This window comes from Muriicola jejuensis (genome assembly GCF_010671595.1).
Taxonomy (GTDB): Bacteria; Bacteroidota; Bacteroidia; order Flavobacteriales; family Flavobacteriaceae; genus Muriicola; species Muriicola jejuensis.
On record NZ_JAABOP010000002.1, the window covers coordinates 173,015 to 403,700 of the forward strand.

Annotated in this window: 215 protein-coding genes and 3 tRNA genes (2 of these 218 cut by a window edge); 105 read left to right on the plus strand and 113 right to left on the minus strand. The window is 49.7% G+C overall.

Going from position 1 to position 230,686, the window contains the following annotated elements; genetic code table 11:
- The 4 genes from GWK09_RS08810 to GWK09_RS08825 all read right to left on the minus strand — a co-directional run.
- Nucleotides 1–1,095 carry the 5' portion of an ATP-binding cassette domain-containing protein gene (locus GWK09_RS08810; RefSeq protein ID WP_239530884.1) on the minus strand. The gene continues 135 nt to the left of window position 1, outside the view, so only the first 1,095 of its 1,230 coding nucleotides appear in the window; its start codon is at nt 1,093–1,095; the stop codon falls past the left edge of the window.
- Nucleotides 1,096–1,209: 114 nt separating this feature from the next.
- Nucleotides 1,210–3,717, minus strand: coding sequence for a TonB-dependent receptor (locus GWK09_RS08815; protein WP_163692828.1), 2,508 nt, complete (start codon nt 3,715–3,717; stop codon nt 1,210–1,212).
- A complete protein-coding gene (locus GWK09_RS08820) occupies nt 3,707–4,618 on the minus strand; it encodes a FecR family protein (protein ID WP_163692831.1) in 912 nt (303 codons plus the stop codon). The genes GWK09_RS08815 and GWK09_RS08820 overlap by 11 nt, the downstream gene beginning before the upstream one ends.
- 48 nt (nt 4,619–4,666) lie before the next feature.
- Nucleotides 4,667–5,191: an RNA polymerase sigma factor gene (locus GWK09_RS08825; protein WP_239530885.1), complete on the minus strand. Its 525-nt coding sequence runs from the start codon at nt 5,189–5,191 to the stop codon at nt 4,667–4,669.
- Between the two features lie 118 nt (nt 5,192–5,309).
- On the opposite strand from GWK09_RS08825, the gene GWK09_RS08830 reads away from it, so the two are divergent.
- Both GWK09_RS08830 and GWK09_RS08835 read left to right on the plus strand, forming a co-directional pair.
- A complete protein-coding gene (locus GWK09_RS08830; RefSeq protein WP_163692832.1) occupies nt 5,310–6,383 on the plus strand; it encodes a lipocalin/fatty acid-binding family protein in 1,074 nt (357 codons plus the stop codon).
- Nucleotides 6,384–6,488: 105 nt separating this feature from the next.
- Complete coding sequence (locus GWK09_RS08835; RefSeq protein ID WP_239530886.1) at nt 6,489–6,965, plus strand: hypothetical protein; 477 nt, start codon at nt 6,489–6,491, stop codon at nt 6,963–6,965.
- 110 nt (nt 6,966–7,075) lie between these two features.
- Here GWK09_RS08835 and GWK09_RS08840 read toward each other — a convergent pair whose 3' ends face one another.
- From GWK09_RS08840 to folE, 5 genes are all read right to left on the minus strand, one after another.
- Entirely contained in the window at nt 7,076–7,579 is a 504-nt protein-coding gene (locus GWK09_RS08840; RefSeq protein WP_163692834.1) for a DUF192 domain-containing protein, read from the minus strand.
- Complete coding sequence (lgt, locus tag GWK09_RS08845) at nt 7,580–8,536, minus strand: prolipoprotein diacylglyceryl transferase (RefSeq protein WP_163692836.1); 957 nt, start codon at nt 8,534–8,536, stop codon at nt 7,580–7,582. It lies immediately after the preceding gene.
- 99 nt (nt 8,537–8,635) lie between these two features.
- Complete coding sequence (yidD, locus tag GWK09_RS08850) at nt 8,636–8,857, minus strand: membrane protein insertion efficiency factor YidD (protein ID WP_163692839.1); 222 nt, start codon at nt 8,855–8,857, stop codon at nt 8,636–8,638.
- Entirely contained in the window at nt 8,854–10,338 is a 1,485-nt protein-coding gene (gene cysS, locus GWK09_RS08855) for a cysteine--tRNA ligase (protein ID WP_163692840.1), read from the minus strand. Before cysS ends, yidD begins: the two co-directional genes overlap by 4 nt.
- A gap of 15 nt (nt 10,339–10,353) precedes the next feature.
- Entirely contained in the window at nt 10,354–11,034 is a 681-nt protein-coding gene (gene folE, locus GWK09_RS08860) for a GTP cyclohydrolase I FolE (RefSeq protein ID WP_163692842.1), read from the minus strand.
- 140 nt (nt 11,035–11,174) lie between these two features.
- Between folE and GWK09_RS08865 the strand changes: the two genes are divergently transcribed.
- Together GWK09_RS08865 and GWK09_RS08870 are read left to right on the plus strand one after the other, a co-directional pair.
- Nucleotides 11,175–12,980, plus strand: a complete 1,806-nt coding sequence (locus GWK09_RS08865) for a T9SS type B sorting domain-containing protein (protein WP_204260419.1) — start codon at nt 11,175–11,177, stop codon at nt 12,978–12,980.
- 127 nt (nt 12,981–13,107) lie between these two features.
- Nucleotides 13,108–14,520, plus strand: a complete 1,413-nt coding sequence (locus GWK09_RS08870) for a T9SS type B sorting domain-containing protein (protein WP_163692844.1) — start codon at nt 13,108–13,110, stop codon at nt 14,518–14,520.
- Between the two features lie 45 nt (nt 14,521–14,565).
- Here the strand turns inward: GWK09_RS08870 and GWK09_RS08875 are convergent, their stop codons facing one another.
- Together GWK09_RS08875 and GWK09_RS08880 are read right to left on the minus strand one after the other, a co-directional pair.
- Nucleotides 14,566–16,074, minus strand: coding sequence for an OmpP1/FadL family transporter (locus GWK09_RS08875; RefSeq protein ID WP_163692846.1), 1,509 nt, complete (start codon nt 16,072–16,074; stop codon nt 14,566–14,568).
- A gap of 37 nt (nt 16,075–16,111) precedes the next feature.
- Complete coding sequence (locus tag GWK09_RS08880) at nt 16,112–17,446, minus strand: hypothetical protein (protein WP_163692848.1); 1,335 nt, start codon at nt 17,444–17,446, stop codon at nt 16,112–16,114.
- Nucleotides 17,447–17,541: 95 nt separating this feature from the next.
- Between GWK09_RS08880 and proS the strand changes: the two genes are divergently transcribed.
- From proS to rpsT, 4 genes are all read left to right on the plus strand, one after another.
- The gene (proS, locus tag GWK09_RS08885; RefSeq protein ID WP_163692850.1) at nt 17,542–19,017 is read left to right on the plus strand and encodes a proline--tRNA ligase; all 1,476 of its coding nucleotides are present in this window, start codon (nt 17,542–17,544) and stop codon (nt 19,015–19,017) included.
- 81 nt (nt 19,018–19,098) lie between these two features.
- Nucleotides 19,099–19,170 (plus strand) — tRNA-Glu (locus GWK09_RS08890).
- Nucleotides 19,171–19,212: 42 nt separating this feature from the next.
- A tRNA-Glu gene (locus GWK09_RS08895) sits at nt 19,213–19,284 on the plus strand.
- A 47-nt stretch (nt 19,285–19,331) separates the two neighbouring features.
- The gene (rpsT, locus tag GWK09_RS08900; protein WP_163692852.1) at nt 19,332–19,583 is read left to right on the plus strand and encodes a 30S ribosomal protein S20; all 252 of its coding nucleotides are present in this window, start codon (nt 19,332–19,334) and stop codon (nt 19,581–19,583) included.
- 129 nt (nt 19,584–19,712) lie between these two features.
- On the opposite strand, the gene rho is transcribed toward rpsT, so the two are convergent.
- The gene (rho, locus tag GWK09_RS08905) at nt 19,713–21,326 is read right to left on the minus strand and encodes a transcription termination factor Rho (protein ID WP_163692854.1); all 1,614 of its coding nucleotides are present in this window, start codon (nt 21,324–21,326) and stop codon (nt 19,713–19,715) included.
- Between the two features lie 191 nt (nt 21,327–21,517).
- On the opposite strand from rho, the gene GWK09_RS08910 reads away from it, so the two are divergent.
- Nucleotides 21,518–21,928, plus strand: a complete 411-nt coding sequence (locus GWK09_RS08910; RefSeq protein ID WP_163692856.1) for a DUF4293 domain-containing protein — start codon at nt 21,518–21,520, stop codon at nt 21,926–21,928.
- Between the two features lie 60 nt (nt 21,929–21,988).
- Here GWK09_RS08910 and GWK09_RS08915 read toward each other — a convergent pair whose 3' ends face one another.
- Together GWK09_RS08915 and GWK09_RS08920 are read right to left on the minus strand one after the other, a co-directional pair.
- On the minus strand, nt 21,989–22,405 hold the full coding sequence (locus GWK09_RS08915; protein WP_163692858.1) for a VOC family protein: 417 nt from the start codon (nt 22,403–22,405) through the stop codon (nt 21,989–21,991).
- 25 nt (nt 22,406–22,430) lie between these two features.
- Nucleotides 22,431–22,925 (minus strand): metallophosphoesterase family protein, encoded by a 495-nt coding sequence (locus GWK09_RS08920; RefSeq protein WP_163692861.1) that lies wholly within the window; start codon nt 22,923–22,925, stop codon nt 22,431–22,433.
- 41 nt (nt 22,926–22,966) lie between these two features.
- Between GWK09_RS08920 and truA the strand changes: the two genes are divergently transcribed.
- The gene (truA, locus tag GWK09_RS08925; RefSeq protein ID WP_163692863.1) at nt 22,967–23,719 is read left to right on the plus strand and encodes a tRNA pseudouridine(38-40) synthase TruA; all 753 of its coding nucleotides are present in this window, start codon (nt 22,967–22,969) and stop codon (nt 23,717–23,719) included.
- Complete coding sequence (locus GWK09_RS08930; RefSeq protein WP_163692865.1) at nt 23,712–25,484, plus strand: ABC transporter ATP-binding protein; 1,773 nt, start codon at nt 23,712–23,714, stop codon at nt 25,482–25,484. The genes truA and GWK09_RS08930 overlap by 8 nt, the downstream gene beginning before the upstream one ends.
- A 5-nt stretch (nt 25,485–25,489) precedes the next feature.
- On the opposite strand, the gene GWK09_RS08935 is transcribed toward GWK09_RS08930, so the two are convergent.
- The 3 genes from GWK09_RS08935 to folP are packed head-to-tail and all read right to left on the minus strand — an operon-like array spanning nt 25,490 to nt 27,929.
- A complete protein-coding gene (locus GWK09_RS08935) occupies nt 25,490–26,266 on the minus strand; it encodes a DUF3667 domain-containing protein (protein ID WP_163692867.1) in 777 nt (258 codons plus the stop codon).
- A 1-nt stretch (nt 26,267) separates the two neighbouring features.
- Complete coding sequence (cdaA, locus tag GWK09_RS08940) at nt 26,268–27,053, minus strand: diadenylate cyclase CdaA (RefSeq protein ID WP_163692869.1); 786 nt, start codon at nt 27,051–27,053, stop codon at nt 26,268–26,270.
- Nucleotides 27,054–27,095: 42 nt separating this feature from the next.
- Nucleotides 27,096–27,929, minus strand: a complete 834-nt coding sequence (gene folP / locus GWK09_RS08945; protein ID WP_163693429.1) for a dihydropteroate synthase — start codon at nt 27,927–27,929, stop codon at nt 27,096–27,098.
- A 110-nt stretch (nt 27,930–28,039) separates the two neighbouring features.
- Here folP and GWK09_RS08950 point away from each other — a divergent pair, with 110 nt between their 5' ends.
- From GWK09_RS08950 to GWK09_RS09040, 19 genes are all read left to right on the plus strand, one after another.
- Nucleotides 28,040–28,588, plus strand: coding sequence for a DUF1599 domain-containing protein (locus GWK09_RS08950; protein ID WP_163692871.1), 549 nt, complete (start codon nt 28,040–28,042; stop codon nt 28,586–28,588).
- 10 nt (nt 28,589–28,598) lie between these two features.
- Nucleotides 28,599–29,699 carry a BT_3928 family protein gene (locus tag GWK09_RS08955; protein WP_163692873.1) on the plus strand — a complete coding sequence of 367 codons (1,101 nt, stop codon included), beginning with the start codon at nt 28,599–28,601 and terminating at the stop codon, nt 29,697–29,699.
- A gap of 12 nt (nt 29,700–29,711) precedes the next feature.
- On the plus strand, nt 29,712–30,470 hold the full coding sequence (gene tpiA / locus GWK09_RS08960) for a triose-phosphate isomerase (protein WP_163692875.1): 759 nt from the start codon (nt 29,712–29,714) through the stop codon (nt 30,468–30,470).
- Nucleotides 30,467–31,318, plus strand: a complete 852-nt coding sequence (gene prmA, locus GWK09_RS08965; protein ID WP_163692877.1) for a 50S ribosomal protein L11 methyltransferase — start codon at nt 30,467–30,469, stop codon at nt 31,316–31,318. The genes tpiA and prmA overlap by 4 nt, the downstream gene beginning before the upstream one ends.
- A gap of 98 nt (nt 31,319–31,416) precedes the next feature.
- Nucleotides 31,417–31,692, plus strand: coding sequence for an ATP-dependent Clp protease adaptor ClpS (locus GWK09_RS08970; RefSeq protein ID WP_163692880.1), 276 nt, complete (start codon nt 31,417–31,419; stop codon nt 31,690–31,692).
- A gap of 69 nt (nt 31,693–31,761) precedes the next feature.
- Complete coding sequence (locus GWK09_RS08975; protein ID WP_163692882.1) at nt 31,762–34,572, plus strand: helix-turn-helix and ligand-binding sensor domain-containing protein; 2,811 nt, start codon at nt 31,762–31,764, stop codon at nt 34,570–34,572.
- A 366-nt stretch (nt 34,573–34,938) separates the two neighbouring features.
- On the plus strand, nt 34,939–38,115 hold the full coding sequence (locus tag GWK09_RS08980; protein WP_163692884.1) for a glycoside hydrolase family 2 TIM barrel-domain containing protein: 3,177 nt from the start codon (nt 34,939–34,941) through the stop codon (nt 38,113–38,115).
- Nucleotides 38,116–38,126: 11 nt separating this feature from the next.
- Nucleotides 38,127–39,563 (plus strand): Ig-like domain-containing protein, encoded by a 1,437-nt coding sequence (locus GWK09_RS08985; protein WP_163692886.1) that lies wholly within the window; start codon nt 38,127–38,129, stop codon nt 39,561–39,563.
- Nucleotides 39,564–39,609: 46 nt separating this feature from the next.
- Nucleotides 39,610–40,488, plus strand: a complete 879-nt coding sequence (locus GWK09_RS08990) for a glycoside hydrolase family 16 protein (RefSeq protein ID WP_163692887.1) — start codon at nt 39,610–39,612, stop codon at nt 40,486–40,488.
- A gap of 26 nt (nt 40,489–40,514) precedes the next feature.
- Nucleotides 40,515–43,973: a PKD domain-containing protein gene (locus GWK09_RS15085; protein WP_283401241.1), complete on the plus strand. Its 3,459-nt coding sequence runs from the start codon at nt 40,515–40,517 to the stop codon at nt 43,971–43,973.
- A 187-nt stretch (nt 43,974–44,160) separates the two neighbouring features.
- Nucleotides 44,161–45,921 (plus strand): glycoside hydrolase family 3 protein, encoded by a 1,761-nt coding sequence (locus tag GWK09_RS09000; protein WP_163692891.1) that lies wholly within the window; start codon nt 44,161–44,163, stop codon nt 45,919–45,921.
- A 44-nt stretch (nt 45,922–45,965) separates the two neighbouring features.
- Nucleotides 45,966–47,243: a glycosyl hydrolase family 17 protein gene (locus tag GWK09_RS09005; protein WP_163692892.1), complete on the plus strand. Its 1,278-nt coding sequence runs from the start codon at nt 45,966–45,968 to the stop codon at nt 47,241–47,243.
- A 59-nt stretch (nt 47,244–47,302) separates the two neighbouring features.
- The gene (locus GWK09_RS09010; protein WP_163692895.1) at nt 47,303–48,805 is read left to right on the plus strand and encodes a glycoside hydrolase family 30 protein; all 1,503 of its coding nucleotides are present in this window, start codon (nt 47,303–47,305) and stop codon (nt 48,803–48,805) included.
- Between the two features lie 27 nt (nt 48,806–48,832).
- Nucleotides 48,833–50,263 carry an MFS transporter gene (locus GWK09_RS09015; protein WP_163692897.1) on the plus strand — a complete coding sequence of 477 codons (1,431 nt, stop codon included), beginning with the start codon at nt 48,833–48,835 and terminating at the stop codon, nt 50,261–50,263.
- A 45-nt stretch (nt 50,264–50,308) separates the two neighbouring features.
- The gene (locus GWK09_RS09020) at nt 50,309–50,944 is read left to right on the plus strand and encodes a hypothetical protein (protein ID WP_163692898.1); all 636 of its coding nucleotides are present in this window, start codon (nt 50,309–50,311) and stop codon (nt 50,942–50,944) included.
- A gap of 61 nt (nt 50,945–51,005) precedes the next feature.
- Nucleotides 51,006–53,345 carry an MFS transporter gene (locus GWK09_RS09025; RefSeq protein ID WP_163692900.1) on the plus strand — a complete coding sequence of 780 codons (2,340 nt, stop codon included), beginning with the start codon at nt 51,006–51,008 and terminating at the stop codon, nt 53,343–53,345.
- A gap of 17 nt (nt 53,346–53,362) precedes the next feature.
- Nucleotides 53,363–54,250 (plus strand): glycoside hydrolase family 17 protein, encoded by an 888-nt coding sequence (locus GWK09_RS09030; protein WP_163693430.1) that lies wholly within the window; start codon nt 53,363–53,365, stop codon nt 54,248–54,250.
- 137 nt (nt 54,251–54,387) lie between these two features.
- Nucleotides 54,388–55,929 (plus strand): sugar porter family MFS transporter, encoded by a 1,542-nt coding sequence (locus GWK09_RS09035; protein ID WP_163692902.1) that lies wholly within the window; start codon nt 54,388–54,390, stop codon nt 55,927–55,929.
- Nucleotides 55,930–56,038: 109 nt separating this feature from the next.
- Nucleotides 56,039–59,512: a hypothetical protein gene (locus GWK09_RS09040; protein ID WP_163692904.1), complete on the plus strand. Its 3,474-nt coding sequence runs from the start codon at nt 56,039–56,041 to the stop codon at nt 59,510–59,512.
- 48 nt (nt 59,513–59,560) lie between these two features.
- On the opposite strand, the gene GWK09_RS09045 is transcribed toward GWK09_RS09040, so the two are convergent.
- The 3 genes from GWK09_RS09045 to GWK09_RS09055 all read right to left on the minus strand — a co-directional run bounded on the left by GWK09_RS09045 (nt 59,561) and on the right by GWK09_RS09055 (nt 61,120).
- Nucleotides 59,561–59,974 carry a DUF6691 family protein gene (locus GWK09_RS09045; protein WP_163692906.1) on the minus strand — a complete coding sequence of 138 codons (414 nt, stop codon included), beginning with the start codon at nt 59,972–59,974 and terminating at the stop codon, nt 59,561–59,563.
- A complete protein-coding gene (locus GWK09_RS09050; RefSeq protein ID WP_163692907.1) occupies nt 59,971–60,534 on the minus strand; it encodes a YeeE/YedE family protein in 564 nt (187 codons plus the stop codon). The genes GWK09_RS09045 and GWK09_RS09050 overlap by 4 nt, the downstream gene beginning before the upstream one ends.
- A 109-nt stretch (nt 60,535–60,643) precedes the next feature.
- Nucleotides 60,644–61,120 (minus strand): hypothetical protein, encoded by a 477-nt coding sequence (locus tag GWK09_RS09055; RefSeq protein WP_163692909.1) that lies wholly within the window; start codon nt 61,118–61,120, stop codon nt 60,644–60,646.
- Nucleotides 61,121–61,308: 188 nt separating this feature from the next.
- Here GWK09_RS09055 and GWK09_RS09060 point away from each other — a divergent pair, with 188 nt between their 5' ends.
- Both GWK09_RS09060 and GWK09_RS09065 read left to right on the plus strand, forming a co-directional pair.
- On the plus strand, nt 61,309–62,178 hold the full coding sequence (locus GWK09_RS09060) for a sugar phosphate isomerase/epimerase family protein (RefSeq protein ID WP_163692911.1): 870 nt from the start codon (nt 61,309–61,311) through the stop codon (nt 62,176–62,178).
- Between the two features lie 46 nt (nt 62,179–62,224).
- Nucleotides 62,225–64,519 (plus strand): glycoside hydrolase family 3 protein, encoded by a 2,295-nt coding sequence (locus GWK09_RS09065; protein ID WP_163692913.1) that lies wholly within the window; start codon nt 62,225–62,227, stop codon nt 64,517–64,519.
- Between the two features lie 356 nt (nt 64,520–64,875).
- On the opposite strand, the gene GWK09_RS09070 is transcribed toward GWK09_RS09065, so the two are convergent.
- Together GWK09_RS09070 and GWK09_RS09075 are read right to left on the minus strand one after the other, a co-directional pair.
- Nucleotides 64,876–64,949 (minus strand) — tRNA-Arg (locus GWK09_RS09070).
- A complete protein-coding gene (locus GWK09_RS09075) occupies nt 64,931–65,179 on the minus strand; it encodes a GIY-YIG nuclease family protein (RefSeq protein WP_163692915.1) in 249 nt (82 codons plus the stop codon). The genes GWK09_RS09070 and GWK09_RS09075 overlap by 19 nt, the downstream gene beginning before the upstream one ends.
- Before the next feature lie 154 nt (nt 65,180–65,333).
- On the opposite strand from GWK09_RS09075, the gene GWK09_RS09080 reads away from it, so the two are divergent.
- Nucleotides 65,334–65,846: an adenine phosphoribosyltransferase gene (locus tag GWK09_RS09080; protein ID WP_163692917.1), complete on the plus strand. Its 513-nt coding sequence runs from the start codon at nt 65,334–65,336 to the stop codon at nt 65,844–65,846.
- Here the strand turns inward: GWK09_RS09080 and GWK09_RS09085 are convergent.
- The 4 genes from GWK09_RS09085 to GWK09_RS09100 all read right to left on the minus strand — a co-directional run bounded on the left by GWK09_RS09085 (nt 65,840) and on the right by GWK09_RS09100 (nt 70,059).
- On the minus strand, nt 65,840–65,995 hold the full coding sequence (locus GWK09_RS09085) for an SsrA-binding protein (protein ID WP_163692919.1): 156 nt from the start codon (nt 65,993–65,995) through the stop codon (nt 65,840–65,842). The two genes, GWK09_RS09080 and GWK09_RS09085, sit on opposite strands and share 7 nt — an antisense overlap.
- A gap of 503 nt (nt 65,996–66,498) precedes the next feature.
- Nucleotides 66,499–68,250: a M56 family metallopeptidase gene (locus GWK09_RS09090; RefSeq protein WP_163692922.1), complete on the minus strand. Its 1,752-nt coding sequence runs from the start codon at nt 68,248–68,250 to the stop codon at nt 66,499–66,501.
- A 1-nt stretch (nt 68,251) separates the two neighbouring features.
- A complete protein-coding gene (locus tag GWK09_RS09095; RefSeq protein ID WP_163693431.1) occupies nt 68,252–68,611 on the minus strand; it encodes a BlaI/MecI/CopY family transcriptional regulator in 360 nt (119 codons plus the stop codon).
- A gap of 2 nt (nt 68,612–68,613) precedes the next feature.
- Nucleotides 68,614–70,059 (minus strand): serine hydrolase domain-containing protein, encoded by a 1,446-nt coding sequence (locus GWK09_RS09100; protein WP_163692924.1) that lies wholly within the window; start codon nt 70,057–70,059, stop codon nt 68,614–68,616.
- Nucleotides 70,060–70,232: 173 nt separating this feature from the next.
- Between GWK09_RS09100 and GWK09_RS09105 the strand changes: the two genes are divergently transcribed.
- A complete protein-coding gene (locus GWK09_RS09105; protein WP_163692926.1) occupies nt 70,233–71,171 on the plus strand; it encodes a calcium/sodium antiporter in 939 nt (312 codons plus the stop codon).
- Nucleotides 71,172–71,246: 75 nt separating this feature from the next.
- On the opposite strand, the gene GWK09_RS09110 is transcribed toward GWK09_RS09105, so the two are convergent.
- On the minus strand, nt 71,247–72,269 hold the full coding sequence (locus GWK09_RS09110) for a glutamine synthetase beta-grasp domain-containing protein (RefSeq protein ID WP_163692928.1): 1,023 nt from the start codon (nt 72,267–72,269) through the stop codon (nt 71,247–71,249).
- A 212-nt stretch (nt 72,270–72,481) separates the two neighbouring features.
- Between GWK09_RS09110 and GWK09_RS09115 the strand changes: the two genes are divergently transcribed.
- From GWK09_RS09115 to pyrF, 5 genes are all read left to right on the plus strand, one after another.
- Nucleotides 72,482–74,668: a glutamine synthetase III family protein gene (locus GWK09_RS09115; RefSeq protein WP_163692929.1), complete on the plus strand. Its 2,187-nt coding sequence runs from the start codon at nt 72,482–72,484 to the stop codon at nt 74,666–74,668.
- A 74-nt stretch (nt 74,669–74,742) separates the two neighbouring features.
- On the plus strand, nt 74,743–75,915 hold the full coding sequence (locus tag GWK09_RS09120) for an AIR synthase related protein (protein ID WP_283401240.1): 1,173 nt from the start codon (nt 74,743–74,745) through the stop codon (nt 75,913–75,915).
- A gap of 52 nt (nt 75,916–75,967) precedes the next feature.
- The gene (locus GWK09_RS09125; RefSeq protein WP_163692931.1) at nt 75,968–76,393 is read left to right on the plus strand and encodes a QcrA and Rieske domain-containing protein; all 426 of its coding nucleotides are present in this window, start codon (nt 75,968–75,970) and stop codon (nt 76,391–76,393) included.
- A 122-nt stretch (nt 76,394–76,515) separates the two neighbouring features.
- On the plus strand, nt 76,516–77,592 hold the full coding sequence (gene prfA, locus GWK09_RS09130) for a peptide chain release factor 1 (protein ID WP_163692933.1): 1,077 nt from the start codon (nt 76,516–76,518) through the stop codon (nt 77,590–77,592).
- 6 nt (nt 77,593–77,598) lie between these two features.
- Nucleotides 77,599–78,435, plus strand: coding sequence for an orotidine-5'-phosphate decarboxylase (gene pyrF / locus GWK09_RS09135; RefSeq protein ID WP_163692935.1), 837 nt, complete (start codon nt 77,599–77,601; stop codon nt 78,433–78,435).
- On the opposite strand, the gene GWK09_RS09140 is transcribed toward pyrF, so the two are convergent.
- On the minus strand, nt 78,423–78,617 hold the full coding sequence (locus GWK09_RS09140; RefSeq protein ID WP_163692937.1) for a hypothetical protein: 195 nt from the start codon (nt 78,615–78,617) through the stop codon (nt 78,423–78,425). The genes pyrF and GWK09_RS09140 overlap by 13 nt on opposite strands.
- A gap of 196 nt (nt 78,618–78,813) precedes the next feature.
- Between GWK09_RS09140 and GWK09_RS09145 the strand changes: the two genes are divergently transcribed.
- A complete protein-coding gene (locus GWK09_RS09145) occupies nt 78,814–79,320 on the plus strand; it encodes a hypothetical protein (RefSeq protein ID WP_239530887.1) in 507 nt (168 codons plus the stop codon).
- 273 nt (nt 79,321–79,593) lie between these two features.
- Here the strand turns inward: GWK09_RS09145 and GWK09_RS09150 are convergent, their stop codons facing one another.
- Nucleotides 79,594–80,565 (minus strand): carbohydrate kinase family protein, encoded by a 972-nt coding sequence (locus GWK09_RS09150; RefSeq protein ID WP_163692938.1) that lies wholly within the window; start codon nt 80,563–80,565, stop codon nt 79,594–79,596.
- A 154-nt stretch (nt 80,566–80,719) separates the two neighbouring features.
- A complete protein-coding gene (gene purU, locus GWK09_RS09155; RefSeq protein ID WP_163692940.1) occupies nt 80,720–81,571 on the minus strand; it encodes a formyltetrahydrofolate deformylase in 852 nt (283 codons plus the stop codon).
- Nucleotides 81,572–81,714: 143 nt separating this feature from the next.
- On the opposite strand from purU, the gene GWK09_RS09160 reads away from it, so the two are divergent.
- Nucleotides 81,715–85,179: a methylmalonyl-CoA mutase family protein gene (locus tag GWK09_RS09160; protein WP_163692943.1), complete on the plus strand. Its 3,465-nt coding sequence runs from the start codon at nt 81,715–81,717 to the stop codon at nt 85,177–85,179.
- A gap of 54 nt (nt 85,180–85,233) precedes the next feature.
- Here GWK09_RS09160 and GWK09_RS09165 read toward each other — a convergent pair whose 3' ends face one another.
- The gene (locus tag GWK09_RS09165) at nt 85,234–85,626 is read right to left on the minus strand and encodes a hypothetical protein (RefSeq protein WP_239530888.1); all 393 of its coding nucleotides are present in this window, start codon (nt 85,624–85,626) and stop codon (nt 85,234–85,236) included.
- Between the two features lie 164 nt (nt 85,627–85,790).
- On the opposite strand from GWK09_RS09165, the gene GWK09_RS09170 reads away from it, so the two are divergent.
- Nucleotides 85,791–86,243, plus strand: coding sequence for an Lrp/AsnC family transcriptional regulator (locus tag GWK09_RS09170; RefSeq protein ID WP_163692947.1), 453 nt, complete (start codon nt 85,791–85,793; stop codon nt 86,241–86,243).
- A 129-nt stretch (nt 86,244–86,372) separates the two neighbouring features.
- Nucleotides 86,373–87,818, plus strand: a complete 1,446-nt coding sequence (locus GWK09_RS09175) for an alpha/beta hydrolase (RefSeq protein ID WP_163692948.1) — start codon at nt 86,373–86,375, stop codon at nt 87,816–87,818.
- A 64-nt stretch (nt 87,819–87,882) separates the two neighbouring features.
- Here the strand turns inward: GWK09_RS09175 and GWK09_RS09180 are convergent, their stop codons facing one another.
- A complete protein-coding gene (locus GWK09_RS09180; protein ID WP_163692950.1) occupies nt 87,883–89,091 on the minus strand; it encodes an MFS transporter in 1,209 nt (402 codons plus the stop codon).
- A 117-nt stretch (nt 89,092–89,208) separates the two neighbouring features.
- On the opposite strand from GWK09_RS09180, the gene GWK09_RS09185 reads away from it, so the two are divergent.
- Entirely contained in the window at nt 89,209–89,850 is a 642-nt protein-coding gene (locus GWK09_RS09185; protein WP_163692952.1) for a DUF1684 domain-containing protein, read from the plus strand.
- Nucleotides 89,851–89,924: 74 nt separating this feature from the next.
- Here GWK09_RS09185 and GWK09_RS09190 read toward each other — a convergent pair whose 3' ends face one another.
- From GWK09_RS09190 to GWK09_RS09210, 5 genes are all read right to left on the minus strand, one after another.
- Nucleotides 89,925–90,965, minus strand: coding sequence for an outer membrane beta-barrel protein (locus GWK09_RS09190; protein ID WP_163692954.1), 1,041 nt, complete (start codon nt 90,963–90,965; stop codon nt 89,925–89,927).
- Nucleotides 90,966–91,072: 107 nt separating this feature from the next.
- Nucleotides 91,073–92,326, minus strand: coding sequence for an ammonium transporter (locus GWK09_RS09195; RefSeq protein ID WP_163692955.1), 1,254 nt, complete (start codon nt 92,324–92,326; stop codon nt 91,073–91,075).
- A gap of 30 nt (nt 92,327–92,356) precedes the next feature.
- The gene (locus GWK09_RS09200; protein WP_163692957.1) at nt 92,357–92,695 is read right to left on the minus strand and encodes a P-II family nitrogen regulator; all 339 of its coding nucleotides are present in this window, start codon (nt 92,693–92,695) and stop codon (nt 92,357–92,359) included.
- A gap of 231 nt (nt 92,696–92,926) precedes the next feature.
- Nucleotides 92,927–93,301, minus strand: coding sequence for a fluoride efflux transporter CrcB (gene crcB / locus GWK09_RS09205; RefSeq protein WP_163692959.1), 375 nt, complete (start codon nt 93,299–93,301; stop codon nt 92,927–92,929).
- Between the two features lie 17 nt (nt 93,302–93,318).
- Nucleotides 93,319–93,498, minus strand: coding sequence for a hypothetical protein (locus tag GWK09_RS09210; protein ID WP_163692961.1), 180 nt, complete (start codon nt 93,496–93,498; stop codon nt 93,319–93,321).
- A 345-nt stretch (nt 93,499–93,843) separates the two neighbouring features.
- Between GWK09_RS09210 and GWK09_RS09215 the strand changes: the two genes are divergently transcribed.
- A complete protein-coding gene (locus GWK09_RS09215; RefSeq protein WP_163692963.1) occupies nt 93,844–94,230 on the plus strand; it encodes a pyrophosphohydrolase domain-containing protein in 387 nt (128 codons plus the stop codon).
- A 40-nt stretch (nt 94,231–94,270) separates the two neighbouring features.
- Here GWK09_RS09215 and GWK09_RS09220 read toward each other — a convergent pair whose 3' ends face one another.
- Nucleotides 94,271–95,338 (minus strand): branched-chain amino acid aminotransferase, encoded by a 1,068-nt coding sequence (locus GWK09_RS09220; protein ID WP_163692965.1) that lies wholly within the window; start codon nt 95,336–95,338, stop codon nt 94,271–94,273.
- Between the two features lie 105 nt (nt 95,339–95,443).
- Here GWK09_RS09220 and GWK09_RS09225 point away from each other — a divergent pair, with 105 nt between their 5' ends.
- The 9 genes from GWK09_RS09225 (at nt 95,444) to GWK09_RS09265 (ending at nt 104,260) form a co-directional block, all read left to right on the plus strand.
- Nucleotides 95,444–95,947 (plus strand): DUF4920 domain-containing protein, encoded by a 504-nt coding sequence (locus GWK09_RS09225; RefSeq protein WP_163692967.1) that lies wholly within the window; start codon nt 95,444–95,446, stop codon nt 95,945–95,947.
- A gap of 1 nt (nt 95,948) precedes the next feature.
- Complete coding sequence (gene mnmD, locus GWK09_RS09230) at nt 95,949–96,614, plus strand: tRNA (5-methylaminomethyl-2-thiouridine)(34)-methyltransferase MnmD (RefSeq protein WP_163692969.1); 666 nt, start codon at nt 95,949–95,951, stop codon at nt 96,612–96,614.
- 107 nt (nt 96,615–96,721) lie between these two features.
- A complete protein-coding gene (locus GWK09_RS09235) occupies nt 96,722–97,672 on the plus strand; it encodes a TIGR01777 family oxidoreductase (protein WP_163692971.1) in 951 nt (316 codons plus the stop codon).
- Between the two features lie 132 nt (nt 97,673–97,804).
- Nucleotides 97,805–98,380: a nucleotide exchange factor GrpE gene (locus GWK09_RS09240; protein WP_163692973.1), complete on the plus strand. Its 576-nt coding sequence runs from the start codon at nt 97,805–97,807 to the stop codon at nt 98,378–98,380.
- 9 nt (nt 98,381–98,389) lie between these two features.
- Nucleotides 98,390–99,502: a molecular chaperone DnaJ gene (dnaJ, locus tag GWK09_RS09245; protein WP_163692975.1), complete on the plus strand. Its 1,113-nt coding sequence runs from the start codon at nt 98,390–98,392 to the stop codon at nt 99,500–99,502.
- Nucleotides 99,503–99,816: 314 nt separating this feature from the next.
- Nucleotides 99,817–100,752, plus strand: a complete 936-nt coding sequence (locus tag GWK09_RS09250; protein WP_163692977.1) for an ABC transporter ATP-binding protein — start codon at nt 99,817–99,819, stop codon at nt 100,750–100,752.
- A complete protein-coding gene (locus GWK09_RS09255) occupies nt 100,745–102,082 on the plus strand; it encodes an ABC transporter permease (RefSeq protein ID WP_163692978.1) in 1,338 nt (445 codons plus the stop codon). The genes GWK09_RS09250 and GWK09_RS09255 overlap by 8 nt, the downstream gene beginning before the upstream one ends.
- Nucleotide 102,083: 1 nt before the next feature.
- Nucleotides 102,084–102,953 (plus strand): mechanosensitive ion channel family protein, encoded by an 870-nt coding sequence (locus GWK09_RS09260; protein ID WP_163692980.1) that lies wholly within the window; start codon nt 102,084–102,086, stop codon nt 102,951–102,953.
- Nucleotides 102,954–103,096: 143 nt separating this feature from the next.
- Complete coding sequence (locus GWK09_RS09265) at nt 103,097–104,260, plus strand: sigma-54-dependent transcriptional regulator (protein ID WP_163692983.1); 1,164 nt, start codon at nt 103,097–103,099, stop codon at nt 104,258–104,260.
- Between the two features lie 9 nt (nt 104,261–104,269).
- On the opposite strand, the gene GWK09_RS09270 is transcribed toward GWK09_RS09265, so the two are convergent.
- The gene (locus GWK09_RS09270; protein WP_163692985.1) at nt 104,270–104,977 is read right to left on the minus strand and encodes a hypothetical protein; all 708 of its coding nucleotides are present in this window, start codon (nt 104,975–104,977) and stop codon (nt 104,270–104,272) included.
- A gap of 179 nt (nt 104,978–105,156) precedes the next feature.
- On the opposite strand from GWK09_RS09270, the gene GWK09_RS09275 reads away from it, so the two are divergent.
- The 3 genes from GWK09_RS09275 (at nt 105,157) to GWK09_RS09285 (ending at nt 108,443) form a co-directional block, all read left to right on the plus strand.
- Nucleotides 105,157–106,035, plus strand: a complete 879-nt coding sequence (locus tag GWK09_RS09275; protein WP_163692986.1) for a PPK2 family polyphosphate kinase — start codon at nt 105,157–105,159, stop codon at nt 106,033–106,035.
- Nucleotides 106,032–107,423, plus strand: coding sequence for a M20/M25/M40 family metallo-hydrolase (locus tag GWK09_RS09280; RefSeq protein ID WP_163692988.1), 1,392 nt, complete (start codon nt 106,032–106,034; stop codon nt 107,421–107,423). The genes GWK09_RS09275 and GWK09_RS09280 overlap by 4 nt, the downstream gene beginning before the upstream one ends.
- 87 nt (nt 107,424–107,510) lie before the next feature.
- Nucleotides 107,511–108,443, plus strand: a complete 933-nt coding sequence (locus tag GWK09_RS09285) for a peptidylprolyl isomerase (RefSeq protein WP_163692990.1) — start codon at nt 107,511–107,513, stop codon at nt 108,441–108,443.
- 419 nt (nt 108,444–108,862) lie between these two features.
- Here the strand turns inward: GWK09_RS09285 and GWK09_RS09290 are convergent, their stop codons facing one another.
- Together GWK09_RS09290 and GWK09_RS09295 are read right to left on the minus strand one after the other, a co-directional pair.
- Nucleotides 108,863–109,057, minus strand: coding sequence for a cold-shock protein (locus GWK09_RS09290; protein ID WP_163692992.1), 195 nt, complete (start codon nt 109,055–109,057; stop codon nt 108,863–108,865).
- A gap of 111 nt (nt 109,058–109,168) precedes the next feature.
- Nucleotides 109,169–109,807, minus strand: coding sequence for a peroxiredoxin (locus tag GWK09_RS09295; protein WP_163692994.1), 639 nt, complete (start codon nt 109,805–109,807; stop codon nt 109,169–109,171).
- Nucleotides 109,808–109,969: 162 nt separating this feature from the next.
- Between GWK09_RS09295 and GWK09_RS09300 the strand changes: the two genes are divergently transcribed.
- Entirely contained in the window at nt 109,970–110,512 is a 543-nt protein-coding gene (locus GWK09_RS09300) for a YfiT family bacillithiol transferase (protein ID WP_163692996.1), read from the plus strand.
- A gap of 12 nt (nt 110,513–110,524) precedes the next feature.
- On the opposite strand, the gene GWK09_RS09305 is transcribed toward GWK09_RS09300, so the two are convergent.
- Both GWK09_RS09305 and GWK09_RS09310 read right to left on the minus strand, forming a co-directional pair.
- Complete coding sequence (locus GWK09_RS09305; RefSeq protein ID WP_163692998.1) at nt 110,525–111,079, minus strand: GNAT family N-acetyltransferase; 555 nt, start codon at nt 111,077–111,079, stop codon at nt 110,525–110,527.
- Nucleotides 111,064–111,624 carry a thioredoxin family protein gene (locus GWK09_RS09310; protein ID WP_163693000.1) on the minus strand — a complete coding sequence of 187 codons (561 nt, stop codon included), beginning with the start codon at nt 111,622–111,624 and terminating at the stop codon, nt 111,064–111,066. The genes GWK09_RS09305 and GWK09_RS09310 overlap by 16 nt, the downstream gene beginning before the upstream one ends.
- 168 nt (nt 111,625–111,792) lie before the next feature.
- Here GWK09_RS09310 and GWK09_RS09315 point away from each other — a divergent pair, with 168 nt between their 5' ends.
- Together GWK09_RS09315 and GWK09_RS09320 are read left to right on the plus strand one after the other, a co-directional pair.
- Nucleotides 111,793–112,713, plus strand: a complete 921-nt coding sequence (locus GWK09_RS09315; RefSeq protein ID WP_163693002.1) for a bile acid:sodium symporter family protein — start codon at nt 111,793–111,795, stop codon at nt 112,711–112,713.
- Nucleotides 112,638–113,759, plus strand: coding sequence for a 1-acyl-sn-glycerol-3-phosphate acyltransferase (locus GWK09_RS09320; RefSeq protein ID WP_163693004.1), 1,122 nt, complete (start codon nt 112,638–112,640; stop codon nt 113,757–113,759). The genes GWK09_RS09315 and GWK09_RS09320 overlap by 76 nt, the downstream gene beginning before the upstream one ends.
- A gap of 20 nt (nt 113,760–113,779) precedes the next feature.
- Here the strand turns inward: GWK09_RS09320 and GWK09_RS09325 are convergent, their stop codons facing one another.
- The 3 genes from GWK09_RS09325 to GWK09_RS09335 all read right to left on the minus strand — a co-directional run bounded on the left by GWK09_RS09325 (nt 113,780) and on the right by GWK09_RS09335 (nt 118,650).
- A complete protein-coding gene (locus tag GWK09_RS09325) occupies nt 113,780–116,305 on the minus strand; it encodes a M14 family metallopeptidase (protein ID WP_163693006.1) in 2,526 nt (841 codons plus the stop codon).
- A 142-nt stretch (nt 116,306–116,447) separates the two neighbouring features.
- The gene (locus tag GWK09_RS09330; protein ID WP_163693007.1) at nt 116,448–116,819 is read right to left on the minus strand and encodes a PUR family DNA/RNA-binding protein; all 372 of its coding nucleotides are present in this window, start codon (nt 116,817–116,819) and stop codon (nt 116,448–116,450) included.
- A gap of 76 nt (nt 116,820–116,895) precedes the next feature.
- Complete coding sequence (locus GWK09_RS09335; protein ID WP_163693434.1) at nt 116,896–118,650, minus strand: ABC transporter ATP-binding protein; 1,755 nt, start codon at nt 118,648–118,650, stop codon at nt 116,896–116,898.
- A gap of 161 nt (nt 118,651–118,811) precedes the next feature.
- On the opposite strand from GWK09_RS09335, the gene nusB reads away from it, so the two are divergent.
- Genes nusB through yajC form a run of 3 tightly spaced genes read left to right on the plus strand, consistent with a single transcriptional unit; the run spans nt 118,812 to nt 120,588 of the window.
- Nucleotides 118,812–119,759, plus strand: a complete 948-nt coding sequence (nusB, locus tag GWK09_RS09340; RefSeq protein WP_163693010.1) for a transcription antitermination factor NusB — start codon at nt 118,812–118,814, stop codon at nt 119,757–119,759.
- A gap of 45 nt (nt 119,760–119,804) precedes the next feature.
- Nucleotides 119,805–120,281 (plus strand): DUF1573 domain-containing protein, encoded by a 477-nt coding sequence (locus GWK09_RS09345; RefSeq protein ID WP_163693011.1) that lies wholly within the window; start codon nt 119,805–119,807, stop codon nt 120,279–120,281.
- 22 nt (nt 120,282–120,303) lie between these two features.
- Nucleotides 120,304–120,588: a preprotein translocase subunit YajC gene (gene yajC / locus GWK09_RS09350; RefSeq protein WP_163693013.1), complete on the plus strand. Its 285-nt coding sequence runs from the start codon at nt 120,304–120,306 to the stop codon at nt 120,586–120,588.
- Between the two features lie 67 nt (nt 120,589–120,655).
- Here yajC and GWK09_RS09355 read toward each other — a convergent pair whose 3' ends face one another.
- Together GWK09_RS09355 and pepT are read right to left on the minus strand one after the other, a co-directional pair.
- Nucleotides 120,656–121,249, minus strand: a complete 594-nt coding sequence (locus GWK09_RS09355) for a YdeI/OmpD-associated family protein (RefSeq protein ID WP_163693015.1) — start codon at nt 121,247–121,249, stop codon at nt 120,656–120,658.
- A gap of 9 nt (nt 121,250–121,258) precedes the next feature.
- Entirely contained in the window at nt 121,259–122,485 is a 1,227-nt protein-coding gene (gene pepT / locus GWK09_RS09360) for a peptidase T (RefSeq protein ID WP_163693017.1), read from the minus strand.
- A 212-nt stretch (nt 122,486–122,697) separates the two neighbouring features.
- Here pepT and GWK09_RS09365 point away from each other — a divergent pair, with 212 nt between their 5' ends.
- Together GWK09_RS09365 and GWK09_RS09370 are read left to right on the plus strand one after the other, a co-directional pair.
- Entirely contained in the window at nt 122,698–123,135 is a 438-nt protein-coding gene (locus GWK09_RS09365; RefSeq protein ID WP_163693019.1) for a hypothetical protein, read from the plus strand.
- A 76-nt stretch (nt 123,136–123,211) separates the two neighbouring features.
- A complete protein-coding gene (locus tag GWK09_RS09370; protein WP_163693021.1) occupies nt 123,212–124,252 on the plus strand; it encodes a quinone-dependent dihydroorotate dehydrogenase in 1,041 nt (346 codons plus the stop codon).
- Here GWK09_RS09370 and GWK09_RS09375 read toward each other — a convergent pair.
- The gene (locus tag GWK09_RS09375; RefSeq protein ID WP_317174516.1) at nt 124,249–124,665 is read right to left on the minus strand and encodes a Dabb family protein; all 417 of its coding nucleotides are present in this window, start codon (nt 124,663–124,665) and stop codon (nt 124,249–124,251) included. The two genes, GWK09_RS09370 and GWK09_RS09375, sit on opposite strands and share 4 nt — an antisense overlap.
- 67 nt (nt 124,666–124,732) lie before the next feature.
- Here GWK09_RS09375 and GWK09_RS09380 point away from each other — a divergent pair, with 67 nt between their 5' ends.
- The 7 genes from GWK09_RS09380 (at nt 124,733) to guaB (ending at nt 134,258) form a co-directional block, all read left to right on the plus strand.
- Nucleotides 124,733–125,359 (plus strand): LysE family translocator, encoded by a 627-nt coding sequence (locus GWK09_RS09380; RefSeq protein ID WP_163693023.1) that lies wholly within the window; start codon nt 124,733–124,735, stop codon nt 125,357–125,359.
- Nucleotides 125,360–125,385: 26 nt separating this feature from the next.
- Nucleotides 125,386–126,261: a hydroxymethylglutaryl-CoA lyase gene (locus GWK09_RS09385; RefSeq protein WP_163693025.1), complete on the plus strand. Its 876-nt coding sequence runs from the start codon at nt 125,386–125,388 to the stop codon at nt 126,259–126,261.
- A gap of 100 nt (nt 126,262–126,361) precedes the next feature.
- Nucleotides 126,362–127,579 carry a DUF4856 domain-containing protein gene (locus GWK09_RS09390; protein WP_163693027.1) on the plus strand — a complete coding sequence of 406 codons (1,218 nt, stop codon included), beginning with the start codon at nt 126,362–126,364 and terminating at the stop codon, nt 127,577–127,579.
- Nucleotides 127,580–127,688: 109 nt separating this feature from the next.
- Entirely contained in the window at nt 127,689–128,810 is a 1,122-nt protein-coding gene (locus tag GWK09_RS09395) for an imelysin family protein (protein ID WP_163693028.1), read from the plus strand.
- 3 nt (nt 128,811–128,813) lie between these two features.
- Nucleotides 128,814–130,181 (plus strand): HTTM domain-containing protein, encoded by a 1,368-nt coding sequence (locus GWK09_RS09400; protein ID WP_163693031.1) that lies wholly within the window; start codon nt 128,814–128,816, stop codon nt 130,179–130,181.
- The gene (locus GWK09_RS09405) at nt 130,159–132,630 is read left to right on the plus strand and encodes a TonB-dependent receptor domain-containing protein (RefSeq protein ID WP_163693033.1); all 2,472 of its coding nucleotides are present in this window, start codon (nt 130,159–130,161) and stop codon (nt 132,628–132,630) included. The genes GWK09_RS09400 and GWK09_RS09405 overlap by 23 nt, the downstream gene beginning before the upstream one ends.
- Before the next feature lie 155 nt (nt 132,631–132,785).
- A complete protein-coding gene (guaB, locus tag GWK09_RS09410; protein ID WP_163693035.1) occupies nt 132,786–134,258 on the plus strand; it encodes an IMP dehydrogenase in 1,473 nt (490 codons plus the stop codon).
- Between the two features lie 7 nt (nt 134,259–134,265).
- Here guaB and GWK09_RS09415 read toward each other — a convergent pair whose 3' ends face one another.
- Together GWK09_RS09415 and lysA are read right to left on the minus strand one after the other, a co-directional pair.
- On the minus strand, nt 134,266–134,796 hold the full coding sequence (locus tag GWK09_RS09415; RefSeq protein ID WP_163693037.1) for a thioredoxin family protein: 531 nt from the start codon (nt 134,794–134,796) through the stop codon (nt 134,266–134,268).
- A gap of 98 nt (nt 134,797–134,894) precedes the next feature.
- A complete protein-coding gene (gene lysA / locus GWK09_RS09420; RefSeq protein ID WP_163693039.1) occupies nt 134,895–136,136 on the minus strand; it encodes a diaminopimelate decarboxylase in 1,242 nt (413 codons plus the stop codon).
- Between the two features lie 161 nt (nt 136,137–136,297).
- Here lysA and GWK09_RS09425 point away from each other — a divergent pair, with 161 nt between their 5' ends.
- The 3 genes from GWK09_RS09425 to GWK09_RS09435 all read left to right on the plus strand — a co-directional run bounded on the left by GWK09_RS09425 (nt 136,298) and on the right by GWK09_RS09435 (nt 138,799).
- On the plus strand, nt 136,298–136,936 hold the full coding sequence (locus GWK09_RS09425) for an LON peptidase substrate-binding domain-containing protein (protein WP_163693041.1): 639 nt from the start codon (nt 136,298–136,300) through the stop codon (nt 136,934–136,936).
- Nucleotides 136,937–137,009: 73 nt separating this feature from the next.
- Nucleotides 137,010–138,203 (plus strand): ADP-forming succinate--CoA ligase subunit beta, encoded by a 1,194-nt coding sequence (gene sucC / locus GWK09_RS09430; protein ID WP_163693043.1) that lies wholly within the window; start codon nt 137,010–137,012, stop codon nt 138,201–138,203.
- A gap of 260 nt (nt 138,204–138,463) precedes the next feature.
- Nucleotides 138,464–138,799, plus strand: a complete 336-nt coding sequence (locus tag GWK09_RS09435) for a hypothetical protein (protein ID WP_163693045.1) — start codon at nt 138,464–138,466, stop codon at nt 138,797–138,799.
- 25 nt (nt 138,800–138,824) lie between these two features.
- On the opposite strand, the gene GWK09_RS09440 is transcribed toward GWK09_RS09435, so the two are convergent.
- Entirely contained in the window at nt 138,825–139,172 is a 348-nt protein-coding gene (locus tag GWK09_RS09440; RefSeq protein ID WP_163693046.1) for a DUF1456 family protein, read from the minus strand.
- 229 nt (nt 139,173–139,401) lie between these two features.
- Between GWK09_RS09440 and GWK09_RS09445 the strand changes: the two genes are divergently transcribed.
- A complete protein-coding gene (locus GWK09_RS09445; protein WP_163693048.1) occupies nt 139,402–139,830 on the plus strand; it encodes an Hsp20/alpha crystallin family protein in 429 nt (142 codons plus the stop codon).
- A gap of 96 nt (nt 139,831–139,926) precedes the next feature.
- On the opposite strand, the gene GWK09_RS09450 is transcribed toward GWK09_RS09445, so the two are convergent.
- The 5 genes from GWK09_RS09450 to GWK09_RS09470 form a co-directional block, all read right to left on the minus strand.
- On the minus strand, nt 139,927–141,447 hold the full coding sequence (locus tag GWK09_RS09450) for a M20/M25/M40 family metallo-hydrolase (protein WP_163693050.1): 1,521 nt from the start codon (nt 141,445–141,447) through the stop codon (nt 139,927–139,929).
- A 10-nt stretch (nt 141,448–141,457) separates the two neighbouring features.
- Nucleotides 141,458–143,446: an excinuclease ABC subunit UvrB gene (gene uvrB, locus GWK09_RS09455; protein ID WP_163693051.1), complete on the minus strand. Its 1,989-nt coding sequence runs from the start codon at nt 143,444–143,446 to the stop codon at nt 141,458–141,460.
- Between the two features lie 60 nt (nt 143,447–143,506).
- The gene (locus GWK09_RS09460) at nt 143,507–145,288 is read right to left on the minus strand and encodes a T9SS type B sorting domain-containing protein (protein WP_163693053.1); all 1,782 of its coding nucleotides are present in this window, start codon (nt 145,286–145,288) and stop codon (nt 143,507–143,509) included.
- A gap of 147 nt (nt 145,289–145,435) precedes the next feature.
- A complete protein-coding gene (locus GWK09_RS09465) occupies nt 145,436–146,269 on the minus strand; it encodes an ABC transporter permease (protein ID WP_163693055.1) in 834 nt (277 codons plus the stop codon).
- 15 nt (nt 146,270–146,284) lie between these two features.
- Nucleotides 146,285–147,187 carry an ABC transporter ATP-binding protein gene (locus tag GWK09_RS09470; RefSeq protein WP_163693056.1) on the minus strand — a complete coding sequence of 301 codons (903 nt, stop codon included), beginning with the start codon at nt 147,185–147,187 and terminating at the stop codon, nt 146,285–146,287.
- Between the two features lie 85 nt (nt 147,188–147,272).
- Here GWK09_RS09470 and GWK09_RS09475 point away from each other — a divergent pair, with 85 nt between their 5' ends.
- Complete coding sequence (locus GWK09_RS09475; RefSeq protein WP_163693058.1) at nt 147,273–148,358, plus strand: hypothetical protein; 1,086 nt, start codon at nt 147,273–147,275, stop codon at nt 148,356–148,358.
- 34 nt (nt 148,359–148,392) lie between these two features.
- On the opposite strand, the gene GWK09_RS09480 is transcribed toward GWK09_RS09475, so the two are convergent.
- The 6 genes from GWK09_RS09480 to GWK09_RS09505 form a co-directional block, all read right to left on the minus strand.
- The gene (locus tag GWK09_RS09480; RefSeq protein WP_163693060.1) at nt 148,393–149,451 is read right to left on the minus strand and encodes a nucleoid-associated protein; all 1,059 of its coding nucleotides are present in this window, start codon (nt 149,449–149,451) and stop codon (nt 148,393–148,395) included.
- Between the two features lie 61 nt (nt 149,452–149,512).
- On the minus strand, nt 149,513–150,007 hold the full coding sequence (locus GWK09_RS09485) for an IS1096 element passenger TnpR family protein (protein WP_163693062.1): 495 nt from the start codon (nt 150,005–150,007) through the stop codon (nt 149,513–149,515).
- Nucleotides 150,008–150,028: 21 nt separating this feature from the next.
- Complete coding sequence (locus tag GWK09_RS09490) at nt 150,029–151,069, minus strand: COX15/CtaA family protein (protein WP_163693064.1); 1,041 nt, start codon at nt 151,067–151,069, stop codon at nt 150,029–150,031.
- Between the two features lie 107 nt (nt 151,070–151,176).
- Nucleotides 151,177–152,589, minus strand: a complete 1,413-nt coding sequence (locus GWK09_RS09495) for a CCA tRNA nucleotidyltransferase (protein WP_394367575.1) — start codon at nt 152,587–152,589, stop codon at nt 151,177–151,179.
- An 11-nt stretch (nt 152,590–152,600) separates the two neighbouring features.
- Complete coding sequence (locus GWK09_RS09500) at nt 152,601–153,176, minus strand: L-threonylcarbamoyladenylate synthase (protein WP_163693068.1); 576 nt, start codon at nt 153,174–153,176, stop codon at nt 152,601–152,603.
- A complete protein-coding gene (locus GWK09_RS09505; protein WP_163693070.1) occupies nt 153,176–154,000 on the minus strand; it encodes a hypothetical protein in 825 nt (274 codons plus the stop codon). The genes GWK09_RS09500 and GWK09_RS09505 overlap by 1 nt, the downstream gene beginning before the upstream one ends.
- A gap of 184 nt (nt 154,001–154,184) precedes the next feature.
- On the opposite strand from GWK09_RS09505, the gene GWK09_RS09510 reads away from it, so the two are divergent.
- Nucleotides 154,185–155,009: a glycosyltransferase family 2 protein gene (locus tag GWK09_RS09510; RefSeq protein WP_163693072.1), complete on the plus strand. Its 825-nt coding sequence runs from the start codon at nt 154,185–154,187 to the stop codon at nt 155,007–155,009.
- On the opposite strand, the gene GWK09_RS09515 is transcribed toward GWK09_RS09510, so the two are convergent.
- Both GWK09_RS09515 and GWK09_RS09520 read right to left on the minus strand, forming a co-directional pair.
- The gene (locus GWK09_RS09515; protein ID WP_163693075.1) at nt 154,991–155,785 is read right to left on the minus strand and encodes a glycosyltransferase family 2 protein; all 795 of its coding nucleotides are present in this window, start codon (nt 155,783–155,785) and stop codon (nt 154,991–154,993) included. The two genes, GWK09_RS09510 and GWK09_RS09515, sit on opposite strands and share 19 nt — an antisense overlap.
- A gap of 91 nt (nt 155,786–155,876) precedes the next feature.
- Nucleotides 155,877–156,692: a 2,3,4,5-tetrahydropyridine-2,6-dicarboxylate N-succinyltransferase gene (locus GWK09_RS09520; protein WP_163693077.1), complete on the minus strand. Its 816-nt coding sequence runs from the start codon at nt 156,690–156,692 to the stop codon at nt 155,877–155,879.
- A 101-nt stretch (nt 156,693–156,793) separates the two neighbouring features.
- Between GWK09_RS09520 and ruvX the strand changes: the two genes are divergently transcribed.
- From ruvX to GWK09_RS09535, 3 genes are read left to right on the plus strand one after another with little or no spacing between them, the layout of a single operon-like run.
- Nucleotides 156,794–157,210, plus strand: coding sequence for a Holliday junction resolvase RuvX (gene ruvX, locus GWK09_RS09525; RefSeq protein WP_163693078.1), 417 nt, complete (start codon nt 156,794–156,796; stop codon nt 157,208–157,210).
- A gap of 26 nt (nt 157,211–157,236) precedes the next feature.
- Nucleotides 157,237–157,827 (plus strand): peptide deformylase, encoded by a 591-nt coding sequence (gene def, locus GWK09_RS09530; RefSeq protein ID WP_163693080.1) that lies wholly within the window; start codon nt 157,237–157,239, stop codon nt 157,825–157,827.
- 53 nt (nt 157,828–157,880) lie between these two features.
- Nucleotides 157,881–158,294, plus strand: a complete 414-nt coding sequence (locus tag GWK09_RS09535) for a DUF5606 family protein (protein WP_163693082.1) — start codon at nt 157,881–157,883, stop codon at nt 158,292–158,294.
- A gap of 15 nt (nt 158,295–158,309) precedes the next feature.
- Here GWK09_RS09535 and GWK09_RS09540 read toward each other — a convergent pair whose 3' ends face one another.
- From GWK09_RS09540 to GWK09_RS09555, 4 genes are read right to left on the minus strand one after another with little or no spacing between them, the layout of a single operon-like run.
- Nucleotides 158,310–159,815: a S10 family peptidase gene (locus GWK09_RS09540; protein WP_204260421.1), complete on the minus strand. Its 1,506-nt coding sequence runs from the start codon at nt 159,813–159,815 to the stop codon at nt 158,310–158,312.
- A 35-nt stretch (nt 159,816–159,850) separates the two neighbouring features.
- Entirely contained in the window at nt 159,851–161,470 is a 1,620-nt protein-coding gene (locus GWK09_RS09545) for a family 20 glycosylhydrolase (RefSeq protein WP_239530890.1), read from the minus strand.
- On the minus strand, nt 161,467–162,135 hold the full coding sequence (locus tag GWK09_RS09550) for a GDSL-type esterase/lipase family protein (RefSeq protein WP_163693085.1): 669 nt from the start codon (nt 162,133–162,135) through the stop codon (nt 161,467–161,469). The genes GWK09_RS09545 and GWK09_RS09550 overlap by 4 nt, the downstream gene beginning before the upstream one ends.
- Before the next feature lie 15 nt (nt 162,136–162,150).
- Nucleotides 162,151–163,035 carry an alpha/beta hydrolase gene (locus GWK09_RS09555; protein WP_239530891.1) on the minus strand — a complete coding sequence of 295 codons (885 nt, stop codon included), beginning with the start codon at nt 163,033–163,035 and terminating at the stop codon, nt 162,151–162,153.
- A 203-nt stretch (nt 163,036–163,238) separates the two neighbouring features.
- Here GWK09_RS09555 and GWK09_RS09560 point away from each other — a divergent pair, with 203 nt between their 5' ends.
- Nucleotides 163,239–165,368, plus strand: coding sequence for a DUF5916 domain-containing protein (locus GWK09_RS09560; protein ID WP_239530892.1), 2,130 nt, complete (start codon nt 163,239–163,241; stop codon nt 165,366–165,368).
- An 11-nt stretch (nt 165,369–165,379) separates the two neighbouring features.
- Here GWK09_RS09560 and GWK09_RS09565 read toward each other — a convergent pair whose 3' ends face one another.
- On the minus strand, nt 165,380–166,144 hold the full coding sequence (locus GWK09_RS09565) for an SOS response-associated peptidase (RefSeq protein WP_163693086.1): 765 nt from the start codon (nt 166,142–166,144) through the stop codon (nt 165,380–165,382).
- 45 nt (nt 166,145–166,189) lie between these two features.
- Entirely contained in the window at nt 166,190–167,839 is a 1,650-nt protein-coding gene (locus GWK09_RS09570) for an N-acyl-D-amino-acid deacylase family protein (protein WP_163693087.1), read from the minus strand.
- A gap of 118 nt (nt 167,840–167,957) precedes the next feature.
- Here GWK09_RS09570 and mazG point away from each other — a divergent pair, with 118 nt between their 5' ends.
- From mazG to GWK09_RS09595, 5 genes are read left to right on the plus strand one after another with little or no spacing between them, the layout of a single operon-like run.
- Nucleotides 167,958–168,731 carry a nucleoside triphosphate pyrophosphohydrolase gene (mazG, locus tag GWK09_RS09575; protein ID WP_163693088.1) on the plus strand — a complete coding sequence of 258 codons (774 nt, stop codon included), beginning with the start codon at nt 167,958–167,960 and terminating at the stop codon, nt 168,729–168,731.
- 15 nt (nt 168,732–168,746) lie between these two features.
- The gene (locus GWK09_RS09580) at nt 168,747–170,129 is read left to right on the plus strand and encodes an MATE family efflux transporter (protein ID WP_163693089.1); all 1,383 of its coding nucleotides are present in this window, start codon (nt 168,747–168,749) and stop codon (nt 170,127–170,129) included.
- A gap of 18 nt (nt 170,130–170,147) precedes the next feature.
- Entirely contained in the window at nt 170,148–170,375 is a 228-nt protein-coding gene (locus tag GWK09_RS09585; RefSeq protein ID WP_163693090.1) for a hypothetical protein, read from the plus strand.
- Between the two features lies 1 nt (nt 170,376).
- Nucleotides 170,377–170,946 carry a phosphatase PAP2 family protein gene (locus GWK09_RS09590; protein WP_163693093.1) on the plus strand — a complete coding sequence of 190 codons (570 nt, stop codon included), beginning with the start codon at nt 170,377–170,379 and terminating at the stop codon, nt 170,944–170,946.
- Entirely contained in the window at nt 170,943–172,601 is a 1,659-nt protein-coding gene (locus GWK09_RS09595; protein ID WP_163693095.1) for an ArnT family glycosyltransferase, read from the plus strand. Before GWK09_RS09590 ends, GWK09_RS09595 begins: the two co-directional genes overlap by 4 nt.
- On the opposite strand, the gene GWK09_RS09600 is transcribed toward GWK09_RS09595, so the two are convergent.
- Genes GWK09_RS09600 through GWK09_RS09620 form a run of 5 tightly spaced genes read right to left on the minus strand, consistent with a single transcriptional unit; the run spans nt 172,602 to nt 176,992 of the window.
- A complete protein-coding gene (locus GWK09_RS09600; protein WP_239530893.1) occupies nt 172,602–173,474 on the minus strand; it encodes a lysylphosphatidylglycerol synthase transmembrane domain-containing protein in 873 nt (290 codons plus the stop codon). It lies immediately after the preceding gene.
- Nucleotides 173,455–174,414: a glycosyltransferase family 2 protein gene (locus GWK09_RS09605; RefSeq protein WP_163693097.1), complete on the minus strand. Its 960-nt coding sequence runs from the start codon at nt 174,412–174,414 to the stop codon at nt 173,455–173,457. Before GWK09_RS09605 ends, GWK09_RS09600 begins: the two co-directional genes overlap by 20 nt.
- A gap of 31 nt (nt 174,415–174,445) precedes the next feature.
- Entirely contained in the window at nt 174,446–175,492 is a 1,047-nt protein-coding gene (meaB, locus tag GWK09_RS09610; RefSeq protein ID WP_163693099.1) for a methylmalonyl Co-A mutase-associated GTPase MeaB, read from the minus strand.
- The gene (locus tag GWK09_RS09615; RefSeq protein WP_163693101.1) at nt 175,489–176,055 is read right to left on the minus strand and encodes a DUF2911 domain-containing protein; all 567 of its coding nucleotides are present in this window, start codon (nt 176,053–176,055) and stop codon (nt 175,489–175,491) included. The genes meaB and GWK09_RS09615 overlap by 4 nt, the downstream gene beginning before the upstream one ends.
- Before the next feature lie 28 nt (nt 176,056–176,083).
- A complete protein-coding gene (locus tag GWK09_RS09620; protein WP_163693103.1) occupies nt 176,084–176,992 on the minus strand; it encodes an aldose epimerase family protein in 909 nt (302 codons plus the stop codon).
- A gap of 87 nt (nt 176,993–177,079) precedes the next feature.
- Here GWK09_RS09620 and GWK09_RS09625 point away from each other — a divergent pair, with 87 nt between their 5' ends.
- Genes GWK09_RS09625 through GWK09_RS09635 form a run of 3 tightly spaced genes read left to right on the plus strand, consistent with a single transcriptional unit; the run spans nt 177,080 to nt 179,628 of the window.
- Entirely contained in the window at nt 177,080–177,637 is a 558-nt protein-coding gene (locus GWK09_RS09625; RefSeq protein WP_239530894.1) for an RNA polymerase sigma factor, read from the plus strand.
- A complete protein-coding gene (locus tag GWK09_RS09630; RefSeq protein WP_163693105.1) occupies nt 177,621–178,205 on the plus strand; it encodes a hypothetical protein in 585 nt (194 codons plus the stop codon). Before GWK09_RS09625 ends, GWK09_RS09630 begins: the two co-directional genes overlap by 17 nt.
- Entirely contained in the window at nt 178,177–179,628 is a 1,452-nt protein-coding gene (locus tag GWK09_RS09635; protein ID WP_163693107.1) for a hypothetical protein, read from the plus strand. Before GWK09_RS09630 ends, GWK09_RS09635 begins: the two co-directional genes overlap by 29 nt.
- Nucleotides 179,629–179,631: 3 nt before the next feature.
- Here the strand turns inward: GWK09_RS09635 and GWK09_RS09640 are convergent, their stop codons facing one another.
- Both GWK09_RS09640 and msrA read right to left on the minus strand, forming a co-directional pair.
- Nucleotides 179,632–180,366, minus strand: coding sequence for a sugar-binding protein (locus tag GWK09_RS09640; protein WP_163693109.1), 735 nt, complete (start codon nt 180,364–180,366; stop codon nt 179,632–179,634).
- A 215-nt stretch (nt 180,367–180,581) separates the two neighbouring features.
- A complete protein-coding gene (gene msrA / locus GWK09_RS09645) occupies nt 180,582–181,262 on the minus strand; it encodes a peptide-methionine (S)-S-oxide reductase MsrA (RefSeq protein ID WP_163693111.1) in 681 nt (226 codons plus the stop codon).
- A gap of 119 nt (nt 181,263–181,381) precedes the next feature.
- Between msrA and GWK09_RS09650 the strand changes: the two genes are divergently transcribed.
- The gene (locus GWK09_RS09650; RefSeq protein WP_163693112.1) at nt 181,382–182,056 is read left to right on the plus strand and encodes a peptidoglycan DD-metalloendopeptidase family protein; all 675 of its coding nucleotides are present in this window, start codon (nt 181,382–181,384) and stop codon (nt 182,054–182,056) included.
- A gap of 52 nt (nt 182,057–182,108) precedes the next feature.
- Here GWK09_RS09650 and GWK09_RS09655 read toward each other — a convergent pair whose 3' ends face one another.
- The 6 genes from GWK09_RS09655 to GWK09_RS09680 all read right to left on the minus strand — a co-directional run bounded on the left by GWK09_RS09655 (nt 182,109) and on the right by GWK09_RS09680 (nt 187,158).
- Complete coding sequence (locus GWK09_RS09655; protein ID WP_163693114.1) at nt 182,109–182,864, minus strand: DUF6090 family protein; 756 nt, start codon at nt 182,862–182,864, stop codon at nt 182,109–182,111.
- 203 nt (nt 182,865–183,067) lie between these two features.
- A complete protein-coding gene (locus GWK09_RS09660) occupies nt 183,068–183,634 on the minus strand; it encodes a hypothetical protein (RefSeq protein ID WP_163693116.1) in 567 nt (188 codons plus the stop codon).
- A gap of 55 nt (nt 183,635–183,689) precedes the next feature.
- The gene (locus GWK09_RS09665; RefSeq protein ID WP_163693118.1) at nt 183,690–184,253 is read right to left on the minus strand and encodes a hypothetical protein; all 564 of its coding nucleotides are present in this window, start codon (nt 184,251–184,253) and stop codon (nt 183,690–183,692) included.
- A gap of 136 nt (nt 184,254–184,389) precedes the next feature.
- A complete protein-coding gene (locus GWK09_RS09670; RefSeq protein ID WP_163693120.1) occupies nt 184,390–184,830 on the minus strand; it encodes a hypothetical protein in 441 nt (146 codons plus the stop codon).
- A gap of 9 nt (nt 184,831–184,839) precedes the next feature.
- The gene (locus tag GWK09_RS09675) at nt 184,840–185,622 is read right to left on the minus strand and encodes a DUF6090 family protein (RefSeq protein ID WP_163693122.1); all 783 of its coding nucleotides are present in this window, start codon (nt 185,620–185,622) and stop codon (nt 184,840–184,842) included.
- Nucleotides 185,623–185,652: 30 nt separating this feature from the next.
- A complete protein-coding gene (locus tag GWK09_RS09680) occupies nt 185,653–187,158 on the minus strand; it encodes a S10 family peptidase (RefSeq protein WP_163693124.1) in 1,506 nt (501 codons plus the stop codon).
- A 308-nt stretch (nt 187,159–187,466) separates the two neighbouring features.
- On the opposite strand from GWK09_RS09680, the gene GWK09_RS09685 reads away from it, so the two are divergent.
- Entirely contained in the window at nt 187,467–187,685 is a 219-nt protein-coding gene (locus GWK09_RS09685; RefSeq protein WP_163693126.1) for a hypothetical protein, read from the plus strand.
- 27 nt (nt 187,686–187,712) lie between these two features.
- Here GWK09_RS09685 and GWK09_RS09690 read toward each other — a convergent pair whose 3' ends face one another.
- From GWK09_RS09690 to GWK09_RS09715, 6 genes are all read right to left on the minus strand, one after another.
- Entirely contained in the window at nt 187,713–188,261 is a 549-nt protein-coding gene (locus tag GWK09_RS09690) for a hypothetical protein (RefSeq protein WP_163693128.1), read from the minus strand.
- On the minus strand, nt 188,251–188,742 hold the full coding sequence (locus tag GWK09_RS09695; RefSeq protein ID WP_163693130.1) for an RNA polymerase sigma factor: 492 nt from the start codon (nt 188,740–188,742) through the stop codon (nt 188,251–188,253). Before GWK09_RS09695 ends, GWK09_RS09690 begins: the two co-directional genes overlap by 11 nt.
- On the minus strand, nt 188,743–189,591 hold the full coding sequence (locus tag GWK09_RS09700) for an alpha/beta fold hydrolase (protein WP_163693132.1): 849 nt from the start codon (nt 189,589–189,591) through the stop codon (nt 188,743–188,745).
- Between the two features lie 83 nt (nt 189,592–189,674).
- A complete protein-coding gene (locus GWK09_RS09705; RefSeq protein WP_163693135.1) occupies nt 189,675–190,448 on the minus strand; it encodes a sulfite exporter TauE/SafE family protein in 774 nt (257 codons plus the stop codon).
- 84 nt (nt 190,449–190,532) lie between these two features.
- Nucleotides 190,533–191,042 (minus strand): hypothetical protein, encoded by a 510-nt coding sequence (locus tag GWK09_RS09710; RefSeq protein WP_163693137.1) that lies wholly within the window; start codon nt 191,040–191,042, stop codon nt 190,533–190,535.
- An 83-nt stretch (nt 191,043–191,125) separates the two neighbouring features.
- On the minus strand, nt 191,126–192,553 hold the full coding sequence (locus GWK09_RS09715) for a serine hydrolase (RefSeq protein ID WP_163693139.1): 1,428 nt from the start codon (nt 192,551–192,553) through the stop codon (nt 191,126–191,128).
- A gap of 301 nt (nt 192,554–192,854) precedes the next feature.
- Between GWK09_RS09715 and GWK09_RS09720 the strand changes: the two genes are divergently transcribed.
- Nucleotides 192,855–193,073 carry a hypothetical protein gene (locus tag GWK09_RS09720; protein ID WP_163693142.1) on the plus strand — a complete coding sequence of 73 codons (219 nt, stop codon included), beginning with the start codon at nt 192,855–192,857 and terminating at the stop codon, nt 193,071–193,073.
- A 12-nt stretch (nt 193,074–193,085) separates the two neighbouring features.
- Here GWK09_RS09720 and GWK09_RS09725 read toward each other — a convergent pair whose 3' ends face one another.
- Together GWK09_RS09725 and GWK09_RS09730 are read right to left on the minus strand one after the other, a co-directional pair.
- Entirely contained in the window at nt 193,086–193,478 is a 393-nt protein-coding gene (locus tag GWK09_RS09725) for a nuclear transport factor 2 family protein (RefSeq protein WP_163693144.1), read from the minus strand.
- 4 nt (nt 193,479–193,482) lie between these two features.
- Nucleotides 193,483–195,426 carry an adenylate/guanylate cyclase domain-containing protein gene (locus GWK09_RS09730; protein ID WP_163693146.1) on the minus strand — a complete coding sequence of 648 codons (1,944 nt, stop codon included), beginning with the start codon at nt 195,424–195,426 and terminating at the stop codon, nt 193,483–193,485.
- A 455-nt stretch (nt 195,427–195,881) separates the two neighbouring features.
- On the opposite strand from GWK09_RS09730, the gene GWK09_RS09735 reads away from it, so the two are divergent.
- Entirely contained in the window at nt 195,882–196,100 is a 219-nt protein-coding gene (locus GWK09_RS09735) for a hypothetical protein (RefSeq protein WP_163693148.1), read from the plus strand.
- 38 nt (nt 196,101–196,138) lie between these two features.
- On the opposite strand, the gene GWK09_RS09740 is transcribed toward GWK09_RS09735, so the two are convergent.
- The 12 genes from GWK09_RS09740 to GWK09_RS09795 all read right to left on the minus strand — a co-directional run bounded on the left by GWK09_RS09740 (nt 196,139) and on the right by GWK09_RS09795 (nt 212,086).
- Complete coding sequence (locus tag GWK09_RS09740) at nt 196,139–198,343, minus strand: DUF349 domain-containing protein (RefSeq protein ID WP_163693151.1); 2,205 nt, start codon at nt 198,341–198,343, stop codon at nt 196,139–196,141.
- A gap of 125 nt (nt 198,344–198,468) precedes the next feature.
- Nucleotides 198,469–199,233, minus strand: coding sequence for a shikimate dehydrogenase family protein (locus GWK09_RS09745; protein ID WP_163693153.1), 765 nt, complete (start codon nt 199,231–199,233; stop codon nt 198,469–198,471).
- Nucleotides 199,208–200,224 (minus strand): DUF368 domain-containing protein, encoded by a 1,017-nt coding sequence (locus tag GWK09_RS09750; RefSeq protein ID WP_163693154.1) that lies wholly within the window; start codon nt 200,222–200,224, stop codon nt 199,208–199,210. Before GWK09_RS09750 ends, GWK09_RS09745 begins: the two co-directional genes overlap by 26 nt.
- A 12-nt stretch (nt 200,225–200,236) precedes the next feature.
- Complete coding sequence (locus tag GWK09_RS09755) at nt 200,237–201,154, minus strand: DUF368 domain-containing protein (protein WP_163693156.1); 918 nt, start codon at nt 201,152–201,154, stop codon at nt 200,237–200,239.
- A gap of 28 nt (nt 201,155–201,182) precedes the next feature.
- Nucleotides 201,183–202,583, minus strand: coding sequence for a tetratricopeptide repeat protein (locus GWK09_RS09760; RefSeq protein ID WP_163693158.1), 1,401 nt, complete (start codon nt 202,581–202,583; stop codon nt 201,183–201,185).
- A gap of 97 nt (nt 202,584–202,680) precedes the next feature.
- On the minus strand, nt 202,681–203,862 hold the full coding sequence (locus GWK09_RS09765) for an aspartate aminotransferase family protein (RefSeq protein WP_163693161.1): 1,182 nt from the start codon (nt 203,860–203,862) through the stop codon (nt 202,681–202,683).
- Nucleotides 203,863–203,868: 6 nt separating this feature from the next.
- Entirely contained in the window at nt 203,869–205,863 is a 1,995-nt protein-coding gene (locus GWK09_RS09770) for an OstA-like protein (protein ID WP_394367576.1), read from the minus strand.
- 67 nt (nt 205,864–205,930) lie between these two features.
- Complete coding sequence (locus tag GWK09_RS09775; protein ID WP_163693163.1) at nt 205,931–207,217, minus strand: adenylosuccinate synthase; 1,287 nt, start codon at nt 207,215–207,217, stop codon at nt 205,931–205,933.
- 11 nt (nt 207,218–207,228) lie between these two features.
- Nucleotides 207,229–207,681 carry a Fur family transcriptional regulator gene (locus GWK09_RS09780; RefSeq protein WP_163693165.1) on the minus strand — a complete coding sequence of 151 codons (453 nt, stop codon included), beginning with the start codon at nt 207,679–207,681 and terminating at the stop codon, nt 207,229–207,231.
- 89 nt (nt 207,682–207,770) lie between these two features.
- On the minus strand, nt 207,771–209,978 hold the full coding sequence (locus GWK09_RS09785) for a RelA/SpoT family protein (RefSeq protein WP_163693166.1): 2,208 nt from the start codon (nt 209,976–209,978) through the stop codon (nt 207,771–207,773).
- A 40-nt stretch (nt 209,979–210,018) separates the two neighbouring features.
- Nucleotides 210,019–211,251, minus strand: coding sequence for a M48 family metallopeptidase (locus tag GWK09_RS09790; protein ID WP_163693168.1), 1,233 nt, complete (start codon nt 211,249–211,251; stop codon nt 210,019–210,021).
- Between the two features lie 19 nt (nt 211,252–211,270).
- Nucleotides 211,271–212,086 (minus strand): TrmH family RNA methyltransferase, encoded by an 816-nt coding sequence (locus GWK09_RS09795; protein ID WP_163693170.1) that lies wholly within the window; start codon nt 212,084–212,086, stop codon nt 211,271–211,273.
- A 69-nt stretch (nt 212,087–212,155) separates the two neighbouring features.
- Between GWK09_RS09795 and GWK09_RS09800 the strand changes: the two genes are divergently transcribed.
- Nucleotides 212,156–212,968 (plus strand): DUF6503 family protein, encoded by an 813-nt coding sequence (locus GWK09_RS09800; protein WP_163693172.1) that lies wholly within the window; start codon nt 212,156–212,158, stop codon nt 212,966–212,968.
- Between the two features lie 36 nt (nt 212,969–213,004).
- Here GWK09_RS09800 and GWK09_RS09805 read toward each other — a convergent pair whose 3' ends face one another.
- The 3 genes from GWK09_RS09805 to GWK09_RS09815 all read right to left on the minus strand — a co-directional run bounded on the left by GWK09_RS09805 (nt 213,005) and on the right by GWK09_RS09815 (nt 218,441).
- Complete coding sequence (locus tag GWK09_RS09805; RefSeq protein WP_163693175.1) at nt 213,005–214,294, minus strand: amidohydrolase family protein; 1,290 nt, start codon at nt 214,292–214,294, stop codon at nt 213,005–213,007.
- A 10-nt stretch (nt 214,295–214,304) separates the two neighbouring features.
- A complete protein-coding gene (locus GWK09_RS09810; RefSeq protein WP_163693177.1) occupies nt 214,305–217,262 on the minus strand; it encodes an amidohydrolase family protein in 2,958 nt (985 codons plus the stop codon).
- Nucleotides 217,263–217,373: 111 nt separating this feature from the next.
- Nucleotides 217,374–218,441, minus strand: coding sequence for a DUF3810 domain-containing protein (locus GWK09_RS09815; RefSeq protein ID WP_163693179.1), 1,068 nt, complete (start codon nt 218,439–218,441; stop codon nt 217,374–217,376).
- Nucleotides 218,442–218,518: 77 nt separating this feature from the next.
- On the opposite strand from GWK09_RS09815, the gene GWK09_RS09820 reads away from it, so the two are divergent.
- Complete coding sequence (locus GWK09_RS09820) at nt 218,519–219,970, plus strand: aminoacyl-histidine dipeptidase (RefSeq protein WP_163693181.1); 1,452 nt, start codon at nt 218,519–218,521, stop codon at nt 219,968–219,970.
- 34 nt (nt 219,971–220,004) lie between these two features.
- Here GWK09_RS09820 and GWK09_RS09825 read toward each other — a convergent pair whose 3' ends face one another.
- The 3 genes from GWK09_RS09825 to GWK09_RS09835 are packed head-to-tail and all read right to left on the minus strand — an operon-like array spanning nt 220,005 to nt 222,691.
- Nucleotides 220,005–221,114: a peptidylprolyl isomerase gene (locus GWK09_RS09825; RefSeq protein WP_163693183.1), complete on the minus strand. Its 1,110-nt coding sequence runs from the start codon at nt 221,112–221,114 to the stop codon at nt 220,005–220,007.
- 12 nt (nt 221,115–221,126) lie between these two features.
- Nucleotides 221,127–221,678 (minus strand): gliding motility-associated peptidyl-prolyl isomerase GldI, encoded by a 552-nt coding sequence (gene gldI, locus GWK09_RS09830; RefSeq protein WP_163693185.1) that lies wholly within the window; start codon nt 221,676–221,678, stop codon nt 221,127–221,129.
- Nucleotides 221,675–222,691, minus strand: a complete 1,017-nt coding sequence (locus tag GWK09_RS09835) for a DHH family phosphoesterase (protein WP_163693186.1) — start codon at nt 222,689–222,691, stop codon at nt 221,675–221,677. Before GWK09_RS09835 ends, gldI begins: the two co-directional genes overlap by 4 nt.
- Before the next feature lie 20 nt (nt 222,692–222,711).
- On the opposite strand from GWK09_RS09835, the gene GWK09_RS09840 reads away from it, so the two are divergent.
- Genes GWK09_RS09840 through GWK09_RS09850 form a run of 3 tightly spaced genes read left to right on the plus strand, consistent with a single transcriptional unit; the run spans nt 222,712 to nt 224,350 of the window.
- Nucleotides 222,712–222,855, plus strand: coding sequence for a hypothetical protein (locus GWK09_RS09840; RefSeq protein WP_163693188.1), 144 nt, complete (start codon nt 222,712–222,714; stop codon nt 222,853–222,855).
- Complete coding sequence (locus GWK09_RS09845) at nt 222,852–223,880, plus strand: alkaline phosphatase D family protein (RefSeq protein WP_163693191.1); 1,029 nt, start codon at nt 222,852–222,854, stop codon at nt 223,878–223,880. Before GWK09_RS09840 ends, GWK09_RS09845 begins: the two co-directional genes overlap by 4 nt.
- Before the next feature lie 50 nt (nt 223,881–223,930).
- The gene (locus GWK09_RS09850) at nt 223,931–224,350 is read left to right on the plus strand and encodes a nucleoside-diphosphate kinase (protein ID WP_163693192.1); all 420 of its coding nucleotides are present in this window, start codon (nt 223,931–223,933) and stop codon (nt 224,348–224,350) included.
- Nucleotides 224,351–224,421: 71 nt separating this feature from the next.
- Here GWK09_RS09850 and GWK09_RS09855 read toward each other — a convergent pair whose 3' ends face one another.
- The 3 genes from GWK09_RS09855 to recF are packed head-to-tail and all read right to left on the minus strand — an operon-like array spanning nt 224,422 to nt 226,214.
- Nucleotides 224,422–224,715, minus strand: a complete 294-nt coding sequence (locus GWK09_RS09855; protein WP_163693194.1) for a DUF721 domain-containing protein — start codon at nt 224,713–224,715, stop codon at nt 224,422–224,424.
- Nucleotides 224,705–225,133, minus strand: coding sequence for a hypothetical protein (locus GWK09_RS09860; RefSeq protein ID WP_163693195.1), 429 nt, complete (start codon nt 225,131–225,133; stop codon nt 224,705–224,707). The genes GWK09_RS09855 and GWK09_RS09860 overlap by 11 nt, the downstream gene beginning before the upstream one ends.
- A gap of 1 nt (nt 225,134) precedes the next feature.
- Nucleotides 225,135–226,214: a DNA replication/repair protein RecF gene (recF, locus tag GWK09_RS09865; RefSeq protein WP_163693197.1), complete on the minus strand. Its 1,080-nt coding sequence runs from the start codon at nt 226,212–226,214 to the stop codon at nt 225,135–225,137.
- A 113-nt stretch (nt 226,215–226,327) separates the two neighbouring features.
- On the opposite strand from recF, the gene GWK09_RS09870 reads away from it, so the two are divergent.
- The 6 genes from GWK09_RS09870 to GWK09_RS09895 all read left to right on the plus strand — a co-directional run.
- Entirely contained in the window at nt 226,328–227,092 is a 765-nt protein-coding gene (locus GWK09_RS09870) for a tetratricopeptide repeat protein (RefSeq protein ID WP_163693199.1), read from the plus strand.
- Between the two features lie 2 nt (nt 227,093–227,094).
- A complete protein-coding gene (gene ribH / locus GWK09_RS09875; protein WP_163693201.1) occupies nt 227,095–227,577 on the plus strand; it encodes a 6,7-dimethyl-8-ribityllumazine synthase in 483 nt (160 codons plus the stop codon).
- Nucleotides 227,578–227,670: 93 nt separating this feature from the next.
- Nucleotides 227,671–227,961: a riboflavin synthase subunit beta gene (locus GWK09_RS09880; protein ID WP_163693203.1), complete on the plus strand. Its 291-nt coding sequence runs from the start codon at nt 227,671–227,673 to the stop codon at nt 227,959–227,961.
- A complete protein-coding gene (mutL, locus tag GWK09_RS09885; protein ID WP_163693205.1) occupies nt 227,961–229,808 on the plus strand; it encodes a DNA mismatch repair endonuclease MutL in 1,848 nt (615 codons plus the stop codon). The genes GWK09_RS09880 and mutL overlap by 1 nt, the downstream gene beginning before the upstream one ends.
- The gene (locus GWK09_RS09890) at nt 229,809–230,552 is read left to right on the plus strand and encodes a rhomboid family intramembrane serine protease (RefSeq protein ID WP_163693207.1); all 744 of its coding nucleotides are present in this window, start codon (nt 229,809–229,811) and stop codon (nt 230,550–230,552) included.
- A gap of 4 nt (nt 230,553–230,556) precedes the next feature.
- On the plus strand, nt 230,557–230,686 hold the beginning of the coding sequence (locus GWK09_RS09895; RefSeq protein ID WP_163693208.1) for a rhomboid family intramembrane serine protease. Its footprint extends 743 nt past the window's final position; only the first 130 of its 873 coding nucleotides appear in the window; the start codon lies at nt 230,557–230,559; its stop codon lies off the right edge, out of view.

Sequence of the window (230,686 nt, forward strand, 5' to 3'; positions counted from 1 at the left end):
AAGGTGAACCACCAGTTCAGCGGCGTGGTCGTCCAAATCGGCCGTAGGTTCATCCAGGATGAGGAGTAAGGGGTGTTTGATCATAGCTCTGGCACACATGACCAGTCGTTGTTGCCCTTTACTCAGGTCGTGAAAGTAGGTGTTTTTACTTTCTGTCAGGCCCAGGAGTTCGAGCCAGGAACCGGCCAGGTCCTTTTGTTTTTCCGTAGGAATTGTATATAGTCCAATGGAGTCGACCAGACCGGAGATCAGCATCTGTTCCAGGGTGTGGTATCCCCGAAACCGGTCCGTGAGGGAAGGAGTGATATAGCCTATGTGCTGTTTGATATCCCACACGCTTTCTCCACTGCCTTTGCGATTCCCGAAGAGGTAGATCTCCTGTCCGTATGCCTTGGGACTGTCGCCTGTGATAAGCGATAAAAGTGTGGTCTTCCCGCTCCCATTAGGTCCTCTCAGTTCCCAGAAATCTCCCGGTGCGATCTTCCAGGTGATCCTGTCGAGGACTTTCCTGTCCCCAAAGGATACGGATACATCTCTAAGTTCTATAAGGAAAGGGTCTGTATTTACCCTGGTTTCAGGGGCAGGGGGCAGGGCAGTGGGGAAGGGATCATTTCCGGGGCCTTCTTTTTCAGGATGTTTCAGCCACATGAGCTCTCCACCTTCCCAGCGGGCCCTTTTGTCAATAAATGGCAGGAGGTCCGATCTCCGGCTCAGGATCTGGATCAGGGAAGTGGAGTCTGCAAGTACTGTGATCTTTCCCACAAGGTCATCCCGGGAACCCCTGTCGAGGTTGTCAAAGGCGTTGTCGAGGATAAGATATTCCGGCTGCTGCTCCATGAGATACCTGAACAGCGCCTTTTTCCGCTCTCCGCTCGACATGGACTGAAGGCTCTGTTCCGTTTCCCTCGCGAGCACTTTTCGGTCATGCCTCAGTTCTTCTTCCATCCACCTTAGTATTTCCGAGGTCGAAAAAAGAGCTCCTTTTTTGTGTTCCAGCTCCTCAAAACCCGAGGGCATTGGCCCGTTAAGTAGCCTTTCCAGCAAAGGGGCTGTGGGGGATTCGTTGTCCGTAAATATGGCCCAGTGTGAGATCAATTGGAGTCAGTTGTAGTGTGAACCCCTGCAAGGGGTGCGACTGCAAATATAAGCCTTCGGCATAAAGTTCAGTCTTGGGATACGTACAGCTTCGGGTTCCGTGAACCTTTCTTTTCAGAAGTTAAACCTCAGGACGGCATTTGGGGTCAGGCCCAGGGAATTTTGTGAAAAGGCCCTGGCCTCCCCTGTACCGGCCACACGATAGAAACGACTCACCGTATTTTCCCTGTCAAACAGATTCCAAATGGAGAAGCCTACCTGGGCATTGGTACCGGGTGCTGGTACAAAAGCATAAAGGGCGGATATATCTACCCGCATATAATCGTTAAGCCTGTCGGAGTTACTGGAAAGGAAATTCACCTCACCGTTTTGCACGGGTTGGACCTCATCTGGCTGGGTAGCGGGTTTTCCGGTTCGCCAGTTCCACCCGGCGGCCAGCCTCAGGTGATCAGATTCATAACTGACCCCAAGGGTCAGGGCATGGGTGATATCGTAATTGTTCGGGAAAACGCGTTCCGGCAGCGTTTCAAAGGTATAATCCGAATCGAGAAGGGAATAGCTGAACCAGGCACTGACATCCGCGAATTGTTTTCTCAAAAGGAAGTCCATTCCCATGGCCTCGTACCTCCCTATGGCTTTTGTAAATTCATACTGGTTCTGGAATCCCTGACTTTGGGCCGTGATCCCGTCCACTTCCTTGTAGTAGCCCACTGCATTCAAAAGCCATCCGGATCTGTTGAAACTAAGGCCTGCAGATCCCTGTTTGCTGGTGATCACCGGGATCTCCCCTTCATCTGCCAGTTGCCATCTCCTCTTTTCGATTCCCAAAAAGTCGTTCTGAAAATTGATCACCTGGGAGGTGTTCTGATGCTTGAATTCTCCCAGGATCTCCAGGTTGAATCCTTCCGAGATCCTCTGATTGAAACTCATTCGGGGTTCCAGGATGGTCCTGTTGAACTTGTCCAGGTAATTGACCCTAAGGCCCACATTCGCCCGGGTACCCCGATCCGGGGAGAAATACCCCAGGGAGGTATATCCGCTTTTTACCCTCAGTACATTCCCTTCCAGCCTTCTGAATACAGGATCGTCCACGTCATCCAGATTGGTGACCTTGGTCTCTGTGAAATGGTAGCCGGAATTCCATTGCCATTGCTCATTTAACCTCATTGTCGCCTGGAGCCTGGCAGAGGTTTCCGATACCTTGTTCTCCTGCAAAAAACGCTGGTCATCAGCGATATTGGCATTAATGGCCCTCAGGGTATAGTCCGTATTGTAGATCTGCAGTTCTGTGCTGATCCTGTCATTCCATTGGCGTTCGTACTGGAGTCCGCCCGCGACGGTCCCCTGGGTAAGGCTGCTTTCCCGGGATACGGGGGTATTGCCGATATCGGCATTCTCGTTAAAGACCAGCTCGTTTTCGGCCAAAATGAAATTCAACCGTACCTTATCCCTCTCGGAGACCTTCCAGAGCCATCTCAGGGAGGTGTCGTAAAAATCGAAAGCCTGGTCCGAATTGATCACATTCCCTACATTGTTCTCCACTTCCGTATCCTGTGAGATCCTGGAGAAGTATTCCGTATACGTCGGACTTTCGACAAAATCATTGATGGCCTTCCTGGCTGCGACCTGTATGGAGGAGGAGGCACCCAGGGGGGTATCCACAAATCCGCTGACATCGATAAAATTCACGCCCAGGGAACCCGAAAAATCCCGGTTGACCTGCTCATCGGTCTCCATGGAGATCGTCCCTGAGACCCCGTCTGTAAGCTTGACTGGTGATCCGTTCTTGCGCAGGGACACATGCTGGGTGATCATAGGGTTAAACATGGAAATGAGGCCAAAGAAATGACCCGACTGGTACATCTTGATTCCATCCCACAATATGAGGTTCTGATCGTTGGTCCCACCCCGGATATTGATGTCGGAGACCGTCTCGTTCACACTCTGGATCCCGGGAAAAGCCTGAACCGCCTGTAATACATCGGTCTCAATGAGTCCGGGCAGGATGGTAAACCGGTCGAAGTCGATTTCATAAGACCCGTCATCCAGCTGGTCTATACCCCGTATCAGGTAATCGTACAACACGATCTCGGCGAGCTGAAGTTGTTGCGGGATCATATAAAAGTCCCGACAGGCTGAGGAGGAGGACCTGCCAACCACCTCTTCCCAGTCGCGGTATCCTATGAACCGGATGGTCATAGGACTGCTTTCTCCTTCAAAATCCAGTTCAAAATAGCCGTTTTCGTCGGAAATGGTAGATTCCATATTGCTCTGAATGGTAGCAAAGGGGAGGGGATCGCCGGTGTTCCGGTCTTTGAGGAAACCACAAAACGGGCTGATGCTCCGTTTTACAGAAAAAAAGTTGTTGGGTAACTCCGAGAAGACCAGTCCGCTTTTCTCAGACAGGTAGGCAAGAATCTCCTCTATGCCCCATTCCAGGTCGGGCGGGGTGACCTCAATGCCTTCCACGGTATCAGAAGCGTAGTTGAAGCGGTATCCCTTTGCGCGGGTCACCTCTTCAAGGACCTCTTTTAAGGGCGCTCTGTCTTGAGTCGGTTGTGAAAAGGAGTATATCCCAAAGCAAAGAAAGGAGACAAGGAGGAGGTAATGCTTACTTTTCACTGGATGTCAGGATCACCTTGTTGTTATCAGAAAGGCTGTATGTAAGACCCAGTGGTTCGGCCACAGACCTCAGAGCGTCTTCCAGGTCGCCGTGTACGAATCCTCCCGTAAACCTAGTATCACCGGGCACATCTTCCAGGATCACCTCTATGTCGAATTGCCTTTCGAGTTCGGCGATGACCTCGTAAAGGGGAATATCCTGGAATTCACTGATATCATCAGGCCACTGGGGACCTTTCAATGAGGTCTGGCCCCTGGTAACAGTGCCGTTCAGGAAGCTGAGCCTCTCACCAGCCCGGAGTTCCTCCGTGTGGTTTCCCGAGACTACCTTTACATGTCCTTCGTAACAGATCACCTCAAAGGTTGAAGCGCGTTGTTTTACATTGAATTCGGTACCCAGGACAAAGACCGTTCCCAGAGGGGTAACGACGTCAAAACGGGATCCTTTGGCTACGTCAAAGAAGGCTTCTCCTTTCAGTTCAAGGGATCGATGGTCTTTCCAGTTCTTTTTATTATAGGTGATCTCACTCAGGGCGTTGAGCACTACGCGGGAGTCGTCCGGCAATTCGAGCGTGGTCTTTTGTGCGGCCAGGGTCTCTACCCTGACTTCGGAAGGAAATGCAAAGAAATAAAACAGGGCGAAACCTATCACAAATACACTGGCGATCCTAAGGAGCCATGTCGTGGGATGCAGTTTCCTGACCGGAACATCACGATCCCGGATCCTTTTTTCGAGGGACTCGAAATCGGTTGGATTCGAAAAATGCGCTGCCTTGAAGCAGGAAGCATCTCTGATCAACTGCTCGTAAAACGGATACGTCTCCGTCTTCTGAAAAGCTTCCTTTTCAGCATCTGTCAGGCTGTCGTTCAACCACTTTTCCAAGAGGGCTTTCTCGTCCATGATTCTTTGTTCTTACCTATATAACAATTTAGTCTCCCAAATTCCTGATTATTTTATCCGAAAATTTTCAAGTTCCTCCTTCAGCACGGCAAAAGCCGAATAAATACGGTACTCCACCACCTTTCGCGTGACCCCCAGAATTTCAGCTATTTCCTCGTGTTTCTTCCCTTCCACCTTGTTGAGCAGAAAAGCCACCCGTTGCTCTTCGGTCAGCTTGCCCAGGGTCTGTTGGTACTTCTTGAAGTACTGTTCTTTCTGCATCAGGAATTCAGGGTCCTCGCGGGTGATATCTGCCGGTTTTTCAGACCGATACCGGAGTACAACCTTGTGGTGTTTGATATCGTTCAGGACATTGTTGTTGGCTACCTTATATAAAAATGCCCTGGCCTTTGAGTATACAACATTCTTACAGTTCTCCCAAAGTGCGATAAAGGCCTCCTGGGTCTTGTCTCCCGGATGGCAGGTCTCTCCGTACTTATAATACAGGTAGTTGTGCAGTTCCCGGGCATACATCTCATGCAACCTTTTATAGGTCTCTTCCAGGCATACGTTTTCAGTGGATTCGTTGGTCAAAACAATTTCAATAAGACTGCGTTAAAGATAAAAATTAAAATTTCTCAATTTTTTTTCAGGAGAAATGAAGCTTGAGTTGTTTTAAGGGTAAACAGTTTAATTTAAATCTTATTATGCTATGAATTCATTTGTAAAATTTTTATCCCTGATCCTGGTAGCTTCCATGGTATTCACCTCCTGTAGGAAGGAAGAGTCGGTTCTGATAGAAGGACCACAAGACCAGGCGCTTAAAGCGAATTCAGTCGTTGCCAGCCTTATGCAAAGAACGGCTATGAATGACGGTTCTGATGACAACATCGTCGATCAGGCTAATTGTTTTTCCCTGGATTTTCCATTTACCGTTGTGGTCAATGGCATGGAAATCACAGTAAATTCGGAGGAAGATCTGGATACCGTAGAAGATATCCTGGATGAATTTGACGATGATGACGATACTATCGAGATCGAGTTTCCCATCACCATCATCCTGAACGACTTCAGTGAGGTCACGATCAACTCCCTGGATGAGTTTGAGGCTTACGCCGATGATTGTTCAGGAGAAAATGAATACGATGATGACATCGAGTGTATCGACATCGAGTATCCCATCACCGTCTCCGTTTTCGACACCAACAACGAACTGATCGATACAATTACGATCAACAGCGACCGGGATCTGTACTTCTTCATAGAGGACCTCGATGAAGATAAGATCGTAAATGTGGAATTCCCCATCACCCTTGTTCTCTCGGACGGAACAGAGATCTCCGTTTCCAATCTCGACCAGCTGGAAGACGTCATAGACGATGCAAAAGACGATTGCGATGAGGATGATGATTACGACTACAATGATGACGACTGCGATAATTGCACTACGGAAGGCCTGGTGGAGTTTATCACCGGATGCGATGGCTGGTATGTAAAGGACCTGGAAAGGAACGATACGGACCTCACGGACCAGTACGCAGGATACACCTTTACCTTTGATGCCGAAGGCAACGTGACTGCAGAAACCAGCACCGAAACCTTTACGGGAACCTGGTCAAGCAGCGGATCGGGTAACAATATCACTGTGAGCATCAACATTCCTGACCTAAGTGATTTCAACGCGGACTGGATGTTGCACGAACTCGAACAGGAGTCGGAAAGGCAGGTAGACCTGAGGATGCCCAACGATGACGAGCTGGAATTCAGAAGCAATTGTACCCCTTAACCTAATAATTTGCGGGGAGTTTCCTGGTCCATTTTTAGCCCCTTGGTTCCGGGATGCTCCCTTTCTTTACAACCACATCATTTAACTACGTAAAAAATCAAAGTCATGAAAAAGATCCTATTATTATTCGTCCTCCCTGTTTTTTCATTTTTTCTCACCCAGTGCTCTTCTGACAATACGGATGATCCCATGCTCGACCCGGCCGTCTCCGCCCAGCTGGTCACAGACCTGGCCGTCTCCGGCACGTGGGTGATCCAGAGTTATATCGACTCCGGTACGGATGAGACCAGTGATTACAACGGGTACATTTTCACCTTCAACGCCGATGGCAGCCTGGTGGCCGACAACGGTAGCACCACGGTGACCGGTACCTGGTCCGTGACCACTGACGACAGTTCGGATGATGACGATTACGACAGCATGGACGATATCGATTTCAATATCTTCTTTTCCGCCCCACCTGCTTTCGAAGAACTGACAGACGACTGGGATATCGCTTCCCGATCTTCCAACAGAATTGAACTGATAGACATCAGTGGAGGGGACGGCAGTACAGACATCCTGGTATTCGAGAGGAACTGATCGGCTTAAGGGGGGTTCGGGGTCCCCAACCCGTGCGCCCTTGCTATGGAAATGATTGTTCTCTGAAACGAGCTGCCCTAAACGGGGCAGTTCTTTTTTTTGAAGGTCCCCTATTCTCTTGTAAATCTGATTTGATCCCCAACCTGCAGTCCCCAGGTCTCACTCAAACCGGCATTGACTTCCAGGACATAAATGACCGGCTGGGTTGAGGGCAGGCTTTTTTCCTGCAGGGGCTGCGCATTCTTTACGATACTGGTGATGGTCGAGTCGCGGTCGATATAGATGATGTCCAGCGGGAAGCGGGTATTTTTCATGTAGAAACTGTGGTACGCCTCTTCCGGGAACACGAACAGCATCCCCTGGTAGGTCTCCATCCCATCCCTGTACATGAGTCCGGTTTGCGTCTCGTATTCCCCTTCTGCGATCTCTATGTCGAGTTGGACGATCAGGGAATCCGATCCCCCTTTCAAAAGAGACAGGTCCCCTTCCTTGGTAAAGGTCACGGGGGCAGAGGTAACGATCTTCTTAGGCTCTTCCCGGCATCCGCTCAGGATAAACAACCCGCAAAATGCAAGGAGTAAAAACCTGGGATATTTCTTTGGACCTGTCAACATCTATGCCTTGGTAGATTTGAACATAAAGTAAAATCCGACCAGGATAAAAGGCAGACTGAGCCATTGGCCCGTAGACAGCAGACCCAGGGATTCCTCAAATCCACCCTGGCTCTTTTTTACGTATTCCACGAAGAATCGGATGGTCCACAACAACACCAGGAACAGACCGAAGAGGTATCCGGGCCGGTCTTTCTTGTCCGTTTTCCAGTAGAGGAAATACAGGATAAGGAAGACGAAGATATAAGTGATCCCCTCGTACAACTGCGCAGGATGCCTGTAAGGAATGGCTTCCAGGGCATCCGCGAACTGGAGGTTGTTCACCAGTGCCTCGTATGCTGCATTGGGTGTATTTTCCTGTGTGATCCTCATGGCCGCCGAGGCCGGCATATCGTCGCTGTCTCTGACGAATTTGGTCGCAAAGAGGAAGGATTTATCCACGATCTTTCCGTTGATCTCCGAATTGAAAAAGTTTCCGAGTCGGACGCAAAAGGCCCCTATGGCTACAGGGATGACCACGCGATCCAGGATCCACAGCATCTTAAAGCCTTTGTGCTTACGCGTATAGAGGTACATACCTATGATGATGCCTATGGCCGCCCCGTGGCTCGCCAGGCCGGTAAAACCCGTGAACTCATATCCGTTGATGAGACCGAACAGACTGCTGCCTGCCCTTTCCCGTATGGGAAGGAGGATCTCCAGGAGGTGTTCCGAATAATACGGCCAGTCGTAAAAGATCACATGCCCGAGTCGGGCTCCCAGCATGGTGGCGATCACCGTATAGATAAACAGGGAATCCAGTTCCTGCACCGTTTTCTTTTCCTTGAGGAAGATGCGTTTCATGATGAACCACCCCAAAGCGAAGGCGATGATCCACAACAGGTTGTAATATTTGATCTGCAGGAAACCGATCTTAAAAAGGGTATCGGCCGGATTCCAGATAAAACCTAAAAAATACATGGGGTCTATTTTAGGGGTCTAAGATAATCAAATACCCAGAGAGGAAAAGGATTTGGATGGCTTCTCTGCAAATTCCTGTTCCTCAATCCTGCATGGCCGTCAGGGTACAGGGTCATAGCCGCTGCCTCCCCAGGGATGACAGCTGAAGATGCGTTTTAAGGAGAGCCAGCCACCTTTGAACAGGCCGTGTTTCCGCAGGGCTTCCAGGGTGTATTGGGAACAGGTAGGCGTATATCTGCAGGAAGCCGGGAGATAAGGAGAGATCAGGAGCTGGTAACCCCTGACCAGAAATACAAAAGGGGCAATGAGGACCTTTTTCATGAGATGCTGAAGGTAGTGCCTTCCTTCCCATCCATAAGCTGTATTCCCAGAGCAGAGAGTTCATCCCTGATCTTGTCCGAGGTTGCAAAATCCTTGCTTGCCCTGGCTTCGTTCCGCATCTGAATCAGGAGGGAGACCGCTCCGCTGAGTTTTTCGGATATCGCACTGTCCAGGGTTTGGGATTCCAGTCCGAGCACGTCAAATACGAAATCCTTCATAGTCTTCTTCAGGATGCTGAGGTCTTCCGCCGTAAGGCTAGCTTTGCCTTCCCTGACCTGGTTGATATACCTGACGCCCTCAAAGAGGACCGCAATTAGCACAGGTGAGTTGAAATCGTCGTTCATAGCATCATAGCAACGCTGTCTCCAGGATGAAATATCCATGGCGGAAGTCTTCCCGCTTTCCAGGCTGTCTATGATCCCGAGTGCGTCCATAAGACGCTGATATCCCTTTTCAGAAGCCATTAGGGCCTCATCGCTGAGATCGAGGATACTCGTATAATGGGCCTGCATCATGAAAAAGCGTACCACTGCGGGGGAATAGGCCTTGCTCAACAGGTCATTCTCCCCTGAAAAGATCTCATTGGGAAGGATGTTGTTGCCGGTAGACTTGGCCATTTTCTTCCCATTCATGGTAAGCATGTTGGCATGGAGCCAGTATTTAACCGGGGTCTTTCCCGTAGATGCTTCGGACTGGGCGATCTCACATTCGTGATGAGGGAATTTGAGGTCCATTCCACCCCCGTGGATATCAAAGGTCTCCCCCAGGTATTTGGTGCTCATGGCCGTACATTCCAGATGCCAGCCCGGAAATCCGTCCCCCCAGGGGGATGGCCACCTCATGATATGCTGGGGTTCTGCTTTCTTCCATAGTGCAAAATCCTGTGGATTCCGCTTCTCGTCCTGGGCGGTGAGTTCCCGTGTATTGCTGATCATGTCCTCCAGTCTGCGCCCGCTGAGTTTCCCGTATTCATGGGACTGGTTGAATTTGACCACGTCGAAGTAGACCGACCCGTTGATCTCATAGGCATAGCCCTTTTCCAGGATCTCCTTGATGATCTCGATCTGCTCTATGATATGCCCTGTGGCGGTTGGCTCTATACTCGGGGGTAACAGGTTGAACTTTTGAAGGATGTTGTGAAAATCTACCGTATACCGCTGCACCACCTCCATGGGTTCGATCTGCTCCAGCCGGGCCTTCTTGGCGATCTTGTCTTCCCCCTCTCCGATTTCGTCGTCCTCGAGATGTCCTGCATCTGTGATATTGCGCACATACCTCACCTTGTATTCCAGGTGTTTCAGATAGCGGAAGATCATGTCGAAGGACATGAAGGTCCGGCAGTTGCCCAGGTGCACGTTGCTGTATACCGTAGGGCCACAGACGTACATGCCTACATGGCCTTCGTTCAGGGGTGTGAAAACCTCTTTTTTGCCGGTAAGGGAGTTATAGAGTTTGAGTTGCTGATCTCGATAAAGCGCCATAAGGTTCCTCGAGGGTTAAAAGGTCGTATCCAGGTTTATGTATTCCAAAAATTCCCTTCGGACAGCCTCTTCCTTGAATCGGCCCCCGTATTCTGCCGTCACTGTACTGCTGTCCACGTCCCGTATTCCTCTGGAATTTACACAGAGGTGCTTGGCATCGATCACACAGGCGACATCCTCTGTGCCCAGGACCTTCTGGAGTTCCCGGACGATCTGTATATTCAGGCGTTCCTGCACCTGTGGTCTTTTTGCAAAATAGTCTACGATGCGGTTCATCTTGGACAGGCCTACGACGGTTCCTGCAGAGATGTAAGCGATATGGGCTTTCCCAACAATGGGAAGCATGTGGTGTTCACAGGTGGAGTAGACCGTGATGTTCTTTTCCACCAACATTTCACCGTATTTGTATTTGTTCTTGAAGGTGGATGATTTGGGTTTCCGGTTAGGGTGAAGACCGCTGAAGATCTCTTCAACATACATTTTGGCCACCCTTCGTGGGGTACCCTTCAGGCTGTCGTCATCCAGGTCCAACCCCAGGGTCAGCATGACATCCCGAACGCTCTCCTCTATGCGCTCTATTTTCTCCTGGTCTGAAAGGACGAAGGCATCTGCCCTCATGGGGGTTTCCTCGGCAGCGGAAAAATGGTCCTCTCCGACGCCCTCAAAATGGTCTTCCAGCGAACTTTTGATCTTCATGAAATCTGGTCTTTAACAAAGGGCAAAGATATACATAAAATGGCACTTTACGCGGCTTAAAGGCCTGTACACAACATAAATTAGTGTTAAGGCGACCCGTCAGTTATTTTTAGGTTTTACATGTAAAGTCGGGCCTGTCTATGAGAATTCCATTAGGTTTTCTTATTCTCTTCTTCATTTTTGCCCTGAATGTACTGAACGCTCAGGTGGCAGAGGACTGTCTCAATGCCATTCCCATTTGCAGCAACACCCCGGTAAACGGAGGTACGCAGGGGTATGGTTTGGACGATTTTGACAATGCCCCCAACAGCGGCTGTCTGGAACCCACCATGACGGGCTATATCGAATCTAATTCGGCCTGGTACCGCTTCAGGACGGGAGCGACAGGGCAGCTGGGTTTCAATATCGGTTTTGACACTTCTGAAGACTGGGATTTTGCCCTTTACAAAGCTTCTGACTGCAATTCCCTGGGCGATCCCATCCGCTGTAATTTCTTTGATAATAGCGACGAAGATGCCTATATGGGAGTGGGTGAGGATCCGACCGGCAACACAGATAACGTGCAGTACGAGGACTGGCTGCAGGTAGAACCGGGAGAGGATTACTACCTGCTGATCAACAATTTCAGCAACAACAATTCCGGTTTCTCCATTCAATTCTCCGGTCAGATCTTCGAGACCAATCCCAACGATGCCCTGGATTGCTCCATCATAGACAACCTGCTAGGGGCACCCATTGCGGCTTGTGACAACGAAACCATCATCCTGGATGCTACCACCACCAATGCCCTCGGATATACCTGGTATGCCGATACAGGTGCTGGCTATCAGGTTATTGCCGGGGAGACCGCGCCAACGCTTACGGTAAATACCTCGGCCATGTACCGGGTACAGGTAAGCATGCCCGCACCTCCAAATATTATCAGCGAGGTGCAGGTAGCCTTTTCCATTGCACCCTTTAGCGATCCCCTGACGGATGAGACTCTTTGCATGGAGAATGGAACATTCGACCTGAAACAAAAGGATCCAGAAGCCCTTGGGCCTCAGGATCCGGCCACCCATGTGGTCAGCTATCACTCCAGCCAGGCAGACGCCGATGCCGGCCTCAACTCCTTGCCGAGGAACTATACCCTAACGGCAGGTACAGAAACCATTTACGTGCGGGTGTCGAGCCTGGAAAACCCCAGGTGCTATGACGCTTCCGAGCAGTTTACGCTGGAAGGGGTTGCCACGCCTGACCTGACATTCGAAGACCAGGTCTTTATCTGTCAGGATACGACCGGTGAACTCATCGGAGAACCCTTCCCCAATGCTCAGTACTCCTATCTCTGGGACAGTGGTGAGACCACGCCTATGATCAGCGTGACCCAACCGGGGGAATATACCCTTACGGTGACCAATACTGCGGGCACACTGGCCTGTGCTGCCAACAGGACGGTAACAGTATCGGTCTCCGAACCCCCTGTGATCTCCCAGGTGCTTATCGATGACCTGCAGACCGCCAATACGGTGGAGATCGTCAATGAGGTGCCAGGGAATTTCGAGTACCGGCTCGATGAAGGTCCCTACCAGGCCTCACCTGTTTTACGGGAGGTCAGCCCCGGGATGCACACGGTCACGATCAACGACCTCAATGGGTGTGGTACCGTTACTGAGAATATTATCGTAGTTGGTTTTTCCACCTTTTTCACGCCGAATGGGGACGGGGCCAATGATTACTGGCAGATTGTCGGGATAGAGACCCTGAGGGAGCCCGTCGTACAGATCTTTGACCGGTATGGAAAGTTACTTTTCGTAATGGAAGAAGACTATTTGGGATGGGATGGTACTTACAACGGGATTCCCGTGCCTTCATCCGATTATTGGTTCAAGGTCTCTTTCCTGGATGAGAATGAGCAGCGTGTGGAGGCCAGGTACATCAATAACCACTTCTCCCTCAGACGCTGATCACTAAAGCTTTCACAAAGAATCCGTTCATCGATTAACGGTCAAAAAAGTGGGTTGAAATTATACTAAATCCTTCTCCCTCTAGTTATACATACTGTTTAAACCTGGTTACTTAGCCCCGAAACCTATGCGAAAGTTCATTTGCGGTATAGCCTTTGTCAGCTTTTGGTCTGCAGGTCTGTTCGCCCAGAATTCCCCGGATTGTCGAAGTGCCATCCCGGTTTGCGCGGATGCCCCGATCACATCTTTTGCCGACGGGGGCGGGGATATCGATGATTTCGATCCGGATGTGATCCGACAGAGCGGTTGCCTCGAGAAGGGTAGTGTGAGTTCGGCCAATATTGAAAACAATACCTCCTGGTACGTATTCAGGGCCGGGACAAGGGGTCAGATCGGTTTTGATATAGAGGCATTGCCGGGTACCAGCGGCACGGTGACCGCGGAGTGGGATTTTGCCCTCTATGGACCCGATGTGGATTGTGCGAGTATCAGCAATGGTACCGCCCAGCCCATACGATGCAACTACGAAGTGAATGACACGAATTTCACAGGAATAGGAGTGAACCCGGAGAACGGGCAGGTGGGGGCACCCAACCTGACGGGCAGCCAGAATACCTATGACGAGTGGCTCATCGTGGAAGAGGGGGAGATCTACTACCTGCTGATCAATAATTTCAACACCAACTTCGACGGGGACCCCGAACCATTTTCCCTGACTTTTACCGGGTATTCGGTGGATCAGGACCAGAACACGGCCCTCGACTGTACCCTGAGGGATGAATTCCTGGGTCTGGACATCGTGGCTTGTGAAGGCGACCCGGACATCACGCTCTCTGCCCTGAATTCACCGGCGGGACCCGATATTGCCAACGTGACCTGGAGCGTGGATTACGAGGATGACGGGGTGATAGACCAGGTACTTGCCTCCGGGCCCACAGAGACCCAGCTCACCGTGACCAGCCCCAATTCAGGGAGGTATTTCGTGGAGATCGTCACCAACCTGGCGACTACCATCACGGATGACATCCTGATCACTTTTTACGGTATCCCGGTATTGCAGGAGGTGATCATTCTGGACGACCTTTCTGACAGCAACAATATTGAGATCGTGGTAGACGGAGACGGGAACTACGAATACGCCATCAACGGAGGTGAATTCCAGGACTCCGCCATATTTTACGACGTCCCCCCGGGAGAGAACACCGTGATCATCAACGATAAGAACGGCTGCGGTTTTACGGACCCCATTCCCTTCCTGGTGGTGGGATACCCGAAATTCTTTACGCCTAACGGGGACGGCATCCACGATGCCTGGAACATCCTGGGGATAGAGACTCTTACCGATCCTGTGGTCTTTATCTTTGACCGATACGGAAAATTGCTCAAACAGCTAGACGAGACCACCATCGGGTGGGACGGTACCTTTAACGGGAGGCCCATGCCCTCATCGGATTACTGGTTCAGGCTGGATTACTCCAGGGATGAACAGGGGATCATCGTCGCCAATTCGGTGCGGACCCATTTCTCCCTCGTGCGATAAAAAAAGCCGGCGAGTGCCGGCTTCTTCTTTATATGGTAGCTCTCCTTACAGGTTCAGAGTGTATCCCACCAGGATATTCGTATTGACATTATTTACACTTGCGGGAGTTGGGAACCCTGTCACGAACAGAGAGTTCTGGCTCGTCTGCTCGGAACGGCTAAAGGCCAGGTCGAGCCTGCTGCCCCCAAAGTTAAACCCGAGTCCAAAGGAATAAGCCTGCAGGTCCCCAACGGTGATACCGTTCTCATAAGGGCTGCTTTCAAATCGATATCCGCCGCGCAGGCTAACGTTGTCTATCCTGTATTCCCCTCCGATCCTGTAGGTGTTTACAGTGCCCAACTGGGAGGCGATAAAGGTGTTTTCATTGTTGAAACTGGGATCTGAAACAGGACGTAATTCGGCTTCTGCCATGTCCTGATACCCGTAATCAAAACTTAGCAGTCCCTGTGGGCCAAAGACGATGGCCAGACTTCCCGTGAGCTTTGCCGGAGTTTTGATCCGGTATTGTTCGAAGAGGTTCACCACGTTAAAATCGATAAATCCGATCTCGGAATCTGCGAGGTCAGAATTGATCCGCTGTGAAGTATCGTCCAGCATCCTGTACCAGGTAGGGGATTGGTAGCTTCCACCTATACGCACATTTTCGTTCATCACCGCGATGGCCCCCAGGCTGAAGGAAAACCCTGAGCCTTCCGTGCGCAGGTAGTTGTCAAAACTCACGAAGGAGATTGGGGAGCTGGGATCGTAGCCCGTTTCCGTGAACTCGGTATACTGGTCAAAAAGCACATCGTGGAAATTCAGGGAAGCTCCCAGGAAGAGGTTTTTCTGGTACTGCCCGGCAAAATTCACCGTCAGTTTGCTGTTGTACCCATTGGTCCTTCGGAAATATTCCTGATTCACGGTATTGTAGACCGCATTGGAGACGTAGGCGGTATTGTTGTTGTCAGTCTCATCCACGGGATCTATCACCCCTCCGTAATAGCCCAGGAAGGCTTGTTGCTCCCGGAAACCGAGGTTTGCCCCAATGTCGAGATAGGCTTCTTCAATAAACTCCCCGTCCTGTATCAGCAGGGGGCCGAACGGGACGCCCTGAGCGAAGTTCAGGAAGTAATTATCAATCCCCTGATCGCCGTTCCCGTCGATGAAGACATCATTGTCAAAATTCCTGGCCATGTCGTAATTGATGGCCAGGGAGATCTTTTGCCATGGACTGTTCGGATTTCTGCTTTTAAAGACAAATACGCCTCCAAGCTGACTGATATCCACGGAATTTCGAACTTCCGTGGCCGGCGAGCCGAAATAGGAAGACTCGTTGTTCTGATGATAATTGGCCCCTGTGATCGTAAAGAGACTGTTGGCGAAAACGGCCGAGCCTGCCGGGTTGATATTCAGCGCAGACATATCTCCCCCCAGAGCCCCGAAGGCACCTCCCATGCCCTGGAATCGCGCAGTCCCCTGAAGGTTTTCCGTGCTGTATCGGAGTACATCATCGATGTTCTGGGCGGTTAAGGCCAGGCATGACATACCCATCATGAACGTTAGAATTCTTTTCATTTTACCAGTTTTTAATTAGTGAATGTAAAAGGGGTTATTAAATCCTGCCGCCCCGGCCTGAGGACCTTCCGCCGGAAGACCTGCCGCCGCCACTGGACGATCTTCCACCGCCTGAGCTTCTCATGCTTCCCGAACTACGGCTACTGCTTCCGGAGCTTCTGTAACTTCCTGAAGAGCTTCGACTACTGCTTCCAGAACTCCTGTAAGTTCCAGAGCTGCGGCTACTGCTTCCAGAACTCCTGATCCCGGTTGATGGCCTTGAATATCCGGAAGACCTGGGGGTTCCCGATGAGCGATAACTCCTTGAAGAGGATGGACTCACGGTATTTCCGCTGCTCCTTCTATACGTATTGCTTCGGGAGGATGAATACCCGTTGTAACGATTAGTCGCAGAACTTCGGTTATAATTGGGAGAGACGCGCGTACTCCTGCTGCTGCGGTAGCTTCGGTTCCTGCTAATGGCGTCAGCACTTACCGATCGCCTGGCAGTGGTGCCACCTCTGTAGGTGGAGGAACTCCTCAACCCCGTCCTTGAACTATTTAGATTGGATCTTCCGCTGTTATCTCTCAGCCTTGTGTTAGTGCGAGCTGTGCTAAGATTGGACCTGCCTCTGAAGGAATTGGATGCCAAGGCGTTCCGGTCGTAAAAGCCCCGTCGGGATCTGTTGAAACCAAAGCGGTTGTTATAGGGATTTCCGTAATAACCTCCCCAGCCCCAGTTGTTCCAGCCCCAGCCGCCGTTCCATCCCCAGCCGCCGTTCCAGCCCCAGCCTCCATTCCAGGCCCAGGCACCGCCCCAGCCCCAGGCACCACCCCAGCCCCAGCCCCAGTTGTTCCAGCCCCAGCCCCATGGATTATTCCATCTCCAAGGACTGTATAGGCCGCCCCAGTACCAGCTGCTGTATCCCCAGAAGGGATCTGCCCAAATGGGGTTCCAGCCCCAGTTGTCATTGATATTGATGACCACATTGGTAGGGTTGTCTCCCCAACCTGGATTGCCTGCATAGGTATTCTCATCATCAAAATAGTCTGAGTCCCTCATCATGGCAAGGCTGTCTCCTTCCACACCACTGTAGTAGGAATCCACGTCTGTAAAGATCTCGCTATCCATATACTGGTCTATTTCCTCGGCTTTCCTGCCGAAGTATTCGCCATAGATGCCGTCATCTTCTTTCTGAACGGATCTCTGGGAAGGGCGTTCAACCGTTCTCGGTGCATTGTATACCGTGCGTTGTTCTACGCCTGAACCGTAAATTCCGTCATTCTCGTAATAGGAAGCCTGTTGATAAGAACCACAGGAAACCAGCCCGATGCCCAGAAGGCCCAGGACGATTGTTTTAAGGTTTTTGGGGTGGGGTAAGGAAACTATCATGAGTACAAAATTATATTGTTGAACATATTAAAAATAGTTAGTTTTGCCCAACTATTCGTGACATAAAGTGCAAGATTTATGCCAAAGTACACCAGATGGGAAAAAATTTAACGACGCGTAAGGAGGATTATTCCAAATGGTATAATGAGCTCGTGGTAAAGGCGGATCTCGCCGAAAATTCAGGGGTAAGGGGCTGTATGGTGATCAAACCCTACGGTTATGCCATCTGGGAGAAGATGCAGGCCGCTTTGGACAGGATGTTCAAGGATACGGGTCATGAGAACGCTTATTTTCCCATTTTTATCCCCAAATCCTACCTGAGTAAGGAAGCGAGTCATGTGGAGGGTTTTGCAAAGGAATGTGCCGTGGTTACCCATTACAGGCTTAAAAATGCCGAAGATGGGAGCGGTATTATTGTGGATCCCGAGGCTAAATTGGAAGAGGAGCTCATCGTCAGGCCTACTTCCGAAACCATCATCTGGGATACGTACAGGCGCTGGATTCAGTCGTATCGAGACCTGCCCCTGCTGATCAACCAATGGGCAAATGTGGTGAGGTGGGAGATGCGTACCCGTCTCTTTCTAAGGACCGCAGAATTCCTCTGGCAGGAAGGACATACGGCCCATGCCACGGAACAGGAAGCCATAGAGGAAGCGGAAAAGATACTCGATATATACACGGAATTCGCAGAAGAACACATGGCGGTCCCCGTGATCAAAGGGACCAAGTCGGAAGGAGAACGGTTCGCAGGGGCCGTGGAGACCTATTGTATAGAAGCATTGATGCAAGATGGCAAAGCGCTACAGGCCGGGACCTCGCACTTCCTCGGTCAGAATTTTGCCAAGGCCTTTGACGTTAAATTCGCGAATAAAGAAGGGCAGCAGGATTATGTATGGGCCACTTCCTGGGGGGTATCTACCCGCCTAATGGGAGCCCTGGTCATGACCCACAGTGATGACAACGGTCTTGTACTTCCTCCCAAATTGGCCCCTATACAGGTGGTGATCGTACCCATTTACAAAGGGCTGGATCAGCTCGAGGCCATCTCTGCCAAAGTAAAACCCCTGGTAAAAGACCTGAGAGCGAAGGGGATTTCAGTAAAATACGATGACAGGGATACCCACAAGCCCGGTTTCAAATTCAATGAATACGAACTGAAGGGCGTGCCGGTCAGGCTCGCCATAGGGCAGCGCGACCTGCAGAATGACACCTTTGAGGTAGCCCGCAGGGATACTCTTGAGAAGGAGACCGTGAAAGCTTCGGAGGTGATAGACCACATAGAGGAATTGCTGCAGAAGATCCAGGAGAACATTTTCAACAGGGCGTTGGCCTACAGGGAAGACCATATCACACGGGTAGATTCCTACGAAGAATTCAAATCCCTCTTGGAATCCAAGGGAGGTTTCTTCCTCGCCCATTGGGACGGAACCCCGGAGACCGAGGAAAGGATCAAGGAGGAGACCAAGGCGACTATTCGTTGCATCCCCTTCCCTGCGGAAGAGGAGGACGGGAAGTGCATGGTCACCGGCAAGCCATCGGCTCGCAGGGTCCTGTTCGCCAAGGCGTATTAGAGAGCCTTCAAAAAATAATCAGAGGGTGTTGCGGTAGTAAAAAATAATTGTATTTTTGCATCCGCAATTGCGCAGACCCATGGCCCGTTCGTCTAGGGGTTAGGACGCCAGGTTTTCATCCTGGTAACAGGGGTTCGATTCCCCTACGGGCTACTGAGAAGACCGTATAGAGATGCGGTTGTTTTATTGATTTAAGGCCCGTTCGTCTAGGGGTTAGGACGCCAGGTTTTCATCCTGGTAACAGGGGTTCGATTCCCCTACGGGCTACAAAGTGTCTGCCGGAACAGGCGGCCTAAAACATTAATTTAAGAAAGATGGCAAATCACAAGTCGGCATTAAAGAGAATCAGAAGGAACGAAGAAGTACGCCTTCGCAACAGGTATCAGCACAAGACCACGCGAAACGCAATCAAGAAATTGCGCAGTGAGACTGACAAGAAAAAGGCTAACGCCCTTTTGCCTTCTGTGATCAGCATGATCGACAAGCTGGCCAAACGCAACATCATCCACGATAACAAAGCAGCCAACCTCAAGAGCAAGCTCACCAAAATGGTGAATACCCTCTAGGAAAAGTGCATTAAGATATAACCCGGCCTCTGAGCCGGGTTTTTTTTTGCTTTTTTTACAGGGAGTGATGCATTCCAAAAAAAATCCCGGAACACGAATGCTCCGGGATCTTATCTGAAAAGGGTTTCCTTACTGGCTCATCGTCATCAGGAATTCCTCGTTGTTCTTGGTCTGCTTGATACGCTGCTCCATGAATTCCATGGCCTCGATGGGGTTCATATCTGCCAGGTACTTCCTCATGATCCACATGCGCTGTATCACATTGTCTTCCAGCAGCAGGTCGTCCCTGCGGGTAGAAGATGAAATAAGGTCGATGGCCGGGAAGATCCTCCTGTTACTGATCCTTCTGTCTAACTGGAGTTCCATATTACCGGTTCCTTTGAATTCCTCAAAGATCACCTCGTCCATTTTAGAACCTGTCTCGGTAAGCGCTGTGGCGATGATCGTCAGGGATCCACCGTTCTCTATGTTCCTGGCAGCTCCGAAGAAACGTTTGGGTTTATGCAGGGCATTGGCATCCACACCCCCACTGAGCACCTTGCCCGATGCGGGTTGTACCGTGTTGTAGGCCCGCGCCAGCCTGGTGATAGAATCGAGGAGGATGACCACATCGTGGCCGCATTCAACCAGCCTTTTTGCCTTTTCCAGGACGATGTTCGCTACCCTTACGTGTTCCGTCGCTTCCTTGTCAAAGGTGGAAGCAACTACTTCACCCCTTACATTCCGTTGCATATCGGTCACCTCTTCGGGGCGCTCGTCGATCAAAAGGATGATCTGGTAAACCTCGGGGTGGTTTGCCGCAATAGCATTGGCTATATCCTTTAATAACATAGTTTTACCCGTCTTTGGCTGAGATACGATCATTCCCCTCTGTCCTTTACCAATAGGGGAGAAGAGATCGATGATCCGGGTAGAGATATTGCTCTGCCTTTCCGCCAGTTTGAACTTTTCCCGGGGGAAAAGAGGAGTGAGGTGCTCGAAGGCCACACGGTCCCTGACCACCTGAGGGTCCTGTCCGTTGATCTTGATCACCTTGATCAGGGGGAAATACTTTTCGCCTTCCTTTGGGGGGCGTACATTCCCCAGTACGGTGTCACCCGTCTTCAGACCGAAAAGACGGATCTGTGACTGGGAAACGTAAATGTCGTCTGGGGAGGACAGGTAATTGTAGTCTGAAGATCTCAGAAAACCATATCCGTCAGACATGATATCCAGGACCCCTTCGCTTTCTATGATGCTGTCGAACTCGTATTCGGGTTGTTTGTATTTGTTTTTGAGGTCTTTATCGTAATTCATCGATTTCTTGTCCTGCCCGTTGTTCTGGTGGTGGGATTTATTTTGATTTTGGGCTTTTGGAGCATTGGAAGAATGGTCCTTCTTTTTGTGCTCTTTTTTGGGATGCTCTTTTTTGTGGTGGTCTTTCTTACCACCGTCATCTGATTTGTCCGGGGCGCTGTTCTCCTTAGCCTGGGGGGAAGATTTGGTCTCCTGCGACTCCCCGCCTCCTTCATTCCTGGACTTTCTGGGCCTGGGATTGCGATCCCTTTTGCGCTCCTGAGGGGCGACATTTTCCACGACCTCCGCGGTCTCCTTCACTATTTTCGGATTGGCGGCTTGAAGATCTAGGATCTGGTAGACCAGATCCAGTTTCTTGAGGGTTTTGTATTTGGGTACTTTAAGGGTTTCGGCAATTTTCTGAAGCTCAGGTAGCTTCATTGCCTTTAAATCGGAAATCTCAAACATTGAGTTTTGAATAAGTTGAACGTAGATCTAAAGAGTTTGAAGTATTTGATACTTGGATTTACTTGGGAATGGGTTCCCAGTGGGTAAGTGTTATCCTCGATAACGGGTCAAAATTACAAAATATTTTCAATAATTGATGGTAATTTTTTAAAAAGACCTTTATTTTTGCAGCTCTTAATCACCTTGTGCCTATGATCCAACGCGTGCAGACCCTTTATCTTACAGGAGTGATCCTCCTGGGGGCTGTACTCCCTTTCTGGGTCGAACTCTGGACGGATTCAGAGGCCAACGTGGTGTTTGCAAAGAATGAAATCGCGGTTTCGCTAGCCTTTTATGTGTCGGCGGTTCTGGCTGCCCTCGCCATTTTCAAGTACAAGGACAGAAAGAATCAGTTCGTGCTGAACCGTTTCAATATGATTGTGAATCTTTTTTTACTGGGATTTTTCGTTTACCGGTCGCTAAATCTATCCGGAGAGACCCAGGTCTCGGAGAAGGGTATTGGGATGCTGATTCCTGTATTTTCTATCGTTTTACTGGTCCTTGCCAACAGGGCCATCAAAAGGGATGAAGATCTTGTAAAATCTGTTGACCGCTTACGTTAAACCTAACATCTTAGTAGTATTAGTGCGTGAAACCCCGGTGTCCAAACCGGGGTTTTTTGCTTATGGGAGGTAAAATTCTTCTTCTTTCACCACCAGGGTTGTAAGTTCTGCGGTATGCCCGTCAGGGTCCTTGAGGTACACAGACAGGAAATAGTGATGGTCCTGTTCTTCATAAGGAAGGCCTAACTCTTTGAACCACCTTTTGGCTTTTTCGTATTCCTCCCGGGTGACCTGGAAGGCAAAATGGTCGATACCCGGCTTCCTGGAGGTTTCTTCTCCGGGAGATCTCTCCCCCTGGGCAGGGAACAGGGCTATTCCTGTTTTTCCTGCCAGCATAAAGACTGGGTAATCCCCCCATTCCGGGAGTTTATAGGGAGTCAGGCCCAACACTTCTTCGTACCACCTCATGGATACGGCCAGGTCCCTGACCCGCAAGGCCACATGGTCCAGAAATTCTATATTAAAAGGAGTTGCCATTTGGGATTTATTATAGGTCTTTCACTTATCTCTTGCCCAATTCTATCACCTCGAGGTTCTTGATCTCTTTCCCGTCTATGGAGAAGCGAAGCATGGTGCGAACCTGGTGGAAGCCTTGTTTTCCACAGGCTCCCGGGTTCATATGCAGGAGCTCCAGCTTCTTGTCCCACATCACTTTAAGGATATGGGAGTGGCCGCTGATAAAGAGATTGGGCCGATCCTTTGCCAGCTGCTGCCGCACCCGTGGGCTGTATCGGTCGGGATACCCTCCAATGTGGGTGATCCAGACTTCCACCCCCTCGCAGGTGAATCGCTGATCCAGGGGAAATTCCCTCTGAAGTACCGCGTTGTCTATGTTGCCGTGGACCGCCCGGAGGGGTTTGATAGCGGATAAACCGTCTGCCACCTCCAGGGTTCCGATGTCCCCTGCATGCCATATCTCATCCGCCTGGCGGGCATATTTACAGATCACCTCGTCCAAATAGCCGTGGGTATCTGAAAGCAATAAGATTTTGGTCATTTTAGGGGTATATTTGTAAGGTACAAAATTAGACTTTCAACTTGAGATATTTCATCGAATTTGCCTATGACGGCAAGGCCTACCACGGCTGGCAGCGACAGCCCGATGCCAGGAGTGTGCAGCAGACCATGGAGGAGGCTATGTCCACCCTTTGGCGGGCAGATATTCGGCTGGTGGGTGCCGGCAGGACGGATGCCGGCGTCCACGCCAGACAGTTGTTTGCTCATTTTGATATGGAACAGCCTCTGGAGAAGGACGAGGCAGTGCGAAGGCTGAATGCCTTCCTCCCCGAGGATATCTCTGTGGAGGCGATCTACAAGGTAGTTCCCAATGCACACGCCCGCTTCGACGCCCTGGAGCGCACCTATGAATATGTTGTGGTACAAAAAAAGGACCCTTTCATGCACGACTGGGCCCATCTGATCCATCTCCCCCTCGATTTGGAGGCTATGAACCACGCCTGTGCTGAGCTCCTCAAACACACCGATTTCGAATGTTTCTCCAAGTCGAATACGGATGTAAAGACCTATGTCTGCCACCTGAAAGAGGCTCACTGGAGCAGAGAGGGAGCCCGGCTGGTCTTCCGGATCACGGCCGACAGGTTCCTGAGGAACATGGTCAGGGCCATCGTCGGTACCTTGCTCGACGTAGGCCTCGGGAAGTCGGATGTGGAGAATGTTAATAGTATTATAAAAAGCAGGGACAGGGGTGAAGCCGGGGTTTCGGTGCCTGCAAAAGGGCTATATTTGACGAAGATTTTATACCCGGAATCCCTATTTCAACCGCATGGATAAAGAAACAGGCAAAGCTTTTGATTACCGTCTCTTCAAACGCCTGATCGCCCAGACCAGGCCTTACCGTCTCACCTTTTTCGGGGTGGCGCTTGCCGGCATTCTGCTCACTGTTTTTGCGGTCCTTACGCCCTACATCCTTCGGAATATTATTGATAAAGCGATCAGCGTAAAGGATATGGACCTGCTGTTCTGGCTCTCTATGGCCATGCTGGGGGTACTTTTCGGACAGGTAGTTTTCCAGCTTCTCTTTAACTATTACGCCAACTGGCTTGGGGAATCCGTCATACGCGACATCCGCGTCCTCCTCTTTAAAAGGATGCTCGGATTCAAGATGAAGTATTTTGACAACTCCTCCATAGGGGTGCTTGTCACCCGTGCTGTGGCCGACATGCAGCGCATAGGGGAGATCTTCAGCCAGGGGTTTTTTACCATAGTCTCGGATCTCTTAAAAATGTTGGCTGCCGCCAGCATGATGATCTATATGAACTGGAGGCTTGCCCTTATGGTCTTTGCCATCCTGCCTGTTATCCTGTACGCTACCCGGCTCTTCCAGAAGGCCATGAAGGTGGCCTTTATAGAGGTGAGAGCCCAGGTCTCCAACCTGAATTCCTTTGTGCAGGAACGCATCACAGGGATGAAGATCGTACAGCTGTTCAGCCGGGAGAAGATAGAAAGCGCCAAATTCAGGGAGATCAACAAAAAACACCAGGATGCATGGCTGAAAACAGTTTGGTACAACTCCTTTTTCTTTCCTGTTGCTGAGATCGTGACCTCCATTGCCATCGGCCTTGTGGTCTGGTACGGCGGACTTCGGAATATTGCCAATATTCAGGTAGACCTGGCAGGGACCATCTTCGCCTTTATCCTTTACATCGAAATGCTATTCCGTCCGCTTCGTCAAATTGCAGACAAGTTCAACACCCTGCAAATGGGGATGGTGGCCGCTAACCGGGTTTTCAAGATCCTCGATACGGACAGCCGTATACAGGACGACGGGATCTTCGAGAAGAAACCGGTGTCGGGAGACATCAGTTTCAGGGATGTCCGCTTTGGGTATCTCGAGGATGAAGAAGTACTCCACGGCATCTCTTTTGAGGTGAAAGCCGGGGAGACCGTAGCCATCGTCGGGGCCACCGGGGCCGGGAAATCCACCATCATCAACCTGCTCAACCGCTTCTATGAGATCAGCAGCGGCAGCATCTGCGTAGATGGGGTCGACATCCGGGATTACACCCTGGCCTCCCTCAGGAAGAATATTGCCATTGTACTACAGGATGTCTTCCTTTTTGCGGATACCATCGCCAACAACATCACCCTGAAAGACCGCGCTATCACCACGGAAGCCATAGAGGAAGCAGCCCAGCGGATAGGCGTACATGAGTTTATAACCACCCTCCCTGGAGGCTACGATTACAATGTCAAGGAAAGGGGTACCATGCTCTCCAGCGGGCAGCGACAGCTTATCGCCTTCCTGAGGGCTTATGTCACCAACCCCAGTATCCTGGTCCTGGATGAGGCCACCTCCTCTGTAGACTCCTATACGGAACAGCTCATTCAGAAAGCCACAGACAGGATCACCCAGGGGCGCACCTCCATCATCATAGCCCACCGTCTGGCCACGGTAAAAAAGGCAGACAAGATCATAGTCATGGACGCAGGGAAGATCGTCGAGATCGGCACCCATAAGGAATTGCTGAAGTCAGAAGGGTACTACTCCAAACTATACGAGGCCCAGTTCCTGGCTGAAGAGGAGAACGTAGCTTGATTAATCTACTGCTTAGGCGCAAAATCCTGAATTTCCAGGGTTCCTGTGAGGAACATCACTATATAGAAGAGAATGACGATCATAAAATAACCAATGACCGCAAGGGCAAAGAATAAAGAAGTGCGCAAAACCAACCCGCCTGCTTTGTACCTATGAATCCTTTGCATAGAAAAGATGCAATAGGCTACCATTGCAAATAGCATGATCCAACTCAGGGTCAAATATGATTCAGCTGAAATGATCAGAGTTGTTACTGTAAAGGGAAATGAAAGTATACTCCACTGCGCCATAATATAGATATAGGCGATCAGGTACTCGGATAGCAAATAATTTTTTCGATTAAAGGTCAGGTATCCGGCAAGAGCAAAAACCGGGATATACAGGATAAAAAACAGGGTGGAGAAGTCGTAGATGGCGTCATAAAGTTTTACGGCAGTTTCCTTAGGCAGTTGCCCTCCATAAGCCATGAAGACCTCTGGGTCCAACGTTTTTTGCATGATAAAAATAGAGATCCCAGAGAGGGTAAGAGCGATCCCCAGGTGGCTGATGGGATTCAGGTATTTCCGCCTCACCCCCTGAACATAGGCATCGATGACCTGTTCGGGATGCAAAAGCAACTGCACGAGGGTCTGGATGAAGGTATTGTCCAGGTTAAAATACCGTTCCGTGATATCGTAGGTAAGATTTCTGAACGTAAGGCGATGTACGACCACCTTTGCGCCGCAAGCAGGGCAGTACTTGTAGTCGGTGCGTTGTGGGGTTTGGCAATTCTTGCAATTCATCTTACTGCAAATCTTTTTTGATCAATGTTTCCAGTTCTTTGAGGTCCTTATACATGATAAATTCACCGTTCTTGATATAAGAAATACTCCCTGTTTCTTCACTGATCACCAATGCGAGGGCATCTGTCTTTTCGGTGATGCCAATAGCAGCGCGATGCCTCAGGCCAAACCTCAGAGGGATATTGCGTTCCTGGGACAAGGGCAGGATCACCCGGGTGGCGATGATTCGGTTGCCCCGGATGATGGCTGCGCCGTCGTGCAGGGGACTGTTCTTAAAAAAGATGCTTTCCAGGATGGGCAGGTTTACCTCGGCATTCATTCGGTCGCCGGACGACTTGATAAAATCCAGGGAATTATTGCGCTCTATGACCAGGATGGCCCCGGTCCTGCTTTTTGCCATTTTTTCACAGGCCTCCAGGACCACGTTCACCTTCAGGTCCGGATCGATCCCCTCCTGTTTCAGGAAACTGAAACGCTTCCCAAAAGTGCGTTTGTTGGCCAGGTTCGTAGAACCCACCATCAACAGGAATTTGCGGATCTCCTGCTGGAAGACCACGATGAGGGCGATGAGCCCCACCTGCATAAAGCCTCCCACTACGCTGCTGATCATCTTCATCCCCAGCAACTGAGTGAACTTCCAGAAGGCCCATATAAACACGATGCCCAGGAAAATATTCACGGCAGCAGTACCGCGGACAAGTTTGTAGATATAGTAGAGGAGTATGGCGACCAGAAGGATGTCCAGGAAGTCTGTAATTTTAAAATCCAGAAAATTCAGAAAGTCCAATCCGGTCGTTTTTGTAAAATTAGAAAAATTGTCTGTACCTTCCTATTGATCTGCATCCCTCAGCCGTTGGTAAAGGGTAATACATTCCACAGCCTCCTTCACATCGTGCGCCCGGAGTATATTCGCTCCGGCTTCAAGGGCCACCATGTGCAATGCAGTGGTGCCATTCAGGGCTTCGGCCGGGGAGATCCCGAGCACCTTGTAAATCATAGACTTTCTGCTGAGCCCTGCCAGGACCGGTACACCAAAGGTTCTGAAAAGGGACAGATGCCTCAACAAAATATAATTCTGTTCGATGTTCTTCGCAAAACCAAATCCCGGGTCTATCACCAGGTCATACATCCCCAAAGCGCGGGCAGCAGCCAGTCTTTCGGAGAAATAATACCGGATGTCCTCCATGAGGTCATTGTAGCTGTTCATCTCCTTCATATTCTGAGGGGTCCCCTGCATATGCATCATAATATAGGGTACCCGGGCCTTCGCTACGGTTTCCATCATTGCAGGGTCTAAATGGCCAGCCGAAATATCGTTAATCAGCGCAGCTCCTGCCCCGAGACATTCTTTGGCTACCTTACTTCTGAAGGTGTCGATGCTGATGAGGATATCGGGAAAATGCTTTGTCAGAAGGTCAACCACAGGGACAATGCGCCTCAATTCCTCCTCTACCGGGATATGGTCTGCCCCGGGCCTTGAACTGTATGCCCCAGCATCTATAAAACGGGCGCCTTCCTTCAGCATTCTTTCGGTCTGGACCAGGATACTCCGTTCATCCTTGTATCTGCCACCGTCATAGAAGGAATCCGGGGTCAGGTTCAGAACCCCCATTACTTTCGGAATGCTCAGATCGATCAGGTGTCCTTTGCAGTTCAGTGTCATCATAGGAAAGCAGCAAGGGATCTGCGAGAAATCATTTTGCCGATTTAGATTAAACTCCGACCTTTGAGGCCGATGCTTTTGGGATCGAAATGTACGCAAAATAGAAGGATATGCAGCAAACTTCTGAACAATACGATACGGTCATCGGGCAGTGCAAGGAGTTGTTCGACAAAAAAATGAAGGACTACGGCAGTGCCTGGCGTATCCTGCGGCTTCCTTCCCTAACAGACCAGATCTTTATAAAGGCACAGCGCATCAGGAGTTTACAGGAGAAAGACGTTCGAAAGGTGGACGAAGATGAGAGGTCCGAATTCATCGGGATCATCAACTACTCCATCATGGCCCTGATCCAGTTGGAAAAAGGGGTAGTGGAACAACCCGACCTCAGCCCGGCGGAAGCCTCTGCTCTCTATGACCGGTTCGCTTCTGAAACCAAAGCCCTGATGGAAGACAAGAACCATGACTACGGAGAGGCCTGGAGGGATATGAGGGTGAGTTCCCTCACCGACCTTATCCTGCAGAAATTGCTCAGGGTAAAACAGATAGAGGATAACCAGGGGGTTACCCTGGTCAGCGAGGGCATTGGGGCGAACTATCAGGACATCATCAACTACGCCATCTTTGCCATGATCCACCTCGAAGAACAATCCACCAGATAAAATTACGTACATGAAGATCGCAGTCCACATATGCAGATTGATCGTCGGGGTTCTCTTTATCATCTCAGGCCTGATCAAACTCAATGATCCCGTCGGGTTTTCCTTCAAGCTGGAGGAGTATTTTAGTCCAGCCGTACTCGACCTTCCCTTCTTTGCGCCATACGCTCTGGCCCTCGCCATTTTCCTGGTGATCCTGGAAGTAGTACTGGGCGTACTCCTGCTGCTGGGATATCAGAAGAAGATCACGCTGTGGAGTCTGCTGGGCATGATCGTATTTTTTACCTTCCTCACCTTCTATTCTGCCTACTATAACAAGGTCACGGATTGCGGATGCTTCGGGGATGCTGTTAAACTCACCCCCTGGGAATCCTTTTCCAAGGACGTGATTCTCCTGGTGTTGATCCTCCTGTTGATTTTCGGCGAGAAATACGTGCAACCCCTCTTCAGGGCGAAGACCTCCGTGGCCATCACCCTGGCGTGCATCCTGGCCTGCATACTCTTCGTGAACCAGGTGATCAATCACCTGCCTGCCGTGGATTTCAGACCGTACAAGATCGGCGCCAACATTCCTGAAGGCATGGTCGTGCCGCCCGATGCCCCCAAGGCCATCTTTGAATACGCCTGGACCTTCAAGGTTGACGGGGAGGAAACTACCCTCATAACGAATGGGGAGTACCCCACGGTTGATGGTGAATTCATCGGAGTGGAGACCGAAGAGATTCAGAAAGGATATGAACCTCCCATTCACGACTTTACCATTGAAGAGGATGGAACAGACCAGGCGTCGGAATTCATGGCGGAGCCCAAATTGGTCATGGTGGTTGCCTATGACCTGGCCAAGAGCAATACCAGGGCATTCACGGAAGTAAAAGAGGTTACCGATAAAGCACTCTCAGCAGGATACAAGGTCATCGGGGTCTCTGCATCCAACGCAGCCCTAAGCAACCGATTTATCAGGGAATTCCAGCTCGATTTCCCTTTTTACTTTACCGATGAGACGACCCTGAAGACCATCGTGAGGTCTAATCCGGGAGTCCTGGTCCTGGAAAGGGGTACCATCCTGCAAAAAGTACATTTTAACGATCTGGAGGATCTCACCTTCAAAAACTGAAAACATCGAACCATGAGGAAAAAAATTGTAGCCGGTAACTGGAAAATGAACAAGAACAGTGAAGAGACAGCGCATCTCATCGCCCAACTGAGGACCGAGATCCCACAGTCGGACGCAGAGGTGATCATCGCGCCCACCTTTGTGAATCTCGCGGAGGCCGCAACACAGCTCAAAGGCTCTTTTATTGAAGTGGCCGCCCAGAACATGCACTTCGCTGAAAATGGTGCCTATACGGGCGAAATATCGGCAGACATGCTCAAGTCGGTCGGGGTGAGAACCGTCATCCTGGGACATTCCGAAAGGCGAGCTTACTTCGGGGAGGATGATGCCCTCCTCGCCAAAAAGGTGGACGCTGCCCTGAAAGCGGGGATGCGGATCATCTTCTGTTTCGGGGAAGAACTGGATGAGCGCAAGAAAGGGGAACATTTCAAGGTGGTGGAAAGGCAGTTGAAGAACGCCCTCTTTCATCTAGACGGCCCTTCCTGGGAGCATATCGTCCTGGCCTATGAACCGGTTTGGGCAATTGGTACCGGCGAGACCGCATCCCCTGAACAGGCTCAGGAGATGCACGCTTTCATTCGTAAAACCCTTTCTGATGGCTACAATAAACAGTTAGCAGAGGAGGTTCCCATCCTTTACGGGGGCAGTGTTAAACCGGGGAATGCTGGGGAGATTTTTTCCAAGGCGGATGTAGACGGCGGACTCATTGGAGGGGCTTCTCTGGTAGCCGCTGATTTTGCAGCCATCGTGGCTGCGGCTCAACAGGCATGAGCCATATATATCTCGAATACAGCTTTGAAGTAGACCCGGTAGAACCGGGCAGGGAGATCCTCCTGGCCGAATTGGCCGACCTCCCTTTTGAGAGCTTCGAGGAGACCGATCAGGGTTTGAAAGGCTATGTCCGAAAATCCGAGTGGCATGAGGATTTAATTCAAACGGTCGAACTCTTGCGAAATCCCGAATTCACGGTCCATTACCATTTCGAGGAGATCCCTCCCGAAAATTGGAATGAACGATGGGAGACCCACTTCGAACCCATTGAAATAGATGATGAGTGCCGGGTGAGGGCCCCTTTTCACAGCAGGAAAGAGGTGAAATACGACATTGTCATAGAACCGAAGATGAGCTTTGGTACCGGCCATCACGAGACCACCCACATGATGCTCGAATTTTTGCTCGAAATGGATTTGGAGGAGACAACTGTGCTCGACATGGGTTGCGGGACCGCCGTTCTGGCTATTCTGGCGGGCATGAAAGGAGCTGAGGAGATCGATGCCATCGACATAGACCCCTGGAGTCAACTCAATGCCATGGAAAATGCAGCCCGCAACGGGCAGGAGGGTATCAGGGTCTATCAGGGAGATGCAAAGGCCATCCCCCAAAAGGAATACGACTTTATTTTGGCTAACATCAACAGAAATGTCCTACTTGAAGACCTGCCTGTGTACTCCCGACATTTAAAGACAGGAGGATATCTCCTGTTAAGCGGTTTTTACGATGCCGATTCCGATCTGATCACCCGTCGATGCCAGGAAGAGGGCCTTCGTTTTGAAACCAGGCGGGAACGGAATGCTTGGGTGGCCGTCCGATACAAATATCTCGGGGATGACAAGGACTAAATAAGTCATATCCCTTTAATATTGAGATTGTTATCTATTATCTTTTTCCTGGAATTTGCAAGTCCGAAAAATTGTTATATTAGTAAAAATTCTCGGCTATGAGTCAAAAAGAAAAGTTTTCAGAAGAAGTGCTGCTTGAAGAGGTAACGGTCAAGCAACACGAGATCGTGCTTTTCAATGACGACGTAAATACTTTTGACCACGTCATTGACACCCTGATCAGTGTGTGTGATCACACGCCGGAACAGGCGGAACAGTGCTCCCTGATAGTTCATTACAACGGAAAGTGTACCGTAAAGACGGGGGAGTACAACGATCTGAAACCCAGGTGCAGCAAGCTGTTACAAGCGGGTCTGAGTGCAGAACTGGTCTGAATCCTTCTCATCCGGTTATCTCCTTTGTATAGCGATAAGGGAAAGACTACCGCGTAAATACCTTTCCTCTTGAGGCTCTTCATCCTGCTCATATTGATCTTTACCGGTTTGTACGGCCGGACTCAGGGTATTCCACCCCTGCAGAACTTCTCCCCTTCTGATTACAAGGCCGAGAACCAGAACTGGGATATTGCACAGGACCTCAACAAGACGATCTATATAGCGAACAGCCAGGGTTTGTTGGAATACAACGGGGCACATTGGGGCCTGCACCCCCTGCCCAATGAAAGCATCGTCCGATCCGTCAGGGTAATTGATGACAAGGTCTACACAGGTGGCTTCAGGGAGTTTGGTTACTGGACGAGGAATTCTCTCAATCAGCTGGAATACACCTCTCTTTCAAATGAGATCAGGGACAAACTGCAGCCTGACGAGGAATTCTGGAACATCCTCAAACAAGATAGGTACCTGATCTTCCATTCTCTCGATAGGATCTATATCTACGACCCGGATGACGGTAAGGTGAACTGGGTGGAAACCGGTCTTTCTCTCCCGGGGATCTATTCAATCGGCCAGTCCCTGTTCTATCAAAGGAAGGGGGAAGGCCTTTACGGCATAGAAAACGGAAAGCCCATCCTGAAATATGACGCACCGCTTTTGAAGGAGGATGAGGTAGTCCAAATTTTCAACAGAAATGATGAAGTCCTGCTGCTTACACGCCAGAACGGTTTTTTCGTGCTGGACGGACAGGATCTGACTCCCTGGGTCCCGGAGGTGAATGCTGCACTGTCGGGACAAAGTGTGTATACCGCCATAGCGTTGAGGAATGGCGGTTTTGCGTTAGGAACGATTTCCAATGGCTTGCTCTTGCTCAACAGGGACGGCAGGATTCAAAATCAGGTGGACCCGTCCAAAGGTTTGCAGAACAATACGGTCCTGTCTCTATATGAGGACGTGGATGGCACTCTTTGGATGGGCCTCGACAATGGGGTCAGTTTCCTCAATCTCAGATCGCCCTTCCGCGTATACCAGGATTACAGTGGGGTAATAGGCAGCGTGTACGCTTCCGCGGAGAAGGACGGTTACCTGTATATGGGTACGAATCAGGGACTGTATTACAGGCTGTCAGGGTCTGAACTCGACTTCCGGCTCATCCCGGGTACCGAAGGCCAGGTGTGGTCACTCGATCTGATAGGGGACACCCTCTTCTGCAGTCACCATTTAGGGACTTTTCTTATTGAGAGGGGGACTGCGACAAACTTGTCAAATCTGCCGGGGACCTGGGGGGTCAAGCCCATCCCCTCAAGGCCGGATCTTCTCTTACAGGGAAATTACACAGGCTTGCATATTCTGGAACGCAAAGACGGGAACTGGCGCCTTAGGAACAAGATCCGTCATTTCGACAATTCTTCCCGGTTTTTTGAGGTGTATGGGGATGAGATCTTTGTGAATCACGAATATAAAGGGCTGTTCCGCATGAAGATCAACGAGGATCTTACGGAAGCTTTGGAAGTAGAGGTCGACACGGTACACAAGGGCGCCAATTCGGGATTGGTCAGATATGGAGATGATCTGCTTTTCGCCTATCGGGAAGGGGTCTTTAGGTTCGATGCTAAAACCCGGGCCTTCGAGAATGACCCTATCCTCAGCGAGGTGATTGAAGAGGGCGGCTACATCTCCGGTAAAATGGTTTCAGAGGGAGAGAAAGGATATCTCTGGATCTTTACCGAAAGGAGTATCAACCGGATTTCTCCTGGAAACCTCGATTCGAAGCCCGTTACGCGCTCCATTCCCCTCACCGCGAATGAGAGAAAGAACATCAGTGGCTATGAAAGTGTCTATGGTCCTGATGCGGAGGGCAGGTATATCTTCGGGTCCAACAACGGATTCATCGCCGTGGAAGTCGAAAAAATACCTCCTCTCCGATTTGAAGTGGAAATAGAAAGGATTTCCGTATCGAGGCGAAGGGTGGATGCCTGGGAGAAGAACTTGGCAGACCCAGGGGCGGAAGGCACCTATGGGAATAAGGAGAATAATATGGATATTTCCTTCTACGCTCCCGTCTATTCTGCCCTGGTGCATCCTGTGTATCAATACCGGCTTTTAGGCTTGTACGAGGAGTGGAGTGAATGGTCCGAAGAGGCTTCGGTCTCTTTTTCAAACCTGCCTTACGGTACTTACAAGTTCGAGGTCAGGGGCAAAACGGGGAATGATCTCTCAAGCAATATTGCGGGGTACTCCTTTACGGTCGCCAGGCCCTGGTACCTCACCGGTCTGGCACTGGTGTGTTACTTCCTTCTCGGTATTCTCGGGGCTATCGCAATACATCGCGCATACAGGAGGTACTACAGGAAACGCCAACAGGAGCTCATAGAGAGTAACAAAAGGGAACTGGAGCTGGAGCGGGCCAGGAACGAAAAGGAGATCGTGAATATAAAAATCAATCAACTGGAGGAGGAATTCAGGAATAAGAGCAATGAATTAGCGGCTTCGACCCTGAGTATCATACGTAAAAACGAGCTGTTATCCAGGGTAAAGGAACAACTGCTCTCTTCCGAAAGACAAGGCACTGCTTCGGTGAAACAAATTGTCAAGATCATCGATCAAAGTATCGATCAGAACGACGACTGGGAGATGTTCCTGGAAGCGTTTAACAATGCAGACCACAAATTTCTGAGAAAACTCAAGAAAATTCACCCCAATCTTTCTCCAAACGACATCAAGCTATGCGCGTATTTACGACTGAATCTATCCTCCAAGGAGATCGCTCCCCTTTTGAATATCTCCCCCAGAAGTGTGGAGATAAAACGGTATAGATTGCGCAAAAAAATGCATCTGGATCACGATATCAACCTCACGGATTATATTTTGACACTGTAAAGAGCTATACATTTCCTTCTCATTACCTCAACATTACCTATACAAAGCAGCCTTGCTCAACTTTTTTACCGTTTATTCAGGCCTTTTGACGCCTTTATTTTTGGCACTTAATTATCAAATGCGTAACATAGGGGCCCTTAAATTCAGATGTATACTTTATGTAGGGGTATATTTTATGGTTTTAATAATTTATTAAGATAAGTTTAACGGTTGTCGATAACCGTCTTTGAGGTTATGGGCAAAAAGGGAGAATAAGTTGCGGGTTTCGAAAACGTTTCCGCTTCCCTCCACCTTGAGAATTGAAAATACGAATGACTCCCCCTAAGGGAATCTTAAACGAAAGCTCAACTTAAACAAAATAGAATTATGAAGAACAAAGTACTGCGAGCATTACTGTTCCTATTTTCCCTGGGGATTTTTGCCCAGACAGATCAGGTATCTGTGGTTCAGGACGAAAGTGGGATGAGATTGGTCGTGAACGGGGAAGATTTCATGATCAATGGGATGAACTGGGACTATATTCCCATCGGAACCAATACGGTGAATGCCGGATTCTGGGAACAACCCGACGACATTATCAGGGCAGGACTCGACACCGAAATGTCCCTGCTCAAGAACATGAACGTCAATGTCATCAGGCAGTATACCGGCGTGCCGGCCAGGTGGATCCGGTATATCTATGAGAAATACGGGATATACACCATGCTGAACCATTCCTTTGGAAGGTATGGCCTTACTCTGGACGGGGTATGGACCCCTATTACGGACTACGCTGACCCCAAGACCCAGGAATTCCTGATGTCTGAAGTGGAAGCCCTTGTTCGCGATTATAAGAACACCCCTGGATTGTTGATGTATCTGTTGGGGAATGAAAACAACTACGGATTGTTCTGGCAGGGAGCCGAGACTGAGGATTTTCCAGATGATGAAGGAAGGATCGCATTTATAGGAGAGAGTCGTGGCAGGCCCATGTACAAATTGATGAATGAAGCGTCCAAGTTGATGAAATCCATGGATACTTCTCACCCCGTCGCCATCTGTAACGGGGATGTCCTGTTCATCGATATCGTAGCTGAAGAGTGCAAGGATGTGGATATCTATGGTACCAACATGTACCGCGGAGTTTCTTTTGGTGATGCCTTCCAGGTGGTCAAGGAAAAGCTCAATAAGCCCATCATGTTCACGGAATTCGGGGCCGATGCGTTCAATGCCATAGAGAACCAGGAAGACCAGAAATCCCAGGCCTATTATATGGTGGGGAACTGGAAAGATATCTATGAGAATGCGGCCGGACTCGGAAAGGCTGAGAATTCCATCGGAGGTTTTACCTTTCAGTTCAGTGATGGCTGGTGGAAATTTGGATTCGATGACAGAAAGAATGCCGACGTTCACGATAACAATGCCTCCTGGTCTAATGGCGGTTATGACAGCGACCATAAGGAAGGGGAGAACAACATGAATGAAGAGTGGTTTGGGATCTGTGCGAAGGGTCAGACCAATCCGAGAGGCTTATATGACCTGTACCCCAGAGCGGCCTATTACGCCCTTAAGGAGGTGCATCAGCTCGACCCCTATGGAGAGGGAGTCACCCTTGATTTTGTGCAGAATTACTTCCGCAATGTAGACCTCATGGACGCGGTCCTTAAAGCCAGGGGAGACAAGGCAGCCCTGGTAGGGGAACAAAGCGGCATGCTCAGGGTCAGCAGGCTTGAAGCCCGATTTACGACCTTCAATACCGGAGGAAACCTCATTACGACCCCAAGCAACCCGGATCCGGATAATCCCAACACTTTTCCTGACCAGACTGGTTTCGACCATATGCAATCCTATTTCGTGGGCTTTGAAGGGGAACCCGCTCCCAATATGAGGGCGAACGTGAATTTCAACGTTATCGGAAAGGTGGCCACCAATCCCATCGATGAGATATTTTACGAAAACAGGGCCAGGCCGGTTGAGGTCAACACGGATGAAGGCGATGTGGTCCTTGCGGACGTCAACAGAGTGGCCGTCTACAATGCCTCTTTCGATTGGAATGCGAAGAATTTCGACCTGAGGGGCTTCTACCGGACCGGGCATTACCACTGGGGGTATGAAGGCGACTTTTTTGGGCTGTACCCGGAAGCCAATTACGGCCCAAACCTGGATATATACAATGGGGAGATCAGTGGATTTGAATTTGACGGAAAAAGGGCGATCACAGGGCTTAAGGCAGCTTTCGGCCCTCAACTCTGGTGGGGAGCCAACCCTGCAGTACTTGTGAAATACGAGAGGCAATTTGGAAAATTTGACGTTGCCGGAATCTTCCACGAGGATATAGATACGTTTGGAAATATCGTTTCCTCCCTGGCCGTACCTATGCCGAGGACCCGCAGGGCCACGCTCTACATCGGCAGGGAATTCGGGGATGTCAAGTTAGAAGTTGGCGGGATCTGGGGCGGTCAACCCCTTAATGGAAGGGAGTTCCAGATCGCAGAAGACAACCCTAATTACGATCCGAACAATCCGGATGCCGCATCCAAGTACATCATCTTCACCGACCTAGTGAATGAAAAGGATAACTGGGGAGGTAAGGCCAAGATCACCTATACCGGTGGAAAATTCAACTGGTACGCTCAGGGAGCGATCCAGGGCTTGGTTGCCAATGGTGGTGCAGATCTGACCAGGACCTTTACCGGATGGAAACTCAAGGACACAGGAAGTGGAAATCAGACCAATTTCCTTTCAGGATTTACTTATCAGGTAGGCAATGTTCAAATAGCCCCTAATTTCTTGTGGCAAAAGCCTATTGTAGGTCCGATGCCCAATGATGTTCAGGGACCCGGAAGGCTCAGGAACATTCTGGACGATCCATTTTCTGTTCGCTGGAACAGGGAAACCGTAGCAGGGGAGATCCTGTTTACCTGGGATCCAACACCCGGGACATGGATGTACGAATGGGATAACGACAGGTCTGAGGATGCCAAATTGGCCATAAGTGCAGGTTTTGTCTTTAAGCACCTTCCTACATCGATGGACGCCCATATCGGTTTCCTCGGAAACAGGACCCTTTTTGCTTTCCCAAATTCAGTTCCGGCCCAGGACCTGTGGGAGACCCATGCACGCATCGTATCCAAGATCAACCCCGAGCTGGGGATGATCGCAAACCTCTACTTTGGGAATGCCCAGGCAAACGGGGACAGCGACCGATTAGTGGAACGCGTGGGAGGAGATATCCGACTGCTTTACAAGAACATCAAAGTACAACATATGTTTAAGATCAATGACTGGGGTCCTTTTGACTACCACCGGGATTTTAACCTGACCTTCCCCGTGCAATTGATGCTCGACATCTCTACCACCCTCGGTAAACCGGATTGGTTTATCCTTCCAAATACCCAGGTGGGTATACGCGGTACCTGGAGGTCACTCAATGAGTTCTCTAACAGGTATGCGCCCAATGCAGCTGAAGAGTTTGCCACCGAGCCCATCATTAGTCCGGTAGGTTTCGGCTTTGGAAATGAATGGGAGATCAGAACATATGTTCATATTAATATCGGGAAATAAAAAACACAGCAATGAAAAACAACAACAAAAACTTTATAAAAAACCTTGTATTGCTAGGCCTAGTTTTATCATGGTCTGCGGGATGCGAAAGAGAGGTTTCTGATGAGGTGGAATTCGCAACCTTCCCGAAGAGAGCCGAAATATTTATCGATGGATTTAGTGGAGGATTGGAATACCGTCCCTTCGGAGGGTCAAAATTTGATGCCTTTTCCGTGGATACAGAAGTAAAGTATTCCGGAGAGGCCTCCATGCGTTTTGACATTCCTAATTTCGGGGATCCGTCCACCAGCCTTGGCTTTGCAGGGGCTATCTTCCCCGACTATGGGGGTCGAGACCTGTCTGAATTTGACGCTCTAACCTTCTGGGCCAAAGCGTCCAGGGCCGAGACAATTAGTAGGATAGGCTTCGGAGCCGATTTTGGATTAAGTCCTTTTCGGGATACCCCGGCCAAGTTCCGTGTTGCCATAGACAATTTGAGGATAAGTACGGCGTGGACAAAATATATCATTCCCATCCCTGACCCCTCTAAGTTGATTAATGAAACCGGTATGTTCCTGTACTCGGAGGGACCGGATGCCATCGGAAATGGATACTCCTTTTGGATCGATGAACTGAAGTTTGAAAAGTTAGGGACTGTTGCCCAACCCAGACCTGCCATTCTCAATGGGCAGGAGGTAACCGAAAGAACCTTTCTGGATTTCCAGATCACCTTAACCGGTTTGACCCAGACATTTAACCTGGCCACAGGGGAGAACCAGACGGTTGCTGCAGCACCCTCTTATTTTACATTCAAATCCTCGGACACGGGGGTGGCCATTGTCAATGAATTGGGCGTGGTGACCATGGTGGGAACCGGAACCGCTGAAATAACGGCTACCCTCAATGGTGTAAGGGCCGCAGGCTCCCTGACCGTTGAGGTAGGCGGATCATTTGATTTTGCCCCCGTGCCAACACGGGATCCGGCTAACGTCATCTCCATTTTCAGCGATGCCTATACGAATGTTCCTGTAGACTTTTACAATGGGTTCTTTGCACCCTTCCAGACGACTCTGGGCGGTGCCATCAATATCAACGGAGATAATATTATTGAATATACCGAACTCAACTTTGTGGCTACCGAATTCAAGAATCCAACCGTCAATGCTTCTGCAATGACCCATTTCCATGTCGATATCCGCATCGATGAGTCAATTGATCCCGCGGATTTTATCGCCATAGAACTCGGGGATTTCGGGGCGAATGGTGAATTTGGTGGGGGAGACGACTCCAGTTCGAGAATTACATTCGACAGCAGCAGCCTGGTGAGCGGGCAGTGGATCAGTCTGGATATTCCTCTTTCAGATTTCACAGGTCTGACCAGCAGGAATAACCTCGCACAGATCTTCTTCATCTCCGACGGGACCATTTCGACGCTCCTGGTGGATAATATGTATTTCTACTCCGAATAATCGGGTGTAATTAATAAAAAGTATGAATCGCTTTAAACACGTTAATATGAAAAAGAAATCAGGACTCAAAGAAATATTTTCTTGGGGAAAAGGCACCTTTGCAGTGGTTGGTAACGGTCTCCTTTTCTCAGCCCTGTTCCTGTTCAACACCGGCTGTGCTGTAGATGATACGCAGACCGTGGTGAATTTCACCCAGCTGACCATGCAGGATGAATTCGATTTGGACGGGGCCCCTAACAGCGCCCTCTGGGGTTACGACATCGGGACCGGCACAGATGGCTGGGGTAACCAGGAACTGCAATATTACACAGACCGGCCGGAGAATGTCACCGTTAACAACGGTGTTCTGATCATCACGGCCCGGCGGGAGGACTTTCAGGGATCGGCCTATACCTCGGCGAGATTGATCACCAGAGGTAAGTTTGAACAGACCTATGGTCGCTTTGAAGCTCGGATCAGAGTACCCTATGGACAGGGTATGTGGCCCGCCTTTTGGATGCTTGGCGTACCCGACAGCCCTTCCGAGATCTGGCCCAGCATAGGGGAGATCGATATCATGGAAATGAGGGGGCAGCAACCCACCACCCTGATCGGCAGTGTTCACGGACCTGGATACTCGGCTGGTGAGGCCATTTCCAAGGAATACGTGTTTCAGAATGACCGTATGGATACCGGTTTCCATGTCTATGGTATAGAATGGGGACCCGATTATGTGAATCATTACGTGGACGATGTCCTCTACAATCAGATCACCCCGGAAGACCTTCCTGAAGGTGCCGAATGGGTGTTCGACAATGATTTTTACATCCTTATCAACCTGGCCGTGGGGGGCAACTTCGTAGGTTCTCCCAACTCGGAGACAGTATTTCCCCAGACCATGCTGGTCGACTATGTGAGAGTATATGAATATAACGGACTAAACTAACTAAAAGAAAAACTATGAAACTAGTAATGAAAAAAGCTAAAGCCATTGCCGTATTCTTTATGGCTATAGCCTATTTGGGATGTGAAGATGTCACCAATCTGTTTCCGGATGTGATATCCGCATTTACCTATACTATAGACGCCGATACCGGTACGGTCACTTTTATCAATATATCAGAAGAGGCCGATTCCTATCTCTGGACCTTCGGGGATGGCGATAGCTCCACCGAGATCAATCCTGTTAAGTCCTATGCGGCTTCAGGGACCTATACGGTCACCTTAAAAGCCACGAACGTGGCAGGAGCTTCAGACTCCTCTGAGGATGCGATCACCATCAACCTTCCCTTGGTTTTAGAGCAGGTAACCCTGCCCATTACCTTTGATGACCCGGATGTGGATTACACCCCCGAGACCTTTAGCGGAACCTCCTTTTCCGTTGTGGAAAACCCGGACGTATCCGGCAGCAATGACAAGGCTGGCAAGGTAGGTGCCATCACGAACAGCGGTGCTGCCTTTGAAGGTATTTTCTTTGACCTCGGCACAGACATAGACCTGACCACGGATAAATCCATCACCATGAATTTCTGGGCAGATGCACCCGTGGATATACTGATGAAACTCGAAGAAGGTTCAGCTGCAGCGATCGAAACCGTTGTTAGCCACGGTGGAACAGGATGGGAGACCACTACATTCGATTTTACCTCCTCAGCCCAGTATTCCAGGCTTACCCTCTTTGTGGACGGTCCCGGAACCACAGCGGGGACTTTCTACATAGACGATATTAAGCAGGTGGAGACCTCCACTGGCGGCGGTCCTATCGCCCCCACTGCTGGTCCTGCTGCTCCTACCCAGGATGCCGCTGATGTCATTTCAATATTCAGTGACACCTATACGGACGTACCTAATGAAGGTTTTAACAACTACGGTTCTGCTGCCTTCGAACAGGCAGACCTCGGCGGGAATGCCGCTTTGAGATATACCTTTGCAGCCGGCGGTGGCGGTAACTTCCAGGTGATCGAGCTTGGAGGCGCCAACCAGATCGATGCAGCGGCAGCGGGCATGACCAACTTCCGTTTTGATATCTGGTTCCCCAATGAGGTGGACCCCAGTTCTGCCTTCCTGATGAAGGTAGTAGACATCCCCGGCAGCGGTGCTACGGAGGCTTTGATCAATATCAATGATTCCTCTACACCTGCTATTGAACAGGGTACCTGGCTGTCTTTTGACATTCCGATCACAGAACTTCAGGCCAACGGTCTGGGCGGATATAGCAATATCCAGCAATTGGTGATCGACCTGGTGACTTCAGGAGAGGTGTATATAGACAACATCTATTTCTACAAACCTGCCAGTGGCGGAGGCGGAGGCCCCATTGCACCAACTGCAGGTCCGACAGCTCCTACCCAGGATCCTGCTGATGTCATTTCAATATTCAGTGACACCTATACGGATGTACCCAATTCCGGCTTCAACAACTACGGTTCTGCTGCCTTCGAACAGGCAGACCTCGGCGGGAATGCCGCTTTGAGATATACTTTTGCAGCCGGCGGTGGCGGTAACTTCCAGGTGATCGAGCTCGGAGGCGCCAACCAGATCGATGCAGCGGCAGCGGGCATGACCAACTTCCGTTTCGATATCTGGTTCCCCAATGAGGTGGACACCAGTTCTGCCTTCCTGATGAAGGTGGTAGACATCCCCGGCAGCGGGGCTACAGAGGCATTGATCAATATCAATGATTCTTCCACACCTGCTATTGAACAGGGTACCTGGCTGTCTTTTGACCTTCCGATCACAGAACTTCAGGCCAACGGTCTGGGCGGATATAGCAATATCCAGCAAGTGGTGATCGACCTGGTGACTTCAGGAGAGGTGTATATAGACAACATCTATTTCTACAAACCACCAGGAGGCGGTGGTGGAGGCACAGCCCCAACCACCTCAGCACCGGTGCCCCCGACAAGGGATGCGGCTGATGTGATCTCCATTTATGGGGAGTCCTATACCAATATCAGTGGTATCAACTACGATCCCAACTGGGGTCAGTCTGGTCACACTTTGGTGAATCCGGCGTACGATCCGGGTGATGGCAATCTCGCCCTTGCGTATCCCAACTTTAACTATCAGGGAACCGACTTTGCGGCCAACGCCCAGGATGCCTCAGCCATGGAGTTCCTCCATGTGGATATCTGGGTGCCTACCGGCACGGACCGGCAGGTAAAGGTGAGTCCGATTAACAGCGGCACAGGGGCCGGGGAAGTCCTGGTGCAAGTGCCTCTGACACCCGGATCCTGGAACAGCGTGGACCTGCCTATAGCTTCCTTTACCGGTATGACCTGGGATCAGGTGGTTCAGTTGAAGTTTGACGGACAGTTCAACGGAGATGGCAGTGCGAACGGCACCCCATATGACATCTATCTGGATAACATCTATTTCTATAAGGAACCTACCACAGGAGGGGGCACAGCCCCAACCACTTCAGCGCCGACACCCCCAGCCAGGGATGCGGCTGATGTGATCTCCATTTATGGGGAGTCCTATACCAATATCAGCGGTATCAACTACGATCCCAACTGGGGTCAGTCTGGTCACACTTTGGTGAACCCGGCTTACGATCCGGGAGACGGTGATCTGGCCTTGGCGTATCCTAACTTTAACTATCAGGGGACCGACTTTGCGGCCAACGCCCAGGATGCCTCAACCATGGAATTCCTCCATGTGGATATCTGGGTGCCTACCGGCACGGACCGGCAGGTAAAGGTGAGTCCGATTAACAGCGGCACAGGGGCCGGGGAAGTCCTGGTGCAAGTACCTCTGACACCCGGATCCTGGAACAGCGTGGACCTGCCTATCGCTTCCTTTACCGGTATGACCTGGGATCAGGTGGTTCAGTTGAAGTTTGACGGACAGTTCAACGGAGATGGTAGTGCGAACGGCACCCCATATGACATCTATCTGGATAACATCTATTTCTATAAATCCTCAGGTGGAGGTGGAACTCCTGGTGAATTGACCACCAATGGTGATTTTGAAACCGGAGATACCACAGGATGGTTATTTTTTGACAACGGAGGCGCAACTGCAATCACCAGTGCAGAAAGCAATGGCGGTGCATTTTCCGCGCAAATTACCAGTGGACAATTCAATAACCCTGGAATTAAGCAAGAGAGATTTGGTGTAGGAACAGTGCTTCCAAATCAGGTCATAGACGTGGTACTGGATTCCAAGGTTCAATCACTGGTAGATGGTGCCATCGTAAATGTCCTTGCATTTTCTGAAAGTTCTACCCCCGGTGCGCCGGCGGTATTGCACAATCTTGGGACCATAAATGTGACTCCCGGAGCATGGAACACCAATACATTCAGTTTCACTACTGCATCTGATGTAACCGGTGGAATATCCTTGCTGATCGAGGTTGTATGTGGAGGAGCGACCACTTGTAACGGCGTGGTCTATTTTGATAACGTGTCGGTGAAAATTGCGCCTTAATTAAAAGAGTTGTTCATATCGTAGCAGATCAGACGATAAATGCCTTTAAAGGTTAGCACGAAAGCAATTTTTTGCTAACCTTTTTATGGTGTTATAAAATTTAATCCTTCAAATTAATTTGGCTATTTGAGAGACCTGGATTTCAATTTTAAATACCTATTTCATCATTTTAAGTAAATATTAAAGGATGGAAATTAAAGACAAAGACGATACACATCTTGAAATTCAGATAGAGTCTTTGATATCCCGGATGACACTGGATGAAAAGATTGGGCAAATGACCCAGGTACGTCATTTTGACGACACATCAGAAGAGGATATTGCCACTAAATTCATCGGTTCGATCATCCATACTCAGGGACCTCTTCCCGGTGCAAATGCCAGGGAATGGCAGGAAAAGTTCACCCGATTGCAAAAGATAGCCTTGTCTACCCGTTTGGGCATACCCCTGCTTTTTGGTGTGGATGCCGTACACGGGCAAAATACCTATGAAGGAGCTACCATCTTCCCTCATAATATTGGGTTGGGAGCCACCAGAAGTGCGGAACTTGTAAAGAAGGCAGCAGAGATCACCGCTATAGAAACACGAGCCACGGGGTTCAACTGGGTCTTTTCACCCTGTATTGCCATTCCGTACAATGAGAAATGGGGAAGGGTTTATGAAGCCTTCTCAGAAAGTACGGAGCTTACTGAAAAAATGGCCAGGGCCTCTGTGAAAGGGCACCAGGGTGCCGATTTGAATGCGGACTCCGTCATGGCCACAGCCAAGCATTTTATCGGGGACGGATCCACGGATAGCGGAGTGGAAGGCGGAGACTGTACCCTCACCCCTGAGGAGGTCAGGGAACGCCTTTTGCCGCCTTACCGGGCCGCAGTTGAAGAAGGCGTGGGATCTGTGATGGCTTCTTTTAACAGCATGTCAGGCCATTTTATGCATGCGCACAAATACTGGATCACAGACGTTCTGAAAGGGGAGCTGGGCTTTAAGGGAGTCATGGTGTCCGATTGGAAGGCGTACTCTCGTTTTGGGGAGAATGAGATTATCAATGCCGGTATCGATGTGGTCATGGCAGTGGAAGGTGACTTCCAGATGTATATCGATGGCCTGAAGGCCGGGGTAGAAAATGGGGAAGTTCCTATGGAGCGTATAGACGATGCCGTTCGCCGGATCTTACGTCAAAAATTCAGGCTGGGGGTTTTTGATAATCCCTTCCCGGATGCAGGCCTTATCCCCAAAATTGGGATAAAGGAACACAGGGATGTCGCCAGACAGGCGGTCAGGGAATCGCTTGTTTTACTGAAAAACAAGGAGGATATACTTCCGCTCAGCAAGAAGCTGAAAAAAATTGTGGTGGTCGGAGAGCACGCAGATAATACCGGACTCCAATCCGGAGGATGGTCTATCAACTGGCAGGGTTCCACAGAAAGCTATGCCGGGTCCACGTCCATTCTGCAGGGAATCGAGAAGTTGGCTAAAGGGAAAGTGATCTATGACCGGGATGCCTCAGGAGACCATGCTGATGCGGATGTCGCCATTGTTGTTATTGGCGAGACCCCCTATGCCGAATTGTTCGGCGATATAGGCGGGGTGATAGGCGCCTATGAAATTACGCTTACCGAAGAACACCAACAATACATCAACTCTTATGTAGATAAAGGTGTGAAAGTGGTGACTGTGTTCATATCGGGCAGGCCTTTGGTGACCACAAGACAAATAGAGCAGTCCGATGCTTTTATCGCGGCCTGGCTGCCGGGATCTGAGGGGGGAGGAATAGCAGAAGTCCTTTTTGGAGACTTTGATTTTAAAGGCAAATTGCCCCATTCCTGGCCGGCTTCGGTAGAGGATTACAACGGGAAATACGGCCCCAATTTTTGGGACGACTCTGTTGAACCCCTGTTCCCTTTCGGCTACGGATTGAGTTATAAAAATAAATCTAAAGGTAAGTAAACCGATGTGTTATCAGAACCCTAATTAAAATAATATTCAAGACTATGAGATCCTTTTGGAAAATTTTGCTCCCGGTTTTTTCGCTTATCTTGGGCCTTTCCTGCAAGGATAAAAGTACCAATACGGAAACTGAACAACCCCAAACAAAAAACGAAGTGACGGCTAAGGAAATTTTAGGAAACCCCGATTATCTCGCCATGTCCTATGGCGGATACCGGACAAAGACAAGAGACAATCAACCGACCCTCGATGAATTGAAGGACGATATGAAGATCCTTCACGCCATGGGGGTCAGGATCGTCCGTACCTATAACGTCCATTTAGCACAGGCTTCCAACCTGCTGAAGGCGATCCGGGAATTGAAAGAAGCAGACCCCTCCTTTGAAATGTATGTGATGCTGGGCGCCTGGATCGATTGCAAGAATGCATGGACGGGGAAGGAACCCGATCACAACGTGGAAAGTCCGCGCAATGCGAAGGAGATCGCTACTGCCGTGGAACTTGCCAATACCTATTCCGATATCGTGAAAGTAGTTGCTGTTGGAAATGAAGCCATGGTGAGATGGGCAACCAGCTATTACGTCCAGCCATCGGTCATCCTGAAATGGGTAAACCACCTGCAGGGCCTAAAGAAATCGGGCAAACTGCCTCAAGACCTATGGATCACCAGTTCGGATGACTTCGCCTCATGGGGCGGGGGGGATGAGAGTTACCACACGGAAGACCTTGCTAAACTGATCAGGGCGGTCGACTATATCTCCATGCATACCTACCCCTACCACAATTCCCATTACAATCCGGAATTCTGGAGGGTACCGGAGGAGGAAGCAGGCCTGTCGGATATGGCTAAAATTGATTCGGCCATGGCAAGGGCCCTGGAATTCGCTCAAAATCAATACAGGGCCGTCACTGATCACATGAAAAGCCTGGGGGTGGATAAGCCCGTACATATAGGGGAGACGGGATGGGCCACCATTTCAGACGGCCACTACGGCCCTGAAGGGTCAAAAGCTACCGATGAATACAAGGAAGCCAAATATTACCATCTGATGAGGGAATGGACGAATGAGGAAGGTATTTCCTGTTTTTACTTCGAAGCATTTGACGAACCCTGGAAGGATGCCCACAATGCCAAGGGGTCCGAAAACCATTTTGGCTTGTTCACGGTAGATGGCAAAGCCAAATACGCCTTGTGGGACCTGGTAGACAAAGGGGTCTTTGATGGACTCAGCAGAAATGGTAACCCCATCGTGAAAACCTCAGAAGGAAATGAGGAATCCGTGATGCGGGATGTACTCGTGCCTCCTATGGCAGGAGATTGATTCGTTGCCGGCAGATGGATACATCAGTCTGGCAGCACGGGAAATGAAATACCGATACAATGAGAATGTGGAATGAAATTACGTCTGTTTTGATTATCAGTTTGCTTGTAAGTGGCTGCTCCGTTGAGCAGAAATTAGATCTTGAAGTATATGAGACCTCTGCGGGAGGCAGTAAAATGCAGCCGGTAACGGAATTTACCGTCGGGGACGACCCCTTGATCATTGGTCTCTTGCCCGAGGAGGAGTACCAGAAAATAACTGGGTTCGGGGGATCTTTTACGGAAGCCTCTGCTTCCCTCCTCAATGCGCTGGGAGAAGCCAACCGCAAAAAGGTGATAGAGGCCTATTTCGGGGATGAGGGGGCAAAGTATTCCCTGACCAGGACGCATATGAATTCCTGTGACTTCTCTCTTACCAATTATTCTTATGCCCCTGTGGAAGGGGATAATGACCTTCTGTATTTCAGCATAGAGGAAGACAGGGAAGATATTATACCTTTCATCAAAGAGGCTATGGAAGTCTCATCCGAAGGATTCAAAATAGTGGCCTCGCCCTGGACGGCCCCACCCTGGATGAAGGACAACAAGGATTGGAGAGGGGGCAAATTGCTCCCGGAGTACAGGGACACCTGGGCCTTGTTCTTTTCTAAATACCTCGAGGCCTACAAGGCTGAAGGCATAGATATCTGGGGTTTTACGGTAGAGAACGAGCCCCTCGGAAACGACTATAACTGGGAGAGCATGCATTTTACCCCGGAGGAGATGACCGATTTTGTGAGGGACTATCTGGGTCCCCGCCTGGAAGAGGACGGCCATGAGGTAAAGATCCTGGGCTATGACCAGAATCGGGAGCACCTGGAAGAATGGGTAGACGAGATGTACAGGAATAAGGAGAATGCCAAATACTTCGACGGGACCGCCATCCACTGGTATGCCAGCACCTATGAGGTTTTCCCTGAAGCTCTGCAGTACGCCCACAACAAAGCTCCGGAAAAATACCTCATACAGACCGAAGCTTGCGTAGACGCCGAGGTTCCCAAATGGAAGGACGACGAATGGTACTGGTCTAAAAAGGCAACCGACTGGGGATGGGACTGGGCACCGGAAAAGGATAAATACCTTCATCCCAAATACGCCCCGGTGTATCGTTATGCCAGGGATATCATAGGGTGTCTGAACAACTGGGTGGATGGATGGATCGACTGGAATATGGTGCTCGACACCCAGGGAGGGCCCAACTGGTTCAAGAACTGGTGCGTGGCTCCGGTGATCGTGGACGTTGAAAAGGACGAGGTGTATTTCACCCCCCTTTACTATACGATGAAACACTTTAGCAGGTATATCAGGCCGGGGGCAATACGCATAGGCTTCGAAAATCCCGACAAAACGCTTCAGATCACTGCTGCGAAGAATCCTGACGGTTCCATAGTGGCAGTCATCCTGAACCCGGGAACTGAGAAAAAGGAATTTAAACTGACCCTTGAGGACCGTTCCCATGGGGTCATCATATCGGGCCAGGCCCTGCAAACAATCATCATAGGATCTGCATCGACTAATAACTAAATCAATTGAACCCTGTAATCATAAAACATGTCTCATCATAATACCGCAGCAAAAGACATAGTCCCTATAGGTCAGAAAGCGGCCTATGGAGCAGGTCACTTAGTGCTAAACCTTTATCCGGGAGCCCTTGGGTTCTTTATGTTTTTTCTATTGACAGCTTTTGGGATGGACCCATTTTTAGCAGGATTGCTGGGTGGTTTACCTCGTTTTTTCGATGCGGTTACAGATCCCATTATGGGATTCATTTCAGATAACACTAGTTCGAAAATGGGTAGAAGGAGGCCCTATATTTTGATAGGGGGCATCCTCAGTGCTATAACCTTTGTATTGCTCTGGCAACTTGATGAAAACAATTCGTCCGATTACAATTTTTGGTACTTCCTGATTATGTCAATGGTTTTTCTAATCGGGAATACCATGTTTGCCACCCCCCTGGTTGGCTTAGGATATGAAATGACGACGGATTACAACGAGCGGACACGTTTAATGGCATTTTCCCAAACGGTTGGTTTAATAGCCTGGATCATCGTGCCCTGGTTTTGGGTAATCATTGCTGACCCTGAGATTTTTGATAATCAGGCCGAAGGGGTACGGACGATGGCCATTTATGTTGGGCTAGTCTGTTTATTACTTGGCCTTTTGCCGGCTTTCTTTTGCAGGGGAATGGATGCCGCGCCTATGAAGAACAGAAAGAAATTGACCTTTTCCTCCATCTTCAGCAACTTAAAGGACCTTTTCAGAAGTATTGGAGAAGCGATCAAGAACAAACCTTTCATGAAATTATGCGGTGCCACCTTTTTGGTTTTCAACGGGTTTCAAATCGTGGCGTCTTTCAGCTTCTTTATTTTCGTTTTTTACATCTTCAATGGAAGTTATGAAGCCACCGCGACATGGCCCGCATGGTTTAGTTCTGTAGGGGCATTTGTTTCGGCTTTCCTGGTGATTCCCATTGTATCGAAAATGGCTGAAAAATGGGGTAAAAAGAACGCCTTTATCATCGCAACCCTGCTCTCGATTGTCGGGTACATCATGAAATGGTGGGCGTTTACCCCGGATAATGTGTGGCTTTCATTTATCCCAATCCCGCTGATGTCATTTGGCCTGGGGAGCCTGTTCACGTTGATGATGAGTATGACTGCCGATGTTTGTGACCTAGACGAGCTGAGAAATGGAATGCCCAGGAAAGAGGGAACGTTTGGAGCATTGTACTGGTGGGTGGTAAAACTTGGACAAGGCCTTGCCTTGGTTCTTGGAGGCCTAGTGTTAAAGATGATCGGATTTGATGGTAATGCAGCCACTCAGACTGCTGATACTTTGACAAAACTGAGAATTGCAGATATAGTCATCCCCGTAGTGACGGCAGGATTGGCCGTTTGGGTCATGTGGAAATACAGCCTTTCAGAAGAAAGGGCAATGGAGATTAAAGCGCAGCTAGAGGAAAGAAGGGGCGAATTATAAATGTGCAGCATAAGTAAGTAGAAATTAATCGTCAATACAAGAAAGATGTCATCAAAAATAATTATCCTAGTACTTGGAGCCTTCCTCGTAGCAGTGGCACTCCTTGGCAGTATTAAAAGGAAGTCTGGCAAGAAGCTTCTCAGTAATAAATTCTCGGTCATTTTCGGGATCATCGGTGTACTGATGATGATATTTGGAAGCTATTCATCGGATCTGGTGAATTACAATACGCAGATGGAACAAGTCTCCATAGGTGCCAAGCTGAAGATCAGCGGGCCGGTGAACGCCGTTAAAACGGTGTATCCCATAGATAAAGACTCTGTGGATTGCAGGATTTTGACCATGGGGGTGTATCCAGAATCCCACAACAAAGATATCTGGGTGGTAATCCGGCCCACGGATGACAGGTACTATCCCCAATCCGACCATACCAATACTTCTTACAAAAGAGATGGCGAATGGCAAGTGGTTACCCGTTTCGGCGGCGATAAGGGCGAAGCTTATGACTTGATTATCTATGAGGCCGACTCAACCGCCTCCTCCTTCTTCAGTGCTACCATTGCCAAATGGAAGGAAGTAGATAATTATCCCGGTTTACAGCTGGAGGAAATGCCTCCCGGAGCCAGAGAAGTGGAACGCTTGGTGATCTACACCAGCAAGAACTGTAGGGGTGTTTTTTAATGCGTTTATCTGATGTATATGAATTCGAGGGAACATTCAATAATTGTTATAATTGGCTTATATGTTGACAGTAAGTAAAAAAAAGGTCCCATTCGGTCAAAAGCTGGCTTTCGGTATAGGAATGTTTGCCAATCAGATGTTTCCAGCCATCCTGGGGATTTTTATGGTAGTTCTTGTAGAAGACCTGGGATTTCCCGGTTGGATGTGGTCACTTATCTATTTCTTTCCCAGAATTTTTGATTCTATCACAGACCCCATCATGGGCTTTATCTCGGATAATACCAAATCCAAATGGGGAAGGAGAAAACAATATGTTCTGATAGGTGGCCTTATCATGGGGGTGGCTTTCATTTTTATGTGGCAGCTCTATGCATCTGATACCTTACAATATAATTTCTGGTATTTCTTTCTGTGGTCTATCGTTTTTTATTTAGGGCTCACTTTTTTCAGCGTTCCCTATGTGGCCATGGGTTATGAAATGAGTGACGATTTTCATGAACGCACGGATATTATGGCCGTTGCCCAGTGGATCGGACAATGGGCCTGGGTGATCGCCCCCTGGTTCTGGGTGATCATGTACGATCCGGCCTGGTTTCCGTCAGCTGATGTTGCCGTGAGAGAATTGGCTATCTGGGTTGCCATTCCCTGTGCCATATGTGCAATGGTTCCTGCCATTTTTATCAGGAGCAAATCGACGCTTCAAGAAGATTATGAACCCTTGAATACCGCCAACATTGCCAATAGCCTGAAGAAGATCCTCCAAAGCTTTAAGGAGGCCTTCAGAATAGAACAGTTCAGGAGAATATGTATGGCTACATTCCTGATCTTTAACGCGTTTAACACGGTTGCTGCCCTTACATTTTTTGTCGTTGTTTATAAATTATTTAACGGGGATGCCGAGGCTTCGGGGATCTGGGTGTCCTTATTTGGATGCCTGGGGGCATTGGGTACCACCTTTATCGTCATTCCAATCGTAGCCCGGATGGCAAGGGTTATGGGCAAGAAAAAGGCGTTTATGGTCGCACAGGGTATTTCAGTTGTTGGATATATCATGTTGTACTTTCTTTTCGTACCCGGAAAACCCTGGATGTATATTATCGGTCTCCCCTTCTTTTCGTTCGGGATAGGTAGTTTGTTTACCATTATGATGTCTATGACCGCAGATGTCATAGATATTGATGAGCTGAATTCCGGGAAACGCCGAGAAGGAATTTTCGGAGCTATTTACTGGTGGATGGTCAAAGTTGGCTTTGCCATTGCCGGGGCACTCAGCGGAATTATTATTGCGCTTGTTGGCTTTAATCCGGACCTCCCTACCACCGAGCAACAACCTGCTGTAGACGGGTTGCTGGCATTCTTTTGCTTCTTCCCTATGGCAGGTACGATCGTCGCCATGCTCGTCATGAGGAAGTACGATGTGACCGAGGCGCGGGCTAATGAGATCAGGGCTGAGATTGAAAAGAGGAAAGAGCCCAAGAGTTCCTCTTCCTATGAAGGTGATAAGCTCTCCTCAATTAATATGGAGAAAATAGAAATTGACCGCAGCACGGATGTAGATTTTACCTCCATGGAGGATACGGAGGTGAGGAAGTTATTCCTGAGGACCCTTGAAAAAGGGATCCACGGAATGTGTTTCAGTCCGTACCTGGAAGGGCAGGACATTGGGGACATCCTCTCGGAATCCCAGATCCGTACCCGTATGGAGGTAGTGAAACCCTACTCCCAGTGGGTGCGATCCTTTTCATGTACGGAAGGGAATGAATTCATCGCCAGGGTGGCCAGGGAAAACGGCCTAAAGACCATTGTGGGAGCCTGGATCAGCAATGACAGGGAAAAGAATGAAAAGGAAATACAAAGCCTGATCGAACTTGCCAAAGCGGGTTATGTGGATATTGCAGCCGTTGGTAATGAGGTGTTGCTCAGGAAGGAATTGTCTGAGGAGGAAGTATTGGGGTACATCCAAAAGGTAAAAAAGGCCCTGCCCGATATTCCGGTAGGGTATGTAGATACCTATTTCAGGTTCTATGAGAGTCCCAGACTGGCAGATGCCTGCGATGTGATCCTGGCGAACTGTTATCCATTCTGGGAGGGGTGTTCCGTGGAAGAGGCATCCACCTACCTGAAAAAAATGCACGCTGTTGCGAAACAAGCGGCCAAAGGAAAACCTGTTATCATTACCGAAACTGGTTGGCCAGACAATGGTCAGAATGTGCGGGAAGCTATACCTTCTCCCTTGAATGCCATGAAGTATTTTATCAATATTCACGCCTGGAGGGAGAAATATAATTCAGAATTATTTTACTTTTCGTCCTTCGATGAGGACTGGAAAATGCATCACGAAGGGGATGTGGGTGCCAGTTGGGGAATTTGGGATAAAAACGAACATTTGAAATACAGTTAATCATGTCTACAAGGAATATATCATCAAGAAAAGAGAAATACCTGGCCCTGGCAGCTCTGGATTATGCCGGGAAAACCACGAAAGAGTTAAAGAAATTATGCAGGAGCGTCCTGGATGAGGGAATGCACGGGCTGTGCTTCAGCCCTTACCTCGAAGGACAAAAACCCGGAGACCAGATCTCAGAAGAGCAGATCCGCCGTAGGATGGAGATCATACAACCCTACACCCAGTGGATACGGTCTTTTTCCTGTACCGAAGGCAATGAGGCCATCCCCAGGATCGCCAGGGAATTTGGGATCAAAACCATGGTAGGTGCCTGGTTGGGAGACAATCCCAAGATCAATGCCCAGGAGGTTGAAAACCTGATAGAACTGGCCAAGGAGGGTTATGTCGATATTGCTGCGGTAGGGAATGAGGTTATGCTGAGGGGCGATCTCACCGAGGACGAATTACTCGGGAAATTGGATCAGGTAAAAAGTGCCGTACCTTCAGAAATTCCGGTGGGTTACGTGGATGCCTATTATGAATTCGCCGAAAAACCGCGGATCACTGAGGCATGTGATGTGGTCCTGGCGAATTGCTACCCCTTTTGGGAAGGATGCGACCTGGATTATTCCCTCCTGTATATGAAAGACATGTACAGAAGGGCTATTAATGCAGCCCAGGGGAAAAAGGTCATTATCTCTGAAACAGGCTGGCCTTTTCAGGGCACCAACCTCGAGGGAGCCTATCCATCTTATGAAAATGCCCTTAAATACTTTATGAATACCCAGAAATGGGCGGCAGAAGAAGATATTGAAATCTTTTATTTCTCCTCTTTCGACGAATCCTGGAAGGTAGGAGCGGAAGGAGATGTAGGTGCCTTCTGGGGCCTTTGGGATAAGGATGAGCGACTCAAATTCTGAAGATGAGTAATTTGTCAGAACAATAACCAACACTACCTGTCTGGCCGGTATTCTCTGCCGGCCATTTTTATTATATTTATAGACTTTGTCTGTAGCGCAAAGGAGATTTTTTTAAGACCTAACCAAACATCCACACCATGAACCAGGCAGCCACCGCAGTTAAGATGAACAAGTCCTACACCATCCTTATCAGCCTGATCGTGGCACTGGGGGGATTTCTCCTTGGGTTCGACAGTGCCGTGATCTCGGGAGCGGTAAAAGGCATCACCGTATACTTTGAGATGACGGAGTGGATGCTGGGCTTCTCGGTAGGCTGTGTGGTATTCGGGGCCATGGCGGGAAATCTCATGGCAGGCCCGGTCGCAGACAAATTCGGGAGAAAAAATACCCTCATCGTGGTGGCTGCCCTCTTCACCATTTCAGCTACCTGGTCTGCCCTTGCGACAGGGTATACGGAATTCATCATAGCCAGAATTATTGGCGGCGTGGGTATTGGAGGCGCCATCCTCATTGCCCCCATTTATATTGCTGAGATCGCCCCTCCAAAGTTGAGGGGGAGTCTCGTCTCCTTTAACCAGTTGAATATCGTCATCGGGATCTCGGTAGCTTATTTTTCCAATTATTTCCTAGTCGATCTGGGGGATGAAAGCTGGAGGTGGATGCTCGGGGTGGAGGCCATTCCTGCCGCAATTTATTTTATCGCGCTCTGGACCGTTCCGAAAAGTCCGAGGTGGCTGATCCAGAAACTCAACAAGATCGACCTTGCCCGTAAGATCCTACAAAGGATAGGGGGAGAGGAATACGCCGAGATCACCATACAGGAGATCCAGAGGGGGATCGATAAAAGGGAAGAAAAGGGAAGACTCTCCGACCTTTTCAGCAGCAAATATGCCACCATCATGATCATAGCCATGGGGATCGCTTTCTTTCAGCAGATCACCGGGATCAATGCCATTTTTTACTATGCCCCAACCATCTTTGAACAGGCAGGGGGAAGTACGGATTCTTCATTCTTGCAGGCCATCGTCGTAGGCCTTACCAACCTGGTCTTTACCCTGGTGGCGATCTGGCTGATCGACCGGCTGGGGAGGAAACCCCTCTTGCTGATAGGTACCACCTGTATGACTATTGCCTTGCTGATGGCCACCTTCGCCTTCAACAATGCGACCTACGATTTCAATAAGACCACCCTCGAGAAGGTGGGAGATCAGGAAGTGCGCATGGCTCTTACCGCTTTGGAGGGAAACACCTATGACGGTCAGGCTGTGTTGTTCAAGGCTGTACAGGGAGAACTAAATGAAGAACAGTTCCTCCATTTCAAGAGAAATGAGATCACCAATTTCATCCAGATCAATGCCACCCTTGTACTCATAGCGATCCTTTTGTACGTGGCATCATTCGCGATCTCCCTTGGCCCCGTGATGTGGACCCTGATCTCGGAGATATTCCCGAGCAAGATCAAGGGTATTGCGATCTCCGTAGTGGGCTTTTTTAACTCTTTGGTGAGTTTCAGCGTGACCCAGGTATTTCCATGGGAATTGTCTAATCTGGGACCCACCGTGACCTTTGCACTTTATGCATTGTTGTCCTTCATCGCCATCCTGTTTGTATATAAATTTGTCATTGAGACCAAAGGAAGAACCCTGGAAGAGGTGGAAGAATTACTCATCCGCGAATAATAACGGATAAGAGTATTTATAGTTCGAAAAGGAAAACGAAGTGGCTTCCCGGTATTAGCAAAAAACGGAAGTTTCAAAAAGTAAATCAATAAAGCGAGTAAAAAGCAACATGAAGCAAGACATTCACGTAGGAAAAAGCACGTTGAACTTTAAGGAAAGGGAGGTAGAAGGAAGTTTGGTCGTCATCGACGGTGAGACCTACTACAAGATCAGCAACAGTGACGGGATGCGCCCGTTCTTTATGAGCATCGTCAGTGATTCGAACCACTGGATGTTCATCTCGAGCAATGGCGGACTCACCGCCGGGAGAAAAAATAGCGAATTTGCCCTCTTTCCCTACTACACGGACGACAAGATCACGGAGTCCACAGACTTTACTGGTTGCAAAACCCTTTTGAGAATACGTACCGCGGAAGGGGATACGCTATGGGAGCCTTTCTCAAATAGATATTCCGGGATGTATAGAATCCAAAGGAATCTTTACAAGAATACCTATGGGAATAAGGTGATGTTTGAGGAGATCAACGAGGATCTGGGAATGATCTTCAGGTACCAGTGGAATTCGAGTAACCTTTACGGCTTTGTGAGAAAGGCCAGTTTACAGAATATTTCCGGGTCGGAGGTGGAAGTCGAGCTCCTCGATGGAGTCCAGAACATCCTTCCTTATGGAGTTCCCACCAATACACAGCATACGTACAGCAACCTTGTAGACGCTTACAAAAGAAATGAACTGATACCGGAAGTCGGCATCGGGATCTATGCCCTGAGTGCCATCATCGTAGACCGGGCTGAACCAAGTGAGGCACTCAAGGCCAACGTAGTCTGGTCATTGGGAATCCCCAACCCTTCATACCTCATCTCCTCCCGCCAGGTGGAAGCCTTCAGACAGGGAAAAGAGGTAAGACAGGAAATCGACGTCAAAGCGGAGCGGGGCGCGTATTTTATCCATGGCAGTATCAAGGTGAAGGAAAACCAGTCCCAGGAATGGTTATTGGTAGCGAACGTCAACCAGAATGCCTCTGATATTGCAGGGATCAAAAAGAAACTGGGAAATCCTGATGCCTTAACCCAGGAGCTGTCCGGGGAGATCGCGGCAGGCACCCAAAGGCTTAAATTACTGGCCGGCGCGGCTGATGGTTTCCAGTGCACAGAAGACAAATTGCAGACTTCCAGGCATTACGCCAATGTGCTCTACAACATCATGAGGGGAGGGATCTTTGACAAGGACTACCAGATAGAACGCAGGGATTTTACCAATTACCTCCAAAATGCGAACAGGACTGTGTATAAAACTTTTGCGAATCAACTTTCTGGGCTCCCGGAGGTTTTCGATCTTCAGACCCTGAGACATCTCGCCCAAAGGTCTGATCATCTCGATTTCCAGAGGTTGTGCATCGAATACCTGCCCCTGAAATTCAGCAGGAGGCACGGAGATCCCAGCAGGCCCTGGAACCGGTTCTCCATCAATACAAGAAGCGAGGTTGACGGCTCCAAGATTCTAGACTATCAGGGGAACTGGAGGGATATTTTCCAGAACTGGGAAGCGCTTGCCCATTCTTACCCGGATTTTATAGATGGGATGATCCACAAGTTCCTCAACGCTTCCACCTTTGAAGGTTATAATCCATACCGGGTCACCAAAAGTGGGTTCGACTGGGAGGTGATCGAGCCGGACGACCCCTGGTCCTACATAGGATACTGGGGAGACCACCAGATTATCTACCTATTAAAATTTCTGGAATTCATAGAAGATTATTACCCCTCACGTCTGGCAAAGTACTGGGATGCTCCCCTCTTTGTGTACGCTAATGTACCGTATAAGATCAAGAGTTATTACGACATCATTGCCGACCCTAAGGATACCATTGTCTTCGATCACCAGCTCGACCTCGCGATCAATGCCAGAAAAGATGAGATGGGTGCAGACGGGGCTCTTCTTACCGGCCAGGAAGGGAATATTGTCCACGTAAATCTGGTCGAAAAACTGCTGGTCACCCTTCTGGCCAAATGCTCCAACTTTATCCCTGAGGCCGGGATTTGGCTTAACACTCAGCGGCCTGAATGGAACGACGCCAATAACGCCCTCGTCGGTAACGGAGTGTCCATGGTAACCTTGTATTACCTTCGAAGATTCCTGGTTAAATTCAGGGAGATCATCGGGGAGGTGGAGAAGGATGAGGTGGAGATCTCCACCGAGCTGGCCCGGTTCCTGTCTGCCGTGGTAAGCACGTTGAAACAACACGAGTCGGCCTTAAAAAGGAGCTTTACGGACAAGGAACGCCTCCAGGTCATGGATGGCCTGGGTATGGCGGGCAGTGATTACCGGGAGCAGATCTATAATTCAGGGTATAGCGGAAAGAGAACCAGGCTTTCTAAAAAGGAGCTGTTGGATTTCACAGGGACCGTTTTACCATACCTCGAACATTCCATAGAGGCAAATAAAAGGAAGGACAACCTTTACCATGCCTACAATCTGATCAGTATTACGAAGGAAAAGGGAACCTCCATTGATTACCTCAGTGTGATGCTCGAAGGTCAGGTAGCGGTGCTAAGTGCGGGATATCTGAAGGCCGATGAAGTGCTTACCCTTCTCGACAGTATGAAGAAAAGCGACCTTTACCGCAAGGATCAGTACAGCTACATTCTGTATCCGAACAAGGAACTTCCCGGGTTCATGAAAAAGAATGTCATCCCGGCCTCCCGGGTTAAGAACTCTTCCTTGCTCACAAAGCTCATGGATATTGGGAATACACAGATAGTACAAAAAGACGTCGATGGAAATTACCATTTCAATGGGAATTTCAACAATGCCAATGATCTGAAACGGGCGCTGGATGAACTCGCACAAGGGGGGCATTCAGATCTTGTGAAGAAAGAAAGGCAAAATGTCCTCGATATCTTTGAGGAGGTCTTTGATCACAAGTCCTTTACGGGCCGCTCTGGCACCTTCTTCGGATACGAAGGTCTGGGCTCTATATACTGGCATATGGTCTCCAAACTTTTGCTGGCGGTACTGGAATGCAGCAGAAGAGCTATGGCAGCAGGAGCCCCGGATAAGGTCGTCAAAGGACTGATGAGGCATTACCACGAGATCAATGAAGGGATTGGAGTGCACAAATCCCCTTCATTATATGGGGCATTTCCAACCGATCCTTATTCCCATACCCCTGCCACCAAAGGTGCCCAGCAACCGGGTATGACCGGACAGGTGAAAGAAGACATACTTAGCAGGCTTTCAGAGTTGGGAGTAAGTGTCCGGAGCGGAAGGGTCTCATTCGGGACCGGACTCCTGGAAAAGCAGGAGATCCTTACCCGGGAAGCCAAGTTCAGCTATGTAGACCTGGAAGGAAGGGAAAAATTCATAGATCTGTCGCCGGGCAGTCTGGCATTCACCTATTGCCAGACTCCAGTGGTATATACCTTTGGATCCTCGGAAGGGATACAGATCTACAAGGCAGATGGCGCCCGCGAAAATATACAAGGGCTTAGTCTGGATGTGGAGACCAGTAACAAGATCTTTCATCGCACAGGTGAGGTCACGCGGATCGATGTTGCACTGCGCTCAGACCAGGTGCCAATGTAATAATGGGTAGAGGCCTAAAATTTTCCTAACTGTTAAGGATGCCCCTGCTTAATGGGGGAGGTTGTCTTTGATCAGGCCATAGAAAAAGGTACCCAGCATGGCCCCGACAATGACCAGTAACATACTCAATACCCCGGTCCCAACAAGGATGTACATGGGGCCTGGACACGCACCGGCCAGGGCCCAGCCCAATCCGAAGATCGTACCTCCAAGAAGGTACCTGGGTATGCTCTTGTCCTTGGGGGGGATATCTATAGCCTGCCCATCTACGCTTTTGAGATGAGACCTCTTGATAAGCCAGACTCCCAGGATACCCACGGCAATGGCGGAACCAATGATCCCGTACATATGGAAAGACTGGAACTGGAACATCTCATAGATCCTGTACCATGAAACGGCTTCGGATTTAACCAGGACAATGCCGAAAAAGATCCCGACCAGTAAGAATTTCAGTGATTTCATGCGCCAAAAATTAAGGGGTAAAGGATATGCACCATAAAGAGTCCTCCTATAAAAAAACCAATTACGGCAACGAGGGAGGGCCACTGCAGGTTGCTTAAGCCGGTAATGGCATGTCCGGAAGTACATCCCCCGGCGTAGCGTGTACCGAAACCTACCAGAAATCCTCCGCCTATCAGGATCAAGAGCCCTTTAGGTGTCAGGACAGAACTCCAGTCATACAATTCGGGCGGGAGGAGGGAAGCCCCGGCATTTTCAAACCCCAGGGAATTAAGGTCCTCCACCGTTGTGGGATTCAGGTCAATGACGGATCCATCTGAGAGGTAGTGGACTGCAATAAATCCGCCTATAACAGCTCCCAGAACCACAGTTAGGTTCCAGAGCTCGGCTTTCCAGTCGAATTTGAAAAAAGAGGCAAATCGGTCTGCCCCGCCCAGGGTACAAAGGGTGCGTAAATTACCCGACATCCCAAAGGTCTTGCCAAAGTAGATCAGTGCCAGCATGACCAGGGCGATCAATGGCCCAGAGACATACCAGGGCCAAGGTTGGAGTATGTATTCCATGTGCAAAAGTTTATACAAAGATACGTTAAGCTGAGGTCCGCAATGTAATATGGGTTACAAACCGTTGGCGATTTTGCCTTCAGACGGAAATATGTTCCCGGATGAGGAGCTATTGTTTCAGGTAGACCTGGGTGCGGAAATCAGGAAGGTCCTTTCCGACGGCAAGTGTAAGGACAGAGCCGTCTAGGGAATACTCCCAATCCGGCTCCTCACTGAGCTGGAGCTGTTCGTTGATCAGGTCCCAGGTGCCGTTTTCAGTAATATAGACTCCACAGGAGATAGCGTACTGATCATTCGTGATAAAAGTGATGTCGAGCTGCTCGTAGTACTTGCTGTATGTGAAATCCTCCCTCAGTATGATCGTGGAACTAAGACAGTCGAGTTCCTCCATCAGATCAGCGGAATAGACGTCGTCCCGATTGAGGTCCTGAGGGGGGTTGACGATATATTCCGAAAGGTTGTACAGCCCTGATATGGCTTCTAGCTGGTCCTGGGAAAGCTCGGGCTCCGAATTGTCAGAATCTTTGGAACAGGACCATCCCAGGACTGATAGCACTGTCAGGAGTATGATTGAATTTAATTTCATGAGTTGTCACTTTATGACGAAGATATCAAACTTGAAACTTTCAGACCTTATCTAATGATATTTTGGATTCTCGATCTAAATCATCAGGGTTATCATACAGAATGTTTAACTTTAAACATAGGAGTATGGTCTTTTCTAGTTTTACGGCCATTATCAAAACGACAACGCTAAACAAATATTTCCTTATCATGAAAAACCCAATACCCAAACCCTTCAGTCTCGTTCTCCTCATGCTTTTCCTGTTCTCGGGATGTTCCCAGAATCGCCTTGGTGGATTGGCCCTTTATACCGTAAGGGACGCAATGAATGACGATGCCCGTGAAACGCTGAAAGCCGTGGCAGACGCCGGATACGTGAACATTGAGGCTGCGGGGTACGCAGACGGGAAATTTTACGGGATGTCACCTGTTGAGTTCAAATCCTATGTGGAAGGCCTTGGCCTGCATACGGTCAGCACGCACCAGGGTTCTGTGACCCTGGATAACGCCGATGCCATGATGGCCGATGTCAAGGCAGCAGGATTCGAATACTTCGTGGTTCCTGTGCCCCCTATGGGGATGTTCACTTTTGATCCCGAATCCCGTACCATGGGAATGACCGGCGGAGTAGAGCGCCTTACGGAGATCGTGAACGATCTTGGGCAAAGGGCGAAGAAGGCCGGTTTGAAGTTGTTATATCACAACCACGATTTTGAATTCATGAAGGATGAAAACGGAGTGGTTCCTATAGACTACATGCTGGAGAATACGGATCCGGAGATCGTCAATTTTCAGATGGACCTCTACTGGGTGACGCGGGCAGGGGCAGACCCGGTGGCTTACTTTGAAAAATATCCGGGACGCTTTAAGATCTGGCATGTCAAGGATATGGACGACCAGGGTCGGTTTGCTCCTGTGGGAAAAGGCACGATTGATTTTAAGAGGATCCTGGATAAAAAAGACCTCTCCGGGATGAAATACTACATGGTGGAGCAGGACATGACCTTTGACGGTTTGAAGCCATTGGAGGCTATAAAGATCAGCCACGCAGGTTTGAAGAATATAGGCTTTAAAGATTGAATTTTGGAGTTGATTTATAAAATAGATACGTATCAAATTAATTCTGATGAGAATAACATTGTCAATATGGAGTATAATAATCCTCATTTTCACGGGGTGCGGCCCAAAATATAGCCTGGAGGACAAAGGGAGCTTCACGCTGGTCAAAAATGAAAATGGGGTCGATCTGGGCTACTCTCCCCTGTCGGGAGTAACAATCCTAACACAAAATGGGCTTGCATTTAAGGACCTCAATAAAAATGGTTCTCTCGATGCATATGAGGATTGGAGGCTCTCAGCAGACCAGAGAGCCGGGGACCTCGCGGGCAGGATGAGTGTAGAAGAAATTGCTGGACTGATGCTGTATAGTGCACATCAGGCGATTCCGGCCGTTTCAGGGGGGTATTTTGGAGGAACTTATGAAGGTAAACCCTTTGAGGAGAGCGGGGCTTCCCCCAGTGACCTCAATGATGCCCAGCTGAAATTCCTTACCGAAGACCACCTCAGACATGTCCTGATCACCAGCGTGCGCTCCCCAGGGATTGCTGCGGAGTGGAACAATAAGGCACAGGCCTATGTGGAAAAAATGGGACTGGGTATACCCGTAAATACGAGTTCTGACCCAAGGCATGGAGCGGATTCCTACGCTGAATTCAACGCAGGTGCCGGGGGTGATATATCCAAGTGGCCGGGTACATTGGGTATTGCCGCTTCTTTTGATCCCGGACTGATGAAGAAATTTGGGGAGATCGCCTCCAAAGAATACAGGGCTTTGGGTATAGCTACTGCCCTTAGTCCCCAGATTGATTTGGGGACAGAACCCCGGTGGAGCCGATTCGACGGTACCATGGGCGAGGATCCAGACCTGGCCACGGATCTGGCCAGGGCCTATGTAGATGGATTCCAATCCTCCGATAACGGAGGCTGGGGCTTCCAAAGCGTCAATGCCATGGTAAAGCACTGGCCGGGAGGCGGACCTGAGGAAGGTGGAAGGGATGGCCATTTTGGGTACGGGGCATATGCCGTTTACCCTGGGGGTAATCTCAAGGATCAAATGAAACCTTTCGTGGAAGGGGTATTTAAGTTGGAAGGCGAGACAGGGATGGCTTCAGCCGTAATGCCTTATTACACCATATCCTATGGACAGGATACTAAATACAAGGAGAATGTGGGTAATGGGTTCAGTAAATACCTTATCACCGATGTTCTCAGGGGCGAATACGGATACGATGGTGTTATTTGCACGGACTGGGGCATTACTAGGGATGCCAGCAGTGTCGACTTGTTTGAAGGGAAGCCCTGGGGTGTAGAAGAACTTACCGTGGCAGAACGCCATTACAAGGTAATTTTGGCCGGTGTGGATCAGTTTGGGGGAAACAATGACAAAGGCCCGGTACTGGAAGCCTATGCCATGGGAGTCTCCGAGTATGGTGAAGAATTTATGCGGAAGCGATTCGAAGAATCCGCTGTCCGCCTTTTGAAAAATATCTTCAGAGTGGGGTTATTTGAAAATCCCTATCTCGAAGTAGACGCAACCGAAAAACTGGTAGGCAATCCTGAATTCATGAAAGAAGGTTATCAGGCACAGCTTCGTTCTGTTGTTCTTTTAAAGAACCATAAAAAGGTCCTGCCGATAAAGAAAAAGCAAAGAGTTTATATACCCCGGAGGTATATCGCTCCAAGTACTAACTGGTTTGGGGTACAGCAACCGGAAAGAACTGTGGATCCCTTTAACCTGGAACTCGTCGGAAATTACTTCGAGGTGGTGGATACCCCGGAGAAGGCCGATTTTGCGCTGGTAGGGATAGAAAGCCCCAAGGGCGGGGTTGGATATGATCGTAGCGACCTGGCGAACGGTGGGAACGGGTATGTACCTATCAGTCTGCAATACGGACCATACACTGCCTTAGAGGCAAGAACAGAAAGCCTGGCCGGGGGTAGCCCCCTCGAGGATTTCGCAGACAGGAGCTATAAGGATAAGGAATTTACCTCTTACAATATTTCGGATATGGTGATGGTAAATAAAACTAAAGAGGAAATGGGGGACAAACCCGTCATCGTGGTAATCAACGTTAGCAACCCATTGGTATTCTCGGAGTTTGAAAAAAGTGCTGACGGGATCCTTGTCCATATGGGCGTGCAGGATCAAGCACTCATGGACCTGATCAGTGGAGTGGCAGAACCTTCGGGCTTGCTTCCTTTTCAAATGCCCGCCGATATGGCTACTGTAGAACGCCAGTTCGAGGATGTGCCCAGGGACATGGAACCCTATACCGATCATGACGGAAATCAATACGATTTTGCTTTTGGATTGAACTGGCAGGGTATCATTGCGGATGACAGGGTGGCGAAGTATAAGTGATCACGCCAGGAGTACCTCGCTGCGCTCGGTTTTCCTTTGTGCTCCCGCCTGAAGATGCAAACCCAGCACGGCCGCAGGCCGTGCGGTTTCCTTTTCCATTGCTCCTTACAAGAGCAAGCTCCTGACGGATCCATGAAAAAGAAAACCCCGCAACATTCGTTGCGGGGTTTGCGCTTTAAGTGACCGCGCCAGGATTAGTTCCTGATCCTTGCCTAAGACCCTCCTGCAAATAGAAGACCCAACAAAGCCCTCCGGCTTTGCGGTTCTTTTTTTGTCTCCGCCTTACGAAAGCGAGCTTTCGACGCCGGTTCCAAAAAAATAACCCCACGCTTTCGCGCGGGGTTTTCTGCTTGATGTGACCACGCCAGGATTCAAACCTGGAACCTTCTGAGCCGTAATCAGATGCGCTATTCAGTTGCGCCACGTGGCCGATTTAATATGTTCCCTTCCCTTGCCAGTTTTTAAAAACTTTTCCCTTTCGAGAGCTTCCTCTTTTGTAGGATATGCTTCACAGAAAAGCAACTCCCATGGCAAATAGGGTTTTGTAGATTTGTTTTTTCCGCCGTTGTGTTGTCTCAACCTTCTGACGGGATTTCGGGAAAAACCTACATAGTGTCTATCAAAATTTAAACTCTTAAGAACGTACACATAATATTTCATAAGCCTCAGATGCGCCCCGCCTCAGGCGGGCTAGTATTCAGCGCGTCCGCCTATGGCGGATTGCGCCACGTGGCCGTAAATGTGTTCCCTCGTGAAAGGGCCTGCAAATATATTTCTTTTTACTTTTAGGGCAAAATAACCTAAGGGCAATTCCATGGATTTTAAGAAGTACGTACGGGATATCGAAAATTTTCCTAAACAGGGGGTGGGTTTTAAGGACATCACCCCATTGCTCAAGGACCCTGCGGCATTTAAAGCCGCCTCAGAGGAATTGCTTCGATTTATCGGGGACGAGAAAGTGGATGTGGTCGTCGGCATGGAAAGCCGTGGTTTTTTCTACGGCCCGGTTCTGGCACTGGCTCTAAATGCGGGATTCGTGCCGGTCAGAAAGGTCGGGAAATTACCCCATCACAAGATCAGTCACACCTATGACCTGGAATACGGCACTGATACCCTCGAGATCCACGCTGATGCCATTAATACTGGTGACCGCGTGGTGATCCACGATGATGTGCTGGCCACGGGTGGTACCGCCAAGGCTACCTGTCAATTGATAGAAGCTCTGGGTGGGGTGGTTGTGCAGTGCAATTTCCTGCTGGAATTAACTACGCTCCGCGGAGCTTCAAAGCTGGATGGTTATGTCGTTAATTCGCTGATGCGCTATTGATCCAGCGCCCGGGTGGTCACATAATACCGCCACCCTATGATGGCCAGTTGAAGTTTACTTGCCTTAGACAGATCCAACTGCCTTTTGGAATACGAAGGCAGACACAAGCGATTAAGGGCCGCTAGGCCTGTGTAAAGGAGTTTTTTCATGCTCCAAATGTAACAAAACACAATGGGATATTTCGCCTTTATGTGCCTGCCCTTCCGTACTCCCGTCTAGCTGGTTGGCTATAGAAACAGTCCAATTAACAGGACAAAAAGTTGTAATACCAGTTTAACAAGTGCAATCATATTATGGTGTTTAAGAGGTAGTTTTCCCCGTTCTTAATTTATTTTCCATGAAGATATGGAAGGCCCCAAATGCCAGCAAGGAAAAGGTCGAAAAAGATTAAAAGTGAATACACTTATGTAAGCAAAAAAATAAATAATACTTTAAATAAAAATACAGTGTCTACATAAAAGTTATAAAAAGTAATAATTATTAATCTTTATACTAATAAACAGTAATAATTGTAGGAGTGTTTTTTTCAAAAAATAAATTTTGTAGGCTCGATTTTACCCAAAAAGGACGTTTTTGGCCAATTTCATCTTTTTAACAAAAAAAACCGACCTCCTGGAAGGTCGGTGTAAGGTCCTGACAGGTCTCGTCCTTTTTATTGTTTCTTGGTCGTTATCTTGATTACACCATCTTTAGCGCGATCTCCATACTCCTTTACTGCAGCATCCCCCTTAAGGACCTCTACCTTTTCTATCTCACTGGGAGACATCTTTTCGAATTCGGTCTTACTCATCTCTTTGCCATCTACAATAAAAAGGGGATCCTGACCTTTTTCGCTGTCCATGAAGAAAAAGGAGTTCCCGCCTCTTTCGATGATCTCCATATCTTCATCATCATCCGAATCCTTCAGGATAAAGACGTTGCCCCCTTCTCCTTTTTGGATCTTCCTGATCATTATACGTTCGCCATCTTCGCCCTCTTTCAATTCTTTCAATTCGGCTTCGCTCACTTCCTCTCCGTTCACTTTGATGACCTTTTTCCCGTCCTTCATCTCGACGAGAACTTCCATTTTCTCTCCCGCATCACTTCCGGTCCAATTAAATCCCCCTTCGTGATCTTCGCTGAGGATGCGCATTCTTTTATGCATTTTTTCTTCCCCATCCTGATCTTCATCATCGAGGGTCTCAACAACGATCCTCTTGGTGAAGTTCTTATTCTTCGCATGTGATTTGCGGCTGGGCATGCCGCTGAAGAATCCCATCTGGTAATCATCCCCTTCTCCTTCCACTCGGAAACTGAAGGGTTGGATAGGTGTATCACTGTTCTGGCTGTAATTGCCGCTTATTCCTTTTTGGTCCCGGTAGCTGGCACTGATGGCAGTGATCTCACCGGCGCGGTTGCGTTTGATGTCCTTAAATTTGAGATCGATACCCCTTTCTTTCATGAATTTAGTATCTGCTTTCATTTGTTCCTCGGTGTAGTCCTTGTCGATCACCACCTCTATTCGACTGATCTTCAATTCTACTTTCACATCCTTCTCTTTCTCCTGTGCCACCACTTTAGTGTTGAAGGTGAAAAGGAAGGCGGCCAGCAAGGGCAGTACGAGCGCATACTTAAGGACATTAAGGCGATTTGATTTTCTTTTGTGTAACATGACGATTCGTTTTTTGATTAATGAACTGTAAAAATGATTTGTAATGGGTGCGTAAATGGCGTTCGAAGACACCTTTAAAAGCGCATATTGGTAATTTCTTATGGATCGGGTCTGGCGAATGGCACTTGAATCGGCCAGAAATTCGAGATTTTGTTGCATATGCTTTTTGTAGAGCCAGCTAAAGGGGTTGATCCAAAGGACAATGGTCAGCATATGAGCGAGGAGTATATCCAGAGAATGTGCCTGGGAACAATGGGCTTTTTCGTGCTGCCTGATCGCATCCAGTTCTCCGGGACTGAACTGATCCGGGTTGTATATGACATAATTGAAAAAGGAGAATGGGGCCAGGTCCTGATCGGTCTCCACATAGCAGACGCCGTCGATTTTTCTCGGTCTATGGCTTTTCAGCAAACGGTAGAGTGAATGCAGCTGTAACGCAAATCTCAGTCCGAGGAAAATAACACCTGCCAGATAGACCACTGCCAGCACTGAGATCCAGTCTAAACCCTGGGAAAGAGCAGGCAACGTATTTGCGGGCGTCATCGTTTCCACCGGGATATACATCACTGCTTCTGCAATCACATAGCGCTTGATCTCTACAAAAGGAAGCAGAAATGACAATAGAATTCCTCCCAGCAGGAAATGACGGTTTGCTTCAAAGAAGGTCTCTCTTTTTAAAAATATCAAATAGACGCCCAGGAAAAGGATCAATATCCCGGAGGCTTTGGCGAGGTATAGGATGATGGCTTCCATCTTATTTATTTCTTTCGATCAGGTCAATGATTTCTTTCAACTCTTCCACGGAAATTTTCTCTTCCTTGGCAAAGAAGGAGACCAGGCTTTTGTAGGAATGGTCGTAGAAGTCGGCAATGGACTCGTTTACAAACCGCTTCCTGTAGGCCTCCTTTGATACGAGAGGATAATAACGGTGTGTATTTCCGAAGGCTTCATGGCTTACATATTCCTTGTCTTCGAGGTTCCTCACAATGGTAGACAAGGTGTTGTAATGAGGTGGATCGTCTACGATCTCGGCCAGGATCTCCTTGACGAAGGCCTTTTCGAGTTTCCAGAGGATCTTCATCACCTCTTCTTCTCTGTTGGTAAGTTTTTTCATCATTACGGTGTTGATTTATTTAATTCGAGAAGGGCTTCGCGGGCCGATTGGAGGTCAGGCCTTATCTGCAAGGCTTTTTCATAGGCAGCGATGGCCTCTTTTCTAAGGCCCTTTACCCTCAGGGCTTCTCCATAGCTATCCCAGCAATTAGCCACCTCAGGGAATAGTTCGGTGTTGAGTTTAAAGAGTTTTATGGCCGACTCCGGATCTTCGGCTCCATAAAGATATGCGTACCCCAGGTTGTTGAGTATTAAATCCCTTGGATCTGTAGGGTGAAAGTTCACCGTGAGGGAGTCGAAGTGTTGCCGTATGTACTCCGTGCCTTTTTCCTCAAAATGAATCCTGACATTTTGAATAGCAGGTAGCATAGGTTTTTGAATATCCTTGCCTCGATACAGAGAAAGGATATCGAGGCCTACGCGTTCTGCCACCGGTTCGTCCATGTTGGCAAATACAATGATGCTGAGATCCATGTCGATGACCTGAAGGAGTACCGAGTTGAATCCCTCGAATCCTCCGGCGGCACTTGCAGCGGCCCCTGCGGGCATTTCCCTTATAAATTGAAATTGCGGATCGTCGGCCTTTGTGGCTGCGGAAAGAAGGGTGGTATCGTAATAATAAGAGTGATAAAATGTTCTGACATCTTCCGTGGTGGAGATAAATCCCCCATCGGGATTGGGACTATCCTGAATCGGGATATTCTCTTCCAAAACTCCCAAAGGAGTGAAGTAATATCCCTTTGCGATCCGTTCTTCAAGTCCGGTGAAATTTTTGAGATAGGTATTCTGCAATCCCAATTTCTCAACGATGCGCTCACGTACATTGTCGAAGTACGATTTACCGCTGACTACTTCAATGACCTTACCCAGGATCACATAGCCCAAATTAGAATAGGCATCCGATTCACCTGGCGCAAAAAGGAGTTCATAGCTCTTCGCCCTTTCTACAATGGCATTTAATGTTCTATCCTCCAGGGGGAGATCAAAGTAGTCGGGACCGTGATAATCTCCGAATCCGGCCCGGTGCTCCAGCAGATGTTCAATGGTTACTTCCTTGACCCTGGGGTCTTCGAATCCGGGCACATGATCCATTAGGCGATCAGAAAGTTTTAATTTGCCTTCTTCGGCCAATTGCTTCACGACGACCTGTGTAAAAGTCTTGTTCATGCTACCGATATCGAAAAGGGTGCCGAGTTCATTGGGTTTGCCCGATTCTCTGTCGGCCAGGCCATATGCCTTATGGAATATCGCATTTCCATGATCTGCAATGAGCACCACTCCCGAAAATATCCCGAGGTCGATGTATTCCTGTACCAGTGGATCAATTTTGGAAACAAAATCTGATCTTTCCTCTTGAGTGGCAAATGCCGACTCATCGACTTGTTTATTGTCCTTGCAATTGGTCAACAGGAATAATCCTATAAGACCTAAGGTTATGCCTTTTTTCATAGTTTGAATTATTACACATCAAAGGACTTCAAGAGACCTGATCAAACCTACTACTAAAAAAATAGTTATACAACTAAATTTGTAGTTATTTAACATTTCGACGGATCCATTCCCGGAGAGAAAAGCTGAGTGCTGTACATCAGGAATCCCTTATATTTGCCAAAATTTCAATATTGCAGCATTTCCTTTTTATCGTTCTGGGCCTGATATTGCTTATTCTTGGAGGGAACTGGCTTCTTAAAGCAGCTGTAGCCCTTTCTCTGAGGCTCAGGATACCCAGGATCATCATAGGGATGACCATAGTTTCCTTCGCCACCTCGGCACCGGAATTGATCGTCAGCGTCACGGCAGCCCTGGAGGGTTTTCCGGATCTCGCGCTGGGAAACGTGATAGGCTCCAATATCGCCAATTTAGGGTTGATATTAGGGATCATCCTGATCCTCGGGCCCATTGAAGTCAGAAAGAGTTTTTATATCGTAGACTGGCCGGTGATGATGGCCGCTTCATTGATGGTCTTTTTCCTGATCTATTTTGACGGGGAGATCGGTGCGCTCGAAGGCGGGTCAATGATCGCCTGTCTCTTCCTCTTCCTGGTCTTCTTACTCAGGTTTCAACAACCTGCGGTAGTGGAGGAGCACAACAAGGCCATTCTACCCCTGCCCTTGTATAAATCGGTTTTGTTCCTGGGCTTGGGGGGAGTCGGGCTGTGGGCAGGTTCTGAATTCCTGATCTACGGCGCCGTGGGTCTGGCTTCGTTTTACGAGGTCAGTGAAAGGGTTATTGGGATCACCGTGGTTTCCGTAGGGACAAGCATCCCCGAACTGGCAGCGTCCGTCATTGCCATCCTCAAAAAGGAAAAGGCTATCAGCCTCGGGAATCTCATCGGCTCCAACATCTTTAATTTGCTGGCGGTACTCGGGATTACCTCTATGGTCAGCCCCATTCACGTCATAGACCAGGGCTTGCTTACGAACGATATTTTCTGGATGCTGGGTTTTGCCTTTCTTGTACTTCCCCTCGTCTTCTTTCCCAAAGGCCTCAGGCTGGGGTGGCATGACGGTGTCATACTCCTGCTGTGCTATGCCGCTTTCGTGGTTCTCACTTTAGCTTAGCCGGTATTTCTGGTCCAAATAAAAAAACCGCCACGGGAAATCCCAGTGGCGGTCTTAAAACTAGCTTTAAAATAGTTATACGGTCGCTTTGATCTTGGCAGACTTCACAGTCTTTACGATCCTTCCCGCTATCTTGTAAGGATCGCCGTTGGAAGCAGGACGCCTGTCTTCCAGCCATCCTTTCCATCCACGCTCCACGGTGGCGATGGGGATCCTGATAGAGGCACCCCTGTCTGAAATACCGTAACTGAAATCGTTGATGGATGCAGTTTCGTGCAGTCCGGTCAGGCGCTGGTCGTTGAATTCTCCATACACGGCGATGTGCTCTTTCGCAACAGGCCTGAATGCCTCGCAAACGGCCTCATAGACTTCCTTGCTTCCTGCGTTACGCAGCAGGCTGTTAGAGAAGTTGGCGTGCATTCCGGATCCGTTCCAGTCCCCTTTGATGGGTTTTGGGTGGTATTCTATATAATATCCATAAGACTCTGTAAGCCTGTCGAGGAGATATCTCGCAACCCAGACCTGGTCACCCGCGTTCTTTGCCCCCTTGGCAAAGATCTGGAATTCCCATTGTCCTGAGGCTACTTCCTGGTTGATCCCTTCAAAATTGATACCGGCTTCTAGACAGATGTCGGCATGCTCTTCGACAAAGTCACGGCCATGGGTATTTTTTCCGCCTACGGAACAGTAGTACATTCCCTGTGGCCCGGGATACCCTCCAACGGGAAATCCGAGTGGCAACTGTGTACTTTTATCCATGATAAAGTATTCCTGCTCAAAACCGAACCAGAAGTCGTTGTCATCGTCATCGATCTTCGCCCTGTGGTTGGATTCGTGTGGGGTACCGTCAGGGTTCAAAACTTCGGTCATCACCAGATATCCGTTCACCCTTGTGGGATCCGGGAAAATGGCCACTGGCTTCAGCAGACAATCAGAGGATCCTCCTTCGGCCTGCTTGGTCGAACTTCCGTCAAACGACCAAATGGGACAGTCCTCCAGTTTTCCACTGAAATTCTCCTCGATCTTTGTCTTGCTGCGCATGTTCTGGGTAGGGGTGTAACCATCCAGCCAGATGTATTCTAATTTTGCTTTGCTCATAATCTTGCGAGTTAAATTTTCAAATTTTTAAGATCGTCAAAAATATAGTTTTTGAGGAGATATATGGAAACTTTTGGGGGGTAATTATCAATAAATCAGACAAAATTATCAACACCCCCATTTTTTAGGGGGTTAATTGTAAAAATTTTATTTTATGGAAGGATAAGTGCGAAATGTTTAATTTTGCTGATGCATCTTAAGCCATTGAAATCATGTCTACACAAAGAACGAATGCCGTATTGGAGAGCGGCCGCCGAAAACCCGTTTCAGTTGTTGAAAATACAAGAAGATCTGAGTTTTTCGGGTCTCATGTGTTCAACGAGGAAAAAATGATCCAGTACCTTACGCGTGACGCCTTTGAAAGCGTAAAAAATGCCATTTTCACAGGTTCAAAGATCGACCGCAAAATGGCAGACCAGATCGCGGAATCCATGAAGGCCTGGGCCCTTTCCATGGGTGCAACCCACTACACGCATTGGTTTCAGCCCCTTACCGGCGCCACGGCCGAAAAACACGATGCCTTTTTCGACCTGTTACCAGATGGACGGGCCCTGGAGAAATTCGGGGGCGGGCAGTTGGTTCAACAGGAACCAGACGCCTCGAGCTTCCCCAGCGGGGGTATTCGAAATACTTTCGAAGCCCGGGGGTATACCGCCTGGGATCCTTCTTCCCCCGCCTTTATTTACGGTGCCACCCTCTGTATACCCACGATCTTTGTCTCTTACACAGGGGAGGCCCTCGACAACAAAGCTCCCTTGCTGCGTGCGCTCCATGCCGTGGATCAGGCGGCCACCGGAGTGGCCCGCTATTTCGATAAATCGGTCAACAAGGTCATGGCCACCCTGGGATGGGAACAGGAATACTTTCTGGTAGACAAGGCCCTGGCAGCTTCCAGACCCGACCTGGTGCTGACGGGTCGAACGCTGGTGGGCCAGGCTGCCGCCAAAGGACAGCAGCTGGATGACCATTATTTTGGCGTTATACCCCTGAGGGCCATCAACTTTATGAAGGACCTGGAGGTGGAATGCACGAAACTGGGTATTCCTGTAAAGACCAGGCACAACGAGGTGGCCCCGAACCAGTTCGAGCTTGCCCCTGTATTCGAGGAAGCCAATCTGGCGGTAGACCACAACCTGTTGTTGATGGATATCATGGAAAAGATAGCTGACCGGCACGACCTGAAAGTGCTTTTCCACGAAAAACCCTTTGCCGGTATCAACGGTTCTGGCAAGCACAATAACTGGTCTCTGGCCACTGACACGGGCGTAAACCTGCTCAGCCCGGGATCCACCCCTATGAAGAACCTGCAGTTCCTCACTTTTTTTGTCAATACGATCAAGGCGGTTGACACTTATGAGGAATTGCTGCGAGCCTCCATTGCCTCGGCTACCAACGACCATCGCCTGGGGGCTAACGAAGCACCCCCTGCCATATTCTCCATCTTTATAGGAGAACAGCTCAGCGCCGTCCTGGATGAACTGGAAGGCGTCTCCCAGGGAAAACTCTCTCCCGAGGAGAAAACCGAACTCAAATTAAACGTGGTAGGCAAGATCCCTGAAATCCTGCTCGACAATACGGACAGAAACCGGACCTCTCCCTTTGCTTTTACCGGGAACAAATTTGAGATGAGGGGGGTAGGGGCCAAGATGAACTGTGCCAAACCCATGACGGTCCTGAATACTATTGTGGCTCGGCAACTGATCGAGTTCAAAAAGGAGGTCGATAAACTCATCGATAAAAAGAAACTCAAAAAAGACGAGGCCATCTTCAACGTGCTGAGAGAGTACATCAAAGCCTCGAAAAGGATCCGATTTGACGGGGACGGATATAGCGAAAGCTGGCAAAAGGAGGCGGCAAAGCGAAAATTGAGCAATAATAAGACTACACCGGAAGCCCTGGAAGTGGTCGTATCCAAAAGCTCCCTCAATCTCTTCCAGGAGATGCAGGTAATGAGTGAGGTGGAAGTCAGGGCAAGGCATGAGGTAGATCTTGAGACCTACATCCTCCAGACCCAGATCGAAGGCCGGGTCTTTAACGAGCTGGTCAACACACACATCATCCCTGCGGCCATCGGTTATCAGAACAAGCTGATCGATAACATCAGGGGGGTCAAGGAGATCTATGGTTCAGGATTCAAGCAGCATGCAGAGGCAGCGCTGGCCATACTGGAAGAGATATCCGGACACCTGGCGGCTACCCATAAAAAGTCGGAGGCCATGACGGAAGCCCGGAAAAAAGCCAATTCGGAGGTGGACATTCGCAAAAAAGCCCAGGCGTATTGCCATGAGGTAAGGCCTTATTTTGAGGATATCCGATACCACTGTGACAAGTTGGAACAGCTGGTGGAAGACAAGGACTGGCCTCTGGCCAAGTACCGGGAACTCCTCTTTATCCGATAGCGAATTAAATGCCGGGGATGGCCTGCATATGATTTCATTCTCCTATTTTTGCGGAGAATCATGAATTACTCACCGTGGCGGTAAGCAAACGATACCAGCAAAGAGGCGTTTCGGCCTCCAAGGAAGACGTACACAAGGCGATCAGAAATATTGACAAAGGCCTATTCCCGAAGGCGTTCTGCAAGATCGTCCCGGATACGCTCACAGGGGACGATGAGTATTGCCTGGTCATGCACGCCGATGGGGCAGGGACCAAATCTTCCCTGGCCTATATGTACTGGAAGGAGACCGGAGACCTGTCTGTTTGGAAAGGCATCGCTCAGGATGCCCTGGTCATGAACCTGGACGACCTGCTTTGTGTGGGCGTCACTGAAAATATCCTCCTGTCATCCACTATTGGAAGAAATAAAAACCTCATTCCCGGAGAGGTGATCGAAGCTATCATTACCGGGACCGAGGAGTTCATTGAGGCTATGGGGGCTCATGGGGTGAAGATCCAATCGACCGGAGGGGAGACTGCCGATGTGGGCGACCTCGTGAGGACCATCATCGTAGATTCGACGGTCACGGCTCGGATCCGAAGGGACAAGGTCATCGACAATGCCCGCATCAGGCCGGGCGATGTCATAGTGGGCCTGGCCTCTTTTGGAAAATCGACCTACGAATCGGAATACAATGGCGGGATGGGAAGCAACGGCCTCACCTCGGCCCGTCATGATGTGTTCGGCAAAGAGTTAGCAAAGCGCTATCCCGAGAGTTTTGACCCTTCCGTGCCCGAGGATCTCGTATACTCCGGAAAATTAAAACTGACAGACACGGTTGCTGATGTTCCCCTGGACGCCGGGAAACTGGTCTTGTCACCTACGCGCACCTATGCCCCGGTGATCAAAAAGATTCTGGAAAAATACGGTCCGAATGAACTCCACGGTATGGTGCACTGCAGCGGAGGGGCCCAGACCAAGATCCTTCATTTCCTGGACAGGAACCACGTGATCAAGGATAACCTGTTTCCCGTTCCCCCTTTGTTCCGGTTGATACAGGAACAATCGGGCACCGACTGGAAAGAGATGTACCAGGTATTCAATTGCGGCCATCGCATGGAGCTTTACGTGGAAGAACAGATCGCCTCAGACCTGATCTCCATTTCCGAAAGTTTCGGGATACCCGCCCTGGTCATTGGGAGGGTGGAAGCGCATCCTCAAAAGAAGCTGACCATCGAGGGTCCGAACGGGACGTATTCATATTAGGTATACGATTCTTTCCAAAGCTTCGTTCTCTTATAAAGAAAACTGCATCCATATGGAAAGAAAAGCCTTTTTGAAGACGCTCGGCGCCGGAGCCGCATTCGCCCTGACCTTCCCCTGTGTTCAGGGATGCTCCAAGGATGAAGCCGGTGGACTACCGGTTCCTACCGGAGTCGATTTCACCATAGACCTCACCTCAGCCGAAGGGTTACAACTCCAGAACAACGGGGATTTTATTTTAAAGAATGACGTGGTCGTGGTCAGGAACCTGGAGGGAAATTTTGTCGCCGCCAGTCAGATCTGCAGCCACCAGCAGACGGACCAGGTCCGTTTTGTCACCGATAATGGGGGAATTTTCGAATGCTCCACCCACGGATCCCGGTTCTCACAAACGGGCACCCCCCTGAATCAGATCACGAACAACCCCCTGAAGATCTTCAATACCGAAGTGAACGGAGATATCCTGAGGGTCTTCGAATAGCCTCGTAGATTTCCTGTTCTCCCTTGCATCGAATTACATAAGCTACGCGCCTGTACACAGTAATTTATCTTCCCGGATTGCCCTAGAATGTTGTAAATTCGCATCCTAAGGGAAGTTAGACCATGATCGATAAATTAAACATCATAAAACAGCGGTTTGATGAGGTTTCTGACCTTATCATACAACCCGATATTATTCAGGACCAGAAAAGGTATGTACAGCTGAACAAGGAGTACAAGGACCTCAAGGAGCTTGTGGATAAGCGCAAGGCCTACCTGGAGCTCAAGAACAACATTAAAGAGGCCGAGGAGATCCTCTCTGCCGGCGCCGAAGAGGAAATGATAGAAATGGCCAAGATGCAACTCGATGAGGCCAAGGAGGCACTGCCCGAACTGGAGGAGGAGATCAAGTTGCTGCTCATACCCAAAGACCCTGAGGACGCCAAGGACGTGGTTATGGAGATCCGCGCCGGAACCGGAGGGGACGAGGCCAGTATCTTTGCAGGCGACCTCTACAGGATGTACGCCAAATACTGCGAATCCAAAGGGTGGAAAACGAATATCATCGATCTTAATGAAGGGACCAGCGGGGGCTACAAGGAGATCCATTTTGAGGTGACCGGGGAAGATGTGTACGGCACCCTGAAATTCGAGGCAGGAGTACACCGCGTACAGCGGGTCCCCCAGACCGAGACCCAGGGGAGGGTGCACACGAGTGCGGCCACCGTCATGGTCTTGCCGGAGGCCGAGGATTTTGATGTCCACGTAGACCCCAAGGACGTAAGGATCGATTATTTCTGTTCCTCAGGGCCGGGAGGTCAATCCGTCAATACCACCTATTCTGCAGTTCGGCTTACCCATATTCCCACGGGCATAGTGGCCCAGTGCCAGGATGAAAAATCCCAGCACAAGAACAAGGACAAGGCTTTCAGGGTTCTCAGATCCCGCCTGTACGACATGGAACTCCAAAAAAGGCAGGAAGAAGATGCTGCCAAGAGGAATTCACAGGTGAGCAGCGGTGACCGTTCAGCCAAGATCAGGACCTATAACTACCCTCAGGGAAGGGTTACCGACCACAGGATCGGTCTTACCCTTTACGATCTTCAGAATATCATGAATGGCGACATACAGAAGATCATCGATGAACTCATGCTGGTTGAGAATACAGAAAAATTGAAGGAAGCCTCCGAAATCTTCTGATCGCATATGAACACGTCACAACTCCTCGAACAGATAGAGAGGAAGAAATCCTTCCTGTGCATTGGCCTGGATACGGACCTGGACAAGATCCCTCCCCATTTGCTGGAGGAACCCGATCCCATTTTCGCTTTCAACAAGGCCATCATAGACGCCACCCATCATGCCTGCGTGGCCTACAAACCCAATACGGCTTTTTACGAGGCCTATGGGATGAAAGGTTGGGCGGCCCTTTCGAAAACCATTGAATACCTGAATACCTCCTATCCTGAGATCTTTACGATCGCCGATGCAAAAAGAGGGGATATAGGAAATACGGCAACCCGATACGCCCAGGCCTTTTTTAAGGATCTCAGTTTTGACGCGGTCACGGTGGCGCCTTATATGGGTAGGGACTCTGTGGAACCCTTTCTCAGATTTGAGGACAGGTTCACCATCCTCCTCGCCCTTACTTCCAATCCCGGGGCATTCGATTTTCAAACCCGAATGTCAGATGGGCAGGAATTGTACAAAAGGGTGCTGGAAACAGCACTCACCTACGAACATTCGGATCGTCTGATGTTTGTGATTGGGGCTACGAAAGCCGAGTATCTGAAGGAAGTGCGGAAGATCGTCCCGGATCACTTCCTGTTGGTGCCCGGGGTAGGCGCCCAGGGAGGTAGCCTTGAGGAGGTCTGCAGGTTTGGAATGACCGACCGGGTAGGCTTGCTGGTCAACTCCTCCAGAAAGATACTTTATGCTTCTCAAGGGGCCGATTTTGCCCGGGCGGCTGCCATGGAGGCAGAGACTCTGCAAAAGGCCATGGAAGAGGAATTACGGAAGAGGAGGTCGTCTCAGGCGAGCTGATCTAGACGCTTTTTAAAGGCATGTGCCTTTCTCTCAAAAAAATCCCCCAGCTGAGTGCCGGCATAACGACTATCCGAAGCCATATTCATAAATCTCTGGTAATAGCTGATCATTCTGGTAGACGCCTGAGATCCACTTGTGATCGGGGTGGACGAGCCCACTTTGCAATGCTGATTTTTCATAGGTCAAGTCTTTTGCTTAAAGATACGGCTGCCAATAGGTAAAAGGCTCACAATTTTGATGATCGACCCATAAAATCGGTGATATTTACCCAAAAATCAACATGGTCTTGATGAATTCTTCACTTTCAGTACGATGTGCGAAATTCATCATGGTAGTGGGAGTCTTTTTGTATCTTGGAAGGAATAAGAAATAAAAATGACAAAAACAGCCTTCTTTTTAGTTTGTATGCTCACCGCCCATTTGTCATTGGCCCAAAATGCGAATTGCGCTTGTTGTACGGAGGATCACGGCGCCTTTGATTTTTGGCTTGGTTCCTGGGAAGTATATCTGCCCAATGGGGCCGTTGCAGGAGAAAACCGTATCGAGAAGATCCAGGGTGGGTGCGTACTAAGGGAGGAGTGGAAGGGTTCCAATGGCAATTTCACAGGAACCAGTTACAACTTTTACAATCCCGGTACGGGTCTGTGGGAACAGATCTGGCTCGACAGTTCCGGCACCGTTTTGAAATTGAAGGGAAAACGCGTGGATAACCAGATGATCCTTCAATCTGAAGGCACTTTGAACGAGGACCAGAGCGAGAGTGTTCAGCGAATAACCTGGACCCTTCTTGAAAACGGGAATGTGCGCCAGGTGTGGGAAGTATTGCGCAATGGTGTTGCCGAGAGTTTACTCTTTGATGGGTTGTATAAGAAGAAGCAGTGAACGCTATTTTCTTAACAAAAAAAACCGGCCACTACACCGGTTTTTTAAACTAACTAACTCAAAAATACTAACTCAAATAATACGGGTAAAACTATCTTTTTTCTTTTTTTTCGTGGTTAAGCTAAGATTACCAGAAGGTTACCTTACTACGACCTTATTTTTATAACGCGACTTTTAGAGAATTATTATAGGATACCCACCCGGATTTAAGGCGAGGCGGAAGGGAAGATCAAAATTTGCGAAAATCGCCTGAATAGCAGGAGGTGAAAGAAACTATTGGCCGTAGTATTCGGCGATCAGCGCATCGGTTTCCGACTTGGATTTAAAGACCTCGAAGGTCTTACCCTGGGTCCTCAAGGCCCCTAAGGCATTCGCGTATTCAGCGGCCTTTACGGGATCTCCATACACGGCAAATCCATAGGCCAGACCCCCGGCAAAGGAATCTCCACACCCGGTGGTGTCTACCACGTGTTCCATGTAGATGGACTTAACGAATTGTTTTTCTATTTTCTCTCCTTTTTTGGTGTAAAAGACACAGCCTTTGGCGTCTAGGGTAACATAGAAATACTTTACGCCTTTTTTCAGGACATGGGCTGCCATCTCATCCAGGTGTTCCGTGCGCTCTTCATTGTAACTGGTCATCTCATCAGCAGAATACTCCCTTTTGAGCCAGCAGGCCTGAGATTCTTCCAGGTTCATTTTGAGGATGTCGATATAGCGCAGCCAATCGTCCATGTCTACCCAGAATTTGCGGTATCGGTCTCCGGTCATTCCCATGGAAGTGGTAGGTCCGTGGGCATCGAAGACAATAAGACCTTTGCGGTTCTTCTTGATGTACCTCAGCGTCCTCATGGAGATCTCGAAATCGGTGATCGGGATAAATACGTAAGCGTCCATTTCCTCAAGGGGTTTTATGTCCTTGGGCACTATGGGTTTCATACAGGCTGTCTGGCGTTCCAGTCTGTTGTTCTGGTCGATGAACTTGAGTTCGATGACCGTGCCCCTGTCGTGCTTGCTGGAAATATGGCTGGTATCAATATTGGGATAAGGCGCAAAGAGGTCGATGATGTTCTGGTAATCCACCTCGTGAACATGGGATACGGGATAGACCGTTCCTTCCTTCCCAAATAATTTGGATAAAGCGATAACGGGGTGGGAGACACAGCCATATTTTTTGATGGTCTCCTTGTGGTGGGTTATAATGGTGTCCCTCGGGATGGGTCCTAGAACGGCAATTTTTGTCATATTCTTCTCTGGTCTCCGGCGTTGGGAAGTTTCTCTTTCTGTCGAGAATTACCTCTGTATTATATCTTTTGGATTGGAGGGGTAATTTATGAAAAATAAAGATAGGAAAGAACTAAAGGAGATGAGAGGTTCCATCTCCCTGACCGTTAGCGAATCAGGTGAAGATCACCGTTTTGTTGTTGTATACCATGGTCTTCCGGTTTACGTGGAGCTGAACGGCACGGGAGAGTACGAGCTTCTCGAGGTCCCTTCCCTTATCGATAAAGTCGTTAACCTTGTGTACATGGGAAACCCGGGTAATGTCCTGTTCGATAATGGGGCCGGCGTCGAGTTCTTCGGTCACGTAATGGCTCGTCGCCCCAATGATCTTAACTCCCCGGCTGAATGCGGCGTGATAGGGTTTGGCCCCGGCGAAAGCAGGCAGGAAGGAGTGGTGGATATTGATGATCTTATTGGGGTACTCTTTGATCAGCCTGGGGGTGACGATCTGCATGTATCGGGCCAGTACCACAAAGTCGACCTCCTTCTCCCTGAGAAGCTGGAGCTGTTTGTTTTCGGCTTCCTCCTTGGTCTCCCGGGATACGGGAATGAAATAATACGGAATTTCGAACTGGTCGGCGATAGGCCTCAGGGTATCGTGGTTGCTGATAATCATGGGGATATCGGCTTTGAGTTCTCCCGTTGAATACCGGATCAGCAGATCGTACAGACAATGGTTGTACTTGCTGACGAAAAGGGCCATCTTCGGCCTGGTGGTACTCAGGTGCATACTCCATTGCATGTCGTAAGTAGAGGCGATCTCTTTATCGAATCGCTCTTCGACCATTCCCATCGGCTGGGTCCCTTTTGAAAATTCGACCTCCAGGCGCATAAAAAAGACGCCTGCTTCTTCATCTACGTGTTGATCCAGATAGGTGATATTCCCTCCTGCCTTATGGATAAAATTCGTAACTGAACTAATGATCCCGCCCTGGTCCGGGCAATGAATGAGAAAAATGGCTTTCAATACTTATCGGCTTTGAAGGTTAAAAGTACTACAAACTCGAGGTTGACCAAAAGGACCTCAGACTATTATAAAATTCTAAATGGAAGGTATTAATTTTTGCGTTTATCGTAAATTGCACCCTTGAAAAGGACTATTTATTAGAGATGGAGCAAATCAAGACCTACACCCCGAAAAATAAGATCAGGATCGTCACGGCGGCGTCCCTATTCGATGGCCATGATGCCGCGATCAATATTATGAGGCGCATCATCCAGGCTACGGGCGTGGAAGTGATTCACCTCGGGCATGACCGATCGGTGGCCGAGGTGGTGGATTGCGCTATTCAGGAAGATGCCAATGCCATCGCGATGACCTCCTATCAGGGAGGGCATAATGAATACTTTCGATATATGTATGACCTGCTCCAGGAAAGAGGGGCCGGACATATCAGGATCTTCGGTGGCGGAGGGGGAGTGATCCTACCCGAAGAGATAGACGCTCTGATGAATTACGGGATCACGCGCATCTATTCTCCGGACGACGGCCGAAAGATGGGGTTACAGGGGATGATCAATGACCTTGTGGAAAAATCTGATTTTAAAACCCCTTCCCTTGTTTTGCCTGACGGGAAGGATCTGAAAGCGTCTCTTCGCGACAAGGATGCCACGACTATCGCCAGGATGATCAGCCTTGCGGAGAACAGGCATGACGAATACGAAAACTGGATCGAAAAGCTCGGGAAGCCTGCGAACACCGTACCGGTGCTGGGAATCACCGGTACGGGCGGAGCCGGTAAATCGAGCCTTGTGGATGAGCTGGTGAGGAGATTTCTCTTCGACTTTTCCGATAAGCATATCGGTATTGTGTCTGTGGATCCTTCCAAGAGGAAGACGGGAGGCGCACTTCTGGGAGACAGGATCCGGATGAATGCCATCAACAGTGAAAGGGTATATATGAGGTCCCTGGCCACCCGCCAATCAAACCTCGCCCTTTCTAAATACGTAGGGGAAGCCATCGGTATCTTGCAGCACGCCCAGTTCGACCTGATCATTCTAGAAACTTCCGGCATTGGTCAGTCCGATACCGAGATCATTGAGCACAGTGACCTTTCCCTTTACGTGATGACGCCAGAATTTGGTGCGGCCACCCAATTGGAGAAGATAGACATGCTCGATTATGCCGACCTGGTAGCCATCAACAAATTCGACAAACGAGGGGCCCTCGACGCCCTGAGGGATGTGCGGAAACAATATGTCAGGAATCACAACCTCTGGGATGCTGATCCCGAAACCCTACCCGTCTACGGCACCATGGCTTCCCAATTCAACGATCCCGGGATGAACAGCCTATACAAGGCCGTGATGCGAGGTCTGCGTGATAAAGCGGGAAGCGATTTGGAATCTTCATTTGAGACGGCGGGAGAAGAACCTGAGAAACGATTTATTATCCCCCCCGCCAGAACCCGTTATCTTTCAGAGATCGCGGAGAGCAACAGGGCCTATGACCAACGGGCCTTCACCCAAAGTAATACGGCCCAGACCTTGTTTGGCCTGTACAGGTCTGTTCTGTCCCTTTTGGGGGCAGAAGCAGTGGCAGAGAACGGCTCTGAATGGCCATTTCTGACAGAAGCTGGACTGAATGAGACCGCTTTGGCCAGGGAGGTCCCCGAAGCAAAAAAGGACCTTCTCAACCTGCTGATCGGGGAATTCAACACCGTAAAGCTAAACCTGGACCCTCACCACTGGCAGACCCTGTACCAGTGGAAATCCCTGGTAAAGCGTTACAGGGAACCTGTTTACCGATTTAAGGTCCGCAACAGGGAATTGGAAATAAGCACACACACGGAATCGCTTTCACACCTTCAGATCCCCAAAGTGGCCCTGCCCAGATATGAGGCCTGGGGCGATCTCCTTCGATGGACCCTCCAGGAAAATGTCCCGGGAAGCTTTCCCTACACAGCCGGACTTTACCCATTTAAGCGCACTGAGGAGGACCCCACCCGCATGTTTGCCGGGGAGGGCGGACCCGAGCGTACCAACCGCAGGTTTCATTACGTGAGCCTCGACATGAAGGCAAAACGCCTTTCGACGGCATTCGACTCCGTAACCCTTTACGGGAACGATCCTGGCAAGCGGCCAGACATTTATGGGAAGATCGGGAATGCCGGTGTCTCCATTTGCTGTCTGGATGATGCCAAGAAACTCTATTCCGGCTTCGACCTTACGAATCCCATGACCTCGGTCAGTATGACCATAAATGGGCCAGCACCCATGCTATTGGCTTTTTTCCTCAATGCGGCCATTGATCAGAACTGCGAAAAATACATAAGGGAAAAAGGTCTTGAAGAAGAGACGGAGAAGAAGATCGCTTCCCTTTACAAGGGGAAGGAAAAGGCAAGGCCCCTCTATGCGGGAGAATTGCCGGAAGGCAATAACGGACTGGGTCTAATGCTCCTGGGGGTAACCGGAGACCAGGTACTGCCAAGGGAGGTATATGACTCGATCAAAGCAAAAACACTGCAGGAGGTAAGGGGAACCGTGCAGGCAGATATCCTGAAAGAGGACCAGGCTCAGAATACCTGTATTTTTTCGACAGAGTTCGCTCTTCGACTCATGGGCGACGTACAGGAGTATTTTATAGGAAAGAAGGTGCGGAATTTCTATTCGGTCTCCATTTCCGGATACCATATCGCGGAAGCAGGGGCCAATCCCATAACACAGTTGGCCTTTACCCTTTCCAATGGGTTCACCTACGTAGAATATTACCTGAGTAGGGGTATGGACATCAACAAATTCGGACCCAACCTCTCCTTTTTCTTCTCCAATGGGATAGACCCGGAATACGCCGTTATCGGGAGGGTGGCCAGGAGGATATGGGCAAAGGCCATGAAGGAGAAGTACGGGGCCGATCCCAGGGCACAGATGCTGAAGTACCACATACAGACCTCCGGTAGGAGCCTGCACGCCCAGGAAATCGACTTTAACGATATACGTACCACCTTGCAGGCCCTGTACGCCATTTACGACAATTGCAATTCCCTCCATACCAATGCCTATGACGAGGCTATTACGACCCCCACGGAAGAATCCGTGCGCAGGGCTATGGCGATTCAGCTGATCATCAACAAGGAACTGGGACTGGCCAAGAATGAGAATCCCCTGCAGGGATCCTTTATCATTGAGGAACTGACGGACCTGGTAGAGGAAGCCGTTCTGATCGAATTCGACAGGATCACGGAAAGGGGAGGGGTCCTGGGTGCCATGGAGACCATGTATCAGCGCTCTCAGATTCAGGAGGAAAGCCTTCACTATGAGACCTTAAAGCACAATGGGGACTATCCCATCATCGGTGTAAACACCTTCCTGAGTTCCAAGGGCTCCCCTACCATCCTTCCCAAGGAAGTGATCAGGGCCACGGAAGAGGAGAAGGAACGGCAGTTGTACACGCTCGACAATTTGAAACGGCGTGATCCGAACAAGGCTGAGAAAGGCTTGAAAGAACTTCAGGAGGTGGCGGTCCGCAACGAGAACATCTTCGAGAAACTCATGGAGGTGGCAAAATACTGTTCCTTGGGCCAGATCACACAGGCATTGTTCCAGGTAGGGGGGCAATACAGGCGCAACATGTGATCAGGACATAGGAAGGCAACGAGAAGAAAAGAGCTGATTTTTTTTGTTGGATTCTTATCCCAGGTACTCCCTGAAGTGCCAGGTCTCCCTTGGCTGATTGCCATGTATAAGTGATTTTCGCCACTTTTTAAAGGACCTTCGGAAGATACGGATCTCCCGCCTCAAAAGGTTCAGATATTCCTTCTCACTCATCCCATCCCTTTCCAGGCCATTGCAGTATGAATTGATATTTCGCAACATGATCCCTATAAAGGTAGCACTCTTCATGCGGTCCCTCATGGAGGATGAGGTTTCGGCCCTTGCGATCTGTTGGGGGATCAAAACGGCGTCTGTGATCAGGGAATCTGCAATATGGTCCCGGTGGCTATCGGACTGATACAGGGTGAGGAGATTTCTATTGTAAGAAACAAAGGAAGCCAGCTCCCTGCTTAGGGTGCAAAGGTCCAAGGCTTTTTTATAGATAGGAAGGGATCCTAGATGATTTTGGGACATCGTTCTCTCTCATTGCATTAATTACTTAAAATTACATGCTAATCAGACGAAGTCGCTTTTTAATTTAAAGATAAATTCATAATTTGCTTTATAAAGGTAATTTTACAACGTTAAAAAATTTGAAATCACAGATAGATCACCTGAACTGGGGAATACTGCAATGTCTGCAGGAGAATTCCCGTGAATCCTTTTCCAGTATTGGCCGGAAGGTAGGCCTTACCCCTCCCGCTGTGGCAGAGCGTGTCAAAAAGATGGAAGACCTCGGGATCATCACTGGTTATTTTGCCAGGGTATCCCATGCCATGGCAGGGTATCAGCTCAAAGCCATTATCACCCTGAAGGCCTTTATGGGGAAATTAAAGCCCTTCCTGGATTTGGTGGTCACCCTGGACGAGGTGGTTAACTGCTACAGGATCACCGGAAATGAAAACATCATCATGGAGGTTATCCTGAGAGACCAGTTCCACCTGGAAAAGTTTATTGACAAACTGATCCTCTATGGGGAGACCCGTACCCATATCATTTTATCCGATGTCGTGGCAGATGCCCCGATAAAAAAGAGGAGGGGATAAGAATTATTCCTTAATTTAGATCGGCAGGTGAAGAGTTTTTTTGAATGCCTGCGTCCAGGGAGTTTTTAATCCGACTTTTTTCCGGGTTCGCGAATTAGTTTTGGCCGGATTTTTGAGGAATACAATGCTATGAAATTTACCTATTTTCTCTTTTTATTTGTGATCATTACCGGCCTGACCTCCCTGCGATCCCAGGAAGTGGTCATTCGGAAAGGGCTGGTTCAGGATTCCATCCGCATTAACGATTCCATTCCAGAAACTTTTGCCGTGTACCTTCCCACAACTTACCAGCCTTCAGGTATGTGGCCTGTTTTGTTTGCCGTGGATATGGAAGGACGTGGAAAACAAGTCGTACATATGTTCCAGGAGGTGGCAGAGAGGGAAGGATTTATCGTGGCAGCCTCCAACGATATACACGACTCCCTTTCCATTGTTCAGAATACGCTGGTCATGAGCAGGATGTTCAACCGGGTATACGGTCTGTTCCCTATCCATAAGAAGAGAACCTATACGGCCGGACTCGGAGATGGAGCTCAGTTCGCCACGGTGATCGCATCCCTGATAAAACCGGTGGAAGGAGTTATTTCATTTGGTTCCGGTATCCCGTATAAGGAATTAATAGACCCTAAGAATCCGTTTCAGCTTATCGGGATTGTAGGAAGATCCGACCATCACTTCAATGATCTCCTGGAAGATTCCGGCAGGACCAATACAACTTTAAAAGCCCTGGGAAAATCGAAAATGGTCGATTATCTCCTGGTCTTTGAAGGAGGGTCGCAGTGGCCGCCTCCCACTTATATGCAGCGCGCCTTTGAGATCCTCAATCTCAGAAGTATGAGTGAGGGCAATATCGCCCGGGACTCGGCCTATATAGGAAGTATTTACAATCGGAATTTCGCCGAGCTCAACACCTTGGTTGAGGAAGGAGATTACCTGGGTGCCTCCTTCCTGGCTGATGAGATGATAGCCAAATTCAAGAATCTACTGGATCTTGAAGAATTGAAGAGAAGGAGAAAATTCATCGGTCGCGAAAAGGAATACCAACTGCAGTTGCGCAAACAGAATCGGTATTTGCAAAAGGAGTATTTCATCCGAGAAGAGTATGAATACAATCTCAACGACGACGTCCTGACATTGAATTACAACAATCTGGGATGGTGGAATTACCAGATGGGAGAGATTGATAAATACCGCAAGAGCAGTGATCCTTTCGAAAAGGAGATGGGTGAGCGATTGCTGGGATACCTAAATGCACTGGTGGAGGACAATATTGAACTGGAAAAAGCCCAGAATCCCGTCAACGAAGAGGCCCTGAGTTACCTTTGGATGGTAAAGACCATAACGGCACCTCTGGAATATGAGAATTACCTCAATATCATATCGGACAGTGCTAAATACGAAGACTTCGGTACCGCCCTCTTCTACCTGGAGGAGCTTCTCAAGAACGGCTTTACGGATAAGGCGGCTCTTTATTCGCTTAAGAATACTGCCCTTCTGAGGATCACTCCTGAATTCAACGAGATCATTGAAAAGTACTTCAAGGATGCGAGATACGACCTGATAGAGGATCAGTAATCCTCGCCCATGATTGCACTTTTAAGTCTCAAACACGTTTTTTCCTCAGAAAATCGATAAAACCTTATCTGATCCTGCCTTTGAGCAAACCGGAACGGAGCAGATACAGGAGCAGTATTCCCATGACCCCCACGACCATGGCGATATACCAGGTAGTTCGGTACCCAAAGTTAGCGATGGAGACCATGCCGCCGTTATGGGCAAAGATATGGGAGATGGAAAAGGCAATGTTGTAAAGGGCCATGTACTCCCCCTGCCTGCCTGTACGGGAACGTTCCATCGCAAAAGCACTGGAGAACGGAAAGGTAACCATCTCTCCCAGGGTCATCAGGATCATGCCGATGACCAGGAGGCCGGTCCAGTTGCCGAAAGTCAGGAAAAAGTAGCTGCAGGTCGTTAGTGCCAGGCCCAGCATCATAAGGGAGACCCTCGAAAGGGTCGAGGTTTCCAGAAACTTGATCAGGGGCATTTCAAAGGCAAAGATGATAAATCCGTTCATGGCGAGGAGTAAGCCTATGCTTACCTCGCTCAGGGATCTCGCCTCGCTGTAGAAGAGAGGGACCGTCGAAAAGTACTGTACAAAGATAAGACCCAGCAAGATCATGGCCCCTATGAAGAGGAGGTAGGGATAATCCTTGTAAGCAGAACGAGGGGCTTCGTTCCTGTACACGTCGAGTTCCTTCGCTTTCTTCGGATTGAGAACGAGCAATAGCAGGAGGGCAGCCAGTAAACAGGTGATGCCGTCTACCCAAAACAGACCCAGGTAACCCATGGATGCTATGATAACCCCTCCTATGGCTGGCCCGGCTGAAAAACCCAGGTTGATGGCCAGGCGGATCAGGGTCACGGACCGGGTCTTGTTCTCGTGTTTGCTGTATGCGCTCATGGCCACATAAGTGGCCGGCCTGAAGGAATCCGCGACGACCATCAGGACGAAGATCCCACCGCAAAGGGCATAAAAGGACTCGAGCACCTGTAACCAGATAAAGAGGAGTCCGGTGAGGAAAAGGCTCCAGACCATGACCTTGTAATACCCGATCCGATCGGTGAGTTTGCCGCCCAGCCAGGTCCCTGCCAGGGAGCCCAGGCCAAAACAGCTCATAATGGTCCCTACGTCCTCCAGGGCAAATCCCCTGTCCCGGGTCAGATACAGGGAGAGAAAAGGAATGACCATGGTCCCTGCCCGGTTGATCAGGGTGACCAGGGCTAACCACCAGACCTCTCTGGAAAGTCCCCTGAAGGAATTTAAATAGGAAAGATAGAGCAACTTCATCTGGTTTGGGATACGTGCGACCTTGCCGATGGCCGGCGTAGGATCCCTCCTTTATTTGGGACTAAATCTAGCTAAAAAAAGGCCTATTCCGTACTTTTGGGATCAAAGAGAGTACGTATGAGAATTTTGATCTGCCTTCTGTTCCTGTTCACTGTAGCCAGCAGTTGTGGAGACGGAAAGAAATACCATGACGAGGTGGCCCAGAAGGAGTTACCTGCAGACAGCACAATGGCATCTATCATCGCCTTTCAGAACGACCTGAACAAGGAATTTTCCAACCCGGAGACCTCTCCTTTACCGGATCGTTACCGAAAAGATTTTGATGGACTCGATTTTTTCGAACCGGATACCTCTTTCACGGTAGTGGCCGAACTTTCCCGTACCCCCGAGGCAATACCTTTCCTGATGCCCACGAGTACGGAAAGGATGTCTGAGGAGGTGGTTTACGGACTGGTGACTTTTGAATTAAAGGGGAAGAAATACCAGTTAGAGGTGTACCAGAACGAAGAGCTAAAAAATAAGGACGGTTATGAAGATTACCTCTTTCTGCCATTTACAGATGAGACCAACGGGCGGTCCACCTATGAAGGAGGCAGATATATCGACCTGAACATCCCGGAGGATGACCGGATCCTGATCGATTTCAACAAGGCCTATAATCCCTATTGTGCCTACAACAAAAAGTATTCCTGTCCGCTGGTGCCCAGTCAGAACCACATTTCTACGGAGATCCGGGCCGGTGTGAAAGCCTTTAAATAGGTCTAAAATAAAACCCTGACAAAAATTTGCCAGGGTTTATCAACGAACTAAACAAAACTAATAAAAGACTCCCGTTAGAAAGAGTATATCGCTGCGATCAGGAATGAGGACAGATTGTTTGTGGGTGCCCCATCGCTATCTGAAAAAGGTTCATTGTCGTTGCCAAAGGTATCCAGGCGGATCTCAGGCTTTATGATCAGGTTTTCCTTGGTGAAACTACCGGTCAGTGTCAGTCCGATAACGGGAACATCGTCAAAACCATCCTGTGTAAAGGCGAAGTATTCACCCCTTAACCCAAGAGCAAAGTCATCTGAGGTCTTGAACTGTGGATACAGGGCCGCCCCGTAGAATCCGGAATCTGTTTCAGAATTTTGGTTGTAGGCAGCATTGATGCCAAGGAAGAAATCCTCTGTCAGGTCGACTCCCCCTGTATAGTCGATCTCAAATCCTAAACCGCCGTTGGAACCGCTGTCATAATACAGGTTGAGGTACTGCCCGTAAACGCCGAGTTGGGTTCCCAGGGCGTATTCTCCACTCCCGCTAATGTCGTTGGTATCCCATGGGTTAGTCACCGCTACCATCAGGCTGATATCTTCTGAAAGGGCAAAATCCGCTTTTACACCGATGTGTGAGAAAGGCCCGTTCGAGAAGAGGTAAGAAACACTGTAGTTGAAGTTCGCGACCGGACTTATAACCTCATATCCGACCCAGGTGTTGAAACGACCAATGGTCAGGGTGGTTGATTCCGATACATTCCAATAGGCATAGGCCTGGTTGATGATGCCGTTCAGCACGTCGTTCTCAAAGGTAGCCTCAGTACCCCTGGGGCCAAATACCAGATCCACGACGACCCCTGTAGAGCCCTTTTCATAGGCTCCGATCAGGTTGGCCATCCCCAGGGCAAAACCCGTTTGGTTGGCAAAGGAGGTAGGAGTGGCCGTAGTCGCAAGTCCGGCATCATTGAAGGTAGTCCTGAAATAGGTGTCTATACTCCCTGATAGGGAAAAAGGGCTGGTACTTTCTTCTTCTTCCTGTGCAAATCCCAGGACTCCGATGAGAAGAATGGCTGAATAGAGTAAATTTTTTCCGAAATTTGTATAAATAATCGTTTTCATATTTCTGTGTTGTTATCCTTTAATTAGGATGTTAATACTGTTTTAAGTTGAAATGTTGAAAAGGTTATGAACGGAGCGTTCTGCCAAACGCTCCGTTCGCTTTTGTTTTAATGTTGATTCATCCTGAAATCTGCATAGGCATCCATACCGTGCTCGTGCAGGTCGAGTCCGTCGACTTCCTCCTCCTTGGAGACCCGGATACCCACGGTCTTCTTGAGGCTGTAGAAGATGATAAAGGCGGTCAGGGAACAGAAGGTGGCTGCGGCACCTACCCCCGCCAACTGGAAGAGGAACTGGTCCCCTCCGGCTTTAGAGCCAAAGATCCCGACGGCCAGGGTTCCCCAGATCCCACAGATCAGGTGAACGGTCACCGCACCTACAGGGTCGTCCAGGCGGATCCTGTCAATAAAGGCTACACCGAGTACGATGATCAATCCCGCGATAAGGCCGATAACGACGGCTTCGTTGGGAGACATAAGGTCTGCACCTGCAGTGATACCCACGAGTCCGCCCAGGATCCCGTTCAGGAACATGGTAAGGTCGAGGTTCTTGTACAGGATGGTAGAGAGGATCAAGGCACCTACCCCTCCGGCAGCGGCTGCCAGGCTGGTGGTCACCAGTACCAGGGAAGTAAGCTCGGGATCACCTGAAAGGACTGATCCACCGTTAAACCCAAACCAACCTAACCAGAGGACGAGGACCCCTGCAGTGGCCAGCGGGATGTTGTGGCCGGGAATGGCCTTGGGCTTGCCGTCCTCACCGAATTTCCCTATCCTCGCTCCAAGGAGATAGATCCCGATAAGAGCGCCCCATCCGCCGACGGAATGGACCAGGGTAGATCCTGCAAAATCATAGAATCCGGCATCATCCCCACCCAGGGTTGAGAGGAAACCGCCTCCCCATTGCCAGGAACCGACGATAGGGTATACCAGGCCTACGTAAAGGATGGTAAAGATCATAAAAGGCCCTATCTTGATGCGTTCTGCAACGGCTCCGGAGACGATGGTAGCCGCCGTGGCGGCGAACATACCCTGGAAGAGAAAATCTGTCCACCAGGTATAGCCACCGTCTGCGTATTCGGGGGTCATTCCGTTCTCAGGTGCTGCGATCCCGAATCCGCCGAAGTCGAGTATACCTGCAGAGCCCTCGGCAAAGCCGGGATACATCAGGTTAAAACCGCCTATGTAATACATCAGCAACCCGACGGTAATGATAAAGATGTTCTTAAAGAGAATGTTGATCGTGTTCTTCTGTCTTGTAAGCCCAATTTCTAAAAAGGCAAATCCTGTATGCATGAAAAATACCAGGGCGGTACAGATCATCATCCATATATTGTTAGCTGTAAATAATCCTGCTTCCATATTTCGAAAATTGTTAGTTAGTTATCCGTTTTAGTTTATTCCTTCATAACCGTTCTCACGAGTTCTGATCCTGAAGGCGTCCAGGACCTCCGAAACGAAGATTTTCCCGTCCCCCACATTACCGGTGTAGGCGGCATCCAGGACGGTGTTCACGGTTTTTTCAAGAAAATTATCGGAGACAACGATCACCAGGTACCTCCTTTGTATGTCGGAAGTGCTATAGGAGATACCCCTGTAGACATGTCCCTGTTTTTCGTTACCAACCCCGGTCACATCCCAGTAGCTGAAGAAATTCACCTCAATGTCGTGAAGTGCTTTTTTCACATCATCAAATTTTGATTTGCGAATGATTGCTTCTACTTTTTTCATTGTATTAGTTTATTGTTGATGGGCCAAAATTATGATTAATGAAATAACCCCCTAAAAATTTGGGGGTTTATTGATCATTTTTATCATAAATATAAAATAGACCCCTAAAATATTAGGGTATAGTATTCTAAAAAGTAAAATTTAGGAATATGGTTTTTTTGTAGGCATGTTTTAACACATCCCGTAAGAAAAGGCATGGATAGCAGAGGAAAATAATTGATAATCAGATATTTAAGACAGGGCTTTCACCAGCCATAGTCCGGCTGCCACGGCAAGGATGCCCAGGATCACACTCCCCAGGATATAAAGCAGGAACGAAAGGGTCTGTCCTTCACGGAGCAGGCCGTAGTTTTCGAGAGCAAAGGAGGAAAAGGTGGTGAAGCCACCGCAGAAACCTGCGGTGAGGAATAGTACCGTGGTATTGCTGAGGCTGCTGTACCTGGCCGAGAGTCCAAGGATGAGGCCAATAAGCAGGCATCCAAGCATATTTACCCCAAAAGTACCCAGGTAAAAGGAACTTATATAAGGATTCAAGGCTTTACTGATAAGATAGCGAAGGGCGCTTCCGATCCCTCCTCCAAGGAAGACCAGCAGAAAGTTTTTCATTCCCTAAAGATAGGAATCTAGATGGCTTTCCGGTATTCTGAAGATGACAAATCAAGAGGATAGATCTTCTCGCGGGGTGTATCTGTCCTTTCTCCGGAAACCTCGGATTGCCTGCGCTTGTTCATCACCATACTGAAGGTGAGAAGGCCTGCATTCACTGCCACCAAAATAAAGAAAATGGTAAAAAAGGTTGTCATTTATCGGATTTCTTTGAAAGTATAACGCAAAAGTAAGCCATTTCTTATAGTATACGCATGAAATCCCAAATATGTTGTCAGACACTCAATTTTTGTGGCCTAGGCAAAAAAAGTGTTAATTTTTCAGGAGATACTTAAGTCCAAACAGGATTATTACGAAAAGGACAAAAACGACCCCTATCCATTTAACTCCCCGGTAGTTTTTCAGGTGAAGATTGTTGTCCTTTTTATACGAAATAACAAGGATCCACGAGAAAACGAGTACGAATACGGCAGCAAAAATGAGTTGCCCGGTGCTGAACATAATGTTTATTTTAGTGCAAAATTACGCCAAATACACATAGCATGAAAAGCAAGATCGATGCAGTAGCCCTTTTTCATCGTTCCTTCGGACTCGGGATATCTGAAAGTCCCAAAGCGGATCTGGGGGAGGCGAAGAACCTGCTGAGGTTCAACCTGATGGATGAAGAGAACAAGGAATATTTTGAGGCCGCCAAGAACAATGACCTGGTGGAGGTGGCAGATGCCCTGGGCGACATGCTTTACATCCTGTGCGGGACCATCCTGGAACACGGGATGCACCAGATTATTGAAGAGGTCTTTGACGAGATACAGAGAAGTAATATGAGTAAGCTGGGCGAGGACGGCAGGCCCATATACCGGGAAGACGGGAAAGTACTCAAAGGACCTTCCTATTTCAAACCCGATATCAAGGGAATCCTCGACCGATAGCAGTAATGGTTTCCGGAAAAAGGGTGATTTAGAAAAATAATTAGATCACCTCAAATCGCCAGCCAAAGGGATCATCTGCCTTGTTGTACTGAATGTCGGTGATCTTCTTTTTGAGAAGGGACGCATAGGAGTCTTTCATCTCGGGCAGGTCGTAATCCGAACCCCTGTAGCCAAAACCGGAAATAGGGGAGATCACAGCGGCCGTCCCGGCTCCGAACATCTCCTTCAAGCTCCCGTTCTTGGATGCTGAAACCAGTTCTTCCACCCTGACTTTTCTTATCTCCACGGTTATTCCCTCCGCGCGGGCAATATCGATGACGCTTTTGCGGGTAACACCGTCGAGTATCCGGTCACTTACGGGACTCGTCAGGAGGGTGTCATTGATCCGGACAAAAATATTCATCGCTCCGGCCTCCTCTATGTATTCGTGGGTATTGTCATCCGTCCAGATCACCTGCTGGTAGCCTTTTTGAATGGCGAGCTGAGTGGGGTAGAATTGCCCGGCATAGTTTCCTCCGGCCTTAGCATAGCCAACACCGCCGTTGGCGGCCCTTGAATATTTTTCTTCGATCAGTACCCTGACCTTTCCAGCAAAATAGGGCCCGGAAGGGGCGCATACGATGAAGAACTTGTATTGGTCTGCAGGGGAAGCGTGCAGGCCTGTCCCAGAGGCAAACACAAAAGGTCTTATATACAGAGAGCTGCCTGGGGTGGTGGGGACCCAGTCCTTTTCTATCTGAACCAGGGTTTTGAGGCCATCCATAAAGATCTCCCTGGGGAGTTCGGGTATGGAAATTCTTTTGGACGAGATGTTGAGCCTTTTCTGATTTTCATCTGGCCTGAAAAGCCAGACTTTTCCGTTCTCGTCCTTATAGGCCTTCATTCCCTCGAAGACGGACTGGCCGTAGTGGAAGATCTTGGCAGATGGATCCAGGGTGATGCCCTGGTAGGGTGTGATCCTGGGTGTTTGCCAGGCTCCGTCACGGTAGTCGCAAACCAGCATGTGGTCTGAGTGTACCTTTCCGAAAGGGAGGTTGGAAAAATCAACCTCAGAAATCCTGGATTTCTTTACTTTTTCGATGATTATATTCGTGACGTTGGTTTCCATCCGCTAAAAATTTCACGTCAAAATTAATCAATTATGAACTCTTGTTCCTTCTTTTTTGGCTGAAAAATCCCCAATTTTGTACTGTCAACTCAAATCCTGAACAAAATGAAATCATTTAACATTTTTCTTGTGCTTTTCGTCCTTCTTGCGGGTTGTAAGGAAAATAATCCTCAGAACCAAACAGCCGCTTCAGAATCCACCGCTTCGGAATCCCAATACTTCGGATCCGTATTTGACGCTGAAGGGGCTCTATCCGGAGATAAAGTGGTCATGGCCCTCAGTGAGCTCCAAACCCCTGACAGCCTTACGGTCTCCTTCACCGGGAAGGTCACAGATGTCTGCCAGATGAAGGGATGCTGGATCAAGGTCTCTTTGGATGAGGGAGAGGAAATACGGGTCACTTTTAAGGATTACGGTTTCTTCGTTCCCAAGGATATCACAGGAAAGGAGGTAACCCTTCACGGCACCGGCTTTATAGAGGAACTCAGCGTGGAAGATCAAAGGCATTTCGCGAAGGACGGTGGTGCCTCGGAAGAGGAGATACAGAAGATCACCTCCCCCAAGGTGACCTACAGTTTTGTAGCAGATGGCGTGTTGCTGAACGAATGAGGTGAAAAGGACGATCATCACCACCGCAGATGGTTCCAGGACCCTCGCTATTGAGGATTGGAACGAACATTACCACTCTACCCATGGGGCCGTAAATGAGGCTTTTCACGTCTTTATCGACCACGGCCTGGCGGTATGTGCTCAGAAAGAGGTCAGTATTCTCGAGGTGGGCTTTGGAACCGGACTAAACGCCCTGATCACTATGCACGAAGCCAAAAAAAGGAACCAGAGTATAGCTTACACGGGGGTGGAGGCGTACCCTGTTTCCCTGGATGAGGTGGATCAACTCAATTATGTAGATGAACTGGACGTGCCCCATCTTCGCACCGCTTACCTGAAAATGCACCAATGCCCATGGGGTGTAGAGGTCCCGCTGACTCCCGGGTTTACCCTTGTAAAACAGAAAAAGGATTTCGATCAGATTTCGGATCAGGGGGCTTTCGACCTGATCTATTTTGATGCCTTCGGACCCCGGGTACAACCGGAGCTTTGGACCTTTTCTATCTTCAGCAAAATGTTTAACGCCCTTAGATCTAAGGGTGTACTCGTCACTTATTCGGCCAAAGGCAGTGTGAGGCGGGCCCTTCAGGAAGTGGGCTTCTCAGTGGAAAGGCTGCCCGGGCCTCCGGGTAAGAGAGAGATGCTCAGGGGGCGGAAATCCCAGTAAAAATGACGGGAAGCAGAAGGATTGATTTTCTTAAACAAGACTGTTAAACCTTATATAAACCCGGATCATGTAGTCTGTAAATCAGATATCTTTACAAAAAAATTACAATGCGCATTTTGATCACTGGGGCTACCGGGTTGATTGGCAATGTTATCGTTCAAAAGTGCCGCGAGAATCAAATAGAAGTCAATTACCTCACTACCCGTAAAGACAAGCTTACCTCTGAAAATGGGATCAAAGGGTTTTACTGGGATCCCGCCAAGGGAGAGATAGACGGAAAATGCCTGGATGGCGTTTCGGCCGTGATCAACCTGGCAGGATCCAACATAGCAAAACGCTGGACAGAGGCGAACAAGGCGGAGATCCTCAACAGCCGTATCGACAGCCTGAAAACCCTGAGGACGGCCATTGAGAAATCTGATCGGCACCAGATCCGTTCTTTTGTTTCGGCCTCTGCCATAGGAATATATCCCGATTCCCTGGATTGCTATTACACGGAAGAAGATACACAGGTGGATAACAGCTTCCTGGGAGAGGTGGTTACGCGATGGGAAGATGAAATTTCAGAATTCAATCGTTTCTCCTTTCCCGTTGCCACCATCCGCGTGGGACTGGTCCTGTCTATGGATGGGGGGGCGCTCCCTGCGATGGTCAGGCCTGTAAGGTATTACCTCGGTGCCGCCTTCGGCAAGGGGGAGCAGTGGCAGTCATGGATCCACATTGACGACCTTGCCCGCCAGTTTCTCTTCGCCATAGAACACGGGCTCGAAGGGGTATTCAACGGTGTGGCCCCAAACCCGGTGACCAATGCCAGGTTGATAAAGGAGATAGCCTCCGTTCTCAACAAACCTCTGTTCCTGCCCAATATTCCACAGGGCCTCATGAAGTTGATCCTCGGTGAGATGTCCTATCTGCTCTATGCCAGCCAGCGAGTGAGTAGCAGAAAAATTGAGGAGGAGGGATTTGAGTTCTATTATAAGAATATTTGCAGCGCCCTTAAAGATATTTTGCATTCAGAAGAAACACCCAGCGATATCTATCAAAAGGAATTCGTCTGAACCGCATATTTTGATTTGGAGTAAAATGGAACACCCCTGGGAGGGTGTTTTTTTATGTGACATTTTGACATTTTTCGATAAATGGCAGTACTTTTGCCATTCTGAATCGAACAGGCATAAACTTGGCTGACAATGAGTGAAAAAGACAGAATAGAAGAAATGGAAGAGATGGAGGATGCCCTCGAACAGGAAGATCCTCAGGAGGAGAAGCTCCGGGATCAGTCCGGGGAAGATGAAACTGAAGGAGCAGATCAGCACTCCCGGGAAGAGGAACTCCAGGCAGAACTCGAAAAGGAAAAGGACAAATTCCTGAGACTATTCGCTGAATTCGAGAATTTTAAGAGGAGGACCTCCAAGGAGCGGATGGATCTCTTCAAGACTGCCGGACAAGAGGTAATGGTATCTCTGTTACCCGTGCTGGACGATTTTGAGCGTGCTTTGAAGGAACTCGGCAGATCTTCTGAAAAAGAGTTGTTCAAAGGAGTGGAACTGATCCACCATAAATTCAAGGACACTTTAAAGGCAAAGGGGCTTGAAGAAATAGAGGCAAAAGAAGGCGATGCCTTCGATGCCGAGATTCACGACGCGATCACCCAGATCCCTGCCCCGAATAAAAAACTGAAGGGCAAGATCATCGATGTGGTGGAGAAAGGATATCGCCTGGGCGATAAGATCATCAGGCATCCCAAGGTGGTAGTAGGAAATTAATCGGTAGACATGAAGCAGGACTATTACGAAATTCTTGGGATAGATAAGTCGGCCAGCGCCGCCGAGATCAAAAAGGCATACAGGAAAAAAGCGCTGGAATTCCATCCGGATAAGAATCCCGGGGATCCAAAGGCGGAAGAGATGTTCAAGAAATCCGCAGAGGCCTATGAGGTCCTTAGCAACCCGGATAAACGGGCGAGGTATGATCAATATGGTCATGCAGCCTTCGAAGGGGGCGGCTTTGGTGGAGGCGGCATGAACATGGAGGATATCTTCAGCCAGTTCGGGGATATTTTCGGGAGCGCCTTTGGTGGCGGTTTTGGGGGCTTCGGAGGCTTTGGAGGAGGTCAGAGGCGGGTGAAAGGGAGCAATCTCAGAATCCGTGTCAGGCTCTCCCTGGATGAGGTAGCCCATGGGGTAGAGAAAAAAGTGAAGGTCAAGCGAAAGGTCCAGGCGCAGGGCGTCACCTATAAAAATTGTTCCAACTGCAACGGCAGCGGACAGGTTACCAAAATCACCAACACCATTCTGGGGCGCATGCAGACCGCTACAACATGTAGTAATTGCGGGGGTAGCGGGCAGGTGATCGATCACAGACCCTCCCATGCAGACGCCCAGGGATTGCAGATGGTGGAGGAAACGGTATCCATCAAGATCCCTGCCGGGGTTGAAGATGGCATGCAGCTTAAGGTCAGCGGTAAGGGGAATGAGGCACCCGGCAACAGTGTCCCGGGAGACCTTTTAGTAGCCATCGAGACCAAAGAACACGAAACCCTGAAACGCGAAGGGGATAACCTGCATTACGACCTGTATATCAGTATATCGGATGCAGTTCTGGGCACGTCCAAGGAGATCGACACGGTGGGAGGAAAGGTTCGGATCAAGCTGGAACCGGGAATTCAATCGGGCAAGATCCTGCGCCTAAGGGGCAAGGGCATTAGCAACCTGAACGGTTATGGCAGTGGAGACCTCCTGGTGCATGTCAATGTCTGGACCCCCAAGGAACTGAACAAGGAACAAAGGGAGTTCTTCGAAAAGATGAACAAGCACGAAAACTTTGAACCCAAGCCAGAGAAATCCGACAAATCGTTTTTTGAGAAGGTAAAAGACATGTTTTCTTAAACCATTTCATAGGCGGTTTAAATAAAAAACGTATATTTGAACCGATACTGGGAGACCAGTATTAATTTTCTTTTTCATAGCAATTTTTTTCCCATCCTCGATCTCTCGGGGATGGGTTTTGCTTTTCTGGGGGGTGTTCATGGCCTCCATAGTGGGAAAATATGGCGTCCAAGCAAGGATGAAAAGGGAAGTATCAATTAAAGGATCGCACAAGGATTTGGCGGAGGGAAAATCGCCTTGTATCCTGTTACCATATTCGTATGTAATACCTCCTCTTTTTCGTTCAATTCTCTATCTTTGACAAAATTGCATGCATGAATCCCATCCTGGTTGCCGATAGGGTCACCAAACGCTACGGAACTAATTTTGCGCTCAACAACGTCTCACTAGAAATACCCTCCAACAGCATTTACGGTCTGCTGGGGCCCAATGGAGCGGGTAAAACTACCCTGATCCGGATCATCAACCAGATCACCTACCCGGACAGCGGGAAAATCCTCTTCGGGGGAGAGCCGTTATTGCCCCACCATGTATCCATGATTGGGTATCTCCCTGAGGAAAGGGGGCTGTACAAAAGCATGAAAGTAGGGGAACAGGCCCTGTACCTGGCTCAATTAAAGGGGTTGCCCAAGGCCGAAGCCAAAAAAAGGCTGCTCTACTGGTTCGAGAGACTCCAGATCGGTGACTGGTGGAACAAGAAGATCCAGGAATTGTCCAAGGGTATGGCCCAGAAGATACAGTTCATCGTCACGGTACTCCACGAGCCCAAACTGCTTATTTTCGATGAACCCTTCAGCGGCTTCGACCCCATCAATGCCAATATAATAAAGGAAGAGATCCTGCATTTAAAAGAAAGAGGTACTTCCATCATTTTTTCAACTCACAGGATGGAGTCTGTGGAGGAGATCTGTGAGTACATCGCCCTTCTTCACAACGCCGAAAAGATCCTGGACGGCAAACTCTCGGACATCAAGAAGGAATACAAGAACAATGTCTTTACCGTAGGTATGATCGCTCAGAAAGGGGACGAGATCCTCAAGGAACTTTCGGAACGTTTCCAGATCTCTGCTTCTTCCTATGACCCCCTGGAATCCCAGGTGGAATTCAAGGTTAAGCTACCTTCCCCCGATACGGGTTCCTTCCTGAAGCACCTTTCCAGCAAAGGCACCGTGAACAGTTTTGTGGAAACCATCCCATCGGCCAATGACATTTTTATAAAAACGGTACAAAGCAAATCGACCCATGAGTAAATTAGGCCTGATTATAAAGAGGGAATACCTGGCAAAGGTCCGAAACAGGTCCTTTGTGATCATGACCTTCCTCAGCCCTATTTTGATGGTAGGGATGGTGGTACTGATCGCTTACCTCACCAAGATCAACGACAGTGAGACCAGGGTAGTGGGAGTCCTGAACGAGAGTGTATTCTACTCCACTGATTTCGGGTCAACAGAATCCATGTCCTTCGTGATCTTTGAGGATGTAAGCCTGGAGCAGGCCAAGGATTCTGTGATCAACCAGAATTTTTACGGTCTGTTGTACCTGCCGGAGGGGGGTACAGCCGAGGAGGTGGCCAATAGTGCTTTCCTCTATACCAAAGAAGCACCGATTTCCGGGGTGGTAGACAGGCTGGACGGGATTTTCAGGGACCGACTGAGGCAACAGAGACTTCTCGAACTGGGTGTGACACCGGCTGAATTCGCCTCCATTGATACGGATTTTCAACTCAGGACCGAAACCTTTGAAGGGGAGAGAAACCTGAAGGGACTCAATGAACTCAAGGCATTTATCGGAGGTGGATTCGGATACCTGATCATGATGTTCATCATCATCTACGGAGGTTTTGTCATGCGCAGCGTTATAGAGGAGAAGACCAGCAGGATCATCGAGGTCATCATCTCTTCGGTCAAGCCCTTCCAGCTTATGATGGGAAAGATCATTGGGACCTCCCTGGCCGGGCTGACACAATTCGCGATCTGGATATTTTCGGCCTCCCTCCTCCTGTTTGCGATCATGTCATTTATGGGACTGGAGTCCCAGGCCCTGGAAAGCGCTGCTGTGATGCCCGGTCCCGGGGTGAGCGAACTGAGTGCGATGAATCCTGCAGGAAGCGAAATGCAGCTGTATGCCAATGAACTCATGCGGATCCCCTGGGTCATGCTGATCTTTTTCTTTATGGTCTATTTCGTGCTGGGGTACCTGATCTACAGTTCGATCTACGCGGCCATAGGCGCTGCCGTTGACAATGAGACGGATACTCAGCAATTCATCTTCCCGATCATCCTCCCCTTGATGCTGGCGATTTATGTGGGTTTCTTTTCCGTCTTTGGAAATCCCCATGGACCTATAGCTGTTGGATTTTCCCTCTTTCCGCTCACTTCCCCCATCGTGATGCTCATGCGGTTGCCGGGGGGTCTGGGAGAGGGGGGTGTGCCGATCTGGCAACTGGTCCTCTCTATTTTCCTTTTGTTGGTTACCTTTATAGGGATCGTCTGGCTGGCGGCTAAGATCTACCGGGTGGGAATACTTATGTACGGGAAAAAGGCGAGTTACAAGGAATTGTTCAAATGGTTAAAATACTAGGATGGAAAAGTTAAAGGATCTTTGGGCAGAATTCAACGAGGTGTTGACATATCAGATCTACGACAGCGAGAATATTCACATTACCGTCGGTACCTTTCTCACCATTGTCATCGGTGTGGTCGCGGTCACCTACTTGTTGCGGATCATCCACAACATCGTCATCAAGAAATTACCCGAAGCAGACAAGAATAAATTCGTCAGCATTTTTTCCTTCTTAAAGTACCTTTCGTACATCCTGGTGATCATCATCATCCTTCACTCTTCCGGAGTGAACCTCACCGTATTGCTCACGGCTTCCGCCGCCTTGTTCGTAGGCCTTGGTTTTGCCTTACAAAATCTTTTTCAGGACATCATTTCCGGGGTCCTGATGATCCTGGACCAATCTATTCACGTAGGCGATATTATTGAGGTGGAAGGCAAGGTAGGTAAGGTTTTCGAGATACGATTGAGAAGTACCAGGGCGATCACAAGGGACGATAAGGTGTTGATCATTCCCAACCACATATTTTTGACCAATACCATCTACAACTATACACAGAATCACAATATCACACGGGAAGCCCTTAATATTGGCGTGGCGTATGGAAGCGACGTAAACCTGGTTACCAACATCCTCACCGAAATTGCCGAGGAGCAGAAAGGGGTACTGAAGAATCCAGAGCCCTTTGTACAGTTTGACGACTTTGGGGATTCGGCTCTGATCTTTTCCCTGAATTTCTTTGTCTCCGATGCTTTCAGGGTTCCGAGGATGCGGTCAGAGATGCGATACAAAATAGACGCAAGGTTCAGGGAAAATGGGGTTACTATACCATTCCCACAGCGGGATGTGCATTTTTACCAGCACAGCCCCATCGCCCTCAAAAAGCAATAAGCCTGTGCTTCTTGTTTAAAGGGACGGGTTCACAAGACAGGTATTGTCAATACGGATACGAATATGGGCCTGGCACCGTTTTTGAACAGGAAGGATCATGCCCTGTATTAAGGTTGTAACAGAAAAGTGAAAAAATAGAAGACATGCCAAAAATATTAGTGATAGAAGACGAAGCCGCCATCCGACGCGTATTGGTCAAGATCCTATCTGAAGAGAACGAGCAGTACGAGCTGGAAGAGGCCGAAGACGGGCAGAAAGGCCTGGAGATGATCAAAAAGAATGATTACGACCTGGCCCTTTGTGATATCAAAATGCCCAAAATGGATGGGGTGGAAGTCCTGCAGGCATCACGCAAACTCAAACCCGAGATCCCTTTTATCATGATCTCCGGGCATGGCGACCTGGATACGGCGGTCAATACGATGCGCCTCGGGGCCTTCGACTATATCTCCAAACCCCCGGACCTGAACCGCCTCCTCACGACCGTCAGGAATGCCCTCGACAGAAAGGAACTGGTGGTGGAGAATAAGATCCTTAAGAAAAAGGTGAGCAAGAACTATGAGATGATAGGCGATAGCCGGGAGATCACTAATATCAAGGAGATCATAAACAAGGTGGCCCCAACGGATGCCAGGGTCCTGATCACGGGATCGAATGGAACAGGGAAGGAACTCGTGGCACACTGGATCCACCAGAAAAGCGAGAGGAGCAACGCCCCTTTTATAGAAGTGAACTGCGCGGCCATTCCTTCCGAACTCATAGAAAGCGAACTTTTCGGTCATGTGAAAGGAGCCTTTACTTCAGCCATCAAGGACAGGGCAGGAAAATTCGAGGCAGCCAACAGAGGCACCATCTTCCTCGATGAGATAGGGGACATGAGCCTCTCTGCCCAGGCCAAGGTCCTGCGAGCCCTGCAGGAGAATAAGATCTCCAGAGTGGGTTCGGATAAGGATATTAGTGTGGATGTAAGGGTGGTGGCCGCTACCAACAAGGACCTTAAAAAAGAGATCGAGCAAGGCAGGTTCCGGGAAGATCTTTACCACCGCCTGGCAGTTATCCTTGTGAATGTACCTTCCCTGAATGATCGAAGAGATGATATCCCCCTTCTGATCGATCATTTCTCAGAGAAGATTGCCGGGGAGCAGGGCACTGCACCCAAACGATTCTCCCAAAAGGCAATATCCCTGCTGAAAGCATACGACTGGACAGGGAATATTAGGGAACTGCGCAATGTGGTGGAGAGACTCACCATTCTTGGGAATGATGAGATCACGGAAGAGGACGTAAAACTTTTCGCCAGTAAATAAGAACTACACCTAGTCCTCCTTTGAGGCGCAGCGCTCATTCAGGGTCTCCAGGGCTCTCCCGGCTATATTCTTGGTCTTGAGGTTGTATAAGCGTTTACCCTCTGTAAGGTTTGTCTTGAGTAACTCCAGCTCACAACGTTGATAAACCTCCAGGACGTAATCCTCAGCTTCACTGCAGGGGAGGGTGGAGATCACCTTGTCAAGGGATATCCGAAAATTCTCCAGGGAGGAGTCTACCTTCGCTTCCAGGGCCTTGCCGGAGATCGGCCTGAATTTTGCAACCCCGGGCTGATCTTCCCCCGTATTCATAGTGAGATTATTGCCGTATTCGCTGGTGTGGATCTGTGGATGGTCCTCCAATGCCTCAAGGCTACCAAGGGTGTGTTCAAGCGATTTTTCCAGCAGCATGCGGGCCCCCAGGATAGAACTGGCCTTTATGGCTTTTTTGAGATACTGCTCGCTTTCCTCAATGCCCTGTTGAGCATATTCACAACCGCAGGCGCGAAATTGATCCTTGCTTTTATCTATGGCACTCAGGGCCTTATAAGTAAAATAATGCACCATGTTCATCTTATCTGAATCTATGGCCTTTTGGGTATTGGTCCGTATGTACGTGATGTTAGACCCTGCAAATTCACATGCATTCAAGGAAACAATGCCCGCAGATACGGGCAGAAAGGCAAGCCATAGATAGATCGTCAGTACCTTTAATGACATGGTTGTCCTTATTTCAGATTTGGGTGAGCTAAAAATAGAAATACGGGGAGGTATCGCCTTATTTTATCGTCATATGGGGACAAACCCACGTTTTACGTGCCAATTTGAAGGGTGTATATCAAGAATATTAAATTGACAGGCGCTTTAAAGGACACAAATAAATATCCTATATTCATCCTATGAAGAAGATCAAAAGCAAATCCTACAGGGTAGAAGAGGAGGTACGGCTCAGCGCATTGCCCACAAAAGAAGACTTTGGGGAATCCGACAAGAAACTCAAGAAATACCTCGAGAAGATCAGGGTGAAACTTGGAAAATTCCAGGACGTGATGTACGCTCACGATAAATACAGTGTTCTTATCTGTTTGCAGGGTATGGATACGGCAGGGAAGGACAGCCTGATCCGGGAAGTGTTCAAGGATTTCAATGTACGCGGGGTGCAGGTTCACAGTTTCAAGGTTCCGACGGAACTCGAAAGGAGTCATGACTACCTCTGGAGGCATTACATCGCCCTGCCACCCAAGGGGAAATTCGGGGTGTTTAACCGCACCCACTACGAAAATGTGCTGGTGACCCGGGTACACCCTTCGTATATCCTGGGGGAACATATCCCTGGGATCCACAGCGTAGACGATATAGACGAGGCTTTCTGGGAGAAAAGATTCAGGCAGATCAATGATTTTGAGCAACACCTGGCCGAGAACGGTACCATCATCTTCAAGTTTTTCCTGCACCTTTCCAAGGAGGAACAACGGCAGCGTTTGCTGAGGCGACTCGAATTACAGGAAAAGAACTGGAAATTCTCCGCCGGGGACCTCAAGGAGAGGAACTTATGGGATACATACCAGAAGTGTTACGAGGAGGCCATCAACAAGACCTCAAAGGCTCATGCCCCCTGGTATGTGATCCCAGCCGATACCAAGGAGGCCGCCCGTGTGATCGTCGCGGAGATCCTGCTTGAGGAACTCAGCAGGTACACAGATGTCGTGGAACCCGAACTGGATGAAGAAACAAAGGCCAATATAGAGGAATACAAAAGACAACTTGAAAGCGAATGAGAAGGATTTTTACAGCATTACTGATCACCTTACAGGTATTGAGCCTGAAGGCCCAAACTGAAGATGAAACACAAATCAGGGAGTTTTACGACCTTTCCCTTACCCAGGGAAAGGCCTATGACTGGCTTAATTATCTCTCGAATCAAATTGGGGGCCGACTCTCAGGTTCCGTGCAGGCAGAGCAGGCGGTGAACTATACAAAGGCACAACTCGATTCCCTTGGACTTGACAGGGTGTGGCTTCAACCTGTAATGGTTCCTAAATGGGTGAGGGGTACGCCGGAATTTGCCTACCTGGAAAGCAAACCCGGGTACACGAGCAACCTGCCAATTTGCGCCCTGGGGGGGTCAGTTCCCACCCCGCCCGGAGGGGTGAAGGCCGGGATCGTTGAAGTAAAGTCACTGGATGACCTGGAGACCCTAGGAAGGGAGAAAATAAAAGGTAAGATCGTCTTTTTCAACCGCCCAATGGACCCTTCACTGATCAATACCTTCCAGGCCTACGGAGGTGCTGTAGACCAGAGGTCTTCAGGCGCAGCCCAGGCTGCCAAATACGGGGCTGTGGGTGTGATTGTAAGGTCTATGAACCTCCGTCTTGATGACTATCCCCATACGGGTTCGACCAACTACGGCGACCTGCCGGAAAAGGACAGGATCCCTGCGGCTGCCATCAGTACCAATGGGGCGGAATTCCTGAGTACCACCCTCAAGCTCAACCCGGATGTGCAGTTCTATTTTAAACTGAATTGCAGACAACTGGAGGATGTGCAATCCTATAACGTGATAGGGGAGATCAAAGGGAGTACCCGGCCCGAGGAGATCATGGTCGTAGGAGGGCATCTCGATTCCTGGGATCTGGGAGACGGGGCCCATGACGACGGTGCCGGCTGCGTGCAGAGCATGGAGGTGCTGAGGTTGCTCAAAAAGAGTGGGTACAAGCCGAGGCGCACTATCCGCGTGGTGCTTTTCATGAATGAGGAAAACGGCCTCCGAGGGGGCAGGAAATACGCATCTGAAGCCGACCAGAAAGGGGAAAAACACGTATTCGCCCTGGAAAGCGATGCGGGAGGATTTACCCCCAGGGGTTTCGGCTTTGACAGTTCTGATGCTGATTTTGAAAAGATTTTGGGATGGAAGACCTTGTTTGAACCCTATCTCTCTGACGAATTTATCAGAGGCGGGGGAGGAGCTGACATACGGCCCCTGAAAAAGGAGGGAATGGTCCTCGTGGGCCTGCGACCCGATTCACAGCGGTATTTTGCACACCACCACGCACAGAATGACACCTTTGAGCACGTAAACAGGAGGGAACTCGAGCTGGGTGCGGCAGCCATGACCAGTCTGATCTACCTGGCCGACAAATACGACTTGGGCAAGGTTCCAAACTGAAATACCACCCCGGGCTGAAGGGTGAAATGCCCGAATAGGATTTAAGGCCAGAATCCATATCTTTGCGGCTCTAAAAAATAATTCCCCATGGAAAACGGAATCTACGCAAAATTCAACACCTCAAAAGGTGAGATCCTGGTTAAACTGACTCATGAAAAAACGCCCGGTACGGTGGGCAATTTTGTCTCTCTGGCAGAGGGCACATTAGAAAATAAGGCAAAGCCGAAGGGAACTCCTTACTATGACGGACTAACCTTCCACCGGGTGATTCCCGATTTCATGATCCAGGGGGGTTGCCCGCTTGGAACGGGTACCGGCGATCCGGGATACAAATTCGATGATGAATTTCATCCGGATCTCAAACACGATGCGCCGGGTGTTCTCTCCATGGCAAATGCAGGCCCGGGGACCAATGGCAGCCAGTTCTTCATCACCCATACGGCTACCCCATGGCTGGACAACAAGCATACGGTATTCGGACACGTCGCACAGGGGCAGGAGGTCGTGGATACCATAGAGCAAGGGGATAAAATGGACTCCGTGGAAATCCTGAGGGTTGGGGACGACAGTCAGAAATGGGATGCCCTGAAAGCTTTCAGATCTTTTGAAAAGTCCAGAGAGGATAGGATCGCCAAACAAAGGGAAAAAGCCGAGGCGGAGATCCAAAAGCTCTCAGCCGGATTCGATAAAACTGAAAGCGGTCTTCGCTACAAATTCATCCAGAAGGGAAAAGGAAAAAAACCCAGTAGAGGTCAGCGCGTATCCGTCCACTATGAAGGGTCGCTGATAAACGGACAGGTTTTTGATTCCTCCTACAGGAGAAAGGAACCTATAACGTTCCAGCTGGGAACGGGTCAGGTTATTTCGGGATGGGATGAAGGCATAGGTTTGTTGAGTGTTGGAGACAAAGCGAGGTTTGTGATCCCCTCGCACCTGGCCTACGGAAGTGCCGGAGCAGGAGGGGTTATTCCTCCGGATGCCACACTGATCTTCGATGTGGAGTTGATGGAGGTTTCCTGATAACGATAAATGGGAAAACTTCTAATTCCTGTTGGCCATCTGAATCGAAAACAAGAGCAAGGCCAGATTCAGGAGGATCAGAAATCCCATGATGCCAAAAAATACGGTCATAGCTTTTATCAGATAACAGCTATGCCTGTGACTTACCCTACCTCCGTGTAAAGGAATTATGTTTCGCTTTTTCGATAAGCGCTTAACAACAGCAGGGCGATGTTGATTGCGATCAAGACAAGGAGGATCCAAAAGAAGGAATACATGGGCGTTTGGTATTAATGGTTAAGGGGTGTACTTGTAGGACGCAGAAAAGCGAAGATTGTTGTGCAGGTAACGCCTAAAGTTAATAACAACTTATGAACAATGAGGGGGAAATAAAAACCCCGGCTTTATGGCCGGGGTTATTTAGAAAATTGGAGTATTACCTAGTCAATTATTTTCACATTAACGGCGTTCAATCCTTTTTTTCCTTGTTGTAGTTCAAATTCTACAACATCACCCTCACGTACTTCGTCAATTAAGCCAGAAATGTGTACAAAGTGATCTTCTGATGAACCATCTTCAGTGATGAAACCATAACCTTTGGAGTCGTTGAAGAATTTTACTGTTCCTTTACTCATAATAAAAAAATAAAATGTTAAGTCGCAAAGGTACGCTTAATTTATGGAATTCCCTTTTATTTCCCATTATTTAAATTCAAGGGCCAGAGGGTCTTACCTTTTTTGTGAACCCTATGCCGTAGGATCCGGGGTAAGACGCAGGTAGGGCCGGATCTCCTCCACCCCTCTCGGAAACAGGGTGATGGCCTCAGGGGTTGGGATGGACGGACTCACCACCACCTTTTCCCCTCGCTTCCAATTGGCGGGGGTGGCGACTTTGTGGTAAGCCGTCAGTTGGAGGGAGTCGATCACGCGCAGGAGTTCATGGAAGTTCCTTCCTGTGGATGCAGGATATGTGAGGATCAGTTTAATGGTCTTGTCGGGCGCTATAATAAAGACCGAACGGACGGTCAGGGTGTCATTCGCCTTCGGATGTATCATATCGTACGCATCAGACACCTTTCTGTCCTCATCGGCAATGATGGGGAAGTTCACCTCGGTGGATTGGGTCTGGTTGATATCCTTTATCCACTCGTTGTGTGAGTCTTTCCCGTCCACACTCAGGGCCAGCATCTTGACGTTCCGCGCGTCGAATTCCTTTTTGAATTTGGCCGCAGTCCCCAGTTCCGTTGTGCAAACAGGGGTAAAGTCGGCCGGATGCGAAAAGAGAATTCCCCAGCTGTCGCCCAGATATTCGTACAGGTTGATGGTTCCCAGGTTGCTTTCCGCTGTAAAATCGGGGGCTGTATCGCCCAGTCTCAATGTTGCCATATGTATAAATTTTTATATTCCTATAATGCCTACAAAAATAATAGGAATATATTTGTATAGCGTTTAAAGGGAGTTAAATTTTCATTATGTACGATATCCGTATTTGGGAACCCGCAGAATTCTCCTGATCTAAACAGTCATCTACTTTCTTATTTTTGTGATATGGAAACATCAGAATTAGAAAACCTCAGGTATCCTATTGGTCATTTTATCAAACCTGCGCGGATCACTCCACTGATCCTGAGGGACTGGATCGCCCACATTGAAGCCCTGCCCGTCAATCTCCGGGACCTTGTCTCTGCCTTTAGCGACTCACAACTCGACACCCCTTACCGCCCCGGCGGATGGACGGTAAGGCAGGTAGTGCACCACCTCGCGGACAGTCATCACCACAGTTATATCCGTTTTAAATGGGCCCTCACCGAAGAAAAACCTGTGATCAAACCCTACCTGGAGAAGGAATGGGCCCAACTGGCAGATGCCAGCACAGGGCCTATCGAGCTCTCCCTGAACCATCTGGAGGCAGTACATGCCAAACTGGTCTATATGCTTAACGGCTTCTCCCGGGACGATTGGCAAAAGGAATTCGTCCATCCCGACGGGAACGCTACCGTTGGTCTGGAAGAGAATACGGGGAGATATGCCTGGCATGGTAATCATCACCTGGCTCATATCCAGGGGCTGGTGGATCGCATGAATTGGTAGAAAGGGACAGATTTACTCGAGATTCCTGCCCAGTAGAAACATTCCTTTTTCCTCAGGAATGGCATTTTCAAAGGGCAAGGTTTCTTTTCTCAGGATCTCATATCCCATTTTGAGATAGAATGAAAGGGCCCGCCCCTTTTGCATGGTAGCGAGGTAAATATATCCCATTCCCCTTTTTCTCGACAGGGTGTGCAAGGCCAAGATGACCTGTTCGCCAATTCCCATCCCCGTATGATCCTTCAACAGATAGATCTTTTCAAGGTAAACGGGCGCCGGAAATTCAAGGCCTTTCGGATTCCTGTTCAGGATGAGTTTGGCAATGCCTATCGCATCAACTCCAAATCTCAAGATAAAATGCAGATTATCCTGCTCAGTCATTTCCGATTGGACAACCCGGGGGGTAAAGCTCGTATGTATATATGGTGAAGGGTCCTTTCGGGGCCATAAGTGCAAATAGTGATCCCTGTAGGCTTGCTCGCCCAGTCTGCAGTACAATTCAGCGGTCTCCCCTGAGACAGGTTCAAGGAAGATCTGAGACCGCCCGGGGCCTCCTAGTTTTTCTTCCATTTGATGTTGCATCCGATACTCGGTTTCTGAACCTCGGCCTGAGGCTCTTCAGAAAGCAGGTGGTCTATGGCCTGTCGCAGATCCTTTCCGGTCAGAGGAATGCCGTTCCCCGGTCTTGAATCGTCTAGTTGCCCGCGATAGACCAGTCGCATTTCTGCATCAAAAAGGTAAAAATCCGGGGTGCATGCCGCATCGTAGGCACGGGCTACTTCCTGGCTCTCATCGTACAGGTAGGGAAAAGTATACCCTTCCTTACGGGCATTTTCTTTCATCAAATGGGGCGCATCATCGGGATAGTTGGCCACGTCATTGCTGGAGATAGCGGCAAAACCTATCCCTTTTGGCTGATACTTCTTTCCTAAAAGGGCCAGCTCGGGGTTGACGTGTTTCACAAAGGGGCAATGATTGCAGATAAACATGATTACCGTTCCCTTTTCTCCCTTGATCTCATCCAGTGACCTGGTGGTTCCGGACACGGTATCAGGTAATATGAACTTCGGTGCCCTTGTGCCCAGGGGAATCATGTTACTTGGGGTTCGTGCCATTTTAGATGTTTTACACAAAAATAGGAAGCCATCAGTAAATTCGGGAAGGTTTTAGGGGAATTCAGCAAGACCCACCCTATCCATGTCCAATAAAAACTGTCGGAATGCAATACCAGAACTTGGTTATCTTTGGGAAATAGACCCTTGGGCCTTTAGAAAATCAAACCGGTGGTACTTTCTTCCTTAGACGAGGCGCACATCAATTTCTCCACGGAGACCCTTTGGATCCTAAATGTGATCCTGGCCCTGGTCATGTTTGGGGTTGCCCTCCATATCAGGGTGAGAGATTTTAAGGCCCTCCTGAGGGATCCGCGATCTTTGCTGGTCGGGGTCTTCTGTCAGTTCCTGGCATTACCTCTGGTCACCTTCTTACTGGTCATCGCATTTCGGCCTCAACCCAGCCTGGCCCTGGGGATGATCCTCGTGGCTGCCTGTCCGGGAGGAAATATATCTAATTTCATTACCTCCCTAGGCGGCGGAAACAGGGCTCTGTCGGTGGCCCTAACTGCGAATGCGACCCTTCTCGCCATTCTATTTACTCCTTTAAACCTAGGTTTCTGGGGATCGCTCTATCCCCCTGCCCAAAACCTGTTGCGTGATATTTCACTCAACCCGTTGGAAATGGTGGAGATCGTTGCACTGATCCTTGGCTTACCTCTTCTGGCCGGGGTCTGGCTCCATGAGCGTTTTCCAGAACTTGCCCGGCGTCTCGCGAAGGTTTTGAAACACATTTCCCTCTTGTTTTTTGGTTGCCTCATCCTCTTCGTTCTCTACAATAACAGGGTACAGATCCGGGAGTACCTATTGTTGGTATTCTGGCTGGTTGTGCTGCAAAACGCCATGGCATTTCTCACAGGATATACTGCAGCCCGGTTAGCCGGATTGCCCTCAGAGGATATCAGATGCATCACCATTGAAACCGGGATACAGAACTCAGGACTGGGCCTGGTACTCATCTTTACTTTTTTTGAGGGACTTGGCGGTATGGCTGTCCTGACTGCCTTTTGGGGGGTATGGCACCTGATCTCCGGCATGCTGCTCGGGTCATTTTGGGCATTCAGGCCCCTGAGGAAGGAGGTGGGCGGATGAGACGGTTCATGTATGACCTCACGCGTGGGATCGCCTGTTTCAGCCTCTTCTGCTATTTCAGGGAAATGAGGCTGCACGGTACCCGAAAGGTGCCCAGGGACCGGGCGGTCATGTTCCTGGCAAACCATCAGAATGCACTGATGGATCCATTGGTGATCGCTGCCTTTACCCCTTTTAGAACTTATTTCCTTACCAGAGCCGATGTCTTTATAAACCCGATGGTGAATCAGGTCTTCGGTTTTCTGAGGATGTTGCCGGTATACCGAATGCGGGATGGGCGGGACACCCTGGGCCGGAATGAGGAGATATTTGAAAATTGTACCCGTATCCTCCGGGGCAGAGGGCATATCCTGCTTTTCCCCGAGGCCAATCACAATATCATGAGAAAGGTGAGACCGCTCAGCAAGGGATTCACACGGATCCTGTTTGCGGCCCTTGAAAAACATCCGGACCTGGATGTACTCCTGATTCCGGTGGGGATCAATTACGAAAATGCTGCCGGTTTCCCCGACAGGGTCGCCTTCTATTTTGAGGATCCCATACCTGCACGTGCGTTCTACGATAAGGAGGACATTCCTGGGTCGGTATCAAGGATTAAACAAAAGGTCTCGGAAACGCTGGAAAACAGCACTACTCACATAGAGGAGGAGGATAGCTATGCTGAAAAGCTGGAATACCTCCATGGCCTGGGCGTGGATCTCACCGACCCCACACAGACCAATAATGCCCTAAGACTTTACCCCCATGGCCCGAAAAAGTCCGGTCAGAGACGGGGAGGCATCCTTCAGGGCCTCTTGAAAGGCGTATTCTTCCTGCTCAATGCTCCGTTAATCCTCTTCTGGAGACTCATTATAAAACCCAGGATCCTCGAGGTTGAATTTGTGAGTACCTTCAGGTTTGGGTATGTTTTTGTGGCCCAGCCCTTGTTTTACATCTTACTCTGGTGGATCTGCTACACGCAGATCGACGCCCTGTGGGCGACCCTGCTGGTGGCCATCCACTTTCTACTGAGCCTGCTCTATATCAAAGCAGGGAGGTCTGCCTGAGACCCCTGTCGGATATTGGTCTACATCATATCGCCAAAGAATACCGCATTCATCAGGAGTTTGTTGGTGCCATACCAGAATGCGCGGAAATTGGTGTTATCCGTAAAAAGGATGACCCTTCCTCTTCCCATCCGGCTTACCTTGAATGGAGTACCGTTTGAGATCAGGGCTGCATTCTCCTCCGAAATATACCCGCTCAGCAGGGGAGAGGCAGTATACTGAATGGGGTTGTCATAACTGTCCTTTTCCGGCTCCAGATAGATGTTGCTGTTCCTGAAAAGGGCCAGGCTATTGTTCTTGTAACCGAAGTTGATAGGATGTGAACGGTCTATCTTCGCCTCAAAAATGGCTCCGCCGGTTACCTGGGCGCCCCTGAAATCCTCCCGCTCCCCGAAAGAAATGTTTTTGGCGACCAGACTGTCCTTTTTGAATTTCAGATCCAGGAATTCATTTTGGTTGAACCAGTTGGCCGTGGTGCGGTATCCAATGAGGGTGCCCCCGTCCTTTACCCATTCCTTCAGCTTATCAGCACTGGATTTGTTGAGTCCGCCGCTTCCCCAGGTTCCCGGGATGATGATATCCGTGTACGAACTCAGGTCGGCCCTGTTGAGGTATTCGGTATCTATTTTAGTCAGTTTGATGTTGTACCTCGTGTCAAAAAGATGCCAGATCTCTCCCGCATCATAGGATCTCATCCCTTCCCCAACGATCAGGGCCACCTTTTGCTTTTTTACGGGTTCAAAATCTCCACTTCCAAGGTCGATCCCCTGGGTGAGACCCGTACTGACCGCCGTGATCCTTAAATGGCTCTCTGAGGCGATCTTCTGCAGGAATTCAAAGAGATCCTTTTTATTGAGGACCTGATCCTGTACCGGGATCATGACCGTTCCGTAGTCGTACTTCGTGCCGTTCATGCTAAAGGGGTACTGCGCCACCTTGGCCCTCAGCCCTTTTTCCAGGATTTGATTCAGGGCTTTTGGAGTATAGTATTCATGCCATTCGAAGAGATAGGCATAGTTGCTTTCTCCACTAACCGATCCCGGAAGGACCTTGAGTTCCGCGATCTCCGGACCTGCATTGGTGAGGGAGGGCAGTTCTGCATAATCCACGTTGAAGGCCAGGGGAAAGGTCCAGGCTGAAATGTCGTAGAAGAGGCTATCCGTGAAAGTGGTCCTCTTTTCGAACATGGCTTTGATCAGTCTGTGGTGCTTCTGTTCGAGGGGTACTATGTAACTGCTGCCCTTGGTGTATCGTTTACCCCCCAGAGTTACATCCTGACCCAGATCATGGAACTTTATGTTCTGCCTCTCCAGGATCTCTGCCAGATGCCAGGCTTTTGCTGCATCCTTCTCATCCCCGAAAATAAAGGCCTTGGTCTTGCTCCTGGAAGCTTCGGATCTGAGGTCCCGGTAGAAATCGCGCTGGTATCCGAGCAGCTTGGTCCTCATATTCTGGGCCGCCTCTACGGTAGAAAGGGCCGTGGTAAACTGATTCCGGATCGTGAAAGGGAACGTCAGAAGGCCGTTTTCGCTCTCCTGGATATGGCCTCTGGAACTGGCCTGTTCGAAAAGGATACCGATACTGCCCACCACATCGGGGAAAGTGGATCCTTTCCCGTAATAATAATCGTCGTAATTCTCTTCCGAGAAGTACAGGGACCCGATCTTGTCCAGGGCTTTGGCGTGATAGGCACCGATCTCTGCGGTGAGTTCCTGATTGAGTTTTGGGGTTAGTGGATGCACACGTGTGGGTTCACCCGGCTGGAAGAAAAAGGTGGAATTGGTGCCCATCTCATGGTGGTCCGTCAGGATGTTCGGTAGCCATCGGTGAAAGGACCTGATCCTGGCCCGACTTTCAGGAAGTTGCACAGGCAACCAGTCCCGATTGATATCGAACCAGTAGTGGTTGGTCCTTCCTCCGGGCCATACTTCGTGGTATTCCCGCTCGTTTCCGTCGGGATTCAGATTCATACCGCGGTTGGTATTCGCCCAGTAGGCAAATCTCTGCAGCCCATCCGGATTAAAAGAGGGATCCATCAGGATGACCGTATTCTTCAGCATCTCATCGATCTTTTCTCCCTGTGCAGCCGCCAAATAGTAGGCATAAGCCAGTCCGGCATTGGCCCCGCTGGGCTCGTTACCGTGAACGGAAAATCCCTGGTACACGACAATGGGCATGTCTTCTACGGACATATTGGCTCCCTGGCCTTCGCTCAACGCCAGGTGCTGTTGGCGGATCTCTTCGATCCTGCCGTGGTTTTCTGGGGAGGTGACCGTCAGCAGTAATATGGGCCTGCCTTCGAAGGTGGTGCCCCTGTTCTCAATGGTGATCCTGTCGCTGGCCTCAGCAAGGGCCTGCATGTAGAACATGAGCTTGTCATGGGTCACGTGCCATTCGCCCACTTCGTGCCCAATAACCTCTGCCGGCTTTGGAATAGCAGGATCATAAGTGAATTCCTGTGGGAGGTAATAATCCAGGGAGAGGTTGTCCTGGGCATGAAAGGCCAGGGTGGTAAATACACAGAGGAGGAGTAGTGATTTTTTCATTCGGTATTATTTTTTCAGATCGCTAAAGGTAAACATTACTTCGGGCAGGCACAAGGATGAAAAGGGGATAATCAGGGGGAACGGGCATAAAAAAGACCCCGGATAAAGGAGTCTTTAAGTTGTTAAATTCTGTGGTTTGAATTCAGATATCGTCGAAATCTACGTCAGTAAAGTTGTCGAGGGTCTGATCCACTTCCCCGTTCTCCGTATCTTCTTTTTTAAAGTCTTTCTGGTGCCGTTCTGAGATGACCTCCTGACCTTTCTCGTCAATGATGTAATCCATCATTTCCTCCATATTTTCCCGGAAGGCCTGAAAATCCTCTTTGTATAAATAGATCTTGTGTTTCTTGTAGTGGAAGGATCCGTCGTCGTGAGTAAATTTCTTACTTTCGGTAATGGTCAGATAATAGTCCCCGGCTTTAGTACTTCTTACATCAAAAAAATAAGTTCGTCGGCCGGCCCTCAGAACTTTTGAGAAAATTTCCTCCTGATCCATTAAATCTTTTTCACCCATCTGTACCGCAATTGATTAGTTTTTTTGAATAAGGTTACCAAAAATGTAAAAAAAAACCTAATTCAGCAACAAATTTCTAGTTTTCTTTCTCGCTGAGCTGATGGGTGTAAAGCTCCTTGTAATACCCTTCCTGTTCGACGAGTTCCTCGTGTGTACCCTGTTGTAGAATCCGGCCTTCATCGAGTACGATGATCATATCGGCATTCTTTGCGGAGGAGACCCGGTGGCTTACGATGAGTGTGGTCCTGTTGCGGGAAGCCTGTTTCAGGTTGTTCAGGATGGCTTCTTCGGTTTCAGTGTCTACGGCCGACAGGCAGTCGTCAAACAAGTAGATTTCAGGGTCTTTTAACAGGGCCCTGGCAATGGAGATTCGCTGTTTCTGTCCGCCACTGAGGGTGATCCCCCTTTCTCCCAGGATGGTCTCGTATTTTTTGGAGAAGCCCATAATGTTCTCGTGCACCACGGCCATTTTCGCTACTTCCTCGATCTCCTTTTCTGTAGCCGTTTCCTTCCCGAACCGGATGTTGTTCGAAATGGTATCCGAGAAGAGGAAGGCATCCTGGGGAACGGCCCCGATGGAGCTTCTCAGGCTTTCCAGATTCAGTTTCCTGATCGGGGTACCATCGATCCTGATCTCCCCTGAGCTTACGTCGTACAGGCGTGCAACAAGGTCCAGGATGGTCGATTTGCCAGACCCCGTCTGCCCGAGGATGGCGACGGTCTGCCCATCCTTTACCTTAAAGGAAAGGTCTTTCAGGGCCGTGATATTCGTATCTTCATAGGTAAAACTCACCTTGTCGAATTCGATTTCGCCCTGGATCGGGGTCTCTTCCTCCACCTCATTTCTGAGCTCGGGTTCTATCTTTAAAAATTCGTTGATCCTCTTCTGGGAGGCCTCGGCCCTTTGAACCAGGGAGGTAAGCCAACCCACTATGGCCACAGGCCAGGTGAGCATGTTCACATAGAGAATGAATTCTGCAATGGTCCCAATGGAATCGATCTGTCCATCGATGTACTGTTTTCCCCCCACATAAATCACAAAGATGTTGCTGATCCCGATAAGCAAGATCATCAGGGGGAAGAACCACGCGTCTACCTTGGCCAGGTCCATACTCTTGTTCCGGCCATCCAGGGCCAGGGCGGATCCTTCTGCATTGATCTTGGGTTCCAGGGTATAGGCCTTAATCACGGAGATGCCTGAAAAGGTTTCCTGAGCGAAGGTGGAGAGGGTGGAGAGGAACTCCTGCACCTTCGTGCTACGTTTGTGAATGATCTTTGAGATCTTATAGATCAGTACAGATAGGATAGGAAGGGGCAATAAAGCGTAAAAAGCAATCGTCGGCGCCTTTATGAACATAAGGGGAATGAGACAGACAAAGAGGGTCAGGGTCTGCATGCCGTACATGATGGCCGGACCTGCGTAAAGCCTTACCTGACTCACATCCTCGCTGATCCTGTTCATCAGGTCGCCCGTCCGGTTCTTCTTGTAGAAGTTCAGGTTTAGCAACTGGTAATGGTCGAAGACCTCGTTCTTCAAATCGTATTCTATATAGCGGCTCACATTGATGATCGTCTGCCGCATGAGAAAGGTGAAAAAGCCGGAAAGGAGAGCAGCTCCTATGATGATAAGGATATATTCCAGCAAGAGAGAGGTCGCCTCGGGTTTGGGCACCGTTCCGGCCAAATACTTCTCAACCACCTCTATGGAGTTCTTTACGTAGGAGGGCATCACGAGCTGGAAGACCCTGGCGATGATGGTGATGATGATCCCCAGAAAGAGTTTGAACCAGTATTTCCTAAAATATTTATTGAGGTGTTTTAATTCTTTCATATGGGGGGAAGCCCTCGCATTTGCTCTGAGCAAGGCAAAGATAGGGGATTAGAAAAAAATCAAATGTTATAAAAGGCATAAGATAATTTCATTGGAACGATATCATTTCCTGAGAATGCTTATTTTTGCCACCGGTTAATCCTCTTTAAAGTTCTTTAGAAATGCTTACAAGAAGGCAGTTGCGGGTGAAGGTAATGCAGTGCATTTACGCGATCACCCAAACGAAGGATGAATCCCTTGAAAAACAGGAAAAATTCCTCCGGGTAAGCATTGAGAACACCTACACCCTATACCTGCTGATGTTGTGTTTGCTGAGGGAGATCCATGCCATGGCCCTGCATCGCACCCAAATGGACACTAAAAAATACCTCGCATCAGCTACCGATCATTACCCCCATAAGGAAAAATTTGTCAGGAACGGGCTCCTGCTCCAGTTGGTCGAAAATCCTGCCCTGGACGAGGAATTAAAGAAGCGTAAGATCAAAGGATGGTACCTCAATGAGGATTATGTCAAGATTGTCTTTAAGGAGATCATAGACCACCCCTTGTATCTCACCTACATGAATAAGGAAGACGGGTCTTTTGGGGAAGACAAGAACCTGGTGATCGATCTCTTTCGGGAGGTGATCGCTCCCAATGAGAAGCTCTATGAGTTCTTTGAGGACGACAAGCTTACCTGGGTGGATGACATTCCGCTGGTAAATACCTTTATTCTCAAACAGTTGAGTGGGGCGAAAAAGGAATCTGCTCCCAGATATTTCCTACCCAGACTGCTCAAGGACGAGGACGACATGGAATTCGCCAGGAAACTGCTCTCAAAAACCTTGTTGCAGAACAAGGCGCTCGAGGAAGAGATACAGGGCAAGACCCCGAACTGGGACAAGGACCGCATTGCCGATATCGACGCCATCCTCTTGAAGATGGCCATATGTGAACTCCTCAACTTCCCGTCCATCCCGGAGCGTGTGTCGATCAATGAGTACCTGGAGATCGCAAAAGAATATTCCACCCCGAAAAGCAGTATTTTCATCAATGGAATCCTGGATAAACTGGTAAAGGAATACAAGGCGGATGGAAAACTTAAAAAAAGCGGCAGAGGCCTTCTGTAAGATTTTATTCCTTAATTTTGCAACAAAATATTTAAATCTAGTTCTATGAAAAGAGTATTTGTCGCCCTGGGCGTTATCAGTATGATGGGTTTTGTATCCTGTAAGGAAAAGGCTTCCAGCAAAATTGAGACCGCTAATATAGAGGTGGCCGCAGAAAGAGATGCTGCTGCTAAGAACCTGCCGGTAATGAGTTTTGACAAGTCGGAGCACGACTTCGGGACTATCGAACAGGGAACCCCTCAGGAAACTATCTTTACATTCACCAATACGGGGAATGCCCCTTTGATCATCACCAACGCCACCAGCAGTTGTGGATGTACCGTTCCTGAATATCCAAAGAACACGCCTATCGCCCCAGGGGAAACAGGCCAATTGTTGGTTAAATTCAACGGTTCCGGTCAGAACCAGGTTACCAAGACCATCACCGTTTCGGCCAATACCGAAAAGGGATCCGAGCTCCTTCGCATAAAGGCATTCGTAAACGCTAAGAACGCAGCCAATACTCTCGGACCCGTAAAATAAACCTCAAAATAAGTACTCAGGTATGAATGAAATAGGGAATTTCCTGCCCATGATCCTGATCTTCGTCGTGGCGTATTTTTTTATGATACGTCCTCAGATGAAGAGACAGAAAGATGAAAAGAAATTTGCGGCAGCGTTGAAGAAGGGAGATAAGATCGTCACCAAAAGCGGTTTGCACGGCAAGATCGTGGAACTGAATGACAAGGATTTTTCCTGTATCATAGAGACCATGGCCGGAAGGCTAAAGTTCGACCGTTCTGCCATTTCTATGGAAATGAGCAACAAACTGAACGCCCCAGCCAAATAGCGTCCCTCACTTTACAAAATAAAAACCGGTACGATGAGTACCGGTTTTTTGTTTTCTGTACTTTGGACTATGACTTACGGTATTGGTCATTCATGCTGACACCGGCTCGTATCATGGGGATGATCTTCTCCAGCCGTTTCAGTTTGGTCTCCTCCTGTTTGGCCGTGTCAATATATTCACAGAACTCCCTCTGCTTATATGCCGACATATTCGTAAAGGCATTTTCAAGGGCCGGTTCCGCTTTCAGGGCTTTTCTAAGAAGCCCAGGGATCACAGTGCTTTTTTTCGGTTCGGGCGTCCATACCTTCCCTTCCTTCTGGTTGTCCACGGCCTCTATCATATAAGCAAGTACACTTTTAGCCTCGATTTCCTCAGCAGAGCTAAATTTCCAGTGCCTCATGGCCTTGGTCTTTCCTTCCTGGGCGTTCTCCAGGACATTTTTGGGATCTTTCAGGTAACACCCATTAAAGAACCAGATCCCGAAATGGGTTTTAAAGGCGTTGATCCCGAAAACATTCTTTCCATCCAGGGTATACACCGGGCTATTCCATTTATAGGTTTCCTCCAATCCGGTCTTCAGGGCCAGTTCGCGTAGTACGGACAAGCCGGCCCTGAAAGGGGTTTCCCTTTGGTAGTAGGCGTCGACTTTTGGTTGACTCATATCCGTACCTTATGATTTTCCAGCAGTAAGTTCGCAAATTCTAATGATAACTTCAACGGCCTTTTCCATACTCTGAATGGGCACGTATTCGTATTTACCGTGAAAGTTGTGCCCTCCGGCAAAAATATTAGGGCAGGGCAAGCCTTTAAAGCTCAATTGAGAACCATCCGTACCCCCTCGGATCGGTTTTATGATGGGTGCGATGCCCAGCTGTTCCATGGCTTCCTTGGCGATCTCGACGATATGGTAGACCGGCTCCACCTTTTCCCTCATGTTGTAGTACTGGTCCTTCATTTCTATGTCGAGAGCATTCGGATATTTTTGGTTTAGCTCAGCCACTATAAGTTCCAGGAACCGCTTCCTGTCCTCAAAACGAGCCCTGTCGTGATCGCGGATGATCATTTCCAAGGAGGCTGATTCAATGCTGCCTTCCAGGTGGTGTATGTGAAAAAAGCCTTCCCTTCCGGAGGTTTTTTCCGGCACTTCCTCACCGGGTAAACGGGAGGCGAATTCTGTAATGATCCCGATAGCATTGACCATTTTGTCTTTGGCATAGCCGGGATGGACACTTTTCCCTCTGGCCGTGATCTTAGCCCTGGCCGCATTGAAATTCTCGTATTCCAGTTCCCCGATCTGGCTCCCGTCCATGGTATAGGCCCATTCGGCCCCAAATTGCTCGACATCGAAATGGTGTGCTCCCCTTCCGATCTCCTCATCCGGGGTAAAACCGATACGGACCTTCCCATGCCGGATCTCGGGATGGGCGATCAGATACTCCATGGCCGTAACGATCTCGGCTACCCCTGCCTTGTCATCCGCTCCGAGGAGTGTGGTGCCATCTGTGACGATGAGGTCCTGCCCCTTGTACAGGAGAAGGTCTTCAAAATAATCGGGGGAAAGGACGATGTTCTTCTCACTGTTTAAAACAATGTCCTTTCCGTCGTAATCCTTGATGATCCTGGGGTTTACCCCGGTGGCAGTGAAATCGGGGGAGGTGTCGTAATGGGATACAAAGCCGATCACGGGAACTTCCTTCTCGAGGTTGGCTGGAAGGGTAGCCATAATGTAGCCCTTCTCATCCATGGTGACCTCCACCAGCCCTATGTCCTTTAATTCCTCAAATAATTGTTTGGCAAGTACCCATTGTTTATCGGTGCTCGGGGTCGAGTCCGACTTCGGGTCGCTCTGGGTATCTACGCGAACATAGCTCAGGAAGCGATCTAGGAGAGATTTCATGATAGTTCTTTTTCAGCAAATGTAGGGGTTCATCCCTTACTCTCCATGGAAGAATTTAGAGGTTCATCCCATTCTCCTGATCTTTACGGCACAGGTACAGGTAAAAAAGGACCTAAGTCTTCCAATTACTTTGTATTTTTCCCAGGATGAGATACTAAATAAGGGATATACCAGTTAACCATTTTATAATTCCATTTACACCGGTCAACTCAATGAAGAAACTGATCCTCACCCTCTTCCTGGTCTGCCTGTCTGTTTGGGTCAGGGCCCAAAACACGGAGTGCATGCTCGGTATTGGAGGGAAGGATACGGAGACGATCATACAGGTATTTCAACTGAACGAGGAACAGGTGCAAAAAATGGAGGATTTGCGGGCCGAACTCTCCTTACAGAACAAGGCCTACCAGGAAGAGATCCGCATTCTCTTTGACTCCCATCCCCAGAGTACCACGGAAGAGCTCGAGGCTCTGGCCACCAAATACAAGGCCCTGAAAGATCGCGTACTCGAAAATGCCAGGGAATACGATATCCGCCTGCTTCAACTTTTTAATCCCAGGCAATATGACCGTTACCTGGAACTTTGTGCCAGTGCCCAAAGGGTCCCTTACCAGGTAGTGCCCCGACCGTTTCCAAAGAAAGACCCTGAATAAATCCGCCATTTATTAAAGAAGGATTTCAGGCGGGTTAGAAAGCTGAAGTTTGTATTTTTGCCTTTCAAACGGCGATATGTACAGGCTGCTGATTAGACCTCTTCTTTTTCTCTTCGACCCGGAAACTGTCCACCATTTCTCTTTTTTTTCCATCAAGTGGTTGTGTAAACTGGGCTTTTCAGGCCTTTTACGCAGAATCTATACCTTGGACGACCCTTTGCTGGAAAGGGAGGTCTTCGGGCTGAGGTTCAAGAATCCCGTGGGACTTGCGGCTGGATTCGATAAGAATGCCCAATTGTACAATGAACTCTCCTGCTTCGGATTCGGGTTTATCGAAATAGGTACCCTCACGCCCAAACCCCAGGATGGTAATCCCAAAAAAAGGCTTTTCAGGCTTAAGGCAGACCAGGCTATCATTAACAGGATGGGTTTCAACAACGAAGGGGTGTCGGCTGCCGTGGATCGGCTGAAACGAGACCACCATGTCCTGATCGGAGGGAATATCGGAAAGAACAAGCTTACCCCCAACGAGGAGGCAACCCAGGATTACCTGATCTGTTTTCGCGCTCTTTTCTCTTATGTCGACTACTTCGTGGTGAATGTCAGTTCCCCCAATACCCCCGGACTCAGGGAGTTGCAGGAAAAAGCCCCTCTTACCGCTTTGTTGAATGCACTCCAAAAGGAAAATGCAGCACGGTCCCTGGAGACGGGTACAAAGAGGAAGCCGATCCTGTTGAAGATCGCCCCTGATCTGACAGACGATCAGCTTCTTGACATCATAGATATTGTGAAGACCACCTCCATTGATGGGGTCATAGCCACCAATACCACCATCGGCAGGGAAGGTCTGAGGTCTACCCCCGAACTGATAGGGGAGGCCGGCGGACTAAGCGGGAAACCCCTCAGGGCAAGGAGCACTGAAGTGATCCGGTTCCTGAGCGAAAAGAGTGGGGGAGCCTTTCCCATAGTAGGAGTAGGGGGCATACACACTCCGGAAGATGCTCTGGAGAAGTTGAAAGCCGGAGCCAGCCTTGTGCAGTTGTGGACCGGTTTTGTCTACGAGGGCCCGGGCCTGGTCAAAGGGATCAATAAGGCCCTCTTGGAAGATCGGACTTAGTTCGCCCAGTAATCGACTACCAGTACGTCTTCCAGGATCGGACCCAGGATCTCACCAAAAGCCTTGTGATCCGGATGGGGCAGGTAGGCGTCCCGATCCTCTTCACTCCTGAAAGTAAGAAAGAAGCAGTGGGTAAACCCTTTGTCGAGGGATTCCGGGCTATTGTTGATGCCCCATTCCAGAGAAACGATCTGCGGGATCCTGGATTTGAGGGAGACGAAAGAAGCCACTACCTTTTCTATCTCCTGATCCGGGGTGCCCACTTTGAATTTGAACAGTACCACATGCCTTAGGACGGAGTCTTTTTCAGGAATGGGAACTCTTCTTGAGCTATCGGGATTCATGGCGAAAATGTCTGTGTTTACTGTGAGAAAAATCAGGATAAAGGCTATACTCAGGCTGGGAATTTTCACGATATAAATTTTTGTAAGATATAAAAAAGTACGTTTGTTTGTCTGATGATTCAAATAGCTGTGTAAAGTGAATTACGAGATCCTGTGGGCTTTTTCCCTGGCTACGGCTACCCTGGCTATTTTCCCTGGCCCAGATAATATCTACGTACTCACCCAAAGCATTGTTCATGGAAAAAAATACGGCCTGGCCACTACGGCCGGGCTTATCTCTGGTTGCCTGGTCCACACTACGCTACTGGCCTTCGGGGTCTCTGCCATTATCAGTCTCAACCCCCTGTTGTTCTACTCGATCAAGATCTTCGGGGCGCTCTACCTTTTCTACCTGGCATACCGGGTCCTGCGCGCCCCTGCTGGCTTGGATTTGGAGATGACACAAACCCCCAGGAAATCACTGATGCAACTTTACAAACAGGGATTTATTATGAATGTTCTGAACCCCAAGGTGACCATTTTTTTCCTGGCCTTCTTTCCGGGATTCCTTTTCAGCGATTTTATGAATACGACCCTGCAGTTCTACGTACTCGGTATTCTTTTCATGGTCATATCCTTTGCGATCTTCGGCCTAATAGCCCTCCTGGCCGGATCCATATCCGGGTATCTGCAAAGTCACCGTGGCGCCCCGGTTTTCCTGAAATGGTTGCAGGTCCTGGTGTTCACCGGGATCGGGCTCTACCTCCTTTTATCGTATAAATAATACTACTTTTGAAGAAGTAAACGCACATGGACGCAAACGCAGATAAGGTAGATATCATAGAATGTCCCAGGGATGCCATGCAAGGGATCAAGACCTTTATTCCCACGAAGGAAAAGATCAGATACCTTCAGGCCTTGCTGGGATGTGGGTTTCACACCATCGACTTCGGAAGTTTTGTCTCCCCCCGAGCTGTCCCTCAAATGGCGGATACGGCTGAGGTACTCGAGGGGTTGGATCTCTCTAAAAACCTGTCGAAATTGCTCGCGATCGTGGCCAACGTGAGGGGAGCACAGGACGCGGCCGCATTTGCCCCCATTGATTATCTCGGATATCCCTTTTCCATATCAGAAAATTTCCAGATGCGTAATACCCACAAGACCATAGCGCAGTCAACCGAGGTTTTAAAGGAGATCCTTGATATTGCCTCGAATTCGGGAAAAGAAGTGGTGGTCTATATCTCCATGGGTTTCGGGAATCCTTACGGGGACCCCTGGAATGTGGAAATTGTGGGGGAGTGGACGGAAAAACTCACCGCCATGGGTGTTCGAACCCTTTCCCTTTCAGATACGGTGGGAACCTCGACCCCCGAAGATATCTCCTATTTGTTCTCCGAGTTGATACCCAAGTATCCGTCTGTCGAATTCGGGGCGCATTTGCATACGACCCCGAACAGCTGGCACGAAAAGGTCGACGCCGCTTTTAAATCAGGATGCAGGCGTTTCGACGGAGCCATCAAGGGCTTTGGTGGCTGCCCCATGGCCAAGGATGAACTCACCGGCAACATGCCAACCGAAAAAATGCTGTCCTATTTTACTGCCCGAAAGGCACGTACGGGAGTGAGCTGGACCGTGTTTGAAGCGGCCGTGAATAAAGCCTCGGACCTCTTTTCCAAATACCCCTAAAAAATTATTTAAATTAATTCTAAATAAAATTTGAGGTTGCGAAACCTTGCTTTATATTTGTATTTCGATACTATTTAAAATCAATCTAAATATAAATAAAATGCAAAAAGCCTTTTTTTCAGCCCTTGTATTTAGCGGATTTTTTTTCATTTCCTGCAGTAATGACAGCGGTGAAAATCCCATAGAATTACAGGTAGATCCTCCTGCAACATACACCTTTGCTCGCAACGGGAGCACTACAGTCGATTTTAGCGGTCAGACTACCAGGTTACTCATGGGAGGGGAGCTCGAACAGGCCCTGAAAGACCCCTCTCAAACCGTCGCATCCCTTCAGGCGAAATACGCCCACCAGGCCGGAGTAGCCAATTTTAACGATGCGGATCTGAATGCCTCCGATAAAAATCTCAAAACCAAGACGGCTGCCTCTGCCGAATTCTTCTCCTCCAATTCAGCCGCTCAGGCAGATATCAGGGCCGACTTTGATTCCTGGCTTGAGGCGCAGGCCACCGAAGTATTTCGAAATTGGAACACCGCTGCGGCTCCGGGCATTGCCGGGCAGATCGCAGACGGGTCTTCCACCAGGTATGTTTCCGGCAGCGGACTAGAATATGATCAGCTCGTCATTAAAGGTCTGATGGGCGCGGTCATGACAGACCAGGCCCTCAATAATTACCTGAGCCCTCTGGTATTGGATGAAGGAGATAATGTCTCCAATAACGATTCGGGTGTGACGGAAGACGGCAAGAATTATACCACCATGGAACACAAATGGGATGAGGCCTATGGCTATGTGTTCGGTCTCAACGCAGACCCCGCTAACCCCAATAATGATCTGGGGGCTGATAGCTTTTTGAATAAGTATGTGGGTCGCGTAGAATCCGATCCCGATTTCAGCGGGATAGCCGATCAGATCTACCAGGCATTTAAACTCGGAAGGGCAGCTATTGTAGCCGGAAATTACGAGGTTCGGGATGAACAGGCTGCGTTGATTCGAGGTAAGATATCTGATATCATTGGGATCCGGGCAGTGTATTATCTGATCCAGGCCAAATTGGTGCTGGAGCAACCCCAACCCGCATATGGAACTGTATTTCACGACCTTTCCGAGGCTTATGGATTTATTTACAGCCTGCAATTTACCCGTAAACCGGGAAGTCAGGAACCTTATTTCAGCAGGGCTGAAGTACAGTCGCTGCTGACTGACCTGGTGGATGACGGATCAAATGGATTGTGGGATGTTCAGCCTCAAACGCTTCAGGACCTCGCAGATTCCATTGCGGAAAGGTTCGACTTTACCGTCAGCGCTGCTGGCAGCTAATTCAGATAAATGAATAATTACAAAAAAGGATAGAAATAAGCGGCTGTTATTACCAAAAAGCCTTCCTTTTCTATCTTTGCGAATCGAAAATTTTATGACACCTGTACAGATGAAACGAATTTTATTGAGCTTTGGCGTACTCCTTACCCTTTGGGCGTGTTCCCCTGACTCCGGAGGCGGTGGTCCTGAACCGCCGAACCCGGTGAGTTTTGACCGTGGCGAAATGCTGGTGAATTGGGCAGACAACATCATTCTTCCGTCCTATGCGAATTTCAACGCTAGGCTGGGCACCATGAATTCCGCTTACACCACCTTTAAATCAGACCCTTCTGAGGTAAACCTTCAGACCCTTAGGGATGCGTGGTTCGACGCCTACCTGGGGTGGCAGTCCGTCGCTATGTTCGAGATCGGTCCAGCCGAGACTGCCGGCTACCGGTTGGAGATGAATACCTATCCCACGGATGTGATCACGCTGGAACAATACCTGTCTTCAGGCTCCTATGATCTCTCCCTTCCTGCGAATAGGGATGTAAAGGGATTTTCTGCACTGGATTACCTCATTAACGGCTTGGCCTCTGCTGACGCCCAGATCGTATCCCGATACCAGGGGACCGAACAGCAGGCCCTCTTCGATTACATAGATGCTGTCATCGCCGATATGCAATCCCTGACGACACAGGTGATCCAGGGATGGGAAAATGGATTCCGGGATGCCTTTGTAGCCAATGACGGTGCTTCTGCCACGGCTTCCACAGATCGGATGGTAAACGACTTCATCTACTATTTTGAAAGGCATCTTCGCGCCGGAAAAATGGGTATTCCTCTCGGCGTATTTACAGGTACTAAAGCCCCTCAGACCCTGGAGGCCTATTACAGGACATCTGCAGGAAAAGAGCTCTTCCTGGCCGCCATGGGGGCCTTTAGGGATTTCTTTAACGGGAAACATTTCGGGAGTTCCGCCACGGGGAAGAGTCTTGCTTCTTACCTCAGGGACCTGAATACCCTGAAAAATGGGGCTGCGCTTGATGTGATCATCAATGATCAGATCACTTTGGCCACACAGCAGGTGTCTGCCCTGGACGATTTTCGCACCGAGATTGAGAACAATGACCCCCCTACAACCATGCTTTTGGCTTATGATGAGGTGCAAAGGATTGTTCCCCTTTTGAAGGTGGATATGGTTTCTGCCATGAGTATAAGCATAGATTATGTGGATGCTGATGGGGACTAACCGATGAACACATCTCTCCGAACGAAGCTCGAGTTACCGCGTGAGGCTGCCCCACTGGCAGTCTTTCGCATTTTTTTCGGATTGATGATGGTCTTTTCCATCCTTCGTTTCTGGTATAATGGGTGGATAGAATCCCTTTACCTGGAACCTGTATTTCATTTCTCCTATTACGGCTTCGAATGGGTAAAGCCTTTGGGCCCTTTCACCTATTTGATCTTTGTGGTATGTGCGCTCGCGGCCCTCGGGATTGCCCTGGGGTACAAATACCGCTGGTCCTGCCTGCTCTTCTTCCTGAGCTTTACCTACATCGAACTCATGGACAAGACCACGTATCTGAACCACTACTACTTTATCAGCGTGCTTTCCCTCCTGATGATCTTCCTTCCCCTTCAGGCCTATTATTCCCTGGATGCCCGGAAACATCCGGAGAAGGCCTATCAGAAGGTACCCGGGTGGACCATTATTTCCATCCGCCTCCTCCTGGGGATCGTCTATTTCTATGCCGGGTTAGCCAAATTGAATTCCGATTGGATGCTGGAGGCCATGCCCCTGAAAATTTGGCTGCCCTCTAAATTCGACCTGCCCCTGATCGGCAGTTTACTTGGGAAAGAGTGGGTGCAATACGCCTTTTCCTGGGCCGGGGCCCTATTCGATCTCTCCGTACCTTTCCTTTTGTTGTTCAAGAGGACCCGTGTTCCGGCTTTTGTCGTCCTTGTCATCTTCCACGTGCTTACCCGTGTTCTCTTCCCCATCGGGATGTTTCCGTATATCATGATCGTTTCGGCCATGATCTTTTTCCCACCGTCCGTACACCACAAAATTCTCGAGTTTCTTTCCAGGATCTCAGGGATCGTCAAATCCCGATTCGACAATGGCCGATTTCTCCCATTCGGGAAAGGGTCGGTATACCGCCTGAGAAATGCCTTTCTGCTGGTTTTCTTCGGCATTCAATTGCTCTTTCCCTGGAGATATCTGCTTTATCCCGGGGAACTCTTCTGGACCGAGGAGGGCTATCGATTCTCCTGGAGAGTGATGCTGATGGAGAAATCAGGTTATGCCCAGTTCAAGGTAGTGGACAGGGATAATGGGAAGTGGGTCTATGTTGACAATTCCGAATTCCTCACCCCATTTCAGGAAAAACAGATGTCCTTTCAACCCGATTTTATTCTGGAATTCGCCCACTTCCTGGAATCCCATTACCGACAAATGGGATGGGGGGATGTCGCTGTATACGTAGATAGCAGGGTGGCCCTGAACGGCAGGCTGAGTCGGCCCTTTATAGATCCCGATACAGACCTAACACAATACAAGGATACATTTGAACATAAAACCTGGATATTACCATTTCATGATACGATTAAAGGACTTTAGTTCGATAGGCATAATGCTGCTGGGTTTAATGGCCTTCTCCCAGGGGAGCCTGAAAGGTGTGATCAGCGGACCGGATGGCAGCCCGGTACCCGGTGCAGAGGTGTACCTCAAGAATGTGGAGACCCTGACGGAAGCCGGGGAAGAAGGGAATTACGATTTCGGCCCCCTGGAGGACGGGATCTACAGCATGGTCGTATTTGCCTACGAATACAAGGTGTACGAGGCCGAGGTGAATGTCGATGGACCTACCGAGGTGAATGTGGGTCTGGAACCCCTTGGGGAATCCCTCTCGGAGGTTGTCCTCATACAGGAAAGGCAGAGGATCTTCGCCCTAAAGAGCCTGAAGAAAGTGGAGGGGACGGCTATTTACGCGGGAAAGAAGAGCGAGGTGGTCCTGATGGACCAGCTGGTAGCCAATGTGGCGGCCAATAATCCCAGGCAGGTGTACAGTCAGGTGGTGGGTCTCAATATTTACGAGAATGGTGATGCCGGCCTGCAGCTGAATATTGGTGGGAGGGGACTGAACCCCAACCGCACGGCCAACTTCAATACCCGTCAGAACGGCTATGATATCAGTGCCGATGCCCTTGGATACCCTGAGAGCTATTATACCCCTCCTGCAGAAGCCCTGAGTGAGATCCAGATCGTGAGGGGTGCGGCTTCCCTCCAGTATGGCCCTCAATTTGGCGGTCTGGTCAATTTCAAGTTCAAGAGACCGGAGAGCGAAAATGCCATCGAATGGACGAGCAGGCAGACCGTAGGGTCCTATAACCTCTTCACAAGTTTCAACAGCCTGAGTGGCACAGTCGACAATTTCAGCTACTACACCTATTTCAATTATAAGGAAGGGGATGGTTTCCGCCCCAATTCGGCATTCAACAGCCGAAACTACTTCGGTTCATTCAACCTCAGGCTCAGTGAGGATACCAAAATCACCTTTGAAGCAACGGTCCTGGACTACCTTGCCAAGCAGGCCGGGGGCCTTACCGATGTTCAATTCGAAGAGGACCCCTTTTTCAGTAACCGGGAAAGGAACTGGTTCGCCGTAGACTGGAAGTTATTCGCCTTGCGACTGGAACACCGCTTAAATGAGCGTTCTGATCTGAGCCTACAGCTATTCACCCTGGAGGCGAACCGTTCGGCCCTGGGATTCCGAACCAACCGCGTATCCCAGCCCGATGACCCCAACGAACCCCGCGAACTCCTCGTGGATGATTTCCGCAACTGGGGGGCAGAATTCAGGTATCTGACAAGGTATCAGACAGGAGGAAAGAACGCGGTCTTACTCCTGGGCACCAAATATTATCAGACCGACAACCGTCAACAGCAAGGGCCCGGGAGCGCAGCCGCGGATGCCGATTTCAGCTTCTACACCCAGGATTACCCCAATTACGAGCGGCAGTCGGCTTTTGAACTCCCCAATACCAACCTGGCTTTTTTCGGAGAGAATATCTTCGATCTCAGCCCGCGATTCTCTGTCACTCCCGGGTTCCGCTGGGAATATATCAAAACGGAGAGCGAGGGTTCATACAGGAATATAGTGCTCGATCTGGCAGGGAACCCCCTTCTGAATGAAGAGGTCCCCGACAACCGCACGTTTGAACGCAACTTCCTCCTGCTCGGGGTAGGTGCCACCTACAAAATGGGAGAAAGCAATGAGCTATACGCCAACATCTCCCAGAATTACCGCTCGGTGACCTTCAGCGATATACGGGTGGTGAACCCGTCTTTCCAAATTGCGGAAGATATCAGGGATGAAGACGGATTTACGGCCGATCTGGGTTTCAGAGGGGATTACAAAAAGCTTCTTTCCTTTGACCTCAGTGTTTTCGGCCTTCTCTATGACGACCGCCTGGGAGAGATCCTGAAGAATGAGACCCGTACCAACGCCAATGGAGAGGTGGTGGAGACCGGGAGGGTGGTCCGATTCCGGGGCAATATCGGAACGGCCCTGATGTTCGGGGTGGAAAGCTTCCTGGACTGGAACCTCAAAAGGACCTTTTTCCCGGGCGAGGACAAGCTGCGTTCCAGTGTCTTCCTCAACATGGCCCTGACCGATTCGGAATATCTCAAATCCGAAGAATCCGGGGTGGAGGGGAACCGGGTGGAATTCATCCCAAGGGTCAACATGAAGACCGGACTCCAGTTCGGATACGGGAATTTCCTGGGGAGTTTACAGTATTCCTATTTGTCTGAGCAATTCACCGATGCAACGAATGCGCCTAGGGATATCAATGACAATCAGAGAGGCATAGAAGGGACCATCCCTGCCTATGATATCATGGATCTCTCCCTGTCGTATAGTTACCGAAGATGGAAACTGGAGGCGGGTATGAATAACCTCCTGGACAACCGCTACTTTACCCGAAGGGCAACAGGGTATCCCGGCCCGGGTATCATCCCGGCGGAGCCCCGTACATTTTACACCGGCATACAGTTTCAATGGTAATTAAAGGGGCTGAAAGGCAATCTGTTCGGCTATTGAAATAAGGGACACCAGGATAATGGTCCACTGGCAGATCACCTGTACGGTCACATTTCCAAAAACACTGTGCAGGTTGCTCTAAAAAGTGGTATATTTGCACGCAATTAATCCTTAATTGCATGGAAGCCCACCTCAATAAGATTCTCGGAGAAGGTCTCACCTATGACGACGTACTCCTGGTCCCAGCATTTTCTGAAGTCCTGCCCCGCGATGTGAATATCCAGACCCGATTCACACGGAACATCACTATAAACATCCCGATCGTATCCGCAGCCATGGATACGGTAACGGAATCCAAGATGGCCATCGCCATGGCCAGGGAAGGCGGTATTGGCGTACTCCACAAGAACATGAGCATCGAAGACCAGGCCATGAAGGTGAGGAAGGTGAAACGGGCGGAAAGCGGGATGATCCTCGATCCTGTAACCCTCCCGATAGATGCCCTGGTAAGGGACGCAAAGGCCAACATGAGGGAGCACAGTATAGGCGGGATCCCCATTGTAGACAAGGACCAGAAGCTCCTTGGGATCGTGACCAACAGAGACCTTCGATTCGAAAAGAACAATGACCGTCCTATCTCAGAAGTGATGACCTCCAAGAATCTTGTGACCGTAGCGGAGGGAACCTCTATGGCCGAAGCCGAGGATATTCTGCAGGCCAATAAAATAGAAAAATTGCCGGTGGTCAACAAGGACTACAAGCTGGTCGGGCTGATCACTTTCAGGGACATCACAAAGCTCACCCAGAAGCCTATTGCCAATAAAGACACCTATGGCAGGTTGAGGGTAGCCGCTGCAATAGGAGTCACCGCAGACGCCCTGGAGCGTACCTCTGCCCTGGTAAAGTCGGGAGTGGATGCTGTGGTCATCGATACGGCCCACGGACATTCGAAAGGGGTGGTCACGGTATTGAAAGAAGTTAAAAAGAAATTTCCTTCCCTCGAGGTGATCGTGGGGAATATTGCCACCGCGGAAGCGGCCAGGTATCTGGTCGATGCCGGGGCCGATGCGGTAAAGGTGGGTATAGGACCCGGGTCTATTTGTACGACCAGGGTTATAGCCGGCGTAGGCTTCCCTCAGTTTTCAGCCGTACTGGAAGTGGCAGCGGCTATCAAAGGCAGCGGGGTACCCGTGATCGCAGACGGCGGGATAAGGTATACGGGTGACATCCCCAAAGCCCTTGCTGCGGGTGCAGATACGGTCATGCTGGGATCCCTCCTGGCAGGTACCAAGGAGTCTCCGGGAGAAACCATCATCTACGAGGGCCGTAAGTTCAAATCCTACAGGGGTATGGGTTCCGTGGAGGCCATGAAGCAGGGGAGCAAGGACCGCTACTTCCAGGATGTGGAAGACGATATCAAGAAACTGGTCCCTGAAGGAATTGTGGGAAGGGTGCCTTATAAGGGCGACCTGTTTGAGAGCATCCATCAGTTCGTAGGTGGACTCAGGGCCGGGATGGGGTATTGCGGTGCCAAGGATATCCCTTCACTTCAGGAAAAGGGCCGGTTTGTCAAGATCACCAGTAGCGGGATCACTGAGAGTCATCCTCACCATGTGACCATCACCAAGGAATCTCCGAATTACAGTCGATAAAAAGGGGCTATTTGCTTTGGCCGCTGTAGGTTTTCCAATCCAGTTCCTTGTAGATATCCTCCCCGAAATACCGGGCGATATTCAGGAATGGACCGGGTTTCTGGTATCCGGGGACCGGTGAGAGCATGTTGAATTGCTCATCCAGGAACACAACTGTAGGATAGCTCAGCCGACCCTGCAGGAGGGCAGCGGCAAATTGGTGATATCCCCGTCTTCCCGAAGGTACATAGGTATAGGTCTTTCCTTTGAATTCGATGGGTTCCTTTCCTTCCCCATCCATTTTCACCATATAGAAATTCTCATTCATGTAGGCAGCTACCTGCGGGTTCTGAAAGGTGTCCTGGTCCATGCGTTTGCACCATCCACACCAATCCGTATAGACGTCGATAAAGATCTTTTTGGTATTGCCGTCTTTCCTGGCCAGTTCGGTGGCTTCCTGCCACGTCAGCCATTGTACCTGCTGGGCCTGGGCGTCAGAAATGCCGCCTCCCAGGAGGAATGAGAACATCAAAAGAACGGTAAAGTATAGTTGTTTCATAGCCATTTGTTTCGACCGTAGTCGTAATTCTGTCACTAAAATAACGAATTTTGACCTGCTTTATTTTGGCAATACCAGCAAATAGCTAAGTGGAGCGACTATTTCGCGACTGCCTTCCTTTTCACCGGCTGGAAGAGTTCGGCCTGGTCTACCTGGTTCCTGATGATATCCTCAAAGGTTTCCCGCTTCGTGATCAGGTGTGCCTTGCCCTTGTGCCACATGACCTCAGCCGGCCTGTAACGGGAGTTGTAGTTACTCGACATGGTGAAGCAATAGGCGCCCGCATTTCGGAAACAAAGGATGTCCCCTTCCCTGATCTCGCTGATCCTGCGATTGCTGCCAAAGGTGTCGGTCTCGCAAATGTATCCCACCACGGAGTAATACCGTTCCCTTCCTTCGGGGTTGGAAATGTTGATGATCTCATGGGAAGCACCGTAAAGCATGGGTCGGATCAGGTGGTTAAAACCGGAATCCACACTGGCAAAGACGGTGGAGGTGGTCTGTTTGACCACATTGACCCTGGCCAGGAAGTAGCCCGCCTCACTCACCAGGAATTTCCCCGGCTCAAAAGCGAGGGTGAGGTCTCGCCCGTACTCCTTACAGAATGCATTGAAACGGCTGCCCAGTTTTTGGCCGAGTTCCTCAATATTGGTCTGTATGTCACCTGACTTATAGGGTACTTTGAAGCCACTGCCAAAATCGATGAATTCGAGGTCCTCAAAGTGTTTCGCGGTTTCGAAAAGGATCTCTGAGGCGTAAAGAAAGACCTCTATATCCAGGATATCGCTCCCGGTGTGCATGTGGATGCCGTTGATATTCATCTTGGTCAGTTCCACGATACGGAGCAGGTGAGGTATCTGGTGGATGCTGATGCCGAATTTGGAATCGATATGACCCACGGAGATCTTTGTATTTCCCCCTGCCATGACATGAGGGTTGATCCGGATACAGACCGGAACGTGCGGATGTCTGGTCCCGAATTGCTCGAGGATAGACAGGTTGTCTATGTTGATCTTAACTCCGAGTCGGGTGGCCTCTTCGATCTCTTCCAGGGAAACCCCATTGGGCGTGTAAATGATATCCTCAGGGGAAAATCCCGCGAGAAGACCCAGTCTTACCTCCTGTATGGAGACTGTGTCGAGTCCACTCCCCAGACTGTTCATCAACCTCAGGATGCTTAGGTTGGACAAGGCCTTGGCGGCGTAGTTCAGTTTCAGGTTGGGCACACTGCTGAAGGCTTTGGTAAGTCTTTTAAACTGAGAAGTGATCTTCTCGGTGTCATAGACGTATACCGGGGCTCCAAACTCGTCGGCAATGTTAAGGAGATCTGCGTGTTTCATGATGAATACTTTGGAACAAAACTAAGGCAGATAAGGAGTCCACCCAAAATAAAAATGTATAATTAGAAAAATACAACAATTAGTTATAAATACAACAATATTCCCCTGTATTTACATTTGTCCTTGAAGAGCCGACTTCGTATTTTTACTAAAATTCAAACGTGAAACTACCTTTCTTTCCGCTACAAACCGTTTTTTTTCCGGGCGAAACCGTGCCCCTGCATATCTTCGAGGAGCGCTACAAAGAGCTCATTCACGATTGCCGCAAGGAGGCTATCACCTTTGGTATCCCGGTCTATATCCACGACAGGATCACCTATGGCACGGAAGTACAGCTGGTGGAAGTGGTGACCACATACGAAAACGGATCCATGGACGTGGTATGCGTGGCAAGGCAGGTCTTCCAGGTGATGACCTTCGACCACGAAATGGACGGAAAGCTCTATGCCGGGGGCGTGGTTAAATTCCTCGAGAGCATCAATGACGGGGACCTGCAGACCAAGAAGGAGGTCCTTGAGGGTATACGGGAATTGTACGATCTCATGGGGGTGCCCTTTGAACCCATAGCTCCGGAAAAGTTCAACCCCTTTATGCTCGGACATAAAATGGGTCTATCCTTCGAGCAGGAACACGAACTGTTGCAGATCACCAGGGAGAGCGATAGGCTTGCCTATATCAAAAAGCACCTCGATCAGACCATAAGGGTCCTCAAGCAGGTAGACCGTACCAAAACCCTCATAGAGATGAACGGGCATTTCAGGAATTTTGACCCGCTGGATTTCAAAGATTTTAAAGTATAAGAAGCTTGTTGTATAAATAGGGTAACTGCGTGATCTTTCCTATTTTTGCAGTCAACTAACGTAAAATAACCATATGAATCTTCACGAATATCAGGGAAAGGAAATCTTAGCCAGCTTTGGCGTTCGTATTCAAAGGGGCATTGTGGCCCACAACGCAAAGGAAGCCGTGGAAGTTGCCAAACAACTGAACCAGGAAACGGGGACCTCATGGTATGTTATCAAGGCTCAGGTCCACGCAGGTGGACGGGGTAAAGGAGGTGGTGTAAAGCTCGCAAAAAATCTCAAGGAGGTAGAGGAGATCGCCGGGAAGATCATTGGGATGAACCTTGTGACCCCTCAAACTTCCGCCAAGGGCAAGAAGGTGCACCAGGTACTGGTGGCTGAGGACGTGTACTATCCAGGTCCGAGTGAGACCAGTGAATTCTATGTCTCCGTGCTGCTCAACAGGGCTAAGGGGCGGAACATGATCATGTATTCTACGGAAGGTGGAATGGATATAGAGGAGGTGGCCGATAAAACACCCCACCTGATCTTTACAGAAGAAATTGACCCGTCAACCGGCCTGCTCGCTTTCCAGGCCAGGAAGATAGCCTTCAACCTGGGGCTGTCGGGTACCGCATTCAAGGAGATGACCAAATTCATTTCCTCCCTCTACAAGGCCTATGAGCAAAGTGATGCCAGCCTGTTCGAGATCAACCCGGTGTTGAAAACCTCGGACGACAAAATATTGGCTGTCGATGCCAAGGTGTCTATAGACGACAATGCCCTGTTCAGGAGAAAGCAGTACGCCGAGATGCGCGATCTCAGGGAAGAGAATCCCATTGAGGTCGAAGCACGGGCCGTGGGATTGAATTACGTGGACCTCGACGGTAACGTGGGATGTATGGTCAATGGGGCCGGACTTGCCATGGCTACCATGGACCTCATCAAAATGGCAGGGGGAGAACCGGCCAACTTTCTTGACGTGGGAGGTACAGCAGACGCTAAAAGGGTAGAGGAGGCCTTCAGGATCATCCTTAAAGACCCCAATGTAAAAGCAATCCTTATCAATATCTTTGGGGGTATCGTGAGATGCGACCGGGTCGCCCAGGGTGTGGTCGATGCTTACAAGAATATGGGAGACGCAATAAAGGTTCCGATTATCGTGAGGTTGCAGGGGACCAATGCAGAGCTGGCCAAGGAGATCATAGACAATTCCGGCCTGGCCGTGCATTCGGCCGTACAGTTCCAGGAGGCAGCTGACAAGGTGAAGGAGGTCCTGGCCTGACAATCGGTTTGATTAAATAGTGGAAAGGAGATGCTCAAATGCATCTCCTTTTTTTTGGCCAGACCTGAACTGCTGAAGCATTCAAATGCGCTCTGTATTCTCATGGGATCCTGCTAGATCAGATCGTATAAAAACAGTTTTCTTCTCCTTTGATTGTTTAAATATTTGTTAAACCTGGAGAAAATTGTAACATCCTCAAATTACAATCGTCTTTAATAACAAATCATCAATCTAATTATTAATCAAAAAACAAACTAGTCATGAGAAAATTATCTTTAGTATTCGCCGCAGCTCTGCTTCTCGCAGGAGGGAATCTTTTTGCAAACGATTCCAGGACCATCGACCCCAAGAAAGAACTCACCGTTCAGATCGGGGAACTGTTGAAGGACAATTTCTTCGTTGTGGATAAGGAAGAACTCACCGCTGAGGTCCTGTTCACCCTTAACCACAAGAATGAGATCGTTGTCATTTCTGTTGATACAGAGGATGAAGTCCTGGAGCAGTTTGTAAAAAGCCGACTCAATTATCAGCACGTAGATGTGGCAGTCGGGAAAGAAGGTAGTATGTATACCGTACCCGTAAGGATCAAAGGATAATACCTGGGGTTAATATTACAGGGTCCTAAGTTCGCTTAGGGCCCTTTTTATTTTTGTACGGGACCGATCCCAAACCGGTATATTTGGCTTTTCTCGTCTTTGAAACCCGTTTTTGAGGCGGTGTATCCTGAACGGTAGCCTCGGTCTTGGGACCTTCTTTGGGTCCGCGCAGGTGCAGTACCAGACCATTCAGGAAGTTCCTGAGGACCTGATCGCCGCATTCCTTGTATTTGGGGTGTCCCTCCTTTCTGCAGAAAGCGCCGATCTCGCTTTTGGAGATTCTGAAATCCACAAGGGCCAGGATGTCCACGATCTCATCATCCCTTAACTGAAGAGCCACCCTTAATTTTTTCAGGATATCATTGTTGGTCATTCCCAGGAGTTTTCAGGAAAGATAGGGATTCCTTTTCTAAGTTTCACTCGATTTAGGAAGCTACAACCCGTTCCTTCCACTTCTCTCCTGATATTTGAACTGCCTCCTAATAATCTGACATAAAGACATATAGAATCTTAAAAAGAGCGACAAAAAGACAGATATTTTCACTTGGTACATCCTTTGTTATAGGGTAAAAAAAGAAGTATAACTTAAAAAACCATAAGTCATGAGTATCATAACACGAAACACCGGAATGTTCCCTACGTTAATGAACGAATTCTTTAAGCCTGATTGGTTTGGAGGAAGTGAGAATTACGTATCCACCTTGCCTGCCGTGAATATCAAGGAGGACGATATGGGATTCCATCTTGAACTCGCTATTCCCGGAAAGAACAAGAATGATTTCAACGTGGAAGTAGACAAGGATGTGCTTACCATTTCTATGGAGAGCAAGACTGAAGACGAAAAGAAAGAGGACAATTACACACGAAGGGAGTTTTCCTATTCCTCTTTCCGCAGGTCCTTCACCCTGCCAGATACCGTAAATAGTGACAAGATCAAGGCATCTTACAAAGAAGGAATCCTGCACCTGGAACTTCCCAAGAAGGAAGAGGCCTTGCCGAAGCCAAAACGAATGATCGAAATAGGCAAATAAAGGATTAAAGGAAATATGCTTGACCCCTCATACGGGTTTTCATAATGGTTGGTTTGTTTGGTTAGTTGAGAGGTGCCCCAGTTAATGGGGCACCTTTTATTTTAGGGGTTCGTTGAGGATGGCCAGGCAGGACTCTATACCTTCGAGGAAATTCCCGAGACGGAGGTTCTCATTCGGGGCGTGAATGTTGTTGTCGGGATTGGGGATACGTACCGAGACCGCCGGCACATTCAGTGTCCGGATGAACGGGGCGATAGGTTGTGAGCCTCCTGTCGTGCGCATTTTTACCACCTTATCTCCAAATACGCGAGACAGGGCCCTGTTCAGGTACCGACCTGTTGCCGAATGGATGTCCGTCCTGAAGGGCAGGGATCCAAGCCTGTACTCCAGGCTGGCGAGTTTAGGGTACTTCGCCCGCTCTTCCGGGGTTGGCAGGGTATCAACCAGGTGAAATCCTTGCGTCTTCATGTGTTCTTCCAGGAGCCCGACGAGCCGTTCTCCCGGGGTCTCCGGGACGAGTCGCATGTCCAACTCTATATCCACGATGTCCGGGATAAGGGTTCGCACTTCTTTGCCGACCCAACCCGACTGCAGGCCGCGAATATTCAGGGAGGGGTATTGGAGGGATTCCTGGTAGTTCTCGCCAACCGCATCCCTTTGGTGTATCCCTAGCCTGTGCCTTAGGCTATCCTCATTTTCCGGGAGGGATCCCAACGCTTTTTTCTCTTCGTCTGTCAGGGTAACACCGTCATAAAAACCTTTGACCAGCACCCGACCGCGTTCGTCCTTGAAACTCGAGATGAGTCGGCCTGCCTCAAATACCGGATTAGGCGCGTAATTCCCATACTGCCCGCTGTGCAGGGGGGCATATGGCCCGAACACTCGGATCTTTGCCGTGGCTATTCCCCTGGCCCCAAAACAGAGGGTGGGCCAGTTCGAGATATGGCGTGTTCCGTCCATGATCAGGACCATGTCTGCCCCGAACAGGTCCCTGTTCTCACTAACCGCCACAGGAAGGGAGGGGGAGCCCAGTTCTTCCTGGAAGTCCATCACCACTTTTATGTTGAATTCAGGTTTTATACCGTGTTCCTTTAGATATTCCAGGGCCGATATAAAAGCCAGGGCCGGGCCTTTGGAATCTGAAGCAGACCGGCCAAAGACCCGCCAATCCGGATCCGGCAAGCTTTTGCCATCCCAGGAAACCGGGCTCCAGGTCCCGTCTTCCTCTTTTCTTTTGATCACCGGGTTAAAGGGATCTTCCTGATCCCATTCGGCTACATCCACCGGCTGTCCGTCGATCTGGAGGTAAAACAGGATCGTCTTTTTCCTGGGTGAGACCTTTTTCTCTGCAAAGAGTAAAGGGGCCATGCTAGTCGGTAACACAGTGGTCCTGAACCCAAGGGAAGTGAATGTCTCCTCGCACCATTTGAGGTTTTGGGCAACCATAATGGAATCGCTGCCCAGGTTCGGGATCTTCATGAATTCCATCAATTCTGTCAAACCACTGGGATACACTGAATGAGCTGCTGCCCTGATCTCACCTTCACTGAGCGTCTGGGCCGGAACCAGCTGGACCATAAAAAGGCACAGTAAAAAGAGAGAGGGAATGCGTTTCATTCGAATAGTTTTAGGTTTGGCTCTGCAGAACCTTGATCTCGTCCCTCAACTTGGCTGCGAGCATAAAATCGAGTTCCTTGGCGGCCTTTTCCATAGCTTTTCGCTTTGAGCGGATCATCTTATCGCGCTGCTCGGCAGTCAGGTATTCCAGATCCGGTTCGGCTGCTTTCCGCTCCTCCTTGATGTAATGGTAGGTCGAAACCGAATTCTTGGACAGGGCATTGTCGAGGCTTTTGTTCAGGGAGGTGGGGGTGATGTTGTTCTCCACATTGTACTGGGTTTGTTTTTCCCTGCGGTAGCGGGTCTCATCGATGGTCTTTCTCATGCTCTCCGTGATCTTGTCAGCGTACATGATGGCCTTGCCATTGAGATGGCGGGCCGCACGACCCACGGTCTGGGTCAGGGAACGGTTACTGCGAAGAAAGCCTTCTTTATCCGCATCCACAATGGCCACCAGGGAGACCTCGGGCAGGTCCAGGCCTTCCCTTAAAAGGTTTACTCCAATAAGCACATCAAACAGCCCTTTCCTGAGGTCCTGCATGATCTCTACCCTTTCCAGGGTATCCACATCACTGTGGATATACCGGCAGCGGATGTTGATACGGGTGAGGTATTTGGCCAGTTCCTCAGCCATGCGTTTGGTTAGGGTGGTTACCAGGGTCCGCTCGTCTTTTTCTACCCGTACCTGAATCTCTTCCACCAGGTCATCGATCTGGTTCTTGGTGGGCCTGACCTCTATCTCCGGATCCAGGAGTCCGGTGGGCCGGATCACCTGTTCTACGAATACACCCTGGCTGTGTTCCAGTTCATAATCGGCTGGGGTGGCGCTCACAAAGATGGTCTGTCCCTGCAGGGCCTCGAATTCCTCGAATTTCAGAGGCCGGTTATCCATGGCAGCCGGGAGGCGGAACCCATAATCTACGAGATTCTCCTTCCTGGATCGGTCCCCCCCGTACATGGCGTGGACTTGGGGGATGGTCACATGGCTTTCATCCACGATCATGAGGTAGTCCTCGGGAAAGTAATCGAGCAGGCAGAAAGGCCTTGTCCCGGGCTCCCGTCCATCCAGATACCTCGAGTAATTCTCAATCCCTGAGCAATAGCCCAGTTCCCGGATCATCTCCAGGTCAAAATTCGTGCGTTCCTCAAGCCGTTTGGCTTCCAGGGGTTTCCCGATCTCCTTAAAATATTCCACCTGTTTCACCAGGTCGTCCTGGATCTGGTGGATCGCATTCTGCAGGATGTCGGGGGAGGTGACGAACATATTGGCCGGATAGATGTTCAGGGTTTCATAGACTTCGATCAGAGTGTTGTTGTAGGGGTCGAATGCCTCGATCTCCTCGATCTCGTCTCCGAAAAAGTGGATCCTGAAGGCGTGGTCGGCATAGCTGGGGAAGACGTCCACCACATCTCCCTTGACCCTGAAGTTCCCGTTCTTGAAATCGGCTGTGGTCCGGGAGTACAGGCTTTGCACCAATTGGTGCAGCAGCTTGGTCCTGGAGATCACCTGGTCCTTTCGGATGGTGATGACGTTCTTTTGGAATTCCACCGGATTCCCAATACCGTACAGGCAGGAAACGGAAGCTACCACCAGTACATCCCGCCGGCCTGAAAGGAGGGAGGAGGTGGTACTCAACCTGAGTTTTTCGATATCCTCATTGATAGACAGGTCTTTTTCTATATAGAGTCCGCTTGTGGGAATATAGGCTTCGGGCTGGTAATAATCGTAGTATGAGACGAAGTATTCCACGGCGTTGTTCGGAAAGAACATTTTGAATTCCGAATACAGCTGGGCAGCCAGGGTCTTGTTATGGGCGAGGACCAGGGTCGGACGCTGCACCCTTTCGATCACATTGGCCACCGTAAAGGTCTTGCCGGATCCGGTCACGCCCAACAGGGTCTGATATCGCTCACCCTCCTCTATGCCGGCAACTAATTGGGCGATCGCAGCAGGCTGGTCTCCCGTAGGTTTAAAGTCGGATACTACCTTGAATTTCATGGGTTAAAATTACGAAAGTCGGCCGGTTTTCATCCCCACGCCTTCAAAGATTTTGGACGGTCACCGGGTCAGCGCGAAATGCCCGGTGAGTTGTTTGTTCGTGCTGGAAATAGCCCGGTACCAGTAATCTGCAGCGGGGAGGAGGGAACCGTTGATCGTCCCGTCCCAGCCACGCGAATCGGGGTCGATCTGGACCAGGAACTGACCGTAACGATTGTATATCTCGATACGGACAAGGGTGATGTCCCCGACAAATTCCGGAGGGATGTACTGCCAGTAGTCATTAATCCCGTCCCCGTTCGGGGAAAAGAATTTCGGGAACCCTTCCAGGGTGAGGTCCTGTACGATCTGTTCAGACGCCACACCACAACCATTCCTATCCCTGACGTAAAGGGTGTGTGTCCCGTACGGGATGTTGACAAAAACATTGCTCGACTGGTAAGGCCCGTTCAGGTTGTCTATTGCGTATTCGTACTCCCCGCTTCCCGAGGCGTTCACCGCGATCCTGATCCCGTTGGCCTGCTCGGTGACATTGATACTCGTAATGACGGGAGCTTCTGAACTCACTACCTCAAAGATCTGCGAGGTAGGGCATTCCAGGTTGCCGCTCTGGGGGATCAGGGTATAGGCCTCATACCTGTAGGAACCCGGAGCCTGAAAGGAGACAGTGGCCACATCCGATATGAGGGTCTCGTTCCCGTTGGAATTGATGCGGTACCACCGGTAGCCGTCGGCCATGTCGGGAGCGGTGTAGGCCAGGGGGAATTCACTGTTACAGGTCGAGATCACTTCCGGAAAATCGATTACGGGATTCAGGGTGATAAGATTCCCTGTAGACGGATCGAAAAATGGGCCGCAGCCCTGAAGGGTTGTAAAAGTTTCCTGTACACATCCTATGGCCTCGCCCGCAGCATTGAAGGGGACGATGGTAATAAAGAAGGTACGGTTGGCCTCCAGTTCCAGGATCCCGGTTTGTGTGATCGGGGGGAAGGCTACGTTATCCAGGATCTCGGCGGTGAAAGGGGAAATCCCCACTGTTATGCGATATCCTGTTGCGCCGGGAACCGGAGTCCATTCCAGGATGGGCGTTACTGGTACATTGGTCGCTCCATTCACAGGAGAGATCAGGGAAGTACATCCAGGGAGTGCTGCCACTTCACTGGTACTGAAGCTGAAATCGGTGCAGGAGGTGCCCGCCCCAATCAGGTTATAGGGAGTTATTCGCACATAGATAGTGGTATTGGGAAGGAATTCCACTGGAGGGGTATAAGAGAGGGTATTTCCGAGATCCGTAGAAGGGAGAATTTCACCCCCTCCAGGGCTGGTTCCCAGGGTAAGCCGGTAACCGATGGCTCCGGCCACATAACTCCACCGGATGTTCGTTGCCGGATTAACGTTGGCCTGCCCGTTGGTCGGGATCAACAGGGAAGTGCATGCAGGTGCCTGTGTGATGGCAGCCGTAGTAAAGGACTCACTCTCACAGGGGACCTCGATATTGCCATTCTGAAAGTCGAACAGGGTAATGGTCACATAGATGGTCGTGTTTTCGGGAAGCCCCAGGGGGGGATTATACGTAGTGGTGCTTCCTACGAACCGCTCGTCAAGGATATCCGTACCTCCTTCCGTGGTCCCCAGGGAGATGATATACCCGGGCACATTGGGTACCTGGTTCCAGGAAATATCGGCATCCACGGGAACGTTGGTGGCCCCGTTGAGAGGACTGGTGAGTACGGTGGTCGGGCATTGCTGTCCGGAAAGGCTCACTGACATGAACAGGACCCATATCAGGGCCAGGGAGAAATGCCGGGTCTTTATGGTCGATATGTTATCCCTGATACCCATCCGAATAACCATTATTTCTGTGTACGGCCCCGTATGTGAGGTGCAGTGGGCACCCCGACGCCATCATTGTAAGGAAGAAATACCAGAAGTCTGTCCGGACTGTGCCTGATTTCTTTTTCATAGTGTTCCTGCAAACACTACAAGATACTACAAATCCCTCTTTTTTAGCAAGAGATACGACAAAGAGATGAATACAGAGGTCCAGATCAGGACGATGACGACCTCATACCAGTGTACGTGGTAGTTCAGGGATACCCGCTCACCGATCTGATTGGCGACCGACTGAACCGCATTGAGCCTGGTAAATGGTTCCTTAACCAGGTTGTACATGGAGTTCAGGGGGAAGAACCCCATGACGGTGTCGGTAGTCTGGGAATCGAATAGTTTCCAGCGGATCATACCTCTGACAAACCCCTCGAATACCTGCCAGAGGATCAGAAACCCCAGGGCAAAGGCAGACCGTTTGACCAGGATCCCCAGGAAAAGACAAAAGGAGAAAAACCCTACCAGTTTCACGAAATAGGCCAGGAGGAATTCCAGGTCGGAGAAGATGATAGATAATTCATCGTAATCCGAATAGATAAGTCCGAGGATCATGGAGACCACAAAGACAAAAAGGGTGGAAATGAGGGCAAAGGAGATCACGGTCAGGAACTTGGAAAGGATGAATTCCTTTTTGGACAGGCCGTCGATCAGGTTCTGCTTGATGGTCTTGTTGCTGTATTCATTAGACATCATGGAGACGATCACGATGGCCAGGAACAATTTAAAAAAGGCGGTTACAAAGGTGTTGAAATGCCAGATATAGGGAAAATTGAAAATGCCCTGGTCTGCCAGGTGGAACTGTATGGGGCCTATGTCGAATTTGATGGCCGCCACAAGCGCAATGGAGGTCAGCAGGACGAAATAGGAGATGATCAGGATCCTGCTCGACCTGTTGTTCCAGAGTTTGATGAATTCTATTTGAAGGAGTCGCTTCATGGGGTATTACCGGGTTTAATTGCTCTGGTTCTTGGTCAGGTTGAGGAATTGTTCTTCCAGGCTCTCCCTCCGCATGACCAGGTGAGTGAGTACAATCCCCTTTTTAAAGAGAAATTCATTGAGTTCCCCGGGGTCCATCTTTTCTCTCAGGACCACGGTGACCATCCCCAGTTCCTCTTCAATCTTGTCAAATCGGTCATCCTTCTCCAACAGGTTCACCAGGGCGGAGGGATCCTTGCATTTTAATTCGAGGTAGCCTTGACTGGCCATCATATTGTCTACCCGGCCTGAGTAGAGTTTTTCCCCCTTCCTCAGGATCACCACATGGGTACAGACCTTTTCCACCTCATCCAGGAGGTGGGAAGCCAATAGGATCGTGGTTCCCTGAGAGGCGATCTTTTTTATGATCTGACGGATCTGGTGGATTCCCTGGGGATCGAGACCGTTCGTCGGCTCGTCCAGGATCAGGATCTCCGGATCGTTCAGCAGGGCGGAGGCAATGGCCAGCCGCTGCTTCATCCCCAGGGAATAGGTACGGAATTTGCTGTCCTTCCTTTCCCAGAGGCCTACCAGTTTAAGGGTATCTTCTATCCGGTCTTCTGTCACTTCCTTGATCTTGCACACCAGTTTCAGGTTCTGAATGGCCGACATATAGGGGTAGAAATTGGGCCTTTCGATGATGGCTCCTACCTTTTTAAGGGCTTCGTGGGTGGTGGCCCGCCCGTCGAACCAGGTAAAGGAACCACTGCTGCGGTTTACCACGTTCAGAACGATCCCCAGGGTAGTGGATTTACCACTGCCGTTGGGACCCAGGATCCCGTAGACATTCCCCTTTTCGATGGTAAAGGACAGGTCTTTGACGGCGGTAAGGTATCCGAATTTTTTGGTCAGGTTGGAGACCGTGAGAATCGTTTCCAAAAAGTACGCTATTTAGGCAGTTTATAGTAACTTGACGAGAAAATACGCGTTTTGTTACAAAATGGGTAGAAATTGATACGATAAGATGGGCCAGGAAAAACTAATGTCCAGGAAAAAACCTTCGTTTCCCGTCAGCAGGAAACTGGAAACGTTCCTGGATCAGTACAACCGCAAGACCGAGATCCCCATACTCTATGAGGACCTGCTTCGCTTCGCCGGTTCCATTGTGGTCTATGACGACGATGGGAATGACACCTTATGGGTAAGGGTGTATTACACAGATGCAGAACGCAATGAGATCGACCTGAATCTGAAAAAGGTGTATTCCATCCTACATTCCGACGGTACCGACCGGATCTTTCAGTACCTGAATGTCGATGCGGTGGACTATTGTACCTTTGGGAATTCCAAACCCTTCCGCATCAGGATCAGGAACATCCTCAATGACAACTTCATCTATTTTTACGTCAAAAGAGCCGATGCTTCCCGTATCTATGGCCTGGAACTGGAGCACATGCTATCGCCATACAACCTCAACTATCTGGTGTACAAGGACACCTTGATCGAAGAGCATATTTCCGGGATCCCCGGAGACATATTTATCAATAAGATGTTGCCCAACTGCACGGATACCCAGAAATCCCAGCTGGCCAAGGAGTTCGTCAAATTCAATGAAAGGTGCATGATACAGCTCCTCGGGGACATGCGTTCCTATAATTATGTGATCATTCCGATCCACGATTTTGACCATGTGGTCTTCCGCATCCGTGCCATCGATTTTGACCAGCAATGCTACGAAGGCAAACTCAAGGTCTACCGCCCCCAATTCTTCAAGGAGAACCAGAAGATGGTAGCCCTGGTCCAATCGAAATTGCTCAGCGACTCGGTGGAACAGTACAAGGTAGAAGAGCGTTCCATCATCGCCAAAAGGATCATCAGCGCCAACAAGCGGATCAAGAGGCTGATCAATGCCGCCAAGGCAGACAAGATCTCCAGCCCCGAGAACGTGGAACGGTTGAAGATGGAGATCTTCGCCTTTACCAAGGACATCGAATTCAAAAAGTGTCGGAATATGGGCCAGATCCTGAATCTTACCCTGGATTTTGTCAGAAGGAATTACGAGAATGTGAGTATGCGGCAGATCATAGAAAAGAAGATACAGGTAAAGTAATCCGTGTCCTTCAAACCTTAAAATCGACCGGCTCTCAGCTTTTGGTCTCCTTGTTGAAATAGACCAGGTAGTAGTACATCTGTTTTTCCTCGTCCCAGCCCTTTTCCACGAAGCGTTCTGCAGATTCGGGATTTATGAAATCCAGGCGTATCTGCACATGGGTGTCGAGGTTGATCACATTCCGGATCTTTTTGCGAGTATCCGAGACGGCCTTGTTTGCAATAGGGAAGGAAGACACATCCTCTATGCTGTACTTGGGACCCCTTTCCACCTTGTAGTGCTTAAATTCGGGGATCAGTTCCGGATTGTCCATGACCTCGTTCAGGAATCGGGTCTCTTCAAATGCGTCGTTCTTGGCGAAGTGGTTCACCGCCCTGTTCATAAAGAGCACTTCCTGTTGCTTATCCTCTGCCGGAAGGACCACGTCCTTGGCAAAATTCTGGCAGAATTTGAGGTAGTTTCTAGTGTAGAAGTTCTCATCCGGCAGGACCTTCACACCGAGGAAGTTTTCCAGCCAGTATTTGGCGTCGTACCGGTTGCTGTCCACGGAAAGTACCTTATACCCTTCTTCAGACATCACATTGAAGATCAGGCATCCCTTGTCTAATTTGTTGAGGTTCACTCCCTCTTCGAGCTTCATTTCCAGTCGGCCCGGCCTTTCTTCGAACTGAAGGAACTCCTGCTTGATCTCGCTTTTAAAGATCCCCAGGGCTTCTACCTTTTCCCCATCCAGCTGTATATTGCTCAGTTTTACCACAAAGAGTTCCCCGTTCTTGATGTGGGGGTGGGCCGACTGATCGTACAGATGCCTGGCGATCGACCTCGACGCTTCCTGAAGGGATACAGGTTTCGTAAAAACGGCTTTGGCAGCCTTGTAGATCTCGTTGAATTCCATGTCGGCCTCATGGCCAAGGGTGTAGTAATTCTCCTCCTTCTCCCGGAAGGGTTTCAGGAAGAACTCCTTCAGAAGCCCTCTCGACTCGTCGTTGAGTTCCTGGGCTTTTTCCGATAGGAACAGGCCTTCGTTTCGGTGTTTATTTCCAATTCGGTGGAGAGATACCTCGTCTATCTGGGCATTGAACAGGTTGATCATAAATGCGTAGGGTAATTAGGTGTAATCAGGTAAATATTCGGGTTTTTAAAGGTCGATGGGATCAGTTCCAATTCTCCTCGAAGTCAAGGTCGTCATACCGGTCGAACGTTTCGTCGAAGTCGAAATTCGGGTCGGCTTCAAAGGTCTTTTCCGGTGGCGTATCGGGAAGTTCCCCGAAACTGAAAAGGACATTCGGATACTGGTGGCCTTCCGTTTCCTCAACGATGTCTGCGAGCTCCACGAAGAAGGTCCACATACTGAGAAAATCGTAGATGTAGATCATCTTGGGGAACTCCCGGGTAAGGACATCTTCCAGGAAGGTCTCGTTCATAAGCGGAACTGATTCGTCTCCCTCCCCCATATCGAAAAGGGCGATCTCCTCCAGCTGATTCCAGTTCTCATCGCAGGTGTAGAACGAGGCCATCTCGTCCCCCATAAAACCGAACGCCTGTGTAATGGCATTGTGGAAGTCCTCCATGGTGCATTCCGCCTCTATCTCGATATCTCTGAAGATATCCTCCTTGGCATCCAGAATGATCCTGATCTTATAAATCATACTTCATTGTATTTCCAAAGTTCAAAGGTACGAAGTTTCCCTGGTTGTAGTTGGCTTCCGGGTCTCCAGTACCAAATAAAATTGAAGTCCGAACAGGAGGGCGGCCAGCACCAGATGGAGGGGCTGGGATCCGAAGGGGAAATCGAAATAATACATGGCGATCCCTGTAAGGATCTCGATCCCAATGATCGCGAGAACACCTATGATCTTGCCATAGCCCAGTTTTTTTGCAAAGATCTGATAGGCGATCCACCCGTTGAGCAGGACTACGGCTATGGAGAGGGAACGATGGAAATAAAAGGAAACCCGCGGATCCGAGAGCCAAAGGTTTTTTGCGTTCTCCCCCAGTAGGTCGATCTGGCTGTCGATGAATTGCCTGACCTGAGTACCCAACACAATCTGAACCATGGTAAGTCCGAGGGCTATCCAGAGCAGTCGGTGTATAGTTTTGTCATAGGGCCTGGGATCCCTCTTCTCCTTCGATCGCTCCAGCAGGTAGATGAGAAAGGCCACGATGATCAATGCCATGACCATATGCATGGTGATCCTTGCGGGTAAAAGAACAGAGTACACGACCGTTGCTCCCAGCCAGGCCTGGAAGACCATGCCAATGACCACCCCCCAGCTTAACAGGGTAATGCGTTTGTCCATCTTCCAGTACCCCAGGGAGGAAAAGGCCAGGAAAAGGGTGGCAAGTCCTGCCAGGGCCCCCAGGAGTCGGTTGATATATTCTATCCAGGTGTGGGTGGCGTTGAAGATGGCATAATCGTGCTTCTCATAAGCCTGCCAGTTATCCTCTTCGTAATCCTTACCGGCCGTAAAATCGCGTTTTGCGACCCAGAGGGCCTCCTCCCTGATGATCACCTGTCCCTTTTCAAAGGACCTGCCGGGTTGCCAGAGCAACTCCGCTTCCTGTGTAGGGGGGATGTAATACCCAAAACATTTTGGCCAGTCCGGGCACCCCATCCCACTGCCCGTCATCCGGACCACGGCGCCGGCTATGATCACCAGGTAGACCAGGATGAGGGAGGTTTTGGCCAGGGAACGATAGTACTTGCGCATAGTCAATCCTTCAAATAATGAGATACAAAAATACTACTCTTTAAAGTCTTTTAGGCGCATTATTGCAGGAGAGCGGATAGATTGTAAAGATGCCGTATCACCGAAGCTTATGGCTCGATACCTAGCTCTTTGGCCTTCTTCATCATAAATGCTCTGGCAGCCTCGTATTCATTGGGGATCTCCCCGTCCAGGATAGCTTCCTTGATCGCATCCTTGATCTGGCCGATCTCTCTGGAGGGAGGCAGACCAAAGGTTTCCATGATCTCCTCCCCACTTACGGGTGGCTGGAAATTCCTTACGTGATCCCTGGCTTCCACCTCTTCGATCTTTTCACGCACCTTTTTGAAATTGTTCAGGTATCGTTTCTTTTTCTTAGGGTTTTTGGTGGTAATATCAGCCTCACAGAGGGTCATCAGGTCTTCCACATGGTCACCGGCATCGAAAATGAGTCGGCGCACCGCAGAGTCGGTTACGAAGTCTTCCGCCAGCACAATCGGCCTGGAACTCATGAGGACCATCTTCTGGACGAATTTCATCTTTTCATTCAGGGGCATACGGAGTCTTTTGAACAGTTTGTATACCATTTTGGCTCCGACGAATTCGTGCGCATGGAAGGTCCAACCCAGGTGTTTGTCATACCTCTTAGTCGGCGCCTTACCTATATCGTGTAACAGGGCAGCCCAGCGCAGCCAGAGGTCGTCCGTATGTCCGGCGATATTGTCGACTACTTCGAGCGTGTGCCAGAAATTGTCCTTATGCCTTTGTCCCTCAACCTCTTCTATGCCCTGAAGAGCAACTAATTCCGGGAGAATGCGCTCCAACAGTCCGGTGAAATGCAAAAGCCCGAACCCTGTCGAAGGTTTGTCAGTCAGGAGGATCTTGTGGAGTTCCTCTACGATACGCTCTCCGGAAACGATGCGGATCCTGTCGTTGTTCTCTCTGATGGCTTCCAGGGATTTACTTTCGATGGTAAAACCGAGCTGGGACGCGAACCGAATGGCGCGGAGCATTCTTAGGGGATCATCGGAATAGGTAACACCAGGCTCCAGGGGAGTCCTCAGGATCTTTTTGTCGAGGTCTTCCAGTCCGCCGAAAGGGTCCAGCAGGTCCCCGAAATCCTTTTCGTTCAGGGATAAGGCCAGGGCGTTGATTGTAAAGTCGCGCCTTTTCTGATCGTCCTCCAGGGTGCCGTCCTCCACAATGGGGTTCCTGCTGTCACGGTTATAACTTTCCTTCCTGGCTCCGACGAATTCGACTTCCTGTTCGCCTATTTTGAGCATGGCTGTACCGAAGTTCTTGAAAACGGTGACATCCGGTTGGCCGGGGGAGAGGGCGGCCACCTTTTTCGCCAGGGAAATCCCGCTGCCCACGGCAACGATATCGATATCCTTAGGTATGCCCCGGCCCAGGAGCAGGTCGCGGACAAATCCCCCGATGACGTAGCAATCCACCGACAATTGCGCGGCTGCTCCGGCAATGGTTTGAAAGACTGGATCTTCAAGTTCCTTTTTGTAATTCATCTTCCTCATGCTTATTCCCGTATCACTTTTACGGTTCCGTCATTGCCCAGTTTGATGATTGAGGAGGGGGTGGCCTTCCGTGAATCGCGTTGCAAATTTACCACATAGTCCACTCCTTTTAAAATTGCTTCCGGAATTTCCTCAAAGCTTTTAGGCACGGGCTTACCGAATAAGTTGGCACAAGTAGACACAACTGGTTTTTTAAAGGAGCCGATAAGGTAACGGCAGAACTTGTCCGTGGCGACCCTGATAGCGATGGTTTGATAGCCTGCGATCAGTCCGGGGGCAAGACCCCTGGGTCTATCATAAACCAGGGTGGTGGGTTTGGTAGCCAGGTCCATGATCTCCCAGGCCAGGTCAGGTACTTGCTGCACATAACGTTCCAGCATAGCGTCATTTCCCACCAGGCAGACCATAGGCGTTCCTTCGGGTAGTCCTTTAAGGGCGCGGAGTTTCTTCACGGCCATTTCATCAGTGGCATCACAGCCGATCCCCCAGAGGGTATCCGAAGGATAGAGGATGAGTCCGCCTTTTCTGAGCACCTCCAAACAGGTCCCTATTTCAGCATTGAGGTCTTCCTGAGCCATTATTTCTCCAGTGTTTTTTGCAGGTTGAAATGTTTCACCAGATCACGCCACTGTAAGCTGTTGAGGTCTTTCCGGATATTCACGTGTTTGAGGGAAAACTTTTGAGATCCCATGATGGGGATGCCCTTTTTACCGCTGTTGGTAGCAGGCATGCACTCGGTCCCCTTCAGAAGGGACATGGCTTTGAACCAAAGGTCGTCTGCCTTAGGGGCCAGCTTTAGGAAGAGGTCTTCCCGGTCGAAACGGGAATCGAGGCTTCCGGGAGGATAGAGAACACCTTCGGCACCGATGGGCAGGACCCAGGCAGAACCTGCCTGTCCGGGAAGGTCTGTGGGCCATTGTTCGTAGGGCAGGAAGTCGCCCTGGGCATCCGATCTAATCGTCCGTGTCTGGTTGGCAATTATCGTACCCGGATAACGTTCGGATTCCTCGTACAGTCGTTGGAGCCATTCGGGCCGGTACATCAGGTCATCGTCACAGGTAATGATCGGGTCTGAGGGAAAGGCTTTCAGGGTATGGATCAGTTTTTTATGGGAGCAGTGCAGGTGGGTGGTCCTGATCTCGAACACCTCGTTCTGCAGCTTTGTAAGACGGGGCGGGAGGAAGGGAAGGAGGGACTCATGGATCCAGAGAAGGATCTTTTTGGGGCTGACCTCCTGAGACAGGAGACTCCGAATGACTAGATCCACAACCCCCAGCCGGGGTTCGATGGTCGTTAGCGACACCACAACAGGGATCACGGGTTTGTCACCCTGTCTATGCGCTGGAAGGAGTCGCAATCGGAAGGTGTGATACAGGGATGCAGGTATTTCTTTAAGCTTCATGAGAAACAGGCATCAGGTTGGCTCTGTAGTGCAAATTACAGCATACTGTCGTGAAGCGCCAAATTAAGTTCCCATAGGCAGGTATTCTTCCAAGAGTATTAGGCAGTATACCTTGTCCTGTATTTACCTCGGATAATTCGGCCCGGAGGAAGGGAATTTGGATAAAGTCTCCTATTTTTGTGCGATGCAGCAGACAGAACCTAAGATCTCTATTGTCGTCAGCACCTATAATTCCGAAGCATGGCTGGAGAAAGTCCTGTGGGGTTTTGAGTATCAGACCTTCAAGGATTTTGAGGTCGTGATCGCGGATGACGGCTCGGGCCCGGCAACAAGGAAATTGCTGGACGAGATGAGTGCGGAGGTGTCTTACCCGATCATCCATGTCTGGCAGGAGGATGACGGTTTCCAGAAATCCCGCATCCTCAACAAGGCCATAGTAGCCTGTAACGCATCTTATATCGTTATGACAGATGGTGATTGTATCCCGAGAGAAGACTTTGTGGAGGTGCATTATATCAATAAGGAGCCCGGATATTTTATTTCCGGGGGGTATTACATGTTGCCTATGAACATTTCCAAGGCCATTACCCGGGAGGATATTCAAAAGCAGAATTGCTTTAATATCCACTGGTTGAAGAATATGGGAATTCCCAAGACGTTCAAGAACAACAAACTCACTGCCAGGGGATTCATTTCCAAGTTCTTTAACGCCATCACACCCACCAACGCCAGCTGGAATGGGCATAATTCCTCAGGTTGGAAAAAGGACATCCTCAATGTCAATGGCTTTGACGAACGCATGCAGTACGGGGGGCAGGACCGGGAACTGGGGGAACGCCTGTTCAATTTCGGGATCAAGTCCAAACAGTTGCGATACAGTGCCGTATGTGTGCACCTGGATCACAAACGCGGGTATAAAACACCGGAGTCGATTGAAAAGAATAAGGCGATACGAAAAGAAACCCGGAATGAAAAACGGGTCTGGACGCACTACGGCATCAGCAAGTAATAGGCAAGGGCGTTCTTTCGCTCGAGGCGCTTTAATTCCCTGAATCGCTCCAGGACCCCAAGGGCATTGAGGTAACAGATGGTCACCCCTTTTTTTCCATCCAGGATCCCCAATCTGAGAATATAGTGGTTAAAGAATTTCCAGGCGGGTTTCAGGAAATAGTAAAAGTAATTAAAGCTTTTTTCCCTGTAGAAATCCTCCTTGGCCTTGAGTCGGCCGTAATTCAGCATCTTGGCCTTATAATCATCGTAATCCTTGTAGCAATAATGGATCAACTTTTCATTGAGGATTCCGGAACTCCCATCCACCTCAAGGGTCTCGTGAACGATCTTCTTATCCGTAAATTTTGCCTTGTCTTTCTGGAAGAGGCGGTAATTCTTGTCCGTTTGCCATCCGCTGTAGCGCAAAGGGGTCTTTTTAAACATGAATTTCCGGTAGAACCAGTAAGCAGCATGGGGAGAATCCGACTGCACTGTTTCCCGTATTTCAAGCCTCAACGCTTGCGGGATGATCTCATCTGCATCCACGAAAAGGATCCAGGGATGGGATGCCTGTGTAAGGGCAAAGGTCTTTTGTTGCGTGAAATTAGAGAAGGGGTGTTGGATGGCCTTTACCTTGGGATGTTCTTTCAGGAATTCATAGGTCCCGTCCGTACTGTATGAATCAACGACCACGATCTCATCGGCAAAGGAGACTGAATCAATACAGTCCTGAATATACCCCATTTCATTATAGGTGATGATCAGTGCTGAGATCTTTTGATGGTCCTTTTTCATCCTGATATTTGAATTTCGTCCGTAGATTTTGGCCAAAGTTATAACACTAAAAATTCCAATAAATTGTACTCTGAGGCTAAATTCTTACAAATTATACAGCTACGTTGTATTCCCTCAAAGCCTCATTCAGCGACGTCTTCAGATCTGTACTCGGTTTTCGCTTTCCGATGATCAGCGCACAGGGAACCTGATAGTCTCCGGCTGGAAATTTTTTTGTGTAGCTCCCTGGTATAACAACTGAACGGGCAGGAACCCTACCTTTCATTTCTAAGGGTTGGGGCCCGGTGACATCGATGATCTTAGTGGAGGCCGTCAAAACCACGTTCGCGCCCAGGACCGCTTCCTTTTCTACCCTGACTCCTTCCACGACGATACAGCGACTCCCCACAAAGGCATTGTCCTCAATGATCACGGGGGATGCCTGCAGGGGTTCGAGGACCCCGCCTATGCCGACGCCGCCACTCAAATGGACGTTCTTTCCGATCTGAGCACAACTACCCACAGTGGCCCATGTATCCACCATCGTCCCGCTATCTACGTAGGCTCCGATATTGACATAACTCGGCATGAGAATGGTGCCTGGGGCGATATACGCGCCATGCCTGGCCACCGCATGGGGCACTACCCTTACCTCCTTTTCCTTATATCCTTTTTTAAGGGGGATCTTATCGTGGTACTCAAAAATGCCTACCTCGTAGGTTTCCATTTTCTGTATGGGGAAATAGAGCACCACTGCTTTTTTGACCCATTCGTTGATCTGCCATCCATCTCCGGAGGGCTGGGCACATCGGAGTTTACCCTGGTCGACAAGGTCGACGACCTCCCGGATGGCTTTTTGGGTTCGGGCGTCCGTCAGGAGGTTTCTATCCTCCCAAGCCTTTTCTATGATATTTTTCAGCTCCTCCATAGCGCGAAAATTTTGGCAAAGATAGTGGGATAGGGCGGATTATAAAGGGCATTTTGACAGGAATACCAATTTATCCTGTACTTTTGCAAAAATCAATGGATTTGGGCAGGATCGTCGCCTTGGATTACGGGAAAGTCAGGACCGGGGTAGCTGTAACGGACCCATTACAGCTCATAGCTTCCGGACTGACCACCGTAGAAACAAAAGAGTTGTTCTCCTTCCTGCATACCTATATCGCCCAGGAAGAAGTTGCTGCGGTTGTCATCGGAGAACCCAGGCAAATGGACAATACACCGTCGGAATCAGAACCCCTGATCAGGCGTTTTATCGGGAAATGGGAGAAGGCGTTCCCGCAGATCCCGGTGCACCGGCAGGATGAGCGGTTCACCTCCCGTGAGGCCGTTAAAAGCATGATCGCCTCGGGAGTCAAAAAGAGCAAAAGAAGGCAAAAGGCACTGGTTGATGAGGTAAGTGCCACCCTGATCTTACAGGGCTACCTCGACCGAATAAAGAATTGAGAATCTAGAAGAGAGCTTAATAGAATATGATTTTACCTATTGTCGCATACGGAGATCCGGTTTTGCGTAAAGAAAGTGAGGCTATCGGGAAGGACTACGAGGGCCTGGATACCCTTATCTCCAATATGTGGGAGACCATGTACAACGCCAATGGGGTTGGACTCGCTGCCCCGCAAATAGGTCTGGCCATCCGTTTGTTTCTGGTAGACACGTCCCCCTTTGCAGATGACGAAGAGTTAACAGAGGGCGAACGCAAACAACTCGACGGGTTTAAAAAGGTATTTATCAATGCCCATATGTTAGAGGAGACCGGAACATCCTGGGCATTTAACGAAGGATGCCTGAGTATTCCGGATATCAGGGAGGATATCACCCGAAAGGACACGATCACCCTGCGGTACATGGACGAAGCCTTTAATGAATACAAGGAGACCTTTGACGGACTATTGGCACGTGTCATTCAGCACGAATACGACCACATACAAGGGGTCTTGTTTACAGACAAGGTATCAAGCCTGAAGAAACGCCTGCTCAAGGGGAAACTCGCGAATATCTCCAAGGGTAAGATAGAGGTAGATTATAAAATGCGTTTCCCTCTGTTAAAAAAAGGGAGGTAAAGACACAGGTTACCTTATTATTTCACATATTTGCCGCCTAAAATCAGGAATTAATGAGTTTGGACAAGATCTTATCCATTGGAGGAAAACCGGGACTTTTTAAATTGCTTACTCAGACGCGATCGGGTTTCGTGGCTGAATCCCTGCTCGACGGGAAGAAGGTCACGGTTGGGATGACCAGCAATGTGAGCGTTCTCTCGGAGATCGCCATTTTTACCCTGGAGGAAGAACTGCCCCTCAGGACGGTCTTTAACAAGATCAAGGAAAAAGAGAACGGAGGTAAGACCTCCGTCGGCCATAAGGAAGACAAACTCAAACTGGAGGAATATTTCTTCGAAGTGGTCCCCAACTACGACGAGGACCGCGTCTATCCCAGCGATATCCGTAAAGTGATACAGTGGTACAACCTCCTTCACCAGCACGGGATCACCGAATTCGAAGAGGAGGAAGAAAGCTCCGAAAAATAATCTGCCCTTTCCCGATCAGCGCGAGGTTTCCCTTATAAATTCCGCGACGTCCTTTTTGAACTGGGCCATGGATGGGGGATGAGTGTACATCATATGCCCGGCCTCGTAGTATTTCATGATGATATGGTCCCTGATCTCGGGGGTCAGCCCCAAATGGTTGATGCTGTGTTCCACCCCGTAGAAGACCGTGGCAATATCATATATCCCATTGAGGATAAGCACTTTGACATAAGGGTCCCTTGACATGGCCTCTGCCAGGTCGACTCCCGTATTGATCGCGGCCTGTGTGCCCCACCTTTCATTGCCCACGTGTTTCCAGTCCCACTTAAACCCTTCTCGCTCGTAGGCCGAAGTGGCGTAATGCAGGTTCTTATCCACATTCAATTCACGATACAGATAATCCAGGAAACCGGCGGTATAAGCAGGGGAAATAGCCGAACTCTGGGGGTCATGGCTTCCCTCCTGGGCGAGTAGGTCCTGGTTGATTCCTGTAAAACGCGAATCGAGTCGGCCCACAATCTCTCCCTTGTCCCTGAGAAACTCAGCGAAGAATTCTCCGTTGGTGACCCTGAGGTTGGCCTTCATCCAGTATCCCGGATCCGTACCCGTATATGCACCAAGTTTAGCGGCCATCGCTTCCTTTTCCTCAGCTGAAAGCCGGTCTCCTTTAAAGAGGGCAGGGGTGTATTCTTCTTCCGTAAATTTCCTGACATCATCCAGGAAGGCGTAGAGGTCTTCGGGTTTGTCGGGAATCATGTCGTGATACCAGGCCGTGGCCGCATAAGTCGGGAAATGCACGATATAGGGCAGGTCGTCTTCCGGGGGGAAGAGGAGGGTCCTCAGATCGAATACTGCCGAAACCATAATGACCCCGTTAAGGGCGATCCCGTCCTTGAGAAGCCGGTTCATCAGGCCGGCGTTCCTGAAGGTCCCATAACTTTCGCCCAGGAGGTATTTAGGGCTGTTCATACGATCGTTGGCGATCAGAAACTGCCGTATGAAGAGGGAGAGGCTCTTGATGTCCTGGTCGACCCCCCAGAAATCCTTGAATTCGGCTTTGCCCAGGGGGACACTCAGGCCGGTCCCTACCGGATCGATCATGACCAGGTCTGCCACATCCAGGATGGAAAAATTGTTGTTGACGATCTGGTAAGGCGCAGCCGGGGTGTATTCCGGATCGTTCACCACGATCCTTCTGGGCCCCAGGATACCCATGTGGAGCCAGTAAGAAGAGGACCCCGGCCCACCGTTATAGGCGAACACAATAGGTCTCCTTCGGGTGGCCGCTTCCCTTTTGTCTCCTTTCGAATAATAGGTATGCCCCATAAGGGCCAGGGGTTTGTTTTGTTCATCCCTTACCTCAAAAGTTCCTGCCTGGGCAGTGAGGTATATGGTCCGCCCATCGATATTCACACTTTGCATGGTGGTGAACACCTCTGCCTTGGGAAGAGTATCCTGATCGCTCTGCCCAACAACCCATTGGAAGACCAATAGAGGAGCAAGAAAAAGTAAATTCTTCATCATTTCTATTTGAGTTGGTTCCTGTTGATTAAATGTCAGTCCTTAAGGATCTGCCTCGATTTCTCTGGAGGTTTCACCCAGTCTATCCTGGGAGAAGGGTAATAAGACACATCCATCATATCCAGATAGGGGGTCTGGTGGGCCAGCCTGACCCTGAAATCTTCCCAGTCCCTGTTTTCTTCCTGGCTCCAGCTCAGTTCAGCGTAACCGATGGCCCGGGGGAATGCCAGGTATTCCAGTTCCTGGATATTGCTGATGGTTTCCGACCAGAGAGGGGCCTCCACGCCCAGGATACGGTCCTTGGGAATATTGGGAACATAGGTCTCCGGATTCCAGATATAGGCTGTATCCACCGGGATATAGGCGGCCCAGTGAAGGCCGTGTTTTGAAAGGGTATCGTACTGCATATCCAGATATGCTTTTTTGGCGGGAGAAAGAATGACCTTCATCCCCTTGTTGACCGCCTTGGTTGCATTTTCCGCATCGGCCCAGAACTGGGCGATTGAGGAACTTTCCACATCAGCCTCGGCGATCTCGTCCCAACCTACCATGGTCTTACCATGCTTGCGCACGATCTTTTCCACCCTGTTCACAAAATAGATGTAGTCGTCCTTTTTGGTGGAGTGGCTTTCATCGCCCCCAATGTGGAAATAGGGGCCGGGGGTGAGGGCGGAAATCTCCCGAACTACATCATCGATGAATGCGTACACCGTATCCTTTCGAGTATCAAAGGTGCTGAAACCCACCCTGGTTCCCTCGTACAGTTTCAGGGGTTTACCCGTACCATCCAGGAAAGGATAGGAAACAGAGGCGGCATTGGTGTGACCAGGCATATCCACCTCAGGGATGATGGTCATGAAATGGGAAGTGGCATAGGCCACGATATCCTTGTAGTCGTCCTGGGTAAAGAACCCACCTGATTCGCCCCCGACTTCGGTGCTGCCACCAACTTCAGTCAGTTTGGGCCAGGATTTGATCTCTATGCGCCACCCCTGGTCGTCCGTCAGGTGAAGGTGGAGTACATTGATCTTGTAATAGGCCAGCAGGTCTATGTACTTCTTGACGTCCTCCACGCTGAAAAAATGGCGGGCAACGTCCAGCATGGAACCCCTGAACCCGAAGTTGGGATAGTCTTCGATGGTCCCGGCCGCTACCGGCCAGATAGGATGGGAGGCCAGGGTATCGTTGGAAACATCAGGGATGAGCTGACGGATCGTTTGTACTCCCCTGAAAGCCGCCTCTGCCGTTGGCACTTCCAGGATTAGAGAATCCCTGGAAATAGTTAGCCTGTAGGCCTCCTGGTTGGCCCAGGAAGCATCCTTAAGCTGGCGCAGCAATATTATCGGGTCGTATTCATCCTCTGTTTGGGTGTTGACCCCAGGCCTGATACCGGCCTTTTGATCGATCTTACCGGCCAGGAAAGAAGCCACTTCCGCCAGGCGTTCATCTTCCCCCTGGGTGACGATCCTGGTAAACTGGTCGAGGCGAAAACTGCCGTTGGATGTTACCATTTTTGTTGGTTTGGGGATGAGGTGTTCCTCACTGAGGTCCAGAGAAGGCATAGCGATCTCCTCCCGCGTGTCATTACATGAAGTGATCCCAATGACCATGGCGGTCATCAAACCGTGCTGTAAAAACGCTTTCATTGATTTCATAAATGTCCTTTTAAATAATTGCTGAGCACTTCATACCAAAGTGCGTATCCTTTTTCATTCATATGCAAACCGTCTTCTATGAACAGGCTTTGGTCTACCTGGTCGCCCCTGAGCATCACATCCCATACGTTGGCGAATTGCACGCGGTCCGATTTGCCTGCATACCGTTCCAGTTTGCGGTTGAACCTGCGAAATTTCCTCCTGAGGTTCCAACGATCCGGACTCGGTTTCGCGGCGATGAGGACCACTTCGGTATCCGGGAATTGCCCCCAGATCCTTTGCAGGATCTCACGGGTAGTTTTAAGTACCTTGCCGGGACTTTTCCGGCGACTGAGATCATTGTCCCCTTCATAGATAAAGACTTTTTCGGGCCGGAAAGCGAGGACCAGGGGTTCCACGTACCTCAGAAGGTCTGCACTTTCAGATCCCCCGAACCCGGTGTTGACGATGTGGTAGGAGGGGAAGGAATCTTCCAGCCCTTTCCATAGACGAATACTAGAACTTCCTGTAAATACCACCACCCTCTGACTGCCTTCTTGTATATCCCTGTATTTTTCGCTAATCCTGGCTACCTCGTCAGAGTAATCTTCCTTTTCCTGCCCCCATACGGCGACCAGGCATGCACAATGTATAAATATAAAAGCAAATTTCCTGAGGTCTTTCACGTCCGGGACTTTGGTTTACTTTCCTGTCGGGGTAATGAGATCTTCGGCTACACCCCAATCGTAAAAACGCTCTATCCAGGTGTCGGACGGCAGGCCCTGGGATTTCATCCCAAATCCATGCCCTCCTTGGGAATACATGTGAAGGGCAACGCTCTGTCGGGCATCGTTCCATGAATTGTAAAGTGCCACACTGCCCTTGGCCAATCCCAGGGGATCATCCGTAGCGCAGATCACAAGCATGGGTGGTTCGCTTCCGGTAATTTCCTGTACGGGCATGGCATCGGTCCAGGCGTATACAGGTACCAGAAAGTTGGGTTGGGATTCCTCGGAAGCGTTGTAAGCGACCCCCATGGTCACCGCTCCCCCTGCGGAGAAGCCCATAAAGCCTATCCGGTCTTCTTTCAGGCCCATCCCGGCTGCGTGTTCCCGAACGTATTTGATTGCGGCCAGACCGTCTGCTACCGAATAGGGGATCACAGTGGAGATCAGTCTCTTGAATTCATCCAGGTGGTTGCTACTGGTCTCGTTTAGATCACGGACCCCGTCCTCACCCGTAGGTACCAGGCGGTATTTCAGCACAAAGGCTGTCACCCCTTTTTCCACAAGCCACCGGGCTACCATATTGCCCTCGCTTTCGATACTCAAGGCATACAACCCACCTCCGGGTGCGATGATCACGGAAGTACCGTTCGCCTTATCCGGATCGGGCCTGAAGACTTCCATGGTAGGACGGGATACATTACATACCACTTCTGTGTTCCAGATATCAGAGAAGAAGGCCTTTTCGCCTCCTTCCCAACTCACCCCTTCCGGTTTCTCATAAGGCAGGGGGATTATTTCCTGGGCATTCATGACCATTCCGGCCATCAAAATGAAGAGGACAAATTTTGTGAATTTCATAATCTGCAGGGTACTAAGTTCAAAGTCGAGCTCCTAAAATAACAAATATTCTGCTGCCTCAGCAGACACTCCTGATTCTAATCTGAAATTATATACTACATTTATCCCGCCGGCAATTATCCGATCCTATGAAAAGTATCAGACGATCTTGTTGCTTTCTGATTATATTTTTTTGCCTTTACGCGGCAGGACAGGTTACAAACATGACCTTCGAGGGAGAAAGACCGGAAATGAAGGCCGTAAAGCTTTCCGATCTCCCTGATATAGACGGAGAGGTTCTCAATGACCCTGTCTGGCAGAGTATGCCTTTTTATGGAAATTTGATCCAGACGCAACCCCGCTTTGGATTTCCGGCGAGCGAAAGGACGGATATCCGTATCGCTTATTCTGATGACACCTTTTACCTTTCTGTGGTCTGTTATGATTCCAGGCCCTCCGAACTGGTGATCTCCGATGCTAGGAGGGACGCCGACCTCGACAATACCGATGCTTTTCTCTTTATTCTCGATACGTACAAGGATGGACAGAACGGCTTTATTTTCGGAACTAATTCCCAGGGAGTCGAATACGACGCTCAGGTAGATAATGAAGGACAGGGGAATTTCAATGCCAACAGACAACAAGGAGGGACCATAGGGGGGTTCAACCTGAACTGGGATGCGAGTTGGGTGGTCAGGACTCAAGTGGGTGATTACGGCTGGAGTGCTGAGTTTGCCATACCCCTCAGGACCATTCGCTTCCAGTCCGGGAAGGACTGGGGTATCAATTTCCGGCGTAACATAAGAAAGACCAATGAAATTGTGTACTGGGCCCCCATTCCCCTGGGGTTCACCTTCAACAGGCTATCCCTGGCGGGGACCCTGACAGATCTCGACCTACGAAGTCCCGGGAACCTGAAGTTAATCCCCTATGTACTCGGGAGGCTGGAAAAGGATTATGAGCAGGCCGATCCAAAGCTAGAGTTCACCCCGGATGCGGGTGGGGATATCAAGTATAGCATTACTCCAAGCCTTACGCTCGATTTCACTTACAATACCGACTTTGCCCAGGTGGAAGTGGACGATCAGCAAGTGAATCTCGATCGTTTTAATCTGTTCTTTCCGGAAAAGCGGGCATTTTTCCTGGAGAATGCAGGATTGTTCACCGTGGGTAGTCCTGGTGAGGTCGATCTTTTCTTCAGCCGCAGAATAGGAATAGGGACGGAAGGGAATATTGTTCCCATCATCGGTGGAGCAAGGCTATCCGGGAAACTTAACCGGACCAATATCGGACTCTTGTCTATGTTCACGGACGACGTGGCAGATGCAGGTATCGAAAAGAATAATTTTAGTGTTGCAAGGGTAAACCATGAATTCAAGGGCCGTTCCGCCCTGGGCGCAGTCTTTGTCAACAGGGCCGGGCTCGACAATAGTGACGATTTCAATCGAACCGCCGCCATTGACGGAAAACTGGGTTTGGGGAATAAAGCAAGGCTCTCGGGATTCTATGCCCGTACTTACGACCCCAATGATACTACGCAGGCACATGCCTACAAGTTGCAGGCCGATTATCTATGGAACAACCTGGAGATGCGGCTGGCCTATACGGAAGTAGGCCAGGGCTTTAACCCTGAAGTGGGATTCCTGCTCAGATCGGCTTTCAGAAAACCCGAGGCATTGATCCTCTATCGATACCGGCCCAAAAGGGAAAATTCCCGCATCCTGGAACTCAGGCCCCACATCTCCTACCGGGGCTACTGGAATTTCGAGGGATTTCAGGAGACGGGTTTCCTGCACCTCGACAATCACTGGGAGTTTAAAAGCGGCCTCGAATTCCACACCGGGATGAACCTGACCACCGAGGGGGTGGTGAATGATTTTGAGATCTCAGACGGGGTCATTGTTCCGGCAGGCACCTATGACCATACAGAGGCGCAATTAATCTTTTTTACCAACCGGAGCAAACCGCTTTCCATCAATGTGCGCTCTGTCATGGGCGGATCCTTCGGTGGATCCAGATATTTGAACAGCGGCACACTCACATACAGGCAGGGCGATAATTTCAACATTGCCCTTTCTTATCAAAACAACCGCTTCGATCTGCCGGGGGGGAGTTTTACGGCCAACATTCTCAGGACGCAATTGTCTTATGCCTTTACGCCGAGTATTTATCTTCAGGGCCTTATACAGAATAATACGGTGGACGAATTGTGGGCTGTGAACCTCAGGTTCAGCTGGCTTCAACGTGCAAATACCGGACTCTTCGTGGTCTATAATTACAATCTGAGGCAGGGGGATCCGCTCAACAATAGTTTTATCATTAAGTACACGAGGATGTTCGACCTGGTGAATTAAGCCTGACTGACCTATTCCTGCAACTCGGGATATACCACCTCTTCGCTGATCTCCGGTACGTTACCGGGGTATTCCTTTCCCCTGATTTTGTGGACCGTACGGGCCTGTAATGCCTCTTCGGGATAGGGGTGTATAAGTTCCTGAATGGCTTTTACATCCAGTTCCTCTTCAATCTCAGCCAGCCATTTCTGGGCCCATTCCTCATCGAGGATCAGGGGCATGCGCGGCCCCTCCAATTTAGGGTTGTTGTGTATCCTGGCCATCATGGAATTACCCTCTGTGGTTACGATGCTGAACGTGTTCACGTAGTCTCCGGTCTCCGGATCGAGCCAGGGGTTCCAGAGCCCCGCAAATATCAGAGGTCGACCGTCTTTCATGGAAATGAAATACGGATAGGTTTTGCCTCTGAAATGATGGTGTTCATAAAATCCATCTACGAAGATCAGGCACCGATGGTAGCGGGCGGCCGTCCTGAAGGCCGGTTTTTCGAAGATCGTTTCCCCTCTGGCATTCAAGGTGTTGTTCCATATCTTTTTTTGTTGGGCATGATCCCTCACCCAATGGGGCACCAGGCCCCAGGTAGCCACCCTGGGCATGACAGGATCATCCTCCGTATAGATCAACAATCGGGGGTGCTGGAAGCCCGAGGCGTGATAAATCGGCAGATCGGTAAGGGGTGCCAGTTTCTCCTCGATCTCACGGATAGCGATCTCGTCCCCGTATTGTCGGGCGCGTTTTAGCTGTGCTTCCAGGCTTGCTTTAATGTCGTAACACATGGGCTGTGATTAATGCGTTCTTTGAATAAGGCCAGGGTGTTTGCCTCATTTTTCCCCATATCCGGGTCCTTTGATGAACCGGCCCGGGAAGGCACCCGTGTGATCCCCGTCCCTCAATACAGGGACACCGTTCACAAGGACATGAATCACCCCTGTGGCATACTGGTGTGGTTCCTTAAATGTGGCGTGATCCGCGATCTTTTCCGGATCAAAGAGGACCACATCGGCATAGTAGCCTTCCCTTAAGGCACCCCTCCTGTCGAGCTTTAAATTCGTTGCCGGCAACAGGGTAAGGCGGTGGATCGCCTCCTCCAGGGGGATGACCTTTTCTTCCCGCACGTAATGGCCGAGCAGTCGGGCAAAAGAGCCATAAGCTCTGGGGTGGGTGCTTTGTTCCAGAAAGACCCCCTCGTTGGTGTAGGATCCCGCATCCGAACAAATCGCCATATAGGGGAGGGCCAGTTTCTTTTTGATATTGTCCTCCGACATGGAAAAATAGACCACCTGTATGCGGCTGTCATCTTCAAAGATGAGGTCGGCCACCGTCTCATTGGCCGGTTTCCCCCTTTCGTCGGCTACTTCGGCCAGGGTCTTTCCGATGAGATGTCTCAGGTCCTTGTTCCTGAAGCCCACCAGCAGGATGTTTTCGGGAGGCACGTGGAAATCGACCTCTTCGATCATTTTTTTCCTGAGTGCCGGTTGCAGCATCATTTCCACGGTCCGGTCGTGACCCCCTTCTTTGGCCCAAGCCGGAAGGAGAACATTGAGACCGGTTGAACTGGCATTGTACATGTACATATCAGTGGTAATGGCCAGACCCCTTTTCCTGGCGTCCTCCACCTTCTGAATGGCGCTGTCCAGCAGGTGCCAGCTAGCCGTACCCGAGGCTTTGAAATGGTAGATCTCCGCCGGGAGTTTGGCTTCCTCAGATATTCGTATCAGTTCATCCACCGCTTCCAGTAATTTGCCTTCCTCGTCCCTGATATGGGAGATGTACATCCCATTGTAATTGGAGACGATTTTAGCGAGGGCAATGATCTCATCGGTACGGGCATGACCACTGGGCACATAGATAAGGGAGGTGGAAAGTCCTACTGCTCCTTCTTCCATGGCCTGCTGCACCAGGGTTTCCATACGGGTAAGTTCTTCCGCCGTTGGCACCCGGTTCTCATAGCCCATGACGTATTCACGGACCGTCCCGTTGCCCACAAAGGATGCAATGTTGGGGGAGATGCCCTTTTTCTCCATAAAATTCATGTATTCGCCCAGGGTCCTCCAGCTTACGTCATACTGTATGCTTCCCTGCCCCTCTTTCATGTCGGCTGCCATTTGATCGTTAAGCGGCCCCATGGAGTGACCCTCTCCAAGAACCTCCAGGGTAACCCCCTGCCTGATATCGCTCTGGGAACGTCCGTCCTCGATCAGGGATACATTGGCCCAGCTCAGCATATTGATAAACCCAGGGGCCACGGCGAGGCCGCTCGCATCGATCTCTTCCTTTCCAACGGCGTCAGCCAGGTCGCCAATTGCTGCGATCGTGTCTGCGTTGATGCCTATATCAGCCTCTCTGCCTTCAGACCCCGACCCGTCGAATACTAGGCCGTTGCGGATGAGAATGCCGTATGATTCCGGTTTGGAACAACTGAACGACACTATTAGGAATGTGAACAGGATGAACTTGGAAGTGAGATTCATAGTGCGAAGATTTAAGAAGGACCTGCCCGGGTACGATCCGGGTACTCCTCTAAAAATACTCCAAAAATTGAGCACTCCCAAAACTTTCATCTTTGTACTTTTGCGCAAAATACCGCCCATGAATTCCCGAAAAGTACAACTACAGGCGCTGGACCGACTTCTGACCATTATGGACGAGCTCAGGGCCCAGTGCCCCTGGGACCGGAAGCAGACGATGCAGAGCCTGCGCCATCTCACTATTGAAGAGACCTATGAATTGGGGGATGCCATCCTGGAAGGGGACCTGCAGGAGGTGAAGAAGGAATTAGGAGACCTCTTGCTTCACATTTTCTTTTACGCCAAGATAGGTTCAGAGACGGGGGATTTTGACATTGCGGACGTTTGCAGTGCCATCAGTGAGAAATTGATTCACCGCCACCCCCATATCTACGGGGATGTGGAGGTAGCCGATGAAGAGGAGGTGAAGAAGAACTGGGAGAACATCAAGCTCTCGGAAGGGAAGAAAAGCGTACTGGAAGGTGTGCCCGCCAGTTTGCCGGCTCTGGTAAAAGCCAACCGCATTCAGGATAAGGTGGCCGGGGTTGGATTCGACTGGGAGGAGCCCCATCAGGTGTTTGAAAAACTTCAGGAAGAGCTGGCAGAATTGCAGGATGAGATCGGCAAGGGGGAAGAGACCCGCATAGAGGAAGAGTTTGGGGATGTGCTTTTTTCCATGGTCAACTATGCCCGCTTTCTGAAAGTGAACCCGGAGAATGCCCTGGAACGTACCAATAAGAAATTTATCAAACGATTCGCCTACCTGGAGGAAAAAGCAAGGGAGGCGGGAAAATCCCTGAAGGAAATGACCCTGGCCGAAATGGATGTCCACTGGAACAACGCCAAAACCCTGTAATCAAAACGAATACTCTTGTTCAACCGATACACCCGGGAATTCAGATATAATATAAGGCTCTCCATACCGGTGATCCTGGGGTTGCTAGGGCATACCTTTGTAGCCTTCGCGGATAACATCATGGTAGGTCAGCTGGGTACGGCAGAACTCGCGGCTGTGTCCCTGGGTAACAGTTTTGTCTTTATCGCCATGTCCCTGGGGATCGGGTTCTCTACGGCAATCACCCCCCTCGTAGCCGAGGCAAATGGGGCAGGGGTAAAGTCGGATTCAAAAAGGGCCCTGAAACACGGCCTGGTACTTTGCACATTATTGGGGATATCGCTTTTTGGCCTCATCCTGCTGGTCAAGCCTCTGATGTACATGATGGACCAGCCCCCGGAAGTGGTGGTGCTCGCCATCCCTTATCTCGACCTGGTTGCCTTTTCCCTGGTCCCTCTGGTGATGTTCCAGGCCTTTAAGCAGTTCTCGGAAGGTCTTTCCCAGACCAAATATCCCATGTACGCCACCATCCTGGCCAATGTGGTCAATATCCTACTGAATTACCTGTTGATCTTCGGTACATTCGGTTTTCCCAAACTGGGGATCGTTGGGGCCGCCCTCGGGACCCTTATCTCCAGATTCGTGATGCTGGCCTTCCTGTGGATCCTGCTGAATAAGAAGAAGAAATTCCATTATTACGTCACCGGCTTTAATTTCAGGGAGTTGGAAAAAAAGGTGATGCGAAAGATCATCAACCTGGGTTTTCCCTCTGCCCTGCAAATGTTCTTTGAGGTAGCCATTTTCACAGCCGCTATCTGGCTGAGTGGGGTCCTTGGAAAGAACCCCCAGGCGGCGAACCAGATCGCCCTCAACCTGTCGAGCATGACCTTCATGTTTGGGATGGGCCTAGGGGTTGCTGCCATGATCCGCGTCGGTAATCAGAAGGGATTGAAGAACTGGGGTGAACTCAGGCGCATCGCCCAGTCTATCTTCTTCCTCACCCTCCTCCTGGAGATAGGTTTTGCCACCTTGTTCCTTCTATGCAGGCACTGGTTCCCCACCATTTACCTGGATGTGGACGACCTGGCTAACCAGGCAGACAACCTGGAGGTGATCTCCCTGGCGGCCCGTCTGTTGCTGGTGGCCGCTTTCTTCCAGATATCGGACGGGTTGCAGGTGGTCATCCTCGGTGCCCTCAGGGGCTTACAGGACGTGAAGATCCCCACAGGGATCACTTTCATATCATACTGGCTGATCGCCTTTCCCATCAGCTATGTCCTTGGCCTGCACACCCAACTCGGGAGTACAGGTATATGGATCGGACTCCTTTCGGGCTTAACGGCATCGGCGATTATGTTGTATCTTCGATTCAACAATCTCACAAAAAAATTGGCCCTGGAAAAGGCAGATTCAGCATAGCTCAACAAAAAACAACCTATGGAAATACCCAAGTTCTTGTTTGGAGACAATACCGATTATCCTTCGGCAATTTTTATTATCCACACGGAATACCCCCGATTTATCATCAACCTGGAAAACGACGAAGTAACCTGGCTGGAGGAATTTTCGAGGGAGGATGAAAAGGAATTGGAGGCAGAGGCCCGGGATCTCTTCGAAGCAGCCAATGCTTTTTACGACCGCGAGATAAGTAGGTACGAAGATTAGGATGCTCGAAGAACTCCTCCATATTGATCGGGAAGCCTTTCTTTTCCTGAACAACCTGGGCTCCCAGGCCTGGGACGGATTCTGGTTGTTTACAACCGGCAAGTGGAGTTCCCTTCCCCTGTATCTCCTTCTGCTGATCCTGTCCGCAAGGTTGCTGGGGTGGAAGAGGACCTTGTTGTTGCTGGCTACCGTGGCCCTTTTGATCGCGGTATGCGATCAGCTTTCCAATTTTTTTAAAGTGGGGGTCGGCCGACTCAGACCCTGTTACGATCCGGATCTCGATGGGCTCTTCCGACTGGTAAAAGCCTCCTGTGGGGGTAAATATGGGTACTTCTCTGCTCACGCGGCGAATACCTTTGCCGTTGCGGTCTTTTTCTCTCATCTCCTCAGGACAGGATTCAGGTGGATGCCCTGGTTGCTCGTCTTCTGGGCCGGACTGGTCTCCTATAGCAGGATCTATATCGGTGTTCATTTTCCCCTGGATGTGGTCAGCGGGGCTCTGGTGGGTACCTTTATGGGGTGGCTTTTCTTCCGCTTGTATATCTTTGCTTTAGACAGGACCCGACTATGATCACACCTGCCCGTTACTGGAGTTTGCTGATCCTGACACTGCTCGTCTATTTGGCCGGTTTGTTCGTGACCCTTTTCGAGAACGACTCGGCTCAATTTGCGGTCATGGCGATGAGAATGGTACAGGAAAATGACTTCCTAAGCCTTTTTAAGGGACCGGAAGAATATCTGGACAAACCGCATATGCATTACTGGCTGGCGGCCCTGGCCTTTAAACTGTTCGGGATACACGACTGGGCATACCGTATCCCTGCCCTCCTCGCCACCTTGCTGGGTGCATGGAGTACTTTCGGACTCGGTAAATTGCTGTACAACAAACAGGTGGGGAGGCTGGCTTGCCTGATCTTCCTGACTGCCCAGACCATTGTACTTTCCAACATCGATGTGAGAACGGATGCGGTCCTGACCGGTTTTACGGTGTTCTCTATCTGGCAATTCGCAAAATATATAAGGGATTCTGACTTGTTCTCCCTGATGCTCGGGGCTTTTGGGGCCGGTATCGCCTTCTCCACCAAGGGTCAGATCGCCCTTTTGGTCATAGGTATTCCCATCCTTTGCCACCTGGCCTATACAAGAAAATGGCAGGTCTTGCTGAATTGGAAAGTAGCCGCTGCCCTCTTCGTCTTCCTGCTGACCATCAGTCCCATGCTCTATGCCTATTACCAGCAATTCGACCTACATCCCGAAAAGGTGATCAGAGGAAGATCCGGAAGGAGCGGGATCCTATTTATTTTCTGGGAACAGAGTTTTGAGCGCCTGAGCGGGGAAGGAGTGGGTCGGAACAGCAGCGATTACTTTTTCTTTTTCCACACCTTCCTCTGGGTTTTCCTGCCCTGGACCCTCATTGGTATCTTTGCTTACTGGGACGCACTTCGCAGGCTGTTTAAGACCCATTTCCGCAAGAACCCCAAACTCGAATTACTCACCACGGGAGGCATTGGGATCATTTTTATCATCATCAGTTTTGCGCAATTCAAACTGCCGCACTATCTCAATATCCTTATCCCCCTTTTTTCCGTGCTTTCAGCCGCCTATTTATTCACCCTGAAAAGGAGACAGAAGGCCCTTGTATTGAATCGCGTTCTGGCCGGGCAATATTTTATTCTCAGCCTGGTCTTTATAGCTACTGCCCTCATCTGCTTTTACGTCTTTGAATGGAAAAGCTGGTTATCCTACCTGCCCCTTGGCCTGGGATATGCCGTGATCACCTATTTTATTGTAAAGAAAGAAGCGCCCTATGTCCGAATCGTCACCATCTCGGTCCTGGCCTCAGTCTTGCTGAACTCCGTGCTGAACCTCCATTTCTATCCGGAGTTGCTCAGGTACCAGGGGGGGTCTGCGATGGCCCGGATCGTAAGCCGGGAAGAAATCCCTGCAGACAGGATTGTCAAGATCTCGGAAAGGCATACATGGGCACTGGATTTTTACAATCGGCATCCCGTTCGTATAACTCCTTTGGATCAGCTGGGAGATCTTAAAGATACCTGGGTCTATGCGTCCGGCGAGGAAATGACCCTTTTGCTGCAAAAAGGTTTCACCTGGGACCGGGAATACGAGGTCGATCAGTTCCGCATCACCCGCCTTCAGGCAAAATTCCTGAATCCTGCCACCCGCCCTTTGATCCTCAACAGGATGTACCTGCTGCATATCCCCTGATTATTGACTTATCCCGGGAACCGGTTTCCGGAAATGGTACCAGAACCCCGAGAGGGAGATCAGGGCTGTGATCAGGAAAAAGATCATACTGATCGCCACGGATCGATCCTCTTCCAGCCCGAACCACAGAGCCCCGTACAGGAATACCAGTTCCCTGCTGCCGATTCCGCCAATGGTCAGTGGAATGACAGAAACTATGGAGGAGAGCAGGAAAATAAACAGGTATTCATAGGTGTCGAGAGAGATATGAAGAGACCAAAGGATGAGCAGAACGCAGGCGAGCTGCGCGAGTTGCACCAATCCCGATAGGATATGGGTCTGCCAGAAAATGGGCAGCACATAGGAGAAAAATCTGCGATATAGCAGGTAAAACACCAAAAAACCCAGGGGCACACAGGCGAGCATCACCCATCTGAACGGGGATAATTGGGGGGCTTCCAGGGTAGATCCCAGGATACAGGCGAAGACGAAGAGCAGGAGGAGTCCGCTTAGCCTATCCAGCAACAAAACGGCCACGACCCTTTTTGTAGGGATCTCAAAGTGTTGTTTGAGGTAATAGCCCTTGTAGGCGTCACCTCCGATCCCACCTGGGAGGAATAGATTGTAGAACATCCCCAGGAGATAGAGCCGGAGGTTGGTCTTAGACTGCAACGGGATGCCTATCCTGTGAAAATAAAGGTTAAGGCGAAAGGCCGCGATGAGCTTTGAAAGGACAAAAAGGAGAAGGGCCCCCAGCAGGTACCCGGGCCGGGCAGTTTTTACCGCGCTGAAGACTTCCCTGAATGGGATCTTTGTGAAAATAAAATAGATCAGGGCGGCGCTAACCGCCATTTTAAGGAGGGTAATTCCTTTCTTACGCAGGTTTGCCTCCAATGCTGACGTTTTTGATACGGTAGGGACGTTTGCTTTGGGATTCGTAATAGGTGCGAATCAGGAGTTCCATGACGATTCCGATGGTAAATAACTGTATCCCGGCGAGGATAAACATCATTCCGAAGATCAGCAAAGGCCTGCTTCCGATATCCTCCCCAAAGCCCAGTTTCACGATAAGCAGGTACATATTGATCAGCAATCCGAGCAAAATGAGAAAGACACCCAGGATCCCGAACAAGTGGATAGGGCGCTGGAAATATTTTCGAATGAACAGCAGCAGCATCATATCTGCGACCACCTTAAAGACGCGCTCCAGTCCGTATTTGGAAACCCCACCATGCCTGGCATGGTGCTTTACCGGCACTTGTTTGATCCTAGCGCCTTCCAGAAAGGCGAGAAGAGTGATAAAGCGATGCATCTCCCCGTAGAGGTTGAGGTCCTTGGCGATGTCCTTTGTGAAGACTTTCAGGGCACATCCGTTGTCCTTTATATCGAGTTTGGTCACCCTGCGCACCAGGAAATTCGCGATCTTGGAAGGGATCTTTTTCACTATGGAATCCTTCCTTTTCTGCCGGATGCCTGTAACCACATCGTATTCCCCGCTAAGGGCATGATCCAGCATCTGAGGGATGTCACTGGGATCGTTCTGCAGGTCGCCGTCCATGGTGATAATATACTCCCCCTGGGCGTAATCCAATCCGGCCGCGAGGGCAAGGCTTTGACCGTAATTCTTTTTCAGGGCGAGAAGGTGGACCCTGGAGTCCTGCAGGTCCCGGATGACCTTGCACGTCCGGTCCGTGGAATAATCATCCACATAAACGATCTGGTATTGGTATCCCTTCAGGCTTTCGCGTATCTTTTCTGTGAGCAGGGCTACATTGGCCTCTTCATTGTAAAGAGGGACCACGATGGATAGGAGTGCTTCTGTTTTGGGTCTCATGAGAGGCTTCTTGACAGCAAATTTAGGGTATTTATTTAACACCTTTTGAATATGTGTCCAGCAACTCCTCAGCAGCCCTAAAGGGGGAGATCTTTCCTTCTTCCACAGCCTCTTCCAGCGTTTCCATGGCTTTTTTTACGGCCTTGTGCTCATAGAAATGCCGCTTTAAAAGAGTTTCTGCCGTTTGGTGGAACCAATATTTGTTCTGGTCCTTCCTCTTGTGTGTAAAATATCCGGAAGCTTTATTTTCATTGGCGTACTCTTCGATCATTTCCCAGATTTCAGGGATCCCGGTGCCCTCCAGAGAAGAGCAGGTAAGTACTTTGGGTACCCAGTTGTTCTCCTTGGGCGGATAGAGGTGCAGAGCCTTTTCGAATTCGCTCCTGGCCCTTTCTGCACGTTTGAGGTTTTCTCCCTCGGCCTTGTTGATGACGATGGCATCTGCCATTTCCACAATGCCCCTTTTGATCCCCTGTAATTCATCGCCGGCCCCGGTGAGTTTGAGGAGGAGGAAAAAATCGACCATGCTGTGCACTGCTGTTTCACTCTGGCCTACGCCCACGGTCTCCACCAGGATCACGTCGAACCCCGCCGCTTCACACAGGATGATGCTCTCCCTCGTCTTACGGGCGACACCGCCCAGGGAGGTGCCTGAAGGGGATGGTCTAATAAAGGCTTTGGGGTCATTGACCAGCTGCTGCATACGGGTTTTGTCGCCCAGAATACTGCCTTTGCTGACCGTGCTGCTGGGGTCCACGGCCAGAACGGCCACCTTCTTGCCCATGGCCGTGATCATGGTTCCGAACCTTTCGATAAAGGTACTTTTACCAACTCCCGGCACCCCTGTGATCCCGATCCTTAAGGTTTCACGGTTTACTGCAAGGCACTGTTCGATGATCCCGTACGCTTTTTCCAGATGTTCGGGATGGGTGCTTTCTACCAGGGTGATGGCCCTGGCCAGCAGAGACTGGTTTCCAAGGCGGATGCCCTTAACCAGTTCCTCCACCGTCGGGGCATTGAGCCTTCTGGATTTGAGGTCAGAAGCACTTTTGTTTCCTATGTTATCCGGGACACTCAAGACTTTTGGAAGATCGGAAACTGTACCTTGGTTCTGTCCCACATCAGGGAAAGGAAAAGTCCGTAATCATCTGGAAAACTTATGGTAAAATTTTCATGGCTGGCAGACATCTCGATCACGGATGCCTGTATCTGCAGTACATCCGTCTCAGGGTTCCTGGTAGCTTCTGTGCCCCCGCTGCTCAGGGTGGCCCCCCAGTCCGGGATCTCGCTGTTGAAGATGATCGTCCATTGCTTTTCACCTGGAATGGTCCAAAGGGAGTATGAACCTGCCGGCAGGGGTTTGCCCTTGATCATCAGATCTGTTTTGGTCTCAAAACGGGTAGGTTCATTGGCCCCCGTCCTCCATACCTTGTCATAGGGTACGAGTTCTCCGAAAATGACCCGCCCTTTTTTGGATGGGCTGCTGTAGTTCACCAGGAGGTCATAGCCATCCTTTTGATAAACTACGGTAGTCTCCGGGCTGATTTTCTTGGTTTGCTTTTTCATGTACGGCATGCCAACGAAGTAAAAAAGCAGGGCGAGGACCACCAGGATTCCGATGATCCATTTGAGTATTTTCATGGTATGAGTCGATTTAAATTTACGAGATCTAAGGTAGTAAATCGAACCTAAAAAAAGATTCATTCCTGTAGGTTTCTCCTGGCCGCAGGAGGCAGGAAGGAAAGGAGGCATGATTGGGGGCGTCCGGATACTTCTGGGTTTCAAAACAGATAGCCGGCAGGTCCGGGGGGGTGAAGACCACCAATGCAGGTTGGTTTGATTCTACCGTCAGCCTTATTCCGGAAACCGGAGACCAGGCAATGGCCTTGGGGTCTTTCCCGGGATCAACGGCATAGGGGGTGTCTAACCGGGTAGTACCCAAAGAACGCGGACGCTGAAAATCGTATTCCGTACCCTGTACCGGTAGAAGTTTTCCGGTGGGGACCAGATCTTCCCGGGTCTCCAGCCTCTCCTCAGAGAATACCTGCAGTTGGAGGTGGTCGGGCGTCGATTCTCCGTCGAGCCGGAAGTAGGAATGGTTGGTAAGGTTAACTATCGTAGGGCGGTCTGTGGTGGCCTCGTGGAGGATCCTCAGGGTCTTGCCCAGGAGTTGATAGGTGACCAGCACTTTTACCTCCCCCGGATAGCCCTCCTCCAGGTGGGGGCTGATATATTCATAGGTGACATAAGGGTTGGACCCCTGATTGATTTCCTTCAGGCGAAAGGTCCTTCGACCCAGGCCTGTTTTACCTCCGTGAAGGTGTACTCCGTTCTCAGAGTGAATGGGATAGGTTGTATCCTCTATGGACAAGTGTGATCCGGAGATCCGGCCGGCGAACCGACCTACACAGGCACCTAAAGACCTGTGATCTGCCAGGTAAGCCTCCGGATCCTTAAAACCGACCACGCAATTCACGGGATCCCCATGGCGGTCCGTTACCAGCAATTCCTGGTTAATAGCCCCGTAGTCGAGCGTAGTGAGTTGGAGGAAATCGTTCTTAAGGGTCTGTACTTTCAATGGAGGCCTAAAAGATTTCTTTAAAAATAGAATATTTTGCAACACCTCTTTTTTAATATCGTCTTTTAGATAACAACTCGACCAACGTTGGACACAAATTTGGAGATAGCCCGGGATCTGGTGGAACGCTGTAAGGCGAACGACCGTCAAGCACAGTTAGACCTGTACAGGCAGTATTGTGAAGGGATGTTCTGTGTGGCCATGCGTTTTGTCAGGGAGAGGGACGATGCCGAAGACCTGGTGCAGGAAGCATTTATAAAGGCTTTCAGGAAGATAGGGCAGTTCAGGGGAGAGGTGACCTTCGGGGCCTGGCTGAAGCGGATCGTGGTCAACAAATGCCTCGATTTCCTGAAGGCAAGAAGGGAAAGGATCATTTCCATAGAGGAGCACAATCTCCAGATCGCGGAGGAACCCGACTGGACGGTGGAACAAGAGGTTTCCGTTGAAGGGGTGTTGGGGGCGATAGAAAGGTTACCCGAAAAATACAGGGAGGTATTACAACTCTACCTTCTGGAGGGATATGACCATCAGGAGATCGCCGATATCCTGGGCCTTACCGCGGTGGCCAGCCGTACTCGGCTCATGAGGGGAAAAGACTATTTGCGCACGTATTTAAACGAAAACAAACATGAAACAGGATCTTAGGACACTTTTTGAAGCGGAACGCAACAAAAAGCACAAGATGAGAGAAGGACACGAGATTCGCTTTGAACAGAAACTGGATGAGGCATTCCCGCAACGGCGCAGCTCATTCTACTACCTCATGGGAATGGCCGCTTCGGTGGTGATCCTTATGGGGCTGGGCTTCGTTTTCTTTCAGCAAATGCAGACCGAGGTTCCTGTGAAGACCACAGTGATAGACCAACAACCCGTGGCTCAGGAACCCAAAGGTATTTCCCTCGGAGACCTTTCGCCCGACCTTAGGAAGGTGGAGACCTACTACGTGAACTCCATCAACCTCGAACTCTCGCGCCTCGACCTTTCCGAAGACAACAAGGAAGTGGTGGACGATTTTATGGACAGGCTGGCAGAACTCAATGCGGAATACCAGAGCCTGAACAGGGAACTGAACGAGATCGGACCTAATGAGCAGACCATAGAAGCCCTCATCAGGAACCTGCAAATGAGGTTGCAACTCCTTTTGAAACTCAAGGATAAATTGAATCATCTAAAATCATCAAACAATGAAACAGTTACGAACAACACCGTTTAAACTAATGACCCTGGCCGTGGCCCTGGCCTGCACGGGGGTCTTTGCCCAGAAACAGAGCAGGACCTACAAAGAGGAATTCAAGGTAGGACCCGATGCGGTCATCGACATTAATACCAGCTACGCAGATATTCAGTTCGAGACCTGGGATAAAAACGAGGTCGTGGTGGAGGGCACCATAGAATTGGAAGGAGCTTCCGAAGAAGAGGCCAAGGCCTATTTTGAAAACTCGGGTATCAGTATCCTGGGGAACAGCAAGACCATCGAGATAAAAACTTCCGGGAATAGCGGTTGGGCTAAGATGGCCGGTTTGTGGCCTTCTACAGACAGGATGGAAATCCACAATATTCGTATCCCGGATGTGGAGGCCATCATCCATTCCATAGACATCCCTGAGATGCCGCCCATGCCTGAGATGCCTCCCATGCCCCCCATTCCAGATTTTGAATTCGATTATAAAGCTTTCCAGAAGGACGGGGAGAAATATATGAAGAAGTGGAAAAAGGAATTCAACAAGAGCTTTGACAAGGAATACCAGGACAAAATGGAAGCCTGGGGCCGGGAATTCGCGGCCAGGGCAGAAGCCCGTAAGGACCTGATGGAGGAAAGGCGAGAGGCTATGGAAGAACAGCGTGCAGAAATGCGGGAACAAAGGGATCAATTGCGGGAACAGGCTCATCTGGCCAGGGAACAAGCCATGCTTGATCGGCAACAGGCCTTGCAGGAGGCCCGTGAGGTCAGGGAAAAGCTCCGATTTGAACTGCGGAATTCCGATGAACCCAATGTGTTTTTCCGTTCCGAGGATGGGGAATCCAAATCGTATAAGGTAAAAAAGACCATCAGGATCAAAATGCCCAAGTCGGCTACCCTGAAAATGAACGTCCGCCACGGGGAAGTGAAGCTGGCGGCCAACACCAGGAATATCCATGCAACCTTGTCTTACGCAAGGTTGCATGCTTCCACTATAGAAGGGGATAAAACCCAGATCAATGCTTCTTATACCCCGGTGATTGTGGGGCAATGGAAGTACGGGAATCTCAATACCAGTTTTACGGACGTTGTGGAACTAGACGCTGTAACTGAAATGAACCTGAAGGCCACTTCCTCGCAGGTGAAGATCAACAAGGTGATCAGGAACCTGATCAGCAGGAATGATCTGGGGGCTATCTACATAGGGTCAGTAGATCCTAATTTCAGTAAGGTGGACATAGAGGTGAGGAATGGGGAACTGGAATGCCGGTTGCCCAATACACCTTTTTCCGTCTCCGTCAGAAATACCCAATCCGAATTCAACTACCCGGCCTCATGGTCGCTTAAAAGCACTAAAGAAGGAAGCCAGATGGTCTTTTCGGGTAATTCCGGGAAAGGAAACGCCGACCGCGTCTTTAAACTCAATACGGCCTACAGCTCCGTGGTCTTGCAATAACGATTACTCTTCCAGCACCAGGGTCCCAAAGATATCCGCGTTGATCCATCCCTGGTTTTTGTCCTCTCCGGGCACAAATACCGATCCTATAAAATTCTCCCGTTCCGCACTGCCGTCGTTATCACAGTAGGCCAGGGCGAAGCCGACCTTCTTGTCCTTCTTCAAGGGCACAGGGACATTGATCCCCCCGTCCTGATAATCATCCCTGAATAGGCGGATGGCCAGTTCCCAGGTGCTCAGAGTGCCATCCACGCGACGGGCCGACCGAATGTGGTCATTGTAAAGGCGTGGTTCACGATCCGGGGCGAGGTCCACCACATTCCCATCCAGAGCAATATGGTAGGCGAAAGCATTGTGGCTGAACTGGTGTAATCCACCCGAATTGTCCTCATCGATAAATACTTCCACGCAGTCATCATCCCACCAAAGTTTAAGGGGGTCCTTCCTGGCATCGTAAAGGATATCGTCCGTGATCTCCACAAGCAGATAGAGGTAGTCCTCGTCCCAGGTGAGTTTGTATCGACCATTGAAATCCTCATAGGAATAAGCCTCCCCCAGCCAATTCTGGTCGAGCGGATGCCAGGTGGCCATGTTCCAGCAGTTTTCAGTGACCAGGCCGTCAAGCGTCGGGGCGGTTGTGGTCTTTTTGACCACCAGGACCTGGTGGTCCTCTTTTTCATGGGATGTGCCGCAACTGAGGCAACAAGCCACGGCAAGGAGCATCATAGCGTATTTCATCTCTTAGGGTTTAAAGTTCTCCGCGCCAATTGCCAGCCGCGAGGGATAAGGGCAATGAGACACAGATTTGGGGTCTGTACAGTCGATTAAAGATACGATTTAATCAGAATTCTCCTGCGTTTTCCGGAAAATCTCGATGTATGTAATTCACAACCCAGCACCGGAAATAAAAAAACCGATCTGCCAGGATCGGTTATGTCTTGCTGACCCGGGTTTTAGTGGCTTTCCGGTTTCAGGAATTTCGGAAAGTTTTCCTTAAAGCGATTCAGGCGGGGGATTGAGACGTTCCTGATATAGGAATCATTAGGGTGCCTGCGTTCGTAGTCCTGGTGGTATTCCTCGGCCTTCCAGAAGGTGGTAAAAGGCTTGATCTCGGTTACGATGGGCCTTCCGTAGACACCTTTTTCATCCAGGGCCTTCTGGTATGCCTCTATGATCTTGCGTTCCTCTTCGTTCTTGTAAAAGGCGATGGAGCGATACTGGGCCCCGCGATCCGGCCCCTGCCGGTTGAGGGTAGTGGGATCATGGGATCCGTAGAAGACCTGTACCAGTTCAAAAAAACTCACCTTTTCGGGATCGTAATAGACCTCTACGGCTTCGGCATGGGTCGTACGCCCGTAGCTCACCTGCTCGTAGGTAGGGTTTTCCTCCGTGCCTCCGGCGTATCCGGAAACAGCTTCTTTCACTCCTTTGACACTTTCAAAGATAGCTTCTACACACCAGAAACACCCGCTGGCAAAATAAGCGGTCTCGTACTGCTGGAGTTCGGCTTCAGAGATTTTTTGATCCTGTAAAATGGGCTCTCCCGGATTCTGGGAAGTATCCTTGGCCTTGGTCTGACAACTCAGGAAAACAAGGGCGATAAAGGTAAAAAAGGTGGTCCTGAATAATTTCATAGCAATATTTATGAATTTTGTACGGGAAAGGTATTAAACCTTACATTAAACAGGGTTAAGAGGGTGTTAATTATACGTGGTTTAAGCCTATCTTTCGCCTAGAATTTACCATTCTGAATATGCTACACCATTTCCTGGGCAACATACCAACCGGACCTGTGCTGGATGAGGCAATATCCTGGAAAGATTATACTCTCCTGGATCTCAGTACTACAAACAGGGAACTGGATGGGCTCGATCTGGGGGATCCAGAGGAGTGTCAGGGATATATCGATTCGGTCCTCAGCAGGAATTCAGCCAGGGTGGCCTTTGGCGGCTATCTGGAATGCCGCAATCTTTACAGGGGGCATTCCGGTTTTAATCCCACCGAGGAATCCAGAGATGTACACCTGGGTGTCGATTTCTGGACGAAGGCCGGTACCCGCGTCCTGGCACCCTTGGACGGGGAGGTCCACAGTTTCAGAAACAATGCGATTCCGGGGGATTACGGCCCGACCATCATCCTGGCCCACCGTATAGGGGAGTCGACCTTTTATTCGCTCTATGGCCATCTTTCGTTGGAATCCCTGGAAGGGCTCCGCATCGGCAAGCGGGTAAGGAAGGGGGAGGTTATTGGGGCACTGGGTACTCCCGATATCAATGTGAACTATGCCCCCCACCTGCATCTCCAGTTGATCTGTGACCTTCAGGGTCAGAAAGGGGATTATCCCGGGGTTTGCAAGGCGTCTGAGGTGGACTATTATAAACGGAATTGTCCGGATCCCGGACTTTTGTTCCCGATGCTGCCGGGTTAAGGTCTGAAGGCAGGGGTTTATAAATACCCGGTAAAGAACCAAAAACCTGAAGTTATTGCTCCAGATCCTCCCGGATAATTTCTGTGATCTCGTCGATTTCCCGGATCAAGTCGTCTGTGCGCTCCCGGGAATTTTTCACGAGCAAGGCGTGTTCGTACAGGATTGCTTCCAGTTCGAGCAAACTGCGCAGGGCGACCTCCTCTTTCCCAAAATGAGCCAGGATCTTGGGTTGGTTCCCGATTCTCGTGGGCATATCCGCCCCGCCGTATATTTTCTGGGTGGCCATGCTGGCGTTGGCAATGATGATGCTTTCGGATTTTACGTAGTCCATCAGCCCCGAGACTTTATACCTGAAATCCAGGATACGGTTACGGATATCCAATGGGATCAGCTTGATATCACCCGTATTCCGGAGGGTGTTTACTGTATTGGTGTTGGTCTCGAAGTTCCAGCCCAGACCGGCTTCTTCCGAAAAAACTCCTCCCAGGGCCGTCGCTGCTTCCCAGAGTGGCAGGTCTGGTTTCTTAAAGAGCTCCTTATAGGCCTGCAACCTGACAAAAAAGGTGTCGATACCCTGATTTGCCCTGATTAGCCGGTTCCTGTCCTTTTCCAGATCCTGCAGGATCTGTACGTAATAGGTCCTCTTCAGGACCTCGTTTTCCCGCTCCGTATTCCAGTCATTTATTTGTAGGGCAATGAGGATACCGATGACCACCAGGACGATCTCTCCTGTGGCATAGATCAGGTACTTACTGATTTTGTTTTCAGTCAGTAATTGTTGTCTTATTTTCCTGAAGAACTTAATCATGATTAGTCCTTTCTGGTTTTTTGCAGCCGATTTATATTATCTAAGATAGTAAATAAGAACGGACGTTTCCGCCCCATGGAACTGACCATTTTGACTGTCAGAATTGAGGTCCTTGGCGGAAATTTCCACCAGATCACCTAAAAAAAGGAGCGTATGGCTTTCAAGCATTTACGCAGGGAATGCTATTTTCAGTTCCCTGGGTTTCAGTTTTTGTCTTTCTTTTCAAAGACCAGATCGGCCTCCGTGATGGTCATCTCCGGGGTGAGCTGTTCGATATCCTTTTCCTTTTCCAGCATTTTATCGTAGTTCTCCATGCCACGGCCGATCACTTCCGCCATGTCTTGCTGGATCTTGGCCAGTTCCTCCTCGGAGAATTCGATGGGTTCCCTCTTGGTGACCAGTCGCTGAATGGGTTTCATTTTGTGCTCGCTGATATCTACAGGCACCAGTTTCACGCTGGCTTTTAGTCCTCCCATTCGAGGCTGCACATCGATGAGGTATGTTTTGCCGGGTTCCAGTTCAGCCTGTACAAAGGATTTGTTCTCAGATCGTGCCCAGAAGAGGTGTTCCCCGGGTTCGCATTCATAGATGAAATACCCCATGCCATTGAATTTTCCTATGGCTTTATCCCCGTCGAAGTAAGTGAAGTTGATCAAGGCGCCCAGGGAATTGGCTCTTGTAAAGTACACTATGCTTTTTTCGGGAGATGCCTGTGAGAACAGTAAGGTAGTTTGGATGAAAAAAGCAAATAGGAGACTAATTTTTTTCATGTTATCTGTGACTTAGAATTGAAGATAAGAATTTATGGTTGTTGGAATTTAGGAATCAATCCAGTGGGATTGAGAGACCAAAGGCTGCAGCTCCTGCGAACTGTCTTTCAGTTGGGTGGAAATAATAAGTAAAGGCAATATCCACCTTGTTTTGACGCCCGAGGGCAAGACCAATGGAGAATGGTATGTGGTGTATGAGTCCACTGTTCTCTGCGTCTGTAAAAGGTGTTAACGTCCTGAATGACCCCAGGGAAGCTCCCAGGCCAAGCTCCAGATAAGGGGCCACCCAGGGGATGGGGATGGTGACCCTACCTTTCCCGCCGATCAGGAATGCCTGCGTATCTGAACGGCCGAAATTCTCTCTGAAATCCGCATCGCTGGTCTTTACGAGGATAAGGCCAGCATAAGGGCGCAGGCTGACCCATTTGTTGAAAGTAAGTACGTATTCTCCCTGAATATAAAATCCGGTGCCTACCACATCCACATCGTCATAGGGTGCACTGAGGCCTAATCCAACCAGGATATCGAGGGATCTTTCTTTAATTCCCTGAGCTTGCAGGGAATGGATTGCCAGAAACACGAACAGTGTTATCAGGCTTCGTTTAAGGAGGGTTCTCAATAGATGATTTGCAGTGCATTAAAATTTAAAATCAAATGTAATCAAAGGGAAACTACGCTTATGAAAATGTAATACAAAATTTCATCAAACAATTATTGAAATAGATACATTGTTTTGGAAGCGCTTATTCCGGAGGTCAACGTGTTCTTCGGAAAAAGCATAAGACGATATGCAGAATGAACAGGATCAGAGAGGACAGGACTAGACTATAGGTAATTCCCCAGAATAGCTTCATAGCGGTTTGACCGCCCTGGAAAGAAGGCTCCTGTCCAAAGTTGAAGTTCATATTCCCGGCCAGGCCATAGCTTATGGGAAGCCACAACAAGGCCAGAAAGATGGTGACCTTTAGGCAGGTGGAAAGCACATTATACAAAGTACCTTCCGGTGTTCTGAATTTGACACTGCCCCAGTAGAAAGACATGGGCAGGGCGATCAGTCCGGCCCAGGTGATAAAACTGCCCAGGGGAATGGTATCGTTCTTCCCCAGGGGATATTCCAGGGCGGGGGAGGCTGAGAATAGCAGGTAAAGACATAGTAAAAAGACGCCAAAGGAAAGAAAGAAATAAGTTTTACGCATAAGAGTATTTCAATATGGTTTGCTTGAATCTCCGCTGCAGAGTTCGTGTAACTGGGTAAACAGCGGATCCATTTCTTTAAGGATGTTGTCGAAATGCTGTTTTTCCCGTTCACTCATGATCACGAAAAATACCAGATCGTTCTGGAATTGTTTGAAATAGGGATCTTCTTTATTCAGGTGCCAATCCGAATCTGGAAGAAAAGACAGGATTTCAGGGCCCAGGGAACGCTGTACGTAGTCTCCGTACTGGTATCCCAAGATAAGTTCATTCTCATACGAGAACGCCTTGTCCAAGGTTTGAGTGCGGTTTATCTCAAGCTGGTAAAGATATTTGTCGAGCTCGGCGTAGTAACGTAAAAGACGGTCCTTGAAGACATCCAGGGTAAGCAGGTTCAAGTTTCCTGAAGAGATGATCTCTGAGATGGTGGCTTTGGAAGGCACAAAAACGTTAGTGCGTAAGGACTGGATGTAGTTGTCAATAAGGAAGGCCTTGTCTTTCTGCATCCCTTCCAGGTCGATGAGCAATTGCTTACTGGTTGCGATCTTGTATTCAGATTCTGCATACAGGGTCTGGATGTTCGTTCGGTCCAGTTCAAAATCAGCCAGCAATTTGCAGTAATAGGCGCCCTCGGTCTTTCTGTCCTTTCGTCCCTCGTTCCAATTATTGATCGAAAGGGCGATGAGGATACCAATTACAACCAACACAATTTCTCCTAAGGCATAACCCAGGTAGTCTGATATTTTTTTTTCCTGAAACAGACGTTGACGGAGTTGTCTGAAAAGAGGGATCATAGAAGGGGATGGAATTTATTTGTAAGTTATTTACGGATTTGAGATAAACTCCCGGATATCGCGGGATAGTTTCTGGTAATCCGTCTCGTGGGTGTACATCATGTGCCCGGCCTCGAAGTAGGAGAAATGCACCCGCTCCGTGACGATCCCATTCCGGTTAAAGGTGTATTCGGCATCGAAGAAGGGACAGATAAGGTCGTAGTATCCGCTGGCCACCAAGACCTTGAGATCGGTATTTCGCCTCATGGTATCCCCTAGCATGCGGGCTGTATTCACGGGCATGGGCTCCCAATAGGTGCCCTCGGGGGCTGTCCTCCACCTCCATTGGTTGGCCAGTTCGCCATTGTCGGTCAGGTAAGGCCTGTCCATACGAACCTGGAGGGAATTGGCTAAATAGTGGTTCAGACCTGCGGTATAAGCTGAGGAGATCTGGTAGGAGGCAGGATCACCCAGGTGGGGGTTTTCTGCGACATCGTCCGATTCGTCCCCTTTAAAACGACCATCGAGCCGGCCGATTGCCAGGCCCTGGTCCTGCAGGAGTTGCTTCTGGAAGCGGGGGATGAGCACCCTGAGGTCGCTTTTGAGGATATAGGGCGTATCCAACCCTGTAAAGTAAGCCAGCTTTTCTGCCAGGGCCTGCTTTTCTGCAGGAGGGAGAAGGTTGCCTTTCAGGAGGGCAGGGGCATAGGTACTATAGGTGAAATCCCGGCATTCCTGTACAAAGGCCTCCAGAGTTTTGCCCTTCCCTGCTTTTTTGTGGTACCAGGCTGTGGCAGCCATGCTGGGCAGGTAGGTGAGGTAAGAAGTGATATTTCCGTGTACGGAGGTGGAACCGGCGTAGTCCAGAGCCTGTGAGATCAGAATAAGGCCATTCAGGGCCATATCTTGCCCGTCTCCTTCCAGGGTATTGGCCACTGCTGCGGCCCGGGTGGTGCCAAAGCTTTCCCCTGCGATATACTTGGGGGATATCCACCGGTTGTTCTCGGTCACCCATTGGCGCATAAAGGCAGCAATGGACCGTGCGTCTTCCATCAACCCCCAATAATCCTCTGTTTTGCCTTTGCCTACAACCCAACTGTACCCTGTGCCCACCGGATCGATAAAGACCAGGTCTGTAAGGTCCAAAATCCCTTCCTGGTTGGTCTGCAGACGGTAGGGGGCGGCCCCGTCATCTGCGTCTGCGTCAGAGGGGACTTTTACTAATTGAGGTCCCAGCAGGCCCATATGCAGCAATACGGAAGCTGAACCGGGTCCGCCGTTAAAGACAAAGGTCACCGGTCTGGTGGCCGGATTCGTCACTCCATTGCGGGTATAGGCCACGGCCCAGATGGAAGCGACCGCCTCACCTTCCTCGTTCTTGAGGTAGTGTTCGGCCGCGGTAGCGGTAAATGTCACGGTTTGCCCCCCATTCTGAATCTGGTGGCGGGTGACAAAGGATTGAGCAGGTGGTATGGGTTTGGCAGCTTCCTGCTCTTCCTGGGCGGTAGCATAAAACCCAACGAGCAGGCACAAGGGAATAAAAATCTTTCTGAACATAATGGAGTATAAAATCGATTTAGGCTTAGGCCTACCAATGTAAGTATTTTTTCAGGGAGTTAGTGGTCCCATTTCATGAGGAATGCAAATGAAGTGTGAAATTATAGAAAAGCGTAAAATCACATAAGAATCATGCCGATAAACGACTCCTTTTTTCGGTGAGTTGTTTTGGGGGTCTGTGACGTTCACCGATGATTTTCTGCACTTTAGCTATGTTCTCGCCAGATACCGAAAAATAAGGGTTTTTCAGCGAACGGCAACCCGTTGAACCCCCGGTCATCGCGTTTTATTTATATAAAACGCAAGACATGAAAACGCTCGTAACTTTCTTCTTCTTCTTCCTGATCGGCTTCGCTGCCCAGGCTCAAAATGATACTGCTGAGGTAAAGGTTGAAACTGCCAAAAAAGAGATCGTTACCGAAACGGCTAAAGAGAACAGCGTAGCCCGTCTGTATCGTTTTAAGAACAGCCGTATCAAAAAGGAGTTGTCTTTCAAGACCGAAAAAAGTACTTCTAAACTGGCTTAATTAATCCCGTCCAACAATTGGGTTCGCCTAATTGGATTGGATGTGTTTAAGAAATCTAATTTCAAGAATGACACTCCGGGCTATGATCCAGGCCAGGAAAAAGAGAGAAAGGATTCCCGAGATGAGAATATAGTTGTAGAATCCTGGTGAAAAAGCCGTTTTAAAGAACGGTAGTAATTTGATAAATCCGGCAATATACACCGCAAAACAAAGGGGAGTGATTACGTAGTTTACGCCCAGACGTATCCGATAGTGTTTTCGAAGGTAGGCTTTGAACGACTTATGGTCGAGGCGGATCAGTAGATTTTCCTTGCGATAAAGTGTGATACCTTCCAGGATGATTCTAAATATGAGACTGGAGATCATCAGGGTCAGCCCCAGGCTGAAATCATTCCATCGAGTTGCAAAAAAGAACGAATAAATGAGTAGGATCACAACGGTGGTGGAAATAATCCCAATGACCAAAAACTGCCCATGCCTCTGTTTCTTAGCTTTGGCGACAATATCACTAGAGGTGATCGTGGACGATCCTTTGCCTTGACGGTTCCAGATCTGGTTTAATTCTTCATTTTTCATGGGTTATACATTTTAATAGTGCTGTTCGGATTCTGCTCAGTCTTGTTCTTAAGGACCCGTATGCAAGTCCAACTGTCTGGGCAATGGTCGCTTGAGGGATATCTTCGAGTTCCATCAGGATCAGGACCTTGTTTTGTTCGTTCAATTGCTCGATACATTCATACAATTTGGCAATTTGATCGTCCTGAGTACCCCAAGGGTCTGCATCTATTTCACCTGAAAGACGATCTTCTCTTACGGGGGGGTGTTTCTTTCTTTTTCGAATATCTACCAGGCATGTGTTCACGGCAATTCGGTAGATCCAGGTGCCGATAGCCGACTCGCCCTTAAAGGACTTTCTGTGGTTCCAGACCCGAATAAATGATTCCTGCATCCAATCTCTGGCAAGGTCTTCATCTCCAGAAGCATAACCCAGGCATAACCTGTACACCTTGGGTCCGTGTGTGTTATAGATCTCATTAAAGTCCTTTTCCAGATTCATTTAATGTGAAGATAAAGCTCTATGAATTTGTTCGCTAAACCATTCGGGCTGATCTAGCATGAGAAAATGGGCTGCATTCTCAGCAATGATCAGTTCATACGCAGGTAAATTGGCGTATTGATTCCGGTATGTTTGCTCCACTGCCTCTCTTCCGAAAGGATGGTCTGCAGCAAGGATTATCACGGGGATATCAATTTTTTTAAGGTCTTCCCGCATATCCAACTTGAGATAATCTGTGTAACCATAGACATAGGTTTTCCGATCTGCTTCAAGGATCCAGGATTTTATCCGTCCCCGTCCTTCCGGGTTAAGACTCATGCCTGGTGTCATAAAACCTGCCATTTGCTCAAAGTCGGCCTCACTCATGTTGAGCTGCTGAGTGTTATACAGACTGTCGTAGGATAATTTTTCCGGACTGTAATCCGGGAACATCAAGGCACCGGCGGCCGGTAAGGCATCGACCAGGATAATTCGGGAAAGTCTTGCGCCTTCCCTGCTGGCCAGCCATGTGGCAATAGTTCCACCCAGACTGTGACCGATCACGGTTACATTTTTTAGATCCTTAGTCTGTAAATACTTTTCCAGGGCGTTGTTGATCTTCGGCAGCCAGGGAAATTCTAAGGGTTTCACCCCGCCGAAACCTGCAAGTGTGACCACGTGGCATTCATACTGTTTTTCGAGTTCACTAACCAGGGGATCCCAAATTTCTCCGGGGACTGTAAATCCCGGAATGAGAATGACAGGAGCTCCTTCTCCTGTGACTTTTACCTGAAAGGCCTCTGTATTTTCCTGAGCCCAGATTTGGGTGATTACAATTAAATTGAGTAATAATAAGGCGAACTTTTTCATGATTTCTTGTTTGATTTTTGTTTTAGATGCAGAAATCAGGAAATGTTACATTCCTTGTTTTTTTTCAATCCTTCTTCCTTTTGTTATATCAATCCAGCCCCCAATGCCAGGGAAAGCAGGATCAGCATGATGGCCACGGTGACCTGCAGGAAACGCAGGGTCACTTTTTTTAATAGCCGGTTACCCACGAAGGATCCCGCAATACCGGCCAGGGTGGCACAAAGGACCAAAGGCACGTAATCCCCAAGGCCGGCGGTGGCAAATTGGGTGGCATATACACTCAGACGGGTAAAATCGACCAGGGTTGAAATCACCACCGCCGTCCCAATAAATACTTCTTTAGTGAGACCTGCTTTGATCAGGAAGGCGCTTCGCAGAGCCCCCTGGTTGCCTGAGAGTCCGCCAAAGAAGCCGCTCAACGCCCCTCCCAAGGGAAGTTTGTCCTTGCCGAATTCCAGTTTATTGAACCAGGGCAGCAGGTCCATGGTCGCGAAAAGGATGAGGAGGATAGAGATCAGGAATTTAATGGGATATACCTCCATGTGTTTCCCAAAGGCGTCATAGACGAATAAGGGTTGTACATCGTTGATATTCAGAAGCAACCAGGCACCAAAAAAGGCAGCGATGACCGCCGGAATCCCAAAGCGAAGCAGTACATCTTTGTTTGCATTCCGGCCCACCAGGAACAACTTATAGATATTGTTGAAGAAATGCACCACGCCGGTAAGGGCTATGGCCAATTCCACGGGAAAGAAGACCATAAATACCGGGGTGAGGATGGTCCCCAGGCCAAATCCCGAAAAGAAGGTCAGGATGGCCACCAGAAAGGCCGTCACGGCAATGATCACATATTCCATAGGTCGACCTAAAAATACACGATTTACGGAATTATAAGTTCAGAAAGAGAGAGATTCGCGATTTTCGATCGCTCGTATCTATTCCTAGGCTGACGGTACTTGGAAAAGTGGCATGATCTCCATCCATTTGGTCGGCTCTCCATTGATCTCGTACTGTCTGGACTTTTTAAAAAGGGCCGTAAGGGCACCGATACCTGCTCCCACCGGGGTACCCAGTATGAATCCTGCCAGAATACCCTCTCCGGCCGTGTATCCGAAGATCCAGGCATCCGGGTCTGCTTCTGCGGCAAAGGTCACTGCGGCGATGGCTGAAGCTGCGGAGGCTCCGATAAGCACATTATGGCCTACAGAATGCTTGGTTCTAATAAACCCCACTTCTGAAACGTTCATTTCACGTGTCTCATCCCCTCTGATCACAGTGATCGTACTATTTGTAACTCCAACCACGCGGCCTTTGAGGACCTTTTTGCCTTCCAGGTTGTAAATGCGGATGAAAGGCTCTTTACTCACAGATTTATTCTGGGCCTGAAGTCCGAAACAGAGCAGCGAAATGCAGAATGCAGAAATTATTTTCAAGGCTGATAAAGTTCTCATATGGTTCAGAATTTAAGTGTGGATCTTTTCAGGTCATATCTGTTTAGTAAACTTTTCTTCAACCTCAGTCTGCGGAGGGGGAATTATGGCTTTTTCTTGTAAGTGTAGTTCCCGTGCTGTTTATACCGGTACACTTTGCCTTCCGCATTGCGCTCAAACACCACGGTCTCGCCCAGCTCTCCGTCATCACGTACCCTTCGGAAGGTGTCTCCATCCACGTGTTTAAAAAGACTGATATCATCCGCCGGATCACCGGAAGGGAGATTAACCATCAACAGTTGTCCCTCCCAACTCCCAATGTATTCCTCGCTTCCCCACGGACGGGCATCGTAGTGTCCGCTGTAATCTTCGAAGGGGATATCGCTGTTGGCTGATTTGCCCGACTTCACCTTGTTGAGGATGGCGTAGATCCCGCTGCTGTATTTATTGGGGTTGGTGCCCCCGGCATTGATATTAACGGCATAGGCCCGCTTGTTCTTCAGGTCGAGCTGAAGGGTAGACCTGTACCCGGGGCAGGACCCCCCATGTCCCACCCAGGTAGTCCCGTTGGCCCCTTTGTACACTACAAATCCGAGTCCCCAGCTGTTCTTCCAGTTGGGATCCATAAAATGTACCTGCTGCATGAGCTTCAGGGTAGCGGGTTTGAGGATCTCAGCAGCAGTGGTGTCCCGCAGGCGGAACTGCCAGGAAGCGAACTTCCCGAGGTCGAGTACATTGGAGGAGTAACCGGCGGCTGCCTGTATGCCATTGGCCTGAAAAAAGTTGACCGGAGGGCGATCGCCCTTGCGGTTCAGGGCGCTGTACCCGATTGCCAGCTTGTTCCCGTACAGATCTTTCGGGAGGTTGGTTCGTGTATGATCCAGTTGTAAGGGCGTAAGGATATGTTCCTGCACATAAGAGCTATAGGACTGTCCGGAAACCTGCTCTACGATCTCCCCGAGCAGGGTAAGGGCCAGGTTACTGTATTGATAGTAGGTGGAAGCCGGATACAGGGTCTGCTGATCCTTCAGTCCGCTGTAAACCTCCTCCCTGGTGGGAAAAGGAAAATCAGGCCCCGTCCAGTAAGGGGCATTGGCCTCCCTGGGCAGGCCGGAGGAATGTGTGAGCAGGCTGCGCACGGTGATGGGCCCGCTGTCCGGGAATTGCTGGTTCACGTCGTATGCCGGCAAAAGGTCTTCCACAGTGTCGTCGAGCCGGAGCTTCCCTTCTTCGTACAGGGTCATGACGGCCACTGCCGTAAAGAGTTTTGAAATGGAACAGATACTGCAGAGTGTTTCGGGGGTCATGGGGACCTTCTTTTCCATATTGGCCTGGCCAAAGGCCCCGGACCAGAGCACTTTTTGGTCTTCGACCACCGCTGCAGATATCCCGGGGAGTTTTTCATAGTCTTTCTGGGCGTCGAGCCAGACCTCGATCAGTGCAAAGGCCTCGGAATAGTCTTTAGAGCTCTCCTGCCCCCGGCATGGCAACAGTAAGAAACAGAGGAAGATTAGAGAAAAAAGGTTTTTCATGATGGTACGGTTTGTCAGGTTCTCAATAAATGTAGCAATTTCTTCGACTTCTCAGTCAGATCTATCCATGTGATGAGGGTGGAATTCTTTTGGGATAAGGAAATAGATATTTTTCCCTTGATTTCATCCCGATAAACGACCCCTTTTTCCGGTTACCTGTTTTGGGGGTTCGTGACGTTCACCGATGATTTTTTGCACTTTAGCTATGTTCTCGCAAGATACCGAAAAATAAGGGTTTTTCAGCGAACGGCAACCCGTTGAACCCACCGGCACTGCGTTTTATTTATATAAAACGCAAGACATGAAAACGCTCGTAACTTTCTTCTTCTTCTTCCTGATCGGCTTCGCTGCCCAGGCTCAAAATGAAACTGCTGAGGTAAAGGTTGAAACGGCCAAAAAAGAGATCGTTACTGAAACTGCTAAAGAGAACAGCGTAGCACGTCTTTATCGTTTTAAGAACAGCCGTATCAAAAAGGAGTTGTCTTTCAAGACCGCTAAAAGTTCTTCTAAACTGGCCTAGGATTAAACTCCACTATCCCATGCCCGGTGGTTTGAGCATCACCCAACTCGCATGTACAAGCTGCCATTTGGAATCGATCAGAGCGTAGACCACTGTCGCCGCCCATTGGGCAGAAGGAGATCCGTCCGGCATTGTAGGATGGTATCTATATGAAAGAATGACTACATCCCCATATTGCCTGGCCTTCAGGCCCACCAGCTCGTAGTTATGGGGCTGCAACTGGGCAAAGGTTTCTTTGACATATTCCCCTATCTTTTCTTTACCCTCGATCTGGTCTTGTGCCCCCAGGTTGTCAAAATAGATCTGATCCTTGTGTGCATGTATGCCATAACCCAGGGGGTTGGCTTTGGACCATTGGTTTAAGGCTTCCTTTTCCAATGTAATAACATGTTCTATAGTTTCCATGACATCAGGTTTTTATAAATTGAGTTAGATTCATTTTATCGAGAAGGGTCCTGAATTCGGGTTCATCTTTTAAGGCATCAAAAATCGGGTCGACCCCCAAATAGGGCATGTTAGGATCCCGGATTTCATATGCCTTTTTTAAAAAGGTCATAGCCTTGTCCCTGATCCCTGCCCGGGTATACAGCGTAGCGATCTGCCAGGGGGTGTGATAATTCCCGTCGGGATTGTCGATCTTAAACTCTGCTACACTGGAAAGTGCCTTTCGGTAGCCCCCCTCTTTATATCCTTTTTCCAGTGCTTCGGCAGACCGGGTCTCCCCTTTTTCCAGATAGGATCTTTTAAACATTTCATAGGACTTTTCATATTCCCCCAGGTTGAAATAAACGGACCTTAGGGTAGAGTAGGCAACGGGATGGTTCTTCTTGTCTTTAAGGATATCCAACAAGATGGCCTCGGCATTCCGGTATTTCCGTGCGTAGTTCAATATCATCCCATAAAGAGACCGTATGAGTTCATTGAAGGGGTCGAGCTGGATGCTGATCTCAGCCTCTGAAACCGCCTCTTCCAGCCGGTTGGTTATGGCCAGCAAATGTGCGAAATAAGCCCTGCCCTTTGTGTTGTTGGGATTGATTTCAATAGTCCTCTTAAATGCTTTATAGCCTTTATCCCATTCCCAGTCGATCCACACGTGGAGGGATCCCTTCCAGAAATAGGATTCAGCATTTTCGCCCTCCAGAGATATGGATTTATACATATTCTTGTAGACATGCGGCAAAGCATTACTTTGGTTTACGTACCCCATTTGGGTCCTCCCGAGCCAGACTCCGGCCAGGGCGGTATAGGCCGGGGCAAAGTTTGGATCCAGTTGTATAGATTCCGAGAAATACTCCAACGCGCTGTCCAGGCTTTCTTTACTCAGCTGTTCCCAATGGTGAACGCCCATCAGATAGGTCTCATAAGCCTCCGGTATTACCTCGTAAAATTGGTCTATTTGGTCGCTTTCATAACGGGTCAGTTTGGCATCGATCTCCCTGATGATATCCTTGACCAGTTCATTATACATGGCGAAGACATTCCTGAGTTCCCGATCATAGGATTTTGCCCAGAGATGCTCCTCTGTCCTAATGGTTTTGATTAGCTGAACCTGTATCCTGATTTGGTCTTGGTCCCTGAGAACCGTGGCCTCCAACAGTGCATCTACTCCAAGTTCCCTGGCTATGTCCAGCATGGCCGCAGTAGTGTTGCGATACCGCAGGGTGGACGTTCTTGATATGACCCTCAGGGAGTTGATCTGAGCGAGCTCGGTGATTAGGGCATCGTGTATCCCGTCTACAAAGAATTGCTGTTCAGGTTCCGCTGAAAGACTGTGAAAAGGCAGCACGGCGATAGATTCAATGATATCGGAGCCTGTGAGTTCCTTTTTTCTCTGTCTGGAGGTCCTCGGGAATTCCGGGTCTGCAATGGAATAGGTATTTACTGGCGATGAGACATTTTTAAGTGAGATCTCTCCTAAATTTTCAAAGAGGATATCGCAATCCTTTTCTATGGCATCATGGACCTTTGAGGAGATAAAGACTCCCCCCGGGTCGGCAATGGACTGGAGCCTGGAGGCGATATTTACACCATTTCCAAAAACATCGTGGTTGTCTATTGTTATTTCCCCGAAATCTATCCCGATCCTGATCTTGCAAAGCATGAACCTCGCTTCGAGTTGTATATCCCGCGCGCAAAAAGTAGCCTCAAGAGGGCTGTTAAATTGAGCAAGAATACCGTCACCCATTTCCTTAATGACACGGCCGTTGTATTTTTCGATCTGCTCAATATGGATAGCTCTGCTCTTACGCAACAATTGGAGCGTTTTGCCTTCGTCCTGTCCCATCATAGTCGTATATCCAACGATGTCCGTGAACATGATAGCGGCAAGCTTCTTTTGTAACGACTTCTGCATAACGTGAAGGATTGGTTGCAGGGGTCTTGCCAAGCGACTTCAAAATAAGCTATTATTCTCAGATAGAAAAGGACAAATCATTGAATATTAATAATTTAGAATGTTTCCTGCTATAGGGATTCAGCTCTGATGTTGACTTCAAAGTAGATAAATCGATCATCGGGTCATATGCAGCGTATTTAAAAACATGAGTTCACTAACAATTAGCTCAAAAAGTACCCGGATTTTGATACGAGGAGAAAACAAATATTTCAATTTGACCATTAGGGTATAAAATACATGCCGACAAACGACCCTTATTTTCGGTGAGCTGTTTTAGGGGTCTGTGACGTTCACCGATGATTTTTTGCACTTTAGCTATGTTCTCGCCAGATACCGAAAAATAAGGGTTTTTCAGCGAACGGCAACCCGGTGAACCCCCGGTCATCGCGTTTTATTTATATAAAACGCAAGACATGAAAACGCTCGTAACTTTCTTCTTCTTCTTCCTGATCAGCTTCGCTGCCCAGGCTCAAAATGAAACTGCTGAGGTAAAGGTAGAAACGGCCAAAAAAGAGATCGTTACTGAAACTGCTAAAGAGAACAGCGTAGCCCGTCTGTATCGTTTTAAGAACAGCCGTATCAAAAAGGAGTTGTCTTTCAAGACTGCTAAAAGTTCTTCTAAACTGGCTTAATTTTAATCGGGTAAGTTTTCAGCCATTACTTCGAATGCCTATGCTTCTTCTTTTCCTTCTTCAGCTTCACCTTCTAACGACGCTTCTTCCTCTTCCTCTTTGGAAAGGGAATGTTGCAGGATGTTTATCTTTTTCAGCTTGGCCTTCCAGGTCTTGAGGGATTCTTTCTGCCGGTTGATCTTCTCCACCACTTCCCTAACAAGGGGGTTGTCTTCAGAGGCGTTGGAAAAGAACTGCAGGTTGTTCTCGAGCTGGTTGATCTCGCTCTTGCCTTCGTCTATCTTGCGTTTGATAAAGGTCCGTTCCTTCCGCAGGGCATAATCGTCATAGGTAGAGGCCAGTTCCTTCAGTTTATTGCCGTATTTCATGAGCTCTGCCTCCTTCGGGTCTATTCCCAGTTTTTTCAGGACCCCATCCACCACCGTGTTAAACTTGCCGTTGATACTTTTCTTGTTAAAGGGTACCCGGCCGATGACCCTCCATTCGGCAATCAACGCTTTTATCGAAGTCAGGTCTTCCTCCCTTGACTTCCCTGGAGAAAAGGCCTGTAATTTATCCAGGCATGCCTTCTTTTTCTCGAGGTTTTCGGCTTCCTCCCCACTAGCCTTGTTCTTGCTGGCGTGCATGCGGTCAAAGTAATGATTACAGGCAGTCTTGAATTCCTTCCACAATTTATCGGAGTATTTTCTGGGGACGTGGCCGATCTTCTTCCAGTCCTGCTGTATCTTTTTCATCTGGGAGGTCACGGTCTCCCAATCGTCCGAATCCTTCAGGGATTCCGCCACTTTGACGAGTTCGCGTTTTTTATCCAGATTGACCTGTTGTTCCTTCTTCAGGTTCTTGTAGTATTCGTTCTTTTTGCGGTTAAAGGCCCGCACGGCTTCCTTGAATCGGCTCCAGGTTGCTTCGTTGTCCTTCTGGGGCACCTTCCCTGCAGAAAAGAAGGCGGTCCTCAGGGCTTCCATTTCCCGGATCTGTTTCTGAAGGCTTTTATGGTCTGAAGCCACGTGTTCCCCAAGAGAGGCAATGGAGGCAATGATCTCGTTCTTTTTGAGGAGGTTTACCTCAAATTCCTTTTCGAGCTCCTTAAAGTGCTCCTGTCGCCTCTGGTGCATCGCTTTGGTCGCATTGCTGAATCGTTCCCAGATCGCATCCCTGTGCTCCTTGTCTACAGGCCCGATATCCTCCTTCCAGATCTTGTGGAGGGTCTGTAATTCACGAAAAGCCTTGTTGAGGTCTGGTTCATCCGCCAGGGCCTCTGCCCTTTGAACGAGTTTCTCCTTCTCCTCCAGGTTATATTTAAAATCCAGGTCGCGCAATTCCCGATTCAGGTGCAGGAAGTCGTAAAAGATCTCTACGTGGTGGTGGTACGTACGCCAAACATCGTTGTAATTGCTCCTGGGCACGGCCCCTGCATTCCTCCATTGTTCCTGCAGGTCCTTAAAATTCTTATAGGTGGTATTGATATCCTCCTCTACGTTTACGAGCGACTTGAGTTCCTCAATGATCTGAAGCCTCTTCTCCAGGTTCGTCTTAAGGGTCTGTTCCAGGTTGCGGTAGTAGGCGTTCCGTTTTTCCCTGTAGTCCGAATAGACCTCGTTGAACTGTCGCTTTGCGACGGAATTGTATTTGAAGTCTGCTTCGTTCCCCCCGTGACTCACGAATTCCTCCTTCTTCTCCTCGATAAAATCCTGGAATTTCATGTCGAATTCGGATTTGATCGCATCCACGTGGTTTTTGATGGCCTGTACTTTTTCCGTGCGGATCAGGCGCTGTAGTTCCCCGACCAGGTTCTCCATGGACATGGCGTGGTAGTCTTGCATGGGGATGTGATGCCTGCGGTGGTTGTCATCATCTTCGGCGTCTTCGGCATTGGTATCGTCGATCTCATCCAGTACATCCTCCTCTTTCCCCGATCCATCTTCCTTCTCGGTCTTCTCTTTCCCGGCCGCGGCGACTGGCTCACCCGCTTTTTCCATAGGGGACTCATCCTCAGCCTCTGAAGATGTTTTCTTTTTTGATTTGGCTGTGGTTGACTTCTCCTTCGTGACCTCAACTTCGGTTTTTGAGGTTGCCTGCTTTTTAGTCTTGGTTGCGGACGTTTTGGTTACGGCCTTTTTGGCGGGTTTCTTTTTTTCCGACTCTCCGGATGTTTTCTCTGAGGTCAAATTTTCCTCAATAGTCTCCGGTGTTTCCTTTTCCCCTACATCCGAATGTAGTTTCTCGTCTTTTTCTTCCAACATGATTGTCTGGATTTAGTGCGCATTTGGGATTTATTCCCTCTGTAAGATACTAACAACCCTACAGACGACAAAGGTAATCAATGATCTTTTACACCGGGCAGAAGGGTGTTCCAGGACTCGCCGGTTCAGCCGGTCGGTCCCTGCCGCCAGATCTCCCACGCTTTTTGTGCCTGGAATTCGAGCATTGCGAGACCGTTGGTGGCAGTTGCCCCCTGTTTTTCCCCTGCCTTCATAAAAGCGGTCTTTTCCGGGTTGTACACCAGGTCGTAGAGAAGGTGCTGAGCCCCGAGATATTGATAGGGGAGAGCCGGTTTTTCCTCCACCCTGGGAAAAGTTCCCAAAGGGGTGCAATTGATGATCAGGGTATGTTTCTTAATCCGATCTTCAGAGAGTGCATCGTAGGCCCATTGCCCCTCCCCAGGCTGGCGTGAGACCTTTATGTAGTCTATTCCGAGTTGTTTCAGGCTGAAGGCGATTGCCAGGGAAGCCCCTCCTGTGCCCAGGATCAGTGCATGGGAGTGATTTTGGGCACTGAGAAAGGGTTCGAGAGACCTCCGGAATCCGTAGGCATCCGTATTGTAGCCCTCCAGGCCTGTCTTGGTAAATTTCACGGTATTCACCGCCCCGATCTCCCTGGCTTCAGGATGGAGCCTGTGCAGGTAGGGGATGATCTGTTGTTTGTAGGGGATGGTGACATTGAGTCCGCCCAGGTCCTGTTCCTCCTTCAAAAGGGTTTCGAGATCTGAGATGTCCTTCAGGTCAAAATTCTCGTATGACAAGTGGTTAAGCCCCTGTTCTTTAAAGAACCGGGTAAAATATCCTTTGGAAAAGGAATACGAAATATTCCTTCCCAGGAGGCCGAATCTATTTTTTTTCTCTGTTTTTTCCATACCATTCCAAACCGATCAGGATCAGTACACCCAGCACAATGTACCCTATGGCCCACCATGTTTCCGTATCCGAAGGCTCCGGGAGGAATCGCTGGTAATTCCTGATCACGGGGTCCCCGTTACTGTCATATAACAGCTTACCTAGGGCGTCCTCGGCAAAGATAGTCCTTTTCCAGGGCCAGACCACCCCGAGGCTTCCGGTTATGAACCCGATAATAACAGCCGTGGTGACGTGCCTGAAGTGTTTGAGTACATAGCCAAGCAGGTGGGACAGGGTCACGAGTCCGGTGGCAGATCCCAGGGTAAAGACCGCCAGTATTTTCAGGGTTCCAATGCGTTCGCGGTTTGAGGTGAAGCTGAAATCGCCTTTGATGACCTCTGCGATGGTGTCATAGAGGGCGTTGACGGAATCCACCAAAAGCAGGACATAATTTCCGAGAAGTATGAGGATAAAGGAACCGGAAAGTCCCGGGAGGGTCATTCCGGAAACGCTGATGATCCCGCAAAGGAAGATAAAAAGGAGGTTGTCATTTTCCCGGGCCGGACTCAAAAAACTGATGGAGATCCCGGCGATCAGGCCGATCGCCCCCCAGGTTACGGTCTTTCGGTTCCAGTGTTCAAAATCCTTGGCGATGAAATAGATGGAACCTATGATCATCCCGAAGAAAGTCGCCCACACGTAGAGCTCCTTGGTTTCCAGGAAATAATCCAGGAGTTTGGATACGCTGAAATAGCTTACCAGCATCCCGAAGATGAGCAAGGAGAGGAAGGGGCCGTTCACATAGCGGTAGAAGCTTTTGAACCTCCCGTTGATCAGGAGCTTGAAAGCCTTTAGGTTGACCTTCTGGAGGGAGTAGATGAATTCTTCGTAAAAGCCGGCCACAAAGGCCACGATTCCCCCTGAGACTCCGGGTACCTTGTTGGCTGTACCCATGGCGAGGCCCTTGATAAAAAGGAATACCTTGTCCACAAAGGATCTGGGTTGATGCATGCCAGTAGGTCTTTATTTTTTTGCTGCGAGCTTTTCGAGCATAAAAATAAGCGAAAAACCTGCGATAGCCAGTAGAATTGCCCAGAGAAGTTGTGGTTCTCCGGGATAGGAGAGGGGAGAGACGTTCTCTTCCAGGACCGGGATTCGCTTTTCATCAAAGATCCTGCTTTCGAGCACCACTTTCCAGGGCCAGATCTTGCTCAGTGATCCTATGATAAAGCCGGTCAGCAGGGCCAGAGTGAGGTCTTTGTAGTGCTGAAACATCCATTTCAGGAGTCTGGCGAAGGACAGCAACCCAAATAGGGCCCCGAGGAATACCGTGCCAATGATAAGAAGGTCCCGTTCGTGGACGGCATCCAGGACTGTTTTGTAAGATCCAAGCAAAACGAGGATAAAAGCTCCGGAGATACCCGGGAGGATCATGGCGCAGATCGCCAGGGCACCGGACAGGAAGAGATAGGGCAGGCTAGATGTGTTCTCTACCGGGGGGAGTTGGGTGATGTAATAGGCAATGGCAGCTCCCAGGACCAGCATCAGCAGGGTGGCCAGTTTCCAGGATGAGATCGCGCGGGCGACGAAGATCACACTTGCGACCACCAAACCAAAGAAAAAAGACCAGAGGAGGACAGGTTCGTTCTCCAGAAGCCAGCTGATGAACCTGGCCAGGGTGATGACACTGAGGGCTATACCGAGAAAGAGGGAGAGCAGGAACTTGCCGTTGACCTGCTTCCATGCGGCCGAAATTCCTTCCCTGGGAAGGGTCTTTACCACGGCCGTCCCGATCTGGTTGATGGAATAGATCAGCTCTTCATAGATTCCCGAGATAAAGGCAATGGTGCCCCCGGAGACCCCGGGTACCACATCGGCGGCGCCCATGGCCATACCCTTGAGTGTCACCACTAGATATTGAATGAGATTGCGGTTCCCCATGATTCAGAAAAGAGCAAAAGTAGGGCTTTTATTTAGAAGCCTTCTGCACGCTTTCTATAATATTCCTGGCCCAGACGGAATCGTAAAAGGAAGGAAATTCTTCTTTGAAGATCTCCACCATCTCTATATCCTTTTTTAGCGCTTTTCGGAACCTGTACTGGGCTTTAACGGGGTCATTGGCCATCAGGTAGAGTCCGGCCATCTTATAGAGGATCACAGCCTCCTCCGGATAGAATTCCAATCCCTGCAACAGGATTTCAATGGCAGCTTCTATCTCCTGGTTCTGAGTGACCACCTCCGCCCAGTTGAGCCAGGTGTCGAGCTCGTAATTGCCCAGGTCTACGGCTTGTTTGAAGGCGAAATCAGCCTCGTCGTAATGTTCCAGGGCTGCGTGTATCCGCGCACATTTTTTCCAGTATTTGGCGTTCTCCCCGTCAATATTGATGGCTTTGTTGATGTAGTAAAGGGCCCTGTCGTATTTGTGTTTCTTGAAATAGAAATTGGTGATCGCGAGCCAACCCTTGTCCAGCAGGGGATCTTCATGTACGGTCTGGTAGAAATAAAATTTGGCCAGGTCGTCATTGTTGAGTCTTTCATGGCACTTTCCGATCCTGAGATAGGCATGGGAAGTAGGATCGTCAATGGTGATGGTGGTCTCGTAATTCTCAATGGCCTCATTGTACCTGCCGAGCTTCTCGAGCACCTTCCCTTTTTCAAAATAGGCACCGATAAAAGTATCATCGGAAATAATGGCAAAATCAAAGGCTGCCAGGGCGGGTTCGTACATTTTGAGGGTAAAGTACTGTTTTCCCAGCTGGTGCCAGGCTACCTGGCAGTAAGGGTTGCGTTCCAGGTATTCGTTCAGGTAGGCGATGGCCCCTTCGAAATCCTCCAGGAATTCAAAGCAATAGATAACGTTGTACAGAGAAGAATAGTCCTGCTCGTCAAAAGAGACGCATTTCATAAAATGGACCTTGGCCTGCTCATAGTCGTCCATGAAAAGGTATTCCATGCCCAGAAGGGCGTAGATGTCAAAGCTGTCTTCTGTAAGAGAGAGCGCCTTTTTCAACAGGGCGACGGCGGCTTCGTGGTTGTCTTTTTTCGAATGGATGTTGGCGCGTTGAATGTAGATCTCCTCATTGGTTCCGTCCAGCAGCTGGAGCCTGTCCAGTATCTTTTCAGCCTGTTCCAGGTTGTTCTCGAAGACCATGACCTCGACTTCCAGCAATTTGAGTTCCATGGACTCCGGATGCTGCTGCAGGCCGATCTTGATAGCCTTTTTTGCAAGGGAGATCTTGCCGCTGTTCAGATAGTGGTGGATGATGTCTTCGAAGTCTTCGGCATCGAAGAAATAGACATCATCTGTCTTTAACATGGATTCAAATTTGGTAACGGGCTGGTTCGGTTTCTCGTTAGGATCTAACGCCATAGGAACGTGCTTGGTTAATCTATGGACTTAAAAATAGTTTTTATAACCACTTTTATGTCCCCCAGGGGCCTATATTATTAACAAATTAGTTAACAACTTATTGCTTCATGCCTTCCAGAACCTCCAGGATGATCGCGCATCCCTCTTCGATTTCCGCCTCGGAAATGGTCAGGGGAGGGGTGATCCTCACTGCATTTTTTTCGAAAAGCAACCAAAAAAGGACGAGTCCTTTTCGGGCGCACGAAAGTACTAAATCATTTGCGATTACACTACTTTTCATCATCAAACACAACATAAGGCCTTTTCCCCGGATCTCACTGATCAAGGGGTGTTTGAGTCGACTCCGGAAAAGCGCTTCTTTTTTAAGGGTATCCGGGATGAGGGTGGTGGAGGTCAGCTCCCTAAGCGTCGCCAGGGCGGCGGCGGCAATGACGGGATTTCCCCCGAAGGTGGTGATGTGACCGAGCATGGGTTTGTCCTTCAGGGTCGCCATCATTTCCCCGGAAGCGGTAAAGGCGCCTATGGGCAGGCCTGAGGCCATCCCTTTACCCATGACCAGGATATCGGGTACGATCCCGTGGTGTTCAAAGGCGAAGAGCTTTCCGGTCCGGCCGAACCCGGGCTGTATCTCATCCAGGATAAGGAGGGCCCCTGTCTGGTCACACCGTTCCCTCACAAGCCTGAGATAATCCCCCTCGGGTTGTATGAAACCGGCCCCTCCCTGTATGGTCTCGAGGATGACCGCAGCCGTTTTTGAAGTGATCCTGTCGAGGTCTTCTCTCCGGTTGAACTCGATATGCCTCACAGCGGGCAAGAGCGGCCTGAAGGGCGCTTTACGCTCCTCGTAGTCCATCAGGCTGAGACTCCCCATGGTATTGCCGTGGTAGGCGTTCTTAGCCGCGATGATCTCGGACCTGCCCGTATATCGCCTGGCCAGCTTCAGGGCCCCTTCAATAGCTTCCGTTCCCGAATTCACGAGGTAGGTGGTCTCCAGGCGAGCCGGTAGCTGTTGAGACAGTTCTTTAGTGTATTCAACTGCCGGAGCCTGCACGTATTCCCCGTAGACCATAACATGCATATAAGACCTGGCCTGTTCTTCCACAGCCCTGACCACGGCCGGATGGCAGTGTCCCAGGCTGCAGGCAGATACACCGGCCACAAAATCCAGATGTGCATGACCCTGCGTATCGTAAATGTAGCTTCCCTTCGCATAGGAAATTTCCAGCGCAAGCGGATGGGGGGTAGTTTGGGCCTGGTATTGAAAGAAATCCTTCTTCATATTCGATTAGTTCCCCACTACACGCAGGATCCACATCTCGTCTGTATACCTTCCGTAGTATTTGGAATCTCTGGCCCTGATGGCCTCGGATTGGGTGTCAAAACGCTCGAGGTAGACATAGGTGAACTGGTTGCCTTCCCTCAGGAACGACCTGGGTTCAATACCCCTGTCAGAGAGCATCCTCGAGAAACGGGCAAAGTTTTCCTCCTCTTCGAACACATTGGCGATGAGGTAGTACCCGGGGGCAATCCCCGGTTCAGCCCTGACCTCAGTGATGCGTTCGGGCGCTTTTTCTGGTGGGCTGAGGGGTTTTTCTTCCGGTACGGGTACGGCGTTCGGGTCTGCTGAGTTGACATAGTCCCTGGCCTTTTTTTCCAGTTCTGAGATTGCGGGGTCCGCATCCGTATCTATGGGGTTGTCTACCCCCCTGATCTTCGGCAGCACCAGCGTATTGTCGTCTTCGTCAAAGATCTCCTCCATGCTCCGGATACGTTCATCCCCCCTCCAGACAAATCCTTTTAGCTGCCTGCTGCTTTCGGGCAGTTCGGTTTCAGGAAAGATATCCCCGTCAGGATTGGTAAAAAAGGTAATATCCTCAATGTCGCTGTTCTCGAAGGTGAGCCTGATGGAACTGCAGATGGTCTTATTGATCCCGATGAGCTCCTGGTCATCGTTGTACATGTAATAAATGACCTCCGTATTCTTGACCAGGTCGGCTATCTTGAGTTCATTTTCTATGAACTTCCCGAAGAGGTCCTTGCCCTTGGCCTGGTTGAAGCCGACCTTGCCAATGGTGTCCTGGGAGATCACAAAGGCGTTGTTTAGCACTTTGAGAGAGTCGAGTTTTTCGGTCTCCATATCCGAGATCAGGTGGATGCTGTCTCCGGTCATCTGGTTCTCCAGGTTCCAGAGTACCGGTTTTCGTATCAGCTGCGTGATCCCGGTGCGCTGTTCAAAGTGGAGGGAGTCGCATTTCCCGCTCAGGTCGGTCTTGTAGAATTTGGTGTTCCTGAAAGCCCTGAGAATGCGCTGGTCTGGTTTGCCTGTGATCATCAGGGTATCCCCGTGTATGTACAGGGAATCCTGTTCTACCAGGCTCACCGAAACCGCCCTTTTGGTGGCAAAGACCGAGTCCCTGGCCTTGTAGACCTCTGCGTAATGGGCACGGATCACCCCGTCGTTGATCGTATCGGTGACCTTGATGTTGTTCGTTGCTGAGGCGAATTCCTTCGCCTTGTTGAAATACACGCTATCCCCCTCTATGATGCGGTTGTTGTAATTGATCCGGGTGTTCTTAATGCCGTAACCTGTTTCCACCTTCGTATCGTAAAAACCCCGCTCGCAGTAGAGGGTATAGGTCTTTCCCGTAATGGTGGACGGGCCGTACATATAGGCGTTTTTGGAGAGGGTGTAGTAATCCAGCTGACTCGACTCCACCGTGTATTCCGGGTTTCGGATCTTCACATTCTGAAGGAACTGATATTTCTTGGGCTCCATGAAGTACCTGCCTATTTTGCTCGTCAGTGTATTGGTGGAATCCACAATGGTACCATTACTCCTGTAATAGGCTTCCTGGTTCTCCCGGTCAAAGAAGAGGGTGTCTGTTCTGAGGGTCATATCGGCATTCTTCAGCAACACTTTTTCCCAGGCCTTAGCCAGTTTCTCGTTACCGTCGTAATCGATCTTCCCGCTGGTCATCAGAATGGAATCGCCCTGTACCAGACGGATGTTCCCAATAGCCCTTAATTTGTTTTCCTTCTGGTAAAAGATGGCGATATCACACCAGAGATCGGCGCCCTGGTGCTCAAACTGCACTTGTCGGTCGTCCTTGCTAAAGATGGATGCCCCGGGATACCTGGCCTCGTCCTTGGTGAAGTTGGCCCCGTACACGATATTGATCTGTCGGGGCTGAGCCTCCTTATCCTGGGAATGGAGCCAGGGGAGGGAGAAACACAGGAAGAGTATGCAGAAGATGCCTTTCAAACGGGTTCTTTTGACCAAAAATAGGATTTTTTAGAGCAGAAGAATTCTCTTTAGTACAGTTTTAATACTCTCCTTTTTGCAAAATTCAGGATACCGCCAGTTCCCTGTGGATGGTCTGAGTCCTGTCCGGGCCCACAGAAACGATCTGAATGGGAACTTCCAGGGCCTCCTCAAGGAATTCGATGTAGGCGATCAGGTTCTTGGGAAGCTGCTCTTCGGAGTTCATACGGGTAAGGTCCTGTTTCCAGCCCTTGAATTCCGCATATACCGGAGTTACTTCAGAGGCCTCGATATTGAAAGGCAGGTGGGAGATCTTCTTACCCTGGTAGTGATAGGCTGTACATACCTTGATCGTTTCAAATCCGCTCAGCACATCGGACTTCATCATCATCAGGTGGGTCACCCCATTGATCTGGACCGCGTACTTGAGTGCCACGAGGTCTAACCAGCCACAGCGCCTTGGCCTCCCGGTGGTGGCTCCGAATTCGTTGCCTACCCTGCCCATGGTCTTGCCGTCCTCGTCAAAGAGCTCCGTGGGAAACGGGCCACTTCCCACTCTCGTGGTATAGGCTTTAAAGATGCCAAAGACCTTATCGATCCTGTTCGGGGCGATCCCCAGACCTGTACAGGCGCCTGCCGCCGTTGTATTGGATGAGGTCACATAGGGATAGGTCCCGAAATCTATATCCAGGAGGGAGCCCTGAGCGCCTTCGGCCAGGATGGATTTTCCTGTCTTCTGAGCCTGGAACAGGTATTCTTCGCTATCTATAAAGGTGAGTTTTTTAAGGGCTTCCACGGCCGAAAAAAATTCGGCTTCCAGTTCCTGCAGGTTGTACTGTATATCCACATCGTAGAAATGGATCATGGCCTCGTGTTTGTCTGCCAGGGCCCGGTACCTGTCCTTCCAGTTGCTGAGTTCGAGGTCTCCCACCCTCAACCCGTTCCTTCCGGTCTTGTCCATATAGGTTGGGCCAATGCCTTTCAGGGTGGAGCCTATCTTGGCCTTGCCCTTGGCGGTCTCCGAGGCCGCATCCAGCAGCCTGTGCGTAGGCAGTATGAGGTGGGCTTTGCGGGAGATGAGCAGGCGGGCTTTGATATCGATGTCGAACTTATCCAGCGCTCTCAGTTCTTTCCTGAATATCACCGGGTCTATAACCACCCCGTTCCCGACCACATTGACGGCCTCTTCGTGGAAGATGCCCGAGGGGATGGTGTGGAGTACGTGTTTGTGACCATCGAATTCGAGGGTGTGACCCGCATTGGGCCCGCCCTGAAAACGCGCAATGATGTCGTAGTTTTTGGTGAGAACGTCAACGATTTTCCCTTTTCCTTCGTCTCCCCACTGAAGACCGAGTAGCAAATCTACCGCCATGTAGTGTTGTCTTATTGTTTCGCCTCTTCGGGCTGGTTTCTGGTGCCGTAAAAATAAAGCGAATGATTGTTAATCTTGATGTCAAATACCTCTTCTATGGTTTTTTTGATCGATTGGATGCGCGGGTCGCAGAATTCCACCACCTCCCCGGTATCAGTGAGGATGACGTGGTCGTGCTGCCTGTCAAAATAGGACTTCTCGTACTGGGCCTGGTTCTTCCCGAACTGGTGTTTGCGCACCAGTTTGCACTCCAGCAACAACTCTATGGTGTTGTAGAGGGTTGCCCTGCTCACCCGGTAATTCTTGTTCTTCATTTTGATATAGAGGGATTCGATATCAAAATGGTTATCCGTATCGTAGATCTCCTGGAGTATAGCGTATCTCTCAGGCGTCTTCCTGTGGTTATTCTCCTCCAGAAAGGCCGTGAATACGTTCTTTACGATTTCCTGATCCTTGTTTCCCATAGTGTTCGGTTAGGATGCGATCCCGGTGCAAAGGTACGGCTAAAAATATTAAAACTCAGCAGTTCAACCGGTCCAAAACCACCCCCGTTTCAGGTGCGACTCACCTTGTCTATCCCCTTAACGGCCTTCAGATTATCGATCAGTTTTTTCAAGATCCCTTTGTTCTTAACTACCACCGTGATCCGACCGGAAAAGGTCCCTCCGTCTGTGTCGAAGTTGAGGTTCTTCATGTTCACGTGCATGTGGTCCGAGATGATCTCCGTGATCTCGTTGATAAGCCCGAGGTTGTCCAGACCTGTTAGTTTGATCTCGGCCGTAAACTCCTCCTGGGTAGAATCGATCCATTTCGCACTGATGATCCTGTAGGCGTAATTCGACTGAAGGGAAATGGCATTCGGGCAGTTCTTCTTGTGCACTTTGATCCCGTCGTTCACACTGATGAATCCGAACACTTCATCTCCCGGGATCGGATTACAGCATTGGGAGAGCTTGTACTCCAGCCTTTCCTCTTCCTTCCCAAAGACGAGCATATCGTATTTGGACGTGATCTCGTCCTTGTCGATTTCCTCAGGGACCGGTTTTTTCCGCATCCGGTTCTTGAAGAAGCTGATAAAGGCATTGTTGTAGGAGGAGGCAAAGTCCTTGATCATCTGGTTGTCGATCGAGCCTATGCCCACCCTGTAGAAGAGGTCGAGGCTGGTCTGCAATTTAAAGTAGACCACCATCTTGTTGATGGAATCCTCATTCAGGGTTACCTTCAGGGATTTTAATTTCCTCCTGAGGATCTCCTTTCCTTCTGTGGCCATCACCTTTTTCTCATCCCTCAGGGATGCCTTGATCTTCGAACGGGCTCGTGCCGTGGTGGCGTAATCGAGCCAGTTCTGGTTGGGTTTGGCGCTTTCAGAAGTTATGATCTCCACCTGGTCCCCGCTCTTCAGGGGCGAACTCAAGGGGACGAGCTTTCCATTCACCCGGGCTCCTCTGGTGCGCATGCCCACTTCGGTATGGATGGTAAAGGCAAAGTCGACCGGAGTAGCCCCTTTCGGCAGGGAGATGAGTTCTCCCTTGGGAGTAAAGACGAAGATCTCTTTGGAATACAGGTTGAGCTTGAATTCCTCTACAAAGTCGACCGCACTGCCATTAGAGGTCTCCAACGCCTCCTGCAGCCTGTTCAGCCACTCCTCTATACCCTGTTCTTTCTGGTCCCCGTGTTTGTATTTAAAGTGGGCCGCATACCCTTTTTCCGCGATCTCGTGCATGCGTTCACTGCGGATCTGAACCTCCACCCATTTTCCCCGTGGTCCCATCACCGTGATATGCAGGGCTTCGTAGCCGGTCGACTTGGGAGAGGAGATCCAGTCCCTCAAACGGGTGGGGTTGGGAGTAAAGTGATCCGTCACGATGGAATAGATCTTCCAGGCCAGGAATTTTTCGTTCTTCCGGTCAGATTTGTAGATGATGCGGATCGCAAACTTGTCATAGATCTCATCGTAGGACACGTTTTGGGTAGTCATCTTCCTGCGGATCGAAAAGATGGACTTCATCCGTCCCTTGATGGTGTATTTGAGTTTCTCCTTGTCCAGGGACTCCCTGATGGTTTTGGAGAAGTCGTCTATGTACTTTTGCTGCTCCTCCTTGGTTTCCTCAATCCTGTTCTGAATGTCCGTGTAAACCTCGGGTTCCGTGTATTTCAAGCTGAGGTCCTCCAACTCGGTCTTGATGTTGTACAACCCGATCCGGTGCGCCAGGGGGGCGTAGATATACAGGGTTTCCGAGGCGAGTTTTACCTGCTTGTCCTCCGGCATGGAATCCATGGTGAGCATGTTGTGATAGCGGTCCGCGATCTTGATAATGATCACCCGTACGTCGTCGTGGAGGGTGAGGAGCATCTTGCGGAAATTTTCCGCCTGCTGTGAGATGTTGGTGTCCTTATTCAGATGCGCGATCTTGGTGAGACCGTCCACGATCCTGGCTACGGTCTCTCCAAAGAGGCGTTCGATGTCGTCCAGGGTGTATTCCGTATCCTCCACCACGTCGTGGAGTAGGGCGGAAGCTATGGATACGGCATCTAGACCGATCTCCGATGCAACGATCTTGGCGACCGCAATAGGGTGGAAAATATAAGCCTCTCCCGACTTCCTGCGCTGGTTCTTGTGGGCATCCACGGCCACATCGAATGCAGATCGGATCAATTTTTTGTCCTGGGGGGAAAGGGTCTGGTAACTGATGCGCAACAATTCCTTGTACTGCTTGGCAATTTCCCGATTTTCCTTGTCTATTACCGCTTCGCTCCTCATATCTTAAAATTACACAATCTTTTGGAGTAACCAACAAAAATCATGCCTGTAGCCGGCGGACACGGGAGATCAGGGGAGGGTGGGAATAGTGCATGAACACATAGGCAGGGTGGGGGGTGAGGTTGCTCAGACTATTTCTGGATAGCTTTTTTAAGGAGCTGATCAGAGGTTCTCCCCCATAGGTCTTCCTGGCGTATTCGTCTGCCTGATATTCGAATTGCCTGGAGAGGTAATTCATCGCCAGGCCCGTAAGCTGGGAGATTGGACTGTAAAGGAGGGCAAAACCCACCAGGGCTGCGTGAAAACTGGGCTGTTCAACGCCAATGGCCCCGGACACCTCCGGATGATTAATGAAGAGGGAGAGGATAAAGAGGGTCAGCCCGGTCAGGGCTGTGGAGACCACGAGGTTGTAAATAATATGACGTCTTTTGTAATGTCCGACCTCATGGGCCAGTACGGCCACGATCTCTTCCTCTTCCAGGTCCTCGATCAGGGTGTCGTAGAGAGTAACCCTTTTCTCCCTGCCAAATCCTGAAAAATACGCATTGGCCTTGGTAGACCTCCTGGACCCGTCGATCACGAAGATTTTTTCCAGTTCAAAACCGACCTTTTCAGCATAGTTCTGTATCCTTTGCCTCAGTGAGCCTTCCTGCAGGGGTTTCTGTTTGTTGAACAGGGGTACGATGAGTTTGCTGTAGAAAAGGTTCATAAAGAGGGTGAAGACCGCTATCAAACCCCAGGCATAGAGCCAGAAGGAACGGCCGGTCCACTCATAGAACAGGATGACCAGCGCCAGCATCCCGCCTCCAAGTACTCCCAGCAAGATCCATCCCTTTATTTTATCTGTGAGGAAGAGCTTCAGGTTGCTCTTGTTGAATCCGAACCGCTCTTCGATAACAAAGGTTTTGTAATAAGAGAAAGGGGTCATCAGCAGGTCACTGCCCAATGCGATGATCCCAAAGAAGAGCAAGGCCATGCCGATAGGTTCTTCCGTGATCCCCCTCACTACCTGGTCTACCCACTGGAAGCCACCCAGCAACAGGAAAGAGAGGAGCAGGATAATGGAAAAGCTTGATGTGAAGAGACCAAAGGAGTAATTGGCCTTTTTGTAGGCCTGGGACCTTGCGTACTCCTCCGGGTCGTATACATCGGACAATTCCGGAGGAATGGGCTTTGCGAAGCTCCTCGTATTGAGATAGTCCATCGCAGACTCCACGAGGAATTCGAGGATCAGGATGGCAATGATCAGGTAAAACAGGGAGGAACTGTTCATATTCGGGACTGAAAGGAAGTTACAGGGCAGGGGAAGAAAGCTGCCTTTTAGCCTCAAAGATAAGGATTGCAGCCGAGACGGAAACGTTCATGGAATCGATCTGCCCTTCCATCGGGATGACCACCCGGGCATGCGCACGGTTTGCCCATTCCTCAGACAAACCGGTGGATTCGGTTCCTACGGCGATGGCACATCCTCCCGTATAATTTGCTTCCGTATATGGGATGGCGCCGGTCAGTGTGGCAGCAAATACACGGATCCGATGCTGTTCCAGGAATGCGAGGACCTCTGAAGTACTGGCGGCGGCCATAGGAACGGTAAAGAGGCACCCCACGCTCGAACGGATCGTATTGGGATTGTAGAGATCCCCTTTTGGGTCGGCTATGATAACAGCATCCAATCGGGCCGCATCGGCAGTTCTTAGCAGGGCTCCCAGGTTCCCTGGCTTCTCCACTGCCTCGGCCACCAGTATCAACGGGTCTTTTGGTAAGACCAGGCTATCCAGGCTGTGGTCCTTTGTTTTGGCTATGGCCAGAACGCCTTCTGTTTTTTCCCTGTAGGCCAGTTTTTGGTACACTTCTTTGGAGATCTCGATGATCTCAATATTTGCTGATTGGCCTACCAACATCTGAATTGCTTCCAGGACCGGAAAGAGCTCGGGATAGACCAGCACGGTATCGATGCGGTAGCCCCCCAGGATTGCCATGGACAATTCGCGCTGGCCTTCCAGGACGAATAACCCGGTCTTATCCCGTTCCCTGTTCTTATGCTTGAGCTGTATAACCTTGCGTATCAGGGGGTTCTGTAGGCTGCTGATCTTTTTGACACTTTGCATGGAGACAAAAATAGGGGAAACTGTAAATTTATGTTCTTATCCCCGACGAATTAATAAATAGTAGTTATCATGCACAGACCCTTATTATGGATATGGGCTTTCGTCCTGCTGAGTTGCGGTGAGATTCCCAAAAAAGAAAACCGGAACGATGATCAAACAGCTGAGGATAGCCCGGTCAGCGATACACGCTATCCTCAGGCCCTGGAAAAGGTTTTTCAGGTACATGGTGGGCTGGATACCTGGAAGCAACAGCGATACCTGAGTTACGAGATTCCAAAGGATTCGGGTGTGGAGAGACATCATATCAACCTCTATTCAAGAGAAGATCTCGTCGAAACAGACACCTACAAAATGGGTTATGACGGGAAGGATGTCTGGATCTGGGACCCAGGGCAACAATATAAAGGAGACCCAGTGTTCTATCACAACCTTATGTTCTATTTCTACGCCATGCCCTTTGTGCTGGCCGATCCCGGCATACAGTACTTCGAGATTGAACCTTTGGCTTTTAACGGAAAAGAATATCCCGGTATCGGGATCCGGTACTATGACGGGGTAGGGACCTCCCCCAAAGACGAATATTTTCTTCACTACGACCCGCAATCTTATGAAATGGCCTGGTTGGGGTATACGGTCACCTACAGGACCGGTGTTCCTTCTGAGGATGTGCACTGGATCCGCTATGACGACTGGATCTCCGTTTCGGGCCTGAGATTGCCCGGCTCTATGACCTGGTATTCCGCAGAGGATGGATTGCCCGTTTCAGAGAGGAATACTGTGAAATTTCAGGAAATCGTACTGAGTGAAACCCCGGCAGATCCATCCGTGTTCGCCATGCCTGAGGGAGGAGAGAAAAGAGAACCTGCCAAAGCAGGGGAGTAAAAAAAGAAGGGGGCCGTCCAGCCCCCTTTTACTTTATCAATCTGCGTTGTATTTTCCCATATACCGCTTCCAGAGTTCCGTCTGATGCGTTTCCAGGGAGATCTCCCGCCCATCTATAAAGGCGTGCGTGAGCTGATTTCCCCTCATGTCCAAAGCATCCCCATCCGAAATAAAGAAGGTCGCGCTTTTTCCCCGTGCCAGGGTACCGTAGCTGTTATCGATCCCCAGGATCTTTGCGGTATTTCCACTGATCAACTGAAGAGCCACTTCCTTATCGAGTCCCTGACCCACCACCTGTCCGGCGTAGAAAGGCAGGTTCCTGGTCTGGAAATTCGAAGCCTCCGCATTTTGCAGAGCTACCAGCAAACCGGCGTCCACGAGCATTTTGGGAAGCTTATAGGTAAAATCATAATCGTCATCATCGAATTCGGGGAGGCTGTGCGTAAAATTCACCAGGACGGGAATATCGTTCTTTTTGAGAAAGTCGGTTACCCTGTAGGCGTGATATCCTCCTACCAGGATCACTTTTTTCACCCCGGCCTCCTTAAGGGCAGTGATGGCATCCACGATCTGTTTTTCATTCTGAGCGTACACGTACAGCCGTTTAGATCCGTCAAAAAGGCCCTGTGAAGCTTCGAAGGCAGGGTTCACTGTAGTTCCCTGTCCATTGCCATAAACCCTGGCATTCTTCAGGAAGGAAGTCACTTCCTCCACCTGGTCCTGGTACTCCTTGTTGGGCTGGTACCCGCGGGATTCACCCAGCCACCAGCGTCCACGCCTGAAGGTGTTTGGCCAGTTAAGGTGGATCCCGTCATCGACTTTTACGGCCGCGTCCTCCCAGTTCCAAGCGTCGAATTGCACGATGGAGGAGGTCCCTGAGATCCGTCCCCCCTGGGGGGTGACCTGGCCAAGGAGAACTCCGTTGGGTCTCATGCTCTCCACCACCTTCGACTCTGCGTTATACGCAATAAGACTTCGTACGTGGGGGATCAGGCTGCCGATCTCATCCTGGTCGTCACTGGCCCTGACTGCATTGATCTCAATGAGTCCAAGCGACTTGCCGGGAGCAATGAATCCCGGATAGATGTGTTTCCCCTGGGCATCGATCACCCTTCCCATGGGGTTTACGCCTGATCCGAGGGCTGTAATTTTTCCATTTTCAAAGATCAGGGTGCAGTTCTCAATGACCGAGCCATCCCCAATATGGGCCGTGGCACCGGTCACGGAAATGATTTCGGTCTGTGCCGGCGCAGGGGTCTGTTGTCCCTGAATGTTAGGATAGAAACCTATCATCAGAGCTATTGCGATATATCTTATATTTTTCATAGTGCTCATATTATAAAGTGTCACAATTGAATCTTTCTTTCTTTCGCTGCTCAGGGCGCTGCATCTTGCCGCCTCCGTTCTTCTCGTCTATCATCATCTTCACCAGCTGACTGCGTTCCTTTTTGATCTCCTCCCTCAGGGCCTTATCCTGCTCGAGGTCGAAATAGGTAACTCCTTGAATGATGGTCTTTTCTGCCTTCGCATATACAGACATGGGGTGGGCGTTCCACAGGACCAGGTCGGCTTCCTTCCCCTCCTTGATACTGCCTACCCTGTCATCTATATGCAGGAGCTTTGCGGGGTTTAGGGTCACCGTCTTCCAGGCTTCCTCTTCAGACATCCCGCCATATTTTATGGTCTTGCCGGCTTCCTGGTTGAGTCGCCTCGACATCTCCGCATCGTCACTGTTGATCGCCACGGTCACCCCCTGACTCGCCATGATGGCCGCATTGTAGGGGATGGCGTCATTCACTTCGAATTTGTAGGCCCACCAGTCGCTGAAAGTGGATCCCCCAACCCCGTGTGCAGCCATCTTATCAGCTACTTTGTAGCCTTCCAGGATGTGGGTAAAGGTGTTGACCCTGAAGCCGAATTGTTCGGCCACTTTTATCAACATATTGATCTCGCTTTGCACATAGGAATGGCAGCTGATAAAGCGCTCCCCGTTGAGGATCTCGGCCAGTACCTCCATCTCCTCGTCATAGCGATAAGGTTTACCACTTTTCTTTAAAGCGTCGTATTCCTTGGCCCTCTGGAAGTAATTCACAAAGACCTGTTCCACTCCCATACGGGTCTGGGGGAATCGGGAATCACTGCTCCAGTTGCTCTGTTTTACATTTTCACCCAGGGCGAACTTGATAAACTTCGGGGAATTTTCGAAGATGAGTTTATCTGCGGATTCCCCCCATTTAAGCCTGAGGATGGCCGACCTCCCCCCAATGGGGTTGGCAGAACCGTGCAAGAGTTGTACGGTGGTCACGCCCCCCGCCAGGTTGCGGTACAGGTCCATGTCCGTAGGGTCTACCACGTCGGTCATCTTGACTTCCGCAGAAGAGTTCTGACCGGCTTCGTTGATGGCTAGACCGGCGATATGGCTGTGCTCGTCTATGATACCCGCCGTCAGGTGCTTTCCACTGGCATCGATCACTTTCGCACTGCCTGCACTGAGGTTCTTCCCGATCCTGGCGATCTTCCCGTTCCTCACGAGTACATCGGTGTTCTCGAGGATCCCATCCGCTTCACCGGTCCAGACCGTTGCGTTACGGAAGAGCATATCCTCCGACGTTTTCTTCTGGGCATAGCCGTATCCCACGTTGGGGAATTTAACGGGCATCACTACCGGGGCTTCCGGAGTATTTTCTTTCTTGTCGGTGGATTTCGCTTCAGGACCTTCTTTTTTTATGGCCGTGAAAGTGGTGTCTCCCCCATCGGGTAGCAAAACCCTTCCATTGAGATTATCCTGATCGGCAGTGATCCGCGATGTCATCCTGTAGATGTCCTTCTCGGGGGTGGTCAGGGCGAGGGTCACCCAGTCGCCGTCATAGGTGAATTTGGTGTCTATTTTTATGGTATCCCTCTTTATCTCGGCCTTGGGTTTGGAAGGCTCCCCGGAGATACTGAGCTCATAGGCGGTTGCGCCCACCCTCAGGTCATAGGTGCCCCTTATGTCTTTCTGGTCCATTGGGTTTACCATGTGCTTTTGCCCCTGTACCCAATTCTCATACAGGGTGGTTTCCTTGTCGAACACATTCCCGGAAGTGATGAGGAAATTTGCGTAACGTCCGGGTTGGAGGGAACCGATGAGGTCTGATTTGCCAAGGAGGGAAGCCGGTACGGTAGTGAGGGCTTCCAGGGCCTTGGTTTCGGAAAGGCCGTAAGTGATGGCTTTTGAGAGCTTATCCTTGAGTTCTGACGGACTTTTAAGTTCGTGTAGGGTAAAGCTGAAAGCGATCCCCATATCCGCCAAAACCTTGGGGTTGGAGGGGGCCTGGTTCCAGAATCTCATGTCCTTGAGGGCTACATAATCTGCCTGGAAAGGATCTGACACGTCATAGGCATCGGGAAAGTTCAGCGGGATGATCAACCTGGCATTGGTCGCTTTGATGTCGTCTATCATCTCAAACTCGTTCCCTCCTCCTAGTATAGCGTACTGAATTCCAAAGGTATCCCCGATCTTATCTGCCCTCAGGACGTTCCCGGCATTGCCGGCCGAAAAGATCTGAACCATGCCTCTATTCTCGATCAGGGCTTCCAGTGACCGGTCTTTGGTGTTGACCATGCCCTTCTGGTACCAGGCAGCATCGTTGTACATCTGCCTGAGCAGGGCCATGGCGCCCATGAGGGAGGTCGGATAGGATTGCTCTTTCAGTATACTCTTTTCAAATGAGAAGTACTGGGCCGAATTGTCGTCTATGATCCTCTCGGCGTCATTTCCCTCTGCCCTCAGGGCGATCAGGACCCCGGTACCCCTTGCGATACCGTCCTGTATGTGGGAATTGACTACCCCAAAACCGGCTTCGCGCAGCGATTTGGCACTTTTATCATCGTATTTAAAGGCATTAATGGCGTCTGCTTCAGGCATGATGTGATCATTCCAGTAAAACCCTTCACGGGAGGGATCGTACTGGGCGGATCTGCCACCCCGCGATGGCCTTTTAGGCTGCTCCACGCCAAAAGAGGAGTAGGCATCTATAAAGGAAGGATAGACGTACTTGCCTTCAAGGTCTATCTGAACCGTATTCGGAGGTATGCTCACGGTTTTTCCCACGGAAACTACCTTTCCATTGCGGATAAGCAGGGTCCCGTCCTCGATGACCTGGGTGGGACTCACATAAATGCGAGCATGGGTAAGTGCTGTGTAGTTGTTGTTCTCAGCCTTTACTCCGTCATTCTTTGGGAAGTAATCCTGTGAGAACAGGGAAAATGTACTCACCCAGGCAAGGGCCAGTACAAAGTACTTCATTTTCATAAGTGCCTTGATTTTTAGTTAGCGGCTAAATTTAAAGGAACTGTTAGGAAATGCCCTCTTCTTAATTTTTTTTTAACATTAAAGAGGCGTTGCGTATTTACTCGCCTGAATTTAGAGAGGTGTTGTTTCGTGGTATGCGACCAGCAGGGAGACCACCAGGTTGTAGCTCCGGATTCCCTCGGCCTGGTTGTTGGCCTTTAGGAAGGCGTTGAAAGACATTTTAAAAATGGGCTCCAGCGGATTCTCATAAGCCGTCCAGAAATCACGTAGTTCCTCAAAATCCTTTTTGATTCCGGGGTGCACTTTTGAATAGGCTTCCTTGAAAAGGGATTCATCGAGCATCCTGAGTTCGGACAGACAATACCCCAGGGCATAGGAGAGTGCGGCATAGTGTATACGGGGGTCACTGTGGTTCAACGCGGCCAGGTACCCTATAAAGTTGGCCTCGTTCTCAGCAGCATAACCTAATTGGTGGGCGATCTCGTGGCAGCTGACCACAGGGAACCTGAACATGGGGATCTTTTGGTTTACCTGCGCCTCGAGGGTAAAGGGATTTAGGTAACCGCCGTACCCCATATAGGTAAGGGCCAGGCTGTAGATCGATCCCTTGAGGCTGGGGTTGGGGTACCTGAAATCCGAATGGCCTGCTGGCAGGGGACGGTACTCGGCTCCGACCATTTTGAAGACCTCCTGATGCCGAAAAGGAAATCGCACCTGAATACTGTCTGACCCCGTCAGTTCTTGCTGGAGCTGATTGGTCTTCTCGACCAGTATGGAAGTAAATTCTGAGAGTTCTTCAGTAGTACATGTATCCCGCAATCCCAGGGTTTGATACAAAGGTTGCCTGTAATAGTTCAAGCCCCACAACAGGTGGAAAGAAAAGTAGGCAATAGACAGTACAGCTGTGAGATCTCTGAGGAAGGAGAGCGGTTTTGTGCGGATCCGCAGCCGGTGTTTGTAGAGATACCTGAGGGAAATAAAGAGCAGCAGGGTGTACAATATATCTCCCAGGGAGAAGGGTATCCAGCCGTAGGCCCATCTGATGGCAGAGGAGATCAGCGGATAGACCCCCCGACTGTAGTATTTCTCTATGATTTCCGGATACTCCCTGATCCAGCGTATCAGAAGGATCTGAAGGGGAAGGGAAAGGGCAATAGCATTTTTCAGCCGGTAATTCATGGGGGTAAATTTACCCAAATTTACAAGCCCGTTTCAAGAGCACTGCGTATTTTTGGACCTCAGACTAAAATTTCACCATGGATATAAGACTCTTAGAACCCGCTTCGGTATGGAAGTATTTTGGGGAACTCAATGCGGTGCCCAGACCCTCAAAGAAGGAAGAACGCGTCATCGCCTTTATGCTCGATTTCGGCAAGTCCCTCGGCCTCGAAACTTTTAGGGACAGAGTAGGCAATGTGATCATCAGAAAACCGGCGACGCAAGGCATGGAATCCCGTAAAACGGTCGTGCTCCAATCCCATCTCGATATGGTCCACCAGAAGAACAACACCACCGATTTCAATTTTGAAGAGCAGGGAATAGAAATGTATGTAGACGGGGACTGGGTAAGGGCCAGAGGCACGACCCTGGGGGCCGATAACGGTATGGGGGTGGCCGCTATCATGGCCGTTCTGGCGAGTAAGGATATCCCGCATCCTTCTCTGGAAGCCCTGTTTACCATCGATGAAGAGACGGGGATGACAGGGGCAAAGGGACTGGAAAGCGGGGTGCTCAAAGGGGAGATTTTATTGAATCTAGACACGGAGGAAGACGATGAGATCGACATCGGTTGCGCAGGTGGCATCGATGTGACCGCCTCAGGGACCTACCCTCAAAAAGACCTTCCCCAGGGGGCAAAGACTTACCGACTGCTGGTTAAGGGTCTCCAGGGAGGCCATAGCGGGATGGATATCCACCGGGGTCTGGGTAATGCCAATAAGATCCTGAACAGGTTGTTGTACACCGCGTCCCTGGCCGGGGAACTTCACCTCGGCGAGATCGATGGGGGTGGCCTGAGGAATGCCATACCCCGGGAGAGCACTGCTTATTTCGGACTGACCCAAGGCAATGAGCAGGTACTGAAGGTCATGAATGACCTGAGTGTAGACATCCGGAAGGAACTCGAACCCACAGAGCCCAACCTGCAGATCCTCGTTGAATCTTATATGTACGCAGGTCAGGTAATGGAGAAAAAGGACTTTGATATGCTGCTCAGGGCCGTTTACGGGGTGCACAACGGCGTATTTGCCATGAGCAGGGCCATTGACGGACTGGTAGAAACGTCAAATAACCTTGCCCGCGTGGAGGTAAGGGATGGGGTCATTTCGATTAACTGCCTCACCCGTTCTTCGGTAGACTCGGCAAAAATGGACCTAGCCCACGGCCTTACTTCTGTCTTTTCCCTCGCGGGATACGAGGTGAATCTCAGCGGCGACTACCCGGGATGGACTCCGGATCCGGATTCGGAGATCCTGAAGGTCCTCATTGAAAAATACAAAGTGTTATTTCATGAGGAACCCCGTGTGGTCTCCTGTCATGCGGGCCTGGAATGCGGGATCCTGGGCGGCCATTACCCGGGCATGGATATGATCAGTTTCGGACCTACCATCAAAGGGGCCCATTCCCCTGATGAAAAGGTACAGATCTCCTCAGTTCAGAAATTCTGGAAGTTTCTCAAGAAAATCCTGGAAGAAATTCCTGAGGCCTGATCAAAAAAAATCCCCGCCAAAGCGAGGAATATTTTTATTCACCGTAAATCCCGGTGATCTCCAGATCGAAGACCAGATCGGCATTGGGAGGAACCGGCCCAAGACCCTGTTGACCGTAGCCCAGATGTGGCGGAATGAAGACCCTGATCTTGTCTCCCACCTTCATGGTAAGCAGGCCTTCCTTAAACCCGGAGATCAGGTTGGCTTCCATGCTGTAAGTCATGGGGAAGGGCTCGTAACCGCCACCCATTTTCCTTTTGGGATCGAAAACCTGGTACTTCCTGGCGATCTCCTCATAATTGCTGTCGAAGAGGTCCCCGTTTTCCAGATACCCGGCATAATTGACCAGGACCTGTTGTCCTATCTTGGGCTTTTCTCCGGTCCCTTCTTCGATGACCATCAGCTTAAGCCCCGAAGGTAAGGCCTGAATCTCGTTCTTTTGGGAGGCGATCTCATTCGCCAGATCCTCTTTCATCTTTTCAAAGGCTGCAATCTCAGCTTCCTCTTCCGCGAAATAATCACTCATGATCTTGACGGCATCGAAATTCCTGGCCTCCTTGCCGTTCCGAATGATCTCTATTTTATTCATTACCACATCCACCAGGGGTTTATCCCGTTCATCAGTTTCAACGATCCCTATGGAATCCACCACATCCATGCCTTCCACGACTTCCCCGAATACGGTGTGCTTCCCGTCGAGCCAAGGGGTGGGTTTCAGGGTGATAAAGAACTGACTCCCGTTGGTTTTAGGCCCGCCGTTGGCCATGGACAGGACCCCGGCCCTGTCATGCCTGAGAGAATCTACGATCTCGTCCTTGAACCGGTATCCGGGATTCCCCATACGTGTTCCCGTAGGATCTCCTCCCTGTATCATAAAATCTTCCATGACCCTGTGGAAAAGCACCCCGTCATAGTACCTTTTCTCCTTGTACTGTTCGCTGACAAATGGGTTCGTTCCCTCGGCCAGGGAAATGAAGTTGGCGACGGTGACAGGGGTTTTCTCGTGCTCCAGTTTAACGATGATATCTCCTTTGGAGGTTTTGATATCCGCAAAGAGACCATCCCCCAGATGGGTGTACTGGCTCGACTTGCAGCCCATGAGGGTGATCATTAATGCGGTAACTAGGATAAGTGTGTTTTTCATGTTTCTGTTCATTTAGGGTATTTTGTTTTCTGTATCCCGTTCGATCCCGATGATAGTAATCACGGCCTTCAGGGGTGCATTTACACCGATCTTATTTTTATCCCCCAGATAGCCGTAGCCGAGGGAGGAAGGAAATAAGAAGATGGCTGTTTCCCCTTCCTTCAGGAGTTTTATGCTGTTGCGCAGGCCGGGAAAGAGTTCCTGCTTGTCTACCTTGTAGGTCTGCAGTCCGATCTCCTCCCGGGAATAGATCGTATCATTGTCCAGGGTAAGCAGCGCATAGGTAAAGCGGACCAGGTCATCCGTCTTCGGGGTGTATTCCGCGACCTCGTTCTTCATTTCATAGGCGTACCAGCTGCCCGCTGCCGTAGGGAAATACTCCCGGAGGCTGTCTTGCTGGATGAGCATACGGATCTGTTCCTCTTCCAGGGCCAGCAATTTCTTATTCCGTTCCACGGACTCCTTCATAAAAGAGCCCGATTTCACCTTGACGGGCTTTCTGGGTTCCGGACCCTCGCAGGACAGTATAGTCAAAAGGATCAATAAGGACAGGATCTTCCTCATGTGGTCAGTTGGTTTTTGTGTTTTTTGACGAGGCTTCGGAAATAGGCTACTGTCTCTTCCAGGGTCTGCTCGCTTCTTCCCCCTGCTGCGTTGGTGTGGCCACCACCGTTAAAGTAGGATCGGGCGAATTCGTTCACGGAAAAATCGCCTACAGACCGAAAAGAGATCTTGATAATGCCTTCATCCCGGTTCTCTATAAAGATCACCGCCATGCGGATACCGGCCAGGGTGAGGCCGTAATTCACAAACCCCTCCGTGTCGCCTTTCCTGAATTGGTACTGGTCAAGCTCGTCCTGACTCAGGGTGATGTAGGCCGTATTGTATTCCTCCAGGATCACCATATTGTTGAGCGCACATCCCAACAGGTGGAGTCTTGACGGGGTATTGGTGTCAAAGATAAGCCGGTGGATCTCTGAACTCCTGGCTCCTTTCTCCATCAGGAAGGCAGCCACGCGATGCGTTTCACTGGAGGTGGAAGCGTACTTGAAGGAACCCGTATCCGTGAGTATGCCGGCGTAAAGACAATCCGCGATCTGAGAACTTATACTCCCTTTTTCTCCCAGAGCATCCAGGGTGTGGAAGACCATTTCGCAGGTTGAACTCATGGCAGGATCTGAATACATCACGGTGGCGTAGTCGGCCGGACTCTGATGATGGTCGATCATGACAAAGGGGCTCTGAAGGCCCTTCAGGGTCTCATACATATCACCAACCCTTGTTAAATCGTTGAAATCCACCGTAAAGATCAGGTCAGAACGCTTCAGCAAATCAGAGGCCATGGACTCCTGTTTCTCGAAGTTGAGCACGGAATCCGTCCCGGGCATCCATTTCAGGAACTCAGGGTAGTCATTCGGACTGATCACCCTGGTGTTATGTCCTTTCAGGTTCAAAAAGTGATATAAGGCCAGGGCCGCTCCAATGGCGTCTCCGTCTGGGTTCTTGTGGGGAACGACCGCTATTTTTTTCGGGGTGCTAAGCAGGTCCTTCAGGGCCCTGACATCGGCTGAATTCATGGGTGCAAAGATAAGACTATTTGCATAAACTCGACGTCCTCCTGAGAAAGATCGTATCGACCTGCACCTGCCCTTCCCGCCTGGCGGAGTTCCTCTATAAATCGATTCAGACCCTTTTAAAGAGGTCCCTGTTGCCTTACCTTTACCTTAAAATCAACGTATGAAGAGATTCCTGTTCCTCCTGACAATCACTTTCCTTCTAGTCAGTTGCAAATCCGTGCCAACAGTGGAGAGTGGACCACAAGTACCGGGCGATTTCACCATCGCCTTTGGATCCTGCAATAAGCATACTTTGCGAAACAGACTCTGGGACGACGTGTTGGCAGCCAGACCCGATGTCTGGATCTGGGGAGGTGATATCGTCTATGCAGATACCCCTGACACGGCCCGGATCGCAGCCATGTACACCGCTCAGAAAGAGGTTCCCGGATATAGTTCCATCCTTAAAGAGATACCGGTCATCGGGACATGGGATGACCACGATTACGGCCTCAACGACGGGGGTGTGGAATTTGAATCCAAAAAAGGCAGTCAGCAGGTTTTCCTCGATTTCCTGGGGGTAGGGGATGACGATACTAGGCGGGCGAGGGAAGGGGTGTATGCATCCCATGATTACCCCCAGCCGGAAGGCAAGGTGAAAGTACTTGTCCTGGATACCCGGTATTTCAGGACAGCTTTGACGCCATCCGTAGAAAAAGGCAGGAGGTACCAGCCCGGGACCTATGGGGAAGGTACGATATTGGGGGAGGCGCAGTGGGAATGGCTTAAAGAAGAACTGAATAACTCGGACGCAGATTTTAACGTAATCGTAAGCAGTATACAGGTGCTTTCCGCCCAGCACGGTTTTGAGACCTGGGGAAATTTTCCCCATGAGGTAGACCGACTGGGGAAAGTCATTGCGAATTCGGGCGCCAGGGGGGTCATCATTTTGTCCGGAGACCGTCATATTTCTGAGTTCTCCAGGATCGAACGGGAAGACCTGGACTATCCTCTTGTGGATTTTACGAGTAGCGGGCTAACACATGTGTATACAGCCTATTCAGGGGAGCCCAACCCTTACCGGGTGGGGGAAGTAGTTTCCGAAAGGAGTTTCGGATTATTGCGGTTCGATCTTGAGGGCAAACGGGTTCATTTTCAGATCGTGGGGGATGAAGGAAAAGTATTGGGTGAACTTACACAGCAGTATTAATGTTGTAGGTTGCAAATAGATAGCGTACTTTTGCCGAAAATTTTTTTAGAATGACAGGAAACAGAACCTTTACCATGATCAAACCCGACGCCGTGGAGAACGGCCATATCGGGCCCATCCTGGAGAAAATCACTTCTGCCGGATTCAAGATCATCGCCATGAAATATACCCAACTGAGCAAGAGGGATGCGCGTGAATTTTACGCAATCCACAGAGAAAGGCCCTTTTTCGATGAACTGGTCGATTTTATGACCAGGGGTCCAATAGTTTCTGCCATCCTCGAAAAGGACAATGCCGTGGAGGATTTCAGGGCCTTGATAGGCGCTACCAACCCGGCTGAAGCCGCTGAAGGAACGATCAGGAAACTCTATGCAAAGGATATTGGTGAAAATGCCATTCATGGGTCTGACAGCGATGAGAATGCCGCCATCGAAGGGGCTTTCCATTTCTCAGGCAGGGAGATCTATTGATCTTTGTGAATAATACCAAAAGAGAAGGCTTCCGGATAAGGGAAGCCTTTTTTCGTTTTAGGAATGTGGTATCAGCGGAGTACGATCTTGCTGACGACTTCCCGTCCCAGCTCTTCATTCAACAATTCTACGATCTTCGATTTCCCCAGGCTGAGTTCCTCTCTTAGCACCGAGGAGGAAAGTGACACGTACAGGGTATCTTCCCTGAGTTCTACGGCCGTAGTGTAATGATTCACCCCATTACCCATCAGGGAGGCCCACGCCTCTCTGACCTTGACCTTGTCGAGGCCTTTTTGCAGCTTGTTGGAGGAGATGAATTCCTGAAGGGCCTCTCCCAGCGTTATATTGTTCTTCTTACGAACCATCCTCATCCAGGTTTATGGGTTCATACCGACTATAAATATAACGAATCTGGTCGGCATTGATGACCGTAAAGTTAGTGGGTGTCAGGGTTTCTATCTTTTCCTCCCACGCGCTCATCTGGTTCCTGTATTCCATAAAATAGATGCCATCCCTCCTTGAAAGGGTAAACTCCTCTGCGTCATCCGAGGTGATGAAACTCCCATCTGGAAGGGGTTGCACTTTTTTCCTGTAACCGGCCATTCCGGAGGTCTCAATGTAATCGACGGTCGTGTTCAGGTCGTATTTCTTGCTGTCACCGGAGGGAAAGACCACTTCCCGGATCTCCCAGTATCCATCGAGGAATCCAAGGTCTTCGGGTTTCACTTCCTGCCTGCAGGAAAGGATAAAAAATAAAATCAGGAAGGTACAGATAGGTCTCATACTACAAAGGAAACATTTTATAAGACTGGTGAATTTCTTTGATGATCTTTTCTGTGCGATCTGCATGCGTATCGCTGATGAAGATCTGCCCGAAATTTTCGTCTTCCACCAGAGAAATGATGTGGGCAACCCTGTGCTCATCGAGCTTGTCGAAAATATCGTCGAGGAGGAGGATAGGAGTGGTGCGTGTCCTTTTTTTCAGGAGGTGGAATTGTGCGAATTTCAGGGCGATCAGGAAGGATTTCTGTTGTCCCTGACTGCCGAATTTCTTGATGGGATAGGTCTCTATCTCAAAGTCGAGGTCATCCTTGTGCACTCCTACGCTGGTGTACTGCAGTGCCCGGTCGCGTTCCAGGTTGGCCGAGAGGAGTTCGGTTAGGGAAGCCTCGTGCAGTCCGGAGTTGTAGACGAGGTTAACGATCTCATTGCCCCCGGATATCAATGCGTACTGCTCCCTGAAGACCGGTACGAAATTTTTGAGGAAATCCGCTCGTTTCCGGTAGATATGCTGCCCGTGAAGCTCGAGTTGCTGATTGTAAATCTCCAGGGTGTCTGCGTTAAAGGTGCGGTTTGTGGCAAAGTATTTTAGGAGGGCATTCCTTTGAGAAACGGCCTTCTGATAGGTCATCAGGGCATGAAGGTATTCGGGATCCGACTGGGAGATGACCCCATCCATGAACTTCCTCCGGGTTTCACTGCCTTCAATGATCAGGTCCCGGTCTGCCGGGGAGATGATTACCAGGGGCAGCAGCCCGATGTGTTCAGAAAGCTTGTCGTAAGCCTTCCCGTTGCGTCTTATGACTTTCTTGACATTGCGTTTGAGGGAACACACGATCTTCTCTTCCCTTCCATTGAGCAGGAAATTGCCCTCTATGACAAAGAAATCCTCCCCGTGCCGGATGTTCTGGGTTGCGATAGGGTTGAAGTAGCTCTTGCCAAAGGAAAGGTGGTAGATGGCATCGAGCATGTTCGTCTTTCCCCTGCCATTGTTGCCCACAAAGCAATTGATCTTCGAATCGAAATCACATTCGATATCGCTGAAGTTCTTGTAGTTGAGGAGGGAAATTTTTTGGAGATGCATGAAAAGAGGTATTCAAAGTGGGTTTTCCAACCCAATCCGGATCAAAAATAACAAATAAATACCCTACGGTTTTCGATAAAAACTTTATTTTTGCGCGATCAATTAGAGGAACTATGGCAACATACAAGAAGCGGGGTTACAAGCCGAGGAACAAGGAAGAAGAAAAAGCCCTGGCAGAACAGGGAAGCACCACTGCAGAGGTATTCAGCGCCCTGGACGAAAGCGCTTCCAAATCGGAGCAATGGGTGGCCAGGAACCAGAACTACATCCTCGGGGTGATCGGCGTCATCGCTGTGGCCGTTCTTGGATATCTGGGGTATAGCCAGTTCGTCCAGCAACCGAGGAATGCGAGTGCCGCCAATGAGATGCTCTATCCGAACCGCTATTTCAATGAGGCCCTTCAAAACACGGCAGAAAAGGATTCCCTTTTCCTGCTGGCTCTCAATGGGGCCGAAGGAAAATACGGCTATCTCGACATCATAGAGGAATATTCAGGTACCCCTTCCGCCAACATCGCGACCTACGCGGCCGGTATGGCCTATAAGGAACTGCAGCAGTACGACAAGGCCATTGAATATTTAGAGCAGGTAAAACCGGATGAGGAGATCACAGCAGCCCTCGCCCTGGGAGGTATAGGAGATGCCTTCCTCCAGTTGGGCCAGACTGGGGATGCCCTTGGTTATTATGAAAAGGCGCTTGCCGAAGATGACAATACTCTTACGACTCCGAGATTTCTTTACAAAGCCGGCATCGCAGCCCTGGAATTGGAGCAAAAGGATAAGGCGCTGAAATACTTTCAGCGCATCAAGGACGATTACCCGGATGCCGAAGAGGCCCGTACGATAGATGCCTTTATCGGGATGGCCCAAACCCAGTAGGCATGGCCACGGCTAACAAGAACCTTTCCCATTACGACAAGGACCAATTACCCGATGCGACCGACATGGAGATAGGGATCGTCGTTTCCGAGTGGAACGATGCTATTACGGAAGGCCTGTATCAGGGAGCGCTTGCTACCCTTTTGGAGTGTGGAGTAAAAGAAACGCGGATCACCCGCTGGAACGTTCCGGGAAGTTTTGAACTGACCTTTGGCTGTAAGAAGATGATCGAGGAGGTTGGCCCGGATGCGGTGATCGCAATCGGCAGTGTGATCCGGGGAGAGACCAAGCATTTCGATTTTGTATGCAGTGCAACCGCCCAGGGAATCAAGGACCTCAATGTCCTCACGGATACTCCCGTCATCTTTTGTGTTCTGACCGATGACACCCTGCAACAGGCTAAGGACCGAAGCGGAGGGAAACACGGCAACAAAGGAACGGAGGCCGCCATCGCCGCCATCAAGATGGCATGCCTGGGCACTTAGATCTTTCCCGGACTTACCACCTCTGTTAACAATTTTTGGGACGCATCCTGCCGCACTTTTTTTATATTTAAGTACTTTTGGGGGAGGAGCGATATGGGACGATTTACGAGACTGCGGAAGAACAAGAAATTCAACTACTCACCTAAATATTTCGATGACAAAGGGGAGGGTAGTCCTTATAAGATTGAGCGCAAACTCGACCGGTACCGCACCACCACGGATTCCCCCGGGGGAATAAAGTCGCGTTGGAGTGCCGCCATGTCAGACCTCCGAAGGAATGCAGACAGGAATTACAAACTCCGGTTCCTCCTTATTCTCGCCATCCTGATCTTTATCGTCCTGTACCTCATCGATTTTGATATTTCCATCTTTATCCCCGAATAATGGCAGACCTCATCCATCTATTGCCGGACCATGTAGCCAACCAGATCGCGGCCGGGGAGGTTGTACAGCGACCTGCCTCTGTGGTCAAGGAACTGCTGGAGAATGCCGTAGATGCCGGGGCCACCGAAATAGAACTCATCGTGAAGGATGGGGGCAAGGCCCTGATACAGGTGGTGGATAACGGGAGCGGAATGAGCGAGACGGATGCGCGCATGAGTTTTGAGCGGCATGCGACCTCAAAGATCCAAAGTGCAGAGGACCTGTTTGAACTGCACACCAAGGGTTTCAGGGGAGAGGCCCTGGCCTCCATAGCGGCAATCGCCCATGTAGACATGCAGACCAGGCCGGCTGAGGACGAGGTGGGTACACATATACGGATAGAAGGGAGCAAGGTGGTTTCACAGCAGGCGGAGGTTTGCCCCAAAGGGACCTCCATCTCGGTTAAGAATTTGTTTTTCAATATTCCCGCGCGGAGGAATTTTCTAAAATCCAACTCCGTGGAATTCAGGCATATCACGGACGAATTCCACAGGGTGGCGCTGGCGCATCCCGCGATCGGTTTTCGATTTTACCACAACGGGAGTGAATTGTTCCACCTCAATCCGGCCGCGCTCAGGAAGCGCATCACGAATATCTTCGGTCACAGGATGGACGAGAAGCTCATTTCTGTGGAGGAGGAGACCCAGGTCGTAAGGATAGAAGGATTCATCTGCAAACCGGAATACGCTAAAAAAAGCAGGGGAGAACAGTACTTTTTTGTCAACGATCGGTTTATCAAAAGCCCTTACCTGCACCATGCCGTGGTCTCCGCCTATGAGGGCCTTCTAAAACCCGACGTTCATCCGGGATATTTCCTTTACCTGCAGGTAGACCCCCATTCCATAGACATCAATATCCATCCGACTAAGACGGAGGTCAAGTTCGACGATGAACACACCCTGTACGCCATCCTGAGGGCTGCCGTAAAGCACGGTCTGGGCCAGTTCCACCTGGCGCCAATGCTCGATTTTGAAAAGGACCAGAACCTGGAGACCCCCTATGCCTACAGGAATAAAGAGGCCCATGTCCCCGGGATCTCCGTAAACCCGGGTTTCAATCCGTTTGAAGAAAGTTCCGCCAGGTTTCCCTCCCATGGGGGATACCACAAAAAATCAGCAGAAGGGTGGGAGAACCTGTTCGTAGACCTCAAGTCAGGGACCGAAAGACAGGAGTCCTTCAGCAGTGTTCACTTCGAATCGGAGGCAGTGACGGGATCCATGTTCCCTTCCTCCGACGGGGATGAGGCTGGGGAAGGAACCACTTTTCAGCTCCGCCGAAAATACATCGTCACCACCATCAGGTCCGGTATGCTGATCATAGACCAACAGAGGGCCCACCAGAGGGTCCTGTACGAGAAATTCCTCAGGAGTTTGACGGTTAAGGAAAGCCTCAGCCAGCAACTCCTGTTCCCCGTTTCCCTGGATTTCTCACCTAACGAACGGCATGTTCTGGACGAACTCAGTGACCAGCTGAACGCCCTGGGCTTTGTGTTTGAAGAAAGCGATGATGAGCGGGTCATAGTAAAGGGACTTCCCCCCATGGTCCCTGAAAAAGAAGTGGTATCCGTGCTAGACCAGGTTATCTCTGAATACGGGCAGGGGAAGGAAGGAAATCTCTCCCAGTCCGATATGCTCGCGAAAGCCCTGAGTAGGTCGGTATGCGTCAAAACCGGGGACAGGATGGACAAAACCTCTCAACTGGCCCTGGTGAATGACCTTTTTGCCTGTAAGGAAACCCTGCTGAGTCCGTTTAATAAACCGATCTTTATCACCTTAACAGAAAACGAAATCGACAATAAATTCAAATAGATGGGAAGACTTACCGGTGCCATTAAACACCTGCTGATCGTAAATATCCTCTTTTTCGTAGCCACGGCTCTCTACGGGGAACAAATGTATCAATGGTTCTCTCTTTGGTTCCCGGAGAATGAGAATTTCGGTTACTGGCAAATCCTCTCCCATATGTTTATGCACGGGGGTTTTATGCATATCCTTTTCAATATGTATGCACTCTGGGCCTTTGGTTCCCCCCTGGAGCATATGTGGGGGAAGAACAAGTTCCTCTTCTTCTATTTTTCGGCGGGCATCGGAGCCGCAATTATCCATACGGCAGTGAATTACTATTATTTCAATGAAGGAATGGATGTGTTGCTTAATGCTGGTCTGACGCGACCTGAGGTAATGGACCTGATTTCCCAGGGGAAGTTTAACCCGGGCTGGTACAACCTGGCCCCCAGGAGTACCATAGACAACTTCCTAATGGCGTATAGTACTCCAGCTGTAGGGGCCTCAGGAGCCATCTACGGGATTCTGGTCGCCTTCGGCATGTCATTCCCGAACAGCGAACTTTTTCTCATTTTTCTTCCCATTCCAATCAAGGCCAAATACTTTATACCCGTACTTATAGGTCTCGACCTCTTTTCCGGCGTTACGGGATACTCTATCTTTGGCCAGGGGATCGCTCACTTTGCCCATGTGGGAGGTGCCTTGTTCGGATTTATTATGATGTGGTACTGGAAAAAGACCCAGTTCAATAAAAACAGATGGAATTAAACCCATGAGTACAGGAGGACTGAGATATCAATACGCCCGCTTAAATATCGCGGAGAAACTGATCGTGATCAACGTGGCGGTATTTATTCTTAACGCCCTGTTGCCATTTCTCCTGGGGCTGGGAAAAAACGCCA

Excerpts from the sequence above, each read along its gene's own strand:
- GWK09_RS08980 (WP_163692884.1), top strand. The coding sequence starts at position 34,939 with ATGAAGAACAAAGTACTGCGAGCATTACTGTTCCTATTTTCCCTGGGG.
- GWK09_RS09065 (WP_163692913.1), top strand. The coding sequence starts at position 62,225 with ATGAGAATAACATTGTCAATATGGAGTATAATAATCCTCATTTTCACG.
- GWK09_RS09305 (WP_163692998.1), bottom strand. The coding sequence starts at position 111,079 with ATGGAAGAAAAACTAGGAGGCCCCGGGCGGTCTCAGATCTTCCTTGAA.
- GWK09_RS09090 (WP_163692922.1), bottom strand. The coding sequence starts at position 68,250 with ATGGAAGCCATCATCCTATACCTCGCCAAAGCCTCCGGGATATTGATC.
- rho (WP_163692854.1), bottom strand. The coding sequence starts at position 21,326 with ATGTTTGAGATTTCCGATTTAAAGGCAATGAAGCTACCTGAGCTTCAG.
- nusB (WP_163693010.1), top strand. The coding sequence starts at position 118,812 with ATGCTTACAAGAAGGCAGTTGCGGGTGAAGGTAATGCAGTGCATTTAC.
- GWK09_RS09445 (WP_163693048.1), top strand. The coding sequence starts at position 139,402 with ATGAGTATCATAACACGAAACACCGGAATGTTCCCTACGTTAATGAAC.
- GWK09_RS09140 (WP_163692937.1), bottom strand. The coding sequence starts at position 78,617 with ATGAAAAATCAGCATTGCAAAGTGGGCTCGTCCACCCCGATCACAAGT.
- GWK09_RS08835 (WP_239530886.1), top strand. The coding sequence starts at position 6,489 with ATGAAAAAGATCCTATTATTATTCGTCCTCCCTGTTTTTTCATTTTTT.
- GWK09_RS09745 (WP_163693153.1), bottom strand. The coding sequence starts at position 199,233 with ATGGAAAAAACAGAGAAAAAAAATAGATTCGGCCTCCTGGGAAGGAAT.
- GWK09_RS09670 (WP_163693120.1), bottom strand. The coding sequence starts at position 184,830 with ATGCGTAAAACTTATTTCTTTCTTTCCTTTGGCGTCTTTTTACTATGT.
- GWK09_RS09215 (WP_163692963.1), top strand. The coding sequence starts at position 93,844 with ATGAAAAGCAAGATCGATGCAGTAGCCCTTTTTCATCGTTCCTTCGGA.
- tpiA (WP_163692875.1), top strand. The coding sequence starts at position 29,712 with ATGAGGAAAAAAATTGTAGCCGGTAACTGGAAAATGAACAAGAACAGT.
- rpsT (WP_163692852.1), top strand. The coding sequence starts at position 19,332 with ATGGCAAATCACAAGTCGGCATTAAAGAGAATCAGAAGGAACGAAGAA.
- GWK09_RS09685 (WP_163693126.1), top strand. The coding sequence starts at position 187,467 with ATGAAAACGCTCGTAACTTTCTTCTTCTTCTTCCTGATCGGCTTCGCT.
- GWK09_RS09825 (WP_163693183.1), bottom strand. The coding sequence starts at position 221,114 with ATGAAAAACACACTTATCCTAGTTACCGCATTAATGATCACCCTCATG.
- GWK09_RS09335 (WP_163693434.1), bottom strand. The coding sequence starts at position 118,650 with ATGAAAGAATTAAAACACCTCAATAAATATTTTAGGAAATACTGGTTC.
- GWK09_RS08870 (WP_163692844.1), top strand. The coding sequence starts at position 13,108 with ATGCGAAAGTTCATTTGCGGTATAGCCTTTGTCAGCTTTTGGTCTGCA.
- GWK09_RS09435 (WP_163693045.1), top strand. The coding sequence starts at position 138,464 with ATGAGAAAATTATCTTTAGTATTCGCCGCAGCTCTGCTTCTCGCAGGA.
- GWK09_RS09515 (WP_163693075.1), bottom strand. The coding sequence starts at position 155,785 with ATGAAAAAGGACCATCAAAAGATCTCAGCACTGATCATCACCTATAAT.
- GWK09_RS09460 (WP_163693053.1), bottom strand. The coding sequence starts at position 145,288 with ATGGGTATCAGGGATAACATATCGACCATAAAGACCCGGCATTTCTCC.
- GWK09_RS09210 (WP_163692961.1), bottom strand. The coding sequence starts at position 93,498 with ATGACAACCTTTTTTACCATTTTCTTTATTTTGGTGGCAGTGAATGCA.
- lgt (WP_163692836.1), bottom strand. The coding sequence starts at position 8,536 with ATGTATTTTTTAGGTTTTATCTGGAATCCGGCCGATACCCTTTTTAAG.
- GWK09_RS09855 (WP_163693194.1), bottom strand. The coding sequence starts at position 224,715 with ATGGTTCGTAAGAAGAACAATATAACGCTGGGAGAGGCCCTTCAGGAA.
- GWK09_RS09715 (WP_163693139.1), bottom strand. The coding sequence starts at position 192,553 with ATGAAAAACCTTTTTTCTCTAATCTTCCTCTGTTTCTTACTGTTGCCA.
- GWK09_RS09095 (WP_163693431.1), bottom strand. The coding sequence starts at position 68,611 with ATGAAAAAACTTACCAACAGAGAAGAAGAGGTGATGAAGATCCTCTGG.
- GWK09_RS09690 (WP_163693128.1), bottom strand. The coding sequence starts at position 188,261 with ATGAAAAATGAAGAATTAAACCAGATCTGGAACCGTCAAGGCAAAGGA.
- GWK09_RS09475 (WP_163693058.1), top strand. The coding sequence starts at position 147,273 with ATGGGCCAGGAAAAACTAATGTCCAGGAAAAAACCTTCGTTTCCCGTC.
- prmA (WP_163692877.1), top strand. The coding sequence starts at position 30,467 with ATGAGCCATATATATCTCGAATACAGCTTTGAAGTAGACCCGGTAGAA.
- proS (WP_163692850.1), top strand. The coding sequence starts at position 17,542 with ATGGGAAAAAATTTAACGACGCGTAAGGAGGATTATTCCAAATGGTAT.
- gldI (WP_163693185.1), bottom strand. The coding sequence starts at position 221,678 with ATGAGGAAGATCCTGTCCTTATTGATCCTTTTGACTATACTGTCCTGC.
- GWK09_RS09015 (WP_163692897.1), top strand. The coding sequence starts at position 48,833 with ATGTCTCATCATAATACCGCAGCAAAAGACATAGTCCCTATAGGTCAG.
- GWK09_RS09355 (WP_163693015.1), bottom strand. The coding sequence starts at position 121,249 with ATGAGTCAACCAAAAGTCGACGCCTACTACCAAAGGGAAACCCCTTTC.
- GWK09_RS09240 (WP_163692973.1), top strand. The coding sequence starts at position 97,805 with ATGAGTGAAAAAGACAGAATAGAAGAAATGGAAGAGATGGAGGATGCC.
- GWK09_RS09115 (WP_163692929.1), top strand. The coding sequence starts at position 72,482 with ATGTCTACACAAAGAACGAATGCCGTATTGGAGAGCGGCCGCCGAAAA.
- GWK09_RS09725 (WP_163693144.1), bottom strand. The coding sequence starts at position 193,478 with ATGGAAACTATAGAACATGTTATTACATTGGAAAAGGAAGCCTTAAAC.
- GWK09_RS09185 (WP_163692952.1), top strand. The coding sequence starts at position 89,209 with ATGAGAATTTTGATCTGCCTTCTGTTCCTGTTCACTGTAGCCAGCAGT.
- GWK09_RS09250 (WP_163692977.1), top strand. The coding sequence starts at position 99,817 with ATGAATCCCATCCTGGTTGCCGATAGGGTCACCAAACGCTACGGAACT.
- GWK09_RS08955 (WP_163692873.1), top strand. The coding sequence starts at position 28,599 with ATGAAGATCGCAGTCCACATATGCAGATTGATCGTCGGGGTTCTCTTT.
- GWK09_RS09570 (WP_163693087.1), bottom strand. The coding sequence starts at position 167,839 with ATGAATCTCACTTCCAAGTTCATCCTGTTCACATTCCTAATAGTGTCG.
- GWK09_RS09400 (WP_163693031.1), top strand. The coding sequence starts at position 128,814 with ATGAACACATCTCTCCGAACGAAGCTCGAGTTACCGCGTGAGGCTGCC.
- GWK09_RS09810 (WP_163693177.1), bottom strand. The coding sequence starts at position 217,262 with ATGAAAATGAAGTACTTTGTACTGGCCCTTGCCTGGGTGAGTACATTT.
- GWK09_RS09385 (WP_163693025.1), top strand. The coding sequence starts at position 125,386 with ATGGACGCAAACGCAGATAAGGTAGATATCATAGAATGTCCCAGGGAT.
- folE (WP_163692842.1), bottom strand. The coding sequence starts at position 11,034 with ATGAAGATCAAAAGTTCGCTGGAAGACCATTTTGAGGGCGTCGGAGAG.
- GWK09_RS09845 (WP_163693191.1), top strand. The coding sequence starts at position 222,852 with ATGAAGAGATTCCTGTTCCTCCTGACAATCACTTTCCTTCTAGTCAGT.
- GWK09_RS09800 (WP_163693172.1), top strand. The coding sequence starts at position 212,156 with ATGCACAGACCCTTATTATGGATATGGGCTTTCGTCCTGCTGAGTTGC.
- GWK09_RS09035 (WP_163692902.1), top strand. The coding sequence starts at position 54,388 with ATGAACCAGGCAGCCACCGCAGTTAAGATGAACAAGTCCTACACCATC.
- GWK09_RS09325 (WP_163693006.1), bottom strand. The coding sequence starts at position 116,305 with ATGAAAAAATCACTACTCCTCCTCTGTGTATTTACCACCCTGGCCTTT.
- GWK09_RS09020 (WP_163692898.1), top strand. The coding sequence starts at position 50,309 with ATGTCATCAAAAATAATTATCCTAGTACTTGGAGCCTTCCTCGTAGCA.
- GWK09_RS09565 (WP_163693086.1), bottom strand. The coding sequence starts at position 166,144 with ATGTGTTACGACATTAAAGCAAGCCTGGAAGCACAGCTAAAACGCGCC.
- GWK09_RS09175 (WP_163692948.1), top strand. The coding sequence starts at position 86,373 with ATGAAATTTACCTATTTTCTCTTTTTATTTGTGATCATTACCGGCCTG.
- GWK09_RS09290 (WP_163692992.1), bottom strand. The coding sequence starts at position 109,057 with ATGAGTAAAGGAACAGTAAAATTCTTCAACGACTCCAAAGGTTATGGT.
- GWK09_RS09050 (WP_163692907.1), bottom strand. The coding sequence starts at position 60,534 with ATGGAATACATACTCCAACCTTGGCCCTGGTATGTCTCTGGGCCATTG.
- GWK09_RS09700 (WP_163693132.1), bottom strand. The coding sequence starts at position 189,591 with ATGAAAAAGTTCGCCTTATTATTACTCAATTTAATTGTAATCACCCAA.
- GWK09_RS09000 (WP_163692891.1), top strand. The coding sequence starts at position 44,161 with ATGGAAATTAAAGACAAAGACGATACACATCTTGAAATTCAGATAGAG.
- GWK09_RS09815 (WP_163693179.1), bottom strand. The coding sequence starts at position 218,441 with ATGAATTACCGGCTGAAAAATGCTATTGCCCTTTCCCTTCCCCTTCAG.
- GWK09_RS09890 (WP_163693207.1), top strand. The coding sequence starts at position 229,809 with ATGGGAAGACTTACCGGTGCCATTAAACACCTGCTGATCGTAAATATC.
- GWK09_RS09545 (WP_239530890.1), bottom strand. The coding sequence starts at position 161,470 with ATGAAATCAATGAAAGCGTTTTTACAGCACGGTTTGATGACCGCCATG.
- GWK09_RS09150 (WP_163692938.1), bottom strand. The coding sequence starts at position 80,565 with ATGACAAAAATTGCCGTTCTAGGACCCATCCCGAGGGACACCATTATA.
- GWK09_RS09390 (WP_163693027.1), top strand. The coding sequence starts at position 126,362 with ATGCAAAAAGCCTTTTTTTCAGCCCTTGTATTTAGCGGATTTTTTTTC.
- GWK09_RS09795 (WP_163693170.1), bottom strand. The coding sequence starts at position 212,086 with ATGCAAAGTGTCAAAAAGATCAGCAGCCTACAGAACCCCCTGATACGC.
- pepT (WP_163693017.1), bottom strand. The coding sequence starts at position 122,485 with ATGAAATCTCTCCTAGATCGCTTCCTGAGCTATGTTCGCGTAGATACC.
- GWK09_RS08990 (WP_163692887.1), top strand. The coding sequence starts at position 39,610 with ATGAAAAAGAAATCAGGACTCAAAGAAATATTTTCTTGGGGAAAAGGC.
- GWK09_RS09705 (WP_163693135.1), bottom strand. The coding sequence starts at position 190,448 with ATGGAATATGTGATCATTGCCGTGACGGCCTTTCTGGTGGCCATCCTG.
- GWK09_RS08915 (WP_163692858.1), bottom strand. The coding sequence starts at position 22,405 with ATGGCAACTCCTTTTAATATAGAATTTCTGGACCATGTGGCCTTGCGG.
- GWK09_RS09270 (WP_163692985.1), bottom strand. The coding sequence starts at position 104,977 with ATGTCATTAAAGGTACTGACGATCTATCTATGGCTTGCCTTTCTGCCC.
- uvrB (WP_163693051.1), bottom strand. The coding sequence starts at position 143,446 with ATGAAATTCAAGGTAGTATCCGACTTTAAACCTACGGGAGACCAGCCT.
- GWK09_RS09365 (WP_163693019.1), top strand. The coding sequence starts at position 122,698 with ATGAAGAAACTGATCCTCACCCTCTTCCTGGTCTGCCTGTCTGTTTGG.
- GWK09_RS09405 (WP_163693033.1), top strand. The coding sequence starts at position 130,159 with ATGATACGATTAAAGGACTTTAGTTCGATAGGCATAATGCTGCTGGGT.
- GWK09_RS09310 (WP_163693000.1), bottom strand. The coding sequence starts at position 111,624 with ATGGCACGAACCCCAAGTAACATGATTCCCCTGGGCACAAGGGCACCG.
- GWK09_RS08865 (WP_204260419.1), top strand. The coding sequence starts at position 11,175 with ATGAGAATTCCATTAGGTTTTCTTATTCTCTTCTTCATTTTTGCCCTG.
- GWK09_RS09790 (WP_163693168.1), bottom strand. The coding sequence starts at position 211,251 with ATGAACAGTTCCTCCCTGTTTTACCTGATCATTGCCATCCTGATCCTC.
- GWK09_RS09235 (WP_163692971.1), top strand. The coding sequence starts at position 96,722 with ATGCGCATTTTGATCACTGGGGCTACCGGGTTGATTGGCAATGTTATC.
- GWK09_RS09870 (WP_163693199.1), top strand. The coding sequence starts at position 226,328 with ATGGCAACATACAAGAAGCGGGGTTACAAGCCGAGGAACAAGGAAGAA.
- GWK09_RS09635 (WP_163693107.1), top strand. The coding sequence starts at position 178,177 with ATGAAACAGTTACGAACAACACCGTTTAAACTAATGACCCTGGCCGTG.
- GWK09_RS09595 (WP_163693095.1), top strand. The coding sequence starts at position 170,943 with ATGATCACACCTGCCCGTTACTGGAGTTTGCTGATCCTGACACTGCTC.
- pyrF (WP_163692935.1), top strand. The coding sequence starts at position 77,599 with ATGAACACGTCACAACTCCTCGAACAGATAGAGAGGAAGAAATCCTTC.
- GWK09_RS09060 (WP_163692911.1), top strand. The coding sequence starts at position 61,309 with ATGAAAAACCCAATACCCAAACCCTTCAGTCTCGTTCTCCTCATGCTT.
- GWK09_RS09785 (WP_163693166.1), bottom strand. The coding sequence starts at position 209,978 with ATGAGGAGCGAAGCGGTAATAGACAAGGAAAATCGGGAAATTGCCAAG.
- GWK09_RS09850 (WP_163693192.1), top strand. The coding sequence starts at position 223,931 with ATGACAGGAAACAGAACCTTTACCATGATCAAACCCGACGCCGTGGAG.
- mutL (WP_163693205.1), top strand. The coding sequence starts at position 227,961 with ATGGCAGACCTCATCCATCTATTGCCGGACCATGTAGCCAACCAGATC.
- GWK09_RS08820 (WP_163692831.1), bottom strand. The coding sequence starts at position 4,618 with ATGGACGAGAAAGCCCTCTTGGAAAAGTGGTTGAACGACAGCCTGACA.
- GWK09_RS09285 (WP_163692990.1), top strand. The coding sequence starts at position 107,511 with ATGGAAAACGGAATCTACGCAAAATTCAACACCTCAAAAGGTGAGATC.
- GWK09_RS09675 (WP_163693122.1), bottom strand. The coding sequence starts at position 185,622 with ATGATCCCTCTTTTCAGACAACTCCGTCAACGTCTGTTTCAGGAAAAA.
- GWK09_RS08950 (WP_163692871.1), top strand. The coding sequence starts at position 28,040 with ATGCAGCAAACTTCTGAACAATACGATACGGTCATCGGGCAGTGCAAG.
- GWK09_RS08840 (WP_163692834.1), bottom strand. The coding sequence starts at position 7,579 with ATGTTGACAGGTCCAAAGAAATATCCCAGGTTTTTACTCCTTGCATTT.
- GWK09_RS09100 (WP_163692924.1), bottom strand. The coding sequence starts at position 70,059 with ATGAAAAAAGGCATAACCTTAGGTCTTATAGGATTATTCCTGTTGACC.
- recF (WP_163693197.1), bottom strand. The coding sequence starts at position 226,214 with ATGCATCTCCAAAAAATTTCCCTCCTCAACTACAAGAACTTCAGCGAT.
- GWK09_RS08880 (WP_163692848.1), bottom strand. The coding sequence starts at position 17,446 with ATGATAGTTTCCTTACCCCACCCCAAAAACCTTAAAACAATCGTCCTG.
- GWK09_RS09320 (WP_163693004.1), top strand. The coding sequence starts at position 112,638 with ATGGCACCTGATCTCCGGCATGCTGCTCGGGTCATTTTGGGCATTCAG.
- GWK09_RS09280 (WP_163692988.1), top strand. The coding sequence starts at position 106,032 with ATGAGAAGGATTTTTACAGCATTACTGATCACCTTACAGGTATTGAGC.
- GWK09_RS09820 (WP_163693181.1), top strand. The coding sequence starts at position 218,519 with ATGGATATAAGACTCTTAGAACCCGCTTCGGTATGGAAGTATTTTGGG.
- GWK09_RS09480 (WP_163693060.1), bottom strand. The coding sequence starts at position 149,451 with ATGATCAACCTGTTCAATGCCCAGATAGACGAGGTATCTCTCCACCGA.
- cysS (WP_163692840.1), bottom strand. The coding sequence starts at position 10,338 with ATGGCGCTTTATCGAGATCAGCAACTCAAACTCTATAACTCCCTTACC.
- GWK09_RS09180 (WP_163692950.1), bottom strand. The coding sequence starts at position 89,091 with ATGAAGTTGCTCTATCTTTCCTATTTAAATTCCTTCAGGGGACTTTCC.
- GWK09_RS08970 (WP_163692880.1), top strand. The coding sequence starts at position 31,417 with ATGAGTCAAAAAGAAAAGTTTTCAGAAGAAGTGCTGCTTGAAGAGGTA.
- GWK09_RS09630 (WP_163693105.1), top strand. The coding sequence starts at position 177,621 with ATGAAACAGGATCTTAGGACACTTTTTGAAGCGGAACGCAACAAAAAG.
- GWK09_RS09860 (WP_163693195.1), bottom strand. The coding sequence starts at position 225,133 with ATGAGACCTATCTGTACCTTCCTGATTTTATTTTTTATCCTTTCCTGC.
- GWK09_RS09025 (WP_163692900.1), top strand. The coding sequence starts at position 51,006 with ATGTTGACAGTAAGTAAAAAAAAGGTCCCATTCGGTCAAAAGCTGGCT.
- sucC (WP_163693043.1), top strand. The coding sequence starts at position 137,010 with ATGAATCTTCACGAATATCAGGGAAAGGAAATCTTAGCCAGCTTTGGC.
- GWK09_RS09255 (WP_163692978.1), top strand. The coding sequence starts at position 100,745 with ATGAGTAAATTAGGCCTGATTATAAAGAGGGAATACCTGGCAAAGGTC.
- GWK09_RS08830 (WP_163692832.1), top strand. The coding sequence starts at position 5,310 with ATGAATTCATTTGTAAAATTTTTATCCCTGATCCTGGTAGCTTCCATG.
- GWK09_RS09415 (WP_163693037.1), bottom strand. The coding sequence starts at position 134,796 with ATGAAACAACTATACTTTACCGTTCTTTTGATGTTCTCATTCCTCCTG.
- GWK09_RS09110 (WP_163692928.1), bottom strand. The coding sequence starts at position 72,269 with ATGAGCAAAGCAAAATTAGAATACATCTGGCTGGATGGTTACACCCCT.
- GWK09_RS09555 (WP_239530891.1), bottom strand. The coding sequence starts at position 163,035 with ATGAAATTCACAAAATTTGTCCTCTTCATTTTGATGGCCGGAATGGTC.
- GWK09_RS09010 (WP_163692895.1), top strand. The coding sequence starts at position 47,303 with ATGAGAATGTGGAATGAAATTACGTCTGTTTTGATTATCAGTTTGCTT.
- GWK09_RS09765 (WP_163693161.1), bottom strand. The coding sequence starts at position 203,862 with ATGAAGAAGGATTTCTTTCAATACCAGGCCCAAACTACCCCCCATCCG.
- folP (WP_163693429.1), bottom strand. The coding sequence starts at position 27,929 with ATGACACTGAACTGCAAAGGACACCTGATCGATCTGAGCATTCCGAAA.
- GWK09_RS09440 (WP_163693046.1), bottom strand. The coding sequence starts at position 139,172 with ATGACCAACAATGATATCCTGAAAAAATTAAGGGTGGCTCTTCAGTTA.
- GWK09_RS09660 (WP_163693116.1), bottom strand. The coding sequence starts at position 183,634 with ATGAAAAAAATTAGTCTCCTATTTGCTTTTTTCATCCAAACTACCTTA.
- GWK09_RS08910 (WP_163692856.1), top strand. The coding sequence starts at position 21,518 with ATGATCCAACGCGTGCAGACCCTTTATCTTACAGGAGTGATCCTCCTG.
- msrA (WP_163693111.1), bottom strand. The coding sequence starts at position 181,262 with ATGAAATTATTCAGGACCACCTTTTTTACCTTTATCGCCCTTGTTTTC.
- GWK09_RS08920 (WP_163692861.1), bottom strand. The coding sequence starts at position 22,925 with ATGACCAAAATCTTATTGCTTTCAGATACCCACGGCTATTTGGACGAG.
- GWK09_RS09735 (WP_163693148.1), top strand. The coding sequence starts at position 195,882 with ATGAAAACGCTCGTAACTTTCTTCTTCTTCTTCCTGATCAGCTTCGCT.
- GWK09_RS09370 (WP_163693021.1), top strand. The coding sequence starts at position 123,212 with ATGTACAGGCTGCTGATTAGACCTCTTCTTTTTCTCTTCGACCCGGAA.
- GWK09_RS09190 (WP_163692954.1), bottom strand. The coding sequence starts at position 90,965 with ATGAAAACGATTATTTATACAAATTTCGGAAAAAATTTACTCTATTCA.
- GWK09_RS08930 (WP_163692865.1), top strand. The coding sequence starts at position 23,712 with ATGGATAAAGAAACAGGCAAAGCTTTTGATTACCGTCTCTTCAAACGC.
- guaB (WP_163693035.1), top strand. The coding sequence starts at position 132,786 with ATGGAAGCCCACCTCAATAAGATTCTCGGAGAAGGTCTCACCTATGAC.
- GWK09_RS09835 (WP_163693186.1), bottom strand. The coding sequence starts at position 222,691 with ATGAATTCAGCCGATGTCAGGGCCCTGAAGGACCTGCTTAGCACCCCG.
- GWK09_RS09195 (WP_163692955.1), bottom strand. The coding sequence starts at position 92,326 with ATGGAAGCAGGATTATTTACAGCTAACAATATATGGATGATGATCTGT.
- dnaJ (WP_163692975.1), top strand. The coding sequence starts at position 98,390 with ATGAAGCAGGACTATTACGAAATTCTTGGGATAGATAAGTCGGCCAGC.
- GWK09_RS09730 (WP_163693146.1), bottom strand. The coding sequence starts at position 195,426 with ATGCAGAAGTCGTTACAAAAGAAGCTTGCCGCTATCATGTTCACGGAC.
- GWK09_RS09605 (WP_163693097.1), bottom strand. The coding sequence starts at position 174,414 with ATGAGACCCAAAACAGAAGCACTCCTATCCATCGTGGTCCCTCTTTAC.
- yajC (WP_163693013.1), top strand. The coding sequence starts at position 120,304 with ATGAATGAAATAGGGAATTTCCTGCCCATGATCCTGATCTTCGTCGTG.
- GWK09_RS09720 (WP_163693142.1), top strand. The coding sequence starts at position 192,855 with ATGAAAACGCTCGTAACTTTCTTCTTCTTCTTCCTGATCGGCTTCGCT.
- GWK09_RS09615 (WP_163693101.1), bottom strand. The coding sequence starts at position 176,055 with ATGAAAATACTCAAATGGATCATCGGAATCCTGGTGGTCCTCGCCCTG.
- GWK09_RS09520 (WP_163693077.1), bottom strand. The coding sequence starts at position 156,692 with ATGGAGGAGCTGAAAAATATCATAGAAAAGGCTTGGGAGGATAGAAAC.
- GWK09_RS09330 (WP_163693007.1), bottom strand. The coding sequence starts at position 116,819 with ATGGGTGAAAAAGATTTAATGGATCAGGAGGAAATTTTCTCAAAAGTT.
- GWK09_RS09560 (WP_239530892.1), top strand. The coding sequence starts at position 163,239 with ATGACCTTCGAGGGAGAAAGACCGGAAATGAAGGCCGTAAAGCTTTCC.
- GWK09_RS09345 (WP_163693011.1), top strand. The coding sequence starts at position 119,805 with ATGAAAAGAGTATTTGTCGCCCTGGGCGTTATCAGTATGATGGGTTTT.
- GWK09_RS09275 (WP_163692986.1), top strand. The coding sequence starts at position 105,157 with ATGAAGAAGATCAAAAGCAAATCCTACAGGGTAGAAGAGGAGGTACGG.
- GWK09_RS09085 (WP_163692919.1), bottom strand. The coding sequence starts at position 65,995 with ATGAAAAAACTCCTTTACACAGGCCTAGCGGCCCTTAATCGCTTGTGT.
- GWK09_RS15085 (WP_283401241.1), top strand. The coding sequence starts at position 40,515 with ATGAAAAAAGCTAAAGCCATTGCCGTATTCTTTATGGCTATAGCCTAT.
- GWK09_RS08985 (WP_163692886.1), top strand. The coding sequence starts at position 38,127 with ATGAAAAACAACAACAAAAACTTTATAAAAAACCTTGTATTGCTAGGC.
- def (WP_163693080.1), top strand. The coding sequence starts at position 157,237 with ATGATTTTACCTATTGTCGCATACGGAGATCCGGTTTTGCGTAAAGAA.
- GWK09_RS09495 (WP_394367575.1), bottom strand. The coding sequence starts at position 152,589 with ATGAATTACAAAAAGGAACTTGAAGATCCAGTCTTTCAAACCATTGCC.
- GWK09_RS09680 (WP_163693124.1), bottom strand. The coding sequence starts at position 187,158 with ATGTTCAGAAAGATTTTTATTCCCTTGTGCCTGCTCGTTGGGTTTTAT.
- GWK09_RS09265 (WP_163692983.1), top strand. The coding sequence starts at position 103,097 with ATGCCAAAAATATTAGTGATAGAAGACGAAGCCGCCATCCGACGCGTA.
- GWK09_RS09125 (WP_163692931.1), top strand. The coding sequence starts at position 75,968 with ATGGAAAGAAAAGCCTTTTTGAAGACGCTCGGCGCCGGAGCCGCATTC.
- GWK09_RS09585 (WP_163693090.1), top strand. The coding sequence starts at position 170,148 with ATGGAAATACCCAAGTTCTTGTTTGGAGACAATACCGATTATCCTTCG.
- GWK09_RS09465 (WP_163693055.1), bottom strand. The coding sequence starts at position 146,269 with ATGAAGCGACTCCTTCAAATAGAATTCATCAAACTCTGGAACAACAGG.
- GWK09_RS09040 (WP_163692904.1), top strand. The coding sequence starts at position 56,039 with ATGAAGCAAGACATTCACGTAGGAAAAAGCACGTTGAACTTTAAGGAA.
- lysA (WP_163693039.1), bottom strand. The coding sequence starts at position 136,136 with ATGAAACACGCAGATCTCCTTAACATTGCCGACGAGTTTGGAGCCCCG.
- GWK09_RS09160 (WP_163692943.1), top strand. The coding sequence starts at position 81,715 with ATGGAGCAAATCAAGACCTACACCCCGAAAAATAAGATCAGGATCGTC.
- GWK09_RS09395 (WP_163693028.1), top strand. The coding sequence starts at position 127,689 with ATGAAACGAATTTTATTGAGCTTTGGCGTACTCCTTACCCTTTGGGCG.
- crcB (WP_163692959.1), bottom strand. The coding sequence starts at position 93,301 with ATGAAAAACTTTCTGCTGGTCTTCCTTGGAGGAGGGATCGGAAGCGCC.
- GWK09_RS09055 (WP_163692909.1), bottom strand. The coding sequence starts at position 61,120 with ATGAAATTAAATTCAATCATACTCCTGACAGTGCTATCAGTCCTGGGA.
- GWK09_RS09710 (WP_163693137.1), bottom strand. The coding sequence starts at position 191,042 with ATGAGAACTTTATCAGCCTTGAAAATAATTTCTGCATTCTGCATTTCG.
- GWK09_RS08935 (WP_163692867.1), bottom strand. The coding sequence starts at position 26,266 with ATGAATTGCAAGAATTGCCAAACCCCACAACGCACCGACTACAAGTAC.
- GWK09_RS09540 (WP_204260421.1), bottom strand. The coding sequence starts at position 159,815 with ATGAAGAATTTACTTTTTCTTGCTCCTCTATTGGTCTTCCAATGGGTT.
- GWK09_RS09510 (WP_163693072.1), top strand. The coding sequence starts at position 154,185 with ATGCAGCAGACAGAACCTAAGATCTCTATTGTCGTCAGCACCTATAAT.
- GWK09_RS09005 (WP_163692892.1), top strand. The coding sequence starts at position 45,966 with ATGAGATCCTTTTGGAAAATTTTGCTCCCGGTTTTTTCGCTTATCTTG.
- ribH (WP_163693201.1), top strand. The coding sequence starts at position 227,095 with ATGGCCACGGCTAACAAGAACCTTTCCCATTACGACAAGGACCAATTA.
- GWK09_RS08875 (WP_163692846.1), bottom strand. The coding sequence starts at position 16,074 with ATGAAAAGAATTCTAACGTTCATGATGGGTATGTCATGCCTGGCCTTA.
- GWK09_RS09755 (WP_163693156.1), bottom strand. The coding sequence starts at position 201,154 with ATGGGGAACCGCAATCTCATTCAATATCTAGTGGTGACACTCAAGGGT.
- GWK09_RS09740 (WP_163693151.1), bottom strand. The coding sequence starts at position 198,343 with ATGTTGGAAGAAAAAGACGAGAAACTACATTCGGATGTAGGGGAAAAG.
- mazG (WP_163693088.1), top strand. The coding sequence starts at position 167,958 with ATGAATTCCCGAAAAGTACAACTACAGGCGCTGGACCGACTTCTGACC.
- GWK09_RS09225 (WP_163692967.1), top strand. The coding sequence starts at position 95,444 with ATGAAATCATTTAACATTTTTCTTGTGCTTTTCGTCCTTCTTGCGGGT.
- GWK09_RS09535 (WP_163693082.1), top strand. The coding sequence starts at position 157,881 with ATGAGTTTGGACAAGATCTTATCCATTGGAGGAAAACCGGGACTTTTT.
- GWK09_RS09450 (WP_163693050.1), bottom strand. The coding sequence starts at position 141,447 with ATGAAACGCATTCCCTCTCTCTTTTTACTGTGCCTTTTTATGGTCCAG.
- GWK09_RS09145 (WP_239530887.1), top strand. The coding sequence starts at position 78,814 with ATGACAAAAACAGCCTTCTTTTTAGTTTGTATGCTCACCGCCCATTTG.
- yidD (WP_163692839.1), bottom strand. The coding sequence starts at position 8,857 with ATGAAAAAGGTCCTCATTGCCCCTTTTGTATTTCTGGTCAGGGGTTAC.
- GWK09_RS09805 (WP_163693175.1), bottom strand. The coding sequence starts at position 214,294 with ATGAAAAATATAAGATATATCGCAATAGCTCTGATGATAGGTTTCTAT.
- GWK09_RS09655 (WP_163693114.1), bottom strand. The coding sequence starts at position 182,864 with ATGATTAAGTTCTTCAGGAAAATAAGACAACAATTACTGACTGAAAAC.
- GWK09_RS09505 (WP_163693070.1), bottom strand. The coding sequence starts at position 154,000 with ATGAAGCTTAAAGAAATACCTGCATCCCTGTATCACACCTTCCGATTG.
- GWK09_RS09695 (WP_163693130.1), bottom strand. The coding sequence starts at position 188,742 with ATGAATCTGGAAAAGGACTTTAATGAGATCTATAACACACACGGACCC.
- GWK09_RS09650 (WP_163693112.1), top strand. The coding sequence starts at position 181,382 with ATGCTACACCATTTCCTGGGCAACATACCAACCGGACCTGTGCTGGAT.
- GWK09_RS09075 (WP_163692915.1), bottom strand. The coding sequence starts at position 65,179 with ATGAAATATTATGTGTACGTTCTTAAGAGTTTAAATTTTGATAGACAC.
- GWK09_RS09640 (WP_163693109.1), bottom strand. The coding sequence starts at position 180,366 with ATGAAATACGCTATGATGCTCCTTGCCGTGGCTTGTTGCCTCAGTTGC.
- prfA (WP_163692933.1), top strand. The coding sequence starts at position 76,516 with ATGATCGATAAATTAAACATCATAAAACAGCGGTTTGATGAGGTTTCT.
- GWK09_RS09775 (WP_163693163.1), bottom strand. The coding sequence starts at position 207,217 with ATGGCGGTAGATTTGCTACTCGGTCTTCAGTGGGGAGACGAAGGAAAA.
- GWK09_RS09760 (WP_163693158.1), bottom strand. The coding sequence starts at position 202,583 with ATGGCGTTAGATCCTAACGAGAAACCGAACCAGCCCGTTACCAAATTT.
- GWK09_RS09750 (WP_163693154.1), bottom strand. The coding sequence starts at position 200,224 with ATGCATCAACCCAGATCCTTTGTGGACAAGGTATTCCTTTTTATCAAG.
- GWK09_RS09780 (WP_163693165.1), bottom strand. The coding sequence starts at position 207,681 with ATGGGAAACAAGGATCAGGAAATCGTAAAGAACGTATTCACGGCCTTT.
- GWK09_RS09590 (WP_163693093.1), top strand. The coding sequence starts at position 170,377 with ATGCTCGAAGAACTCCTCCATATTGATCGGGAAGCCTTTCTTTTCCTG.
- GWK09_RS09485 (WP_163693062.1), bottom strand. The coding sequence starts at position 150,007 with ATGATTTATAAGATCAGGATCATTCTGGATGCCAAGGAGGATATCTTC.
- GWK09_RS09490 (WP_163693064.1), bottom strand. The coding sequence starts at position 151,069 with ATGCGCAAGTACTATCGTTCCCTGGCCAAAACCTCCCTCATCCTGGTC.
- GWK09_RS09220 (WP_163692965.1), bottom strand. The coding sequence starts at position 95,338 with ATGGAAACCAACGTCACGAATATAATCATCGAAAAAGTAAAGAAATCC.
- GWK09_RS09295 (WP_163692994.1), bottom strand. The coding sequence starts at position 109,807 with ATGGCAACATTGAGACTGGGCGATACAGCCCCCGATTTTACAGCGGAA.
- GWK09_RS09260 (WP_163692980.1), top strand. The coding sequence starts at position 102,084 with ATGGAAAAGTTAAAGGATCTTTGGGCAGAATTCAACGAGGTGTTGACA.
- GWK09_RS09300 (WP_163692996.1), top strand. The coding sequence starts at position 109,970 with ATGGAAACATCAGAATTAGAAAACCTCAGGTATCCTATTGGTCATTTT.
- GWK09_RS09080 (WP_163692917.1), top strand. The coding sequence starts at position 65,334 with ATGGATTTTAAGAAGTACGTACGGGATATCGAAAATTTTCCTAAACAG.
- GWK09_RS09200 (WP_163692957.1), bottom strand. The coding sequence starts at position 92,695 with ATGAAAAAAGTAGAAGCAATCATTCGCAAATCAAAATTTGATGATGTG.
- GWK09_RS09880 (WP_163693203.1), top strand. The coding sequence starts at position 227,671 with ATGGGACGATTTACGAGACTGCGGAAGAACAAGAAATTCAACTACTCA.
- GWK09_RS09045 (WP_163692906.1), bottom strand. The coding sequence starts at position 59,974 with ATGAAATCACTGAAATTCTTACTGGTCGGGATCTTTTTCGGCATTGTC.
- GWK09_RS09500 (WP_163693068.1), bottom strand. The coding sequence starts at position 153,176 with ATGGCTCAGGAAGACCTCAATGCTGAAATAGGGACCTGTTTGGAGGTG.